Raw genomic sequence first — 230,686 nt, forward strand, 5'->3', positions numbered from 1 at the left:
GGCCTCAGGCTATGCACCGGGACGGACTTTCGACAAGGGCTTAGGAAAGGGGCTGGAGGAAGTCGCTCCCGGTGGGGTGCGCCGGCAGCGGGCCCCCGGCCCCGCGCCTCAGCCTCCCAGCACCTCCGCCACGAAGGCGTTGCCGAACTTGCCGTCCGGGTCCAGGGACCGGGCCAGTGCCCGGAAGTCTGCCAGGCGCGGGTACCGGTCGCGGACCGTCGCCGGCGGCATGGTGAAGACCTTGCCCCAGTGCGGCCGCGGGTCGAAGGCCGCCAGGGCCTCCTCCACCCGGCGGACCACCGGCAGCACGGCCGCCGTGTCCTCGACCCAGGTGAAGTGCAGCGCCACCGAGTCCCGGCCGTGGGCGGGGCTCAGCCACTGCGGGTCGGCGGCGACCGTGCGCACCTCGCAGGTCTGCAGCACCCCGGCGACCGCCGACCGGACGCCGTCGAGCGCGTGCAGCGCCTCCGGTGCGGCCCGCCGCGGCAGCAGGTACTCCGACTGCAGCTCCGCCCCGCTGCTCGGCGTGAACTCCGCCCGGAAGTGCGGCAGCCGCTCGTGCCAGGGCCCCGGCACGCCGAACTGCTCGGTGCAGTTCACCGCGGGCATGCCCGGCACCGGGTGCAGCGCCTCGGTCGCGGCCGGGGCCCACGGGAAGTCCACCGGAGCCTGGTCGGTGCGCCGCTTGACCCACACCTGCCGGAAACCCGGCTGCCGCCAGTCGGTGAACAGGCTCACGCTGTACGCCGACGCGGCCACCGCCTCGTAGTCCAGCCCGGCCAGCGGCAGTTCGGTGAACACGTGCTGCTCGACCTCGTACGCCGGCTCCAGGTCCAGGGTGAGCGCCGTGACCACGCCGAGCGCGCCGAGCGACGTCACCGCCCCGTCGAAGCGGGCGTCGCCGCGGGCGATCGTCACCGCCGAGCCGTCCGCCGTGACCAGCTCCACCTCCCGCACCGCCGCCGCGAGCGGCCCGTTGCCGACGCCCGAGCCGTGGGTGCCGGTCGCCACCGAACCGGCCACCGAGATGTGCGGCAGCGACGCCATGTTCGCCAGCGCCAGGCCGCGTGCGTGCACCGCGCGGGCCAGCTCCGCGTACCGGACACCGCCCGACACCCGGACCGTACGGGCCGCCGAGTCCACGTCGGTCGCGGCAGGCAGGGCGGCCAGGGACAGCAGCACGCCGTCGCCGCCCGGGTCGGCGATCCGGTTGAAGGAGTGCCCGCTGCCCAGCACCCGCACCCGCGCGCTGCCGGCCACCAGGGCCCGGAGCGCGTCGAGGGTCTCCGGACGGTGGAACTCCCTGGGCGTGTACGTGATGTTCCGCGCCCAGTTGGTGACGCCGTGTGCCGCCTGTGTCATCTGTCGTGCCCCTCCGCGGGTGCGTGTGCCTTCGTTGACCCTCTCATTTCGCGCCCCCTACCGTAGAGACCGGTTGCTACCAGCACGTCTCCGAGCCGGAAGGCCACTTCCTTGCCCGAGCGTCCGCAGGCGCTGTTCGCCATGACAGCCCAGAACGTGCCGCACGTCTTCCCGCCCGAACTGCTCGCCCGGTTACGCGAGCACGTGGACGTCGATCCCACCCTGGTCGCGCACGTCTTCGCCGATCCCCGGGTCCGGGAGACCCTGGCCCGCACCGAGGTGCTGATCACCGGCTGGGGCTGCCCCCGCCTGGACGCGGCCGCCCTGGACGCGGCCCCTCAGCTGCGGGCGGTGCTGCACGCGGCCGGCTCGGTCAAGGGCTTCACCACCCCCGAGGTGTGGCGGCGCGGCATCGCCGTCTCCTCGGCCGCCGCCGCCAACGCGCTGCCGGTCGCCGAGTACACGCTCGCCATGATCCTGCTCGCCGGGAAGGACGTCTTCGGCTTCCGCGACCAGCTGCGCACCCGCCGCACCTTCCCCTACGGCGGCATCCTCCCCGGCATCGGCAACCACGGCCGCCGCGTCGGCCTCGTCGGCGCCTCCCGCGTCGGGCGCCGCCTCGTCGACCTGCTGCGCCCCCACGACCTGCGGGTCGCCCTCGCCGACCCGTACGTGGACGAGGCCGAGGCCGCCCGGCTCGGGGTGTCCCTGCTGCCGCTGGACGACCTGCTGCGCACCTCGGACATCGTCAGCCTGCACGCGCCGCAGACCCCCGAGACCCGGCACCTGGTCGACGCCCGCCGGCTCGCCCTGATGCCGAGCGGATCGGTGCTGATCAACACCGCGCGCGGGTCCCTGGTCGACCACGACGCTCTGATCGCGGAGCTGCGCACCGGCCGGCTCAGCGCCGTGCTCGACGTCACCGACCCCGAGCCGCTGCCGGCCGACTCCCCGCTGTACGCCCTGCCGGGCGCCTTCGTCACCCCGCACCTGGCCGGGTCGCAGGGCAACGAGGTGGCCCGGCTCGGGCGGACCGTGGTGGAGGAGGCGGAGCGCCTGTCGGCGGGCGGCGACCTTCTGCACACCGTCGACCAGGCGGAGCTCGAACGGTCCGCGTGACGCCCCCGGGCCGGCACCTCGACCGCGCGGGACACGGCCGCGTGCGCCCGGGGTGGCGGCATCCGAGCCTCCTGTGTCGCGCTGCGGATTTCGTTGTCCACCGGGTTGACATCGCCTGTGATCGTCAATTCTGTGGTCCATGTGTCGCGATATCGGTAGCGTGCTCGGCATGGCTCCGAGACGCCCGCTCCTGCCCGTGACCGACCGCACCCGCCACCGCCGGCTGCGCGAGCAGGGCAGCCTGGAACGGGCCGACCTGGAGGCGATCCTCGACGCGGGGTTCGTCTGCCACCTCGGGGTGGTGGTCGAGGGGCGCCCGCTGGTGGTGCCCACGGTGTACGGGCGGGACGGGCGCCAGTTGTACCTGCACGGCTCCGTGGCCAGCCGCAGCCTGGCGGGCGGTGCCCCGGTGTGCGTCACGGTCACCCACGTGGACGGCCTGGTCCTCGCCCGGTCCGTCTTCGAGCACGGCGTCAACTACCGCAGCGCCGTGGTCCACGGCGAGGCCCGCAAGGTCACCGACCCCGACGAGAAGCTGGCGGGTCTGCGCGTCCTCACCGAGCACGCGGCCCCGGGCCAGTGGTCGTACGCGCGCGGCCCGAACCGCCGGGAACTCGCCGCCACGACCGTCCTCGCCCTCTCCCTGGAAGAGGCCTCCGTCAAGATCCGCACCGGTCCCCCGGACGACGGCGACGGACCGGACGCGGCCGCGGGGCGGTGGGCCGGCGTCCTGCCGCTGACCGCGGTCTGGGGCACCCCCGTTCCCGACCCGCTGCTGCCGCCGGACACCGCCGTGCCGGGACACGTCGCGCGCCGGGAGGGGACCCGCCCGGGCAGCCGTACAGGCGGGGGCATACCGTGAGGAGTCGAACGCCTGAGCCGGGAGGAGATTGCGGATGGGCAGCCGTACCGCGCTGGTCGAGGATCTGATGGAGCGGTTCCCGCACGTACCGCGGGAAGCCGTCTTCAAGGAGGACCTGCTCCGCGGCGGCGTCGCCTTCGACGCCTCCGCTCTCAGCGACAACGAGAGCGGCGAGGTCAAGCCGAAGTCGTACTTCATCTTCTCCTTCGACCACGGCACCCTGCCGGAACTGGGCGAGGCCGCGCTGCGGCGCCCGCCCGAGGAGATCATCCTCACCGGCGGCCCCTACGACCTGCGCCGTACGGTGGTCTCCGTACGGGTGAACCCCGCCTCGCCGTACCGGGTCGCCGCCGACGACGAGGGGCTGCTCGGCCTCTACCTCGACGGCCGCCGCGTCGCCGACGTCGGCGTGCCCCCGATGCCGGAGTACTACCGGCACACCCTGTCCAACGGGAAGTCCGTGATGGAGGTGGCGCCCACCATCCAGTGGGGCTACCTGATCTACCTCACCGTCTTCCGGGTCTGCCAGTACTTCGGCGCCAAGGAGGAGTGCCAGTACTGCGACATCAACCACAACTGGCGCCAGCACAAGGCCGCCGGCCGGCCCTACACCGGCGTCAAGGACGTCGAGGAGGTCCTCGAGGCCCTCGAGATCATCGACCGGTACGACACCCAGAAGGCCTCCACCGCCTACACCTTGACCGGCGGCGCCATCACCAAGACCGTCGCCGGACGCGACGAGGCCGACTTCTACGGCCACTACGCCAAGGCCATCGAGGAGCGCTTCCCCGGCCGCTGGATCGGCAAGGTCGTCGCGCAGGCGCTGCCCAAGGCGGACGTGCAGCGGTTCAAGGACTACGGCGTGCAGATCTACCACCCCAACTTCGAGGTGTGGGACCGCCGGCTTTTCGAGCTGTACTGCCCCGGCAAGGAGCGCTACGTCGGCCGCGACGAGTGGCACAAGCGCATCCTCGACTCCGCCGAGGTCTTCGGCGCGCGCAACGTCATCCCCAACTTCGTGGCGGGCGTGGAGATGGCCGAGCCGTTCGGCTTCACCACCGTCGACGAGGCCATCGCCTCCACCACCGAGGGCCTGCGCTTCTTCATGTCGCACGGCATCACGCCCCGCTTCACCACCTGGTGCCCCGAGCCCACGACCCCGCTCGGCAAGGCCAACCCGCAGGGCGCGCCGCTGGAGTACCACATCCGGCTGCTCGAGGCGTACCGGGCGACGATGGACGACTTCGGGCTCTCCTCGCCCCCCGGCTACGGCCCGCCCGGACCCGGCCGCGCGGTGTTCTCGGTCAGCTCCTTCATGGACAGCCTGCCCGCCGCGGAACCGGCCGGGGAGCAGGCCGAGGTCTGAGCGGGAGCGGGACGGCGGCACGGCCGCCGTCCCCGATTCCACCGCGCGGTGAACGCGACGGCACTGCGGTCCGTATGGGGGACCGGAGTTGTCCGGCCCGCGCGAGCGTCGTCACGTCACGCGACCTGGTGGTCACCGGCGGTTTTGAATACGCCGCTTGTCAGTCGTGTCGATGACGTGAAAGGCTCCTGCCGCCGCGAGGGTCCCTTCAACTCCACTCCCTCTGTGAAGAGTTGACCTCGCTTGTGGATGCAGGAGTCCCATGCCCGACCTGCCGACCCCCCAGGACGCCACCGAGGCCGCGCTGTTCTCGGAGTGCTGGGACGCCGTGCTCAGCTACGCCGACCTGTGCACCTCCGGCTCGCTGACGGCACATCAGCTGGCCACCGAGGCGTTCACCCTCGGCATGCGCGAGGTGCGCGCCGCCGGCAACCCGCCCGTGCGCGGCCCCGGCCGGCGTCCCGGCCGGCTGCCGGTGATCCCGGAGCTGCTGACCGCCGTACGCAACACGGCCGCGGACTGGGAGGCGCACGGCCGGGGCCACAGGCTGGACCCCGACCTGCGGCTGTGGCTCAACTCCGAGAAGGCCGCCCGCTACACCGGCCCGCCGCTGCAGCGCCCGGTCGCGCTGCGCGCCCTGCGGGACCTGCAGGACGCGGACGCCCTGCTGCTGTGGCTCACGGACGTGGAGGCGCTGCCGCTGCCGACCGTCGCCCGCCGGCTGGGGCTGGACCCGGCCACGGTCGCCGAGGAACTCGACCAGGTCCGCACCGTGTTCCGGGACCGCTGCCGCCGCGCGCACCTCGACAGCCCGATGGACGCGCAGTGCCGCTCCTACGCCCGTCTGCTGGACGCGGTGACCCGCTCGCCCGCCGCCGACACGCCGGGCGACCTCTCCCGCCACCTCGCCACCTGCGTGCAGTGCGCCGAGGCCGCCGCCTGTCTGCGGCTGCACGGCGGCGGCCTGCCCGCCGCGCTGGCCGGCGGGGTCGTCGGCTGGGGCGGCCTCGCCTACCTGGAACGCCGGCGCCGGGCCGCCGAGGTCCGGCTCGGCGTGGGCGGACCGGCCCCCGCCGACGCCGGCGCCCCCGAGGAGGACGCGGGCCGCAGCCGTGCCCTGCGCGGTGCCCTGATCGCGACCGCCGTCCTGCTGTCGGCGCTGGCGCTCGGCGTGTCGATGATGCCGTTCGGCGGCTCCGGTGGCGACGAGGCGGTCGCCCGCGACGGCGGCCAGCCGGTCGCCGCCCCCGCCGGCACCCGCCCCGGCGGCCCGGCGCCGTCCCCGTCCCGCTCGCCCTCCGCCACGCCCTCCGCGAGCCCCTCCGCGCACCGGCCGGAGCGCAGGACGACCGAGCCCGAACCGCAGGGCACCTCCTCCGCCACCACCGCCGGATCCGCCGGCACGTCCGGCCCCGGCACGACCTGCCGCGTCGCCTACGACCTGCTCAACCAGTGGTCCGACGGCTTCCAGGCCACCGTCACCGTCACCACCGACGATCCCCTGACCGACTGGCGGGTCGGCTGGAGCTTCCGCGACGGCCAGCAGGTCGGCCAGATGTGGGACGCGACCGTCCACCAGAGCGGTTCCCACGTCACCGCGACCGCCGCCGAGTACAACCGCACCGTCGCCGCGCACGCCACGCTGTCCTTCGGCTTCCTCTCCTCCTGGCAGGACCGCAACCGGACGCCGCGCGACTTCACCCTCAACGGCCGTCCCTGCGCGGTGCGCTGACGCACGCACCGTCCCGGCCACCACGCCAGGCCCGCCGGGACGCGGACGCACTACCGTCCCCTACTGCGCCGTCGCGTGTCCAGGTATTACCGGCCCATCGGCCGAAAACCCGAGTTTTCGCCAAATCACCTGCCTGCCCCGGTCCCCGCATATATGCGGCGCATCGCCCGGTGCCGGGTCTGACCTCATCGTCGTCCGCGCGGCCGGCCGCCGCGCCGCTCCGCCGACGTACGGCCCGGCCGAGCAGGCGCGCCCCGGGCTCCGCGTCCTCGGGCGATCTACCTGGCACTTCGTCAACTACCGTCCGGTACCACGGATGTGGCGCAATTCACTCGTCTCGAAGAAACGCTCTGTCACCATCTCGCCATCGAAAAATCAGCCATCGGGACTGCGGCGGGGGGCGGGGCCATGGGGCTGCTCGGCGACGACCTGACGTTCGCGCAGGCTCTCACCGCGCAGGAGCGCGAGAGCGTGATGGCACTCGGCAGCCGCAGGCGCTACCCGGCCGACGCCCATCTCCTGACCGAGGGTGACCGGTCCAGTCATGTCGTGATCGTCCTCCGGGGGTGGGTGACGGTCTCGGTGGCCACCGACCGCGGCGCCACCCGGCTGATACTCGGCCTGCGCGGGCCCGGTGAACTGCTCGGCGAGATGGCCGCGCTGGACCGGCACCCGCGCAGCGCGACCGTACGGGCGCTCGGACCCACCGAGGCCCAGGTCATACCCGGGGACTCCTTCCGCCGCTTCCTCGCCCTGCACCCCCGGGTCAGCGGACTGGTGATACGCCAGCTCACCTCCCGGCTGCGCAGCGCCGACCAGGAGCGGTCCGCGCTCGCCTCCCTCACCGTGCTGCAGCGCCTGGCCGCCCGGCTCACCGAACTCTCCGGCGCCGAGACCGCCGGCCCCTACACCCCCACCGGCGCGGGCGCCCCGACCGGGCTGCGGCCCGCCGGGCCCGTCGTCCAGCTGGCCCAGGACGAACTGGCCGCCACCATCGGAGCCACCCGCGAAGCCGTGGCCAAGGCGCTGCGCCTGCTGCGCACCCAGAACATCGTCCGCACCGGCAACCGGCTGGTCGAGATCCTCGATCCGGAGCTGCTCGCCCTGCTCGCGGACGGCCATCACGAGTAAGAGACCCCGGCGCCGTGTGTAAACGGCTACAGACGGCCTGCGTCCCGGGCCCGACGCTGAGGGGACGGACCACCACTTCGACCGGCGAACAGCACCGCAAGGGGGCACGGGTGAACCACGACGCGACCGAACTCACCGAAGAGCACTACGAGTTGGTGATCAGCGTCGACGCCAGACGCTCCGGGCAGTACGACGACGTCGACAAGACGCGGATGCGCGAGCGGATCTACCGTGTGGTCGAGACCGCGTTCGCGCACGCCTCGGTGGCCGGTGACGCCCTCCACCTGGAGGACCGCGGCGACGGCGTGCTGGCCTCGGTGGCGGGCCGGATCGCGGCGAGCCGGCTGCTCGGCCTGTGGCTGGTCGAGGTGCACGAGCAGCTCCGGCACGAGAACCGCGACCTGCGGGTGCCCCTCGGCCTGCGCATCGGCATGCACGTCGGCCCGGTCCGGCACGACCCCCGGGGCATCAGCGGACGCGCGGTCGACCTGGCCTGCCGGCTGGCCGACTCCGCCGTCGCCCGGCAGCTCCTCGACGCCGAGGGCGCCGACCTGGTCGTGGCGACCTCCCAGTCCCTCTACGAGGACGTGGTCAGCAGCGGCGGCAAGTTCATCGAGCCCGCCTACTACTCCCGGGCCGGGCTGCGGCTCAAGGAGGGCGAGGTCACCGCCTGGTTCCACCTGCCCGGCCGGCCCGCCCCCGAGATCCCCGGCCCGCAGGCGCCGGCCACGGAGCAGCCCGGCGAACCCGCCGGCACCGACGGCGCCGACGACTTCGAGGGTCTCCAGGAAGCCCCCCTGGCCAGGACCCCCGCCCACCGCCCCGACCGCCGCTCCGGCAGCACGCAGATCACCGTCCACGGCGACATGTCCCAGCACCACGACAACGTCTACCAGCAGCCCGTCCACATCGGCCGCATCACCGGCCGCGACGGCGGGCAGCGGAAGGGCTGAGACGGGTGAGCGACGACGAGCAGGCGGGCGGCCCGGCCCAGGACGCCCCCGACAAGCCGGACACGGCCCGCTCGCCCGACGCGGGCGGGAAGCGGGCCGACGACCGGAAGAACGCCGGGGACAAGAAGGCCGGCCAGAAGGACGCCGACGCCAGGAAGGCCGACCGGCGCAGGGACCGGGACGACCGGTCCCGGGACGACGACGGCGCGTCCGACGACGGCGACGACGACACCGCCGAGGACGAGGCCGCCGAGCGGGAGAAGGAACGGGAGCGCGCCGCCGGGCGGTTCAGGGAGCACACCCGCGACCCCCTGGCCGAGGAGGACGGCGAGGACGGCCCCACCGACTTCGCCGCGGCCGCCCGGGCCCGCCGCGCCACCCGGCTGCTCTTCGACCTCGGCCGGGACTGGACCAGCTTCGACCGCTCCTACTTCCGCAGCGCCCACATCGGCGACATCAACCTCCGCCTGGACACCCGCCACACGGGCGCCGGCATACGCGGGGGGCCGGTCCCCGACGACGAACTGCGCCGGCTGCGCCGCGTCCACGTCGAGCCCGAGGGCTACCGGCAGTTGTGCCGGACGCTGCGCGCCCGCCGGCTGCTGGTCCTCGGCGCAGCTCCGGGCACCGGCCGGACCAGCACGGCGCTCTCCCTCCTCGACGAGGTCACGATCACGGCCGTACGCACCGCGGACACCGGTCCCGCCACCGGCTCCCGGGTGCGCCGGGTCGACGGGGACGACGGGGTACGGCGGCTCGCGGCCTCCCTCGACGAGCCGCGCGGCGGCGAGGAGGAGGCGGCACCCCGCGCCACCGGGTACCTGCTGGAGCTGTCCCTCACGCGGCCGGGCGCGCTGCCCCCCGACGAGATGGACCTCGACGAACTCGCCGCCGCACTGGAGCGCCGCGACGCCTACGCGGTCGTCGTCGTCACGGTCGGCTCGGCCGCCAACCCGCTGCTCACCGGGCGGTACGGCATGATCTGCCCGCCCGCCCCCACCGCGGAACTGCTGCGCACCCGGCTGCGCGAGCGGCTGGAGGGCCGGACCGCCGCGGCACCGGACGGCGGCGCCGGCCCGGCCGACCTGCCGGCCCGCGCCGAGGAGCTGTGGGCCCGCGAGGAGGTCAGGGACGCGGTCGGCCTGAACGACCTGCGGCCCGCCGAGGCCGAGCTGCTCGCCTCGCTGCTGGCCGGGCACGTCCTGGGCGACTTCGACCACGAGGCGCTGCTGACCGGCTGCCGCAGCCTCGCCGCGAGCCAGGCCCAGGAGTGGTTCGCCGGCGTGGACCGGGCGCTGACGGCACCGGCCGCCGAGCCGGACGGCACCACGCACCGCGTGGGCACGGCGACCCTGTTCCACCCGGTGGCGTTCCGCATCGCCCTCGCCGTGCTGGGCGGCGCCTCGCACAGCGCGGTGGCCGCCGCCGCCCACCTGCTGACCTGGGAACTGTCCGTGCAGTGCGACCCGGACAACACCCCGGCCCGCCCGCTGTTCTGCGACGACCCGGAGACCGACCTGGCGCTCTCGCGCGCCGAACTGAAGGACGGCGAGGTCGAGGTGGCCGGGGGCGAGGTACCGGCCCGCCTCATCTGGTACAGGGGTTCCGCCCTGCCGTCCGCGGTGCTGAGCGAACTGTGGGACCGGCACTTCCCGGTGCGCACGCCGGTGGTGCGCTGGCTGCGGCAGCTCGCCGACGACCCGCGCTCCCAGGTGTGGATGCGCGCCGCCGTCGCCGCCGGCGAACTGTGCGTCCGGGACTTCGACCACGGCTGGACCGAACTCGTCCGCCCCCTCGCCGAGGCGGGCACGCCCCGCCGCCGGATCTTCGCGGCCACCACCCTGGACCAGGCTGCCGGCCACGCCTCGCACCGGGGGACCGTGCACCGGCTGGTCGGCGACTGGAGCCGGGGCGGCAGCGCGGCCCAGCGCTGGACCGCGGCGATGGCCCTCGGCTACGGCAACGCCGCGGCCACGACCGGCGACACCCTCGACGCCCTGGCCCGGATCGGCGTCCGGGACGACGGGGACCAGCTCGCCGTCGCCTCCTTCAACGTCGTACGGCTGCTCGCCCTGCCCGACGCCGCGCAGGTGCTGGCGCGGATGTCCGAGTGGACCCACCACAAGCGCGAGCCCTACCAGGACCTGGGCCTGGTGACCACCGTCCGGCTGGCGGTGACCACGGTGGACGAGGTGCTCGTCGACGACCCGGACGCCCCGCTGGCCGGCCGGGGCGACTGGCCGCTGCCGCTCGCCCTCGCCGCCACCCGGCCCGAACTCGTCGCCCCCATGGCCGACCTGATGTGGACCGCGCTGAACACGGCACGGGCCAGGGACGTGGCGATGGACGCGCTGGAGCGGCTGCTGCGGTCGGCCGTGCGCAAGGACGGCACCGAGTGGACCCGGCCGGGGCTCGCGGCACTGCTGCCCGCGCTGGCCCCCGAGGAGTTCGACCGGCGGGGGCTGGACCTGCTGCTGCGCCGCATGATGCACGACCACGAGAACCCCCTTCCCGACGCGCAGGCCCGCGACCTGTGGTGGCTCGCCGTCACGCCGCCGCCGAGGACCCGCGGGCGCGGGCCGCGCCGGGAGAGGACCCGCGAGGAGGAGAGGCATGGCTGAGGACGACGACGGGACGGCGCGCGGGAGTGCGGGGCCGGCCGGGCCGTTCCTGCGGGAGTACGCACCGAACGGCATGCCGCCGCAGGTGAGCGCCCAGCGGGCCTCGGTGCTGTTCTACCGCAACGGCGGCCACAGCGTGATCACCGTCTCCGGCGCACGGCACGTCGACAAGCGGGCGCTGGCCCGGCCGTACACCGTCTGCGAGATCGCGCAGGGCACCTTCGTGTCGCCCCTGCGGCTGGACCTGCCGGCCGCCGGGGGCACCAGCTTCTTCAAGGCCGAGGTGGACATCGAGTGGGAGGTGACCGACCCGCACCTGGCCGCCGTCCAGGTCGTCACCGACGTCGCCGCCCGGCTCACCTCCCCGGTGCTGGAGCGGCTGCGCGAGGTCACCCTGACCTACCGGGTGACCGACGCCGAGCAGGCCAACCGGGTCATCACCCGGGAGTGCGCCGGCGGCCGGTGGAGCGACCTGGGAGCCGACCTCGGCCTGCGGGTGCGGCTGTACGTCCGCCTGGGGGTGGACGACGAGGCCATCGAGTACGCGAGGAAGACGCGCGGCGCGCACGCCGACGCCCAGGTCACCCGGGTGCGCCAGGACCACTTCCAGCGCATGCTGCTGGGCGGGGAACTGGAGCAGCTCAGCTTCATGCTGGCCGCCGACCCCGAGGGCGCCAAGGACTTCCTGGAGAAGATCCGCCAGGAGGGCCGGGAGGACGAGAAGGAGCGCGTCGACCGGCTCTACGGCATGGCGGTCCGGGGCGAACTGCACTCCGTGGACGTGGAGACCCAGGTCCTCAACCTGCTCAACCAGGACCGGCGCCGCCCGATCCAGGGCCCCATCGGCGCGGTGCCGGCCCGCCGGGAGCCCCGCGAGCTGGAGCCGGCCGCCGACGGGCCGTACACCCCGGACTGGGTGTCGGACGCACCGCCCCGCCGGGACGAGGCCCGCCGCCGGGACCGCCGGTACGACGACGACCTCGACCGGGAGGACCCGCGGGGCCGCACCCACCGGCCGGACGCCTACGCGGACGACCTCGGCGACGACTTCGCGGACGACGGCCCCGACCGGGAGCCGCCGGGCTACCGCACCTCCCGGCCGGCCCGGGTCGTGGACCCCGACGGGGAGCCGGCCCGCGGCCGCACCCCCTGGTCCGGCCGCGACCCCGCGGACGACACCGGCCACGCGCCGCCGCGCCGCCGCGGGTACGACCCGGCGGACGGCCCCGGCGAGCCGGCGCGCGGCCGGACGCACCGGCCCGGGAGCCGGCTGCCGGACGACGACGGACCGCAGCCCGTGGACGACCTCGGCTGGGGCGCCTCGCGCCGCCGCACCTACCGCCCCGAGGCCTACCCGCCCGAGCCGTATCCGGCCGGGGACGACCCGCACCGGGAGGGCACCCGCGGCCGCGGGTACCCCCCGGCGGACGACCCCGACGCCGAGCCGCCGCGCGGCCGCGCCCACCGCCCCGAGCCCTACCCGCCCGAGGACGACCCCGGCCGGGCGCCGCGGCGCGGCCGGCGGCGGCCGCGGGACGACGGCTGGTCCTGGGCGGAAGAGGACCGATGAGTGCCGAGGGCGGCTCCCGGACCTCCCCCGACCCGGCCGGGCCTGTGCCGCACGGGGGTCGGCACTGCCCGGCCGGGTCGGGGGAGCGCATCGCCGAGCGGCTGCTGGCCACGGTCCGCGAGGACCTCGGCCGGGCCGACTCCAAGGCCGCCGTGCTGCTGTCGGGGACGCTCGCGCTGCCCGCGTTCCTGATCGGCTGGCACGGCGCACCCGGCGGGTACCGGCCCGCCGACCTGCCGCTGATCCTCGCGGGGGTCCTGTGGGCCGGCGCGGTGGTCGCGCTGGTCGGTGCCCTGATGCCGCGCACCGGCACCGTCCGCGGCGGGGACGGGGTGACGTACTTCGGCGACCTGGTGGCCTCCCGCGACCTCGCGGGCCTGGCCGCCCGGGTCGCCGAGGCCGGGCGGGACCCCGCGGAGTGGCTGCTCGTCCAGGCCGTGGACCTCAGCTCGATCCTGGCCGCCAAGTACCGGGCCATCCGCTGGGGCATGGGATCGCTCGCCCTGGCGGCCGCACTGGCACTGGTCTGGGGCCTGACCCCGCGCTGACGCGCGGCCGGCCCGCACCGAGCACTTCCAGCAGAGACGAACGACGAAACAGGGGACGGCCGTGGAAACAGTCACGGGAAGACGGCGGACAGGAAGGGACCGGGTGCGCCGCGCCCTGGTCCCGCTGCTGGCGGGCGCCGCGTTGTGCGCGGCGCTGCTCGCACCGGCCGGCCGGGATCCGGCGCCGGCGGCGGACGCCCGGCCGGCGTTCCCGGCCGTCAACTACGCGGTGGCCGTGGACGAGTCCGCGAGCCTGCGCGCCGAGGACATGAAGGCGGAGAAGGCCGCCGCCGCCCGCATCGCGCTCGGCGACGTCTCCGCGGACTCCCACGTCTCCGTCTTCGGGTTCGCCGCCGCCGAGGCGGCCGGCCAGAAGGCGGTCGACACGGCCTGCCCGCGCACCGCGCTGGACGCGGCCGGCCGCGACACGATCGGCGCGTGCGTCGGCAGGCTGCACAGCCGCACCAGGAGCGAGGGCACCGGCACCGACTTCCCGAACGCGATACGCCAGGGCGTGCACGACCTCACCGACGGCACCGACGCGTCCCAGCCGCGCGTGCTGTTCCTGCTCACCGACGGGTACATGGACGTCACCGACAGCCCCCAGTACGGCGACCCGGCCCACCGCGAGGCCGAGGGCCGGCGCCAGCTGGGCCTGGCGCTGAAGGAGGCCGCCGCCCACCACGTGCAGATCTGGCCGCTCGGCTTCGGGTCCGCGCCCCGCCTGGACGAGCTGCGGCGGATGGCGGCCGGCGGCTACCAGAAGGGCTGCGTCGACCTGCCCTCCGCCCGGCCGGCACCGCACAAGGTCGACCCGGAGGACATCGGCAGCACCCTGGAGGACATCTTCGCCGCCGCGCACTGCCTGCGGCACGAACGCGGGCCCAGCCGGACACCGCCCGCCACCCTTAAGATCGCCATCTCCCCGCTGGCCACCGTGGGCAGCATCGTGGTCGACAAGGGCGACCCCCAGGTCAGGATCACCTACTACGACCCCAGCGGCGCCAAGGTCCCCACCCACGGCACCTACAAGCACTCCGGCTTCGAACTGGCCGGCGGCAACGGCCCCGTGGAGGCGCTGAAGATCGTCGACCCGCTGCCGGGCACCTGGAAGGTGAAGGCCGAGGCCCCGGAGGGACACCGCTCGCTGCCCGTCGCCGTCAGCGTGCTCTGGCAGGGCGAACTGCGCGGCGCCCTCACCATGGACCCGCCCTCGCCCCAGGCCGGGGAGAAGGCCACGGTGACCATGCGGCTGCAGACCCGCGAGGGCTACGCCGTCAAGGACCCGCGCGACTACGCCGGGCTGCGCGTGCGCGGCGAACTGACCGGCCACGGCTTCGGCCCGCTGACGCTCGACCTCACCGACGACGGCACGGCACCCGACCCCACCGCCGGCGACGGCTCCTTCACCGCCTCGGTCCGCATCCCGCGGGCCGCCGACGGCGACCTGACGGTGAGCGCCACGCTCACGGCCACCGGGCTGCGCGGCGACACCCGCAGCCTCACCACCGGGGTCGCCCCCGGCCAGCTGCCCGTCACCACCTCGCTCGACCTGCCGGCCGAGAACGTCCACCCCGGCGACAGGGCCACCGGCACCCTGGCCGTGCACAACACCAGCGGCACCGCGCACACCCTGCGGCTCGCCGTCACCGACCTGCGCGGCGGCCTGCTCTCGGTGAGCCCCGACCGCATCACCGTCGGACCCGGCGAGTCCGGCACCCGCGACGTGACCGTCGAGGTCGCCCCCGCCGGAGTCTTCGGCGACCGCCTCGGCGACGGCCTGCGCCTAGCCGGCACCGTCACCGTCGTCGACACCACCGACCACGACCGCATGCTGGTACGCGAACCGCTCTCCGTCCGGGTGACGCCCCGGCCGGGGATCTGGCAGCAGTACTGGTGGGCCTTCCTCGCCGGAGCCGTCGCGCTCCTGGCGATCGCGGCACTGGCGGTCGTCCTGGTACGCCACCGCCGCCGCGTCACGGACCCGTACGGCCTGACGCTCCAGCTGGTCGCGGAGGACGGCAGCGTCCTCTCCGAGCACCCGGCCGGGCACGGCCACAAGCAGTGGTACGAGTTCACCGTCGCCGAACCCCACCGCAGCCCCCGCATCGAACGGCGCGCCCACGGCCCCTACGCCGTCCAGCGCAACCCCAAGGGCGGCGGCGCGGTCCTGCGCAAGAAGGGCGGCGGCCGGACCCCGGTGCCCGTCCGCGGCCCCGTCCCGCTGACCGAGACGCTGCAGCTGGCCCTCGGCGAGGACAGACGTCCCCCGAAGCGGAAGGGCACCCGGCGGCAGCCGCCCCCCGGCCGCCACGAGCCCCGCACCCCCGACCACGGCACCGCCGACGCCCCCGGCACACCCGGCACACCCAGCGCCTACAGCTCCTACGAGTGACGCCGGGGCGGGCGGACGGCCCGGCCACTCCGCCCGCACCGGCACACCCACGCGGCCGTCGCGCCGCACCCACCGCGGTCCTAGCGCCGCACCCACCACGGACGTTCCCAGCACGAACCCGCGGCCGCCCCGGCCGCGAGCGGGGAGGAAACCATGAAGATCTTCCAGCCGATGCTCTTCGTCGGCCTGGGCGGCACCGGGGGACTCGTCGGCGCCGAACTCGAACGCAGACTGCGCACCGAACTGTGCGGCCCCGACGGCATGGCACTGACCCGGCAGAGCGGGCACGCCCCCTTCCAGCTGCCCGACTGCCTGCAGTTCGTCTACGCCGACTACAGCGAGAGCGACCTGCTGCGGCTGCCGCAGTTCAACGTCGACCCCTCGCTGCGCGCCGCGTACGCCCGCACCTCCCGGGCCACCCACAACCTCCTGCCGAACTTCGACAGTTCACCGGAGGTCACCAAGATGCTCCGGGCCAGCCTGCGCGAGGAGGTGGCCGGCTGGCTCCCGCCCGTCATCGGCGAACCCGAGGTCACCCCGCTGCACAACGGCGCGGGCCAGCTGCCCACCGTCGGCCGCGCCGCCCTGTTCGCCACGCTCCGGCACAGCCTCGCCCCCGTCCTCGAGCCGCTGCTCCAGGCGATCGACGCCATCGCCAAGGCGGCGGGCGACCTCAGCGAGCTGGGCGGCGGCCGGGTCAGCGGCTGCGACGTGTTCGTCGCCTTCTCGGTGGCCGGCGGCACCGGCGCCGGCATCTTCCTGGACTACCTCCACCTCATCAACTACGCCTTCCAGCTGCGGCGGTTCGACGGCGTCAAGATCTACCCGCTGGTGGTGATGCCGTCCTCCTTCTCCGCCGCCACCGGCGGCGGACGCGAGGCGGAACTCAACGCGGCCCGCGCCCTGGTCGACCTCTTCCGGCTGGTGGACCGGCAGAACGCGCCGACCGAGGGCGCCGAGATCGGCGACCTCGACCACGACGCCGGCTTCGCCATCCGCTACCCGGGCACCACACCGATCCGGCTGCGCACCGGCATCCTGCCCACGGCGTTCCTGTTCAGCCCCACCGCCGGCATCCGCGCCGACGACCTGCGCCGCTCCATCGTCTCCCTGGTGATGTCGCTGATCGGCACCGAACTGGGCGACGGCCGCTCCCGGGGCCGCAAGACGGCCGCCGACGACGACTACCAGACCTTCTCCGCGAGCTTCATCAACCGCGGCGTCGCCCGCAGTTCGCTGTCACCGACCGGCATCGGCCGGCAGGGCGTCTCCACCAGCCTGGTCGCCTCCATGACCGCGCCCATGGACCAGCTGGCCGACCTGGTCGCCGGCCGGATGCTGCGGGAGGCGGTCAGCGAGCTCGTGGACCGGCCGCGGGCGGAGCTGCGCGGCGACAACGCGGTGCTGATGATCCGGCAGCTGTTCGCCGACTCCCACCTCGAAGAACTCTGGGAACGACGCCAGTTGCCGGTGCCCGAGCCCGACCCCCTGCCACGCGGCGGCAAGAACATCGAGCAGGCGCTGGGCGAGCGCATCGGCGACATGCAGCGCCAGCTCGCCGCCCTGCGCTCGGACGCCGAGCACCAGGCCGCCGTCATGGCCGACCGGTTCGCCCTGCGCCCCGCCATCGACAAGCTGCTGCAGAGCGCCGACCCCTTCCTCGCCGAACGCGTCGTGCGCGGCATACCGGACAGCGACCACGGGATCGTCCGGCTCGGCTTCCTCGGCATGCTGGACAGCCGCGCCCGCGCCCCGCAGCGCCCGGCCGGGGTCACCGAGCAGCCGCCCAAGATCCCCCGGATCAAGGGCCAGCTCGCCGGCATGGCGCCGGCCCGCTGGGGCGACGAGGCCGTCCAGGCCGCCATCCGGGAGCAGGACGCCTGGTACGAGTGGCGCTGCAGACTGATCTGGCACGAGGCCTGGCGCGACCAGCAGCAGCACTGGCAGCCGCAGGCGGACGCGGCCGGCGCCGACCTCGACCGGCTGGTGCGGGCCTTCCGCAGCCACGGCGACCAGGAACGCAAGGCCTCCGCGCAGAAGGGCCACGAGCTCTACGAGGACCGCACCGGCATCTCCTACCTGCTGCCGCCGCAGCGCACCCTCAACCACTTCTACGAGGACGTCGTCGCCCGGCTGATCCGGCGCGAGGGGCTGCGCGAAACCGAGTACGAGGCCGCGCTGCTGCTCAAGCTGGTCGACGGGGACACCTGGCGCCGCGTCCACACCCGCAGCCGCCGCGACCCGGACGGTGCCGTCGCCCAGGTCAAGGGGCAGCTCGAGGCCCGCATCACCCGGCTGTTCGCCGAGAGCGGCACCCACCTGGAGGAGCGGCCGCTGCTGCCGGCCATGGGCACCCTGCTGTCCGCCGCGGCGGGCGACCAGGAGGCCACCGACCAGGTCAGCAAGGAGGCGCTCGACCTGTTCGGGCGCAAGCTCGCCGGGCTGCTGCCCGTCGGCTTCACCCCGGAGGGCACCGGACCGCTGCGGGTCCTGGTCACCCACCCGCGGGTGCAGGCCGTGGAGGAGGTGCAGGAGTACCTCGGCAAGACGCTGCGGCTGCCCTCGGACGCGAAGAACTCCGTGGAGTACCGGGGCGTGGAGAGCGACTCCATCACCGTCGTCCTGTTCCGCAGCGAGATGAGCCTCACCCAGGTGCCCGAGGCCCGCAAGGTGCTGCGCCAGTGGGCCCGCGCGAAGGAGTCCGAGCAGGCCCAGGACGTGCTGCGGTGGCGGCAGCGGCTGGGCTACCGGGACAGCTGGATGGTCAGCGGCGAGGAGGACCGGCGCACCATCCTGCACCGGCTGCTGTGCTGCATGTGGAACGGCCAGGTCGACGTGGTCGACGGCGACCCCGCCTCGCCGGGCCGGGTCCGGCTGCGGTTGTTCCCCGAGACCGGCCCGCACGTCCCCGGCGTCCGGCTGCGGCTCGGCGACTTCCCCGGCGGCGTGTCGAGCTGGGCGGAACTGCTGCGTTCGTACGAGCGCTGGACCGTCCTGGACGACGAGCGGACCGTCGAGGACTACTGCCGCGAACTGATGGCGGCCCAGCCGCGGGGCCTCGCCCGCACCGGCAGCGAACCGCACCCGCTCTTCGTCGACCTGGTCGAGAAGATCGCCCCGCGCCAGCTGGAGCTGCTCGCCGAGCGCCGGGAGCGGGGCGGCGAGCGGGTCGAGGGCTGGGTACGGCCGCTGTGGGAGTTCTGGGCGGAGACCCTGCCGGCGGCGCTGGACAAGGAGTTCGGCGACCAGCGCGCCGTCCAGCCGACCCTGCGCCTCCTGCTGGAACACGTCCGTGGCGGCACCCCGTCCCGCCCCCGCCACCGCGACGACGCCCCCGCACCACGCCACCCCGATGACGACGACTGGGGCACGGCCCCGGTCCCGTCCTTCGAGACCTACCGCGGAGACGCCGAACGGAGCCCCTCCGCGAACGGCCACGGAGAGCCGTACGGGGCCCACCGCGGCGAGCGGTACGCCGGTGACCGGGACGCCGATGACGACCGTGCCGGGGGATACGGCGGCGGTCGCGGTGAGCGGTCCGCCAGGGACGAGCGCGGCGCGGTGTACGACAGCGCCCGGGCCGAGCCGTACGCCGACGACGATGGTGCGGCGTATGGCGGCGGTCGCGGTGAGCGGTTCGCCGAGGAGGAGCGCGGCGCGGGGTACGACAGCGCCCGGGCCGAGCGGTACGCCGGTGACCGGGACGCCGGTGACGACCGTGCCGGGGGATACGGCGGCGGTCGCGGCGAGCGGTCCGCCAGGGACGAGCGCGGCGCGGGGTACGACGGTGCGCGTCGTGAGCGGTTCGCCGAGGACGACCGTGCCGGGGCGTCCGGCGGAACTCACGGTGAGCGGTTCGTCAAGGACGGGCGCGGCGCGGGGTACGACGGTGCGCGTCGTGAGCGGTTCGCCGAGGACGACCGTGCCGGGGCGTCCGGTGGAACTCACGGTGAGCGGTTCGTCAAGGACGGGCGCGGCGCGGGGTACGACGGTGCGCGTCGTGAGCGGTTCGCCGAGGACGACCGTGCCGGGGCGTCCGGCGGAACTCACGGTGAGCGGTTCGTCAAGGACGAGCGCGGCGCGGGGTACGACGGTGCGCGTCGTGAGCGGTTCGCCGAGGACGACCCTGGTGCCGCGTACACCGGCCGGCGCGCCGGTGAGCGGCGGGAGGAGCCCGACGCGTGGGGGAGCCGCCGTGGCGACGCCACCGCGGACGACGGTGACGACGCCCACGCCCCGGCCGGCGAGCCCCGTGGCCGCGAGCCGTGGGAGGACGACGGCGGCCGGACCGGCCGGCGCCGCGACGACGAGGACCGGGGCAGGGGCGGCGCGGAGCGTCCCGCACGGGACGAGCGTCCCCCGGCGCCCTGGGACGAACCCCCCGGCCCGCGGCCGGGCCGCGGCGGCGACGAGCGCGACCGGTACCGCGACAACCCCTGGGACGGTGACGACCAGTGACGATGCCCCAGCACCTCGGCGCCGTCATCCAGCTGGACCTGAGGTCCGGGGCCGCCGAGCTGGACAGCGCGCCGGCCCTGCGCTCCCGTGTCGCCCGGCAGCTCGGCCGCGCCGCGCTGCCGGAACCGGATGACCCGCTCTTCCTGGTGGTCGACACCCCGGCCGGGCTCACCGACCACCAGCTGCAGTACGAACTGCTCACCAAGTACCGGGCCGTGGGCGAGGTGAGGCTGCTGGTGCTGCTGGTCGGCAGCGCCCCCGGCACGTACGCCGGCGAGGACGAGGCGTTCCAGCCCGACCGCCGGCTGGTGCGCCCCGCCGTGCTGCGCAGCTCGGGCACCGGCCTGCTGTGGGCCGGCGACCTGCGCTCCGCCCGCACCGCGCTGGAGCAGCCCCCGCCCGACGACCCGGACGCGCTGGCGGTGCTGGTCGACGTGCTCTCGGTCCCGGACCTCTACCTCGGTGTCCTGGACGCCCTGCGGTCGCTGCCCCAGTCCGTCGCGGCGCCCGGGGTGCGGCTGCTGGAGCAGGACCTGCCGCCGGAGGTGCGCGACCGCGCCTGGCGCGACGCGCTCACCCGGTTCGCCGGCGAGGACACCGAACTCGCGCCGGACGTCCTGCAGTCGGCGTCCAGCGGCGCCGATCTGCCCGAGCCGCTGCGCGCCCTGGTCGCCGCCCGGGCCGTCCGGGAGCAGCGGCACCGGGAGCCCGGCGGGGTCGCCGACGACGCCTACCGCGCCTGCGCGGAGGCCCTCGACTACGCCGAGGACGAGCTGACGGCGCTGCAGGGCCTGCCCGGGCTGCTGCGGCCCGCGCGCCGGGAGGCGTTCGAGGCGGACGTCGACCAGGCCCGCAGGGCCCTCGACGAGTACCGGGACCTGGTCGCCACCGCCCTGCGCGGCGGCGGGGGAGCGGCGCCCACGGCCGCCGAGTCCGCCGCCCGGCTCACCGCGCTCGGCCTGCGGGTGCCGTCCGCCGAGGGCATCGGCGAGCGGATCGGCGAGGGCCTGAAGGAGTTCGCGGGCAGGCTGCTCGCCCAGGGCCTGCCCATGCGGGCGGTGGCCCAGCGCTTCACGGGCCTCGCGGGACGGGTGCAGCCCGTGCCGGGCTCCGCGCTGCTGCCCCGCCTCGCCGACCACTCCCCGGACGCCGTGGCCCGGCAGACCGGGGCGGCCGGCACCCCGCCGCCCGGGCTCCCCGTCACCGTGCTCCTGCCGGGCGCGGCGGGCCTGCTCGCCGGCCTGTGGCAGGGGCCGTACCTGCCGCTGGCCCTCGTCGTCCCGCTGCTCTTCACCGGCATGGCGCTGCTCGGCGCGGCCCGGCTGCGCGGCTCCGGCCGCCCCGGCCGCTGGGCCGTGGCGCCGCGCGTCGCGGCGTTCGCCGGGGCGGTGGCCGCAGCGGCCGTGGCCTACGCGGCCGGGCCGCCCCTCTGGCTGGGCGGCGCCGGCCTGCTCGCGGGCCTCGGCGCCGCCGGGGAAGCGGCCCGCCGGCTGTGGCGGGCGGCGGCCGCCGCCTGGGCGCCGGGCCGGACGACGGCCGTACTGCGCCGGTCCCTGAACGGTCTGGACGCCCTGCTGGCCGAGGCGGTCCGCGAGCACTGGGCCGTCGAGGAGCGCCTGTACTGCGCCGACGCCGCCCGGTCCGTCGCCGGCATGCTCCGCGCGACGGCGGCCGCGGCGGAGGCCGAGGCGCTGCCCGAGCCGGACCGGCTCACCGCGCCCGGCGCCTTCGGCTCCCCGGGCGCCCAGGCGCCCGCCGAGGACGACTGGCTCTCCAGCCCGTCCGCCCTGGAGACGGACGACACCGCCGCCGGCTCCGACGAGGAGGACGGCGACTGGGCGAGCGTCTACGCCTGGCAGGACGAGCCCGCCTGGGAGGAACCGGCCCGCGCCGGCGGCGGACCCGGGGAGCATCGGGACAAGGGATCCGCCGGGCCCTGGGAGGACCGCGCCAAGGAGCCTCCGCGCTGGCTGGACCGGGAGACCGGCGAGGGCGGACCGGAACTGGTCGCCACCCTGGCCGGTGATCTGACGGACGCCGCCCTGGAGGCCATGAAGCCGTACTGGGGCGCCGTCGAACGAGGCCAGGCCGGCACTCTCGCCGTCCGGCGCACGGAGGAGCGCGTCCGCGAACTGCTGTCCACGGCCCGCCGCCACCTCCAGCACAACGGCGTCCTGGCGGCACCGCCGTTCGCCGCTCCCCGCCGGGTCCGCGCCACCTCGGCGAGCCTGCTCGGCACCGACCCGCACGGCCCGGCCGAACTGGTCGGCACGGAGGCCGACCGGCAGGCCGTGGTGCAGCTGTCCTCGCCCGAGCAGGGCGCCCTGCTCAGCCGTGACCCGGCCGCCGCCGTGTGGATCCGGTTCGCCCCCCGGGCCGTACGGGACGACGTCGAGAAGGCCTGGCGCTCCACGGGCTCCGGCCGGCCGGAGGACGTCCTGTGGACCTCGTCGGGCCGCTACGCGGGCCTGGTCCGGCTCACCCCGCTGCGCATCGGCGTGGTGGACACCGTCCGCCCCCGCTACGGCGCCGGCCCCGAGAACGGCACGGACCCGTACGAGCGCCGGTACCGGGAGGAGCCGCGCGACCCGTACGACCGGCCGGACCCCTACGACCGGCCGGACCCCTTCGACCGGCGTGATCCGTACGGCGACGGAACCGGCCCCCACGGCGGACCGGACCCGGACGCCCCGTCGGACCCGTACGACCGGCGGGACGGTGAGAGCTGGTGAGCCGCCCGGACAAGCTCGAGTTCACCTCTCCCTCGGGCCGCCGCCGTGTCACCCCCGCCCGCTTCGGACCCGAGTCGCGCCGGGAGCGGCCGCTGCCCCAGCTGATCCGCAACTGCATGCTGGACGACGAGGGGCAGCAGTGCGTGCAGGTGCGGCTGTCGGCCGCCGACGCGGCCCGCCCGGCCGCCCGCGCCCTGCTGGACACCGAGGCGGGCACCGCCCTGCGGCTGCACCGGCTGCTCGAGGACACCGAGTACGGGCCCCTCTTCCCCCGGGTCGTCGGCTACGAGCCGGACACGGCCGAGCCGTTCCTGCTCTACGCCGCACCGCGCGGCCTGCCCGCCGCGCGGACCCAGGTGATGGCCGCCTCCGACCAGCAGCGCTTCACCCGGGACCTGATGCTGGCGCTGTGCCTGCTGGACGGCCAGGGCCTCGTGCCGCGCGGCCTCTCGCCCGCCACCGTGCTCTGGGACGGCGCCCGGGTGCAGCTGTGGGGCCTGGAGGCGGTGACCGGGACGGGGCAGCGGCGCACCCCGTGGGGCCGGCCGCCCTACTGCCCGCCCGAACAGCGGCGCGGCGAGGGGCTCGCCGACCCCCGGGACGCGGTGTGGAGCGCGGCCCAGGTGCTCTACCGGCTGGTCACCGGGCGGCCGGGACCGGCCGACGGGCCCCCCGCCGACCTCGCCGAGCACCGGGTGCTCGACCGGACGCTGCGCCGCGCCTTCGCCCCCAGGGCCGCCGACCGGCCGACGCCCGCCCAGCTGCTCGACCTCGTGGCGCCGGGCGCCACCGGCCGCATCCGGCTCACCGTGCCCCCCGACGAGACACGCCCGCACCGGGAGGCCTTCGAGGAGGCGCTGCGCCTCAAACGGCAGTCCCCGCCCGCTCGTTCCGGCGACGACACGCCGGCCGGGCCCGGCGGCGGCGAGGTGCTCTGCCCGTACTGCCTGGAGAACATCCGGCTCGACCTGTCGAAGCTGTTCGTCGCCGACGACACCCTGCAGTACCGGAAGAAACTGGACCCCGCCGGCATCACCAGCCTCGTCAGCCGGCACGACGCCATGCGCGCAGCCGTCCAGAAGTGCACGGCGAACCCGTCCTTCCCCGAGCACTTCATCCCGGTGCCCTACCTGACGTACGGCCGCCCGCTGACCGTCGCGATGGTCGGCCAGTCCTCCACCGGCAAGAGCCACCTGCTGACCCAGATGATCGCGGCCGTCACCGACGGCGGACTGGAGCCGTTCCGCCTGAAGTGGCAGTCCGTCAACCCCGAGCAGCACGCCCGCTTCGTGCGGGAGCGGGTGCAGCCGCTGCGCGGCGGCAAGGTCCTCGACCACACGGCCGCCCTCAGCGACTTCGCCCGCTTCGTGGAGGCGCTGCTGATCACCGACGCCCGCGGGCAGGTGCGTCCCGTCGGCTTCTTCGACCTCGGCGGCGAGGACCTGGTGCGCACCGACGCCGCGCTGCGGTTCCTGCTCGGCGTCGACGCCCTGATCTTCGTCGTCGACCCGGCGCTGGCCCTGCCCCTGCCGCAGCTCGACCACGTCCGGGAGCGCTGGGGCGTGGAGGTGAACCGGGACGGCGACCTGGCCTTCGGCACCGTCCTCGACCGGCTGCCGAAGAACGGCCCCTACCTGGACGTGCCCGCCGCGGTGGTGCTCGGCAAGGCGGACCTGCTCAGGTTCCAGCCCCCCGTCGACCGGTGGCTCGCCCGGCCGCCGGCCACCTCGCTCGACCCCGCGCTGGTGCGCGAGGAGAGCCGGGACGTGTACGGGCTGCTGCGCCGGTACGCCGGCCAGGCGTGGCTGCGGCCCTTCGACGCGATCCGCCGCTGCACCCTGCACGTCGCGTCCGCGACCGGCGGCCAGGAGGCGGGCGGACGCTACCCGGCGGGCACCGAGCCGCGGCGGGTGCTGGAACCGCTGCTGGCACTGCTGGCGATGCACGGGCTGATCGACGTGCCGGGCGGCGCCGAGGCGCTCGCCGTCGGCGAGACGCCCGTGATCGAGGCGGTGCCGTGGGAGGAGACGGACGGGTCCGGGGGATCCGGGGGAGAGGAACGACAGTGAGCGGATTCCAGGAGCGCGGCCCGGTGCACCAGGTCGTCTTCCGCTGGGACGGCAACCACGGCCGCCAGGTCACCGGCATGAGCGCCGTCGCCCACTCCTGCCCGGCCGAGCAGGCCGCGGAACTGGGCCGCGAACTCGGCCCGTTGCTGTGGGTGTCCGGTCCCGCGGCGGCCCGGCCGAGCGTCGTGCGCACCCTGTCCCGGGACGGCCGCCACGTCATGCTCGTACAGCGCTGGCCCACCACCGACCGGGGCGGCCGGCCGAGCACGGTCAGCCACGTCCTGGTCGGCCGTCCCCAGGCCCTGAAGACACGGCAGTGCATCGCCCTGGCCCACCGGGGCTTCAGCAACCGCGCGAAGGCGGAGGGGGCGTCGGGGCAGCAGCCGGAGATCGACTGCGCGGTCCTCGACGAGCTGGCGCGCCCCGCGCTGCCCCGCATGGTGGACCGGCTGCCGGACGTCAAGCACGCGCTGACCCTGGCCACGGCGGAACTGCTCCGCGATCCGCGGCAGCGGCTGTCGCTGCTGGTGGAGGAGGAGGCACCGGACGCCTGGCCGGACCCGGAGGCGGTGCCGCTGGTCTACTACGGACTGTTCATGATCTTCGGCAACTGGCTGCCCCACGAGTGGACGTTCACCACGTACGACACGGTGGACACCCACCCCCTGCGGCTGATGTCCGTCCCGCGCTGGGAACAGGACACCGGCGGACCCGGCCCGCTCGCCCGGGTGATGTGCCGCCCGCCCACCCGCGCGAGCTTCGCACAGCGTGCGGCGGGCCGGCTCGTGGAGCACCTGCTCGAGAACCCGCAGGCGCGTCCCGGCGTGCCGCACCTGGTCGACGACCTCCCCGACGGCGCGGCCCTGGGCTGGGAGCACCGCCGCGCCCTGCTCCAGGACATCATCGACCACCGCGCCACCCGGAGGCGCACGGCGGAGGGACCCGGTCACCAGCCGGGCTCGGAGAGGGACTTCGGACGCGGCCCGGCGGCCGCGGGCAGCGCACCGGAGCGGGACCCGGGGGACGGCCGGCCCCAGCACCCGGCCCCGGCCACGGACCGGGAACCGGACCAGGGCCGCGGGCCGGCCGTGCACCAGACGCGAGAACGGGACCGCGAACCGGACCGGGCCCCCGGAGCAGCCGTGCGTCAGGTCTGGGAAGGGGACGCTGGAGCAGAGCGGGTCCGCGGGCCGGCGCAGGTACGGGAGCGGGCCCAGGAACGGCCGCAGCCGCAGGAGCGGGCGTGGGCCGTGGCCGGCCCGGAGACGGGACCGGCGCCCGCGACGATGCCTCACACCGCACCCCCGGGCGTGCCACCCGCGGAACCCCCTGCCGTACCCCCTGCCGGGCCACCTGCCGGGCCACCTGCCGGGCCGCCCGGCAGGCCGCACGCCGCGTCCGTCCCGCCCACCGGGTACGGGACCGCCGCACCGCTCGGACCGGCGCCGGACACCAGGTTCCCCGCCGCACCGCTCGGACCGGCGTCGGACACCGGTCTGCCCGCTGCCCCCGGGGCCGTCCCGCCCACCGCGTCCGTCCCGCCCACCGGGTACGGGACCGCCGCACCGCTCGGACCGGCGCCGGACACCGGACTGCCCGCCGTCCCCGGGGCCGTCCCGGCCGCCCGGGACCCGTACGCCCTGCACCGGGAGCTGCGCGAGCACCGGCGCACGGACGGCATGCGGCACAGTTACCTGACGGCTGAACTCGCCGGGCACTCCGACGAGGCCCTCCTCGGCGAACTGCGGTCCGGGGAGCTGTCGCCGGACTCCCTGGAGCTGGTGCTGAACGAGCTGGGCAGGCCCGCCCGGCTCCAGGTGCGCGGCCCCGAGATGCGCGACGCGCTGTGCGCCCAGGTGCTCAGCCGGTCCCTGTACCTCCTCCCGGGGGACCCGGGCGCCGCGCAGCACACCTCGCAGGCGGCCGCGGCCCAGCGGGCGGCCAGGCTCTTCCACTGGGCCGTGGCCCCGTCGGCCCGGGACCCGCGGTATCTGCACGACCTGCTGGAACTGTTCGAGTTCATGAACCGGGACCGCCGTCCCGCCACGGGCAACTGGCTCCGTGACGTCCTCGTCGAACCGCAGGGCGGCCAGGTGCCCGACCTGCCGCCGCAGGTGTGGAGCCGGATCCTGCGCAACGAGATGCGCAAGGGCGGCGCGCCCGCCGTCCCGCCGCCCTCCGGCTCCCCGCCGCACGCGGCCCGCACGGCCCACGCGGCCTCCCTGCCCCGGCCGGAATCGCCGGCACCGCCCGCACCCCCGGCCGGCGCCCGGCGGACGCCGGCCTTCGGGGTGCGGTTCGGGGACCTGACGAGCAGGCCCGGCTGCGTCGTCGGCAGCCTCCTGGGCCTGATGGGGGCCGTGCTCGTCGCGATCGTCGTGATCGCCGTCGTGTGACGCCCGGCGGGGACCCGGCTACCGGTACCCGACGGTCACGGCGTCGCGAACACCGTGCGAGGGGAGGCTGATCCGCAGGACGTGACCGTCGGCGTCCCAGTGCCACGCCCGGTCCGACAGCCGGGTGCCGTCGGCGACCACCTGCCGCGGCGGCTGTTCCACCCCGAGGAAGGACACGGTGAAGGTACGGCGGCTCACCAGCCCCGGGAAGGTGCCCTTGGCCGGGCCGATCCTCAGCCGGTGCGCGTCCTCGTGCTCGGTGTAGCGGATTCATGTCCTCGGTCCTCGTAGAGAAGGCACCGAACGATTCCGACGGTCACCGTCACGCGCACGAGGCAGGCACAAGGTGGCCACCGTCACCCGGCGAGCCACTGACCCTGCGCACCCGGAACCCGTCCGCTGCCCGAGGGTGCGGAGCCCACGACGGTGACGGTGTCGCGCGACGCGGCGGGACGCTGGTTCGTGTCCCTGCTGTGCGAGGACAGCATGGCCCCGGCCCCCGCCACCACGGCGGCCGTGGGCATCGACGCCGGGGTCACCTCCCTGGTGACCCTGTCCACCGGGGAGAAGGTCGCCAACCCGAAGCACGAGCGGCGTGACCGCGCCCGTCTGGCCCGTGCGCAGCGGGAGCTGCCGCGGAAGGCGAAGGGTTCGGCGAACCGGGAGAAGGCCCGGCGTCGCGTCGCCAAGGTCCACGCGCGGATCGCCGACCGGCGCCGCGACTTCCTGCACAAGCTGTCGACTCGTCTCGTCCGTGAGAACCAAATGGTCGTGATCGAGGACCTGACCGTCCGCAGTCTGCTGAAGAACCACTCGCTCGCTCGCGCGATCAGCGACGCATCGTGGACGGAACTGCGCTCCATGCTGGAGTACAAATGCGCCTGGTACGGGCGCGAACTCGTCGTGATCGACCGATGGTTCCCCAGTTCCAAGCTGTGCGGGGCCTGCGGCACGGTCCGCGGGAGGCTGCCGCTGAACGTCCGCGAGTGGACGTGCGACTGCGACACCACGCATGACCGCGACGTGAATGCGGCGCGCAACATCCTGCCCGCCGGGCTGGCGGCGTCTGCCTGTGGAGACGGTGTAAGACGCAAGTGGGTCACCTTCAACTGGCCGGCGAACTCAACCGCTGCTCACCTACGACCGCAGGGTCGTCAAGCCCGACGTCGAGCGACTGAGGGCGGCCCAGCAGGCACTGATCGACGACGCGTCGCGGCCGGCCCCGGCCGGGTGCGCCTGACCCGAAAGGTGCGCTCCGCCCGCCGTGCGAGCGGCGGGCGGAGCGGTGCACGCGGAAAACCGGTGGCGCCCGAGTGCGGGCGCACCTAGTGTGAGGCTCGCTTCAGGCAGTGGCTGTCCGCCGCTGCTGTCTGCCGCCGCTGTCGGCCGAGTTGGAAAACGGGAGGTGTTGACCGATGACTGTCTCCGTGATGGGCGCTGCCCGCATCCAGGTACTCGTCAAGTCCACCTCCGTGGCCACCGGTTGACCTGACCGCGCGCTGTGCGCGGCCCGGGGCCACCCCTGTGAAGGGTTTCCCTTGTCTTCCTCCTCCGCAGTCTTCTCCGCGCTCGCTCCCTACGGCTGGGACGAGGCCTGGGCCGACGCGTTCACCCCGTACGAGGCCGAAGGGCTGCTGCCCGGGCGGGTGATCCGCGTCGACCGCGGCCAGTGCGACGTGGCCACCGCGGACGGCGTGCTGCGCGCCGACACCGCGTTCGTCACCCCGCACGACCCGCTGCGCGTCGTGTGCACCGGTGACTGGGTCGCCGTCGAGCCCGGCGGCCATCCCCGCTACGTGCGCGCGTATCTGCCGCGCCGCACCGCCTTCGTGCGCTCCACCTCCTCCAAGCGCTCCGAGGGGCAGATCCTCGCCGCCAACGTCGACCACGCCGTCGTCGCCGTGTCCCTCGCCGTCGAACTCGACCTCGGGCGCGTCGAGCGGTTCCTCGCCCTCGCCTGGGAGTCCGGGGCGCAGCCCGTGGTCGTCCTCACCAAGGCCGACCTCGTGCCGGATCCCGTGACGCTGGCGCATCTCGTGCAGGACGTGGAGACGAGCGCGCCCGGCGTGCCCGTGCTCACCGTCAGCGCGCTGCACGGCGACGGCCTCGACGTGCTCGTCGCCCTCGTCGGCACGGGCACGTCCGTGCTGCTAGGGCAGTCCGGTGCCGGCAAGTCGACGCTGGCCAACGCGCTCGTCGGCGAGGACGTCATGGACGTACGGGCGGCCCGGGACGTCGACGGCAAGGGCCGGCACACCACGACCACCCGGAACCTGCTGCCGCTGCCCTCCGGCGGCGTGCTCATCGACACCCCGGGGCTGCGCGGGGTCGGCCTGTTCGACGCCGAGAGCGGGGTCGGGCAGGTGTTCTCCGAGATCGAGGAGCTGGCCGGGCGCTGCCGCTTCCAGGACTGCGCGCACGACACCGAGCCCGGCTGCGCGGTGCTCGCCGCCCTGGAGTGCGGCGAGCTGTCGGCGCGCCGCCTGGAGAGCTACCGCAAGCTCCTGCGGGAGAACCAGTGGATCGTCGCCAAGACCGACGCGCGGGTGCGTGCCGAGCTGCGGCGGGACTGGAAGCGGAAGGGGGCCCAGGGGCGCGCGGCGATGGAGGCCAAGCGGGGGCGGTGGTCGTGACCGCCTCCGCGTCCTCCGTGCCCGTCCCCCCGCTCAGTGCCCGAGCCCGTGCCCGTGCTCCGTGTCCGATTTCCGCCAGCCCGGGGCGCCGTCCCGGCCCACACTGGACTCGTGATGGACGAGGACAGCAGGTACGAGGCGGTGCGCAGCCGGGACGGGCGGTTCGACGGTGCGTTCTTCTTCGCCGTCGAGACGACCGGGATCTACTGCCGGCCCAGCTGCCCGGCGGTGACCCCGAAACGGCACAACGTGCGGTTCTTCGCGACCGCCGCCGCCGCGCAGCGCTCGGGTTTCCGGGCCTGCCGGCGGTGCCGGCCCGACGCCGTGCCCGGCTCCGCCGAGTGGAACGTCCGTGCCGACGCCGTGGGCCGGGCCATGCGCCTGATCGCCGACGGCGTCGTGGACCGCGAGGGCGTCGCCGGACTCGCGGCCCGGCTCGGCTACAGCGCCCGGCAGGTGCAGCGCCAGCTCACCGCCGAGGTCGGCGCCGGACCGGTCGCCCTGGCCCGGGCCCGGCGCGCCCACACCGCCCGGGTGCTGCTGCAGACCACGGGGCTGCCGGTCACCGAGGTCGCGTTCGCGTCCGGCTTCGCCAGCGTGCGGCAGTTCAACGACACCATCCGCGAGGTGTACGACGCGACGCCGACCGGGGTGCGGGCCACCGCACCCCGGGGCGGTGACGCCCGCCGGGCCGCCCCCGGCACCGGCATCCCCCTCCGGCTCGCCCACCGCGGCCCCTACCAGGCCGGCGCCGTCTTCGACCAGCTCGCGCGGGAGGCCGTACCCGGCGTCGAGGAGGTGAGCGGCGCCCCCGGCGGCCGCACCTACCGGCGCACCCTGCGGCTGCCCCACGGCACCGCGCTCGTCGCCGTCGCGGAGCGCCCCGGGGTGCCCCGGGCGGGCGGCGGCACGCATCCGGGCGGCTGGCTCGACGCCCGGCTGGAGCTGACCGACCCGCGGGACCTGGCCACCGCCGTACAGCGGCTGCGCCGGCTGCTCGACCTCGACGCCGACCCGTACGCGGTCGACGACCGGCTCGCCGCCGACCCGCGGCTCGCCCCCCTGGTCGCCGCCCGGCCCGGCCTGCGCTCACCCGGCGCCGTCGACCCGCTGGAGCCCGCCGTACGGGCGCTGGTGGGCGTGGCCGGCGCCGCGGACCTGGTCCGGCGCCACGGCAAGGCGCTCGACGCGCCCAGCGGGAGCCTCACCCACCTCTTCCCGGAGGCCGCCGCGCTCGCCGGGGCCGAACCGGGCGGCCCGCTGGGCGCGCTCGCCGCCGCCCTCGCCGACGGCACCGTACGACTCGACCCGGGCGCCGACCGGGACGCGACCGAGCGGGCCCTGCGCGCCCTGCCCGGCATGACCGCGGCCGCCGTCGCCACCCTGCGGGTCCGCGCCCTCGGCGACCCGGACGTGGCCCCGCCCGGCCTGGACGCCCCCGACGCCTGGCGCCCGTGGCGCTCCTACGCCGCCCGACACCTCTACGCAGCAGGAGAACTGACACCGTGACGGAAACGACCTACTGGACCCACGTGGCCACCCCGCTCGGGCAGCTGCTGCTCACCGCGGGCCCCGACGGCGCGCTCACCTCCCTCTCCCTGCCCGGGCAGAAGGGCGGCCGGACCGTGCGGGACGACTGGCGCCCGGACCCCGGCCCCTTCCGGGCGGCCACCGAGCAGCTCGGCGCTTACTTCGCCGGGGAACTGAAGGAGTTCCGGCTGCCCCTGCGGACGCACGGCACCGCGTTCCGCGAGCGGGTGTGGGCGGCCCTCGACTCCGTGCCGTACGGCGCCACCACCACCTACGGCGAGATCGCCGCCCGCGTCGGCGCACCCCGCGCCGCGGTCCGCGCCGTCGGCGGCGCGATCGGCGCCAACCCGCTCCTCGTCCTGCGCCCCTGCCACCGCGTCATCGGCGCGGACGGCTCACTGACCGGCTACGCGGCCGGCCTGGACCGCAAGATCAGGCTGCTGACCCTGGAGGGCGCCCTCCCCGCCTAGGGCCTCTCGTTCGGATCATGCCGGGCTCGCGGGCCTGATCCAGACGAAGGACCCCAGCCGTGCTCCCGACCCTCGGCGCTACGCCGTGCGGGTGGACCGGTGGTGATGTTCCCGTGCGGGGCGGCGGCCCTGTGGGACGGTCGCCTCCGACGGGGCACGGGAAGGCGGGCGGCACACGATGGGCAAGGTCGGGCGGGTCCTCACGGCAGTCCTGCTCGCGGCACTGCCGGGCACGACGGCGACCGCGGCCGCCACGGCCACGCCGCACGGCACCGCGACGCCCGCCGCCGCGCCCGCCCCGGCCCGCTGGACCGGCAGCTGGGAGGCGGCCCCCTCCGGCACCGCCCCCGCGCTGCCCGGCACCGCCGTCCGCAACGTCGTGCACCTCAGCGCCGGCGGCACCGCCGTGCGGATCCGGATCGCCAACCGGCTCGGCACCGCCCCGCTCCGGCTCGGCGCGGTCACGGTCGCGCTGCGGCGCGGCACCGGGCCGGACGCCGTGCCCGGCAGCCTGCGCACCGTCACCTTCCGGGGCGTCCACGCCCCCACCGTCCCCGGGGGCCGGGACCTGCTCAGCGACCCCGTCCCGCTGCCCGTACCCGCCGCGGCCGACCTGCTGGTCACCGTCGCCACCCCGACCGGCTCAGGCCCGGCCACCTACCACCGCACCGCCCTGCAGACCAGCTACCTTGCGGACACCGGCCACGCGGCCGACGAGAGCGGCGCCGCGTACACCGTCCGTACCGACTTCTGGTACTACGTCACCGGCGTCGACGTCCTCGGTCCCGCCACCGGCAGCGTCGTCGCCCTGGGCGACTCCCTCACCGACGGCAACGGCTCCACCCCCGACACCAACCACCGCTGGCCCGACCTGCTCGCCCAGCGGCTGCGCGGCCACGGCGTCCTCAACGCCGGGATCGCCGGCAACCGCCTGCTGCGCGACGGCGCCGGACCGAGCGCCCTGGCCCGCCTGGACCCCGACGCCCTGGACCGGACCGGGGTGCGGGTGCTGATCGTGTTCGAGGGCATCAACGACATCAAGGGCACGCCCGTGGCGGACGACCCCGCCGCCTTCGCCACCGCCTACCGCACCCTCGTCGCCCGCGCGCACGCCCGGGGCATCCGGGTCGTCGGCGTCACGCTCACCCCGTACGGCGGGTACCCCGCCCACACCGCGGCGGGCGAGGCGGTACGGCAGCGGGTCAACGCGTTCATCCGCACCGGGGGCGCCTTCGACGCGGTCGCCGACGCCGACGCCGCCGTACGCGACCCGTCCGCACCCGGCCGGATCCGGCCCGGCTACGACCCCGGCGACCACCTGCACTTCAACGACACGGGCATGCGGGCGATCGCCGACACCGTGGCCCGCGCGCTGGCCCCGGTCCTGCCTCAACCGGCGGGATCGGCGTCCCGGGAGACCCAGCCCCGCTCGTAGGCGTGCCAGCCCAGCTGCAGCCGGGTCGTCACACCGGCCAGCCCCATCAGCCGCTTCACCCGGCGCTGCACGGTCCGCAGCCCCAGGTCGAGCTGCTTGGCCACGCTCGCGTCGGTCAGCCCGGCCAGCAGCAGCGACAGCACTTCCAGGTCCGTCGCGTCGGGCCCGCCGGGCTGCTGCTCGGCCGCCCCCGACGCACCGATCCGCAGCGGCAGCGCCTCCCGCCACACCGACTCGAACAGCGCCGCCAGCAACTCCAGCAGGCCGCTCGCGTGCACCACCAGCGCGGCCGGTTCGGCGGTCCTCGAGGACAGCGGCACCATGGCCAGCGACCGGTCGGCGATCACCAGCTTCGTCGGCACCCGGTCCACCGCCCGCACCTGCTCGTCCCGGCCGAGCGCCGCCGACAGCTCGGTGAGCCCGTGCGGCAGGTCCAGCACCGCGCGCTCGACCACGACCCGGTAGCGCACCCCGCGCCCCGCCGCCTGCTCCTCCGCGTCGTTCTCCATCCCGGAGACCACCATCGGCCTGCCGGTGACCAGCGCGCACACCTCCTCCGCGGCGCCCAGCTGCAACTGCAGAAAGCGCTGCGTGACCGCGGCGGCGCCGGTCACCACCTCCACCAGGTCGCGCACCTCCGGCTCGGCCGCCGCCGCCCGGTACTCCTCCGCCAGCAGCGCCGCCGCCAGCTCCGCCTGCTCCAGCTCGTGCCGCCGCTCGGTGAGCAGCGCGCCCAGCGCCACGCCCGGCGGGGCCGCCACCCAGCGGCCCGGCCGCGCCGGCGACTGGGCGGCCAGGCCCCGCAGCTCCAGCCGGCGCAGCGCCCGCTCGGTGTCCGGCTCGGCCAGCGCCAGGCGCCGGGCCAGATCGGCCACCTCGGCGGCGCCCACGGACACCAGCGCCCGGTACGCCGACTCGTGCGTCTCGTCCAGCCCCACCGCTGCCAGCATGCGGCTCACGTCCCTCCCCTGAAAAACAGCCCGACTCCGGTGCGCCCCCCGCAGCGCGGGCCGCACGGTGGCGGAAACCGGCCACGACGCAAACCCGCCGCGCAACATCATCGCCGCACCCGGGGTGTGTCTGCCAAGGTTGCAGCACCGAAGGACGCGGGGCCGTGCGGACGGTCCACGGCCGCGTCCCGGGAAACCAAGCCGCAATCCGGCCAATCGGCCGGCTCCTCGGCGAGCCGGCCGCACAAGACGGTGACCCGGCCCGGACGTGCGCGAGCGCGCGCCAGGGGATCCGGCCGGGTCACTCCGGTTGCCGCCGGGCGGTCCTCCCGTGGGGGGTGGGACCGCCCGGCGGCCTGCACGACCGGTGCGGCGACGTGCCGACATCCGCTTGGCGTAAGGCAGTTCGGGCCATCCTCCCCGAGGCGCCTGTCCTTTCGGGCGGGTGCGCGTATTTTTCCTGATGCCCCGTTTCCCCGGGGCCGGTGCGGTGACAATCAGGAGCATGAGCCAGCAGGGGGGCAGGCCCGCCCGTCACGAGGACGACTGGTGGGAGCAGCTGTACGACGACTCCACCGAGGACACGGGCCCCGCGCCCGCCCCGGACTCCCTGGACGACCGCTACGCCTCGGCGAGCGGCGCGGTGACCGGACGACCGGACGGCGACGGCACGGCACCACCTCTGGACCCCCCGCTCCCACCCCAGCGCACGACACCCCCACCGCCCCCGCCGACGCCGGCGGCACCTCTGTCGCCGCCCGTTCCTCCAGGCTCCCCGCCGGATCCGGCCGCGCCGGCGCGAGCTTCCGGCGCGGACGCGTATCCGGCGCCGCCCGGTGCTCCGGCCTCGCCACCGGCCTCGCCACCGTCTTCGCCCGTGCCTGTGCCGCCTGCCCCTCCGGCTTCTCCGCCGGGTGCGGCCGTGCCGGCGGGGCCTTCCGGCGCGGAGGCGTATCCGGCGCCGCCCGCGTCGGCGCCGCCTGGCGTCCCGGCTTCGCCACCGGTTTCGCCGTCGTCTTCGTCCGTGCCCGCGCCGCCTGCTCCTCCGGATTCTCCGCCGGGTGCGGCCGTGCCGGCGGGGCCTTCCGGCGCGGAGGCGTATCCGGCGCCGCCCGCCTCGGCGCCACCCAACACCCCGGCCTCGCCACCGTCTTCGTCCGTGCCCGCGCCGCCTGCCCCTCCGGCTTCTCCGCCGGGTGCGGCCGTGCCGGCGGGGCCTTCCGGCGCGGAGGCGTATCCGGCGCCGCCCGCGTCGGCGCCCCTCGCTGCTCCGGACACGCACCGGGTGCCGCCCGCGCCCGGCGCCCCGTCACCCGTGCGGCCCCCCGCCGTGCCCTCCGCCCTCGACTACGTCGGCTCCGGGCCCCCGACCTACGATCCGGAGCCCACCACGCTCCCCGCCGCCGATCCGGACGCGCTCGGTGAGCTGGTCGCCGACACCGTCCTGGACGGGGCCCGGTACGGGGCCTGCACGGTGCGGGCCGTTTCGTTGCGCGGGGACTCGGCGCGGTACCGGGGCGAACCGCGGCGCGACGCGCTGCTGACCGCGCGGTTCGGCGCGGGGGAGCAGGCGCTGGTGCTGGTCGCGATGGCGACCGGGGTGCGGGCCACGCCGGGGGCGCACCGCGCCGCGGCGGAGGCCTGCCGGCTGATCGGGCGGGCCGTGGGCCGCAGTCACCAGCGGCTGGCGGAGGACATCCGGGCCGCCCGGCGCGGCGACCTGAAGTCGGGTCTGAACCGGCTGACCGACCGCAGCCTCGGCAGGCTGCGCGCCGACGCCGCCGCACACGATCTGGACCCGGAGGAGCACACCGCGAGCCTGCGCTGCCTGCTGCTGCCCGCCGACCCCGGCTGCCGTACCCGCGTGTTCTTCGGCACCGGGGACGGAGGCCTGTTCCGGCTGCGGGACGGCGAGTGGCAGGACATCGAGCCGCGGGTGAGCCCCGCCGGTACCACCGGCGCCCCCGTCGTCGGCTTCGGTTCACCCCTCGCCGAGACCCCCGAGGGCGACCGGCTCACCATGGACCTCGGCATCCCGACCCCGCCGAGCCCCTACGAGCCCGCCCCCGAGCCGCCCCGCGAACCGTTCCGGTTCCGTGCCTCGGTAGCCCGCCCGGGTGACGTCCTGGTGATGGCCACCAGCGGCCTCGCCGACCCGCTGCGCGGTGAGCCCGCCCTCTGCGCCTACCTGGCCCGCCGCTGGTCCGGCGGCACCCCGCCCGGCCTCGCCGCGTTCCTCGCCGACGCCCAGGTGCGGGTGAAGGGCTACGCCGACGACCGTACGGCGGCCGCCGTGTGGGAGGCGTAACCGCGGCCGCTGTGCCTCCATGGAAGCCGGAAGGTCCGCGGAGACCGAAGGGGCAGTGGACAGTCATGGCCAAACAGAACGTCGCCGAACAGTTCGTCGACATCCTCGTGCGCGCCGGCGTGCGCCGCCTGTACGGCGTCGTGGGCGACAGCCTCAACCCGGTCGTCGACGCCGTCCGCCGCAACTCCGCCATCGACTGGATCCACGTCCGCCACGAGGAGAGCGCCGCCTTCGCGGCCGGCGCCGAGGCCCAGATCACCGGCAAGCTCGCCGCCTGCGCCGGTTCCTGCGGCCCGGGCAACCTGCACCTCATCAACGGCCTGTACGACGCCCACCGCTCGATGGCCCCGGTCCTCGCCCTGGCCTCCCACATCCCGTCCAGCGAGATCGGCCTCGGCTACTTCCAGGAGACCCACCCCGACCGGCTGTTCCTGGAGTGCAGCCACTACAGCGAGCTGATCTCCAGCCCGAAGCAGATGCCCCGGCTGCTGCAGACCGCCGTCCAGCACGCGGTCGGGCAGCGCGGGGTGAGCGTGGTGTCCCTGCCCGGCGACATCGCCGGCGAGCCCGCCCCGGAGAAGGCCCCCCAGAGCGCCCTCGTCACCTCCCGGCCCACCGTCCGGCCCGGCGACGCCGAGCTCGACCGGCTCGTCGAGATGATCGACGCGGCCCGCAGGGTCACCCTGTTCTGCGGCGCCGGCACGGCCGGCGCCCACGCGGAGGTGATGGAGTTCGCCGGGAGGATCAAGTCCCCGGTGGGGCACGCGCTGCGCGGCAAGGAGTGGATCCAGTACGACAACCCGTTCGACGTCGGGATGAGCGGGCTCCTCGGCTACGGCGCCGCCTACGAGGCCACCCACGAGTGCGACCTGCTGATCCTGCTCGGCACCGACTTCCCGTACAACGCCTTCCTGCCGGACGACGTGAGGATCGCGCAGATCGACGTACGGCCCGAGGTCCTCGGCCGCCGCTCCCGGCTCGACCTCGCCGTGTGGGGCGACGTCCGCGAGACCCTGCGCTGCCTGGTCCCGCGGGTGAAGGAGAAGACCGACCGCCGCTTCCTCGACCGGATGCTGAAGAAGCACGCCGACGCGCTGGAGGGCGTGGTCAAGGCGTACACCCGCAAGGTCGAGAAGCACGTGCCGATCCATCCCGAGTACGTGGCCGCCGTGCTCGACGAAGTCGCCGCCGACGACGCCGTGTTCACCATCGACACCGGGATGTGCAACGTCTGGGGCGCCCGGTACATCTCGCCCAACGGCCGCCGCCGGATCATCGGTTCCTTCTCGCACGGCTCGATGGCGAACGCGCTGCCCATGGCGATCGGCGCCCAGTTCACCGACCGGCGCCGGCAGGTCGTCGCGATGTCCGGCGACGGCGGGTTCGCCATGCTGATGGGCGAGTTCCTCACGCTCGTGCAGCACGACCTGCCGGTGAAGGTCGTGCTGTTCAACAACTCCTCGCTCGGGATGGTGGAGTTGGAGATGCTGGTCGCGGGCCTGCCCTCGTACGGCACCAGGAACAGCAACCCCGACTTCGCCGCCGTCGCCCGCGCCTGCGGCGCCTACGGCATCCGGGTGGAACGGCCCAAGCAGCTCGCCGGGGCGCTCAAGGACGCCTTCCGGCACAAGGGGCCGGCCCTGGTGGACGTCGTCACCGATCCCAACGCGCTGTCCATCCCGCCGAAGATCAGCGCCGAGATGGTCACCGGGTTCGCCCTGTCCGCCTCGAAGATCGTCCTGGAGGGCGGCGTCGGCCGCATGCTCCAGATGGCCCGCTCCAACCTCCGCAACGTCCGCAGGCCCTGAACCGGGTACGTGGAACGGTGGTTTCCGGCCAGTTTCACCTCCCGTGACGAACCGTCGACAACCGGTGCGGAAGGTGCCGCTCCGCCCGTGCTGGGACACGGGAGGCGCCATACGGTGCTGCTGCCGGGCCGGGCGCGGGCGCGACGGCGTCCGCGCGCCGGGCCGGAGCGTGGCGGACGGTGGCCGAACTGGTAACGGTCGGTGAGGGCCCAGGACTGCCCGGTTGCCCGGTGGGCATGGATCCCCGTGAACGTGTTCGACCAGGAGGGGCAAGGGTCAGGCGACGTGCGGGCGGGGGTCATGAACAGTCAGGCACGAGGAGGCGGTCCCGTGGCCATCGGGGCCTCCTCGGCGGAGGCGGGGGAAGAGACCGACACCATCACGGACCGGGCGCACCCGTCCCAGCTCAGGCGGAGACTGGGGCGGGCGGACCTGAGGGCGGTGCCCGAGGCGCGCCGGGAGCTGCGCCGGCTGCTGCGGCACTGGGGGAGGCCGGGCCGCTCGGACATCGCCGAACTGCTGGCCACCGAACTCGTCACCAACGCCCTCGTCCACACCGACGACGACGCCGTCCTGACCGCGGTCGTCCTGCCGCACGGACTGCGCGTGGAGGTCCGGGACTTCGTGGCCCGCAGACCGCGCGTGTGCGCGCCGGACACGCAGGAGGACACCCACGGCCGGGGGATGGTGCTGGTGCAGTCCCTCGCGGACGCCTGGGGTGTACGGCCGCACGGGGTGGGCAAGTCGGTGTGGTTCGAGCTCGGCGCCGAGGCAGCCTGACAGCGGTCGGCGCCGTGGCAGGAACGGGACGGGGCGTGACCCGTGCGGTCACGCCCCGTCCCGTGTCGATGCTGCGCCGGCCTAGCCGAACTGCTGCTCCAGGTCCTTCAGTTTGCGCTCCAGGGAGTCCAGGCGCGGCAGGGCCATGGTGTCGTCCTCCGCGGTGAGGTCGACGGTGAGCGGCTCACCGCTCTTGCGGACCGGCTGAAGGGAGGGCCGAGAGCGTACGGGCAGCTCGGGCGCGGATATGGCAGGCTCCGCGGTGGCGGATGCGGAGCCGCGCTCCACGGCCTGCACCTCGACCTGGCGGCCGCCACGTCCGGCGAAGCCGCGGTGGCCCCGGCTTATGGCCTTCAGCTGGGCGCGCTCCATGCGCTGCTGGTCGCGCCTGCGCCGGCGCGACTCCTCCTTCTGCCGCGTGTCCTCGCGGACCTCCTCCACGGCCTCGTCCAGGCTGCGCACGCCCTCCAGGAGCATCAGCGACCAGGCGCGGTAGGTCTCGCGGGGGGCCCGCAGCCAGCGCACGATGCGGATCTGCGGCAGCGGACGCGGCACCAGGCCCTGCTCGCGCAGCGCGGCCCGGCGGGTCTGCTTCAGCGCGCGGTCGAACAGGACGGCCGCGGACAGCGACATGCCGGAGAAGAACTGCGGGGCGCCCGCGTGCCCGATGCCCCGGGGCGCGTGCACCCAGTTGAACCAGGCCGCCGCCGCCGCGAACAGCCACACGAGTATCCGGGAGCCGAGGGCCGCGTCACCGTGGCTGGCCTCGCGCACCGCGAGGACGGAGCAGAACATCGCCGCGCCGTCCAGGCCGAACGGCACCAGGTACTGCCAGCCGTCGGTCAGGCCGAGGTTCTGTTCGCCGAAGCCGACGAGGCCGTGGAAGGACAGGGCGGCCGCGACGGCCGCACAGCAGAACAGGAGCACGTAGGAGGCGGTGCCGTAGATGGCCTCCTTGCGCCGGCGGCGCTCCTCGCTGCGCTCCCACGAGTCGTCCGCGCTCGCGTTCTCCCCGGAGGAGCGCTTGCTGCGCGCGAGCACCGCCACCGCGACCAGCATGCCCAGGAGCAGCACGGCGCCCGGAAGCAGCCAGTTCAGCGATATGTCGGTCAGTCTCATCAGGGGTCCCTTGCATTGGGATAGGGCGTAACGCCCGCCATAGTGGCCCACACCCGACGGCCCTCAGGGGGTTTCGGGGCAAGAGGCCGCCATAAAGGTGCAAGGGGATGCCCGGGACGACGATCTGCTCGAACTGCCGCATGAGGGGCGGGAGTTGAGTTCGAATAAGACTACCCGTACGGATGGTTCCCGGGAAAGTTCCCGTGTGAAGTGAGGAAGTGGTGAATCGCCGTCCGGGCGCCGGGTGACCCGACTGGCGGTGATCTTAGTGGAAGCGGACGGGTGCCGCGGCCCGCACGAAGCATGGAGGGTCGGGCGAGGCCGGCCTTCCCTCTTCCGAACGGGGGTTTGAATTGTCGCCTTGTACGCCTAAGGTGCTTGACGGACAAGTAACAACCTGCCGTTAATGACCCCAAGTGCCGACCGCCCGGAGGAGGACCCGTGGAGCAGCGCGTGCAGGGTGCCGCCATGCCGCAGGGCGCTGCCCGGGCGCAGGCGGCGGCCCCGACCGCGCGGGGCGAGCACACGCACGGTGAGCGGCCGATCCCCGGCCCGCGCTCCGAGGTGCGGCGCTCCTCGGTCCGCGGGCAGATACTCGACGCGCTGCGCACGGCCCTGGTCGCGGGCGAGCTGAGGCCCGGCGAGGTCTACTCGGCGCCGGCCCTCGGCGACCGCTTCGGGGTCTCGGCGACGCCGGTCCGGGAGGCCATGCAGCAGCTCGCCCTGGAGGGCGCCGTCGAGGTCGTGCCCAACCGCGGCTTCCGCGTCGTCGAGCGCGGCGCCCGCGAGCTGGCCGAGCTGGCGGAGGTGCGGGCGCTGATCGAGGTGCCGGTGATGCTGCGCCTGGCCCGCACGGTACCCGCCGAGCAGTGGGCCGGCCTGCGCCCGCTGGCCGAGGACACGGTGCGCGCCGCCTCCTCGGGCTGCCCGGCGACGTACGCGGAGTCCGACCGCGCCTTCCACCGCGCGGTGCTGTCCCTGTCCGGCAACCGGCAACTGGTCCGGACGGTGGACGACCTCCACCGCCGCTCCCAGTGGCCCCGGGCCCGCCACGCCCGGCCCCACCTGCTGGCCGACGCGGCGGAACACACGACCCTGCTGGACGCGCTGATCGCCCGCGACCTGGACGTGATCCGCGACCTGCTGGAAGAACACTTCGCCGGCGCCTGCTGACCGCGCGCGACGTCCGCTGCGGGCGCGGTCCCCACTACCGGGTGCGGATCCGTCTCAGAGCCTGGCCCGGGCGTGCCGCAGCTTGCGGGTGAAGCGGCGCATGTGGGGGTCGAGCACGTGTGCCGCTTCGCTGAGCACCTGCTCGTCGGTCAGCGAGGGTCGGGCCCGTCCCGCTCACGGCGCCCGCCGGGGGAGCGCCGGAGGCGGGGTGAGCGGCCGTGGGCGCACCAGGGGCCTGGGGCGGCTGCCCGCGCGCCGCGCGGAGCGGCGGGACCAGGGGGCTCGGTGATCGCTGCGAGGCCGCCCCCCGGGCCCGGGCCCCCTACGCCGTAGCCACCCCCGGCTCCGGCGGCGCCAACTGCCGGGCCAGCCACGTCGGTACGCCGCCCAGCAGGCGGAACAGCCGCCCGGCCTCCTCCCGCAGCCGCGACGCCTCCGGTTCCGGCTCCGTCTGGGCCAGTGAGGCCAGGGCGGGTGCCGTGCCCACCAGGTAGCCCAGCTCCTCCAGGATCCGCAGCGATTCGGCGAAGCCGTGCCGCGCCTCGCTCAACTCGCCGTCCCGCAGCGCGAGTCCGGCCAGGTGGCGCCAGGTGAACGACAGCAGCAGCGGATCGGGGTGCGCGGTGGCCCCGGCGTGCGCGCGCCGGTAGGCGGCCCGGGCCGCCTGCGGGGCGTGCGTCAGGTTCTCCGCCAGCAGCCCCCGCCGGAAGTCCAGCAGCGCCCGCCCCACCGCCCCCGGAGGGATCAGCGCGGCCGCCCGGCCGAGCGCCGCCCGTGCCTCGTCCGCCCGGTCGCGCACCCGGTGCAGCGTCGCCGCGTAGGCGAGCTGCCCGCGCTCGCAGGCGGCGGCCCCCCGCTCGTCGTCGGTGTGCGCCAGCGCCTCCGCCGTCCGCAGGGCGTCCTCCGCCTCCTGCCAGCCCCGCTCCGTGTACAGGCACCGCTCCACGAGCAGCGAGGCCCGTTGCAGCGCCCCGGCCGGGGTGTCCACGGGCAGCAGGGCCGCCGCGTCGGCCCAGCAGGCCCGCGAGCGCAGCCGCCACACCGCGGTCTGGAGAGGATCGTCACCTGGGGTCGTTCCGTTACCAGACATGGCGGGATGCGCCACGTTGCCCTCCCCGAGCACGCCATCGAGCTGTTGAGTGGTGGCCGCATTCCAGCACCAATGCCCGCGCCGGGCCAAGAGGGTGGGTGAAAGTTTTCACAAAGTCGTGGGGCGAAGCCGTGACGTGATAAGTCCCGTCACCGCCGCCCGGCCTCAGCTCATCCGCAGCGCCAGGAAGAAGTCCAGCTTGTCCTCCAGGCGCGACAGGTCCCGTCCCGTCAACTGCTCGATCCGGCCGACCCGGTAGCGCAGCGTGTTGACGTGCAGGTGCAGCCGGGTGGCGCAGCGCGTCCAGGAGCCGTCGCAGTCCAGGAACGCCTCCAGGGTCGGGATCAGCTCGGCGCGGTGGCGCCGGTCGTAGTCCTCCAGCGGGTCCAGCAGGCGGGCCGTGAAGGCGCGGCGCACGTCGTCGGGGACGAAGGGCAGCAGCAGCACGTGCGAGGCCAGCTCCTGGTGGCCGGCCGCGCAGACCCGGCCGGGGCGGGCCGCGGCCACCCGGCGGGCGTGCCGGGCCTCCTCCAGGGCGCCGCGCAGCCCCTCCGCCGAGTGCACGGCGGCGCTGACGCCGAGGGTGAGCCGCCCGTCGTCGTCCAGGCCCGCCGACAGCGACTCCCGGACGGCCCGCAGCAGCACGTCCGCGAGCAGGCCCGTCTCCGACCCGTCGTGCTCGGAGGACATCGCGGGCAGCGGCACGAGGGCGATCGCCTCGTCGCCGGTGTGGGCGACGGCGATGCGGTCCGAGGGCTCCGGGCCGGTGGCCTGCGGGTCGACCAGGACCTCCTCCAGCAGGGACTGGGCGACCGGGCCGCCCTCGATCTCCCCGCCCTCCCACTCGACGCGGGCCACCACCACCTGCCAGTGCGGTGCCGCGCCGAGCCCGGGCAGCAGCACCGGCGCCGCCACCCGCAGGCGCGCGGCGATCTCGGCGGGCGCCGCGCCCGTCTGCACCAGCTCCAGCACCTCCTGCGCGAGCCGCCGCCGCACCGTGCGGGCCGCGTCGCGCCGGTCCCGTTCGACGGCGATCAGCTGGGTGACGCCCTGGAGCAGGTCCAGGCGCTCCGCGGGCCAGTCCCCGGCGTCCGCCTCGACGGCCAGCAGCCAGTCCGACAGGACCGTCTCGCGCACGTCGCGGGCGGTCTGCGGGGCGCGGCCGGAGGAGCGGATCGGGAAGAGGGAGTACGTCGTCCGGTCGAGCTGCACGCGGTGCGGGCCGCGCCGGCCCGAGCGGGTGGCCGCCAGGTGCTCGGCGGCCAGCCTGGCGCAGGTGTCGGCGGGCAGCGCGGGGCCCGCCACCTTGGGGCCCGCTATCAGCCGGCCGGTCGGCGACAGCACCCAGGCGCGCAGGTCCAGGTCGGAGCCGAGCAGGTCCAGCACCACGTCCGGGCCGCCGCCCGCCGGACCCGAGGTCATCATCCGCCGGTGCCGGTCCACCACGGCCGCCAGGTCCCCGGCCCGCTCACCGGAGACCTGCCGTACGACGTGCTCGGTGATCGTCGCGAACGCCACCGACTCGTGCACCGCGAACAGCGGCATCCGGTGCCGGGCGCAGGCCAGCACCAGGTCGTCCGGCACGGCGCCCAGCTCGGCCTCGCCGGCCGCCAGCGCCGCCACCCCGGCCTGCACCAGGATCCGCACGAACGGCTCGGAGTCGGCCGCGTCCCGCCGCCAGGCCAGGCCCGTCAGCACCAGCTCGCCGCCGGACAGGTAGCGGCTCGGATCGCGCAGGTCGGTGGTCATCACCCCGCGCACGGAGCGGTCCAGCTCGTCCTCGCCGCCGAGCAGCCGCAGCCCCAGCGCATCGGTGTCCAGCAGTGCGCGCAGCCGCATCTCGTCGCCGCCGTTCTGTGTCTCGAAACCTACGATGAATCTCGGACGGGGGCCGGGGAAGGCGTGGTGTGGGCGCGTGCGGGCCGCCTGCCGGGGCCGCGGGGGCCGTCACCTGCGTTTCCCCGGGGAATCGGAGAGGTTACCGATGACCTCCGTTCATACGAATCTACAAGACGATCGCCCTGGCCAGCCAACTCCTTCATGGTTTCGGTGACTGACCCCGCCGGAGTACGCGGCCGTGTAATGAGTCCACTCCGCGTAAACAGCACAGGAACGAGCCGCGCCCGCCGCACCCGGATCTGGCTCAATTCCGTACGACTCACGAGACGAAGAAGAGAGCCGGTCATGGACTTCCTTCGCCCCGCCAGCTGGGAGGAGGCGCTCGCCGCGAAGGCCGAGCACCCCACCGCTGTGCCGATTGCGGGTGGCACCGACGTGATGGTCGAGATCAACTTCGACCACCGCCGGCCCGAGTACCTGCTCGACCTGAACCGCGTCGGCGACCTCTACGAGTGGGAGGTCGGCGAGGAGAGCGTGCGGCTGGGCGCCTCCGTCCCCTACGCGCAGATCATGGAGCACCTCCGCGCCGAGCTGCCGGGCCTCGCGCTCGCCTCGCACACGGTGGCCTCCCCGCAGATCCGCAACCGCGGCGGCGTCGGCGGCAACCTCGGCACCGCCTCGCCCGCCGGCGACGCCCACCCCGCCCTCCTCGCGGCCGGCGCCGAGGTCGAGGCGGAGTCGGCGGCGCGCGGCACCCGCCGCATCCCGATCGACGCGTTCTACACCGGCGTCAAGCGCAACGCCCTCGCCCCCGACGAGCTGATCCGCGCCGTGCACGTCAAGAAGGCGGACGGCCCCCAGCAGTACTCGAAGGTGGGCACCCGCAACGCCATGGTCATCGCCGTGTGCGCCTTCGGCCTCGCCCTGCACCCGCGGACCCGGACCGTGCGCACCGGCATCGGCTCGGCCGCGCCCACGCCGGTGCGGGCGAAGGCCGCCGAGGAGTTCCTGAACGCGGCGCTCGAGGAGGGCGGCTTCTGGGACAACGGCAAGATCGTCACCCCGTCGGTCGCCAAGCAGTTCGCGGACCTGTGCGCGGCCGCCTGCAACCCGATCGACGACGTCCGGGGCACCGCGAGCTACCGCCGCCACGCGGTCGGCGTGATGGCCCGCCGGACGCTCACCTGGACCTGGGAGTCGTACCGCGGCACCCGCCGCACCACCGAGGGAGCTGCGTGATGCGCGTCAACTTCACCGTCAACGGACGCCCGCAGGAGGCCGACGACGTCTGGGAGGGCGAGTCCCTGCTGTACGTCCTGCGCGAGCGCCTCGGCCTGCCCGGTTCGAAGAACGCCTGCGAGCAGGGCGAGTGCGGCTCGTGCACCGTGCGCCTGGACGGCGTGCCCGTGTGCTCCTGCCTGGTCGCGGCCGGACAGGTCGAGGGCCGCGAGGTGGTGACCGTCGAGGGCCTGGCGGATCATGCCCGGCAGCGCTCCTGCTCCACCGGCTCCTGCGGCACGCAGGGCACCTCGCTCGACGAGGCCAGGGGGTGGCAGGCCAAGGGCACCGACTCGCGGACCGGCGAGGGCGCCGGGCTCAGCCCCGTCCAGCAGGCGTTCATCGACGCCGGCGCCGTCCAGTGCGGCTTCTGCACCCCGGGCCTGCTCGTCGCCTCCGACGAACTCCTGGAGCGCAACCCGAACCCGACCGACGCGGACATCCGCGAGGCGCTGTCGGGCAACCTGTGCCGCTGCACGGGCTACGAGAAGATCATGGACGCGGTCCGCCTTGCGGCCGCCCGCCAGTCCGAGGGGGTCTGAGCATGCCGGCCAACGGCGCACCCACGAAGATCACGCAGGGCTCGCGGACCAGGGGCGGCATCGGCGAGTCCACGCTCCGCCCGGACGGCACCCTCAAGGTCACCGGCGAGTTCGCCTACTCGTCCGACATGTGGCACGAGGACATGCTCTGGGGCCAGATCCTGCGCTCCACCGTCGCGCACGCCGAGATCGTCTCCATCGACACCTCCGAGGCCCTGGCCCTGCCCGGCGTGTACGCCGTCATGACGTACGACGACCTGCCCACCGAGGTGCGGAACTACGGCCTGGAGATCCAGGACACCCCGGTGCTCGCCCACGGCAAGGTGCGCCACCACGGCGAGCCCGTCGCGATCGTCGCCGCCGACCACCCCGAGACGGCCCGCCGGGCCGCCGCGAAGATCAGGGTCGAGTACCGGGAACTGCCCGTCATCACCGACGAGGCGTCCGCGACCGCCCCGGACGCGATCCTCGTCCACGAGAACCGCGACGACCACCACGTGGGCCACGTCCCGCACCCCAACGTCGTGCACCGCCAGCCGATCGTCCGCGGCGACGTGGCGAAGGCCCGCGAGCGGGCCGACGTCATCGTCGAGGGCGAGTACACCTTCGGCATGCAGGACCAGGCCTTCCTCGGCCCCGAGTCCGGCCTCGCCGTCCCCGAGGAGGACGGCGGCGTCCACCTCTACATCGCCACCCAGTGGCTGCACAGCGACCTGCGCCAGATGGCCCCGGTGCTCGGCCTGCCGCCGGAGAAGGTGCGCATGACGCTGGCCGGCGTCGGCGGCGCGTTCGGCGGCCGCGAGGACCTGTCGATGCAGATCCACGCCTGCCTGCTGGCGCTGCGCACCGGCAAGCCCGTGAAGATCGTCTACAACCGGTTCGAGTCCTTCTTCGGGCACGTCCACCGCCACCCGGCGAAGCTCTACTACGAGCACGGGGCCACCCGCGACGGCAAGCTGACGCACCTGAAGTGCCGGATCGTCCTGGACGGCGGCGCCTACGCCTCCGCCTCCCCGGCGGTCGTCGGCAACGCCTCGTCGCTGTCCGTCGGGCCGTACGTCGTCGACGACGTGGACATCGAGGCGATCGCGCTCTACACCAACAACCCGCCGTGCGGCGCGATGCGCGGTTTCGGCGCGGTCCAGGCGTGCTTCGCCTACGAGGCGCAGATGGACAAGCTGGCGAAGGAACTGGGCATGGACCCGGTGGAGTTCCGGCGGCTGAACGCCATGGAGCAGGGCACGCTCCTGCCGACCGGGCAGCGGGTCGACTCCCCGGCCCCGGTCGCCGAACTCCTGCGCCGCGTCAAGGCGATGCCCATGCCGCCCGAGCGCCAGTGGGAGTCCAGCGAGGGCGCCGACGTGCGCCAGCTGCCCGGCGGCCTGTCCAACACCACCCACGGCGAGGGCGTCGTCCGCGGTGTCGGCTACGCGGTCGGCATCAAGAACGTCGGCTTCTCCGAGGGCTTCGACGACTACTCCACCGCCCGGGTGCGGATGGAGGTGATCGCCGGCGAGCCGGTGGCCACCGTGCACACCGCGATGGCGGAGGTCGGGCAGGGCGGTGTCACCGTCCACGCGCAGATCGCCCGCACCGAGCTGGGCGTCGCCCAGGTCACCATCCACCCGGCCGACACCCAGGTGGGCAGCGCCGGTTCGACCTCGGCCTCCCGGCAGACGTACGTCACGGGCGGCGCGGTGAAGAACGCCTGCGAACTGGTCCGCGAGAAGGTCCTGGAGATCGGGCGCCGCAGGTTCGGCAGTCACCACCCGGCCTGGGCGACGGCCGAACTCCTGCTGGAGGGCGGCAAGGTCGTCACCGACGGCGGCGAGGTGCTGGCCGACCTGGTGGACGTCCTCGGCGACGAGGCCGTCGAGGTCGAGGAGGAGTGGCGGCACCGGCCGACCGAGCCCTTCGACCTGCGCACCGGCCAGGGCAACGGCCACGTGCAGTACTCCTTCGCCGCGCACCGCGCCGTCGTCGAGGTCGACACCGAACTCGGCCTGGTCAAGGTCGTCGAACTGGCCTGCGCGCAGGACGTCGGCAAGGCGCTCAACCCGCTGTCCGTCATCGGCCAGATCCAGGGCGGCACGACGCAGGGGCTGGGCGTGGCGGTGATGGAGGAGATCATCGTCGACCCGAAGACCGCGAAGGTCAGGAACCCCTCCTTCACGGACTACCTCATCCCCACGATCCTCGACACGCCGACCATCCCCGTCGACGTGCTCGAACTCGCCGACGACCACGCCCCGTACGGGCTGCGCGGCATCGGCGAGGCCCCCACCCTGTCGTCCACCCCGGCCGTCCTCGCGGCGATCCGGAACGCGACGGGGCTGGAGCTCAACCGCACGCCGGTCCGGCCCGAGCATCTCACCGGTACTGCGTGACACCCCGGCGCCGGGCGACCGCTCGTTCCCGGCGCCGGCCCCACCAGCGTGCAGTGCCGGGCCGTCCCCCGGGTCATGCACTTCCCAAATCCCCCTCGCCGCCCCTGGCGGGCGGGTGCCCCTGTGAACCTTGGGAGTTGGCCCATGACCCAGCAGTCAGTGGAGCCGAGGACCGCAGCCGACGACGCGGGCGAAGGTGCCCGCGTCCCGGCCGGACGGTCCTGGCTCGACCGGTACTTCCACATATCCGGCAGAGGATCCACGGTCGCGCGTGAGGTGCGCGGCGGCATCACCACCTTCATGGCGATGGCCTACATCCTCCTGCTCAACCCCCTGATCCTGTCCGGCAAGGACGCGGCCGGGGACACGCTCGGCCAGAAGGCCCTCATCACCGCGACCGCGTTCGCGGCGGCCTTCACCACGCTCCTGATGGGCTTCGTCGGCAAGGCGCCGCTCGCGCTCGCCGCCGGCCTGTCCGTCTCCGGCGTGCTGTCCTCGCAGGTGGCCCCGCAGATGACCTGGCCGCAGGCCATGGGCATGTGCGTGATGTACGGCGTGGTCATCATGCTGCTGGTCGTCACCGGCCTGCGCGAGATGATCATGAACGCGATCCCGCTCGCGCTCAAGCACGGCATCACCATGGGCATCGGCCTGTTCATCGCCCTCATCGGGTTCTACAAGTCCGGCTTCGTGCACCAGGGCAAGGCCACCCCGATCACCCTCGGCCCCGCCGGGGAACTCGCCGGCTGGCCGGTCCTGCTCTTCGCCGGCACCCTGCTGCTGATCTTCATGCTCCAGGCCCGGGGCGTCCCCGGCGCCATTCTCATCGGCATCGTCTCCGGCACCGTCGTCGCGGCCGTCCTCAACGGCCTCGGCGTCATCGCCCCCGGGCAGTGGGCGGGCGGCACCCCCGAACTGCACGGCAGCGCCGTCTCGATGCCGGACTTCTCGCTCTTCGGGCACGTCGCGTTCGGCGGCTGGGGCAAGGTCGGCGCGATGACGGTCGGCCTGATCGTCTTCACCCTCGTCCTCGCCGGGTTCTTCGACGCGATGGCCACCATCATCGGCGTCGGCACCGAGGCCGGCCTCGCCGACGACAAGGGCCGGATGCCGGGCCTGTCCAAGGCGCTGTTCATCGACGGCGCCGGCGGCGCGATCGGCGGGGTGGCGGGCGGCTCCGGCCAGACCGTGTTCATCGAGTCGGCCACGGGTGTCGGCGAAGGCGCCCGCACCGGTCTGTCGTCCGTGGTCACCGGCCTGTTCTTCGCGGCGTGCCTGTTCTTCACCCCGGTCACGGCGATCGTCCCGCAGGAGGTCGCCTCCGCCGCCCTGGTGGTCATCGGCGCCCTGATGCTGATGAACGCCCGGCACGTGGACTGGGCCGACCGCGCCACCGCGATCCCGGTGTTCCTCACCGTGGTCCTGATGCCGTTCACCTACACCATCACCACCGGTGTGGCCGCGGGCGTCATCTCCTACGCGGCCATCAAGACCGCCCAGGGCAAGGCCCGCGAGATCGGCGCCTTCATGTGGGGTTTGACGGCGATCTTCATCGTCTACTTCGCCCTTCACCCGATCGAGGCGTGGCTGGGCGCCCACTAGCCGACCGCCGGGCCCGCCGTACCAGAACCCCCGTGAGGAGACCGAGAGATGCTGGACATCGCCGAGGAGCTGAACCGGTGGGCCGAGCAGGGCCGTGAGTTCGCCGTCGCCACCGTGGTGGCCGTCGGCGGCAGCGCCCCGCGCCGGCCCGGCGCCGCCCTTGCGGTGGACGCGGACGGCACGGCCGTCGGCTCGGTCTCCGGGGGGTGCGTGGAGGGCGCCGTGTACGAGCTGTGCCGGCAGGCGCTCCAGGACGGCCAGACCGTCCTGGAGCGCTTCGGCTACAGCGACGAGGACGCGTTCGCCGTCGGCCTGACCTGCGGCGGCGTCATCGACATCCTCGTCACACCGGTCCGGGCGGACGGTCCCGCCCGGCCGGTGGTCGCCTCCGCGCTGGCCGCAGCCGCACGCGGGGAGGCGGCGGCGCTCGCACGGATCGTGTCGGGCCCGGCGCAGCTGCGGGGCCGGGCCCTGCTGGTCCGCCCCGACGGCTCCCCCGAGGGCGGCTTCGGTGCCCACCCCGAACTGGACCGTACGGTCGCCGCGGAGGCGGGCGCCCTCCTGGACGCGGGCCGCACCGGCACCCTGGAGATCGGCGAACAGGGCTCGCGCTGCGGCGCCCCGCTCACCGTTCTGGTGGAGTCGTCCGTCCCGGCCCCCCGCATGATCGTCTTCGGCGCGATCGACTTCGCCTCCGCGCTGGTCCGGGTCGGCAAGTTCCTCGGCCACCACGTCACGGTGTGCGACGCGCGCCCGGTCTTCGCCACCCGGGACCGCTTCCCGGAGGCCGACGAGATCGTCGTCGAGTGGCCCCACACCTACCTGGAGCGCACCGAGGTCGACGGCCGTACCGTGCTGTGCGTTCTCACCCACGACGCCAAGTTCGACGTACCGCTGCTCGAGGTCGCCCTGCGCCTGCCGGTCGCCTACGTCGGCGCCATGGGCTCCCGCCGCACCCACCTGGACCGCCTGGCGCGCCTGCGCGAGGCCGGCGTCACGGACCTGGAACTGGCGCGGCTGCGGTCCCCGATCGGCCTGGACCTCGGGGCCCGTACGCCCGAGGAGACGGCCCTGTCCATCGCCGCGGAGATCGTCGCGAACCGGCGCGGCGGCAGCGGGGTGCCGCTGACGGGCGCCCGCACCCCGATCCATCACGACGCGGCACCGGAAGGGGCCCGGCGGATCGGGTCGGTGGCCTGAGCGCGGACCGCCGGGTTGCTCACGCCCGCCTGAGCAGCCGGTTCGCCGCGCGTCCGAAGACCGTGCGCGCCGTGAACGCCACGACGCCGTCGAGGACGCGGGGCAGGAAGCGGACGCTCAGCTCCTCGCGCCATACCACCCGGGCCCGGCCGCCCGGCCCCGGCCGGACCTCGATCTCGGCCCAGCCCAGCATCACCCGCCCGCGTTTCTCCAGGCGGCACAGCCCCGGCTCGCCGTCCGCCGGCGGGCGCCAGAGCGTGACGTCCATCGGGTCGTCGAAGCCGAGGGGCCCGATGCCCGACCGGGCCACGAAGCGGGTGCCCTCGTGGGTCGGCGTGGACGTGACGACGGTGATCCGGGTGAGGGGCACCGCGGCACCGTGGCGGGGCCAGTCCGTCAGCCGGCGCCAGGCCTCGTCGAGGGGCAGGGGCACGGTGCGTTCGAGGGAGAAGAAGGGCACGCCACGATCGTAGGCAATGAGCGCCGGTCACCTGCGCGTTCGTCCCCCGCGTCACCTCTTCGGTCCAAGCGGGCGGCCGGCCGCGGCCCCGGCGCCGCTCAGGGCCGGTACACCTTCCCCGGCTCCGCCGTGCCCGGTGCCAGCAGCTGAGGGACCGTCACGAAGACGTAGCCGCGGGCCTTCAGCGCGTCGATGACGCCGGGGACGGCGGGCACGGTGCCCCGGTAGATGTCGTGCAGCAGGATGATGCCGTCCCGGGACACCTGGTCGAGGACGCGCCGGGTGATCAGGGCGGAGTCGTCCGTCTCGTAGTCCTTCGCGGTCACGCTCCACAGCACTTCCGCCAGGCCCATCTCCTTGCAGATCCGGTGCACGTCGGCGTCCGTGCGGCCCTGCGGCGGCCGCATCAGGGTGGGCCTGCGGCCGGTGAGGCGTTCTATGGCGTCGTCGGGCCGCTTGAGCTCCTCGCGTATCCGCGCGTCCGGGATGCGGGTGAGGATCTTGTGGTCCCAGGTGTGGCTCGCGACCTCGTGGCCCTCGGCGGCCATCCGCCTGACCAGTTCCGGGTACTTCTCGATGTGCCGCTTGCCGAGCAGGAAGAAGGTGGCCGGGACCTTCTTCTCCTTGAGGATGTCGAGCAGCCGCGCCGAGTTCTCGCTGGGGCCGGCGTCGAAGGTGAGCGCGACGCACTTCGCCTCGCGGCAGTCGACGGAGCCGAACCGGGCCGGCGCCCCGTGCGCCCCGTGTGCCGCGTCGGCGCGCGCGGTGCTCGGCGCGGTCGTGTCGACCTCCGCGCAGCCGGACAGCGTCAGGGCCAGGCAGGCGGCGACGCAGGCGAGCACCGCCGGACGCAACCTTCGGCCCGGTCCGCGCATCTGTCTGGGTGCGGGCTGCGGGAGCGGGCGCTCGTCGGACGGGATCGTTGGAGGCATGCCCGGACTATACACAGCGTGTATAGCTCGTGTGTGCGAATTTTTGGCATGCGGCACCATGGAGGTGCGGGGGAGCACAGCACTCCGGCGGGAGGACCAGCCATGCGCTACCGGGACCGCGCCGAGGCCGGACGCGAACTCGCCGGCCTGCTCGGCGAACTCCAGGGCAGGGGCGAACTCCCCGACCCCGTCGTGCTGGCCCTGCCCCGCGGCGGGATCCCCGTGGCCGCGCCCGTCGCCCGCGCCCTCGGCGCCCCGCTCGACGTGCTCGTCGTCCGCAAGATCGGCGCCCCGCGCCACGAGGAGTTCGCCGTCGGCGCCCTCGCGCCCGGCGACCCGCCCCTCTTCGACACCGGCACCCTCGGCGACCTGGGCCTGACCGAGGAGCGGCTCGCCCCGGTCGTGGAGCGGGAGCGGCGCGAACTGGCCCGGCGCGAACGGCGCTACCGCGGCGACCGCCCCGCCCCCGACCTGGCGGGCCGCACGGTGATCGTCGTCGACGACGGCCTGGCCACCGGCGCCACCGCCCGCGCCGCCCTGCGCCACGTACGGCGGCGGGCGCCCGCCCGGCTGGTCCTGGCCGTCCCGGTCGGCGCCCCCGACTCCTGCGACCGGCTCGCCGGCGAGGCCGACCTCGTCGTCTGCCCGCACCGGCCGGCCACGTTCAGCTCCGTCGGCCAGTGGTACGACGACTTCGGGCAGCTGACCGACGCCGACGTGCTCGACGCGCTCCGCCCACCCGCGCACGGCGGCACCGATGGACCCCGGGCACACCAGTGGTACCGGAAGGGCACGCGGAGTAACCTTCGGTGACATGACCGGCACGGGGGAACGAGCCGTCACATCGCGGTTACGGACGCCGTCCTGGATCGCGCGCGTCGGAACACCGGACGGGCGCGTCCTGGGCGCCGGGGTGCTGCTCGCCCCCGACCGCGTGCTCACCGCCGCCCACGTCGTCCGGCCCGGCCTGCCCTACGTCGTCCACTTCGTCGGCGTGCCCGGCGTGCCCGGCGTGGCCGCCACCGTCCGCGAGGACGAGCACGTGCCGCAACGGGAGGACGCCTTCGGCGACCGCATCGGCGACCTGGCCCTGCTGCGGCTGGCCGCACCCCGCCCGGCCGGACACCCCACCCGCCTCTACCGGCTCGCCGCGCCGCACGGCCCGGTGAGCATGTACGGCTTCCCGGCCGGCGACGACGGCGGCCGCTGGCACGGCGCCACCCTGGTCGCCGCCCGCGGGCGGGACAGCCAGGTGCAACTGCGCCCGCAGACCCCGGGCGAACTGGCCGCCCCGGGCTTCAGCGGCGGCGGAGTGGTCGACCACGCCACCGGCGAGGTCGTCGGGATCGTCCTCAGTGTCGACGCGGGCGCCGGCGAGGGGCCGGGATCGGTGTTCAGCTACATGAGCCCCACCGAGACCGTCCTGAGCCATCTGCCGCAGGTCGCCGCCTGGACCGACGGCGCCGAGGCCGTCGACCCCGCGCTGCGCACCGCGGCCGCCGGGGGCCGGCTCGACGTGCCGTTCGCCACCGAACTCGCCTCCTGGTTCCGCGGCGAGGGCTGGCCGGTGCTCGTCACCGTGGTCCCCGCCCGCGGCGCCCGAGCCTGGACCCTGACCCGCGCCGTCACCCTGGCCGACCGCGAGCTGCGCACCCGGCAGAACACCAGCGCCTTCGGCCGGGACCCGCGCGAGACCGTACCCCCGGCCGGCGGCCACGATCTCGCCCTCGACGTCAAGGGCATGACGGCCGGTCAGGTCATGGACCGGATCGCCGAGCGGCTCGGCATCCGCGGCGACCCCCGGCCCGAACGGCTCGCCGCCCTGCGGGTGCCGCTCGCCGCCGTGCTGGCCGGCGTCGACCAGGCCGCCGACCCCGACGCCCTGCTCGGCCTGCTCGACCACCTGGCCCAGCAGGGAGCCCGGCTGCTCCTGGTCTTCCGCCGCCGGGGCGGTCACGCGGCCCAGGCCGAGGAGTCCTTCGTCCAGCGCCCGCTGCGCGCCCGCTGGACCCGGCTGCACCGCGAACTGGAGCGCATCCTCGACGAGTTGGGGCCCGCCCTCGACGAGCGCCGCGACCGCGTGCTGCCCGACCCCGCCGCCGCCCGGCTGGTCGACCAGGCCGAGGCGGGCGTACGGCGCACCCGGATGCTGCGCGCCTGGGTCGACCACACCCCCGACCGGGAGCGCGAACCCGGCCGCGCCGACCTGCTGTTCACCTTCGAGGACGCCGTCGAGCGCCGCCGCCTGCGCCTGGAACAGGCCAACGGCGTCCTCGAGGCCCGGCTGCGCCGCCGCACCGAACTCCTCGGCCGCGTCACCGCCGCGTGGCCGCTGTGCCGGGAACGCGCGGCCGCCCAGGGGGACCGCGTCATGGAGGCCTACCGGCTCTACGAACACGCCCTGACGCTGCTCCGGCAGACCCCCTGCGACGTGGACCGCGCGGAGGACGCCGTGGAGCGGTTCGTCGGTTTCTGCTCCGGCACGGCACCCGGGAGGGAAGGCGCCTCATGACCTCGTGCATCCGGCCCGGCTGCGCGGGCCGCATCATGGGCACCGGCTACTGCGACACCTGCGGCCACCGGCACCTCGAGACCCCGTCGGCGCCGCCGCCCGTGCCGCCCGGCCCCGGCACCGGCGAGCCGGCCGCCCCGCAGCCCGTCCACGCCGTCGCCGGGGTCGGCGAACTCGACCCGCACGGGCTGGTCGTCCTGCCCGACGTGCCCGCTCCCGAGGGCGGCCTGATCGAGGACTTCCGGCCGCCCCCCGGAGGCCGCCGCTGCGGCGCGAACGGCTGCGCCATGACCGTCGGCGTCGGCTACGGCGGCCAGGCGCCCCGCGCCACCGGCCGCTGCCCCCGCTGCGGCACGCCGTACTCCTTCCTGCCCCAGCTGGACAAGGGCAACGTGGTCGACCGGCACTACCGGATCCTCGGCTGCCTGGCCCGGGGCGGCCTGGGCTGGATCCACCTCGCCGAGGACACCCACGCCGACGGCCACCGCGTCGTCCTCAAGGGGATGATCGACGTCCACGACGCGCTCGCCCGCCGCAACGCCGTCGAGGAGCGCCGCTCGCTCACCGACCTGCACCACCCCGACATCGTCCGCATCATCACCCACGCCGAGCACCAGGCCCCCGGCCGCCCGCCCACCGGCTACCTCGTCATGGACTACATCGCCGGCCGCTCCCTGCAGCAGCTGTTCGACGCCGACGACGCCGAGCGGATCTTCCAGGGCCGCCCGCGACTCGACCACGTCCTCACCTACGGCTGCAAGATCCTCGGCGCCCTGCAGTACCTGCACGAACGCGGGCTGCTCTACTGCGACATGAAGCCCGCCAACGTCATCCACTTCGGGCGGGCGATCAAGGTCATCGACCTCGGCGCGGTCCGCGCCGTGGGCGACCGGACCTCCGCCTACGTGTACACCGCGACCTTCGCCCCGCCCAAGGAGGAGATCGAGAGCAGGGGCTGGCACGTCGACAGCGACCTGTACACCGTCGGCATGACCCTGCAGGCCCTGTTCCGGGGCGCCGAGCCCGCGCGCGGCCTGGCCCCCGACTCCTTCCGCCGGATCGTCGACCGCGCCACCCATCCCGAACCCCGCGCCCGGTTCCGCTCGGCCGCCGAGATGTCCCGCCAGCTGTGGGAGGTGCTGCGCGAGTACCGCTCGCTGCAGTTCGGCGAGCAGCTGCCCGAGAGCTCCACCCGGTTCCGCGCCACGGACGCGAGCCTCGACGCCGGGCTCGGCGCCCTGCCCGCCCTGCACCACTGGACCGGCCGCACCGGCCCGCACCCCGCCGGACTGGACGTCTCCCCGCCGCCCCCCGCCGAGGTGGCCGGCGCCCTCCCCGAGCCGGTGCCCGACCCCGGCGACGGCGCCGCGCTGCTGCTCGACACCTTCCCGCCCGACGCCCCCGACCGGGTCGCCCTCCAGTGGCCCCGCGAGTCCCGGCTCGGCACCCCCGAGACCGCGCTGTGGCTGTGCCGCGCCTACCTCAGGAAGGGCCGGCGGCAGGAGGCCGAGAACTGGCTGGCCGAGGCCGAGACCCTGCTCGGCGAACGCGCCGCCGCCTACGACTGGCGCATCGCCTGGCACCGCGGCGTCCTGCACCTGAGCAGGGGAGAGGTGCCGCAGGCCGGCGGCCGCTTCGAGGCCGTCTACCGCGCGCTGCCCGGCGAGTACGTGCCCAAGCTCGCCCTCGGCTACTGCGCCGAGCACGGCGCCGGCCAGGGCACGGCCCGGGCGATGCGGGCCTACGAGGCCGTGTGGGCCCGCGACTTCGCCCACACCGCCGCCGCGTTCGGCCTGGCCCGCGGCCACCTGGCCGGCGGCGACCGGGACGCCGCCGTACGCGTCCTGGACGAGGTCCCCTCCACCTCCCGCCACTACGACGCCGCCCGCACGGCGGCCGTCCGGGTCCGCGCCGGCATCCTGCACGACCGCCCGCCGTCGGTGACGGACCTGCGGGACGCGGCCCGGCGGCTGCCCGAGCTGCGCCTGGACGGCGGCGCCGCCGCCGGCGAGTCCCGGGCCCGGCTGGTCGCCGAGGTGCGGGAGAACGTCCTGCACGGCCGCCCGGCAGGCGGCTGGGGAGCCCGGTTCCCCGCCGGGGACCTGCTCGGATCCGGCACCGAGAACTCCCTGCGCCTCCTTCTGGAGCAGTCCTTCCGGCAGCTGGCCGCACAGGCCCGGACCGGGAGCGAGCACGGCCGGCTGCTCGACCTGGCGCACGCCGTACGGCCGATGTCCGTCTTCTGACGCTCCGGCAACTCTGCATCGCGACGTTCCGACGACACCGAACAGCACAGGGAAGCGAGGGGGACGCAACCATGAACGGGGCCGCGAGCATCAGGGGCGCCGGGGAGAAGGAGGCCACCGGGCACCCGGAGAACGCCGAGGACACCGGGGACGTCGTGGTGACCCTCGACGTCGGCCAGGAGAAGGAGCTGCCCGTCGCGCCGGCCGGCGCCGGGCGGACCCGCGACCGGGAGATGCACGCCATCCTGGAGATCGGGGTCAGGGCCGGCGGCACCCCCGCGCTCGCCGCCGGGCCCGCCCGCGGATCCGGGCCCGCCCTCGCCGAAGTGCTGATCGTCGACACCTCCCGGTCCATGCTCCACCCGGCCGCCAAGCTCCACGCCGCGAAGGACGCCACGGTCGCCGCCCTGAGACTGCTGCCGGAGGGCACCGCCTTCGCCGTGCTGTCCGGCCGGTTCGACGCCACGGTCGTCCACCCCGGCCCCGGCCGCGAGGTGATGGCCGTCGCCGGGCCCGCCGAACGCGAGGCCGCCGAGCGCGCCGTACGGATCCTCGACGCGGACGGGGGCACCGCCCTCGGCCACTGGCTCGACCTGGCCCGGCGGCTGCTGGACCGGCAGTCCGCGCCCATCAAGCACGTCCTGCTGCTCACCGACGGGCGCAACGAGCACGACCACCGCGCCGCCATGACCCTGGACACCGCCCTGGAGGCCTGCGACGGCCGGTTCGTCTGCGACGCCTGGGGCATCGGCGACGACTGGGACGCCGACCTGCTGCTGCGCATCACCCGGCGGCTGCACGGCCGGGCCGGCGCGGTCCGCCGCGAGTCCGAACTGCCCGCCGCCTACGAGGAACTGGTGGCCGGCCTGCTCGGCACCGCCGTCCCCGAACTGCGCATCCGGCTCACACCGACACCCGGCACGGTGATCCGCCAGGTCAAACAGGTCGTGCCCGGCGAGCAGGAGCTCCTCGCCACCGGGCCCGAGCCGGGCGGGCGCGGCGCCGAGTACGTCACCCGCGCCTGGGGCGAGGAGACCCGGCACTTCCAGGTCGTGCTGAGCGCCGACCCGACCGGCCGCGAGACGGGCGAGGACCTCCAGCTCGCCGCCGTCGAGGTGGCCGTGCCGGACTTCGGGCGCCCCGTCGCGCTGCCCCCGCCGAAGCCCGTCCTGGTGCGCTGGACCGACGACCCGCTCGACGCGTCCCGGCAGCACCCCGGGGTCCGCCGGCACGAGCTGTACCAGCGGGCGAGCGCCGCGGTCGCCCGGGCGTACCGGGTCTGGCTGCGCCGGGCGGAGGGCGGGCCCGAGGCGGACCGGGCGCTCGGCCAGGCCCTGGCGCTGGCCGCCGAACTGGGCGACGCCCAGCTGCTGGACGCCCTGCGCCGGATCGAGGCGGCACCCGGCACGGGCCGGGTCCGCGACGGCCTCAAGGACGTCGACTGGCAGCACCTGATCCTCTCCAGCGCGATGACCACGCCGCCCGCACAGCCGGCCGAGCCCTCCGCCGCGCCGCCCGGCACCGGCACCCAGGCGCCGCCCGGCACCGGTGCCGGCGGTCTCGCCGAGTGCCCGGACTGCTCGTGGCTCGGCCCGGCGGACTCGGTGTACTGCGGAGGCGAGTGCGGACGCCGGCTCAAGGGGGCGGAATGAGGACCGGCGCACCGGCGACGGCGAGCGCGGGCGACGACCACGGCCCCGGCAGGTCCGCGACCCGGCGCAGGCCCGGTCGCACCGCCGCCGGCCCGCACGACGGGGGAGCCCGCCGCCCCGGCCTACTGGGCCGGTTGCTCGGCGCCGGGCCGCGCCCGCCGGCCGGGGAGAGCACCACCGCCCACGACCTCTCCGTGCGCCGCCGGCTGCTGCTGGCCCTGTCCGCCCTGCTGACCCTGACCCTGTTCCTCTCCTACGAGGGTGTGCACGCCGACGCCGGCCCGCTGCGCGCCTCCAGCGCCCCCGCCGTCGTCGCCATCGACACCGCCCTGTACGCGCTCGGCGAGGCGCAGGCGGACGCCACCGGGGCCACCCCCTCGACCAGCGAGTTCCAGAAGCAGGTCGCGGTGGCCGCGCAGAGCCTCGCCGTGGCCGCCGGCGGCGACGTGGGCGGCCCGGCGGGACGGCAGGCGCTGCAGACGGTCGCCGGCCTCGTCACCGGATACACCGCGATGGTGCAGAGGGCACAGCTGCAGCCCGCGGGCAGCGTCCTGCGAAAGGCCTACCTGAGCTACGCGACCAGCATGCTGAAGTCCGGCGACTCCGGCATAAGGGCCCGGCTGACGCTCCTGCAGCGCGAGGCGCGGGCCGACGTGGCACGGCGGACCTCCTTCGGACGGCTGCTGTGGCTCGGCTGGAGCACGTCCGCGCTGCTCGTCCTCGCGCTGGGCGCGGCCCTGCTGGAGACCCAGCTCTTCCTGCGCCGCCGCTTCCGGCGCCGCTACAACCGCGGGCTCATCGCCGCGGCCGCCCTGCTGACGGCCGGATTCGCCACGCTCGCGCTGTTCACGGTGTGGACCCACCGCGGCATGGCGGACACCCGCGCGCTGCTCGACGCGGTGGCACCCGGGCAGCCCGCCACGGACGCGGGGCTGCGCGCCACGTCGTACCTGGCGGACACCGGTTTCCGCGCCGCGGCCGCGGTGTGGATCCTGATAGGAGGCATCCTGCTCATGGCGCTGACCGAGACGGGTCTGCGGCAGCACGTCGACGACTACCGGTTCAGGCCCCGGTGAGCGCCCCCGCCGCCGGCCCCCGCCCGGCCGCCCCCGCCGCCCGGCGCCGCACGCTGCGCACGGTCACCGTCCTGGCGAGTTGTCTCGCCCTGGTGGCGGCGGCCGTCGTGCTGGGCGTGCGCGCCCTCGGGCAGGAACCGACCGTCACCCTGCTGGCCAACTGGACGGGCAGGGACGCGCGGTACTTCCGCGAGGCCGTCATCGAGCCCTTCGAGCGGCGTTACCGCGTCCACGTCGACTACCAGGGCAGCTCGGCGGAGAGCCAGGTGCTCAGCGCCGAGGTGGAGGCCGGCACACCCCCCGACGTGGTGGTGCTCACCGGCCCCGGCGAACTCGCCGCCTACGCCGGGCAGAAGCGGCTGCGGCCGCTCGAACAGCTCATCCCGCGCGGCGACTTCAGCCGGTCCTGGGCGACACCCCTGTACGGGCACGTGTACTGGTTCCCGCTCAAGGCCGACCTCAAGAGCATCGTCTGGTACCCGGCGGGCACCGGCGAGCAGCAGCGCCGGAAGGCCGCGCGACAGCCGGACCAGTGGTGCCTGGGCATGGGCTCCGGCGCCACCAGCGGCTGGCCCGGCACCGACTGGATCGAGGACATCCTCCTGCAGCAGCAGGGCCCTGAGACCTACGAACGCTGGGCGCGCGGCCGGCTGTCCTGGCGGTCCGGCGAGGTGAAGCGGGCCTGGACGACCTGGCGGAAGACGGTCGGCGCCGGAGGCCGCCGGGACCTCGTGCTGCGCGCGCTGACCACCGAGTACCAGAAGGCGTCCGAGCTGGTCACCGCCGATCCGCCGCGGTGCACGCTGGAGCACCAGGCCTCGTTCGTCCGCAACCAGAAGCCCTGGCGGAAGGCCGACGGCCGGTACGAGCCCTCCGCGCCGTTCATCCCCGGCGCCAAGGCCCGCAACACCTGGGAGGTCTCCGGCGACCTGGTCGCCCTGCTGCACGACACCCCGCAGGCCGGGAAGCTGATCCGCCACCTCGCCTCCGCCGGTGCCCAGCGTGCCTGGAGCGAGAAGGAGTCCGGCTTCTCCGTCGACGCCCGGGTGGGACCGCCGGCCGCCGGGTCCGCGGCCGACTGGCACCGCTCCCTGGCCGGCACCCTCATCGACCACGACGCCGTGCACTGCTTCGACGCCTCCGACGCCATGCCGCCGCCGGTCCGCGACGCCTTCGCCCAGGCGGCCATCGACTACCTCGCGGACGCGTCACCGCGGCACCTGGACGAGCTGCTGAGGAACCTGGACGCCCTCAGCAGCCCCGGCGACCTGACCTGGCTCCCGTCCGTCTGCGACTCCGGCTCGTGACCGCGGGACGGGGCAGGGGGTCAGGCCCCCGCCCCGCCCCAGGGAAGGTCCAGCCCCCGCCCCTGCTCCCGCCCCGCCTCGGCGGCCGGGCGGCGGGTGGCCGGGTCCAGCGGGTTGTCGCCCATCGCCGCCCGCGAGGCCTCGTCGGGCGTGACGACCACGACCTCGGCGCCCTGCGCGCGCAGTTCCTCCACGACCCGCTCCAGCGGCTGGTCACTGGGGAACGGCTCGGTGGCGCCCATCGGCGCGATCACCAGCACCCGGTCCGCGCCGCGCGCGTAGTCCGCGTTCGTCGCGGACCGCACGCCGCCGTCCACGTAACCGCGCCCGTCGATCGTCACCGGCGGCCACACCCCCGGCACGGCACAGCTCGCCGCGACGGCGTCGACCAGCGGCACGCCCGAGTCCCGGTCGAAGACCCGCGGTTCACCGCTCTCGGCGTCGACGGCGACGATCCGCAGCGCGCGCTCCGGCCAGCCGTGGGACGGCAGCCGCGACTCGATCACCGCCCGCCGCGCCGCCTCGGGCACGGTCCGTGCCGCCAGCGCCACCCGCCCGACGGCCCGCCGCAGCTCCGGCACGGAGGCGGCGGCGGACGTCGCGGCACCGATCTCCGCGGCGAACTTCTCCAGGTCCATCACGGCCGGGATCTCGGCGGCCTGCAACGCGGGGTCCACCTGCCGGGCGTACAGCTCCGACAGCCCGAGCCCACTGCCCAACTGCGCGGCGACGGCCGACCCCGCGGAGGTCCCGACCAGCAGCCCGGCCCCCGTCACGTCCCGCCCGCCGTCCGCGAGCCCCGTCAACACCCCGGTGATCCAGGCGATCCCGCCCACACCGCCCCCGCCCAGCACCAACGCGTCGCTCATGACAACTCCCAGAGGTCGTGATCCGTCCCCGCCCACTCTGCCCGGCCCAGGGACGACGCGGACAGCCGATGCGGACAGCAGATGTCCGCGAGCGGGACTACCGTGCGGGCATGACGAACAGCGGCGCGGCGAAGGCCCCCGTCCTCGGTGTCCGCGCGCTGGGCCGCGCCACCCTCGCACGGCAGTTCCTGCTGGACCGCTCCCCGTCGTCCGCCCTGGACGCGGTGCGCCATCTCCTCGGTCTGCAGGCCCAGAACGTCCGGCCGCCGTACTACGCGCTCGCCGCCCGTCTCGACGGGTTCGCGCCCGAGGAGCTGTCGGCGCTCATGGCCGACCGGGCGGTCGTACGGATCGTCACCCTGCGCTCCACGATCCACACCCACACCGCCGAGGACTGCCTGACGCTGCGTCCGCTCGTGCAGCCGGCCCGGGACCGGGAGTTGGGTGCCTTCCGGGCCGGCCTGGCCGGGGTGGACCTCGAACGGCTGGCCGTACGCGCGCGTGAGCTGGTGGAGGCCGAGCCGCGGACCATGGCGCAGTTGCGCGCGGCGCTCGGCGCCGAGTGGCCGGACGCCGACCCGCGGTCCCTGGCCGTCGCCGCCCGCTGCCGGCTGCCCCTCGTCCAGGTGACCCCGCGCGGCCTGTGGGGCCGCAGCGGGCAGGTGGCCCTCACCACCGCCGAGCACTGGCTGGGCCGGCCGGCGCAGCCCGCCCCGGACGCCGGGGACGTCGTCCTGCGCTATCTCGCCGCGTTCGGGCCCGCCTCCGTCAAGGACATGCAGGCCTGGGCCGGACTCACCCGGCTCCGGGACGTCTTCGAGCGGCTGCGCCCGCGGCTGCTCACCTTCCGGGACCCGAACGGCGTCGAGCTGTTCGACCTGCCCGGCGCTCCCCGCCCCGACCCGGACACCCCGGCCCCGCCCCGCTTCCTGCCCGAGTTCGACAACCTGCTGCTCTCCCACGCCGACCGCGCCCGCGTCGTACCGCCCGCGTACCGGGGCCGCGCGTGGCAGGGGAACCAGGCGCACCGCACCCTCCTGGTCGACGGCTTCCTGGCCGGACTGTGGAGGCTGGACGGCGGCGTCCTCGTCGTGGAGACCTTCGGCGAACTGGCGCGGAGCCGGCGGGAGGCCGTGGTCGCGGAGGGGGCGCGGATGCTGGCCGCGCTGCACCCCGGGCAACCGCACGACGTCCGGTTCGGCACCGTCGTACGGCGGTGAACCCCCCCCGTGGCACACCGCCGTACGCGTGGAGAGGGAGGCGCTGCGGGCCGCTCGTGGAGGCCCGCAGCGCCCCCCTGGCATCTACCCGAGGGATGCTCGGGGAGTCTTCCGGGTCACGAGGCGACCTGCGCCCGCACGAGGTCCGAGAAGGTGGCCAGCCGGGTGTACACACCCGGGTAGCCGGCCTCCGCGCACCCCTCGCCCCAGGAAGTGATCCCTGCCAGGACGCCCCTGACGAGCAGGGGACCGCCGCTGTCGCCCTGGCAGGTGTCTACGCCGCCGGACGTGTATCCGGCGCAAACCATGTCGGACCGGACGAAGTCCGAACCGTAGGAGCTCTTGCAGCCGGCGTCCGACACGACCGGGACGGTCGCGGTCCGCAGCTGGTTGGAGGAGCTGCCGTTCTCCGAGGTGGTGCCCCAGCCGAGGATGCGGGCCGTGGTGCCGGCCGCGTACACGTCGGTCTGGGAGGAGGAGACGTACGGCGCCGGGGTGTACGGCATCGACGTCGCCAGGGTCAGCACGGCCACGTCGTCGCCGTTGGTGGCATCGGTGTACTCCGGGTCGACCCAGATCCCGCTGACCTTGCTCACCGTGCCGTCGGTGCCGTTCAGGTAGGTCCGGCCGCCGACCACGCGGACGCCGGCGGTCGTCTCACCGGCCATGCAGTGCGCGGCCGTCACGACCTTCCGGGCGGCGACGAGGGTGCCGCCGCAGAACTGCCCACCGGACGCGTCGGTGATCTGCATCATGAAGGGGTACGCCGTCGTGGTGGTGGCCGTGCCCCCAACGACGGGCTGGGGAGCCGCGGTCGCCGTGGGGGAGGCGAGCAGCGCGGTCGCCGCGGCGGCGGTGGCCACCAGCGTCGCGGCGGTCGGTCTGGCACGTCTTAGCCCGAACATGAGTCTCCTCAGTGGGGTTGCCGGTGGGGGTTCGCGCGGGTGTGGGGGCTGTTCCACGTCAGTTCGCGGGACCGACCCCGTAAGCCCGGGCGAGCGGCACGCCCCTTACGCTAGGGCCCGGCACCCACGGCCCCCAATGAGGGAACCCCCTAGGGGGGCGGGGTGAGGGAAAACCCTCGGTCCGCCCAGTCAACAAGAGCCGCGCTCAGCGCGCCCGCCGGCCCGCCGCCAATCGGACGATGTCGACGCGCGACCGGATCCCCAGCTTGCGGTAGACCCGGGTCAGCGTGGCCTCGACCGTCTTCACACTGACGAACAGCCGGGAGGCGATCTCCCGGTTGGTGGCGCCCTCCATCACCAGCGCGGCGACCTGACGCTCCATCGACGCCAGGGACGCCAGGGCGTCCAGCGCCTCCGGCACCGCGAGGGCCGGCTCGGGTTCGGGCGCGGTGAGGGCCTCCTCCACCTGGCGCAGCCAGGGCAGCGCGCGGCAGCGCCGGAAGAGCCGGGTGGCCTCGTCGTACGCCGTGGTCCGCTTGACGCCGGGCTCCGGGCGCCGGGTGCGCAACTGGGCCAGCGCGAACGCGGCCCGAGCCTCCTCCAGGCCGTAGCCCAGCTTGGCCAGCCGGGCTTGAGCCGACGTCACCTGGGCGAGGGCCGCCTCGTGGTCGCCGTGGGCGGCGCGCACCAGCGCCTCCGCCCGGTCCAGCACGGCGAGGACGCTCTCCCGGCCGAGCCTCAGGGCGTGTTCGCGGCTGGCGTCGATGACGTCCTGGGCCTCGGCCGGTTCGCCGGTGCGGACCAGCGCCTCGGCCAGGTCGCCGTGCCAGCGGCCGCGCGCCGGGTCGGTGATGCCGAGACCGAGTTCCAGACGGCGGACCCGGCGCAGCGAGCGGACCGTGCCCGCCGGGTCGCCGGCCACCAACTGGGCGTACCCGAGCGCTCCGAGCGCCCGGGACAGGTACATCTGGTCGCCGTCCTCCTCGGCGTGCGCCACCGCCTCCCGGGCGAGGGCCAGCGCCCGGTCCACGTCCCCGCCGGAGGCCTCCGCCAGCGAGGTGAGCATCGCCGAGGCGGTCTCCCCGATCCCGGAGTCCCGGGCGAGCCCGAGGCCCTCGCGGGCGAGGTCGAGGGCGCGCCCGCAGTGCCCGGCGCGCAGTTCGGTCTCGGCGAGGCCGCGCAGGAAGTGCACCTCGCTCTCCACCGACCCGCGCCGGCGCACCTCGCGCAGCAGCGCGGTGACGGTCGCCCGGGCCTCGACCAGCTGGTCGCCCATGACCAGCCAGCGGAACCGGGCGCTGCCCGCGCCGTTGTGGTGCCAGGCCACCCGCGGGTCCTGAGGCTCCTTCAGGGCGCGCTTGATGGTGGTCGGCGCCTCCGGATGGCCCATCAGGGTCTCGGTCTGCGCCTGGAAGGCGAGGGCGAGCAGCTCGGTGCGCCGGTCGCCGCCGCGCGCGGCCAGCTCGGCGGCGTGCGCGGCCTCCTCGCGGGCCTCGGTGAAGTCGCCCTCCACGATCAGTCCCCGCCAGGCCAGCTGGTAGTGCACGAGGGCCAGCAGCCGCGGGTCGTCGCCGGCGTCGGCGAGGGCCTGCGGGAAGACGGCGTCGACCTCGGCCATGGTGTGGCCGGCGGTGTCGATGACGATGATCCAGGCCCGCACCCGGTCGGCCGGCCGGGTCGCCCGGGTCAGCACCTCCCGCGCGATGTCCCGGGCCAGGTCGACCTCGCCCGCGGTGATCGCGTCCTCGGCGGCCAGCAGCCGGCGCTCGTCGGGGGCGGGCAGGCTGCCCGCGGGGGTGTGCCGGGCCGCGAGCAGGCCCAGCTGGGCCGCCACCGAGGGCGCGCCCCGGTCCCGGGCGAGGGCGGCCGCCTCGGCGAGCCGGGCGGCGACCTCCGGGTCGGTGCCGGTGGTGGCGAGGGCCAGGTGCCGGGCGCGTTCGATCGGGTCGGAGGCCGCCGTGGACAGCGCCGCGTGGGCGGCCCGCCGCTCCTGGGCGGGCGCCTCCGCGTACAGCGCGGCGGAGATCAGCGGGTGCGCGAACCGCACGGCGGGCGCCTCCGGCTCGGTGGCCAGCAGCCCGAGCTCGGCGGCCTGGGCGCACTCGGCCTCGGCGTTGTCCCGGCCGGCCGCGTGCAGCAGGGCGAGGGTGGGGCGGGCGCCGGCGCTGGCGACCAGCAGGGTGCGCCGGGCCTCGACCGAGAGCATGTCCAGCCGGCTCAGCACCAGGGCGCGCAGCGAGGTCGGCACCGGCAGCGGGTCGCCGGGGCGGGGCGGGGTGGGGCTGTCGGCGAGGGCACGGCCGAGCTCCAGCGCGAACAGCGGGTTGCCGCCGCTGGTGCGGTGGATCTCGCGGACGGTGGAGCGGGGCAGGTCGCCGTGGCCGCGGTGCTCCATGAGCTGGGCCACCTGGGTGCGGGTGAGCGGGCCGAGCCGGACGGCGACCGTGTCCGGCGGACAGGAGCGCAGGTGACGGTCGTACTGCTGGCTCTCCTGGCCCTCGGTGCGCACCGCGACCAGCAGCTGCACCGGCGTGCCCTCGAGGCGGCGGGCGGCGAAGCCGAGCAGTTCGGCGCTGGCCGGGTCGAGCCACTGCAGGTCGTCGGCGACGACCAGCACCGGGCCCCGGGCGGCGAGCGCGCGCAGCGCGGAGAGCACCGCCAGGCGCAGTGCCAGGCCGTCGCGCTGGAGGCTGGACTCGCCGCGTCCGGTGAGCGCCGACTCCAGGGCGGTGCGCTGCGCGGCGGGCAGCCGGGGGGCGACGTCGTCGAGGACCAGCCCGAGGAGGTCGGCGAGGGCGAGGAACGGCAGGTGGGATTCCGATTCGGTGGCCGAGCAGCGCAGGACGGTGCGCGCGGTGGCGCCGTATTCCTCGGCCAATGCCCGCAGCACGGTCGATTTACCTATTCCTGCGGGACCGTGCAGCAGCACACTGCCGCCCGAGGCGAGCTGGTCGCGGGCGGTGGCGAACAACTCCTCGCGGCCGATGAGCAGGTCGGGGCGGCATCGGGCAGGCTCCTGGAAGTCCCGTCGCACGGTCACCGCTCCCCTCGTGTGTCGTGTCCGGGCCAAATTCTAGGCAACGATCCCCGAAATTCGGACGGAAGCCGTGGTGAGGGAAATAACAAACTTTCAACCATGGGCTAATTCAAAGTTACGCCACCGCGATGGTCAGGTTTCCTCACGGTTGCCCACTCAACGTTCCGCGGCGGGGATCCCCACCTCCTTCCCGGCATCCTCACGGCTCCTTCCCGGCCCCCTCACGGCAGCAGTCCCGCCCGGCGCGCCGCGGTCACCGCCTCCCCCCGGGTGTGCGTGCCCAGCTTCCGCATCGCCGAGCGCAAGTACCCCTTCACCGTCTCCGGACGCAGGCCCAGCCGCTCGGCCACGGCCGCGTTGGTGGCGCCCGCCGCCACCCAGGACAGCACGTCCAGCTCGCGCGGCGCCAGGCTCACCCCGCCGGCCGGACGCGGCGCGGCCAGCAGACCGCAGGCGGCGAGCAGATCGGCGCGCAAGCCGGGGTCGGTGATCCGCGGCGCCAGCGCGCGCAGCGCCGCGTGCGCCTCGCGCACCTGCTCCCAGGCGGCCCCCGGGCCGGGACCGGCCGCGTCGGGCTCCGCGAGCCGGGCCGCGGCCAGCAGCCCCCGCGCCTCCTCGCGGACCACCAGCGCCTGCTCCACGTCCCGCGCCGCCGCCACCGCCGCCCCCAGCGTCCGGTCCCCGAGCGGCTGGGCGGTGCGCAGCGCGCCGTACAGCACCCCGCGCACCTGCCGCCGTACGACGACGGGCACCGCGACGACCGAGCAGAGGCCCTCGGCGGCCACCGGCACGTCGTACTCGTGGCTGATCTGCCGCGAGCGGGAGTAGTCCGTGACCGCGCACGGCCTGGCCAGCGCCACCGCCTTGCCGCCCAGCCCGTTGCCGGACGTCACCGCGAGCGCCCGCAGTGCCGGCGTGACCGTGCCGCTCAGCTCGCTGATGCGGATGCGCGGCCGGCCGGGCTCGACCAGCCCGCCGAACGCGACCGGAAGCCCCGTGGCGCGCCGCAGCCGGGCCAGGGCACCGTGTATCTCCACCGCCGCAACGGCCTCTGCTGCCACCTCGTCGCTCCTTCGGCACGGCTCTCGCGCTGCCCACACCCCCGTTCGCGTGGACCACACCCCCGTTCGGGGGTAGTGAGACCTGCATCACGGATTAGACGATGCCAGAGAGCCGCCCGGCAATGGTCCGGTACTGAGGAGGACACCATGACGACGGCGACCGAGCTGTTCCGCGGGGCCCGCGACTTCCTGCTGGAACACCGCGAGGACTACGCCACCGCCTGCGCGGGCTTCACCTGGCCGCGGCCCGAGCACTTCAACTGGGCGCTGGACTGGTTCGACGTCATCGCCGAGGGCAACGACCGGACCGCGCTGCACATCGTCGAGGAGGACGGCAGCGAGGTCCGGCTCTCCTTCGCCGAGATGTCCGAGCGCTCCAACCGGGTCGCGGGCTGGCTGCGTGCCCGGGGCGTCGCCGCCGAGGACCGCATCCTCGTCATGCTGGGCAACCAGGCCGAGCTGTGGGAGACCGCGCTGGCCGCGATGAAGCTGCGCGCGGTCGTCATCCCGGCCACCCCGCTCCTCGGCCCCGCCGACCTGGCCGACCGGGTCGAGCGCGGCCGGGTGAAGCACGTGCTGGTGCGCGCCGAGGACACCGCCAAGTTCGACGACGTGCCCGGCGCCTACACCCGCATCGCGGTCGGCGGGCTGCCGCGGGAGGGCTGGGAGCCGTACGAGGACGCCTACGCGGCCCCGGACGAGTTCGTCCCGGACGGTCCGACGCTGGCCGACGACCCGCTGATGCTGTACTTCACCTCCGGCACCACCGCCCGCCCCAAGCTGGTCGAGCACACCCACACCTCGTACCCGATCGGCCACCTGGCCACCATGTACTGGATCGGCCTCAAGCCGGGTGACGTGCACCTGAACATCTCCTCGCCGGGGTGGGCCAAGCACGCCTGGTCCAACCTGTTCGCGCCGTGGAACGCCGAGGCGACCGTCTTCATCCACAACTACACGCGCTTCGACGCCGCCCGGCTGATGGCCGAGATGGACCGCCACCGGGTCACCACCTTCTGCGCCCCGCCGACCGTGTGGCGCATGCTCATCCAGGCCGACCTGAGCCAGCTGGCCACCCCGCCCCGCGAGGTCGTCGCCGCGGGCGAACCCCTCAACCCCGAGGTCATCGAACAGGTCCGGCGGGCCTGGGGCGTCACCATCCGGGACGGCTTCGGGCAGACCGAGACCGCCGTACAGGTCTCCAACAGCCCCGGCCAGCCGCTGAAGACCGGCTCCATGGGCCGCCCCAGTCCCGGTTACCGGGTGCAGCTGCTCGACCCGGTCTCCGGCGCGCCGAACGACTCCGAGGGCGAGATCGCGCTCGACCTGTCCGAGCGGCCGGTCGGCCTCATGGCCGGCTACCACGGCGATCCGGACCGCACGGCGGAGGCGATGGCGGGCGGCTACTACCGCACGGGCGACATCGCCTCGCGCGACGACGAGGGCTACCTCACGTACATCGGGCGCAGCGACGACGTGTTCAAGGCCTCCGACTACAAGATCAGCCCCTTCGAGCTGGAGAGCGCGCTGCTGGAGCACGAGGCGGTCGCCGAGGCGGCCGTCGTCCCCGCGCCGGACGAGGTGCGCCTGGCGGTGCCCAAGGCGTACGTCGTCCTCGCCGAGGGCTGGGAGCCCGGCCCCGGCACCGCGAAGGCGATCTTCGAGCACTCCCGTGAGGTGCTGGCGCCCTACAAGCGCATCCGCCGGCTGGAGTTCGGCGCGCTGCCCAAGACCGTCTCCGGCAAGATCCGCCGGATCGAGCTGCGCGAGGCCACGGCCGGCGGCTCGCAGGACGAGTACCGCGAGGAGGACTTCCGGTGAGACCGAGCCTGTCGTACACCCACGGAACGGGCTCCACCGCCTTCCTCGGAGACACCATCGGCGCGAACCTCGACCGGGCCGCGGCCGCCTGGCCCGATCGCGAGGCCCTGGTCGACGTGCCCTCCGGACGACGCTGGACCTACGCCGAGTTCGCCGCCGACGTCGACCGGCTGGCGTACGCGCTGCTCGCGAGCGGCGTCGCCAAGGGCGACCGGGTGGGCATCTGGGCGGTCAACTGCGCCGAGTGGGTGCTCGTGCAGTACGCCACCGCCCGCGTCGGCGCGATCATGGTCAACATCAACCCGGCGTACCGCACCCACGAGGTCGAGTACGTCCTCGGCCAGGCGGGGATCTCCCTGCTGTTCGCCTCGCTCAGCCACAAGGGCAGCGACTACCGGGCGATGGTGGAGGAGGTGCGCGGCAGATGCCCGCGGCTGACGGAGACCGTGTACATCGGGGACCCGGGCTGGGAGGCGTTCACCGCACGCGGCACGGCCGGCCGCCGTGAGGAACTGAGCGCGCGGGAAGCCGAGTTGTCCTGCGACGACCCCATCAACATCCAGTACACCTCGGGCACGACCGGCTTCCCCAAGGGCGCCACGCTCTCGCACCACAACATCCTCAACAACGGCTACTTCGTGGGCGAGGCGGTCGCCTACACCGAGCAGGACCGGATCTGCATCCCGGTGCCCTTCTACCACTGCTTCGGCATGGTCATGGGCAACCTGGCGGCCACCTCGCACGGCGCCTGCATGGTGATCCCCGCGCCGTCCTTCGAGCCCCGGGCGACCCTGGAGGCGGTGCAGCGGGAGCGCTGCACGTCCCTGTACGGCGTCCCGACCATGTTCATCGCGGAGCTGAACCTCCCCGACTTCGCCGGCTACGACCTCTCCACCCTGCGCACTGGCATCATGGCGGGCTCGCCCTGCCCGGTGGAGGTGATGAAGCGGGTGGTCGCCGAGATGCACATGGCGGAGGTCTCCATCTGCTACGGCATGACCGAGACCTCGCCCGTGTCGCTGCAGACCCGGATCGAGGACGACCTGGAGCACCGCACGGCGACGGTGGGCAGGGTCCTGCCCCACCTGGAGGTCAAGGTCGTCGACCCGGCCACCGGGGTCACCCGGCCGCGCGGGACGGCGGGAGAGCTGTGCACCCGCGGCTACAGCGTGATGCTCGGCTACTGGAACGAGCCGGGGAAGACCGCGGAGGCCGTCGACGCGGGCCGCTGGATGCACACCGGTGACCTCGCGGTCATGCGCGAGGACGGGTACGTCGAGATCGTCGGCCGGATCAAGGACATGATCATCCGGGGCGGCGAGAACATCTACCCGCGCGAGGTCGAGGAGTTCCTGTACGGCCACCCCAAGATCCAGGACGTCCAGGTCGTCGGGGTGCCGCACGAGACGTACGGCGAGGAGGTGCTCGCCTGCGTCATCCCGCGCGACGGCGCCGATCCGCTCACCCTGGAGGAGGTGCGCGCCTTCTGCCGGGACCGGCTCGCGCACTACAAGATCCCCAGCCGGCTCCAGCTCCTCGACTCCTTCCCGATGACGGTGTCCGGGAAGGTGCGCAAGGTCGAACTGCGCCAGACGTACGGCGGCTGATCGCCCGCACCGGCAAGGGGCCGGACAGCTCACCGAGCTGTCCGGCCCCTTGCCGTGTCTTGACGGCGCCCGCCCACCCTCCTACATTGCTTCCAGATAGTAGAAGTTAAATTCCGCGATACGGAATAGCGCGGGATTCAAGGACCTGGAGACCGTGCTCACCGCGGGGCGCGACGGGAGTACGCATCCGACAGCCGAAGCAGGAGTGCTCGATGGCCCGAATGACCGCTGCCCGCGCGGCAGTCGAAATCCTCAAGCGCGAGGGCGTCCGCGACGCCTTCGGCGTGCCCGGCGCGGCGATCAACCCGTTCTACAAGGCGCTGAAGGAGGGCGGCGGCATCCACCACACCCTCGCCCGCCACGTGGAGGGCGCCTCCCACATGGCCGAGGGCTACACCCGCGCCCGGCCCGGCAACATCGGCGTCTGCGTCGGCACCTCGGGCCCCGCCGGCACCGACATGATCACCGGCCTGTACTCGGCCACCGGCGACTCGATCCCGATCCTGTGCATCACCGGCCAGGCCCCGACCTCCGTGATCCACAAGGAGGACTTCCAGGCCGTCGACATCGCGTCGATCGCCGGGCCGGTCACCAAGATGGCGGTCACCGTGCTGGAGGCCGCGCAGGTCCCCGGCGTCTTCCAGCAGGCCTTCCACCTCATGCGCTCCGGCCGCCCCGGCCCCGTCCTGATCGACCTGCCGATCGACGTGCAGCAGACGGAGATCGAGTTCGACCCGGACACGTACGAGCCGCTCCCCGTCTACCGGCCGGCCGCGACCCGCGCCCAGATCGAGAAGGCCCTCTCCTTCCTCCTGGCCGCCGAGCGCCCGGTCGTCGTCGCGGGCGGCGGTGTCATCGGCGCCGACGCCTGCGACCTGCTGACCGAGTTCGCGGAGCTGACGCGGACCCCGGTCGTCCCGACGCTGATGGGCTGGGGCGCGCTGCCCGACGACCACGAGCTGAACGCGGGCATGGTCGGCGTCCAGACCTCGCACCGCTACGGCAACGCCACCTTCCTGGAGTCCGACTTCGTCCTCGGCATCGGCAACCGCTGGGCCAACCGCCACACCGGCTACAAGCTGGACGTCTACCGGCGGGGCCGCACCTTCGTGCACGTCGACATCGAGCCCACCCAGATCGGCAGGATCTTCCCGCCGGACTACGGCGTCGTCTCCGACGCCCGGGCCGCGCTGGAGCTGTTCGTCGAGGTGGCGAAGGAGCTGAAGGCCGAGGGCAGGCTCCCCGACCGCACCGCCTGGGTCGCCTCGGCGCAGGAGCGCAAGGCGACCCTGCTGCGCCGTACGCACTTCGACGACGTGCCGATGAAGCCGCAGCGCGTGTACGAGGAGATGAACAGGGCCTTCGGCCCGGACACCCGGTACGTCACCACCATCGGCCTCTCCCAGATCGCCGGCGCGCAGATGCTGCACGTCTACCGGCCCCGCCACTGGATCAACTGCGGCCAGGCCGGCCCGCTCGGCTGGACCATCCCGGCCGCCATCGGCGTCGCCAAGGCCGACCCGGACACCCCGGTGGTCGCGCTGTCCGGGGACTACGACTTCCAGTTCATGATCGAGGAGCTGGCCGTCGCCGCCCAGCACCGCGTGCCCTACGTCCACGTCCTGGTGAACAACGCCTACCTGGGCCTGATCCGGCAGGCGCAGCTCGGCCTGGACATCGATTTCCAGGTCAACCTGGAGTTCGAGAACATCAACACGCCCGAGATCGGCGTCTACGGCGTGGACCACGTCAAGGTCGCCGAGGGTCTGGGCTGCCGGGCCATCCGCGTCACCGAGCCGGATCAGCTGGGCGCGGCCTTCGAGGAGGCGAAGAAGCTCGCCGCCGAGTACCGGGTGCCGGTGGTCGTCGAGGCGATCCTGGAGCGGGTCACCAACATCTCCATGAGCCGTACCATGGACATCAGCGACATCTCCGAGTTCGAGGAACTGGCCACGGAGCCCGGCCACGCGCCGACGTCGCTCAAGCCGCTGAAGGTCTGACAACCCCGACGGGGTCGGCAGGGCGGTCCGTCCGCGGGACGGACCGCCCTCCGGCGTTCTCCCGCGGGCGCCGGCCCTCAGCCGTACCCGCCGCCCCCGCAGCCGCCCCACCCACCGCCGTGGTCACCCCAGCCACCGCCGTGGTCGTGGCCGCCGTGGGAGCCGCCGTGACCACCGTGGCCGTCGCCGCCGTACCCACCGCTCGGGCCCTCGTACCCGGTGACCCCGCGCAGACCGCTGCCCCGGCCCCACGGGAACAGGCCCTGGTCGGCGAGGGCGCCGCGGCCGGTGAGCCCGGCGTCGCGGGTGAGGCCCGGCAGCAGGGCCGTCAGCGCCAGGTCGCCGTACAGGGCGACGGCGAGCAGCACCTCCTCGTCCGCCGACCCGTCGCGGCTCCCGGGCAGCGGGTGGCCTGCGCGCAGGGAGGCCACCAGACGGCGAGCGGCACGGGTGCGTCCCGGCACCGGCGGGCGCAGCAGCCCCTCGGCGGCGAGTTCCGCCCGCATCCGGGCCAGGGCCCGCCGTACCACCGCCCGCTCGGGCAACTCCCGCAGCCCCGCGGGCCGGTACAGACCGATGTGCACCGCCTTCTCGAGCGGATGGCGGAAGGACACGGCCTCCCGCGCCCCGGTCCGGCGCAGCGTGCCGGGCCGGCCGGCGTGGACCGCGCCGCGCAGGTGCAGCCCCACCACGGCGACGGTCACGGCGGCGCGGGCGCCGCCCCGCAGCAGCGCGACGGCGCACGGATCAGGCGGAATTCGCGGCGTACGCTCCATGACACCCCCCCCGCGCGGGGCCCGCCGCCCCCGTGCCGACGGGCTCCGCGTACCGGTGATGTGCCCGGCCGCGACGGCCGTCGAAGCATCCCCGGCGGTGTTCAGAGCTTGATCTGAGGGTTGCGTAGGCGGGGTACGGCCGCTGCCGTACGCGGCCCGGCTACAGCTCGTGCTCCGACAGCCCGGGCCAGTCGTCCGGGCCGCCGCCCTGCCATTCGATGAGGTCGCTCTCCTCGACCTCGATGCGGTCCAGGTCGGCCAGCCGCAGGATCTCGACCACGTCGTCCAGGTGGGAGGCGAGCCCGAGGGTCACCTCGCCCTCGGTGACGCGCCGGGAGCCGTCCAGGGCCGGGGCGTGGACCACGATGTGCGGGTACTGCGTCGGATTGCCCATGGCATCAGCGTCCTGCGGATGCGGCGCGGGCGCACGCCGGCGCATGGCAGCACGAGGAGCGCCCCCTGACCAGGGGGCGCTCCTCGTTGTGGGCGGTGGCCGTCCGGCGGCGCGAGGCTGGGCGCGACAGGACGTTCGCGCCGCCGGACGGAGTCGGGGGCCTCCGGCTTTCGCCGAGGCCATGGCCGGGGACCGCGGCGGAGGCGACGGAGCCGGGGCGCCTTCCCTCTGCTCGGGAAGGGGACCCGTCACCTTCACCACCGCACTGGCTCGCACACCGCCGCGGTCCTCGTCCTGCCCGCCGTACCGGTCGATCACCCCTCATCCGGATCGCTCGGCGGCGGGTCGTGGGCGTCCGGGCCCGGCCTCCCCGCCGGGGCATCCGGACGCGGCCCGGGGCTCAGTCCTCGCGCAGGGCGCGGACCGCCTCCTCCACGCGCCTGCCGTACTCCGGGTCGGCGGCGTGGAAGTGGGCCAGGTTCCTCTCGATCACGTCGTCGCGGGAGACCTGCGCGAGGCCGCCGGCGATGTTCGCGATCAGGCGGGACCGCTCCTCGGCCGACATCAGCCGGTACAGCTCGCCCGCCTGGAAGAAGTCGTCGTCCTTGGTGTGCGGCGGCGCCTCGTGGGTGCCGGTGTGGCCGGAGACGGCGAGGGGCGCGGCGAGCGGGCGGCCGGTCTCCACCGGGCCGTCGTAGGAGTTCGGCTCGTAGTTCTTGGCCTGGCGCCCCTGGGAGTTGACCGCCATGAGACCGTCGCGCCCGTGGTTCCGGGCGCCGCCCGGCACCGCCTTCGGGGCGTTGACCGGCAGCAGGGTGTGGTTGACGCCGAGCCGGTAGCGCTGGGCGTCCGCGTAGGCGAACAGGCGGCCCTGGAGCATCTTGTCCGGGGAGGGGCCGATGCCGGGGACGAAGTTGTTCGGCGAGAAGGCGGCCTGCTCGACCTCGGCGAAGACGTTGTCCGGGTTGCGGTCGAGGACCAGCCGGCCCACGCGGTGCAACGGGTAGTCCCTGTGCGGCCACACCTTCGTCAGGTCGAACGGGTTGAAGCGGTAGTCCGCCGCCTCGGCCGCCGGCATGACCTGGACGTACAGGGTCCAGGACGGGTGCACCCCGCGCTCGATCGCCTGGAGCAGGTCCGTCTGGTGGGAGTTCGGGTCCTTGCCCGCCTGTTCCCGGGCCTGCTCGGCGGACAGGCAGCGGATGCCCTGGTTCGTCCTGAAGTGGTACTTGACGAAGAAGGCCTCGCCGTCGGCGTTCGTCCAGGAGTAGGTGTGCGAGCCGTAGCCGTTCATGTGCCGGTACGACGCCGGGATGCCGCGGTCGCCCATCAGCCAGGTCACCTGGTGGGTGGCCTCGGGGGAGTGCCCCCAGAAGTCCCAGACGTTGTCCGGCTCCTGACGGCCGGTGAACGGGTCGCGCTTCTGCGAGTGGATGAAGTCGGGGAACTTCAGAGGGTCCTTGACGAAGAAGACCGGGGTGTTGTTGCCGACGAGGTCGTAGTTGCCCTCCTCGGTGTAGAACTTCACCGCGAAGCCGCGCGGGTCGCGCACCGCGTCCGCGCCGCCGAGCGAGTCGGCGACCGTCGAGAAGCGCACGAACACCTCGGTCCGCCTGCCGACCTCGCCGAGGAAGCCGGCGTGGGTGTAGGCGGTGACGTCGTCCGTCACCTCGAAGTGGCCGTACGCGCCGGAGCCGCGGGCGTGCACCACACGCTCCGGGATGCGCTCGCGGTTGAAGCGCGCGAGCTTCTCCAGCAGGTGCTGGTCCTGGATCAGGAGCGGGCCGCCGACGCCGGCGGAGGCGGAGTTCTGGTTGTCGGCGACGGGGGCGCCGGACTCGGTGGTGAGCACGCGCTGCGACATCGTGGACCTTCCGTACGGGTGTCAGCGGAAAGCTGTTTCCGCTTCGTGGAGCCTAGGAGTGCGCCGTTCGAGGCGTCAACACTTTGTTGAAGTAGGTTCCGGGCCGCGGCGCCGCCTGGGCGCGACAGGACAGATGTCGGCGGCGCCGCGGCCCGGAAGTCCAGGGGTGCTCAGACCTGCGCGCCGGACAGACGCTCCACGGCCCGCAGCAGCGCCGAGTGGTCCAGGCCTCCGTCGCCCTGCGCGCGCAGGGAGGCGACCAGCTGGGCGACCACGGCGCCGACCGGCAGGGCGGCACCGACGGTGCGGGCGGCGTCCGTGACGATGCCCATGTCCTTGTGGTGCAGATCGATGCGGAAGCCTGGCCTGAAGTCGCGGCTCAGGAAGTTGTCCTTCTTCCGTGTCAGCACGGTGGAGCCCGCGAGGCCGCCGTTCAGCACGTCCAGCGCGGCCTTCAGGTCCACGCCGGACTTCTCCAGGAAGACCACGGCCTCGGCGCAGGCCTGGATGTTCACGGCCACGATCAGCTGGTTGGCGGCCTTCACGGTCTGGCCGGAGCCGTGCGGGCCGCACAGCACGATGGTCCTGCCGAGCGCCTCGAAGACCGGCCGGGCCTCGTCGAAGTCGGCCTGCTCGCCGCCGACCATGATCGACAGCACGGCCTCGACCGCGCCCGCCTCGCCGCCGGACACCGGGGCGTCCAGCACCCGGACGCCCTTCTGCCGCGCGGCCTTCGCCAGGTCGATCGAGGTCTGCGGGGTGATCGAGGACATGTCGATCAGCAGGGAGCCCTGCCGCGCGTTCTCCAGGATGCCGTCCGGGCCGTAGGCGATGGCCTCGACCTGCGGGGACGCGGGCACCATCGTGATCACCACGTCGGCGTCGCGCACGGCCTCGGCGATCGAGCCGGCCGCGGTGCCGCCGGCCGCGGCCAGCCGGTCCAGCTTGTCCTGCTCCAGCGTGTAGCCGGTGACGTCGTAACCCGCCTTGACCAGGTTCTCGGACATGGGGGAGCCCATGATGCCGAGGCCGATCCAGGCGACCTTGGGGAGCGTGCTCATGAAGTGTGTGCCTTTCGGTGAGGGAGTTCAGCGGGCGGCGCGCGCCTCGCGGGGCAGCCAGCCGAAGGCCTCGGCGCTCGGGCGCTCGCCCGGCTTGTACTCGAGGCCGATCCAGCCGTCGTAGCCCGCCTTCTTCAGCTGGTCCAGGAGGTCTTCGAGCGGCAGCGACCCGGTGCCCGGCGCGCCGCGGCCCGGGTTGTCGGCGATCTGCACATGGCCCGTCTTCGCGGCGTACCGCTCGATCACCGACGGCAGGTCCTCGCCGTTCATGGACAGGTGGTAGAGGTCCATGAGGAAGCGCGCGTTGCCGAGCCCCGTCGCCTCGTTGACCTTGTCGACGACGCCGATCCCGGCCGACGCGCTGACCAGCGGATACAGCGGCGACTCGGGCTGGTTGAGCGTCTCGATCAGCAGAGTCGCGCCGATGCGGTCGGCCGCGCGGGCCGCGAGGACCAGGTTCTCCAGGGCCAGCGCGTCCTGCTCGGCCGGGTCGGCGCCCTCGACGCGGTTGCCGTACAGCGCGTTGAGCGCCGTGCAGCCCAGCGACTGCGCGAAACCGGCCGCCGCGTCGACGTTGGCGCGGAACCTGTCCGACTCCGCGCCGGGGACCGACAGGGCGCCGCGGTCGGGGCCCGGCAGCTGCCCGGCGTAGAAGTTCAGTCCCGTGAGGCGCACGCCCGCGTCCTCGATCGCCTTCTTCAGGGCGTCGAGCGCGGACCGCCCGGGGGCGGGGGAGTCGACCCAGGGCCACCACAGCTCGACCGCGGTGAAGCCCGCCGCGGCGGCGGCCGCGGGGCGCTCCAGAAGCGGGAGTTCCGTGAAGAGGATCGACAGGTTGACGTTGAAGCGCTGGTCTGCGAATCCCACGGGGGCGGCGCTCCCTTCCTTCAATTCCATAATGTGGAAGTTTGTTTCTGCTTAACGGAAGATTGCCTGCGGGGTTCGCCGCTTGTCAAGGGGGTCGTCCGCCGGTCCGCGGCCGGACCTGCCCAGCGGCCGTCGCCGCGGGTTAGGTTGAGGCCGTGCGATTGAGAGTGGAGTTCACGACCGAGCCCTTCGACCTGGAGGAGGCGCCCGCGCACGCCGTGGCGGCCCGCGAGGTCATCGAGGCGGCCGAGCTGGACGCCGTGGACGTCGGCCCGTTCGGCAACACGGCCGAAGGGAGTGCGGACCGCGTGCTGACGGCCGTGGACGCGCTGCTGCGCACGTCCCTCCAGGCCGGTGCCACCCGGATCTCGCTGCAGGTCAACGTGGTGGGGGAGGACGGGAAGTGACCGGTGCCGGGGACGAGTCCTTCATCGCGGCCGTGAAGCCGCTGGTCGACGCCATGGGCGGGGACCTGCTGCCGCCCGACGAGGCCGGCCCCGACGACGTCGTGCTCACCTGGGAGGGCGCCGACGTGGTCGCCGTGCGCCTGCCGCAGCTCGCCGACTCCCTGGACCACATCCTCGCCGCGATGGAGCGCCGCAAGGGCATGCCCCTCGCCGACCTGGACCGCAAGGCCAAGCAGGAGGTCGTGCGCGTGCTGGAGGCGCGGGGCGCCTTCTCCGTCCGGCACGGCGTGGAGACGGTGGCGGGCGCGCTCGGCGTCAGCCGCTTCACCGTCTACAACTACCTCAACCGCGAGAAGCAGGGCTGAGGGCCGCCCGGGATGTAACCCGGAATTTTCAACAAAGTGTTGACGCCGTGTTTCCGAGGGCGTTAGCTACTGGGCAGCCCGTTCAGCACGACGGCCGCCTGGCGGCCACGGAGGCTCCCGTGACGTCGACTTCCACGCCCCCGGGCCTGGCCCGGTTCAACGACCTGGCGGAGCAGGCGGCCCTCGCCGCCCTCCACGAGGCGTGCGCCTCCACCGAGTGGGCCCGGCACGTGCTCGCCGCCCGGCCCTACGCCACCCCCGACGACCTGTACGCCGCGAGCGACGCCGCCATGGCCGAGCTGACCCAAGCCGACCTGGCGGAGGCGATGGCCGGCCATCCGCCGATCGGCCGCCCCGAACCGGGCGACCCGGCCTCCGCCCGCGAACAGCGCGGCATGGCCGGCGCCTCCGAGGAGCTCAAGGCCGAGATGCTCGAACTCAACCTCGCCTACCAGGACAGGTTCGGCCACGTGTTCCTGATCTGCGCCACCGGCAGGACCGGCGAGCAGATGCGCGACGCGCTGAGGGAGCGGCTCGGCAACGCGCCGGAGCGGGAGCGGGAGATCGTCCGCACCGAGCTGGGGAAGATCAACCGCATCCGCCTGGCCCGACTCGTCGAAGAGGACGCCTGACACCATGAGCACCAGCACCACCGCCTCCGTGTCCACGCACATCCTGGACACCTCCGCCGGACGCCCCGCCGAGGGCGTCGCCGTCCACCTCTCGGCCCGCGCCGGCCGGGACGCGCGGTGGCAGGCGCTCGGCGGCTCGGCGACCGACGCCGACGGCCGGTGCAAGGACCTGCCGGCGCTGCCGGAGGGGATCACCCACGTACGGCTCGACTTCGCCGTCGAGGCGTACTTCGAAGGAAACACTGCGAAGAAGCAAGCCGACTCGCAGCAGGACGCCCCCGCGCATCGGGACAGCGGACCGGGCGTGTTCTTCCCGGAGGTGGCGATCACGTTCGCCGTCGTACCGGGCGAGCACTACCACGTACCGCTGCTGCTCAACCCGTTCGGCTACTCCGTTTACCGAGGGAGCTAGCTCATGCCCACCATCCTGGGACAGAACCAGTACGGCAAGGCCGAGAACCGAGTCGTCAAGATCACGCGGGACGGCGCCACCCACCACATCAAGGACCTCAACGTCTCCGTCGCCCTGAGCGGCGACATGGAGGAGGTCCACTACTCCGGCTCCAACGCCAACGTCCTGCCGACCGACACCACCAAGAACACGGTGTTCGCGTTCGCCAAGGAGCACGGCATCGAGTCCGCCGAGCAGTTCGGCATCCACCTCGCCCGGCACTTCGTCACCTCGCAGGAGCCGATCCACCGCGCCCGGATCCGCATCGAGGAGTACGCCTGGGAGCGGATCGAGACCTCCGACGCCAACTCCCGGTTCATCGGCGCGGACGAGGTCAAGCACTCGTTCGTGCGCAAGGGCCAGGAGACCCGGCTCACCCAGATCACCTACGACGGCTCGTCCTGGGAGGTGATCTCGGGTCTGAAGGACCTGACGGTGATGAACTCGACCAACTCCGAGTTCTGGGGCTACGTCAAGGACAGGTACACGACGCTCCAGGAGGCGTACGACCGGATCCTGGCGACCTCGGTATCCGGCCGCTGGCGCTTCAACTGGACCGGCGACGAGCAGAAGATGCCGAACTGGGAGAAGTCCTACGAGCAGGTGAGGAAGCACATGCTGCAGGCCTTCGCCGAGACGTACTCCCTCTCCCTGCAGCAGACGCTGTACCAGATGGGCGCGCGCGTCATCAACAACCGCAGCGAGATCGACGAGGTCCGGTTCTCGCTGCCGAACAGCCACCACTTCCTGGTGGACCTGGAGCCCTTCGGGCTCAAGAACGACAACGAGGTCTACTTCGCCGCCGACCGGCCCTACGGCTTGATCGAGGGGACCGTCCTGCGGGACGGCTGCGAGCCGAAGATCCCGGTGGACCTCACCAACCTCTGACATCCCCCTCTCGGCACCCGTGACCGGGGAACCCGCTCCACCCGATCCTCCGGTCACGGCACTCAAAGCTTCCAGGGTCCTGCCGTGCCCACCCGTTCGAGTCCACTGAGCGAAAAGGACGCATCATGGCAGCAGCCCAGCGCATCGTCATCGAGAACGGTGCGATCGCGACCGTCGACGCCGGCGGCACCGAGTACGCCCGCGGGTACGTCGTCCTCGCCGGCAACCGGATCGAGGCGGTCGGCGCGGGCAGGGCCCCCGAGGGCCTGGAGAACGTCGTGCGCCGCATCGACGCCACCGGGCACCTGGTGACCCCCGGCCTGGTCAACACCCACCACCACTTCTACCAGTGGATCACCCGGGGCCTGGCCACGGACCACAACCTCTTCGACTGGCTCGTCGCGCTGTACCCGACGTGGGCGCGCATCGACGAGCCGATGGTGTACGCGGCGGCCCAGGGCTCGCTCGCGATGATGGCCCGCGGCGGCGTCACCACCGCCATGGACCACCACTACGTCTTCCCCCGGGGCTCCGGCGACCTGTCCGGCGCGATCATCCGCGCCGCCCGCGAGACGGGCGTCCGCTTCACCCTGGCCCGCGGCTCCATGGACCGCGGCGAGAAGGACGGCGGCCTGCCCCCGGACTTCGCCGTCGAGACCCTCGAGGACGCGCTCGCCGCCACCGAGGCCACCGTCCGGGAGCACCACGACGCCTCCTTCGACGCGATGACCCAGGTCGCCGTCGCCCCCTGCTCCCCGTTCTCCGTCTCCACCGAACTGCTCAGGGAGGGCGCCGAACTGGCCCGCCGGCTCGGGGTACGGCTGCACACCCACGGCTCGGAGACCGTGGAGGAGGAGAAGTTCTGCCACGAGCTGTTCGGCATGGGCCCGACCGACTACTTCGAGTCCACCGGCTGGCTCGGCGAGGACGTGTGGATGGCGCACTGCGTCCACATGAACGACTCCGACATCGCCGCCTTCGCCCGGACGAGGACCGGTGTCGCGCACTGCCCGTCGTCCAACGCCCGGCTGGCGGCCGGCATCGCCCGGGTGCCGGACATGCTCGCCGCCGGCGTGCCCGTGGGCCTGGGCGTCGACGGCACCGCCTCCAACGAGTCCGGCGAACTCCACACCGAGCTGCGCAACGCCCTGCTGATCAACCGGCTCGGCGCACACAAGGAGGCCGCGCTGACCGCCCGGCAGGCCCTGCGGCTCGGCACCTACGGCGGCGCCCAGGTGCTCGGCCGCGCCGCCGAGACCGGTTCGCTGGAGGCGGGCAAGCTGGCCGACCTGGTGCTGTGGAGGCTGGACACCCTCGCCCACGCCTCCATCGCCGACCCGGTGGCCGCGCTGGTCCTCGGCGCGGCCGCCCCGGTCACCGCGTCCTTCGTGAACGGCCGGCAGATCGTCGAGGACGGCCGCCTGCTCACCGTCGACGAGGACGCCGTCGCCCGCTCCACGCGGGAAGAGGCCCAGCGCCTCGCGCGGATCACCGCGCAGAGCTGAGCCGGCACCGGACTCCGGCCGGGAGGGACGGCTCCCGGTCGGCGGCCGTGGACCCGAGCGGGGTCCACGGCGGCCGCCTCCGGGGCGCGCGTGAAGGCGCGCGCCCCGGAACGGTCACCGTCCGCCCGGACCCTCCCGGGTCCCCGGTCCCTCCCCCACTCTCGACTTCGCTCGAGCGGGAGGTGCCCCCATGCCCACACGCACCACCTCCTTGAACCCACGTCACAGCCGACGTGTCCCACCGACCGGAGGAGCCGCCGTGTCCGCTCACCCCGCCGACGCCGACGAGCAGTCCGTCCACCCCGCCCCGCCCGTCCATCCCGTGGACAAGAAGCTCCCCGCCCTGAAGATGGCGACCAGCGGCCTGCAGCACGTGGCCGCGATGTACGCGGGGGTCGTCGCCCCGCCCCTGATCGTCGGCGCGGCCGTAGGCCTGTCCGGCACCGACCTCACCTTCCTCACCGGAGCCTGCCTCTTCACGGCCGGCCTCGCGACCTTCCTGCAGACCCTCGGGATCTGGAAGATCGGCGCCCGGCTGCCGTTCGTCAACGGCGTCACCTTCGCCGGTGTCGCCCCGATGACCGCGATCGTCGCCTCCACCAAGGACAAGGCGGACGCGCTGCCGGTCATCTTCGGCGCGGTGATCGTGGCCGGACTCCTCGGCTTCCTGTTCGCCCCCGTGTTCTGCAAGGCGATCCGCTTCTTCCCGCCCGTCGTCACCGGCACGGTCATCACCCTGATCGGCGTCTCGCTCCTGCCGGTCGCCTTCAACTGGGCCCAGGGCCCGAACCCGGCCGCGCACGACTACGGCTCGCCGACGAACCTGGCCCTCGCCGGCATCACCCTGCTGATCGTGCTGCTGCTGCGCCGCTTCACCCGCGGCTTCGCCAAGCAGATCGCGGTGCTCCTCGGCCTGGTCGCCGGCACGCTCGTCGCGATCCCGTTCGGCGTCACGGACTTCGGCGCGGTCACCAGGGCGGACGTGGTGGGCTTTCCGACGCCGTTCCACTTCGGCGTCCCGCAGTTCCACATCGCCGCCATCCTGTCGATGTGCGTGGTGATGGTGGTGTCGATGACCGAGTCGACCGCCGACATGCTGGCCCTCGGCGAGATCGTCGAACGCCCCTCGGACGAGCGGACGATCGCGGCCGGCCTGCGCGCCGACACCCTCGGCTCGGCGCTCAGCCCGCTGTTCAACGGCTTCATGTGCAGCGCCTTCGCGCAGAACATCGGCCTGGTCGCGATGACGAGGATCCGCAGCCGGTTCGTCGTCGCCGCCGGCGGTGGCTTCCTGGTCCTGATGGGGCTGTGCCCGATGGCCGCCTCGCTCATCGCCGTCGTACCGCGCCCGGTCCTCGGCGGCGCCGGTGTCGTCCTGTTCGGCTCGGTCGCCGCGAGCGGCGTGCAGACCCTGGTCCGGGCCGGCCTGGAGAAGGACAACAACGTGCTGATCGTGGCCGTGTCCCTCGCCGTCGGCATCATCCCGATCACGGCCCCGGGCTTCTACCACGCGTTCCCGGACACCGCGCGGATCGTCCTGGACTCCGGCATCTCCACGGGCTGCGTCACCGCGGTCCTGCTGAACATCGTCTTCAACCACCTCGGCGGAGGCCGCGAGGCCGCGGAGGTCACCCACCCGATGGAGCCGGGCGAGGAACTGGCCCCGGCCACGCCATGAGGTTGGCCAGCAGCTCGGCCTGTTCGACGGCGTCGTCCAGCGCGTGGTGCGTATGGCGGCGCCGGGACAGCAGGTGCCCGGGCATCGAGCCCTTCGCCACCGCCCGCAGGGGCAGCCCCGCCTTGGTGGCGTACAGGGTCTTCATGTCCAGGCACCCCGAGTGCCCGAAGGGGCTCTCGCCGGTGAAGCGGATCAGGTACCAGTACAGGAACGTCCAGTCGTACGACGCCGGGTAGCCGCACATCACCGGCTGGGCGCCCGCGCTCACCTCACGGACCCAGGCGCTGAACTCGGCGAGGGCGACGGCCGGTTCGGCGCCCTCGACGCCGAGCCGGTCCCGGTCCAGGCCGCTGACCGCCAGCGCCTCCGGGAGATACGCGTCGGAGATGGGCCGCAGTTCGCGGTAGAAGGTCAGCTGTTCCGGGTCCGCCGGGGTGAAGCCGTCGGCGTCCTGGGTGCCGGCCACGGCGGCGCCGATGCTCAGCATGGAGTACGGGCCGGGGATCGGGCCGTCGGCCTCGATGTCGACGGAGATGCAGCGGCTCGGCCTGACACGTCGTGCGGACATGGAACGGCAGCATGGCAGCGGCGGGCGCCGACCGCACCCGGGATTCCCCGCCGGGTCTCCAGCTACAGCCCGAACAGGCCGAGGTCCGTCGTCAGCTCCTTGAAGACCTCCTGGGGCGCGGCGACCAGCCGGCGCTCCTTCAGGTCCATCATGCCGCCCACCGCGCTGACCTCCGCCGCGAGGGTGCCGTCGGTCTTGCGGATCTCCTGGCGGATACGGAAGGTCCGGCCGCCGCTCCACTCGAACTCGCAGCTCACGTCGACCTCGTCACCGGCGAGCAGCTCGCGGTGGTGGCGGATGGTCGTCTCCAGCGCCACCGGGCCCACGCCGGCGCCGGCCAGCCGCTGCTGGCTCACCCCGGCGGCCTGCAGCAGCGACCAGCGGGCGTGCTCCGCGTAGTTCAGGTACACCGCCTGGTTGAGGTGGCCCTGCACGTCGGTCTCGTATCCGCGGACGGTCACGCGCACGGAAAAAAGTTCACTCGGCTCGCTCACTGCTTCCCCTCTCGCACTGGCTCCCGCCGGAGGCCGGACCCACCGATCCTCGCACGCGCGTCACACGCGGCGCGGGGAGGCCAGGACGTACCGCCGCCCGGTCCGGGGCTCGGTGTACTCGCCGGCCTGCCATCCGGCCCGCTCCAGCGTGGCCGCGCAGGCCCGCAGCACCGCGCCGTCCGGCCCGTACACGGCGACCGCCTCCGGCTGCGGCGTGGCCCGCACCCGGTAGCCGTCGCCGTCCGCACCCGCTGGACGGTGCCCGTCCGCCTCCAGCGCGAGGGCCGCGGCCCGCACCAGGTGCGACCGCTCCCAGGCGCACGGCCGGTCGGTGGCGCCGTGCGGATCCGTCATCCGGCGCAACTCCAGCAGCCCCTGCCAGGCGCTGTGCACCTCACGGGCCCGGGCGGGACCCGCGTCGGCGGGCTCCTCCTCGCCGCCGACGCGGGCGGCGAACACGCCGGTGCCCGCGGCCGGTTCCGGTGGCGGTGGCGCGGTCGCGGGAGTCCGCGCGGGCGGGGGCGCCTGCGCCGCGGCCTCCCGCAAGCGGTGCCCGGCCGGAGTCAGGAAGTGGTCGTGCGGGGGGCGGGGGTGCCGGAAGGCGAGACCGCGCCGCACCAGAGCCGCGAGCTGGGCCTCGGTGCCGCGGAGTCGTCCGGTCACCGGGTCGGCGGCCTCGACGACCCGGCGCTGCGCGGCGGTCGGCGGTCGTGCCACGGCGCATTCCTCCCGTCCTCCGGTGAACAGCCTGCCCGGCGTACGGGCAGCCTACGACCGGGGTCCGACAACCGGGGTCCGCCGGGCGGCCGAGTGGGAGGAGGGCCACGGCGCCTTCCCGGCCCGGCTGCACGTGCCGAGCCCGGCGTTCTGCGGCATGGTCCGCCGGACGGGCCCGAGGCGGACGTGGCGTCCCGGCCCGGTCAGGCGGGGCCGCCGGGCTTGAGGTTCCAGCCGGCGATCACGGGCCGGCCGTGCTCCGTGCCCAGCCGGCCCACCGTGCCCGTCGCCAGCTGGAACAGCGCGCCGTCCGACGGCGCCAGACCGAGGTACCGGGCCGTCAGCACCCGCAGGAAGTGGCCGTGCGCCACCAGGACGACGGAGCCCTCGATGTTGCACAGCGCCGCGTCCGCCTTGGCGAGCACGCGGTCGGCGCGCTCACCGACCTCCTCGGGATTCTCCCCGGGGTGCTCCGGCGGGCCGGGCGCGACCCCGTCGGTGAACAGGAACCAGCCGGGCCGGGTGCGCTGGATCTCGACGGTCGTGACGCCCTCGTAGCCGCCGTAGTCCCACTCACGCAGGTCCGCGTCGATCCGGGCGTCGCCATGGTCGATGCCGATGAGCTGGGCCGTCTCCCGGGCCCGCTGGAGCGGGCTGACGAACGCCGCGCCGATCCGGTGGGAACGGATGAACGGCACCAGCCGCCGCGCCTCCTCCCGGCCGTGCTCGGTCAGCGGGACGTCCGTCCAGCCGGTGTGCCGTCCTGAACGGGACCACTCGGTCTCCCCGTGCCGGACGAGAAGGAGATCACCCACGTCGCGCCTTTCCTGCCTGTGCTCGCGAGCACCCTGTCACACCGCCGCCGTGACCCGCGGACCGGACCCGGCCGCACGGCCGTGCCCCGGGGAGATCACGTACGCAGATCAGGAACCAGCGGGCGGCGCCGGGCATTCCCCGTCGCCGCGCCGGGGTCCGACGTCGTCGTGCCGGGGCGCGACGGGCCGCCGGCGCCGCGCCCGCGCGCTAACCGCTGTGGCGCGCCACGTAGGCCTCCAGCGACTCCAGCGCGCCCCACGCGCGGTCGAAGCTCTCCGCGAAGTACGCCTGGAAAGCCGCCCCCTCTACGCTGAACCCCTTCAGCTGCTGACGGCCGGCACCGGAGAAGGACAGGAAGGTGACGGAGTCGTCCACCAGTCCGGCGTTGTGCCAGGCGCATGCGGCGGTCCAGGGCATGACGCGCGCCTCGTAGGCGTACAGGTCGCCGACCTCCGCCTGGTGCTCGCGCAGCCACCGCAGGTAGGCCGCCCGAGGCAGGCCGTCGCGCTCCGGAACGCCGATGATGCGGCGGACGCTGCCGCCCTCGCCGGAGTGCTCCCTGGCCCATTGCAGCACCGTGCCGTAGTACGCGATCACCTCGTCGGCGACCCAGTGGTCCGGCGGGTGGAGCCGGACGTAGGTGAGCCGGATCTCGCGGCGCGCCGCCCGGATCCGGGCCGTGCAGGCCCGGTAGAAGGAGGACGCGTCCGGATAGGACACCATGTCCGCCCGCGACGCCTCAACCTGCGCCGAAGGGCCCTTCCGCTTCAGCGTGTCCAGCTCCGTCCTGGCCTCGCGCCACAGCGCCCGCCAGTGGTTCCAGTCCCCGCCCAACGCGGCGACCAGGCGGCGGGTGAGCGTCTCGCCGGGCAGGCGGCGCCCGTTCAGAGCCTCGGAGACCGTCGAGGCGCTGCACTTGGCCTCCGCTGCGATCGTCTTCACCTGCGGGTTGCCCGCGGTGATGCGCAGCCCGCGCAGTTCCGCCGCGAACCGCAGCACGGGGTCCGGTACCCCGCGCGGATCGTCCTCCATGGTTTCCCCCAACCGACTCGCTCGGGCCGGATGACCGGGATCGTCCCACCGCCCGCGCCGAAGTTCGGCGAACTTCGCCGAATTCCGTCGAAGAGGCCCCCAAGACCGTCGGCGCTTCGCAGAACACCGGAGTCCACCGGAATCCCTGGACCCGGCGCAGCGGCGACTGCTCGAATGGCCGACATCCCAGCCGGGGACGAACGAGGAAGGGGAGGAAACGTGCCGATCGACCTCAGGGTGTCACTCCGCCGCCATTACGTGACATTTCTTGCCGTGCTCGTGACCGGGATCGTTCTGATCATGGGGATCAACGGCGCCGGGCAGTCCACGGCGCTCTACCTGGACTGCCTCCTGGGCGTGGCCGGCCTCCTCGCCGGCTACGCGCTCGCACCGCCCGAGCGCTCCGGGCCGGGCGATCCGGGAGGGTGCTCCGGCGCGAAGGAGAGCGGTGCGTAGGAGCGGTCGCGGCCCCGCCCGGCCCTGACAGGCGGCCGCTCCCGGGGCCCGCTGCGGGACACGGCCGGACGGCGCTGCGCGCCCGGTGCGCCGCACCGTCCGGCCGCCGTCGGCCGCCGCCCGGGAGCGGGGCTACTGCCGGTACCCGCTCAGGAAGCGGCCGATGCGGCCGATCGCCGCTTCGAGGTCGTCCGCGTGCGGGAGGGTGAGGATGCGGAAGTGGTCCGGGGAGGGCCAGTTGAAGCCGGTGCCCTGGACGACCTGGATCTTCTCCCGCAGGAGCAGGTCCAGGACGAACCTCTCGTCGTCGTGGATCCGGTGGACCGCGGGGTCCAGGCGCGGGAAGGCGTACAGCGCCCCCTTGGGCTTCACGCAGGACACCCCGGGGATCTCGTTCAGCCGTTCCCAGGCCACGTTCCGCTGTTCGTGCAGCCGGCCGCCGGGGGCCGTGAGGTCGCCGATGGACTGGCGGCCGCCGAGCGCCGCCTGGATGGCGTACTGCGCGGGCGCGTTGGCGCACAGGCGCATGGAGGCCAGCATGGTCAGGCCCTCCAGGTAGTCCTTGGCGTGCTGCCTCGGTCCCGTCACCACCAGCCAGCCGGAGCGGAAGCCCGCCACCCGGTAGGTCTTGGACAGGCCGCAGAAGGTGAGCACGACCAGGTCGGGGGCGAGGGCCGCGGTCGAGTGGTGGACGGCGTCGTCGTACAGGATCTGGTCGTAGATCTCGTCGGCGAAGACCATCAGGCCGTGCCGGCGGGCCAGGTCGAGGATGCCCTCCAGGATCTCCTTCGGGTAGACGGCGCCGGTGGGGTTGTTCGGGTTGATGATCACCACCGCCTTGGTGCGGTCCGTGATCTTCGACGCCATGTCGGCCAGGTCCGGCGTCCAGTCGGCCTGCTCGTCGCACAGGTAGTGGACCGCCTTGCCGCCCGCCAGGGTCGTGACGGCCGTCCAGAGCGGGAAGTCCGGCGCGGGGATGAGGATCTCGTCGCCGTCCTCCACCAGCGCGGTCACGGCCATGGAGACCAGCTCCGAGACGCCGTTGCCGAGGAAGACGTCGTCCACCCCCACCTCCAGGCCCAGCGTCTGGTAGCGCTGGGCCACCGCCCGGCGGGCGGAGAGGATGCCGCGGGAGTCCGTGTAGCCGTGCGCCTGCGGCAGCATCCGGATCATGTCCTGGAGGATCTCCTCGGGCGCCTCGAAGCCGAACAGCGCCGGGTTGCCGGTGTTCAGGCGCAGCACGCTGTGGCCCGCCTCCTCCAGCGCGTTGGCGTGCTCGATCACCGGGCCGCGGATCTCGTAACAGACCTCGCTGAGCTTGTTCGACTGCCGGAACTCCATGCGCCCCTCCGGGAACTCGTGTTGCTTGGTTTTACCAAGTGCGAGCTTGGAAAGTCCAACAACCCGTCTAGACTGCGCCGCATGTCACCTCGCCGAAGCTACGACCAGTACTGCTCCGTCGCCCGCGCGCTCGACGCCGTCGGGGACCGCTGGACCCTGCTGATCGTCCGGGAGCTGCTGGCCGGCCCGCGCCGCTACACCGACCTGCACGCGGACCTGCCCGGCGTGAGCACGGACGTACTCGCCTCACGGCTGAAGGACATGGAACGCGACGGTCTCGCCACCCGGCGGCGGCTGCCGCTCCCGGGCGCGGCCTCCGTGTACGAACTCACCGGGCGCGGAAGCCGGTTGCTGCCCGTGCTGCAGGCGCTCGGGCGGTGGGGCGAGGACGAGCTCGGTGAGCGGCGGCCGACCGACGCCGTGCGCGCGCACTGGTTCGCGCTGCCCCTGCTGCGGGCCCTGGACGGCGAGGGGCTGGTCGAGGTCCGGCTGGAGGAAGGGGTCTTCCACCTGCGAGCCGGTGCGCAGGACGGCCCGGTGTACGGCGACGGTCCCGCGCCCGGCGAGGCCGACGCCCGGCTCGTCCTGGACGCCGGGACCTGCGAGGCGCTCGCCCGGGGGGAGACGGACCTGCTCGCGGCCGTGCGGGCCGGACGGGTCACCGTCACGGGCGAGGGCGCCCTCGCCAAGACCCTGCGGGAGGGGTGAGACGGCAGAAGGCCCGCCACACGGGCGGGCCTTCCGGACACGGAGACGGGATCTCACACGTTCGGCGGCACCCGGGACGGGCGCCCCGCGCCACGCGTCAGCGCGTACCCGCCGATGCCCGCCAGCGCGGCCAGCACGCCGCCGATCGCGGTCCACACCCAGCGGTCGGACCACCAGCCGGAGGACCAGCCGTCGTCCGAGCCGAAGCTGGACAGCACCGCCGTCCTCGAACCACCGCCGTCCGACTCGGACTTGACGGCGATCCCGGGGACCAGCGGCTTGCCCAGCGAACCGTCCGCCGCCGCGGCGCCGCCGATGTCCTTGGAGTCGACGCGTACCTCGGCGCCGACCGGCTTGCCGAGGTCGGCGGAGCCGAGGTCCAGGGCCGTCAGCCGCACGTAGTACGTGCCGGGCAGCGGGTCGTTGCCCCACGGCTCCGACCAGCCGCGCACGGTCCGCAGCACACACGCCAGGTCGACGGTCGACGCGCCCTGCCCGGCGGTACGGGTCGCCGCGCCGTACTGGCAGGCCTGCCGGCGCCGCAGCCCGTCGTACACGTCGATCTGCCAGGTCTGCGCCCCGTGCGCGGCGGGCAGCTTCACCGTCGCCTCGACGGTGGGGCGCTGCCCGACGTCCGCCGGGAACGACCAGTACAGGTAGTCACCGGTGGAGGCGGACGCGGTGGCCTGCTGTCCCTGCCGGACCTCCGCCGCCGTGCGGAAGGAGGTGCCGGCCCGGGTGGGTGCCGAGTCGTCCGCGGAGGCGCTCGGCGAGGGAGAGGAGTCGGCGGCGGCCGGTCCGGCCGCGAGCCCGAGCGCCAGCAGCGCGGCACCGAACACACGAGTGATACGCATCAGTTGGTCCTCCAGACCGCGACCCGCCAGCGCGACAGCCAGCCCCACAGCAGACCCGCCACGAAGCCGGTCAGCACCAGCGCACCCAGCAGCCACCAGCCACGGCCGAGGCCGAAGGCGGCCACGTCGTGGTGGCCCGAGGGACCGTCCACCACGTCCACCGTCAGCTCCAGCGGCAGACCCGGCGTGGTCTTCACCCCGGCCGCCGCCGAGAAGGAGTTGGTGACCTGCAGACACACGGTCTCCGCGGGCGCGTTGTCGTCGTCGCTCTCCGGCTTCGGATAGCGCAGCCCGGTCGAGATCACGTCCGTACGGCCCGTGCCGGCGGCCTCACCGCGCACGATCTCCCGTCCGTGCAGGGTCACCGCCCGCAGGAGCACCCCGTAGTCCGGGTTCACCGCACGGTCGTCGGCCACGCTCACCGAGGCCCGCAGCTCCTTGCCGGGGTCGACGTCGACCTTGTACCAGCGCTGCTGCCCGAACTCCTCACGGTCGGTGTACAGCCCGGACTTCAGCGACGGCGCCTTCGCGCACTCGGCCGCGCCCTCGGTGGCCACCGGCGTGACCACCGGATCGGCCGCCCGGTCCACCAACTGCCCGACGCGGTCGCTCAGTTCCTCTTTGTGCCGCACGTCGGTGTAGGTGCCGCCGGTGGCGTCCGCGATGCAGCTCAGCTGGTCGCGGGTCTTGGCGTCGGGGACCAGGCCGAGCGTGTCGATGGTCAGCCCGATGCCCTTGGCGGCTATCTCGCGGGCCACCTCGCACGGGTCGAGCGGCTGGCAGGTGTCCTCGCCGTCGCTGATCAGGACGATCCGGCGGGTGCCGTCGCCGCCGTTCAGGTCGTCCGCCGCCTTCAGCAGCGCCGGGCCGATCGGCGTCCAGCCGGTCGGGGCCAGCGTGGCGACCGCGGTCTTCGCCTCGGTCCGGTCCAGCGGGCCGACCGGGTACAGCTGCGCGGTGTCCTTGCAGCCCTCCTTGCGGTCGTTGCCGCGGTAGTTGGCGCCGAGGGTGCGGATGCCGAGCCGCACCTCCTCGGGGGTGGCGTCGAGCACCTCGTTGAACGCCTGCTTCGCCGCGGCCATCCGGGAGCCGCCGTCGATGTCCCGTGTACGCATGGAACCGCTGACGTCCAGCACGAGTTCGACCTTCGGGGCCGCCTGCTCGGTCTCGTCGGCGACGGCTCCGCCGGGGAACGCGATCCCGGCCGCCAGGGCGGCGAGCAGGGCGCAGACGCCCGCCGCCAGCCGTTGTCTTCTGATCATCGGCGGATCCTATTGATCTACCGCACCGGGCTCCAAAACGAGCGGGTTGGGCAGGGCCGTCCACTGGTCGCCGGGGGTGTCCGGGGACAGCCTCATCAGCGTCAACGCCTTGGCGGGCACCGGGCCTTCGCACAGGGCCGCGAGGTCCGGGGTGCGGGGCAGATCCGGCAGCGCGGCCCGCATCGCCGCGCCCAGGGCCGGCCCCGAGCCCGCCGTGGCGGCGAGGGCGCCGGCCACCAGGGAGCCGAACAGCTTGCGGCGCAGGACCCCCGGGTCGTCCGTCACCAGCCGGCCGGTCAGGGCGGGCACGGCGACGCCGTGCCGGGCCAGCCGGGCGGGACTGACCCGCACGTCGGCGAGGTCGCGGTAGACGAGGCGGCGCGGGCTGCCGTCGGCGGCGAGCACCACCAGCAGGTTCTGCCCGTGGGCCTCCAGGGCCACGCCCAGGTCCAGCAGGCGCAGCCCGGCCGTGAGCGCCAGCCGGGTGAACGTGGTCAGCCAGTCACCGGAGCCGGGCAGCCCGGTGGCGGGGAGCGCGGCCACCGGCAGGACGCGTTCCCCCGGTCCGGCGTACACCTGAGGCGACTCCCGCAGCAGCGCCGCCAGATCGGGCGAGTGGGCGGTGACCGCGCCCAGCGTGCGGGTGACGTGCAGCAGGCCGTCCGTGCGCTTGGCCAGGTCCACGGCGAGCGACGTCAGCGCCGCCGACATCTCGACGGAGTACGCGGAGATGTCCCGCACCGAGGAGGTCAGCCGGGCGCTCAGCGCCGTCTTCACGTGCGGCCCGCCGGGCAGGGCGAGGGTGCGCAGGGACATCAGCGGGTGCGCCCGGCGCCAGGGGTCGGCGGACCGCTTGAGCACATGGGCCGCCTGCCAGGGGTGCACCGGCACCAGCACCCGCCCCGGCGCGCGCAGTTCCGCCGGCCAGTCACCGCGGACCAGGCACTCCGCGGCCGGCACGGCGACCGTGCCCAGCTCCACCACCGGCCGGTGCTCCGGACCGTACGCCAGCTGGTCGGCGGCCGAGAAACCGGGGCGCGAACGGCAGTTGGGGTGGAACGGGTGCCCGTCGGCCACCCGCTGCTCCCACTCCCAGTCCTTCCCCCAGCCTTCGGCCGGGGGGACCCCCACGGGCCACTCCCGGCGGTGATCAGCGCCGGCCCGGGACAGCGCCAACGAAGCGGCACTGTGCCCGAGTTCCACCGCGAAGCCCGCCGCGTGCGGCACCGCCAGCGCGTTCGTCAGCCGCGCCGGGTCGTCGTGGCGCTCGCGGTCCAGCCGGACGGCGGTCACAGGGGCGCCGGTCGCGTACGGATCCACGTGCGGGCCGTGCAGCGTCCGGCCGTCGGCCAGCCGCAGGGCGACGCCGTACGCCCCCCGGACCCTGCCGGTGATCCACGGCAGCGGTTCGTGGACGAGCGCCCGCCACAGCCGGGTCAGCACCGCCGCGCGGGCGCCCGCCAGCTCCGCGCGGTACCCGGGCAGCAGAGCGGGCCGGACGACGGCCAGCTCCTCGGCGAGCTCGGCCTCGGCGGGGGACAGGTGGGACACGGTGGGCTCCTCGGGTCCGGACGGCACGGGCCGCGGCACGGGCCGGCGTGGCCGGTGACGACGGGTGTGACGGCGGACAAGGCGTCACGACAGACATACTGATCGCGTCCGGTCCCTTTGACGAAGAACGAATGGATCGCGTGGACCCCAAGCCCCCCGCCGACGCCTGCGCAGACCCCGGCACCGATCTCGACACCGACACCGAGACCGACGCCGTCGGACGCCGCGCCGACGCCTACGCGGCCGCCCCGCTGCTCAACTGCCTGCTGCGGGAGGTCGCCGAGCCCCTCCCCGGCCCCGGCGGGCGCGGGGTCCACCGGCTGCCCGGCACCGGCCGCCTGCTGCGCGTGCGCCCCGGCCGGCGGCCCGCCGCACCCGAACTGCTCACCGCCGGCGCCTGGCACCGCCTCGACCACCCCGAACTGGTCAAACTGGTCGCCGAGGAACTGCGCCGGCGCACCGGGCTGCCCGGCGGCGACCTGCCCACCGAGATGACCGACAGCCGCGACGCGGTCGCCGCGCTGCTCACCGCCCGCGCCCGGGCGGCCGCGCCCGCGGACCCGTACCTGCGCTCCGAGCAGTCCCTGATCACCGGCCACCCCCACCACCCGGCCCCCAAGGCGCGCGGCGGCGGCCCGGTCGCGTCCTGGCTGCCGTACGCGCCGGAGGCCCACGCGCACTTCCCGCTGGTGCTGCTGGGCGTCCGCGAGGACCAGGTCGCCGAGGAGGGCGACACCCGCGCCCTGGACGCCCTGGGCAGCGCCCCGCCCGGCTACCGGCTGCTGCCCGCCCACCCCTGGCAGCTCGACCTCGTCGCCCGCGACCTCGCTCCCGCCTTCGCCGACGGCCGGCTGCTGCGGCTCGGCACCACCGCCTTCGACGCCTGGCCGACGGCGGCCGTCCGCACGCTCTACGAACCCCGGCGCGACCTGTTCCTGAAGTTCAGCCTCGACGTCCGCATCACCAACGACATCCGCCGCCTGTGGCGCCACGACCTGCGGCGGCTGCGCCGCACCGACACGGCCGCCGGCCAGGCCTTCGCCGCGCTCGGCCCGCCCGCGGCCTGGCTGAGCGACCGCGGCTACCGCACCGCCGCGTTCGCCTTCGAGGAACTGGCCGTCCTGGTCCGCGACGGGCTGCGCGGCCACCTCCTGCCCGGCGCCACGCCACTGCTCGCGGCCGGGCTCGCCGAGGGTTTCGAGGGCAGCCCGCTGGCCGCCACCGCCGACCCGGACCGGTGGTGGGAGGCGTACCTGCGGCAGGTCGTCCCGCCCGCCCTCACCGCCTTCCACGACCACGGGCTGGTCCTGGAGGCCCACCTGCAGAACACCCTCGTCGCCGTCGACCCGTCCGGCACGCCCGTCCAGGCGCTGTTCCGGGACGCCGAGGGCGCCAAGCTGCTCGCGGACGTCCCCCGCGCCGCCGGCTGGGAGCGGCTGGTGTACTGCCTGGTCGTCAACCACCTCTCCGAGATCGCCGCCGCCCTCGCCGAGCACCACCCCGGCCTCGATCCCTGGCCCGCGGCCCGCCGCGAGCTGGCCCGCCACCGGCTCCCCGAGATCCCCGCCCTGCTCGCCTCGCCCACCCTGCCGGGCAAGACGAACCTCCTGCTGCGCTGGACCGGGGCGGACGGCGCCGCCGCCCGGTATGTGCCCTTGCGGAACCCGCTGTCCGGGTCGGCCTGATCTCGCCGCTAAACCGTTTAGTGGTAGCTGGCAGGAGGCACCGTCGATCACGGCTTCGTGCGCGAACAGCCGATATACCGGTCAAGTCGGCGGGCGATGACCACCGTCTCGAAATTTTCGAAGCCGCGGGGCTCCCTTACCCCGCGGCAGCGCGCTACGGTGTCGGGCGGCAGCTCGTGGGAGCGGTCCCACGCCCGCCTCGCGCACCTTTCCCGTCCGGTCGCTCACCTTCCCCCGAGGAGGTCGATCCCCCATGCAGCGCGTCCCCTTACCCCACCCCCACCCTCGCCGCCGCCGCCGGCGCACCGCCACCGTCCTGGCCGCCCTGTGCTGCGTCGTACCGGCGGCCCTGACCGCCACGGCGCCGAGCGCGGCGAGCGCCGACTCCGCGGAAGTCGTCGGCAACGCCACGCACTTCGACGGCCTCGGCACGCCCTACGGCGGCTGCGGCCTGCCGCAGGGCGAGCTGGACAGCCAGGACTTCGTGGCGCTCAACGTGTTCGACACCCCCGGTGACTACTCGTCGTCCTATCCGCGCCCCGTACCGGACACGCGGGCGTCGATCAAAGGCGCCTTCGACAACGGCCTGAACTGCGGCCGCTGGGTGAAGGTCACCATCGGCGACTACTGCACCGGCACCAACGACGGCGCTCCGAACGAGCCGTTCTGCCGCAACGGCTCATGGGTGGCCGACCGCTACAGCGGCGCGACCCTGACCATGCTCGTCGCGGACAGCTGCGCCGATCCCAACGCGTGGTGCCGGGACGACCCCCACCACCTCGACCTGGCGACGGGTTCGCTCAACCGCTTCCGGCTCGGCGGCGGCGAAGTGGGAACCATGTACCCGGACCACTGGAACAACCGCCGCGTCTCGTGGAGCTTCGTCCCGGCTCCCGGCTACAGCGGCGACATCCGCATCGGCTTCCTCAAGGGCGCCCAGCCGTACTGGCCCGCCATCGCCGTCTCCCACCTGCCCGCCGGCATCCACGGCGTGCAGTACCTGGCGAACGGCACGTGGAAAGACGCCACGATGAACAGCGACATGGGGCAGTCGTACATCGTCGGCGCGACTTCCACCGCCGGCAGCACGTTCACCGTACGCGTCCGCGACTCCTCGGACGCCTGGCTGGGCGGCGGCCGCACGTACACCTTCGCGCTGCCGTCGGGCTGCGCGGGGGGCTGTCCCGCGGACTACACGCCCGTCTCCTACACCACCTCCGACGGCTCCGGCGGCACTCCGACGCCGTCCCCCACTCCCACCCCCACCCCCACTCCGAGCCCGTCCGGCGGCCCCTCCTGCACGGCGCGGTGGACGGTGAGCAACGCGTGGAACGGCGGCTACCAGGCCGATGTCACGGTCACCAACACCGGGCCGGCTCCCGTCACCGGCTGGTCGGTCCACTACACCCTGCCGGACGGGGTGTCCGTGTCGAACCTGTGGAACGCGGCGGTGGACTCCTCCCGGCCCGCCACGACCGTCCGCAACGTCGCCTACAACGGCTCCCTGGCCCCCGGCGCGTCGACCGGCTGGGGAATGACGCTCAACGGCGACGACCGGAACGTCGGCGCCCTCTCCTGCACCGCTTCCTGACGAGGAGTGAGTACGTGGACAACACAAGAATCCCCCGCGGTTCCTGGCGGTCTCGCGGCGTGTGCGTGATGGCCTCCCTGGCCGGTCTCGCCGCCGCGTGCCTGCCGTTCGCGGCGCATGCGACCGCCACGGAGGCGGCCGCGTGCGCCGTGACGTTCACCGACGCCAACGACTGGGGCAGCGGGTTCACGGCGCGGGTGACCTTGACGGACACGGGTACGACAACGTTGTCCAACTGGACGCTGGCCTACACGAACTCGGGTGACCAGAAGCTCGTCGACGGCTGGAACGGAACGTGGAGCCAGACGGGCACCAAGGTGACCGTGACCGCCCCGGGTTACCAGACCAGCATCGCTCCCGGAGCCTCGTACACGATCGGCGCGAACTTCGCCTACTCCGGCGTCAACTCCGCGCCGACCGGCTTCACCGTCAACGGCATCGCCTGCGACGGCGGGAACTCCCCGTCACCGACCCCCACCCCGACCCCGACTCCCACGCCGACCCCCACCCCCAGCCCCACACCGACCCCGACCCCGACGCCGACCGACCGGCCGGGCCGGGTCACCCGGGACGGTACGCACCTGCGGCTGGACGGCCAGAACTTCCGGTTCAGCGGCGCCAACATCTACTGGCTCGGACTGGACGAGAACGTGGGCGGCATCGCCTACCCGACCCGATTCCGGGTCGACGACGCCCTGGAGACCGCCAAGGCGATGGGCGTGACCGTGATCCGCTCCCACACGCTCGGCATCTCCACCGGAACCGCCGCCAGCCTCGAACCGTCGCTGGACCACTTCAACGACGCGGCGTTCGACAGCATCGACTACGCCGTCGCCCGTGCCGGACAGCTGGGATTCCACCTGGTGGTGCCCCTGACCGACAACTGGCACTGGTACCACGGCGGCCGGCACGACTTCACGGACTGGCTCGGCCTGCCGGAGGACGGCTTCTACACCGACGGCCGCGCCGTCTCCGCGTTCGAGAGGTACATCGACCACCTGCTCGACCACGTCAACCCGTACACGGGGCTCGCGTACAAGGACGATCCCACGGTGCTGGCCTTCGAACTCGGCAACGAGCTGACCGGCATGAACGCCGGCTGGGTGCAGACCATCGCGTCCCACCTCAAGAAGATCTCCCCGGACCACCTGGTCGCGGCCCCCTGGGACTCGGCCGACTACTCGGCCTCCGACGTGGACGTCGTGGACGCCCACTACTACCCTCCGTCGGCCTCCGCCGTCACCCGGGACGCGGCGGACATCACCGGCCACGGCAAGGTCTATCTGGCGGGCGAGTACGGCTGGACCTCCGCCGACTCCTCGCTCTACGACACCTTCGCCTCGGACCAGGACGTCACCGGGGCGCTGTTCTGGTCACTCTTCCCCCACGCCGACGACCACGGCTACGTCCAGCACAACGACGGGTTCACCCTGCACTTCCCCGGTGACGACGCCGCCATGAGGCAGGCCGCCGAGTCGATCAGGGCGCTCGACCACCGGATGTCCGGCCGGGCGGAGCCGCCGGTACCCGCTCCGGGCCGCCCCGCCGTCACGTCGGCCAGGCGCTCGTCCGGGCAGGTGATCCTCGCGTGGCGAGGAGCCACCACCGCGGGCTCCTACTCGGTACTGCGCTCCACGGCCGGCGCCGACGGCCCCTGGCAGACGGTGTGTGACCGCTGCGCCACGGACAACACCACGCCCTGGACGGACACCTCCGCACCCTCCGGCACCGTCTGGTACGCCGTCGTCCCGTACACGGCGGACGGCACCGCGGGTTCCCGCTCCGACACGGCGCGGGTCGGCTGACCGCCCGGAGCCTCCCGCGGGCCCGTCCGGCCGCGCCCGACCGGCCGGACGGGCCGGCCCCCGCCCGCGGGCGACTCCAACGCTGTCACGCACGGTCACTATGCTCACCTCATGCGCACCACGCTGAGAGAGGTCACCGCGACCCGCTACGTCGAGCCCCTGCGCTCCGGCGGCTCCGTCCCCGGTGTCGTCGAGGCCGACGACCTCGGCATGTACGTCGTGAAGTTCACCGGCTCGGCGCAGGGACACAAGGCGCTGGTGGCCGAGGTGATCGTCGGGGAGCTGGCCCGGGCGCTCGGGCTGCGCTTCCCCGAGTTGGTCCTCGTGCACTTCGACCCGGCCATCGCCGCCGACGAGCCCCATCAGGAGGTCCGGGAGCTGCACGGCGCCAGCGCGGGCGTGAACCTCGGCATGGACTACCTGCCGGGCGCCGCCGACTTCACCCCGTCGATCGCGCAGGCCTTCCCCGTGGACCCCCTGGAGGCGGGCCGGATCGTCTGGCTCGACGCGCTGACCGTCAACGTGGACCGTACGGTGCACAGCTCCAACCTGATGGTCTGGCCGACGTCCGGCACCGTGCCGCCGCGCCTGTGGCTCATCGACCACGGCGCAGCCCTCGTCTTCCACCACCGCTGGGACACCACGGCGCCGGGGAAGAAGTACGACTTCCGCCACCACGCCCTCGGGCACTACGCGCCCGACGTCCGGGCCGCCGACGCCGAGCTGGCTCCCCGGGTGACCGAGGAGCTGCTGCGGGAGGTCGTCGCCCGCGTGCCGGACGCCTGGCTGGCCGAGGACGCCGGTTTCGCCACTGCGGACGACGTCCGCGACGCCTACGTCGACCACCTCCTCGCCCGCGTCCGGCTCTCGGCCGCGTGGCTGCCCACCGGCTTCCCGAGCCGCGAGGAGCTCGCCGCCGAGGACGCCGCCCGCGCGGCGAAGTCCCAGCAGGGCCGCCCCGACTGGCTCAAGCGGGTCCCCGACCTGCACGGCAGGCCGGCGGCGGAGCAGGACTGGTCGGCGCACCTGGGGTGAGGGGAGCCGCCCGGCCGCGGCGACGGCCGGAGCGGTCCGGGCAAGCCCCGCGGACCGCTCCGGCCGTCGCCGGGAAGCGCCTCAGCCCCTGAGCCGCTCGTACGCCGGCAGGGTCAGGAAGTCGGCGTAGTCCTCGTCCAGGGACACCTGCAGCAGCAGGTCGTGGGCCTCCTGCCAGTGCCCGGCCGCGAAGGCCTCCTCGCCGATCTCCTCGCGGATGGCGTCGAGTTCCCGGGCGGCGACCGTGCGGGCCAGCTCCGGCGTGGCCTTCTCGCCGTTCTCGAACTCGACGCCGGCGTTGATCCACTGCCAGATCTGGGAGCGGGAGATCTCCGCGGTGGCCGCGTCCTCCATCAGGTTGAAGATGGCGACCGCGCCGAGTCCGCGCAGCCAGGCCTCGATGTACCGGATGCCGACCTGCACCGCGTTGACGAGACCGGCGTACGTCGGCTTCGCGTCGAGGGAGTCGACGGCGATCAGGTCGGCCGCCTCGACGTGGACGTCCTCGCGCAGCCGGTCCTTCTGGTTCGGCTTGTCGCCCAGCACCCTGTCGAAGGACTCCATGGCGATCGGCACCAGGTCGGGGTGCGCGACCCAGGAGCCGTCGAAGCCGTCGTTCGCCTCACGGTCCTTGTCGGCGCGGACCTTCTCGAAGGCGACCCTGTTGACCTCCGCGTCGCGGCGGGACGGGATGAACGCCGCCATGCCGCCGATGGCGTGCGCGCCGCGCTTGTGGCAGGTGCGGACGAGGAGTTCGGTGTACGCCCGCATGAACGGGGCCGTCATCGTCACGGCGTTGCGGTCCGGCAGGACGAACTTCGGCCCGCCGTCACGGAAGTTCTTCACGAGGGAGAACAGGTAGTCCCAGCGGCCGGCGTTCAGCCCGGAGGCGTGGTCGCGCAGCTCGTAGAGGATCTCCTCCATCTCGTAGGCCGCCGTGATCGTCTCGATCAGGACGGTGGCGCGGATCGTGCCCTGCGGGATGCCGACGTGGTCCTGCGCGAAGACGAACACGTCGTTCCACAGGCGCGCCTCGAGGTGCGACTCGGTCTTGGGCAGGTAGAAGTACGGGCCCTTGCCGAGGTCGAGGAGCCGCTGGGCGTTGTGGAAGAAGTACAGGCCGAAGTCGACCAGGGCACCGGGCACGGGCGTGCCGTCGGCGTCCACGAGGTGGCGCTCGTTCAGGTGCCAGCCGCGCGGGCGCATGACGACCGTCGCCAGCTCCCCGGCCGGGCGCAGGGCGTACGACTTGCCGGTGCGCTCGTCGGCGAAGTCGATGTTCCGGGTGTAGGCGTCGGTCAGGTTGAGCTGGCCCAGGACCACGTTCTCCCAGGTGGGCGCGGAGGCGTCCTCGAAGTCGGCGAGCCAGACCTTCGCGCCCGAGTTGAGGGCGTTGACGGTCATCTTGCGGTCGGTGGGGCCGGTGATCTCGACGCGTCGGTCGTTCAGCGCGGCCGGGGCCGGGGCGACCCGCCAGGAGTCGTCGGCGCGGACGGCGGCCGTCTCCGGCAGGAAGTCGAGGGTGCAGGTGCGGGCGATCTCGGCGCGGCGCTCGGCACGGCGGGCGAGGAGTTCGTCACGGCGCGGGGTGAACCGCCGGTGCAGCTCCGCCACGAAGGCGAGCGCCGCTTCGGTGAGGACCTCCTCCTGCCGGGGCAGGGGCTCGGCGTCGACGATGGCCAGCGGGGACGGCGCTGGTGCGGACATGAGCTGTCACTTCCTTCAGCGGTGGCACCGGGTGCCAAGAGGCACGAACAGGGGCGATCAGCGCCGGCTGTGCGGACGGGCGCTTCTGATCAGTGGATAGTAGTTTCCTCATCGTGGAACTTCAATGATTTGTTGATGTCGAGATTCTCCGGGTCGAGGCATGATGGCGCTCGGTGCCAGGCCGTTCACTCAAGGTGCTCCAGGTCGGCCTCTGTGTCGATGTCGTACGGCTCGGCCACGTCCGCGCACTCCACCAGCCTCAGCGCCGCCGCGTGGCCGTTCAGGTAGGCCCGTGCCCCGCGGTCGCCCGTGGCGGTCGCGGCGATGCCGGGCCAGTGGGCGGCGCCGAACAGGACCGGGTGCCCGCGCACCCCGGCGTAGGCGGCCGCGGCGAGCGAGGTCTCGTCCTCGTACGCGCCGAGCACCCGGGCCACCGCCTCGGGCCCGATGCCGGGCTGGTCGACCAGGCTCACGAGGGCCGCGCGTGCGCCCGTACCGGCGAGCGATCCGAGCCCCGCGCGCAGCGAGGAGCCCATGCCCGCCGCCCAGTCGGGGCTGTCCACCAGGACGCAGCCGCCCAGTTCGGCCCGCTCGCGGACCTCGTCGGCGGCGGCGCCCAGCACCACGTGGATCCGGCCGCATCCGGCCGCCCGCAGCACCCCGGCCGCGTGCTCCACCAGCGGCCGCCCCCGGTGCGTGAGCAGCGCCTTGGGCCGCCCGCCGAGCCGTCTGCCGCCGCCGGCGGCGAGCAGCAGCCCGGCGATCTCCCCGTACCGGTCCCGGTTGTCCGTCATGCCTCCTGCATACCTGAACCCGGCCGGGACGAGCGGCTCCCTTGGGCTGAATTTCGGTGCGCGCTGTGGCGCTCCCGCACGGCGTGGCGTTTACTGACCCGCGCACGACGCCGTGGCAGGGGGAGGGCTGTGTTGCGGAGTTTGGGGCAGATGCCGGTGACCGGCAGCGACGAGGACCCGAGGGTGGCGGGACTGCGGACCGCGGTGTCCCGCCTGCGCCGCGAACTCGCCGCGTTACCCGCCGACTTCCCCGACCGGGGCATAGCCGAGGACGAACTGGCCGCGCTCGCCGCGATGGCCTCCGGCGGCAGCCCCGAGACCCCTCGCCTGCGCGGCTCCCTGCTCCTGATAGCGGGCGCGATCGGCTCCGTGAGCGCGCTGAAGCGGGCGTTGTCGGAGGTCAGGCAGGCGGTCGAGCTGTTCGGCGAACCGGGGCTCTAGCCGGCCTCAGGCGCCGGAGCCCGCCAGCGCCTGGGACAGTTCGAGGGCCACCTGCTGCAGCGTCGGGACGATCTTCTCCGTGGCCCCCTCGGTGACCCGCCCCGCGGGCCCGGAGATGGAGATGGCCGCCGCGGTCGGCGAGTCCGGCACGGACACCGCCAGGCACCGCACCCCGATCTCCTGCTCGTTGTCGTCGACGGCGTACCCGAGCCGGCGGACCTCCTCCAGCGCGGCCAGGAACCCCTCCGGCGTGGTGATGGTCCTGTCGGTCGCCGCCGGCATGCCCGTGCGGCCGAGCAGCGCGCGCACCTCGTCGTCGGGCACGCCCGCGAGCAGCGCCTTGCCGACGCCGGTGGAGTGCGGCAGGACCCGCCGGCCCACCTCGGTGAACATCCGCATCGAGTGCTTGGAGGGCACCTGCGCCACGTACACGATCTCGTCGCCGTCGAGCAGCGCCATGTTCGCCGTCTCGCCGGTCTCCTCGACCAGTCGCGCGAGATACGGCCGGGCCCAGGTGCCGAGCAGCCGGGAGGCCGACTCGCCGAGCCGGATCAGGCGGGGGCCCAGCGCGTACCGGCGGTTGGGCTGCTGCCGTACGTAGCCGCAGGCGACCAGCGTGCGCATCAGCCGGTGGATGGTGGGCAGCGGCAGCCCGCTGGTCGCGGACAGCTCGCTCAGGCCGACCTCGCCCCCCGCGTCCGCCATCCGCTCGAGCAGGTCGAAGGCGCGCTCCAGGGACTGGACCCCGCCGCCGGCGGAGGACTTCGCGGAGTCGGTGGTGCTGGCGCTGGACGTCGGCACGGCGCGTTCCTTTCGGGGCAGGCGGGAAGGGCAGCAGCCTACCCGGCGGTCCGTTGACTCCCTGATCGTACGTAGATACGTTCTACTTGCTGGAATTCTAATTCCGCTTTGTGGAAACGTCCAGAGTGTCCGCGTGCGGACGTCCCCGAAAAGTGTGCCTCTTGACGGTCGAGGGTTGGGAGTGAAGACTCCTTCAACAGATCGTTGAAATCCGTTCCGTGGGGATACGTCCCGTTCCGGGAGATGCCGGCGAAAGAGAGGGGCCCGGGTGTCCGACGCCGAACTGGTGCTGCGCTCGACGCGCGTGATCACTCCGGAGGGGACGCGGGCCGCCACGGTCGCCGTGTCCGCCGGAAGGATCACGGCCGTACTGCCGTACGACGCCGAGGTGCCGCCCGCGGCCCGGCTGGAGGACGTCGGCGACCACGTCCTGCTGCCCGGCCTGGTCGACACCCACGTGCACGTCAACGACCCGGGCCGCACCGAGTGGGAGGGCTTCTGGACGGCCACGCGCGCGGCGGCGGCCGGCGGCATCACCACGCTCGTCGACATGCCGCTCAACTCCCTGCCGCCGACCACGACCGTGGCGAACCTCCGGGCGAAGCAGCGGGTCGCCGCCGACAAGGCGCACGTCGACGTCGGCTTCTGGGGCGGCGCCCTGCCCGGCAACGTCGGGGACCTGCGCCCGCTGCACGACGCCGGGGTCTTCGGCTTCAAGGCCTTCCTGTCCCCGTCCGGAGTCGACGAGTTCCCGCACCTCGACCGGGCGCAGCTCGCCCGCTCCCTGGCCGAGATCGCCGGCTTCGACGGCCTGCTGATCGTGCACGCCGAGGACCCGCACCGGCTGGCCGCCGCCCCCCAGCGGGGCGGCCCCAGGTACGCCGACTTCCTCGCCTCCCGGCCGCGCGCCGCCGAGGACACGGCCATCGCCCACCTCGTCGCCGAGGCGCGGCGCCTGAACGCGCGCGTGCACGTGCTGCACCTGTCCTCCAGCGACGCGCTGCCGCTGATCGCCGCCGCGCGCGCGGAGGGCGTCCGCGTCACCGTCGAGACCTGCCCGCACTACCTCACCCTCACCGCCGAGGAAGTCCCCGACGGCGCGAGCGAGTTCAAGTGCTGCCCGCCCATCCGCGAGGCAGCCAACCAGGACCTGCTCTGGCAGGCCCTCGCCGACGGCACCGTCGACTGCGTCGTCACCGACCACTCGCCGTCCACGGCCGACCTGAAGACGGACGACTTCGCCACCGCCTGGGGCGGCATCTCCGGCCTCCAGCTCAGCCTGCCGGCGGTGTGGACCGAGGCCCGCAGGCGCGGGCACGGCCTGGAGGACGTCGTGCGCTGGATGTCCACCCGGACGGCGGCCCTGGCGGGCCTGGCGCACAAGGGTGCCATCGAGGCCGGCCGCGACGCCGACTTCGCCGTCCTCGCGCCCGACGAGACCTTCACCGTCGACCCGGCCGGCCTCCAGCACCGCAACCGGGTCACCGCGTACGCCGGCAGGACCCTGTACGGCGTCGTCAAGGCCACCTGGCTGCGCGGCGAGCGCATCGTCGCCGACGGCGCCTTCACCGAACCGAAGGGCACGCTGCTGGAGCGTCCCCGCCCGGCAGCCACCACCGACCGCGAAAGGAACCTCTGATCACCGTGACGGCTCAAGCCCGAGCAACGGCCGGCTTCACCGGAGACGCGAACCCCTACGGAGGCGGCGACCCGTACGCGGACTACCGCACCGCCGACTTCCCGTTCACCCAGCACGCCAACCTCGCCGACCGGCAGCTGGGCGCCGCCGTCATCGCCGCGAACGACGAGTTCTTCGCCCAGCGGGAGAACCTGCTGCTGCCCGGGCGCGCCGAGTTCGACCCCGGGCACTTCGGCCACAAGGGCAAGATCATGGACGGCTGGGAGACCCGCCGCCGGCGCGGCGCCTCGGCCGCGCACCCCTGGCCGGCGGACGAGGACCACGACTGGGCGCTCGTCCGGCTCGGCGCCCCCGGCGTGATCCGCGGGATCGTGGTCGACACCGCCCACTTCCGCGGCAACTACCCGCAGGCCGTGTCGGTCGAGGGCACGTCGGTGCCCGGTTCGCCCTCGCCGGAGGAACTCCTTTCCGGCGACGTCACGTGGACGACCCTCGTCCCGCGCACCCCGGTCGGCGGCCACGCGGCCAACGGCTTCGAGGTCCGCGCCGAGCAGCGCTTCACGCACCTGCGCCTCAACCAGCACCCCGACGGCGGCATCGCCCGGCTGCGCGTGCACGGCGAGGTCGTGCCCGACCCGCGGTGGCTGGCGGCCCTGGGCACCTTCGACGTGGCCGCCCTGGAGAACGGCGGCCGGGTGGAGGACGCCTCCGACCTCTTCTACTCCCCGGCCGCCAACACCATCCAGCCGGGCCGCTCCCGCAAGATGGACGACGGCTGGGAGACCCGCCGCCGCCGCGACCGGGGCAACGACTGGATCCGCTACCGGCTCGCGGAACAGGCCGAGATCCGCGCCCTGGAGATCGACACCGCCTGCCTGTTGGGCAACAGCGCGGGCTGGGCGTCGGTGTCCGTACGGGACGGCGAGGACGGCGACTGGGTGGAGGTCCTCGCCCGCACCCGGCTCCAGCCCGACAGCGACCACCGCTTCGTCCTCCCGCGGCCGGCCGTCGGCACCCACGCGCGCCTGGACATCTACCCCGACGGCGGCATCTCCCGCCTGCGGCTCTTCGGCACCCTGACGACCGACGGCGCCGCCCGCCTCGCCTCCCGCCACCAGGAGCTGGGCGGCTGATCCCGGCGGCCGGTCCGCCCCGCGGCGGGGCGCACCGGCTCCCCCGATCGGCCCTGCGGCGGGAACCCGGGCACCGCCTGCCGCGTTCTCCCGTCGTGACCCTTCAGCAAGAGATCGTCGGCAACGCCATGCAGATGGCGGTCGTCAGCCTGAACCCCGGCCAGACCGTGTACTGCGAAGCGGGCAAGTTCCTGTTCAAGACGACCAACGTGACCATGGAGACCCGGCTGTCCGGCCCGTCGGACAACGGGGGCCGGCAGTCGGGCGGCGGCGGCATGGGCGGCATGCTGCGCCAGGCCATGGGCACGGCCGTGCAGGTCGGCCAGCGCATGCTGGCCGGCGAGTCCCTGGCGTTCCAGTACTTCACGTCGCGGGGCGGCGAGGGCACGGTCGGCTTCGCGGGCGTGCTGCCCGGTGAGATGCGCGCCCTGGAGCTCGACGGCACGCGCGCGTGGTTCGCCGAGAAGGACGCCTTCGTGGCCGCCGAGTCCACCGTCGAGTTCGGCATCGCCTTCCAGGGCGGGCGCACCGGCATGAGCGGCGGCGAGGGCTTCGTCCTGGAGAAGTTCACCGGCCGCGGCACGGTGATCATCGCCGGCGCGGGCAACTTCATCGACCTGAACCCGGCCGACTTCGGGGGCCGCATCGAGGTCGACACCGGCTGCGTCGTCGCCTTCGAGGAGGGCATCCAGTACGGCGTCCAGCGCGTCGGCGGCCTCAACCGCCAGGGCATCATGAACGCCGTCTTCGGCGGTGAGGGCCTGTCCCTGGCCACCCTGGAGGGCAACGGCCGGGTCATTCTGCAGTCCCTCACCATCGAGGGCCTGGCCAACGCCCTGAAGAAGGCCCAGGGCGGCGACAAGCAGGGCCCGACGGGCGGCCTGTTCTCGACCCACACCGGCTGACGTTCCCGGCGACGGGCACCAGCCGGGCGGTACGTTCTACCCAGCACCGGGACAGGACCGGTCAGGCCTCGGGGGAGTCCGGAAGGGGACCGATGGAGAGGCAGCGGGTGGTCGATCTGGGAGAGTTCGGGGACGCGTTCCGCCGCGACCCGCACCCCGTCTACGCACGGCTGCGCGAGCAGGGCCCGGTGCACCGGGTCAGGGCGCCGGGCGCGGACGCGGACCAGACGACCTGGCTCGTCGTGGGGTACGAGGAGGCGCGCGCCGCCCTCGCCGATCCCCGGCTGGCCAAGGACAGCACCAAGATCGGCACGACGTTCCTGGACGAGGAGCTGATCGGCAAGTACCTGCTGACCGCCGACCCGCCCCAGCACACCCGTCTGCGCGGCCTGGTCGCCCGCGCGTTCACCATGCGCCGGGTGGAGCGGCTGCGCCCGCGGATCCAGCGCGTCACCGACGACCTGCTGGACGAGATGCTGCCGCGCGGCGGCGCGGACCTGATCGACTCCCTCGCCTACCCCCTGCCCATCACCGTCATCTGCGAGCTCCTCGGCGTCCCGGACATGGACCGCGCCGAGTTCCGGAGGACCTCCACGGAGGTGGTCGCGCCGACCAGTGCGCAGACGGAGTACGACTCGGTCGTCCGCCTCGCCGGCTACCTCACCGAGCTGATCGAGGACAAGCGCTGCGCCGGCCCCACCGACGACCTGCTCAGCGACCTGATCCGCACCACCGCCGAGGACGGCGACCGGCTCTCCCCGGAGGAACTGCGCGGCCTGGCCTACCTGCTGCTCATCGCCGGCCACGAGACCACGGTCAACCTCATCGGCAACGGCGTGCGCGCCCTGCTCACCCACCCCGCCCAGCTGGCCGCGCTGCGCGCCGACCCGGGCCTCCTGGACGGCGCCGTCGAGGAGATGCTGCGCTACGAGGGCCCGGTGGAGACCGCCACGTTCCGGTTCGCCGCCGAGCCGCTGGAGATCGGCGGTACGGCCATCGCACCGGGCGAGTCGGTGCTGATCGGACTCACCGCGGCCCAGCGCGACGACTCCCGCTACCCCGACCCGCACCGTTTCGACATCCGCCGCGACACCCGCGGGCACCTCGCCTTCGGCCACGGCATCCACTTCTGCCTGGGCGCGCCGCTGGCCCGTCTGGAGGGCCGCATCGCGATCGGCACCCTGCTGGAGCGCGCCCCCGGCCTCGCGCTCGACGGCGAGCCGGGGGAGTGGCTGCCGGGCCTGCTGATGCGAGGGGTGCGCAGCCTGCCGGTCCGCTGGTGAGCGGCGCGCCGGGCCGCTCAGCCGGACGCCGGGCGGCCCCCGCCCGCGATCTCGGCCAGGGCGACCGGCCGGCGCTCCCGCCGGGAGACCTCGCAGGCCTCGGCGATCCGCAGCGCCTGGAGGGCCTCGTGGCCGTCGCACGGATTGGCCCGCTCACCGCGCACCACCTGGACGAAGGTGACGAGTTCGGCCTCGTAGGCGGGCCCGAACCGCTCCAGGAAGCCGGTCCACGGCTTGTCCGCGGGCGGCGGCCCGGCCGGTTCGGTGGAGGCCACGGGCGTCCGGTCGTCCAGGCCGACCACGACGGTGTCCCGCTCCCCGGCCAGTTCCATGCGCACGTCGTACCCGGCGCCGTTGACCCGGGCCGCGGTCGCCGTGGCCAGCGTGCCGTCGTCCAGGGTGAGCAGGGCCGCACCGGTGCCCACGTCACCGGCCTCGCGGAACATCGCGGGTCCGGCGTCCGAGCCGGTCGCGTAGACGTCCACCACCTCGCGGCCGGTCACCCAGCGCAGTGCGTCGAAGTCGTGGATCAGAGTGTCCCGGAACAGCCCGCCGGACAGCGGCAGCCAATCGGGCGGGGGAGGGGACTGGTCGGCGGTGGTCGCCCGTACGGTGTGCAGCCGCCCGAGCCGGCCGGAGCGCACCGCCTCCCGGGCGCCCGCGTAGCCGGCGTCGAAGCGCCGCTGGAAACCCATCTGCAGGATCGTTCCCGCTGCGGCCACCTCGGCGAGTGCCTGCAGCGTGCCCGGCAGGTCCAGGGCGATCGGCTTCTCGCAGAACACCGGCAGGCCCGAGCGTGCTGCCCGACCGATCAGTTCGGCGTGGGCGGCCGTCGCCGTGGTGATCACCACGCCGTCCACGCCCCACCGGAAGATCTCGTCGACGCCGGGCGCCGCCGTCTCGCCCAGCCGGTGCGCCAGCTCCTGCGCCCGCGCCCGGTCCGCGTCCGTCAGGATCAGTGACCCGACATCGCGGTGACGGCTGAGCGTCCTCGCATGAATGGTGCCGATGCGGCCCGTACCGATGACCCCGATGCGCATGGAAACAAAGTGAGGGCCGACACCGTACGCTGTCAATGCAAATGTCCGGACAATCGGACTACACAACTTCCCGTCAACCATGCACGGGGCTACGCTCGGCCCCGTGCCGAAACCAGATGTGGACCCGACCGTGTCACTCGACCTCCGTGTGGACCGCAGTTCCCCGGTGCCCCTGTACTTCCAGCTCTCCCAGCAGCTGGAGGCCGCCATCGAGCACGGCACCCTCACGCCCGGCAGCCTGCTGGGCAACGAGATCGAACTGGCCGCACGGCTCGGCCTGTCCCGGCCCACCGTCCGCCAGGCCATCCAGTCGCTGGTCGACAAGGGCCTGCTGGTCCGCCGCCGGGGCGTCGGCACCCAGGTGGTGCACAGCCAGGTCAAGCGCCCGCTGGAGCTCAGCAGCCTCTACGACGACCTGGAGGCCGCCGGGCAGCGCCCCGCGACCAGGGTCCTGGTCAACACGGTCCTTCCCGCCTCCGCCGGGGTCGCGGCCGCCCTCGGGGTGCCCGAGGGCGGCGACGTCCACCGCATCGAGCGGCTCCGCCTGGCCCACGGGGAGCCGATGGCGTACCTGGTCAACCACCTGCCGCTCGGCCTGCTCGACCTCGACTCCGGCCAGCTGGAGGCCACCGGCCTGTACCGGATGATGCGCTCCGCCGGGATCACCCTGCACAGCGCCCGCCAGTCCATCGGCGCCCGCGCCGCCACCGCCGCCGAGGCCGAGCGGCTGGGCGAGCCCGAGGGCGCCCCGCTGCTCACCATGCAGCGCACCACCTACGACGACACCGGCCGCGCCGTCGAGTTCGGCGACCACACCTACCGCCCGACCCGCTACTCCTTCGAGTTCCAGCTGCTCGTACGGCCCTGACGGCACGCGCCGGCACGTCGCAATGTCCGGACAATGAGACCCCGGACACCGCCCGGACGGACCGCCGGAGCGGGTGATCGCGGACCGCCCCTCCCCGCTGCCCGGCACGCCACCTGCCTGCCCGGTGAGGCAGAATCGTCCAACGATGAGCACCTACCGCGATCTCACCGCCCCCATCGGCTCCCGCCGGGCCCCCGTGCTCCGCACGGTCGGGACCAGGGAACGCCGCTCCCACCTGACGGCACCCCGGGTGCCGACGGTGGGCATCGACATCGGCGGCACCAAGGTCATGGCCGGCGTGGTGGACGCGGACGGCAACATCCTGGAGAAGCTCCGCACGGAGACCCCGGACAAGTCCAAGAGCCCCAAGGTCGTCGAGGACACCATCGTCGAACTGGTCCTGGACCTCTCCGACCGGCACGACGTGCACGCCGTCGGCATCGGCGCCGCCGGCTGGGTCGACGCCGACCGCAACCGCGTGCTGTTCGCCCCCCACCTGTCCTGGCGCAACGAACCGCTCCGGGACCGCATCGCCGGCCGCCTCGCGGTCCCCGTCCTGGTGGACAACGACGCCAACACCGCCGCCTGGGCGGAGTGGCGCTTCGGCGCCGGACGCGGCGAGGACCACCTCGTCATGATCACCCTCGGCACCGGCATCGGCGGCGCCATCCTGGAGGACGGCCAGGTCAAGCGCGGCAAGTACGGCGTCGCCGGAGAGTTCGGCCACATGCAGGTCGTCCCCGGCGGGCACCGCTGCCCGTGCGGCAACCGCGGCTGCTGGGAGCAGTACAGCTCCGGCAACGCGCTCGTGCGCGAGGCGCGCGAGCTGGCCGCGGCCGACTCCCCGGTGGCGTACGGGATCATCGAGCACGTCAAGGGCAACATCGGCGACATCACCGGCCCGATGATCACCGAGCTGGCCCGCGAGGGCGACGCCATGTGCATCGAGCTGCTCCAGGACATCGGCCAGTGGCTCGGCGTCGGCATCGCCAACCTGGCGGCCGCCCTCGACCCGTCCTGCTTCGTGATCGGAGGCGGCGTCAGCGCCGCCGACGACCTGCTCATCGGCCCCGCCCGGGACGCCTTCAAGCGCCACCTCACCGGCCGCGGCTACCGCCCCGAGGCGCGCATCACCCGCGCCCAGCTCGGCCCCGAGGCCGGCATGGTCGGCGCCGCCGACCTGGCCCGGCTGGTCGCCCGCCGGTTCCGCCGGGCCAAGCGCCGCCGGGTGGAGCGCTACGAGCGGTACGAGCGCTACGCCCAGACCCGCCGCGACCAGGACACCGCATGACCGCGTCCCTGCCCCACCAGGCCGCGCCCCCGGGCGAGCCGCACCGGCCGGCCGAGAACCCCCGGCACCGCATCAAGCGCCGGGCGATCACCCTGCTGATCATCGGGCTGCTCATCGGCGTACCGGCCGGCTACCTGATGATCTCCGCCAACCAGAGCCGCAGCAGCGGCAAGGACAAGGAGGCGAAGTACTCGGCGACGGGCCTCACCCCGGGCTGGCCGTCCAAGGTGCAGCGCCGCCTCTACCAGCTGCCGGTCCCGCACCCCGCCGACTACATCGCCTACTACGAGACCAACAACTGGAAGACCAGCCGCCTGTACCTGCAGTTCCGCACCACCGAAGCCGGCCTGGACACCTTCCTCGGCACCATGGGCGTGCGCCGGGAGCAGCTGAAGAAGAACGACGTCACCATCGGCGCCCGCGACCGCAGGGTGTCCGGCTGGACCTTCACCGGGCCCGGCTGGTGGGGGCTCACCCACCAGCAGAAGAACCCGGCGCCCACCCAGGACGTCGTCGTCAACACGTCCGACCCGAACTATCCGATGGTGTACGTCGTCTCGCGCACGGTGCCCTGATCCCCGGCCCCGACCGGCCGCCGGAGCCGATTGTCAGACCCCGCCCGTAGAGTCGGAGACGGCTGATCCGGCACACGGACGGGAGGTGGCAGAACGTATGAGCGGTGGCACGGCCGCGGTGGCCGAGCGCGGCGCGACCCGGGAGAGCGGGAGCGCGGTTTTGGCGCGCCTCGCCTGCGTGTACCTGCCCGCGCCCCTCCCGCGTGAGGGCCGCGTCGCCTTCTGGGACCCCGACGGAGGCCCGCTGCCCGCCGACGGCGCCGCCGACGAGCTGACGGTCGTACGGCGCCACGGTCCGGGCGTGCGCCGCCACCAGGTGCCCGCCCTCACCCTGCCGCTCACCGAGGCCCTGCCGCTGCTGGTCCGGGCCCGCCGCGACCCGGCCGCCCACCCGGCCACGGCCTGCTGGGGCGCCGCCGCGCTGCACGCCCTGCGGCTGGTCGCCCGCGGCCGGCTGCTGCCCGGCCTCACCCCGACCGGCCACGACGCCTGGCGCGCCGGCCCGCTGGAACCCGGCGACATCGCCCACCTGCGCGCGGTGGCCGCGGCGCTGCCCCCGGAGGGCCACGCCGTGCCGCTCCCGGACCCCGGCCCGCTCCGGCTGCCCGAGCCCGAGGCGCTGGTCCGCTCCTTCCTGGACGCGGTCGCCGACACCCTGCCCCGCACGCCCGCCGCCCCGCACACCTCCGGCCGGCCCTTCGCCGCCCGCGAACCCCAGACGCTGCCCGGCGCCCACGCGTGGGCGGCCGAGGTCGCCGCCGGCATGGACGCGGGCGTCCGGATCTCCCTGCGCCTGGACCTGTCGGCGTACGACGTGTTCGACGCCGGTGCCGCCGACGGCGCCCGCGCCGCCGGGGCGGCGATCGTGCAGGTGCACAGCCTCGCCGACCCGACCCTGGTGACCGACGCGGCGGCCCTGTGGACGGGGGACGCCGACGCGGCCTTCGGCCCCCGCGCACGCGTCGACGCCGCCCTCGCCGTACGGCGCGCGGCCCGGGTGTGGCCGCCGCTGGACCGGCTCGCCGAGCAGGAGGTCCCCGACGTCCTCGCCCTGTCCGAGGAGGAGCTCGGCGAGCTGCTCGGGGTGGCGGCCCCACGGCTCGCGGCGGCCGGGGTCGCGGTGCACTGGCCCCGGGACCTGGCCCGCGACCTCACCGCCGCCGCGGTGGTCCGGCCCGCCCCCGGCTCGGCGACCGACGGCACCGGGTTCTTCGAGAGCGAGGACCTGCTCCAGTTCCGCTGGCAGCTCGCGCTCGGCGGGGATCCGCTCGCCGAGGCCGAGATGGACGCGCTCGCCGAGGCCCACCGGCCGGTCGTACGGCTCCGGGACCGCTGGGTGCTCGTCGACCCGGCGCTGGTCCGCAAGGCCCGCCGGCGCGAACTGGGCCTGCTCGACCCCGTCGACGCGCTGTCCGTCGCGCTCACCGGCACCGCCGAGGTCGACGGCGAGACCGTCGAGGCCGTGCCCACCGGCGCCCTGGCCGCCCTGCGCGACCGGCTCACGGCTGGCCTGCGCCCCGCCGAGCCGCCCGCCGGGCTGGCCGCCACCCTCCGCGACTACCAGCTGCGCGGCCTGGCCTGGCTCGACCTCATGACCTCCCTCGGCCTCGGCGGCTGCCTCGCCGACGACATGGGCCTGGGCAAGACGATCACGCTCATCGCCCTGCACCTGAAGCGGGCCCGCCCCGAACCCACGCTCGTGGTCTGCCCCGCGTCCCTGCTGGGCAACTGGCAGCGGGAGATCACCCGGTTCGCCCCCGGCGTCCCCGTCCGCCGCTTCCACGGCCAGGGCCGCACCCTGGAGGACCTCGACGGCGGCTTCGTCCTCACCACGTACGGCACGATGCGCTCCACGGCCGCGCACCTCGCCGAGCACTCCTGGGGCATGGTCGTCGCCGACGAGGCCCAGCACGTGAAGAACCCGTACTCCGCCACCGCCAAGGCGCTGCGCACCATCCCGGCCCCCGCGCGCGTGGCGCTCACCGGCACCCCGGTGGAGAACAACCTCTCCGAACTGTGGGCCCTGCTCGACTGGACGACACCCGGGCTCCTCGGCCCGCTGAAGTCCTTCCGCGCCCGGCACGCGCGCGCGGTGGAGAACGGCGAGGACGAGGAGGCGGTGGAGCGGCTGTCCCGGCTGGTCCGCCCCTTCCTGCTGCGCCGCAAGAAGTCCGACCCCGGCATCGTCCCCGAGCTGCCGCCCAAGACCGAGACGGACCACCCGGTGCCGCTCACCCGGGAACAGGCCGCGCTGTACGAGGCGGTGGTGCGCGAGTCGATGCTCGCCATCGAGACCGCCGAGGGCATCGCCCGCCGGGGCATGGTGCTGAAGCTGCTCGGCGCCCTCAAGCAGATCTGCGACCATCCGGCGCTGTACCTGAAGGAGGAGACGGCCGCCGACCGGCTGTCCGCCCGCTCCGGCAAACTCGCCCTGCTGGACGAGCTGCTGGACACCGTGCTCGCCGAGGACGGCTCCGCGCTGGTCTTCACCCAGTACGTCGGCATGGCCCGCCTGATCACCGCCCACCTGTCCACCCGCGCCGTCCCCGTGGACCTCCTGCACGGCGGCACGCCGGTGCCGGAGCGCGAGCGCATGGTGGACCGCTTCCAGAGCGGCGAGACCCCGGTCCTGGTGCTGTCCCTGAAGGCCGCGGGCACCGGCCTGAACCTCACCCGGGCCGGCCACGTCGTCCACTTCGACCGCTGGTGGAACCCGGCCGTGGAGGAACAGGCCACCGACCGCGCCTACCGCATCGGCCAGACCCAGCCCGTCCAGGTCCACCGCCTGGTCACCGAGGGCACGGTCGAGGACCGCATCGCCGAGATGCTCGCCGCCAAGCGCGCCCTGGCCGACGCCATCCTGGGCGCCGGCGAGTCGGCCCTCACCGAACTGACCGACCGTGAACTGTCCGACCTGGTCTCGCTGCGGAGGCCCGCATGACGGGCACCGGAGACCGCCCCGGCGACGCCGCCCGCCGCGCTCTGCGGGCCGCGCGGGAGCGGGCGGAGGAGGCACGCGGCGGTGCCGGGGAGCCGCTCTCCGGCGAACCGGGCGTCCCCGCGGCCGAGTCGCCGGGGCACGGGGAGCGGGCCGAGAAGGACGGCTCCGCCGTCGGCGCGGCGGCGCCCGGTGACGTGGCGAGAGCCGCACTGCGGGCGGCGGTCGCGGCACGCACGGCACGTCCGGACGACGGCGACGCGCCGGAGCCGGACGGCACCGGGGGAGAGGCTCAGACCGACGGCGCCCCCGCGGTGGCGCGCCCCGGCGAACGGCAGGAGCGGCAGAAGCGACAGGAACGGCAAGCGCGGCAGGAGCGGCAGGAACCGGAGACGCGGGCAGCGGCGGCCCGGCTCGGCGAAGCCACCCCCTCCCCGGCCGACGAGACGACCGGCCGCAACGCGCCTCCAGCCACTCCGCCCACCCCTGGCACGGCGAACCCTGGCTCGCGCACCCCGGGCACGGCGAACCCTGGCTCGCGCACCCCTGGCACGGCGAACCCTGGCTCGCGCACCCCTGACACGGCGAACCCTGGCTCGCGCACCCCGGGCACGGCCAACCTAAGCTCGCGCACCCCTGACGCGGCGAACCCTGGCTCGCGCACCCCTGACGCGGCGCACTCTGGCTCGGCCGCCTCCGACACGCCCATCCCTGGCGCGGCCATCCCTGGCACGGCCGTACCCGATGCGGCCGCACCTGACGCGTCCGCCCTTGGCACGGCCGGCTCTGGTACGGCCGCTCCTGACACCGCCGCCCCTGAAGGACGCCCGGGAGACATCGCACGGGAGGCGCTGCGCGCGGCCCGGCGCGAGGCGCGGCGGGCCGCGGCGGCGGCCCCCGGCCGGCGCTCCCGGACCGGCGCACCGGCGCGCCCCGCGTCCTCCGAGCCGGGCACCGCACCCGGCTCGGTCCGCGCCGGCGAGGCGGCAGGGGCCACCCGGGTCCAGGCGGCGCGCGAGATGCGGACGTTCCTGTCCAACGCCTTCCGCATGCCCTCCTGGAGCGACACCCCGCAGGAGACGCCGCGAGAAACCGCCACGACGCGGGAGACCGGCGAGACGTGGGAACCCGGCGAGTCGCAGACCGACAGCACGACGCAGACCGACAGCACGACGCAGGCGGACCGCACCACGCAGGCAGACAGCACGGTGAAGGACACCGGCGCCGCACACCCCCACCCCGCCGCCCCCGCGCACGACCCCGCCCCCCACCTGCCCGCCACCATGGCCACCCCCCACCGCGACACCGAACTGCGCCGCACCTTCCCGGCGTTGCCGCCCCGTGCCGCCTCTCCCGGGGACGCGGAGTTCGCGGAGACCTGGTGGGGCAACGCCTGGGTCGACGCGCTGGAGCAGGGGGCGCTGGACGCCAAGCGGCTGGCCCGGGGCCGAGGTTACGCGGACCAGGGCCACGTGGACGCGATCACGGTGACGCCGGGTCTGGTGCTGGCGTACGTGCGCGGGAGCCGCCCGCGGCCGTACCGGGTGCAGGTGCGGCTGCGCACGCTGGAGGACGGGGACTGGGACCGGTTCCTGGACGCGGCCGCCGACCGGCCCGGGCACATCGCCGCCCTGCTGGACAAGGAGCTGCCCCAGTCCCTGGCCGACTGCGGCGTGCCGCTGCTGCCCGGCCCGCGGGACCTCGCCCCGCGCTGCAGCTGCCCCGACTCCGGCCACCCCTGCAAGCACGCGGCCGCCCTCTGCTACCAGACGGCCCGGCTGCTCGACGCCGACCCCTTCGTGCTGCTCCTGCTGCGCGGCCGGGGCGAGAAGGACCTGCTCGACGCGCTCTCCCGGCGCAGCGCCGCCCGTGCGGCCCGCGCCGCCCAGGAGGGCTCGCCCCGTTCCCTGCCCGGCGTCCGCGCCACCGACGCCCTCGCCCCGCGCGGGCTCCCTCCGCTCCCGCCGCCGTTGCCCGCGCCCCCGCACCCCGAGCAGCCTCCGGTCTACCCGGCGGCGCCGGGCGGGCCGGACCCGTTCGCGCTGGACCAGCTGGCGACCGACGCCGCCGCCCGCGCCCACGCGCTGCTCACCACCGGCCGCGACCCGGTCGGCGAGCTGACGCTGTGGCAGGACGCGGTACGCCTCGCCGCGGCCCGCCCCGGCTCCGGACTGACCGCCGGCACCCGCGCGCTGTACGCCACGCTCGCCGCGGCCGCCGGACGCACCCCGGCCGACCTGGCCCGCGCGGTCGCCGCCTGGCGGCAGGGCGGGATCGAGGGGCTGGCCGTCCTCGAGGAACCCTGGGACCCGCCGGCGGGCCGCTTCGACCGCGCCCGCCCGCTCCTGCTCGCCGCCGACCTCCCGGCGTTCCGGCCCTGGCGCAACCACCTCACCCACCCGCGCGGCCACGTCCAGCTCCGCCTGGGCCGCGACGGCCTCTGGTACGCCTACGAGTCGGAACCGGGCCACGACGACTGGTGGCCGCGGGGCACTCCCGACCTGGACCCGGTCGGCGCCCTGACGGGTCTCGGCTCACCCGGCGACCTCTGAGCCGCGGCGGCCGCCGACGCGGAGGAGGGACCATCGGGCCCGTCCGCGGGCCCTGACAGGGCCTGTTCGACCCTATCGGACCAGGGTGCCCCAAAGCCGATCATGTGGCGGGCCGGGAAGCGCCAGCCCACCCCGTACGCGTGGTGCTTCCCGGCTCAGGTACGACATGAGCAGCCGGGAGGACGCCGTCCGATGGACGAGGCACAGATACAGCAGCCGGGGACCGAACGGTCCGCGGCCGGGGCCGTGGTGGCCGCCGAGACGACCGGACGGGCGGCGGCGCGGCCCTCGTGGGCCGAGTGGCTGACGACCACGGACCACAAGAGGATCGGGACGATGTACCTGGTCACCGCGTTCGCGTTCTTCCTCGTCGGCGGTGTGATGGCGCTGCTGATGCGCGCCGAACTCGCGCGGCCGGGCCTGCAGTTGATGTCGAACGAGCAGTTCAACCAGGCGTTCACGATGCACGGCTCGATCATGCTGCTGATGTTCGCCATGCCGCTGTTCACCGGCTTCGCCAACTGGATCATGCCGCTGCAGATCGGCGCCCCCGACGTCGCCTTCCCCCGGCTGAACATGCTCGCCTTCTGGCTCTTCCTGTTCGGCTCGTCGATCGCGGCCTTCGGCTTCCTCACCCCGGGCGGGGCCGCCGACTTCGGCTGGTTCCTGTACGCCCCGCTCTCGGACGCCGTGCACTCGCCGGGCCTGGGGGCCGACCTGTGGATCATGGGCGTGGCGCTGTCCGGGTTCGGCTCCATCCTGGGCGCCGTCAACTTCATCACCACCATCGTCTGCATGCGCGCGCCCGGCATGACCATGTTCCGCATGCCGATCTTCACCTGGAACGTGCTGCTGACCGCCCTGCTGGTCCTGATCGTGTTCCCGGTCCTGGCGGCGGCCCTGTTCGCCCTGGAGTGCGACCGCAAGTTCGGCAGCCACGTCTTCGACCCCGCCAACGGCGGCGCCCTGCTGTGGCAGCACCTGTTCTGGTTCTTCGGGCATCCGGAGGTGTACATCCTGGCGCTGCCGTTCTTCGGGATCGTCTCCGAGGTCATCCCCGTCTTCTCCCGCAAGCCGATGTTCGGCTACGTCGGCCTGATCGCCGCCACCATCGCGATCGCGGGTCTGTCGGTGACCGTGTGGGCGCACCACATGTACGTCACGGGAGGCGTCCTGCTGCCGTTCTTCTCCTTCATGACGTTCCTGATCGCCGTGCCGACAGGCGTGAAGTTCTTCAACTGGATCGGCACCATGTGGAAGGGCTCGCTGAGCTTCGAGACGCCGATGCTGTGGACCACCGGCTTCCTCGTCACCTTCGTCTTCGGCGGCCTGACCGGGGTGATCCTCGCGTCACCGCCGATGGACTTCCACCTCTCCGACTCGTACTTCGTCGTCGCGCACTTCCACTACACGGTCTTCGGCACCGTCGTGTACGCGATGTTCGCCGGATTCCACTTCTGGTGGCCCAAGTTCACCGGCAAGATGCTCGACGAGCGCCTCGGGAAGATCACCTTCTGGACCCTCACGGTCGGTTTCCACACCACCTTCCTGGTCCAGCACTGGCTGGGCGCCGAGGGCATGCCCCGCCGCTACGCCGACTACCTGTCCACGGACGGCTTCACCGCCCTGAACACCGTCTCCACCATCGGCTCGTTCCTGCTCGGCCTGTCGATCCTGCCGTTCTTCTACAACGTCTGGAAGACCGCGAAGTACGGCAGGCCCGTCGAGGCCGACGACCCCTGGGGCTACGGCCGTTCCCTGGAGTGGGCGACCTCCTGCCCGCCCCCGCGCCACAACTTCGCCTCCCTTCCCCGGATCCGCAGCGAGTCCCCGGCGTTCGACCTGCACCACCCGGAGATCGCCGCGCTGGACGAGGCGACGAGGTAGACCATGGCGCACACCGTTCTCGCCGTCGGGGCCGCGGCGGTGACCGGGGCCGGCTCCGTCTGGTACCTGCCGGCGCTCGCCGACCTGCGCGCGGGAGCCGACCGGACCCGCTCCTGCCGCGGCGCGGCCGCCGCCTGCGTCAGCGGCTGGAGCACGACCGGGATCGTCGCCGTACTGCTGCTCCTGGCCGGAGACTGGTGGATCCCGGGTGCGGCGGCCGGCGCCGGCGCGCTCGTGACGGCCGGGCTGCGGATCCGCGCGGCCGTGCGCCGGCACGAGGAGCGGCGGGAAGCCGCCCGCCAGTGGGGGCAGCTGGGCCGTGCCCGGCCCCCGCGCCCGGCCGGCCGCTCACGGCACGCCGTGGCCGCCCTCCTCGCCGTCGGACTGGCGGCGGCAGCGGTGACAGCGGTCTACGGGGTGGCGGCGGACCTGTCGTGAACAGCTCACCCCGGCCGCACTGACTCCAGTCGGCAGCAATTGCGAAAGTTGGCAATTCATTAGATGCTATGTTTGCTGTGCTCGCAGGTAGCCGCGGGCACAGCATCCACGCGTAGAGGAAAGGGCGTCCCGCGATGAGCACAGCCGTCGTCCGGGCCGTCCGGAGCCGGATCGTCGCGCTGCTGCCGTCGGGACCCGATCTCGCGGCCCTGCGGCGTGATCCGCGCCGGAACCTGCTCGCCGGGCTCACGGTGGCGATCGTGGCGCTGCCCCTCGCCCTCGGGTTCGGGGTGTCCTCCGGACTGGGCGCCGAGGCGGGCCTGGCGACCGCCGTGGTGGCCGGCGCCCTGGCGGCCGTGTTCGGCGGCTCGAACCTCCAGGTCTCGGGGCCCACCGGGGCCATGACGGTGGTGCTGGTGCCGATCGTCGGACGCTACGGACCGACCGGCGTGCTCACCGTCGGCCTGCTGGCCGGCGTCCTGCTCGTCGTCCTCGCCGCGCTGCGGGCCGGCCGCTGCATGCGGTACGTCCCCGCGCCCGTCGTCGAGGGCTTCACCCTGGGCATCGCCTGCGTGATCGGGCTCCAGCAGGTCCCGGGCGCGCTCGGCGTCCCCAAGCCCGCCGGGGACAAGGTGCTGGTGGTGACCTGGCGGGCGGTCCGGGAGTTCGCCGCGGCGCCGAACTGGACGGCCGTCGGCCTGGCGGTCGCGGTGGCCGCGGTCATGCTGGCCGGCGCCCGCCGGCGGCCGGCCGTGCCGTTCTCCGTCGTCGCCGTGATCGCCGCGACGGTCGTCGCCCAGGTCGCCCACCTGGACGCGGCCACGCCGATCGGCCACGTGCCCTCCGGGCTGCCCGCGCCCTCCCTCTCCTTCCTCGACCCCGGGTCCCTGGGCTCGCTGCTGGCGCCCGCGGTCGCGGTCGCCGCGCTGGCGGCGCTGGAGTCCCTGCTGTCGGCGTCGGTCGCGGACGGCATGACGGTCGGGCAGAAGCACGACCCGGACCGGGAACTGCTGGGCCAGGGCCTGGCCAACATCGCCGCCCCGCTGTTCGGCGGCGTGCCCGCCACCGGCGCGATCGCGCGCACCGCCGTCAACGCCCGCACCGGAGCGAACTCGCGGCTGGCCGCCCTCACCCACGCGGCCGTCCTCGGCGTGATCGTCTTCACGGCGGCCCCCCTGGTGGCGAAGATCCCGCTGGCCGCGCTCGCGGGCGTGCTGCTGGCCACAGCGATCCGCATGGTCGAGGTCGGCTCCCTGCGGGCCATGGTGAAGGCGACCCGCTCCGACGCGCTCATCCTCGTCCTGACGGCGGCGGCGACGCTGGCACTGGACCTGGTGTACGCGGTGATCATCGGCCTGGCCGTCGCCGGCGCCCTGGCCCTCGGCGCCGTGGCCCGGCAGGCCCGCTTCGACCAGGTGCCGCTGGACCGGGGCGACCACACCGCCGAGGAGCACGCGCTGCTGGCCGAGCACATCGTCGCCTACCGGATCGACGGGCCGCTGTTCTTCGCGGCCGCGCACCGCTTCCTGCTGGAGCTGACCGAGGTCGCCGACGTGCGGGTCGTCATCCTGCGGATGTCACGGGTGTCGACGATCGACGCGACCGGCGCCCTGGTCCTCAAGGACGCGGTGGAAAAGCTGCGCCGGCGCGGTGTCCTCGTCCTGGCCTCCGGCATACGGCCCGGCCAGCGGCAGGTCCTCGACTCCGTGGGCGCGCTGGACCTGCTGTGCCCCCGGGGCCGCGAGTACGCCTCCACGCCCGAGGCGATCCGCGCGGCCCGCGACCACCTGGAGACGGCCGGAGTGCTGCCCGCCGCGCCCGCCCGGCGGACGGTCGCGGAGAAACCCGGCGTCAACGGGGAGCCGGCCCGGTGAGCACGCGACCGCAGGCACTGCCGCACCGCCATGTGCTCACCCTGGCCGCCGAGCCGGCGGCGGTACGCCTGGCCCGCCAGACCGCCGAACAGGCCTGGGCGGAATGGGGCATCGGCCCGCGCCACCCCGCCGTGGACCCGGCCCTGCTGATCCTGAGCGAGCTGGTCGGCAACAGCGTCCGGCACGCCGCCGCGCTCTCCCCGCAGGTCACGGTGGTCTACGCGGCGGGCCCCGACTGCCTGGCCTTCGCCGTGCACGACCGCCACCCCTACCAGCCCCCGCTGTACGCGTCCGTCATCGGCTCCCGTACCGCGGGCCTGTCCACCGTCATGGAACTCACCCTCGGACTGGGCGGCACGGCGGTCGTCCGCGGTGACGGCGACGGCCGGGGCAAGAGCATCTGGATCACCCTGCCGCTGTGATCCGCGGCGCCCCGCACCGGGGCTCGGTGCGGCAAATTGGTAATATTGGCAATTCGTGAGGTGGCGAAGCGGAGGGGACGGCGCGATGAGCACGCCGCTGTACCAACTGAAGGCGGAGTTCTTCAAGACGCTCGGTCACCCGGCCCGCATCCGCGTCCTGGAGCTGCTGAGCGAGCGTGAGCACGCGGTCGCGGAGATGCTGCCCGAGGTGGGCATCGAACCCGCCCACCTGTCCCAGCAACTGGCCGTGCTGCGACGGGCCAACCTGGTCGTGACCCGCAAGGCGGGCTCGACCGTGTACTACTCGCTGACCAGCCCGCACATCGCCGAACTCCTGCGCGTGGCCCGCACCATCCTGTCCGGGGTGCTGGCCGGCCAGGCCGAGCTGCTCGCCGACCTCAGGGCCGGCCAGGGCGAGGCCCGGCCGCCGGCGTCCTGACACCACCCGCCGGCACGGCTTCCGGGCGCGTGGTCCCGTGCTCCGCCCCGTCGGGCCAGATCACCTCCACGTCGACGCCGTGACTGCGCGCATAGGCGACCAGGTGGGCGGTCGCGTCCGTCCCGTTGGACGGCGAGCCGTCCCACACGGCCAGCACCCGGGCGCACGAACGCACCATCGCCTCCGCGGCCGCGATGCGCGACGCGCGGTCGCCGGGGTCGTACTCCACCAGCCGCACCTGCTCCGAGAGCAGCAGCAGCTCCCCGGCCGCCTTCCGGTCCGGCTCGGTGAGCGGCGCGGGCACGCCGTCGCGGGCCGGCAGCACCGTCACCAGGGTCAGACCCGCCCGCCGGGCGGCCCGCCCGAACGCGACGGGCACCCCGTCGCCGGCCAGGACCAGCCCGGCACGGCCCGGCCGGGCGGCATCCGCCAGCCGGGGGCGCAGCTCCTCCTCCAGCAGCGCCAGCGTCGGCGCGGTGAGGTCGGGGTGCCCCACTACAGCGATCACTCCTGGCCGTCCCTTCCCGAGCGCCGCTCATCGCGGTCACCGCCTGATGCGTGCCCGATCGTCCCCGCGCCGGCCGCGGCGGAGGAGGGTCGACCGGTGCCGACATCGGGGCCGGTCGTCCCTGGCGGCCCGGCCCCGCGACCTGCGGGTCCGGCAACGGCGTGGTGACGAGTGGGCAACAGCCCCGGCGTGCTGCAACTGGGCCGGAAGCCGGAACGTCCCTGCCTGCGACATGACCGCCCGCACGACGGGCCGCACCCTGGGAAAGGACCTGCCGTGGCACACACCAGCAAGCCTCGCCGTCACAGATCCGGCGCCGTACTCCGTACGGCCGTCGGGAGCGCTCCCGCCGTCGCCGTGCTGGCGCTGGCGCTGACGCTGACGGCCTGCAACGCAGACGGCGATGCCGCGGCATCCCCGGGCGGCGCCCACACGGCGGCGGCCGAGCCCGGCGCCGGTACCGGCGGTACGGCCCCCGGCTCCACGGCGGCGGGGACCGCGACCTCCGCCAAGCCCGTGGCGAGCAAGCCCGCCGCGAAGCCCGTGGGCGGTGCGGGCGGAGCCGCTTCGCCGGCCCCCTCCGCCACCGCGGCGGCCTCCGCGGCGCCGTCGCCCGCCTGTGACCACAAGATGCCCATCTCGCCCGACGAGGTCGCGGTCTACCGGTACACCCCGGAAGGCGGATCGCTGAGTCTGATCGTCAGGTACGGCAACTGGGGCTGCGCTCCCGCGGACTCCGACGGCGCGCCGTTCGTGACCGTGGGCAAGGAGACGTACCTGCCCATGGACCAGGCCGCGTACGTCACGGCCACCAACCCCGTCGTGGAGAGCTCGGAGAACCAGCACATCGGCGTGCAGGAGTTCCTCGACTGGCTCGAAGCGCACCCGAACAGCGGGCTGGTCTTCAAGTACCACCTGGGAGCCGACGGGGCCGTCGACCGCCTGGACGAGGTGTTCACCCCCTGAGCGCACCGGCCGGGCGGGACTCAGAGGCTGGTCGCCGGGGGCGTGCGCTGGCCGAGGGTGAGGACGCCGTCGACCGCCCGGGCCGTTTCCGTGCGGCCCTTCAGGACGTCGAGCCGGTCGAGCAGGGCGTAGCCGTCGCACAGGACCGTCTCGTGCCCGCCGTAGGACTCGAGGTTGACGACCGCCGCCTCCAGGTGCCGGATCTCGGAGACCAGCATCGGCACACCGTCGGCCCCCCGGGCGAAGGCGGCACCGGCTCGCGGGAGGAGCAGCGGTAACAGCTCGGCGCCGCTGGCGTTGCGAATCGTCTCCGCGTCGCCGCCACGGCACGCCTCGAGGCGGGAACGGGCGTGTTCGATCACACGGAAGAGGGCCTGGTACTCGGGCAGGGACAACGCGAAGGCCCGCAGATCGCCGGGCATCCCGCCATCGGCGGCGGCGGCGGAGGCGGCGTCGCCGCCCGGCTCCGGAGCGGCGGTACGTCTGCGCTTGCGGAACCTCGGCACGATGTCCTCTCGGGATGCGAAGCGGGTCGGGTCGAGCGGTCGACCGGATGACGGAAAGCGGCCACCGCACATGTGACCGAACGCCGGGGCATACGGTTGCCCGGCGATGAGCAGTCAGATGCTCAACTTTTGCCAGGTGGAAACTTCTCGACCGGCCGTGCGCCCTGCTCGTCCCACTTGGGCAGGCAAGGGGAAGGGGCACACCGAAGCGCCCGCACGGCCCTGGGGTAACCTGGGCGCTCCGCGTGAGGGACCCGGGACGGTCGCACCGGAGAGGGCGGAGAGGTTCGATGCACGGGACGTCCGCGATCGCGAGCGGTGAAAGCGCGGTGGACCGGCATGCCGCTGTGGTGTTCTCCAGCGACGCCGAATGGGCCGACCACCTCGTGGCCTTCGTCCGGGCGGGCATCGACCGGGACGAACAGGTGCGGTACTTCGCCGACTCCACCGACCCCGGCCGCGTCACCCGCACCCTCGACGAACGGGGTGTCGACGCCGCCTCCGCCGTGCGGCGCGGACAACTCCTCGTCATCACGGCCGGTCAGACGTACCTGTCCGGAGCCCGGTTCGACCCCGACACGATGATCGGCCTGTGGCACGAGGCCGTGGAAGCGGCCACGGCGCGGGGCCACCGAGGGCTGCGCGCGATCGGTGAGATGTCCTGGGGAGCCCGGGACATAGCCGGCGCCGACCGGCTGCTGGAGTACGAACTGCGCATCCACCACGAGGTCTTCGCCCGGCTGCCACTGTGCGCCTGGTGCTTCTACGACCGGCGCCTGGTGCCCCGCACCGACCTGGAGGTGCTGGCGGCGGCCCACCTGGCACGGACGGGCATCGCGGACTGCCACGACCGGGCCGACGGGCCGGCGCTGTCGGTGGCCCCCCTGGCCGGACGTCCCGGATTCCGGCTGTCCGGATCGGCCGGCTACGAGAACCGCCACGTCACCGCCTCCGCCCTGGCGGCGCTCACGGCCTCGCCGGCGCAGGACGTCACCCTGGACCTCTCGGCCCTCGACCACCTCGACGTCGCGGCCCTGGCCGGGATCGCCCGCGCCGCTCACCGGCGGTCGGCCGTGGCGCCCGTACGGCTCCTCGGGGCTCCACCCGCGCTCCGCCGCATGCTGGAACTCTTCCCCGAACTCGGCGGCGTGATGGAGGTGGCCGGCCGATGACGAGCTACGCACGGCCCTCGTCCGAGCCGGTCCAGGACGCGGCGTTCCACCACCCCGCCTTCTTCTACACCACGGAAGAGGACTACCTGGGCGGCGTCGGGGACTTCGTCCGCGCGCACGCGGACCGCGGCCACCCCGTGCTCGTCGCCGTGCCCGAGGAGCGGCTGAGCCTGCTCCAAGGCGTCTTCGGCGCGGCGTGCGAGGGTGTCACCTGGGTGGACATGCGGCAGGCCGGGCGCAACCCGGGGCGGATCCTGTCGATGCTGCAGGAGTTCGCCGACCGGCACGCGGACCGCCGCCCGGCCATCGTCGGCGAGCCGATCTGGCCGGACCGCACCCCCGCGGAGGCGTGCGAGGCCACGCGCCACGAGGCGCTGATCAACCTGGCGTTCGCCGGGCGGCACGCGACCATCCTGTGCCCCTACGACACGGCCCTGCCCGAACGGATACGGGCTCAGGCGCACCGTACCCATCCCGTCCTCGGCGGGCCCGGTGAGGAGCGGCCCAGTGAGCACTACGCGGATCCGCTGGCGGTCTGCCGCGACTGCGACGAGCCGCTGCCCGAACCGGCGGAGCCGCTCGTCCTGCACTTCGGGGAAGAGGACCTCGGCGGCGTCCGCGACGCCGCCACCGACTGGGCGGTGGCGGCGGGCCTGTCACCGCGGCGCCGCACCGACTGGCTGCTGGCCGTCAGCGAGGCCACCTGCAACTCGGTCCGCCACGGCGGGGGGAGCGGCACGCTGCGGCTGTGGCCCGCGGCCGGCGCCCTGGTCGCCGAGACCCGGGACCGGGGGCGGCCGGCCGACCCGCTCGTCGGCCGGCGGCGCCCCGACCCGCTCTCCGCGGCCGGCGGCAGGGGCGTGTGGATGATGCACCAGCTCTGCGACCTGGTGGAGCTCCGGGTACTGCCGTCCGGCCTCGTCGTGCGCCTGCACATGACGCTGGACCCGCCCCCGCACGACGGGGCGGGCTGAGCGGGCCCGGCGGTCCCGGGCCCCTCGCGCCTACTCCTTCGGGGGCTTGACCGCGACGTCGAGGTAGAAGGCGTCGATGCTGCGGACCGCCGCCTCGAACTCCTCCAGGTTCACCGGCTTGGTGACGTAGGCGTTGGCGTGGTGGCGGTAGGCGCCGGTGACGTCGTCGGGCGCGGCGGACGTGGTCAGGACGACGACCGGGATGGTCCGCAGGTCCGCGTCCTCCTTGACCACGGCCAGGAACTCGCGGCCGTTCATGCGCGGCATGTTGAGGTCGAGCACGATCAGGTCCGGGCGCTCGTTGGCCGGATCGCGCAGGTACTCCAGGGCCTCGACCCCGTCGGAGACCTGCCTGAGGTTGCGGGTGCCCCGTTCGGTGAGGGCGTCCTGGATCAGCATCGCGTCGGCGACGTCGTCCTCGACCAGCAGCACGTCGTAGGGGCGGATTGCGGCGGCAGCCATGGTGTCACGTGCTCCGGGGTGTGGGGCGATGGGTCGGATGGGGTGTGCTGTTGGTGATCAGCCCGGGCCAGCGCCGCCGGGCTCCCTGGCGGCTCATGCTCATGGCCTGGCCGATCTCGGGGTAGCCGGCTCCGCCGGCGGCAGCGGCGTGCGCCGCCTGGTCCTCCAGGTGCCGCACGGCCTCCTTGACGCCGGCGAGGACCCGCAGCCGCAGCAGTGCCTGCCGGCGGGCCTGGTCGGCTCTGTCGCGGTGTTCCGCCGACGGCGGGACGGTGTCCGCCACCAGACGCCGGGCGAGCTCGTCGACCACCTGGGTCACCAACGTGATCGTTTCTCCGGACGGCTGGAGAGGCGAAACGGAACCGGGCATGTCACCACAGTAAGGCGTCGATCTCGACGGGGACAACATGTGTTGTCGACGCGTGGGTACAGTGTGCTTGCCTCACGACAACTGAGGCCCCGACCGTCATGGGAGACAGGCAGACCGCGATGAAGACCAACCCCTTCGATGCCGGGGGCGCCTTGTCCGGTTGGACGACCCGGCGCTGGCTACGGGTCGGTGTCGCCACCACCCTGGCGGTCCTGGCGGTGCTCGGCGCCCTGGGCGGCTGGGCCATGTGGCGCACCTCACACGTCACGGCGGATCTGGTCGACAGGCGCTCGCCCGCGCTGATCGAGGCCATGCGGCTGGAGCAGGCACTGGTCAACCAGGAGACCGGCGTCCGCGGCTACGGACTGTCCGGCCGCGCGGACTTCCTCCAGCCGTACGCGCAGGGCGTCGGCGGCGAGAAGACCGCCCTGCGGCGGCTGCGGCCACTGGTCCACGGCGACTCCCGTGCCCGTGCCGACCTGGCCGAGGTCGAGAGGCTGGCCGGCGTCTGGCAGGACCGCATAGCGCGGCCCGTCTCGGCCGCCTCCGCCGGCGACGCGGTCCGGCTCTCCAAGGAACGGGCCGAGGAGGGCAAGACCACGTTCGACCCGCTGCGGGCCGCGATGACACGCCAGCAGGCCCATCTGCAGAGCGAGCGGGAGACGGCCCAGCAGGAGCTCCGCCAGTCGGTGACCCTGCGGAACTGGACCTTCTCCGGCATCGCCTGCGTCATCCTGCTGGTGGCGGCGCTCGTCTTCGAGGGACTGCGCCGCGGCGTCACCGCCCCGCTCGGCCGGCTCGGCTCGGCCGCCCGCGAGGTGGCGCACGGCCGCTTCGACCGGGCCCTCACCGGCAGCGGCCCCGCCGACCTGCGCCGGCTGGCCGCGGACCTGGACTCGATGCGCCGCCGGCTGGTGGAGGAGCTCCAGTTCAGCGAGCAGGCGCGCACGCTGCTGGACGAGCAGGCGCAGGACCTCAAGCGGTCCAACGCGGAACTGGAGCAGTTCGCCTACGTCGCCTCCCACGACCTGCAGGAACCGCTGCGCAAGGTGTCCAGCTTCACCCAGCTCCTGCAGCGCCGCTACGGGGGGCAACTCGACGACAGGGCGGACCAGTACATCGCCTTCGCCGTCGACGGCGCCAATCGCATGCAGACCCTCATCAACGACCTCCTGGCCTTCTCCCGGGTCGGCCGGGTGCACAACGACCACCGGACCGTCGACCTGGAGGCGGTGCTGAGCCGGGCCCTGGACGACCTCAGCGTCGCCGTCGAGGAGACCGGCGCCGAGATCACCCACGACCCGCTGCCGGTCGTGCTCGGCGACACGACCCAGCTGGGCATGCTCTGGCAGAACCTGCTGTCCAACGCGATCAAGTTCCGCAGCCCCGACCGGCCCCCGCGCATCCGCATCAGCGCCGTACGCGAAGGCGACACCTGGGAGTTCGCGGTCGCCGACAACGGCATCGGCATCGCACCGGAGTTCCACGAGAAGGTCTTCACCCTCTTCCAGCGGCTGCACACCAAGGACGCCTACCCGGGCACCGGCATCGGCCTGGCCATGTGCAAGAAGGTCGTGGAGTTCCACGGCGGCAGGATCGGCATCGACCCCGACCGCACGTCGGGCACCCGGGTGGTCTTCACCCTGCCCGCCGCCGGGGAGGGACCGGCGTCCGCCGAGCGGGAGACCGGGTCGTGACCGGGTCGTCCGGACGCTCCGAGGAGCGGTTGCGCATCCTCCTGGTGGAGGACGACGACGGAGACGCCCTGCTGGTCGAGGAGCTGCTCCTCGACACCGATCTGCCGTACACGCTCGCCCGCTGCCGCACCGTGGCGGACGCACGGCGGGCCCTGATGACGGACCCCGTCGACTGCGTCCTGCTGGACCTGCACCTGCCCGACGCGTCGGGAGTGGAGACGGTGCAGGCGATCCAGACGGCCACCCACGCCGCCATCATCGTCCTGACCGGGCTGGACGAACCCCGCGCGGGAGTCGACGCCCTCGCCGCCGGCGCCCAGGACTACCTCGTCAAGGGCAAGGTCGCACCCGACCTGATGCAGCGCGCCGCCCGCTACGCCGTCCAGCGCAAGCAGGCCGAGCGCGCCAACGCCGCCCTCCAGATCGGCCGGCTGCGCGCCGAGGAGAACGCCCGCCTCGAACGCGGGCTGCTGCCCGAACCCCTGCTGTCCTCGACCGCCGTCACCGCCTCCAGCCGCTACTTCCCCGGGCGCGCCCAGGCGCTCCTCGGCGGCGACTTCCTGGACGTCGTGCAGACCGACGACGGCCAGGTCCACGCCGTCATCGGGGACGTCAGCGGACACGGCCCGGACGCGGCGGCGCTGGGCGTCTGCCTGCGCATCGCCTGGCGCGCCCTGACCCTCGGCGGCCACCGCGACCAGCACCTGCTGCGCCTGCTGGAGAAGATCCACATCGCCGAACGGGCCGTCAGCGACCTGTTCACCACCTGCACGCTCATCACCCTGGACCCGGACACGGCCACCCTCACCCTCCACCTGGCCGGCCACCACGCGCCCCTCCTCAGCACGCCCGAGGGCACGCAGGAGATCAGCGCCGCCCACGGCATCGCCCTGGGCATCGCGCCCGGTCTCGGCAAGTGGCCCGCCACGACGCTCGCGCTGCCGGGGCGCGGCGCGCTCATCGCCTACACCGACGGCCTCATCGAGGGTTTCGCCGACGGCGCCGGCGGCCGGCTCGGCGTCGAGGGACTGCTGGGCATCATCGACACCATCCGCACGCCCGACCCCGGCACCCACCTCGACCAGCTCATCGGCCGGACCCGCACCCTCAACGCCGACCGGCACACCGACGACCTCGCCGTCCTGCGCCTGGACTGGAACACGGGCGCGCGCGAGCAGGCGGCGGGGGCCTGGCGCACCGCGCCCTGAGCCGGGGAGCCGAGCCGCGGCGGCCGAACCGGGACCCGCGCCCGCACGCACCTTCGGGCCTTCTCCGTCACGGTCCCGGCTTCGAGGTGCAGGCGGGCGCTCTGCTGCCGCCCTCCGGTGACCTCCTGCGGTGCCGCAGTGCCCACAGCGCGACGGGAGCTCCCGCGGCGACCAGCGCCGAGGCGAAACACAGACCGGCCTGGTATCCGGAGAGAAAGGCGTTCGAGTCGTCCGACCCGGCGGTGGCCGCGGCGTGTTCCACGAACGACACGATGGCGCCCACCAGACCGATCCCGACGACTCCGGACGCCTCGCGGACGGCGCTGAACAATCCGGCCGCGATTCCGGAGAGGTGATCCGGTGAGGATTCCAGAGCGCGGCTGGTGAGGGGAACGGCGAGCGCGGAGCCGAAACCAAGAGCCGTGAGCCCGGGCAGAATGCCGACGAGTTTCCCTCCCGAACTGCCCAGCGCGACCATCAGCAGCCCCAGGCCGACCAGGAGCAGACCGGCAGCGGAGATCCGGCCGTCTCCCCAACGGCGCGTCATACGCGCGATGAAGGGGGTGGTGACGATCAGGGAAAGGGCCACGGGCATGAAGGTCAACCCGGCCGGCGTCGGGGCGAGGCCGAGGCCGTTCTGCAGAAACCTGGAGGTGAAGAAGAACACTCCGCTCACGCTCAGGCCCCACAGCAGTTGGGTGATGATTCCGCCGACGAAAGGGCGTTGCCGGAAGAGGAGCCGCAGCACGGTGTTCCGGCGTGATGTCAGTTCGCAGGACAGGCCGACGGCCGATGCGGCCACGACGCCCCCTGCCGTGGCGACGGGAAGGGCGTCGAAACCCTGCTCCGGCCCTTCGATCAGGCAGTAGGCGAGGGCCGCCAGCGAGCAGCAGGCCAGCGCGACGACGCGGAGCGAGAGCGTGACCGAAGCCGGGGACGAGGCGCGGGCCGAGGGTCCGGGCCGGGGGACGAGGAAGCCGACGAGCAGACTCGCGCACCCCAGTGGCGTGTTGACGGCGAACACGGACTCCCAGCCCAGGTGCTGTGTCATGACACCCGAGACCACGGGGCCGAGGGCCAGCGCGGACGCCAGCGCGGCGGTGGTGGCGCTGAAGGCCGCTTTGCGCACGCGAGGCGGCAGATCGTGCGACTGGACGGCCAGCGAGGCCGGCAGGATCAGCGCTGCGCCCGCTCCCTGCAGCCCCCGGCAGGCGATCAGCGCCGTACCCGAGGCCGCCGCACTGCACCCGATGGACGCGACGGTGAAGAGGGCGACACCGAGCCACAGTGTCGTCCGCCGCCCGACGGTGTCGGCCAGGTGCCCGCCCAGCAGGAGAAGGCCGGCGAGGGTGAGCGGATAAATGGCCGCCACCCATTTGAGGTTCGCCTCGCTCAATGCGAGATCGGTCTGGATCTGAGGCAGTGCCACATTGACGACGGTGTTGTCCAGAGCCGTCATGAAGGACGGAAGCAGCACGGCCGTGAGGATGGCGAGGACACGCAGTCGGCTCACGGTACCTGCCTCGAGCAGTGCGGACGGTGGTGAGGGGGCCGCCGCGTTCCGCGCGCCCTGCTTCGTACTCTGCCCCGTGGGCGTGGCGGGCGCGAGTCCAGGCCACCCTGCTCACGCTATGCGGTGTGCTGCCGGAAAACACCGTTCGCTTCCCCTGCGACGGTCGGTCAGGATTTCCGGCGTGGCGCTTCCCCCATTAGTACGTCAATGTGTTGAGGTGATCGCTCGCCGCTGCCACGATGCAAAGGGAATCCATGACGGGCGACGACGGCTGTCATCAATTCGCCTGACGCGCTGACGGGCCGAGAAGGCCCGCTGCCTGTCGAGAACGAAGGTTCGGTGACTTAGTGCTGAAAACCACGGAAGACACGATCAGTCATCATCTTGCCCGGGCCGCGGCTCAGGCCCCCGTCGAAAAAGCGTTCACTTTCGTGGACTTCCACACCGATCGCGACGGAGTCTCCTCGTCTTTGACATGGCGCCAATTGGAGGAGCGGGTACGCACCCTCGCGGCGGCCCTGCGCCACGGCGGCGCGGCCGGCGAGCGGGTGGCCCTCGTCGGGCCGCAGAACCTGGACTACGTCGTCGGCTTCCTCGCGGCCGCATGCGCCGGTGCGATCGCCGTTCCCCTGTTCCCCCCGACTCTGCCGGGCCATGCGGAGAAGCTGGCCGCCGCGCTCGCCGACGCGGACGCCGTGCTCGCCCTCACCAGCCCCGACTCGCTCCAGGCCGCGGAGAAGTTCTGCGCCAACCAGGACGGCCTCCGCGTGCGCGTGACCACCGAGGAGGACCTGCTCTCGGGTGGCGCGGCAGGGGCCGGGCCGGCGGACGGCACGCTCTCCCATCCGCTCCCCGGTGACCGCGCCTACCTGCAGTACACCTCGGGCTCCACCCGCATGCCGTCCGGCGTGGAGATCACCCACGCCAACGTCTGCGCCAACGCGCGCCAGGCGCTGAAGGCCTACGACATCCGAGCCGGGCGCAACTGCACCGTCGGCTGGCTTCCGCTGTACCACGACATGGGGCTCGTGCTGGCGGTCGTGCTCCCCGTCGTCGGCAACGTCCACTCCGTGTTCATGGATCCGCTGGCCTTCGTGCAGCAGCCCGTGCGCTGGCTGCGGCTGCTCAGCGAACACCGGGGAGCGCTCACCGCCGCCCCCAACTTCGCGTACGACTACTGCGTGCGCCGCGTCACCGACGAGGAGCGCGCGACGCTGTCCCTGGGGTCGGTCACCGCCATGGTCAACGGCAGTGAACCCATCGCCGAGCAGACCCTCCGGCGGTTCCAGCAGGCCTTCGGCCCGGTCGGCGCGGTCCCCACGGCGATGCGTCCGTCCTACGGGCTGGCCGAGGCCACCGTGTTCGTGTCCGCCTCACCGGCCGGTGAGGAACCGACCGTCACCTCCTTCGACCGCGACGCGCTGGCGGCCGGCACCGCCCGGCCGGCCGAGGGCACCGGGGAACAGCCCGTGACCCGCCTGGTCGGCTGCGGACGGCCCACCGACCAGGAGGCCGCCGTCGTCGACCCGGCCGGCCTCGTCCGGCTGGAGGACGGGCGCGTGGGCGAGATCTGGCTGCGCGGCCCCAACGTCGGGCGCGGCTACTGGGGCAACCCGGAGCAGAGCGAGGCGACCTTCCACGCCACCCTCCACGGTGACGACCCCGGCGAGGAGACGCGGCACTGGTTGCGCACGGGAGACCTCGGGGTGTGGCACGACGACCACCTCTACATCACCGGCCGCCTCAAGGACCTCGTGATCATCGACGGGACCAACCACTATCCGCAGGACATCGAGCACACGGTCGAGAACGCCCACCGGGCGATCCGCCGTCATCACACCGCGGCGTTCTCCGTCCCCACCGACGACGGTGAACGCCTGGTCGTCGTGGCCGAGCACGCCCGTGACCTCACGGAACCCGACAGGGTCCGGGACGAGGTGACCCGCTCGGTACGGGTGGCGCTGTCCGCCGGTCACGCCGTCGCGATGCACGACTTCGTCCTCGCCCAGCCCGGCACCGTACCCCACACCACCAGCGGCAAGGTCGCCCGCAGCGCCTGCCGTGCGCGGTACCTCCGGGGTGCCTGGTCCTCCGACACGCGTGTACAGAGAAAGACCGACGACGTATGAAGCAGCCAGGCGGACAGCAGGAGCCGGTCGAGGACAACGCCGAGGCCCCCTCCGTCACCGACGGCCGCTCCGGACCGGGCGCTGCCGAACTGCGGAGCGCACTGGTGGGGCTGGTCTCGGACATCAGCGGCATCTCGCCGGAAGAACTCGACGACGGCCGGCCTCTCGCGGAGTACGGCCTCACCTCCCGCGACGCCGTCGGGCTGACCGGCGAACTGGAGAAGATCCTCGACCGATCCCTGTCCGCCACGCTGCTGTGGGAGCACCCCACCATCGGGCAACTCGTCACCGCCCTGGCGAACGGCGACCGGACCGACGCCGCGCGGCCGGACCGGCAGCCCGGCACGCCCGGCGAGGCGGCCGCCACCGCCCGTGCCGACGACGGCGCCATCGCCGTCGTCGGCATCGGATGCCGGCTGCCCGGTGACGTGCACGGGCCGGACGCCTTCTGGGACCGGCTCATGGCGGGAATGGACGCGGTCGGCCAGGTGCCCGAGAAACGCTGGCCGAACTTCGCCGGCACAGCGCCCGACGTCACCGCGCTCATGGAATCCACCACGCGGTCGGGCGCCTTCCTCGACGACATCGAGGGATTCGACGCCAAGTTCTTCGGCATCACGCCCCACGAGGCCGAAGTCATGGACCCCCAGCAACGGCTGCTGCTCGAAGTCGTCTGCGAGGCGCTGGACCACGCGGGCGTACCCGCCCCCGCCCTGCAGACCACGCCCACCGGCGTCTTCGTCGGCCTCAGCGCCCTCGAATACGGGCATCTGACCACCTCGGACCCCACGCGGCTGACCGCGTGGACCAACACCGGAGCCGCCGGCAGCATCGCCGCCAACCGCGTGTCCTATCTGCTCGACCTCCGCGGCCCCAGCATCACCGTGGACACCGCCTGTTCGTCGTCCCTCGTGGCCGTGCACCTGGCCTGCCGCAGCCTGCGCGGCGGGGAGTGCGACACGGCACTGGCCGCGGGAGTCAACCTCCTGCTGTCCCCGGCGGTGACGGCCTCGCTCGAACAGGCCGGCGCACTGGCCGCGGACGGCAGGTGCAAACCCTTCGACGCCGCGGCGAACGGAATCGCCCGCGGTGAGGGCTGCGGCGTCGTCGTGCTCAAGCGGCTCGCCGACGCCCGGCGCGACGGCGACCGGGTGCTCGCCGTCATCCGGGGCACCGCCGTCAACCAGGACGGCCGCTCGGCGGGCCTCATGGCACCGAACCCGGCGGCGCAGGAGGCGCTGCTGCGCGACGCCCTGCGCGACGCGCGCGTCCCGGCGGCCGACGTCGACTACGTCGAGGCCCACGGGACGGGCACCCTGCTGGGGGACCCCATCGAGGCGACCGCCCTCGGAGCGGTCGTCGGCCGGGGCAGGGAGCCCGGCCGGCCCCTGCTGATCGGATCGGTCAAGAGCAACCTGGGCCACCTCGAAGGCGCGGCCGGCGTGGTCGGCCTGATCAAGACCGTGCTGGCCCTGCATCACGGCCGTATCCCGGCCAGCCTGCACTTCGACAGCCCCAACCCCCACATCGACTTCACCGAGCTGGGACTGCGCGTGGTCACCGAACCGACCGCGTGGCCCGCCGCCGGGGACCGCCCGGCGCGCGCCGGGGTGTCGGCCTTCGGCTTCGGCGGCACCAACGCCCACGCCGTACTCGAGCAGGCGCCGGCCGCCGCGCGTCCCGCGCCGGCCGACGACGCGGCCGGCCACCCGCACATCCTGGTGGTGTCCGCCCGTTCCTCGGACAGGCTCGCCGACGTGGCCGCGAGCCTGTCGCGCTGGGTGGCCGCCGACGACGCGCCCGCCCTCACCCACATCGCCCACACGCTCGCCGCGCACCGCCGCGGCCCGGCCTGCGCCGCCGTCGTCGCGCGGACCCGGTCCGACGCGGCTGCCGGGCTGGCCGCGCTGGCCCGGGGGGAGACGCTTCCCGGGGTGGTCGCCGCGTGCACCGACGCACGAGCCGCGCAGCCCTTCACAGCCCCGCGACCGGTCTTCGTCTTCTCCGGTTACGGTTCCCAGTGGGAGGGCATGGGGCGGCGCCTGCTGACCGACGACGCCGTCTTCGCCGCCCAGGTGTCCGCGCTCGACACGCACTTCCTCGCGGAGACCGGCTCCTCCCTGACCGACCTGCTCAGGTCCGACACCGCCCGGACCGCGGACCGGGTCCAGCCGCTGATCTTCGGCATCCAGGTGGCCCTGGCGCGGACCATGCGGGCCCACGGCGTGGAACCCGCCGCCGTCATCGGCCACTCGATGGGCGAGGTCGCGGCCGCCGTGGTCGCCGGCGCCCTCGACGACCGCGACGGAGTGCGCGTCATCGTCCGCCGGTCGGCCCACCTCGCCGTCATCGAAGCCGAACAGGCAGGCGCGATGGCCGCGGTGGAACTGCCCGCACCGTCCCGCAAAGCCGTCCTCAGCCGCTTCCCCGGTGTCGAGGTCGCCGTCCACTCCTCACCCCGGCGCTGCACGGTGGCCGGCCCCGCGCAAGCGGTGCGCGACCTGGTGGACGAGCTGACCGAGCTGGGCCGGCTCGCCCGGCTGCTCGAACTGGACGGAGCCGCCCACACGGCCTCCGTCGACCCCGTCCTGGCGCCACTGCGCGACGACCTCGCCGGCCTGCGCCCGCACACACCCACCACCCCCTGGTACAGCACGGTTCTCGACGATCCCCGCGCCGGCACGGCAGCCGACCCGGACTACTGGTGCGCCAACGTCCGCCGCCCGGTACGCCTCCAGCAGGCGGTGACGGCGGCAGCCGAGGACGGCCACACCCTGTTCCTGGAGATCTCGCCCCACCCCATCGCCGTCGTCCCGCTCGCCGAGAGCCTCGACGCCACCCCCGTGGGGGAACAGGCGCTGGTCGTCCCGACCCTGCACAGGAACACCGACGACACCGTCCAGGTACGAGTCGCGCTGGCGCGGCTGCACTTCGCCGGCGTCCCGCTGGACCCCGGGCTGTGGCCGGCGGGTGCGCGCACCGCACTGCCCACGCCCCCGTGGCGGCACGAGCGGTTCTGGTTCCCCCGCCCCACCCGGTCGACCGACGCCGGCGGCCACCCCCTGCTGGGAGTGCGCACCGACGACCCGAGGACCGGCGCCGTGCTGTGGCGGGGAGACGTCGGCACGCGCCGGCGCGCCACCCGCGGCACCGTCCACGGCCGGGCGGTGCTGACCCTCGCCGAGGTCGCGGAGCTGGTGATCGAGGCCGGCCTGGACCTGTGGGCCCGGGAGGGCATCACCCACCTCGGCATCGAGGACCTGCAGATCCACCGGTGGCTGGCCGTATCCAGCAGCACCCCCCTGACCACGGTGTGGGAACCGGACTCCGGCACGCACGGAACCGTCACGCTCCACGCCCGCGGCGCCGACACCGTGTGGCGCTGCCACGCCTCGGCCCGCGTCACCCGCGCACCGCAACCCCAGGGCGAGTCGCAACCCGGGCCCGAGACGCAGCCGGCGTTCGTCCGGCATCTCATCCCCGAGGACCCCCGGCCTCCCCACCGGTCGTCCTACGCGCATCTCCTGACCGGCGTGCTGGACACGCACGGTGCCGCGGACGCGCCACCGGACGGCGACCGCGCCGTCCCGGTCGGTGTCCGGTCCCTGCTCGTCAAGGGGCCGGGCGTCCTCGACACCGGCTACGACATCGCCTGCACGCCCGTCGACGGCGCCGGCCCGGCGGACGCGGGCGTCGAGCAGTGGCACGTGTCCGCCCGGGGCGCCACCAGTGAGATCGTCGCCCGGTTCGTCCAACTGCGGCCCGTCGAGCGGCGCGAGGTGCCGCGGGCCCTCGAGACGTGCACGTACGACATCCAGTGGGAGAAGTCGACCGTTCCCCTCCCGTCGCGGCGTCTGCAGCGCGCCCTGCTCATCAGCGACGAACCGGACGCCGCGGGCGGCGCCACGGCCGCGCTCGCGGCGGCCCTCGAAGCCGGCGGTGCCGACGTCACGGCGACCGACGCCGGGGACGACGCCTGCGACGCCGTACTCGACGCCTGGCTGGAGAGCCCGCAGGACGGCCTGAGCGCCGTTGTCCTGTTCTTCCAGCAGGACGAAGGCGACGACGACATGCGGCCGCTGCACAGGGCGGCACGGCTGGCGCGCCGCCTGGCCGGCGCCACGCATCGGCAGCCGCCCCGCCTCTGGGCGGCCACCGTGCTGGCACAGGCGACGGGGTCCGGGGAACCCGGGACGCCCCATCTCGCCTGCCTGCGCGGACTCGTCCGGGTCCTCGCGCTCGAACACCCCCAGCTGCGGGCCTCGCTGGTGGACATCGACGCACAGCCCGGCGCGGTCGAAGACCTCGCCCGCGAACTCCTCGCGGACGGCGACGCGGACGAGATCGCCTGGCGCGCCGGCACACGCCTCACCGCACATCTCGCCCGGGCCGACCTCGGCTCACGTCGCAACGACACCGTGGCCTTCACCCGTCCCGACGGCGCGTACATCGTCACCGGCGGCCTGACCGGGCTGGGCCTCGCGACAGCGGGCCGCCTCGCCGAGCAGGGCGCCGGGCGCATCGTCCTCAACGGACGCCGTGCCCCCGGACCCGAGGCCGAGGCCGTCCTCGCCGAACTGCGGGACGGGGGAACCTCCGTCGCCGTGGTCCAAGGGGACATCACCGACCCGGACGTGGCCACGGACCTGGTGCGTGCCGCCCTCGCCGACGGGCACACCCTGCGCGGCGTCGCGCACTGCGCCGGCGTCCTGCACGACCGCGTGATCACCGACCTGGAACCGGCGGACATCGACACGGTGCTGCGGCCGAAGGCCGTCGGGGCCCGGAACCTCGAGGCGGCCCTCGCCGACCACGACCTGGACTGGTGGGTGATCTACAGCTCCGCCGCGGCACTTCTCGGCTCACCCGGACAGTCCGCCTACGCGGCCGCCAACGCCTGGCTCGACGCCGTGGCCCACCGCCGCAGGGCCAGCGGCCTGCCCGCGACGTCCATCGCCTGGGGCCCCTGGGAGAACGTCGGCATGACGGCCGCCGGGAACCCGGCGCTGGCCCTGGAGCCCATCCAGGTGAGCGAGGGAATGGACGTCCTGCAGGCACTCGTCACCCTCAACTGCGCGCACGTGGGCGTCGTCCACCTCGACACGGAGCGCGTCCTGGAGGCGTTCCCCGGCCTGTCCGCCATTCCCTTCTTCTCCGACGTCCTCGGGGACGGCTCGCCCGGCGCCGACGACTGGGTCGGCCCCCACGGCATCGCGGCCCTCGGCGGCTCGGCCGCGGACACGGTGTACGCACGCCTGATCAGGAGGACGGCGGCCATCATGGGGTTCGCGGCGGCCGAACTCGGCGAGACGGTCCCGCTGACCGAACTCGGCCTGGACTCCCTGGTGGCCGTACGGATGCAGAACACGATCCGCCAGGACTTCGGCATCGACGTCCCCGCCCCCCGGCTGCTGCGCGGCGCCACCCTGCGCGAGATCGGTCGCACGGTGCTCGAGCAGCTCGGACTGGACGCAGAGCAGACGGTCGGTTCCCGGCAGGAGGCGCCCGACGGCACACGGCGGACCGAGCCCGGCACACTCACGCTGCCGAGTTTCCTCGGCCCCAGGGACGCCGCGGAGCGGCTGGTCGCGAGCTCCTGGGCCGAAGTCCTGCGGCAGGGGCCGAAGGACATCCGGGAGGACTTCGTCGCCGCTGGCGGGGACCGGGACGCCGCCGCGGCCCTGGAGGGCGTCATTCGACGGCGCCTCGGCGACGACACCGAGCTGAGCCTGACGGCCGACGCGATCCTCGCCGAGCGCACCGTCGCGGCCGTCGCCGAACTGATCCGGCCGGTCGTCAACCGAACCGGCAGATCGGCACTCACCGTCCTGCGTCCCCCCGTGCCCGGTGCGGAACGGCTTCCGCTGTTCACCTTCCACCCGGCCGGCGGCCCGACGTCGGTCTACCTGCCCCTGACGGGACTGCTGCCGGCCGAGCAGCCGGTATACGGCCTGGAACGCCTCGACGAGCTGAGCTCCATGGAGGAGAAGGCGGCCCGCTACCGCTCCCTCATCCGCGACATCCAGCCGGAAGGGCCCTACCACCTGCTCGGTTGGTCCTTCGGCGGGTGCCTCGCCTACGAAGTGGCGCTCCAGCTGCGGGAAGAGGCGGAGGACATCGGGTTCCTCGGGCTGATCGACACCATCCTTCCCCCCGTCCTGCCGCAACCGGAATCACGGGAGTTCCTGCTCGAGCGCTTCGGCCGCTTCGCCGAGTACATCGAGAAGACGTACGGGCACCCCCTCGACCTGCCCTACGAGGAACTGGCGGCCACCCCGGACGAGCAGCAGATCGACGTGGTCATGCGGCTGGTCGTCGAGGCGGGCCTCGACATGAGCCCAGGGATCATGGAGCACCAGCGGACCTCGTACATCGACGCCCGTGTCGGAGAACGGTACGTCCCCCGGCCCCAGGCGGGCCACGTGGTGCTCTACCGCGCCAAGCAGCCGCAGCAGCTCACCACCGCTCTGGACCCGCGCTACCTCCGGCAGGACGCCGACCTCGGGTGGGCGCCGCTGTGCCAGAGCCTCGAGATCGTCCCCGTCGAGGGCGACCACCTGTCCGTCATCGACCCGCCCCACGTCCGGACCATCGCGGAGCACGTCGCCCGCGCCATGGGGTGGCCCACCCGGTGATCCGCGCGCCGCGCCTGTTCCACGGGGTCCGCCCGCGGAACAGGCGCGGCCGCGTGTCACCCGCCGGAACACGGCCCGCGAGCGAGAACCGCTGATGCGCTGCCCGCCCGTTCCGCTCGGCTGTACGGGCCATTGCCCTCCGTCGAACGGGGTGTCTGCTGGTGATATGCATTACATCTCGTCATGCTCCCGGCTGTGTGGGTCACATTTCAGAAGTACGCGAAGAAGAATCTGGTGGGCGTCCTGCTCGCCGCCGCTCTCCTCTCCACCGAGGCGCACGCGGCTGAGCAGAAACCGGACGCCGTGCACTGGCCTCACCGCGTGGAGGCCCGTCTCACCGGCGTGAAAGTCATCGACAAACGCATGCGCGATCTCATGGTCAGTTCGCCGGCCATGGGAATCTCCATCCCGGTCCGCGTCATTCTTCCCGCGAGCTGGAGCGAAAACCCGAGAGCCACCTATCCGGTCGTCTACATGTTCCACGGCGGCGACGACGACTACACCTCCTGGACGCGCGAAACGGACGTGGAAGCGCTGGCGAAGAATGCGGACGCGCTGATCGTCATGCCGGACGCCGGGCGCAACGGCTATTACAGCGACTGGTTCGCCGGAAATCCCCGCTGGGAGACCTTTCACACGCACGAACTCGTCCGGCTCATGGAGAAGAAGTTCCGTGCGAGCCGTACACGTGCCGTCGTGGGGCTGTCCATGGGAGGTTTCGGCGCGCTCAACTACGCGGCGCACAACCGGGGAATGTTCCGTTACGTGGCCTCGATGAGCTCGTACGTGGACCTCAACGACCCCGCCGTCCGCCTGGAACTCGCGCTCGGTACCGGAAAGGAGGGCATCGACATCAAGGACGTCTGGGGCGACCCGGTGAAGAACGCCGACGTCTGGCGCGCCCACAACCCCGCCGCCATGCCGGGTGCCTTCCGCGGAACGCACGTCCATCTCTCCGCGGGCACCAGCGAGCCCGGACCGCTGGACAAGGGGAGCGCCTCCGGTGTCCTGCTGGCGAGCGTGCTGGGCGAGGCACCGTTGTCGGGTCAGATGGACAGGTTCGCGCGGTCCCTCCGCTCGCAGGGCGTCGACGTCACGACGCACCTGTACACGCCGGGGACGCATTCCTGGCCCTACTGGCAGGCGGAGTTGCACGACATCTGGCCGTCGGTCATGAAGTCGATCGGTCGGTGATTCCATGCGGACGGTGGTGATCTTCGCCGCGGGATCCCGCGGCGACGTCCAGCCCTGCCTGGCACTGGGGCGCGCACTGGCCCGCCGGGGCGACACGGTGAGGATCCTGGCCAGCGTCCGCTACCGGCGCCTGATCGCCGAGGCGGGCCTGGATCTTCACCCCCTCCCGGTCGACCCGGTGGAGATCATCGAGTCCGCCGAGGGGCAGGAACTCCTCGCCGGACGAAGGAACCCGGTGGCGTTCGTCCGCCGCATGGACCGGGTCATGCGACCCCGCATGATGGCGATGCTGGAGGAGACGCAGGCCGGCGCGAAGGGAGCCGACCTGGTCCTGGCGCCGACCTTCGGCTTCCTGGGCCTCCACCTGAGCCAGTACCTCCAGGTCCCGCACGCCGTCATCCACTTCCAGCCGAGCCAGCCCACGAAGGTCTTCCCGCACCCGTTCGCGCCGGCCGCGCGGATGCTGGGCGGCGTGGGCAACCGGCTCAGTTTCGGCGCCGTCGACCTGGGGTCCTGGACGGTGTTCCGGCGGTTCGTCAACACCTGGCGCCGGGAGAGCCTGGGCCTGCCGGCGCTGTCCCTGGCGGCCCCCTTCCGGCAGGTTCGCCGGGCCCCCGTGCTGTGCGCGTTCAGCCCGGCCGTCGTGCCGCGGCCGTTCGACTGGGGACCGAACGTCCACGTCACCGGCTTCTGGCACCACGACCAGCCGCTGTGGGAACCGTCACCGCGACTGCTCGCCTTCCTGGCCGACGGCCCCCCGCCCGTCTACGTCGGCTTCGGCAGCATGAGAACCGGCGACCCCGCGGCCACCGACGCCCTCGTACGGACGGCCCTGCGGCGGGCGAACCTGCGGGGGGTGCTGCCCGGAGACCCCGGGACCAGCGAGGACGACATCCTCGTGATCGGCGACACCCCCCACGACTGGCTGTTCCCCCGGATGGCCGCCGTCGTCCACCACGGCGGAGCGGGCACGACGGCCTCGGCACTGCGCGCCGGACGGCCTTCCCTGGTGTGCCCGTTCTTCGGGGACCAGCCCTACTGGGCCGCACGGGTGCACGAACTCGGCGCGGGGCCCGCGCCGCTGCCGGTCCGTCAGCTCACCGTGGACGCCCTCGTCCAGCGCCTGCACGCCCTCACCCGGCACGCCGCCCACGCGGAGGCCGCGCGCCGGCTCGGCCGGGTCCTGGAGGCCGAGGACGGCGTCGCCCGGGCCTGCCGGGTCCTGGACCGGTTCGGAGCCGGCCCCGCGTGACCACGGCTGACCGAGGCGCCCCGGCACCCTTCGGCCGCCGGGAATGCCGCCACCACCCCCGCTCCTGCACGTCACCGCCCGCCTTACGAGGATGTGGGGCCTCCCCGGGGTTCCCGGCCGACAGGGTCGATGCCCGAAGGAGGGAAGAGGGGTGGGAGACCGACGGCGGAGCGGGTCCGCCGCCGTCCCCGCCCCGGCCCGTCGGCCCGACAGGGCCTTCGCCCGCCGATCGGCGGAGATGCCGGATCGATCCGTTCGGCGTAACGTGGACAGCGGGTCGGCGCACGCTCACGTGCAATGACCCGGAAGGGCGGCTCCGGCGGGTATACGCCGGAGCCGTTGCCTGTTTCCCCCGCGCCGCGCGGCGAGGCGCTCGCGCGAGCGCCGTGCGGAGCACGGTGAGGCAGCAGGGTCGTAGCGCGGTCGCACGCTCTGCGGTTGTTGCTGGTCCCTCCGGACACGTCGCCCGACGCGGCGCTCGCCGCGATGGGCAGGGCGGTACGGACCCGGACCCTAGATGCGGGCGAACTTCTCCGTCTGCTGGGCGAATTCCTGGGCCATGGCGGCGCTGACCGTGGGCTTGGTGTCGCGGATCGTGTCCAGGTAGTCGTCGGTGGTGGGGATGGTCCGGGTTCCGGTGTCGAAGGTGCGCTCGAACTGGGCCTGGGAGACGGTTCGCGCCGCGTGGGCGATGTCGGCGGGGGTGAACCCCTCGCTGGCGGACGCGAGCACCGCGCTGTCGGCCCGCGCGCCCGCTCGGGCCAGGTAGCTCTTCCACAGTGCGGTCCTGGCGGTGTGGTCGGGAGGACCGATCGGCAGTACGTAGTCGAAGCGGCCGTGCCGCAGGAACGCGGAGTCGAGGGTGGTGACGTTGTTCGTGGCGCAGACGAGCAGCCGCCCGTCCTGGCCACGGAACCGGATGATCGCTTTGAGCAGTTCGTTGACGACGCCGACCGCGGTCGCGTCCGCGCCGCCGCGTTCGCCGGCGATCTCCTCGACCTCGTCGATGAAGACGAGGACGTGGTCGAGCCGGGCGATCTCGTCGAAGCGCCGGTTCAGCCCGGTCGCCAGGCCGTACTCGGCGGCCAGACGGGCGGGGAACAGTTCGAGGAAGGGCCACCCCAGGCGGCTGGCGATCGCGTGCGCGAACGTGCTCTTGCCGGTCCCGGGAGGGCCGAACAGCATCACCGCTCGCGGCAGTTCCACTCCGTGCTGGGCGGCCAGTTCGGGATGGGCCAGCGGTAGGACCAGGCGCCGCTCGATGAGCCGCTTCTCCCGTTGCATGCCCGCGACCTTCTGCCACAGTCCCCCCGGTGGCAGTTCCGCTCCGAGCGAGGACAGCGTGCCGGCCGACTGCGGGGTCACCGGCCCGCGTTTTTCGAAGAAGACCAGCCCGGGGCGGGCGCCGAAGTCGCAGTTGCGCAGGGCTGTGGCACCGGTCTCGCCCTCGGGCAGGACGGCGTGCACCGCTCGGACGCCGGCGGCGAAGAGCCGTTGCTCGAGGGCGGTGATCAGCGCACTGCCCAGCCCGCGCTGCCGCCAGGCGGGAGCCATGCAGATGCGCAGGATCCACGCCCGTTCGCCCTCCACCCTGCTCACCGCGGCGCCGATCAGCACGTCGTCGGCCGTGGCCACCACAGCCGGGTGGCGGGCCTGGAGAGCGGTGACGGCGTCCGAGAGCGGGAAGAGCGGCGGCTCCTCGGTCGTGCCGCTCTCCATGTCGACTCGGATCAGCGCTTCGAGATCGTCCTGGGCGTAGTCCCTGACCCGCCAACCCGTCATGATCAGCTCCGCGTGTTCGGTCGTACTCCCATCATCGAGCCGATGCCCGGAGGGCGCGCGCGACTGGGCCCCGAGTCCGCCCTGGTGGCCTGGACCGCTCGAAGGATGACGAATGCCGCCGCCGCGACGAGGACCGGGAAGGCGCCGGTCGTCAGGAAGGTGTTCTGTTCCCGGCGGCTGCCTCACATGCCGATGACCAGGCGACTGACGCCGCCGGTCTGTGCCGGAACGGCCGCAGAGGACGGGCCGCCCTCGCGCTTTTCTGCCCCGGCCGGTTCGAGTGGCCGGTCGGCAGCGGGGACGGCAGGCCGGGTCCCGTCCGCGGCCATGAGAGCGCTGGCGGTCAGCGGCGGACCGTCGTGGTCGGACGCGGCCGCCATCAGGCGGGCCGCTGCCTCCGCCCCGGTCTCGGGCGGGATGACCAGCAGATCCCAGCGGCCGGTTCCGTACGAGAGCAGCAGCAGCTTGTGCGGGTCGATCTCCGGGGTGAACCAGCCGACCTTGACGACATGACCGCCCACGGGAATCTTCCGCGGGATGACCGGCCAGTACTTCGGGTTGACGGCGATGCGGGTGATGCGGCCCCACAAGGGGTCCAGCACATCGGTCAGTGCGGGCAGCTCGCGCGACAGGTCCCGGGAGCGGGGCCACCAGGCACCGTCCAGGAGGCCGCGCGACGTCCCGGCGGTCTTCAGCGCGAGACGCGCGGCCGGGGCTGCGGCGGGCTCGTGGTGTGGCAGGGGTTGGTGCAAGGTCGCCGACATGGTGCGGACCCGTCTCCGGGCCGCCTTCGCGGCGACCCGGGTTTCATCTCTCGCCGAGAACGACCCGGCGTGGAAGCCGGTGTGCGAAATGCCCTCGGTGTTGTCCAAGGTACTCCGCGCACGGGCGGTTGCGGAGGCGACGCCGCATTCCGTTGGCAGCGGCACGAGCATCACCTCAGACCCACCCAGTCACCGTCCCCGTTTATGGGGCGGTCGTGACACGTGAGAGGGTCTGGGGCGTGAGTGAGACACCCCCCGAACACCCTGCAATACCGCTTTGACGGGCCGGAAGACGCTCCGGTCCTGATCCTGGGTCCCTCACTGGGTACCACATGGCACATGTCGTAGAAGCCGTCCAGGGCCTTCCATCCAGTTCTATGCGGACGTTTATGTCCAGTTTCGGTATCCCGTGCCAAGAGGGTGTCCACGGGGTCTGTGATTCGCGCGTGATATCTGACTGCACGACGAAGCCCCGCCGGTCTGCGGCGGGGCTTCGTCGTGCGGCTGGTCAGGATGGATTGGTGCTCGTGCTGACGGCTCCGGTGTACTCGGGCTCACCGCCTTCGAGTACGCGGAGGGGCGAGGCGGAGACGACGCGGGCTGCGCGGACGATCAGCAGCACGCGGCAAGGGAACTCCCCGCGACGCACAGGGTCGTAGCCCTTCGATCTCGACATGCCGAACGCCTGGGCGGCGTCCTCGACGCTCGCGGTACCACTCCAGGTGACACGGATGCGCTCGGGGCTGAACAGTTCGTGCTGCAATTCGCTGTTCTGGCTGGGCATGGAATCTTCGAGGGGATTCCCCTCGCTCGGCTATGTAGGGCAACCGGGCCGTCGGTCCGGGGTGGTCGCCGAGGGGGTCGGAGGAGATCTTCTCCCGGATTTCTCCCAGGTACAGAGAAGTGGTGAGGTGGTGGCATCTGCCACACCAGTGTGACGGGGGTGAATTTGCACTGCGTTTCAGGGTGGTCGACCAGGTGTCAGAACGGGCCGTGGAGACTGCCCAGTCTGTCGGTCAGGCGCAGGTTCTCGGAGTAGTCGACCGGACAGGCGATCACGGAGACCGTGTCGTCGTCGAGAGCGCGGCGTAGTACGGGCAGCAGTTGGCCGGCGGTCTCGATCGTGTAGCCGCGTGCGCCGAAGTTTTCGGCGTAGGCGACCAGGTCGGGGTTGGTGAACCGGGTGTGGCTGTGGCGGCCCAGTTCGAGTTCCATCTTCCAGGTGATCAGGCCGTATTCCTCGTCCACCAGGACGAGGACGACCAGGGGGATGTGTTCGCGGACGGCGGTCTCCAGTTCCTGGGAGTTCATCAGGAAGGAGCCGTCGCCCATCATGGCCAGGACTCGTCGGTCCGGCCGGGCGAGCTTGGCGGCGATGGCGCCCGGCAGTGCGAAGCCCATGGTGGACAGGCGGTTGGAGACCAGGCAGGTGTCCGGTTCGTAGGTCGGGTAGAGGCGGGACATCCACATTTTCCCGGCGCCGGTGTCGGCGAGGACGATGTCGTGGCGGTCCAGGGCGGTGCGGACCTCGTGCACCACGCGCTGCGGCACCAGGGGGAAGGCGTCGTTGTGGCGTCCGTACTGGAGCTCTTCGTCGAGCAGCGTACGGATCTTCGCGGTGCTTCCGGAGTCGTAGGTGAGTTCTTCGGGCAGTGCTGCCGCGAGTGCGTCCAGCGCCTGTGAGGGGTCTCCTTCGACGCCCACGGCGACCGGGTAGTGGGCGTCGACCTCGGCGGGGAAGCGGTGCACGTGAACGATCCGCTTGTCGCCGTTCGGGTTGATCTTGACCGGGTCGAACTCCTGGATCTCGTAGCCCACGCAGACCAGCACGTCGGCGGTGTCGAAGCCGAAGTTGCCGTAGTCGTGGCGCATGAAACCGACCGCGCCGAGGGCGTTGGGGTGGTCGTCGGGGAATACGCCCTTGCCGTGGAATGTGGTCGCGACCGGGATGTCCAACCGCTCGGCGAACCGCACCAGGGCGGCCGAGGTCCGGGCCCAACGTTCGTTCAGAAACCGGTCGCGACGTGCCCCGTCGGAAGTCGCTCGCCGATGGGAGGAGACGCCGATGGCAAGTGGCGGACGGCCGTCGGGCTCGACCCCATCGAGCGCACCGCGACGCCAAAATCCAGCCGAGAAGCGTGTGGGGGAGCGGCTGCAGCGTGTGCACACCGCCGGGGAGGCTGCGGTGTCGGTGGCCGCCGCCCGTACCCGTGCGGCGGCGCAGCGCATCGGACAGCTGCCTCCGCCCCCGGGCCCGTTCCGGACCGGATCAACATCTCGGAAGCACCTTCACCGGCAGCCGTCAGAGCCCCGGCGGCCCAGGGCCGGATCACACTGGCCACCCTGCGTTCCCTGGCGCGCTGCCGGTGCGGCAGGTGTCCGGCTGACAGGTGCCTCCGGCTCGACCAAGGTGCCGGTGGACGGAAAGGTCGTCGCCCGGGGCGGCTCCCGGGCAGGCACAACCGTCCTCTGCACGGAGATCCGTCGGGGATCCGCCCCGGCCCCCTTGAGCGTCACATTGGCGGACATGGGCGACGTGTCTCTGCGCGGGTGCGGCGCGCGGTAGACCGCGTTACGGGCGCCGGTCACATCCGCATGCGTCACCGAACTTGCTCACCATTGTCAGGTCCGGGGCAGCGATGGCAGGGGCCGAGTGGCGATCTCCTGGGCTTCGGCGCGCGTCATGCCGAACATGCGCAGCAGGCGGAAGGCCAGCTGGTCGGAAACGTGCGCGGCGTCGAGGTCCGGGCGGGTCTCCAGGAGGTGGAGCACTCCGAGCAGGGCGCCGCCGACCATGGCCACAGAAGTGCGCGGGTCGTCGATGTCCAGCCGTCCGGTGTCGGCGGCGGCCCGCAGATCCCGCATCGCCTGAGGTGCCAAGCCGCTGTCGGAGGTCAGATAGGGCATGCCCGTACGGACGAGGATCCTGGCCATCTGCGTGTGGGTGCGCTGCAGCCGGCCGGTCAGGCGGACGCTGGCGGCGAAGGTCTCCGCGGGGTCCTTCAGGTCTCCCACGACTGATTCCAGGAGTGTGCCGTGTTCCTCCAAGGTGAGGGCGACGGCGGCGTCGAACAGCTCGTCCTTGCTGGTGAAGTGGTTGTAGAAGGAGCCGAAGCCGACGTCCGCCGCCTCGGTGATCTCCTGGATGCTCACGTCGGTCCGCCCCTGATCCGCGAGGAACCGCTGTGCGGCGGCGATCAGCGCGGTACGGGTGCGCGCCTTGCGTCGGTCCACGCGGTTGGGCGTGTGGCTGGGTGTGTTGGCCCTGCCCTGTCGATCGATACTCATCTCTCCACCATGATCAGGCGCATCAGCTTTGATTGTTTCATCACGGCTGACTGCTGTTGACGGGGTCGTCATCTGGACTGATCCTCTCATCACTGCTGACTGGAGCTGCTCGCGGGAGCGTTCCGGTCGGTGCCTGTCCAGGACTCAGGAGAGCCGATGAGTATCCAGGTCGTCCGCACCAGAGACGGCTGGTGGGTGGAGAGCGGCACAGGACGGCTGCACCGCGTCGACACCGAAGCGGACACCACCGCCGGCCTGCTCGCCGACCGTTCCGCCGTGCAGCAGGCGGCTGCCCGCGCCACGGGTGACCCCGACGCCGGGGTTTCGGTCGGAGAGGCCGAGCTGCTGTCGCCCGTCACCACGCCCTGCCGGGTGGTGGCGCAGATGGTCAACTACCGTTCCCACGCGGTGGACTCCGGATTCGACCCGGACACCGTTCCGCCGGCGTTCTTCCGTAAGGCGTCCGGGTCCGTCAGCGGGCCCTACCAGGACATCAAGCGTCCACAGCACGTGCGTTTCCTGGACTACGAGGTGGAGCTCGGGCTGGTGATGGGTGCCGATCTCCCGGTCGGTACCGAGGTCACCGACTCCACCCTGCCGGCGTTCGTCGCCGCGCTCGTCGTCGCCGACGACGTCAGCGCCCGCGATCTGCAACTGCCCAAGACCCAATTCTACGAGTCCAAGTCGTACCCGACCTTCACACCGCTTGGGCCCCGGCTGCTCCTGGTCGACGCCGACGACCTGGCCCGCCTGCCGGACCTGCGGCTCACCCTCAAGGTCAACGGATTCACCCGGCAGGACCGCACCACCACGGACATGATCGTCCGGCCCGCCCACGCCCTCAGTCTGCTCGCCCGCTTCCAGCACCTGCAGCCCGGTGACGTCCTGCTCACCGGAACCCCCGGCGGCACCGCCCTGAAGTCTCCGGGCAGGCTCCTGGCCACGCTTGCCGCCCTGCTTCCCCCGCACAAGCGCTGGCAGAGGTTCTTCGCCCGCCAGCAGGCGAACCCCGACTACCTCAAGGACGGCGACGTCGTCACGGCCCGTATCGCGACCGACGACGGCGCACTCGATCTCGGCGAGCAGCGCACGGTGGTGCGCGCCCGCTGACGGCTCCCGGGACCCCCGCCCGGGACCGGCCGGCCCGGCATCCCCGTACCGGGCCGGCCACCTGACCCCATCCCTCACCCCGCAAAGGCGCACCGGTGACACTCACACCCACCGGCCTGCTGTGGCCCGCCCCCGACAGCAGCGCGGACCTGGCCGCGATCGAGGCCGTACCGCTGCACGAGCGCGGCCTGCCCGCCACCACCTACGATGCCCTGCTGCGCGCCGCCCGCCTGTGGCCCGACCGGCCGGCCCTGAGGGTGCTACCCGATGCCGCCCGCTTCCTGCGCCCCGCCACAGCCACCTTCGCGCAACTGCGTGGCCAGGTGCATCGCACAGCCAATCTGCTGGGGTCTCTAGGCGTGACCCGCCGGGACGCCGTGGGCCTGCTCGCGCCGAACACCGCGGAGCTTCCCGGCGCGCTGCTGGCAGCGCAGGCAGCGGGCATCGCCGCCCCGGTCAACCCGGGCCTGGCGTCCGAGCACGTCGAGCAGTTGCTGCGGCGAAGCGGCGCGCGGGTGCTCATCGCCGCCGGTCCGCAGCTGGATGCACAGGCGTGGGCCACGGCCCGGCAGGTCGCCGCGGCCTTGCGGCTGGACGCGCTGCTGGCACTGACCCCCACCCTGGCTGACGGCACCGCTCCCGCTCTGGACCCCATCGAGGGCGTGCGCGTCGGCTACCTCACGGAGCTTGCCGCGTCCCATCCCGCCGACGGGCTGGTGGACATCGAGCCGCCGGCCGCCGACGACCTGGCCGCTTACTTCCACACCGGCGGCACCACCGGCGTCCCCAAGCTTGCCGCCCATACGCACGCCAACGAGGTCGTCGACGCCTGGATGGTGGCCGCGAGCATTCCTCTCGACGAAGACTCGGTGATGTTCGCGGCGCTGCCGTTGTTCCACGTCAACGCCCTGATCGTCACCCTGCTCGGCCCGCTGCTGCGCGGCCGGGGAGTGGTGTGGGCCGGGCCGCTGGGCTACCGCGATCCCGAGCTGTATCCAGTGTTCTGGAAGCTGGTGGAGCACTACCGCATCGCCGCCATGTCGGCGGTGCCCACCGTGTACTCCGTCCTCGCCCGTGTCCCTGTCGACGCGGACGTCTCAAGAATGCGGTTCGCCGCCGTCGGCGCCTCCCCGCTGCCGCCCGCCGTACGGGAGTCCTTCGAGAAGCACACCGGGATCCCCCTGTGCGAGGGCTACGGGCTGACCGAGGCGACCTGTGCCTCCGCCCTCGGCCTGCCCGGCCGCACTCGCCCCGGCAGTGTCGGCCGGCGCCTGCCCTACCAGCAGGTCAAGACCGTGCGGATCGACCCGGACACCGGTGAGTGGCACGACCTGCCGCCGGGCGCCACCGGGGTGCTCGCCGTCAGCGGTCCGGTCGTCTTCGCCGGGTACGTCGCCGAGCACACCGCCCACGGGCCTCGCCTGGAGACCGCCGGGAAGATCCGCGACGGCTGGCTGGACACGGGCGACCTGGCCCGCATCGACGCCGACGGCTTCATCCATCTCGCCGGCCGAGCCAAGGACCTGATCATCCGCGGGGGCCACAACATCGATCCCGCCGCGATCGAGGACGCCCTCCTCGCCCACCCCGAGGTCACCGCCGCCGCGGCGGTGGGCCGCCCCGACCCGCACGCCGGTGAGGTGCCCGTCGCCTACGTGACCCTCGCCCCCGGCGCCCAGACCGAGCCCGCCGAACTGCTCACCTGGGCCACCGAACGGGTCCCCGAACGCGCCGCCACCCCGCGCGAGGTGCTCGTGATCGACGCCATCCCGCTCACCGCCGTCGGCAAGCCCTACAAGCTCGGCCTGCGCCTGGACGCCACCCGCCGCGCCGTCCACGCCGAACTGGCCGCCCAGGGCGCGGACTGCGACCCGCAACGCATCCTGTGCCGGCCGCACGACGGCGGTGTCCGCGTCACGGTGCCCGCCCCTGCCGACGAGGCGGTACAACGCAGGGTCACCGCAGCCCTCGACCGGTACGTCCTGCACTGGCAGTACGCCCCCAGCAAGCCACTTGAGAGAGAAACCCCATGAGCACCACCGCCATCGTTCTCGCCGTCCTCCTCGCCGGGATCTTCCTCCTGCTCGGGTCGGCCAAGCTCGCGGCAGTACCAGCTATGCGCCAAGCCGCGGCCCACGTCGGCATGACCACCACCCACTACCGCCTGCTGGGTGCCCTGGAGGTGGCGGCAGCGGCCGGACTGCTGCTCGGCCTGCGGATCACCGCGCTCGGTGCCGCCGCATCGGTCGGCCTGATCCTGCTCATGGCCGGAGCCGTCGTCGTCCACCTGCGCAGCGGCGATCCGGCGGCCCGCTGCCTGCCGGCCGCCATCGCGGGTGCCTTGGCCGCAGCCCATCTCGTCGCGCTGGTCGGCGGCTAGCATCGCCGCCGCCTGGGCTCCGAGGAGCATCACGATGAGCCGCATCGACGTCCGCCAGCATCTGCCGCCCTGCGCCTCCACGCGGTGGCTGGCCTAGCACAGCGTTCATACCCAGTCCGCCTCCGCAGGCCGACTCTCGCACGGCGCGGACGGCACGCACCGCATCTCACCGCCTCGGCCGCCGAGGCCGGGTGCGGCCTCTGAATGGCATCCCCTCCGTGCCGTCCGGGCTGCCGACGCCCGCCCGCAGCGAGCAAGCACCTCTCGGAACGACCACCCTTTCGCATCCGTGTGCCGCCGCCCGCTCAATCCGCGGACACCCCGCCTCGATCAATCGACCGGGGAAACGCCCTTGGCGCTCTTCCATCGCCGCTCCTGAGCCGTCCCCACCCCACGGCCCCGGGCCGTGACACCCCATGGAGTACCCATGAACGACATCGACGTGCCCGTCCTCATCGTCGGCGGAGGCGGTGCGGGGCTCACCGCCTCCATGCTGCTCAGCCGCATGGGCATCGAGCCCCTGCTGGTCACCGCCTGGCCCAGCACCTCCGTCCTGCCCAAGGCCCACGTCCTCAACCAGCGCGCCATGGAGGTCATGCGCGACGCCGGCGTGGCCGACACCGTCTACGCCGCCTCCGCCCCGGCCGAGCAGATGTCCCACACCGCCTGGTACGTCGGCCTGGCAGGCGACCACGAGGACTACGGCCGCAGGGTCGCCGGGATGGAGGCTTGGGGAGCCGGCGGGCACTCTCCGGAGTGGCTCGCGGCCAGCCCCGAGCGGCAGGCCAACCTGCCCCAGATCCGCCTGGAGCCCGTCCTGCGCGCCCGCGCCGAGGAACTCGCGCCCGGCAGGGTCCGCTTCCACCACGAACTGACCGGACTCGCCCAGGACGACGAGGGCGTCACCGCCGCCGTCGCCGACCGCGGGACGGGCGAGACCTACCGGGTGCGGGCCCGCTACCTGCTGGGCTGCGACGGCGGCCGCACCGTCGGCCCCGCCGTGGGCATCGTCCAGGAGGGCGTGCGCGGCCTCGCGCGTGTGGTCTCCTTCCACCTCTCCGCCGACCTGTCCCGCTGGGCGCACGACCCGGAGGTGCTGATCCGCTGGCTGTGGCTGCCCGACCTCGGCATCCCGGGCGTGCTCGTGCCCATGGGCCCCGACCACTGGGGCCCGGAGTCCGAGGAGTGGGTCTTCCACCTCAACTACGGGCCCGATGACGGTCGCGCGCTGGACGACGAGTCGGTACTGGCCGACCTGCGCACGGGGCTGGGCCTGAGCGAGGAGGACCTGACGGTCCACATGATCTCCCGCTGGACCTTGGAGGGCGTGGTCGCCGACCGCTACCGCGTCGGCCGCGTTCTGATCGCCGGGGACGCCGCCCACCGGCATCCGCCCACCGGCGGCCTCGGCCTGACCTCCGCCATGCACGACGTCCAGAACCTCACCTGGAAGCTCGCCGCCGTGCTGAACGGCCATGCCGACGACGCACTGCTGGACAGCTACGAGGCCGAGCGGCGCCCCGTGGACGCCACCAACGTCCAGCGCTCGCTGGAGAACGCCATGAACCACATCGCCATCAACGCCCTCTTCGGCGGCGGGCCCGGGGCCGACGAGGAGGAGAACTGGCGGCAGGCCCGCCGCCTGTGGAGCGAGGACCCCGCCGACGGCGACTTCCGCCGCACCTTCCTGGCCGCCGTGGCCGCCCAGTCCATGGAGTTCAACGAACTGGGCGTCGAGTTCGGCTACACGTACGAGTCCGCGGCCGTCGTCCCCGACGGCACTCCCGCAGCGGAGAACCCCGACCCGGTCCGCATCTACCAGCCCGCCGCCCGCCCCGGACACCCGCTGCCCCACGCCTGGCTGGAGGACCTCGACGGCCATCGCGTGGCCCTGGCCCGCCTGGTGCGCCCCGGCCGGTTCCTGCTCATCGCCGGGGAGGACGGCCAGGCTTGGCGTGAGGCCGCCGAAAAGATCGCTGCCGAGAGGGGGCTGCCGCTGGACGCCATCCGGATCGGCCACGTCGACGGCGACTATCGCGACCTGCGCTCCACCTGGACCGCCGCCCGCGGCCACACACCGCAAGGCGCCGTCCTCGTGCGCCCGGACCGCTTCATCGGCTGGCGCGTCCATGGCGTGGCCACCGACCCGGTCGCCGACCTCACCGCCGCACTGGACTCCCTCCTCGCACGGTAGGGGTCGCCTGCCGTGCCACCCCGGCCTGCCGATCATCGCCGCAGTCGGCGGGCCGGGCCCCACCCTCACCCCCGCCTCGCCTCCGGGACACCGCGGCACCGCGGCACCCTCCCCCCAACCTCGCCACAGGTCGTGGAGGCCACAAGAAGGAACCCCGTGAACGACCCGAGACCCACCCCCGCCGCCCCCACTGCCGACGCCCATCAGGGTCTGCGCAACGAGCAGGGCGCCCTGCTCGGGGAGCACCCCGGCCGCGCCGCCCAGCCCGTAATCAAGGTGGTCGACCTGGCCTGGTTCGAATTCACCAAGCCCGACCTGGACCGCGCCGAGACCTTCGCCCACGACTTCGGCTTCACCACCGCCGCCCGCACCGGGTACACCCTCTCTCTGCGCGGCGCCTTGGCCGGATCGCACTGCCTGGTGATCCGCCGTGTGGTCCCGCCTCCCGGTTCATCGGCCCCGCCTTCCAGTCTGATCGCAGCAGGAGCGGTGCTCGGTCGGCGGGTGCTGCGTCAGCGGCTCGTACCGGCGTCGCCGTCGTCATGGGAAGAACGCCGCGGTCTCCTGCCGCCCGGCGCGGAGTCGTCCCCTTGCTCTTGCAACAACTCAAGGAGTGCGGCATCCGCTCTTCTCTGATCCTCCTTCGTCAGCTCGACCGGTGCGTTGTTGTAGACGGTGTAGCGATCCGGATCGATGATGTTGGCGGCCCGCAGGGTGAACGACAGCAGGCGGCGCCACCCCTTGCGGTGGCCGACCCTCGCTTGCAGCTGGACCTTGTAGTCACGGGCTTCCGGCACGAACCCGGAAAAGGGTGCCTCGAACTCGATGAAGAGTTGTTGCGCTTCTCTTCCGGGCACTACGAAGCCGGCCGGCAGTTGCGCATCCTCGTCCGGCCCCGGTTGAAGGCGGGACGGTGTCGACACCCACAGCAGCGGCAGGTGAGAAGCGGGCTCGTCGGGGAAGGTCAGGATGAGGTCCTGTACGACGATCGGCTTGGGGCCGGTGTTGTGAAGGACGAGCGGGAGCCGCAGGCGGGCCGTGGACTTGTGGATGATCGCTGCGAAGGCGTGAGGCTCCCAGGTCTTCAGCCGCCCTTGTCTGGCGTTGAGCCACCAGAACGACGCCACGGTGAAGAGCAACGCGCAGACCGACACCACGCCGGCGCCCGTGAGTGATGAGGACGCGGCCTGCTCGGTCGCGGTCATCAGTGGAACCACAGATTCAGTGTGTCAGCCCCGGCAGGGGCTCGCTAACGGCACTCAGGGTCCCTTGCCGCCTGCGCGCGGCTGCCCACGGGCACGGCGGTCCCGCCTGCCAGAGGTGGCAGCTACGGCGCGCAGCCGATGTCACGACCCGCCACCGGCAAGGACCACGAGATACCAGGCGACCAGCGCGGCGCACATGACCGCGGGGACGAGTTTGGGCGGCCCGTCTCCTTTGCGCACGTGCGTGGTCACGGCACCGGCGAGGAGCGCAAGGAGGCCGAGGCCGGCCAGCTCTCCGAACAAGGGCCGGGCCGGGCCGATCGCCACGCCGATGGCGCCCGCCAGCTCCAGCGCACCGATCAGCCGGTAGGCCGAGGTGGTGAAGCCGGCGTGGGCGGCCAGAACGGGCATCGGGCCGAGGGCCAGGATCTTGGCCACGCCCAGCAGGGCGAAGACCAGCACGATCGGACAGGCCAGGGCGGCGTAGAGGCTCATGAGGCGTCCTCGACGGTGTGCCGGTGACGGGCCTGGCGGCGTTCGGCCCCCAGGTCGGCGAAGTAGGCGACGAGGTCCGGGTTGTCGACCGCCGAGGGATTGAGGACCTGCTCGGCGCGGGCGCCCTGAAGCAGGCGCTTGACCGGGACCTCGAGTTTCTTGCCGGTCCTGGTGTGCGGGATGGCCGGCACGGCGAGGATCTCGTCGGGTACGTGGCGGGGCGAGGCGCCGGTGCGGACGGCGTCGCGGATCTTCTCGCGCAGGGTGTCGTCCAGCCTGACACCGGGCGCGGGGACGACGAACAGGGGCATCCAGTAGCCGCCGTCGGGTTCCTCCGCGCCGATGACGAGGGCTTCGGTGATCTCGGGGAGGCGTTCGACGATGTCGTGGATGTCGGCGCTGCCCAGACGTACGCCGTTGCGGTTGAGCGTGGCGTCGGAGCGGCCGTGCACGATCACCGAGCCGTGGGAGGTGAGGGTGACCCAGTCGCCGTGCCGCCACACGCCCGGGTAGGCGGTGAAGTAGGCGTCGCGGTAGCGGCTGCCGTCCGGGTCGTTCCAGAAGTACAGCGGCATCGACGGCATCGGGCGGGTGACGACCAGTTCGCCGACCTGGTCGACGACCGGCCGGCCCGCGCCGTCGTACGCCGCGAGCGCCACGCCGAGGTTGGGAGCCGACAGCTCACCCGCCCACACCGGGGTGGTGGGGGCGCTGCCGGCGAAGCCGGAGACGACGTCCGTGCCGCCGCTGGTGGAGGCGAGCTGGATGCCCGCGCCCACGTGGTCGCGGACCCAGGGGTAGGCGGAGGCGGGCAGGGTGGAGCCGGTGCAGCCGATGACGCGGATCGCCGACAGGTCGTGCACGGAGGGTTCGATGCCCAGCTTGGCCATGGCCAGCAGGTACTGGGGGCTGGTGCCGAACACGGTGACCTTGTGGCGGGCCGCCAGCTCCCACAGGACGTCCGGGCGTGCGACCGGCGCGGGGCTGCCGTCATAGGTGCAGGTGGTGGCGCCGGTCAGCAGGGCGGAGACGACCAGGTTCCACATCATCCAGTGGGTGGTGGTGTACCACAGCAGGCGGTCTCCGACGCCCAGGTCGCAGTGCAGGCCGAGGGTCTTGAGGTGTTCCAGCAGGACGCCTCCGTGGCCGTGGACGATGCCCTTGGGCAGGCCGGTGGTGCCGGAGGAGAAGACGATCCACAGCGGGTGGTCGAACGGAACCGGGGTGATGGCGAGGTACTCGGTGCGGCCGGCCGCGTCCTCCCAGGGAACCGTCAGCCTCGCGACCCGGGTCGCGGGCCACGCAAGGCCCAGGTGGTCCACGAGAATCGTGGCCTTGAGCGTGGGCAGGGCGGCGGCCAGGTCGAGGGAGGCTGCGCGGCGGTCGTGCGCGGTGCCGTTGAAGAGGTAGCCGTCCGCGGTGATGAGCACTGTGGGTTCGAGCTGGGCGAAGCGGTCTGCGGCGGCCTTGGGTGCGTAGTCCTGGCCGCACACGGACCACACCGCGCCCAGGCTGGCCGTGGCGAGGAAGGCGATGACGGCGTGGGGGGTGTTGGGTAGGTAGCCGACCACCCGGTCGCCATGTCCGACGCCCAGGTCGCGCAGGGTGGCGGCGACGGAGGCGACGCGGGCGCGGAACTGCCGGCCCGTGATCTCGTAGGCGGCTCCGGTCTCGTCCAGTGCGGTGATCGCGGGGGCGTCCGGGTGCAGGTTGCGCAGGGCGTGGTGGGCGTAGTTGAGGGTGGCGCCGGGGAACCAGCGGGCGCCGGGCATGGTCTCCTCGGCCAGCACCCGCTCGTACGGTGTGGTCGCCTCGATGTCGAAGTACTCCCACACCGCCGCCCAGAACGCCTCTAGGTCGGTGACAGACCAGTGGTGCAGGGCCTGGTAGTCGGTGGGGTCCTGGATCGTTTCGGCGCCCTGGTGCCGGGCGGCCCAGCGGGCGAAGTCCGCGATGCGGCTGCCGGCGGCCGCTCGGCGGTCGGGCGGAAGAAAGGGCTCCGGACAAGGCTTGGCGTGTGGGGTGGTCATGGTCTGGTGTTCCTCGTCAGGGTGCGGGCCGGGCTTCGGCGGGGCGGCGGGCCGTGTGCAGCAGCGGAGCCCAGGCGGCGGCGTCGGTGAAGTCGCCGGTGCCGGCGGGGACGGTGTCCATCACGACGCGGTCGGGGCGCAGCAGGGCGGCGTCCGCCCGGCCGCGTGCCAGCCAGGCGGCCAGGGTGCCGTCGTCGTCCAGGTCGTCGACATGGATCACGGATGCGCCCAGGGCCGTGGCCACGTCCGTCATCCGTGCCGTGGGCGGCACGGCGGTCAGGACGGCGAAGGAGTCCCCGAGGACGTCGTCCAGGCGCACTCGCCTGCCGTCGTACAGCACCCAGGGTTGCGGGCAGAAGGTGCCGGCCAGAGAACGGCCGGTCAGCCGGGGGCGGCGCCGTACCAGCGGATTGGCCGTCAGTGCGGGGCTGAGGTCGCGGCTCACCGCCGCGGTCACGCCGGGGATGCGGCATGCCGCGCCCACCACGGCCCGGCGGAGGGCCGCACCGTGGTCCTGCCCCCCGGTCATGGCCCAGCCGACGGCGACCGCCACACGGATCACGTGGCGGGCGTGTGGCTTGCGCTCCTGCTGGTAGGTGTCCAGCAGCCGGTCGTCCGCGCCCTGCTGAAGGACGCGGGCGAGCTTCCAGGTGAGGTTGCGGGCGTCGCGCAGGCCCGCGCACAGGCCCTGCCCGATGAAGGGCGGGGTGAGGTGGGCCGCGTCGCCCAGCAGGAAGACGCGTCCTCGGTGCCACCGGTCGGCGAGGCGGGCCCGGAAGGTGTACCGCGCCTGCCGGATCACCTCGAAGTCGTCGCCCCCGCGGGCAGCGGACGGCAGGTCGACCCAGGGGGCGACCAGCTCGTGCAGCTGTTCCAGCCCCTCCGGGCCGTCCGTGGACTCGCCCTCGGCCAGCCGGAACTCCCAGCGATAGCGGTCCTCGCCGACTCGCATGAAGGTGGCCGGCCGGGTGGGGCAGCAGATCTGCTCGGCGCCTTCCCAGGTGCGCACCGGGAGGCTGGTGCGTACGTCGATGACCCGCCAGCTCTCCTCGAAGTGCAGGTCCTCCCACACGGCGCCGATGGCGTCGCGGGTGAGGCTGCCGGCGCCGTCGCAGCCGAGGACGGCGTCGGCCCACACCTGCTCGCCCTCGTCGCTGCCGTCGCGGCGGAAGGTGACCCGGACCGGAGCCGTTCCGTCGGTGTCCTGGTCGACGGACACGACCTCCACCCCGCCCCGCAGCTCGCACTCGGGGCGACGGGCCAGGGCGTCGCGCAGCAGCCGTTCCAGCTCCGGCTGGTCGAACATGCTGGTCTGCGGGAAGCCGTGGTGGCCGTGCAGGGACCGCGGGAACTCGGCGATCACGCGGCGCCGGGCGTCCAGCAGCCGCAACCCGGGCGCCGGCCGGGCGAGGGTGGCGAACTCCTCGTGGACGCCGACGCTCTGCAGGATCCGGCGAACCTCGTCGTCCACGACGACGGCGCGCGGCAGGGGGTAGACGTCCCGGTGGCGTTCGAGGAGCAGGCTGGGCACTCCGTGCCGGGCGAGCAGGAGCGCGGCCGTGACTCCGACGGGTCCCGCACCGATGATGACCACCGGCCTCCGGGATGCGGCGCTCACGTCGCGTCCGCCACGGCGGTCCGCTGCTCACCCAGGTCGATCCGCCCGTCAGGGGTGGCGATGGTGGCGGTGACCAGGTCACCGTTCTGCAGGTACAGGGGGTTCTTGGCCTGACCGTTGAAGAACGCCTTCCACTTCAGCGCCGGCGGCAGCAGGGCTGCGATCTTCTCGACCGGCCTGGGCGGGGCCTTCAGGGCGGTGCCGCCGGGTGTGCCGGTCAGCAGCAGGTCGCCCGGGTCGAGGGTCTGGAAGCGGGCGAGCAGGGTGAGCGCCTGCGCCGGTCGTACGATCATGTCGGCAAGGGTGCGGTCCTGGCGCGGTACGCCGTTGACCGACAGCCGCAGCCGCAGGTCGATCAGACGTGCGAAGTCCTCGGGCTCCAGCAGGGCCAGGTACGGCCCCGTCGGCGTGAAGGTCGGGTAGGACTTGCTCTCGTAGAACTGGGTCTTGGTCAGCTGGACGTCGCGGGCGCTGACGTCGTTGGTGAGGACGAGGCCGGCGACGTAGCGGGGGAGGTCCTGCTCTTCGACGACGGTGCCCACGGGCAGCGGCGCGCCCATGACGAGGCCGAGTTCCACCTCGTAGTCGAGGAACCTCACGTGCGCGGGGCGGACGATCGGCTCGTGCGGACCGCTGACCGAGCCGGACGCCTTGCGGAAGAAGGTGGGCGGGATGTCGCCGGTGAAGCCCGAATCCTTCGCGTGGCTGCGGTAGTTGACCATCTGGGCCACCACCCGGCAGGGGGTGGTGACCGGGGGCAGTGCCACCAGACCGGCGACGGGCGTGCCGCTGTCGTCGGAGGCGGCGGCCTGGCGGACCGCGTCCCGGTCGGCGATCAGCTCGGCGGTGGTGACCGCCTTGGTCTCGATACGGACGGCGCGCTCGCCCCGGACGGCCCACCAGCCGTCGGGGGTGCGCAGAACGTTGGTGCTCATGAGCTCATCGCTTTCATCAGGCCCAGCAGGCGTGCGGGGTCGAGTTCGTTGTCGCCGCGCAGGGCCGTCATGACCTCGCGGAGCTTGGCGGGGGAGGGGTTGGCGCCCAGGAAGTCGCGGGTGACCGGCGGCCCCCACTGCGCGAGGCCGCTCGCCGACATCGGCGCCCAGCCGGGTTCGAGGTCGCAGCAGAACAGGTCGCCGTCGGCGAAGTGCTCCAGCATGAAGCGGTCGGGGTCGCGCCAGTAGTCGAAGAGCTGGCTGCCCTGGATGTGCCGGCCGATGCCCCAGCTGCGCCGGTAGCCGCGCTCGGCCAGGTACTCACCGCCGGCGGCGATCGCGTCCAGGTCGGTGACCTGGTAGGCGGAGTGGACGTAGCCGGTGCCGGGCCCCAGATGCAGGGCGAGGGTGTGGTGGTCCACGGGCGTGCTGCCCTGGTCGCAGCGGATGAACGCCATGGTCGGCCCGCGCTGGCGCTGCCCGTCCAGGAACAGGAAGTCGCTGACGATCATTCCGAGCGTGTCCAGATACCAGTTCAGGGCCCGCGTGAACACCCGTGTCTCCAGCACCACGTGCCCGAGCCGCTGAATACGCGACGGCTCGCGGGGCGGGCGCTGGGTGGCGTTCGTACGGCGGTGATCGGTACCAAAGTTGAGGATCAGCGGCTCCTGGTCGGGCAGCGCGGGCAGCTGCTCGGCGCAGTGCACGACCCGGACCGGGAAGCCGGAGGGATCGAGCAGGGTGACCGACTGTCCGCCGCCGGGTACGTCGATGTCCCGGACCTCACTACCGGTCGCGCGGGCGAGTCGGTCCAGGTCGCCCCGTTCGGCCGCGCGGAACGCCGGCCCGATGAAGCGGGATGCCGACCCGCGGCGGATGACCATGCAGGGGGAGCCCGCGAAGGTGCCGCGCAGCCACAGTTCCCGCTCGGTGCGGGCGGCGACGGCGAATCCGAAGTCACGGGCGAACACCTCGGCCCGGTCCAGGTCGGGCTTCTCGAACTCCAGCCAGGCCAGGTCCGCCACCTTGATCACGGGGTTGCGGGCTCGTCCGGGGTGTTCGCCGCGCAGGGCGCCCTGCTCACTGTGGAGGTCTTGGTGGGGCGTCAGAGGACCGCCCTTGTTAACGGGGATGTGGGACATGGTGTCCTCCAGGCAACACTGCTGTAATGAGGAAATCATCAACTCTGCCGTTTCTCGTCGTCAATAGGGGTGCTCCAAATAATTGAGGATCTCATCAGTAATGGCAGCGTCATCGTTGCGCCGGTTACACTGGGCCCTATGCCGACGTCAGCCCCGCCCAAGAACCGCTTCGAGCGACGCCGTGCCGAGACCCGCCAGGCGCTCGTTCGCGCGGCCCGGCAGATCCTCGCGGAGACCGGGGACACGAGCGCGAGCATCCAGACCATCGCCGAGCGCGCCGATGTCGGCTTCGGGTCCTTCTACAACCACTTCGAGTCGAAGACGGAGCTGTTCGACGCGGCGGTGACGGACGCCCTGGAGGAGTTCGGGCAGGTCATCGACGCATGCGTGCAAGGCATCGACGACCCGGCCGAACTGGTCGCGGCCGGCTTCCGGCTCACCGCCCGGATGGCCGACTCCCACCCGGAACTCCTGCGAATCCTGCGCGACCGCGGCCTGGCCCACATCCACTCCGACCGCGGCCTCTCCCCACGCGCCCTGCGCGACCTGGAGATCGGCATCGCCTCAGGCCGTTTCACCTGCGGCAACGCGACCACCGCCCTGTCCGCCCTGGGCGGCACCCTGCTCTCCCTGGTGGCTCTCCGGCTGGACCGCCCGGACCTCGACGGCGACGAAGCCGCCTCCGACCTGGCCGAGATGGTCCTGCGCATGCTCGGCCTCGCCGCGGACGACGCACACGAGGTCACCCGTCGCCCGCTGCCCGGTCTCGCCCGATGACCTCCTGCACCTGAAGCGCGGCCCTCTGCGGTGCTACGCCGGCGGCGACGAGGAACGCGGTTGCCGCGGCCGCACCAGTGGGGTCCGCCCACGGGCATGCGGCGTTCTCCTCGGCGAGGGCCAGCATCAGTGCCTCCAGTGCTCGGGCGAGCACGGGTGCTGGAAGGTGGTCCGCGAAGACGCCTTCGCGCTGACCGCGCCGTAGGGTTGCGACGGCCTCGGCGCGGGCCGGTGCCAGGGTGGTGCGGATCTCGTCCTCTCCCAGATGGCGCCGTCCCAAGGCGATGAGCACGCGGTAGTGGTCGCCCACCGTCCATGCCGCCAGCACCATCCGTGTCATCGCCTCGACCGGGTCGGCATCCGCGGTACGGGCTCCGGCGAACGCCTGCCGGAGTTCATTGCCTGCTTCCTGTGTCAGGTCGGCGATCAGCGCATGCCGGCTGGGGAAGTGTCCGTAGAGGGTGCGCCGGGCGACGCCGGCCGCCTGCGAGATGCTGTCGAGACTCGCGTCCGGGTCCTCCCGCAGTTTCCGCCGGGCGGTCGCGAGGATGCGTCGGCGGTTGGAGTGGGCATCCCTGCGCTGCGAGGTACGGCCCGGGATGTCGGTCGTCTGCATGGTTCTTTCTCTCCACGGTTGCCGGAAAGCCGTGGGCGCCGGTGCTCCCTCACGCACCGGCGCCCACTCACCCCTGCCCAGGGTGGCTTGTCGTCCTGCTGACGGGCGTCAGGGGACGAGGATGAGGCGGATCGGGTCGCCGATCTTGTTCTCCAGTCGGTGGACGGCGTCGGCGGCCTCGATGAGCGGGATGTGGTCGGTGATGGAGGGGGCCAGGTCGAGGCGTCCGGCCGCGGTCAGCTGCACCAGCTCGGAGACGGACTCGGGGAAGCCGCCGTAGTGGCCGCGCACCTGCTTCTGCAGGTAGTTGAAGGTCAGGCCCTCGGTGATGGTGAGCGGCCTGGGCGTGATGCCCACCAGGATCAGGGAGCCGCCCAGGCCGAGCACGGAGGCGGCCTGGTCGCGGACGGCGGGCACGCCGGCGCAGTCGAAGGCGAAGTCGAGGCCGCGTCCGCCGGTGGCCGCGCGGACCTGGTCGGCGAAGTCGGGAGCCGCCGGGTCGAGCGCGAGGTCCGCGCCGAAGGCGAGGGCGCGCTCGCGGGCGCTGGGCAGCGGGTCGACGGCGATGATCGGTGCGGCGCCGACCAGGCGGGCGAGGCGTACGTTGTGCGCGCCGACTCCGCCCACGCCCCAGACGCCTACGGACTGGGCGGCACGGACGCCCGCGGTGGCGACGACGGCGGCGTAGGGGGTGGAGACCGCGTCGGGGATGATCGCGGCCTGGTCGAAGGGGAGGCTGTCGGGGATGGGGATGAGGGTGTCCTCACGGGCGACGACGTACTCGGCCCAGCCGCCGTCGTAGTCGATGCCGGCGGTGAGCATCTGGGTGCAGGGGCGGTGGCGCACGCATCCGGCGCACGTGCCGCAGGTCTTGCCGGCCTCCAGGGTGACGCGGGTGCCGACGGGCAGGCCGCGCTTGAGGTCGGGGCCGTGCGTGTGGATGACGCCGGAGACCTCGTGGCCGACGGTGACCGTGTCGGAGGTGGCGAACAGCGGGACGAGGGAGCCGTCGAGGAGGTGGACGTCGGAGAGGCAGACGCCGGCGGCCTTGACCTCGATGAGGACCTCGCCCGGGCCCGGCACGGGGATCGGGACTTCTTCCACGGCGAACTTCTTGCTGTCCAGGTGGAAGCGTCCCGCGAGCATGGTGTCCATGGTGATCTGCTTTCTGTGAGCGGCACGGCCCGGTGGTCCGGGCCATGGGTGCCATGGGGTGTCTGAATGGCTGGTGAGGCCGGGAGACGTGCGGGGAGGCAGGACGTCCGCACGTCTCCCGGCGGCTGGGGGTCGGCGCGCCTTGACGGCGTGCGACGGTCAGGCGAAGACGTCCTGCTGGTAGCGTTCGTCCGCTTCGAGCTGGGCGAGCCACTGCTGGGCGGTCTCGTCGTCGCTGCCGGTCTTCTGGCGGTGGATGGCGGCGAGTGCCTCGCGGACGGCGGGGGCCATGCGGCGGCCGTCACCGCAGACGTAGATGTACGCGCCGTCCTCGATGGCCTGCCACACCGTGTCGGCGGCGTGGGCGATGGCGTTCTGCACGAACCGGGCCGGGTGGCCGGTCACCGCGGAGAAGGCGGTGTGCACCTGGGCGATCCCGGACAGCTCCCACATCTCCATCTCGCCCCGGTAGAAGTAGTCGTGCTCCGGGTGGCGGCAGCCGACGAACACCTGGGACAGGCCCACCTGGGTGCCGTTCTCGTACTGCCAGGCCCGCTCCTCCAGGAAGCCGCGCAGCGGCGCGATGCCGGTGCCGGGGCCGATGAGGATCAGCGGCGTGGCGGGGTCGGCGGGCGGGGCGAACGTCGGGGAGGGCACGCGGACGTAGCCGTAAACGACATCCCCGGGCTCCAGGCTCGCGATGTAGGAGGAGCAGGTGCCGCGGTACTGGCCGTCGCCGGACAGGGCCGGGCCTTCCAGCAGGCCGACGGTCAGGCGCACGTGGCGCGGGTTGGCCGACGGGGCGGAGGAGATGGAGTAGAAGCGCGGGCGGATGGGGCCCGTCATCTCCAGGAAGACCGCCAGCGGCAGCTCGACGGCGGGGAAGCGCTCCAGCAGGCCCAGCACCGAGATGCGCTTGCCGAGGATCTCCTTCTGATAGCGCTCCTCCGCCTCTTCGGTTTCGGCGGTGTACGCCTGGAGCTGCGGCCGGGTCCACGGGCACTCGGTGTGCTCGGCGAGCGTCTGGATCTGGGAGCGGGTGGCCACGTCCTGCAGCTCCAGGAACTCGGTGAGCAGGATGCCGGCGGTGACCGGGGTGCCGACCGGCAGGTGGGTGCGGCCACCGGCCGGCTGGTCGAGCCGGAGCACCTGGTCGTAGTCGACGCCGAGCCGCCTCAGCGCGCGCTCCACCAGGGCGAGTTCGTTCTTGGCGAAGACGGCCAGGTGGTTGCCGGTGTCGTAGGTGACGCCGTCGGGCAGCTCGAAGGTGATGGACTTCGCCGACGGGCGCGGCGGCTCGATGGCGAAGTCCCACAGGCCGGTCGCGTCGGCCACGAGCTCCTCGTTGGCCACCACAGTGAGCGGGTACGCCTGCTCGGAGACGATGGCGGGGCGCACGTCGGACTCGGTGAGCAGCTGGACCTGGTAGCGCGGGCCGCTCGCCTGGGAGGTGTCGGCGGCGTACTCCTCGGCCAGGGTGGCCCACAGGTTGTCCATCCACCGCGTGGCCATGCCGTCGAAGTCACCGGCGGCGTCCGCGATGCCGCGCTCGACGATGGGGGTGGCGCCGGCGGCCAGCAGACCTTCCTCGATCCGCTTGGGGAAGGCCTGGTAGGTGGCCACCCACTGGGTGTTGCCGGCGCCCAGCAGCGCGAACCGCACGTTGCTCAGGGAGCCCTCGGGCAGGCCGGCGGCGAGCAGGTCGTCGAAGCGCTGGGCGTTGTCGGGGGCCTTGCCGTTGTAGCTGGAGGCGACGACGGCGAGCAGGCCCTCGGTGGGCAGGTTGTCGCCCAGCTCGTCCAGGCTGACGAGGGTGGTGCCGAAGCCGGAGCGCTCGCCGCGGTCGGCGATGGTGCGGGCCAGGTCCTCGCAGGATCCGAGGCTGGAGCCGTAGGCGACGGTCAGGTTCACGCCGACACCGCTGACCGCTGCCGGCGCCTGCGTGTCGCCGGTCTGCACGTCCGCGGCGCCGAAGACGGTCCGCTCGTGCTCCTGACGACGGCGGACGATCAGCTCGAAGTTGCCGGGCTTGCGCGTCAGCGCCTCCCGGGGGTCCATCTTGTAGTCGTTGGTGTCCGAGAACTTGAACTTCTGCAGCACCAGCGCCAGGGCCAGGCGGGCCTCGACGAGCGCGAACTGGCGGCCGATGCAGGCACGCAGGCCGTTGCCGAACGGCTTGTAGGCGTGCGGGTGGTGCTGGACCCGGTTCTCCGGCAGCCAGCGGTCGATGTCGAACTCGTCCGGCCGCTCCCACGCCTTGGGGTGGGTGTGCAGCGGGCCCTCCAGGATGAGGACCTTCGCACCCTTCTTCAGCTCGTAGTGGCCGCCGATGACGGTGTCCTCCCGCGCCGTCTTGCCGAACGACGGGATGGGAGCCCACAGGCGCAGCGTCTCGTCCAGGATCCGCGGGATGACGTCCAGCTGCATGATCGTGTCGTAGTCCGGGACCGTGTCACCTGGCAGCAGGCGGTCCACCTCGGCGTAGGCCTGGGCCAGCACGTGCGGGTTGCGCATCAGCGAGTACGTGGCGAAGGACAGCAGGCCGCTGGTGGTCTCGTGGCCGGCGATCAGGAACGTCAGCACCTGGTCGCGGACGTTGTCGTCGTACAGCTTCTTGCCGGTCTCGGGGTCGGTGGCCTCCAGCATCAGGCCCAGCAGGTCATCCTCACCGCCGCCCTTCCCCTCGCGGCGCTCCTTGATCACACTCTCGACCAGCTCCTGCATCAGCCGGACGTTCTCGCCGTACTTCTTGGCATCGGCCTTGCGGAGCTTGGTCATCATCGGCAGCTCCTGCGAGCGCCGCAGCGACTCCACCAGCGCGCCCAGCAGCGCGTTGAGGAAGGGGTGCAGCTCCTCCTTCCCGAAGGAGTCGAACCGGTAGCCGAACCCCGACAGGGCGATCGTGTCCAGCGTCAGCCGGGTGTAGTCGTCGGTGATGTTGACCGGCTGACCCTCCTTGCGCTCCCACTTGCCCGCCAGGTTCTGGGCGATCTCCAGCATCTGCCCGAAGTAATTCCTCATGGCCCGCTGGCTGAACGCCGGCAGGAGGATCCGGTGCGCCATGCCCCATTCCTCCTCGTGCTGGTGGGCCGTGAACAGGCCCGCGCCCGCGAAGTCTCGGACATGCTGCAGCGGCGTCTTCTCGATCTGCTTGAAGAACCGCGTCTCGTCGGAGACCTCGGCCACCAGGTCCGGGTCGTAGACGAAGATCTGCTCGATACCGGCGATGTCCAAGCCGTAGATGCCCTCGGGGAACTGCTTGGACAGCTCGGCGAAGTACTCCACCGGGTTGGTGTCGGGGATCTGCGGCGTGTTGCCGAGCAGGGGGATCCCGCGCGGGGACCGGATGGGGCGAAGGTCGTTCGCGGAGTGCGTGGTCATGGCTTGCTCCTCTGCGGGGAGGGGGATGGGCAAGGGCGCGCTGCGCAGGTCGATGCCGTGGCGCCGTACGGAAACATACGCCGTATGGAATTAGTACCGTACGACGTATGGAAACGTGAGGCAAGCCCGGGCGCCCCGATGGGGGCTGTGATCCGGGTCATTTTCATACAACGTACGAAACTGGTACCGTACGGAGTATGGAAAAGAAGGTGAGGCGTCCCCCGCGGGGAACCAGGAAGAGGGACGTGCCTCTGACCGAGGCCGGGATCTATGCCGCCGCCCTGCGGCTCATCGACGAGGACGGGGTCGAGGCGCTCACCATGCGCAAACTCGCCACCGAGCTCGACGCGAACCCGATGTCGCTGTACCACCACGTGCCGAACAAGGAAGCCGTGCTGCGCGGCGTGACGAGAATGGTCGGAGCGCAGTTCCGCACCGTGACACTGGAGGACGCTCCCTGGCAGGAGCGCATCCGTCTGCTCGCAATGGACTTCCGGACCCTGGCGCATCGTCACCCCGAGCTGATGGCCTACTCGTTCAGCCACCAGCCCGACTTCATCCAGCCCGACGACCCGTTCTGGACCGCGCTCACCGCGATCGTGGCCGCTGCCGGGGTTCCGCGGTCAGAGGTCTCGGAGATCGCGGCGCTGATGGTCGCCGTCGTCATCGGTGTCCTCGCCGCCGAACTCAACGGCTCGCTCCACCAGTGGTCGACCCTCAAGCCCCCCGGCCCGGACGATGCTGAAGACGGTGACGGGGACGCGAACCCTGACTCCGCGGACACAGCCTCTGAAGGCCCTGACCAGGACCACATGTTCCGCCTCGTGATGGACACGCTGATCACGGGTCTGGAAAGCCGGCTCACCGGCGATCGTGGCGGCCGGGACGCCGGCCTTTGAGCCACACTTGCTGAGGCACTGCGCCCCAGGCACCGGCCCCTGAGCCGCGCCCGCAGTCGGGTGATCTCAGGCTGCGACATTCGGGAGCCACCCCCGTCATGTCGGGTGACACCGCCCGGCGGGGTGGTTCCCCGGCCTCCGCACGGCAGCCGCATGACGCTGATCAGGGAAATGGCCCACTTCATCGGCTTTTTCCCGGTCTCCCTCCCGAACCGGGAGATCGCCGGCCTCGTCGAGCCGCATCACCCTTCCGTTCACCGAGGCGGCCATGCCGCCGAGTACCACTGCCGTGAGCGCTAGGTGGCGCCCCGTGCCGGGTGAGCCGTACCTGATCTCGATCGGTTCCTTTCTCTCTTCCGCCATCCCCCATCCGCTGTCCGGAGGGCTGCCCCCATGCCCCAGAACGCCACCGCCGCCGCTGGCGGAGCCGAGACCGCACCTGAAAGTGCGCGCGACCTGTCGCACCAGCGCCGCTGGTGGATTCTGCTGGTCGTGTCGCTGTCCATGCTGATGGGTGTCCTCGACGGCACCATCGTGAACATCGCCCTGCCGTCCGCCCAGCACGACCTCGGCTTCTCCGACGCCGACCGGCAGTGGGTGGTCACCGCCTACGCGCTGGCCTTCGGCAGCCTGCTGCTGCTCGGCGGCCGCATCACGGACCTGGCCGGTCAGAAGGTGACCTTCCTGGTGGGACTGGCCGGCTTCGCGGCCGCTTCCATGGCCGCAGGCGCGGCGAACGGTTTCGCCGCGCTCGTCATCGCGCGCGCCGTGCAGGGGCTGTTCGCCGCGCTGCTGGCCCCGTCCGCCCTGTCGGTCCTGATGACCACCTTCACCGATCCGCGCGAACGGGCCAGGGCCTTCACCGTCGCAGGCTCGGTCGCTGGCGCCGGCGGAGCCATCGGCCTGATCCTCGGCGGCGTGCTGACCCAGTACCTGGGCTGGCGCTGGACCATGTACGTCAACGTGATCTTCGCGGTGGTGACGTTCATCGGCGGGGCGGCCCTGCTGCACCGCACCCCGCGCGACACGTCCTCGAAGCTCGACGTCCCCGGCACCCTGCTGGCTTCCATCGGCCTGTTCTGCCTGGTCTACGGATTCTCGAACGCCGAAACGCACGGCTGGGGCTCGGTGGCGACCTGGGGCATGCTGGCGGCCGGTGCCGTACTGGTGGCCGTCTTCGTGTGGTGGCAGAGCAGGGCGGCGTATCCGCTGCTGCCCCTGCGGGTCCTGCTGGACCGCAACCGCGGCGCGTCCTTCGCCGCCCTCTTCGTCACCGGCGCGGGCATGTTCGGCGTGTTCCTGTTCCTGACCTACTACCTGCAGCAGAGCCTCGGCTACAGCGCTCTGAACACCGGCTTCGCCTTCCTGCCCCTGGTAGTGGCCTCGTCGTCCGCCTCCGCCGTGGCCAACAACGTCCTCGTGGCGCGTATGGGACCGAAGCCGGTGGTCCCGCTGGGCATGGCCATCGCGGCCGCCGGCCTGATCTGGATGACCAAGCTGGACCTGAACAGCGGATACGTGACGCAGGTACTGCCCCAGCTGGTACTCGTCGGCATCGGGCTGGGCACGGTCATCGCGCCCGCCATGAGCCTGGCGACCTCCGGCGTGGAGGCAACCGACGCCGGCGTCGCCTCGGCCGCTGTCAACACCCTGCAACAGATGGGCGGCTCCATCGGCATCGCCTTGCTCAGCACGATGGCATCCGACGCAGCCACCGGCTACCTCTCCGGCCGCAATCCCAAGGACCCCGGCGTCCTGGCCCAGGCCGGCCTGGAGGGTTATTCGGCGGCCTACTGGTGGTCGGCGGCCGTCTTCGTCACCGGCCTGGTCGTCACCGCCCTCCTCTACCGCCGGGGTGCGCCCAGGCGGAACGAGAACGCCGCACCTGTCGTGCACATGTAGCGGGCCAGGTACCGCCCCAAGGGTCCACCCGGTACCACCGGGCCGGACACACGTGCCACCCGTCGGCATGCAGCCCGGCGGAGCACGCAGGCCACGGCACCGCCTGGAACCAGTTCCTCCGCCGACCTGGGTCAGTGACCAGCGGTAATGGGCACGTGATCGCCGTCCGCGCTCACATGCAACACCGCGAGCTGTACGGACCTCGACAGGAACTGACGCGAGGAGCACGTACGGCCGAAGGGGGCGTACAAAGGGCGTATGGGTGCGCGAGGTGTATGGGGAGACCGCCTTTGGGAGCTGCGTGCGGGGCGCGGGCTGCTGGTGATCGCGCTCGCACTGATCGTGGTCATCACCGTGACGGACATCGGCATAGGCACCCGTGTTCATCTGGGCCCGTTGCTGGTCATCGCGCCGACCCTGACAGCCTCCTTCGCCGGTCCGCGGCTGACCGCTCTGGTCGGGGTTCTGGCACAGGTGGCCCTGGTGATCATCTCGGTCTTCCACGGCGGTCTGACCACAACCAACCACGTGGCGCAGCTCATCGCCCTGGCCGTGCTGTCGGCTCTGGTGGTCTTCATCGCCCACGTGCGGGAGCGGCGTGCCCGGGAGCTGAGTCGGGTGCGGTCGGTGGCCGAGACGGCACAGCGGATGCTGCTGCGGCCTCCACCCCGCCGGATCGGGCCCTTGCGGGTGGCCTGGCTGTATCTGGCCGCCGAGGACGAGGCCCAGATCGGGGGCGACCTGTTGGCGGTCGCCCGCGCCGATCACCCCTGCACCCGGGTGCTCATCGGCGACGTACGAGGCCATGGGCTGGCCTCCATCGGCGAGGCATCGGTGGTGATGGGCGCGTTCCGTGAGGGCGCTCACCGGTACGCCTCCTTGCCCGAACTCGTCACCGCCGTCGAAGACAGCGTCTGCCGGAACCTGGAGGAGGTCGCCGACACCACGCACGACGCCGGCGAGCACTTCATCACCGCCGTCATGATCGACATCCACGACCAGGGAACGCAGGCCGAGATGCTCAACTGCGGCCATCCGCCGCCCCTGCTGATCCGCCGAGAGCAGGTGACCGTCCTGAACTCCCGACGTCCCGCGCCCCCGTTGGGCCTGTGCGCTCTCTGCGTGCGGAACGACCGCACCGACCCGTTCACCCTGGAACCGGGCGACATGCTGCTGCTCTACACCGACGGCGTGATCGAAGCCCGCTCACCGACCGGCGCCCTCTACCCGCTCGCCGAACGGGTCGCCTCCTTCCCCGCCTCAGGCCCCGACGCTCTGCTGCACCGCCTTCACCGCGACCTGCTCGAACACACCGGTGAGCAGCTCACCGACGACGCCGCGTTCCTGATCATCGAACGCACCCCCTCGCGCCATCTGCACCGGCCGCACCTCATGTCCCATGCCGGGGGACCTCCCCTGTGACAAAGAGCTGTCGGATGCCGGCCCGCATGGCCCGAGCACCGGTCGCAGGGGAACCGTTGAGACAACTCCGGGAGTCGGCCGACTACGACACAGCGTCCTTTGCCGGTGCCCAGGGTGAGGACTTGATCAACCGCGCCTGCACCACCCTGGTGCTCCACGTGGAATGCATGGACTCCTCCGGCATCGGCACGGTCATCGCGCTGTCGCGCACCTTCGACCACGGCGTCGGCACCCTGCACCTGGCCGCTCTCAACGCCCACTACGAGCAGGTGCGGCGCATGTTCGGGCTTGAGGAAGTGTCCCCGGTCTCCCGCACAGTGAATGCCGCCCTCCAGACTCCTGTCGCGGGCGATGTCCCCGGGACGGTCGAGGCAATCGGCCAAGCCCGACACCCCATCGAGTGCACCGCAACGACTTCCCTACTGTTCTCACCGAGGACAGCGAGGAGCACCGTCGGCTTCGTCCTGGGGCCCCGCAGTCGGCGGGGGCGTGTGTGCAGGCAGACGATCGACCGCAGGATCCGGGAGGAGGGCACCGGCTTCGCCACGCCCGAGGCTCGACACCAGCACAGACTGATCCTCCCAGCAGGAGAGCTGCGGGGCGCACAACGGCAGCCGGCGCGGACGGCCCGGTTACGCTACCGGTGCCCGTCTGTGGCTTCGATTCGCATGGTCCGACCACCGTCCTCGACGAGACGGCGGGAGATCGCACGGGCCGTCGCGCGCACGGCCGGTCCGTACCCCGGGTTCGGCGAACCGGTGCCGGGCGCCACGACCGACAAGGCCGCGACCACCTCGCCGCCGTCACGTACCGGCGCGGCCACGGTGCTCACCTGCCATGGACGGTTCTGGTGGCCGACAGCGTGATCGCCGCGTCGTACCTCCGCCAGCACGCGACGCAGGTCGGCGGGGGTGCGGATGTCGTCGTCGCCGTGCTCCGGCGCATAGGCGGCGATGGCCTGCTCCTGGACGGCCGGCGGTGCGAAGGCGAGAAGCACCAGTCCTACGCCGGTGGATGCCAGAGGAAGGCGGCCCCCCACGCGGTAGCGCACGGGGCTCGCATCACGCGCTGACAGCCGCTCGACGAGCAGCGCCTCCCCCTGGTCCCGCACGGCGAGCAGGACATGCTGACGCGTGACGTGGAAGAGATCCTCCATGAACGGCATCGCCACCGATCGCAGCCCGTGACCACGCGGGGCCAGGGAAGCGGTCTCCAGCAGCCGAAGACCCACGACGAACCGGCCGTCGCCGAGGCGTTCCAGAGCGCCCACTTTCATCAGAGACCGGGCGAGCCGGAGAGCACTGCTGCGGGGGATGCCGCTTCGCTGTGCGAGTTCGGCAAGCGTCTGCGCACGATGGTCACCGTCGAAGCTGCCGAGCAGGGCGAAAGCCCGGTCGATCACCGGTTGTCCCTCAGCCGGCCTGCCCCCGCGTCTCCTGGGGGCACCACCGTCGGCGGTCGCCGTTTCATTCATCGGAATCACCGCTGCCAATGTACGGCACGCTTCCTACGGTGGCTGGCACTGACAGGGACCCCGCAAAAAGGGAGAAGGTATGGCCGCGACCGGATTCATCGATGTGCACGCCCACTTCGTCACCGACAGCTATGTGGCGGCGGCTCGAGCCGCGGGTGTCGAACATCCCGACGGGATGCCCGGCTGGCCCGCGTGGAGCGTCGAAGAGCATCTCGACATGATGAAGCGCTCAGGGATCGACAAGTCCTACCTGTCGATCTCCTCGCCCGGAGTGCACTTCGGGGACGACGGCGAGGCCCGCGCTCTCGCACGTGAGGTCAATGAGTTCGGCGCCCGGGTCCGCACGGAGGACCCGCAGCGGTTCGGTCTCTTCGCCTCCCTGCCCCTGCCGGACGTCGCGGGCTCGCTCGCCGAGGCCGCCCATGCGCTCGACGTCCTCGGTGCGGACGGAGTGGTGGTGGAAACCAACCACCATGGCCTCTACCTCGGGGACCCCCGGTTCGAGCCGCTTTGGGAGGAGCTCGACCGCCGCAGCGCCGTCGTCTTCGTTCACCCCACGTCAGCGCCCCACGCCGACGAGCTTGCCCTGGGCCGGCCACGGCCGATGCTGGAGTTCCTCTTCGACACTGCCCGCACCGCGAGCGACCTGCTCTTGCGCGGTGTCCTCGCCCGCCGTCCGCGGATCCGCTGGATCCTGACACACGGCGGAGGTGTGCTGCCGCTGCTCGCCGACCGGATGGAACTCTTCCGCACCCACGTCGGCGGCGGCGCCGTCGACACGTCGAGCGCCGTCGAGCAGCTCGGCAGACTCTGGTACGACATGGCCGGCACGCCATTCCCGCGCCAGGTCCCGGCCTTCGACGCGGCCTTCGGCACCGAGCGTCTCCTCTATGGCAGCGACTACTGCTGGACGCCCATCGACGCGGTGCTCGCTCAGGTCACCTCCATCGACTCCGCGGTGCAGCCGTCCGCCACCGTCACCTGGCGGGACCTCACCACCCGCAATGCCCGCCGCTTGTTCGACACCGACGCACGGTGAGCGCCCGACCTGAAGGAACGGCCGTGAGCAAGTGGGTCGGACGACCGCGATCGTCACAGCAGCAGCGCGGACCGGGTTGCCGGCGCGGCTCTGCCGTCAGCCGGCGGAGCTGCGGCTGATCCGCCACAGCGTTCTGGTCCGCGAGGTCACCGACTCCAGCAGCACCCAGCCTCACCACTCGCTGGGGCTGCCGCCACAGCCAGAGCCGCAAGACGATCTGGTTCGAGCAGCGCATCGAACGTCGTTCCTACTGAGCCCCCGAGCTCGTGGTCGGCGCATCCGCTCACTGCGGAGCTCCGTCCGTCGTCGCGCCTACAGAATCCCATGCCGGGAATCCAGCGGGCTCCTTCTCGCTCAGCTCGGCCCAGACCGTCTTGCCGTGTCGGGAGTGCCGCGTTCCCCAGTGCTCGGCGAACTGAGCGACCAGGAGCAGACCCCGTCCCCCCTCGTCGTAGGTGCGGGCCCGGCGCAGGTGAGGGGTCGTGCTACTCGTGTCGGAGACCTCGCACACGAGGGCACGGTCGTGGATCAGGCGCAGCCGTATGGGAGGACGTCCGTAGCGGATGGCGTTGGTGACCAGTTCGCTGACGATGAGCTCGGCGGAGAACTCGACCTCCTCCAGGCCCCAACTGCTCAGCTGTTGAGCGACGTTCGACCGGGCCTGGGACACGCAGACGGGGTCGGCGTCCAAGTCCCAGCTGGCGACGTGGCGAGCGCCCAGGGCGTGGGTGCGTGCGAGGAGCAGCGCGATGTCGTCGTGGGGTCGATCAGCCGGCAGCAGGGCTTCGAGCACGGCGTCGCAGGTTGCCTGCAGGGAGATGGCGGGCTGTGCGAGGGCTTGGCGGAGCAGGGCGATACCCGCTTCGACGTCGTGGTCGCGGCCTTCGATCAAGCCGTCGGTGTAGAGCGCAAGGACGCTGCCTTCGGGGAGGTCGAACTCCGCCGCTTCGAACGGAAGGCCCCCCAGGCCCAGCGGTGGTCCGGGTGGCAGTTCGAGGAGGTCGGCGGTTCCGTCAAGGCCCACCACGGCGGGCAGTACATGCCCGGCGCGGCCGAGGACACACTGACGGGAGACCGGGTCGTAGACGGCGTACAGGCAGGTGGCGCCGATGTCGCTGGTCACTTGGATGGCCGGGTCTGTGGAGGATTCGGCGGACAGGCGGATGACTACGTCGTCCAGGTGGGTGAGGAGTTCGTCGGGTGGCAGGTCGATGTCCGCCAGGGTGCGGACGGCGGTCCGCAGCCGCCCCATCGTGGCGGCGGCGTGGATGCCGTGTCCGACCACGTCACCCACCACCAGGGCGACGCGGGCTCCGGACAGTGGGATGACGTCGTACCAGTCGCCTCCGACGCCGGCCTGGGCCCCTGCGGGCAGGTAGCGGCAAGCGATCTCCACGGCCGACTGCTCCGCGGTGTGCTGCGGGAGCAGGCTGCGCTGCAGGGTGAGGGCAGTCGCACGCGCGTGTGTGTAGCGGCGGGCATTGTCGACGGCCACCGCCGCCCTGGCGGCGATCTCCTGGGCGAGGAGCAGGTCCTCGTCGTCGAAGGGGTCGGGGTTGCGGTGCCGGATGAACTGCGCGACGCCCAGGGCGGAGTCCCGGGCCCGCAGCGGCACCACCAGCGTCGAGTGGGCCCGGTGGTCGTTGGCGCCGCCGGCGTCACGGGGCGCTGGCGGGCCGGTGTGCCGGGAGGGCTGACCGGTGTCGAGGGCGCGAGCCGACGGTGAACCGCGCGGGCTGACGTGAAGCTGCTCCGGTCGGATCGTCAATTCCGGGTCGCCCTCCACCACTGATCGTTGAGCGACCCGCCGGAGCGTCGGAGGGCCGCTCACAGGGCCGTCGTTTCCGCGCAGCACGGAGTCGAGCAGGTCGACGGTGACGAGGTCGGCGAAATTCTCGGTGGCGAGGTCCGCCAGCTCCTGGGCGGTGCAGGCGATGTCCAGCGTGGTGCCGATACGCCTGCCCGCCTCGTTCCCCATCGACAGCCGCCACTGCAGCCGGCGGTCCCGCTGGTAGACCGCCACGCCCTGCTCCGACATGCGATCGACGTACCCGGCCATCGTCGCGATCAGCTTGCGCGTCGCTGCGCTGATCAATTCGGCGTCGTCGGTCAGCCGGGGCATCTCTTCGAGTAGCCGGTCGAGCATGACACCTTGCCCCAGCCGGAAGGACCGCAGCATCACGCTGACGGGCGTCCCGTGCCGAGCAAGTCGGCGCGCGCGATCCGGGTCTGCCGCCGGCGTTTCGATCTGTTCCGGCTCGATGCCGTGCACCAGGCCGGCCAAGGCCGCGAGAACGTGTTCGGTGACGTTGTCTGCCGTCATGCGGGCTACGTCGGGCTCTTCCCAGACCTCGGGGACTCCACGCTGCAGGCACCGCTCGACGTCATGGATCAGCTGGTCCGCCCGCAGGCTGACCTCGCGCGCGGCACGGGACACGAGACTGTCCGCAGGGAAGTCCACAAGACGACGTTACGCTGCACCGGCGTGGACAGCCCGTCAGGGTTCGGGGAGCGGGGCCCAGCATGCGCACGGTCGGCGTTGAAGCCGCTCACTCAAGCGAGGGGCGGCCGCGGAGTCGCGGCGAACATCCTGACCGAGGCCGGCATCGACCCGGCCGCCCTCGACGCCACGACTGCGGACATCCACTCACCATGGCGGTGAACGCCGAGGCGCAGACGTCCGTGTGCCTGCCTCGGGTCACACCCTGACGGGACTCACCCTTCGGCGAGGAAGTGCGCCAGCAAGCGGTCGAAGTCGCTGTGGCCGAGCTCGGCCCCCCGGGGCACCACTGCCTCCGTTTCCTGCAGGAATGCCTTGAATTCCTGCGCTGGGGCCTTGAGTAGGGCCGTACCGGACGGCGGGTTGAGAAGGATGTACAAGTCGCGGCAGCCCTCCTCGCCGGTGGGCCATATGCGAACGTCTCCCTCGCCGGCGGGGCCCTCCAGGCCGTCGATCAGCAGATCGCGCCCGATGATCCATTCCACCGACTCGTCGCTGTCGGCATCGGTGGTGAAGGCGGCATGGACCACATAGGGATCACTCGGCTCGTACCGCAGATTCATGATCATGGGCAGGGACGTCGCGTGCACGCCGACAAGCTTCGCAGGTAGCCCCTGGATCACAGTTCTCAATGACTTCATCGGGTCTTACTCCTGGTGCTTCGAGTCCTGCGGGGAGGGCCGTCGGAAGGGCTGTCGTCGGATTCAAAGGGGCCTGCACAGAGACGCGATCACTGCGAGGACCGGTGGCGGTCGGCACGAGGACACCCGCAGGAGCAGACTGAAATGTGCGAATCGGCCGCCGTTTACGGCGCTGACGGCGGGGTGTCCTTGGACCGGAACGGCACGTCCGAGTCCGAGGAGACGACACAGGTGCCCTGCTTATGGGTCGGTATCGATGCCGGCAAGGGCCACCACTGGTGGGTCGCCATCGAAGACACCGGAACCACCATCGCAGGGCCGCCGGATACCGGCCCTTCTGGCCGCGTCACTCGTCGCGGGCCGACCGTCAGCGCAAAGGTGAGTCCACGGTGGGCGTCAGCAGGGTCTCGTCGAGGCCGACGATCTGGCTGATGTCGAAGCCCTCCATGTCCGCGCGGAATTCAGCACTCGACAGGTATGCCTCCAGCCGCTCCCGCACGTCGTCGGCGTCCTTGTAGGAAACGAGGGCGTACAGCCGAGGGGTCTCGTTCCCGGGCGCCTCGGGCACCGTCCAGACGCCGTGGGTGGTGATCCGGTGCTTGGCCATACCGGGAATGTGCTGGGCCCAGATCTTCTCGTAGGCGGAGAGCGCGTCGGAGCTGCGCAGGGTGTAGACGCGAAGCTGGTACTGGGACATGACACTGGTTCCTTTACTTCTGAGCATGGATGGTCGGCGGTCAGCCTTGGGGGAGGAGGTGTGCCAGTTCGGCATCCCAGTCGATGAGTCCGGACTCGGTACCCCGTGGCACCAGAGCCTCCGTGTCCTCGAGGAAGGACGAGACGTCCTGCACGGGCACCTCGAGCAGGGCGGTGCCCGCGGAAGACCCGAGGGCGATGTAGATCGACTCGTCACCCCGCCCTGCGGCCGACCAGATCCGGACGTCCGCGTGGCCTGCGGAACCCTCCAGACCGCCAGCCAGAAGATCCCGCCCCAGGACCCATTCGACCGGCTCGTCACAGTCGACGAAGAAGGCGGCACGGACGACATAGGGATCAGCGGGCTTGTAGCGCAGACGTACGCAGAGGGGCAATGAGTAGGCGTGCGAGACGACCAGTTGCACGGCCACCCGCCGTTCTACGGCTTTCAAGGACTTCTTCATCGGCTTCGGCTCCTGTGTATGGCCTGGCGGTGCCTCACACCGGCCTGTGGCGAAAAGGCGGCGCGGGCGGAGGCGGTGCAGCAGGGCGCGGGCACCGGACGGCGCCGGCGCACCGCATGATGAGTGGCGCTGCACTCACTCGGCCGGCGGTCGGGGACGCCGCCCCCGACCGCCAGAGGGGTCCCCGCCGCCGGCAGGGACGGGGCCGAGGGGAACTGCTTGCGCTCATGGCCGAGATCCGTCTCACCGGTCGTCGCGGCTCAGGTCATGGTGGTGCCTGCCCCCGCCGTCGTGCTCGCAGCGGTTGCTGTCGTGGCGGTGGGAGCTGGCGGACGTCCAGCCGTGTCCCTCGCCCTCCCAGCGGTAGAAGTGACCATCGCGGTAGTAGAGACCGTCGCAGTCGTGCCGGGTCGCATCGATGCCGTGGTGGTCCTGGTGCCAGCCGCGGGTCTCGTCGCAGGAGTAGCCCCGCTCGAGCAGGTAGCCGACACCGTGGTCCCAGCTGTAGTCAGCGGTCACGGCCCCGTCGGTCGGGTGCTGGGCGTGCGCGGACGCAAGGGACGCGGCCGAAGCAGCGCCACCCGCACCGAGGACGGCGGCACCGGCGACCGCGACGGAGGAGGCAGTGAGGGCGATGCGCTTCGCGAGCTTGTTCATGATCTTTCCTTCCCGAGGGGGTGATCTGCGCCAACGGCGGTTCTGCCAGGCGATGTTCTACGCGCGGTGTGGTCCGAGCGAGCAGTTCCATACGTCGTATGGAAGCGCGCTTTCATTGTTACCATACGTCGTATGGAAATGTCGAAGTGACGAAGGTAACCGTTGACCGGCTGGTACAAGCGCCAAAGATGTCGCTCTTCAGCGCGAGCCGCTTGTCGCCGGCCCACTCCGCACGCCGGCCTTCCTTGCCTTGGCCGCGGCAGTGGTGATCGGTGGCTTCACCGGCCCGGAGATCGCCGTAGCCCGCGGAGTGAGGGCTCGAAGTCACGGATGCATCCAGTACGCCGCAGCGGCGGGTTTGCGATCGTCAGAAGGCGGGACGAGTATTTTTTTAGGGCGTGATGACCGGGGCACCCCCTGATGCCGACACCGTCGATGCAGCGCCCCCGTCTGGTTACACCCACGCTCACAGCCGACAAGCGTCACCGTGAAGGAAGCGGCGCAGCGAACAGGACCGAACCTGCTCATTCGGTGGCCCGGCCGGGGCGACGGATGGGGCTTCCGGCCCCGTCGCCCTGACGGGAGGGTTGAGAAACCGGCCCGTTGCTTCACGACCGAGGCTGCATGACCGGGTCGATGGTCGCCGTGGGGCGGAGTCGGAGCGGAAGGAGTCTGCCCATGCGGATCGTCGTGGACCTGAATCGGTGCCAGGGATACGCGCAATGCGTGTACCTGGCGCACGAGGTCTTCAGGTTGAGCGGCCAGGAGGCGCTCACCTACGAGCCGAACCCCGACGACGAGCGGCTCCTGCAGGTCGAGCGAGCGGCTGCGGCATGCCCGGTGCAGGCGATCGTGATCGACCGCTTGGACGGCGCGAAGCGGGGCGAGGCGTCATGACCTTGCGGGCAACGGTCGCGGAGCTGGTGCACGAGTTCCGGGCCAACGGGCGGATCGTCATCGTGGGTGCCTCTCTCGCCGGGCTGCGGGCCGCGGAGGCTCTGCGCGAGGAGGGCTTCACCGGTTCTTTGACCATCATCGGGGACGAGCCGTACGAGCCCTACGACCGTCCCCCGCTGTCCAAGCAGGTACTCAAGGGCTGGGTGCCGGCCGACCACACCAAGCTGCCCCGCATGCGAGAAGTGGACGCGCAGTGGCGGCTCGGGGTGGCCGCGATCGGGCTGGACCGGGTCACCAAGCGGGTGCGTCTGGCCGACGGTGAGCAGGTTCCGTACGACCGGTTGCTGATCGCCACGGGCACCCGCGCACGGCAGTGGCCGAACCCGACCGAGGCCGCCCTGCAGGGGGTCCACACGATCCGCTCGCGTGATGACGCCGCGCAGTTGCAGAAGGCGCTGGCTGAGCCGCCGTCGCGGGTCCTGGTCATCGGCGCCGGGTTCATCGGCTCGGAAGTGGCCTCTGTCTGCCGCGAACTCGGCCTCCCGGTGACCGTCGTCGAGCGGGGTTCGGCACCGCTGGTCGGCGCGCTCGGCGGGGTGATCGGGGAGATCGCCGCGCGGATGCAGCGCGATCACGGTGTGGACCTGCGCTGCGGTCTCGGCGTGTCGTCATTGGAGGGTGACTCCGGCGGACACGTGCGGCGTGTCCATCTGTCGGACGGAACCGCCGTCGACGCCGATGTGGTGGTGGCCTCCCTGGGGTCGATCCGCAACGTGGAATGGCTGGAGGGTGCGGGGCTGGCGGCCGGTTTCTGGGGCGTGGGGTGCGACGCCGGTGGCCGGGCCTTCGACATCAATGGTGTGGTCACCGACAGCATCTACGTGGCAGGTGACGTGGCGCGTGCGCCGCATGTGCTGTACGAGTACCAGTTCCTGGCGATGGAGCACTGGGACAACGCCGTGTTCGGCGCCGAGGTCGCGGCGCACAACATGGTGAACCTGGAGCCCCACTATCGTCCGCATCTGCTGCTTCCCGGCTTCTGGTCCGGTCAGTTCGGCGTGAACATCAAGTCCGTCGGCGTGCCGCCGTTCGGTGACCAGATCGTCTTCACCCAAGGATCGATCGAGGAGTGCCGTTTCGCTGCCGCCTACGGTCACCGGGGTCGCATCGTCGCCGCCGTCGCCTTCGATCACGGCAAGTGGCTGGAGTACTACGGGAAGTTGATCGAGCACTCAGGGCCATTCCCGCCTCCACCGGTGGGCTGGGACCAGCCCGCCGACACGAAACCGATGCCGGCAGAGTTCCCGGACCCAAGGGTCCCCACTGCGATCCCCGACGTCGTCCTGACCGGCCACGACCCGAGCGAGCGGACGGCCGAGTTCCGGCCGCGCCGCCACTGACGCGCGCGTCGGGGCGGACAGCATCGACTAGAGAAGAGGGAGGGAAGCCTCGTGGTCGAGGAAACCCCCTGGCAGCAGGCCCTCCGCTACGCCAACCGCGCCAACCCGTACCCCTTCTACGAGGAACTCCGCAAGACACCGGTGGCGCGGCAGCCGGACGGAACCTACGTCGTCAGCACCTACCGGGAGATCGTCACGCTGCTGCACGACCCCCGGGTCAGCTCGGATCCACGCAAGTGCCCCGCCCCGGCCGCGGCCCAGGCCGAGGGAGCGGTGGAGGCGGAGGCGGAGCCGATCTCGGAGGCGGTCGTCTCTTTGGAGCCGAACATCATCACCCAGGATCCACCCGAGCACGATCGAGATCGCCGGATGATGACGCCGCATTTCGTCGGCCCTCCCCGTTCCCCTCACCTGATCTCCGACCTGGAACCCGAGATCCGCCGCATCGTGGCCGGGCTCCTGGACGACATGCGGGGCAAGACCCGGATCGATGCCGTCGACGACTTCGCCTACCCCCTGCCGGTGACGGTGATCTGCAAGGTTCTGGGCGTGCCGCTGGAGGACGAGTCGCGCTTCCACCGGTGGATCGAGACGGCCCTGGACGCTTTGGACTTCGGCCCCGAGGCCGCCTCCGAAGAGATGCAGAACCGGTTGGCCGGGGGGCGGCGGGCCGTGGCGGAGTTCGGGCAGTTCGCAGCGGATCTGCTGGACCGGTACGCCCGGCAGCCCGGCCCGGGCATGCTCTCGGCGATGGTGAACGAGGACGGTCCGGAGGGACACATGTCCAAGGGCGTCCTCGCGAGCAACGCCCTGCTCCTGATCTTCGCGGGACACGAGACCACGGTCAACCTCATCGCCCACAGCGTGCTCACCCTGCTGCGCCACCCGGACGCGCTCGAGAAGCTGCGTCGCCGGCCCGAGCTCATCGTGCCCGGGGTGGAGGAGCTGCTGCGCTTCGAGTCGTCGGTCCAGTTCTGGCACACCCGATCCGCCGTGGAGGACATCGACATCGCCGGCACGACCATCCCGAAGGGGGCGCCGATCTTCCTCGCCTACGGCTCGGCGAACCGCGACCCGGAACGGTTCACCGACCCCGACGAACTCGACCTCGAACGCCGCGACAACCAGCACCTCGGATTCAGCCAGGGCATCCACTTCTGCTTCGGCGCCCCGCTCGCGCGACTCGAGGTCCAGATCGCGGTCGGCGAGTTCGTCCGCCGGGTGCGGAACCCCCGGCTCGTCGAGGACCCGCCGCCGTACCGGCACAACCAGATCTTCCGCGGCCCGCGTCACGTCCTGGTCGACATCGACGGCATCCGCGACTGACCAGAATCGCGTAAAGGATCGCCATGCGGGCTTTTCAACTCGTCGGCTGGCGGCAACCGCCAGAGCTGCGCGAGGTGCCGGTACCCGGGCCCGGCCCTGGCCAGGTCCTGGTGAAGGTCGCAGGTGCCGGTGCCTGCCACTCCGATCTGCACATCATGCAGGCACCCGGACCGCTGCCCGGCTTCACGAACCTTCCCTTCACACTCGGCCACGAGAACGCCGGGTGGGTGGAGCAGCTGGGACCGGGCGTCACTGGCTTCGCGCCCGGGGACCCTGTGATCGTCTACGGCGCCTGGGGCTGCGGAGGGTGCGCCAACTGCCGTGAGGGCAGGGAAAACTACTGCCAGAACCTCGGTGGTGAGGGCCCGGGTCTGAGAGGCGGTCACGACGGCGGCATGGCCGAGTATTTGTTGGTCCCGGCGGCGCGCTACCTGATTCCGCTCGGCGCCCTCGACCCCCGTCAGGCCGCCCCGCTCAGCGACGCCGGACTGACCGGCTATCACGCTGTGAAACGGTCGCTGCACCTGCTGGGACCGGGCTCGACCGCGGTCGTGATCGGCGCCGGCGGTCTGGGCCAGATGACCATCCAGATTCTGCGCGCGCTCAGCGCGGCGACCACCGTCGTCGCTGTGGACACCGACGTCGGCAAGCTGGAGACCGCCCAGCGCTTGGGCGCCGAGGAGGCTCTGCTCCCGGGCGACGAGGCGATCGCGCGCATCAGGGATATGACGGCGCGGCAGGGCGCTCAGCTCGTGCTGGACACGGTCGGCATAGACCCGACCCTGCGGATGGCTGCTCAGGTGGCCAGGATGCTCGGCCACCTGACCATTGTCGGCCTCGGTGGCGGAGCCCTGCCCGTCGACTTCTCCAGCCCGCCGCACGAGTGCTCGGTCGCCTCGCCCTACTGGGGCTCCCTCACCGAACTGATGGAAGTGATCACGCTCGCCCAGCAGGAGAAGATCGAGGTGCTGGTCGAGCACTTCCCCCTGCAACGCGCGAACGAGGCTTACCAGCTCCTGCACGACGGCAGGATTCAAGGGCGTGCCGTCATCACCCCCCACGGGTGAATGCGGTCTTCAACGCGAACGGACACCGCGATTGTGTCTGGCCGCCGTCATCCGCGGGGTCCGGCGAAAACGCCCCTGCTTCCGCAGGACGAAGGGGCTTGCTCGGACTACCTCATGCGCCACGGACCCTCGAGCTCCCCATCGAGCGGCATGAGGCTGGTCGGATGACGATGAAACATGTAGTGACGTGACCACGCTGCTCACAGAAGGAGGTAGGTGCCATGACATCTCCTTCCGATTCCCCTGGTTCCGTTCCGCCACGTGGCACCGAGCCACAAGAGGGTCCTGCGGCCGTAGGCATCGCCGCCCTGGCGAACGTGGGCTGGCAGATCCTGCTCACCATGGGCCTCGCCACCATCGCCCTGGTCTGGCCGGGCGAGACGCTGCGCGTCGTCGGCGTGCTCTTCGGCGTCTACCTGTTGGCCACCGGTGTCTTCCAGCTCGCCGCCGCCTTCGGTACCCACGTGCCCCGGCATCTTCGACCCGGCCGGGCCGGGCAGGCGGGCACACCTCGACTCCGGTCTCCTGGGAGTGCCGGCCGCCAGGGCAGAGGCGCCCGCCGAAACAGCCACGAGGCTGCGCAGCGGACAACCGCGCGGCCCCACCCGTCCCGCCACGCCTGACGACGTCGTCGTCTACGCCGACGTCCCGGCCCTCCCCGCCGGGCTGGACGGCGAAGCCGTCAGCCTGCCGAGTCCCGTGCGGTGCCGCATCAGCCCTCGGGCACTACGGGTATGGGTTCCCCGGCATCGTCCCGGCGCCCGGTCTGCCGGGCGACCGCCAGGGTGGGCCGCCATCCGGCGGGTGGTCTGAGCCTTGGGGAGCCGCTCCCACCCGCCGTGCATGCTCCGCGGAACCCGCTGCCCGTCCGTTCACCTGTAGAGCCGCGAGCTGGAGCCCACGCGCCTGATTTTTCGATCACCTGTGAAGGTCTTGACGTCCAAGCCATTACATCTGATGATTTCATCAGGAATGGGCAATTTGCTCTGATACGACACATACCCCACCGTGTGCCGGTCACCGGGACATCGCCGTTCACCACCGCTGCACACAGGGTCGCCGGGCTACAGGCCGACGCTCCTACTTCCGCACCGACGGGATGGACCGCGAATGACCAACATTGACCACACCCTCCTCGCCGAGCCGGTGAGCCTCCCTGAGGTGCCCGACGCCGCGATAGCGATGATGGATGCCGAGGGCATCGTCGTGGGGTGGACGCACGCCGCCCAGCAGCTCGTCGGCTATACGGCCGGGGAGGTCGTGGGCCGGTCCGCCGTACACGTGCTGCCGCCTCCCGAGGACGCACGGAGGGCTTCGGCGTTCTCCGAGCAGTGCCGTGAGCGCGGCGGCTGGTCCGGCACTGTCGCGATAAGCCACCGCGACGGCCACACGCTCAGGATGACGCTGCGGGTCTCGCTGCTACGGGGACAGGGCGACGACACCCGGTGGCTGGCGTCCGTGACGGACGTAGGTTCCCTGTCCTCGGGGGCGACCGGGGGACCGGTGCGGGAGTCGCTCCTTGCCCGAGCCCCGATCGGCATCGTCGTTTATGACGTGCAGCTGCGCTGCGTCTGGGTGAACGACGCCATGGAGCGGCACGACGGCGTGCCTCGTCACCGACGCTTCGGGCGCGGTCTGAAGGACTCACTGCCCGCCGTCGAGGCCGAAGCGCTCGAGGTGGTGATGCGACAGGTGCTGCAGAGCGGCACGACGACGGTGCACGAGTACCGTGCGTGGCCGCCTGCGGACCGCCCCCGCGAGCACGCGTTCTCCGCCTCCTTCTTCTGTCTCCAGGGCGCGGACGGCACGCCGCTGGGCGTGTGCTCCATGACCGTGGATGTCACCGGAAACAAGCGGGCGCGCGAGCGCCTCGCCATCCTCAGCGAGGCGAGCACGCACATCGGCAGCTCCCTCGACGTGATGCGGACCGCCCAGGAACTGGCAGAGCTCACCGTGCCCCTGCTGGCCGACCACGCCGTCGTCGACCTGGTGGAGTCGGTTCCGTTCGGACTCGAGCCCGCCGCACGGATCGGCAAGACGAGCGGACGCCGCCCTGTGTTGCGCCGTGCCGGGGTGGCCTCCGTCGACCAGGGTGTCCTGGAGATGCCGGCGGTGCGTGAAGAGGTGATCCACGTCCCCCCGACCTCGTCGTTCGCCGCCGTCCTGCGCACGGGCAGGTCTCACCTGGAACCGGTGCTGGACACCCATGCCGGTCCCTGGGTCGACCACGATCCGACGCGTGCGCAGAAGGTACGCGACAGCGGCGTCCACTCCTTGATGGTCGTACCCATCCGCGCGCGGCGCTGCGTGCTGGGACTGGCGCTGTTCGGCCGTTCCACGGAACAGACGCCGTTCCAGGAGGACGACCTGCTCCTCGCCGAGGAGTTGGTCACCCGGGCCGCGCTCTGTTTGGAGAACGCGCTCCAGTACGCGCGCGAGCGCACCGCCGCTCTCACGCTGCAACGCGACCTGCTCCCTCACCGGGTGCAGGGCGGTGCTGCCGTCGAGGTCGCCTCGCGCTATGTGCCCGCCGACATGGACCACGGTGTAGGGGGCGACTGGTTCGACGTGATCGAGCTGTCCGGCGCACGAGTGGCCCTGGTTGTCGGCGATGTGGTGGGACACGGCATCAACGCCGCGGCGACCATGGGCAGGTTGAGGACCGCCGTGCGCACGCTCGCGGACCTCGACCTGCCCCCGGACGAACTGCTGGCGCACCTCGACGACACGGTCCGGCGACTGAACGACGAGGACGCCGATGACACCGACCGGCTTCCCGCGGTCGTCGGTGCCACCTGTCTGTACGCCGTCTACGACCCGGTCTCCCGACGGTGCACGCTGGCACGGGCCGGGCATCCGCCGCCCCTGGTCGTCGACGCGCAGGGCGGGGTCACCGTCCCCGACCTGCCGGCCGGAGCCCCGCTCGGCCTCGGTCTCGGCCTGGTGCCTTTCGAGTCCGTGGAACTGGAACTGCCCGAAGGAAGCGTACTCGTCCTCTACTCCGACGGCCTGGTGGAGTCCCGCGGCGAGGACATCGACGTCGGCCTACGGCGTCTGGGCGCCGCCCTGGCACAGCCCGGTGCCGCCCTGGAGGACCTGTGCTCGCGGGCGATGGAGACCTTGTCGGCGCAGGCACCGGCCGACGACGTCACCTTGCTCCTTGCGCGGACGCGCGCCCTGCCACCCGCCCAGGTCGCCTCCTGGGATCTGCCGCACGAACTCGTCACCGTCCCGACGGCCCGGCGTCTGGCCGCCCGTCAACTCCGTGAATGGGGTCTGGAGCCGCTGGTGACGGCCGTGGAGTCGCTCGTCAGTGAACTGGTCACCAATGCGATCCGCCACGGCGACGGCCCGATCCGCCTACGGCTCATCCAGCACCGGGTGCTTACCTGCGAAGTCTCCGACACCAGCACCGCTCAGCCACGCTCCCGCCATCCCGGCAATCTCGACGAGCACGGCCGCGGCCTTCACCTGGTCGGTCGGCTGTCGCGCAGGTGCGGTTTCCGCTCTGTAACAGACGGCAAAGTCGTCTGGGCCGAACAGGACCTGCCATCCCCAACAGGTGCCCGCTGAGCGCCGACAGCCGCCACAGGATCCCCTTCTGCCGTAGTCGCGGAACCTCGTAATGAAAGCCAGAGACATGGACCCATCGGATGTTGAAAACGCCGACCCGGCAGGCGCCTTTCGAGGTGCGACGAGCGTCTCCGGCGCCGGCCCCGGCGGCCGGCCGCCCGCCTTCGACGGTCTGGCCGCCGCCGTGCTCGACGATCGGGGCACGGTGGTGGGGTGGACCGGCACAGCACAGGACCTGACCGGGTTCTGCGCCGACGAGGTCCACGGCCGCCCCGTGCGGGAGCTCGTGGCCGACCTCCCGCACGACCCGCGCAGGGCCGCACACGTGCCGGCGACCGGCCGGGTACGACTGCGTCACCAGTGCGGCAACACGATCGACGTCACATTCCGGACCACACGGGTGAGCGGCTCGGCGGACTTCCTCGTGCTCGCGGCCCCCACTCCTCACGTCGCCGACCACCGGCACGGCGCAGCCCTCCTGCGCGCACTGTCCGCACAGAACCGGATCACGATCGCCCTGCACGACACGGATCTCACCACCGTGCAGACGAACGCCATGCCGGACACTCCCGACGGCCGTCCCATACAGCCCGGCGCCCGACTGGGCGACGTGCTGTGCGCCGAAGACGCCGAGAGCATCGAGGCGGTACTGCGGCAGGTGCTCGAGACGGGCGCCCCGGTGATCCACAGGAACCAGCGAGTGAGCTGGCGACACCATCCGGCGCGGCGGCACGCGCTGTCGCTGTCCGCCTTCCGACTGGAGGACACGCGAGGACGCCCCGCAGGAGTCGCAGCCCTGTACATAGACGACACCGACCAACTGCGTGCCCGCCGACAGCTGGATCTCGCCCACGCGGTCGCCGAGCGGGTTGGGGGCTCCCTGGATGTCGTGCGGACCGCCCACGATCTTGCGGACGCCCTTGTACCCACCTTCGGTGATCTCGCAGCAGTCGACCTTGCGGACGCCGTCTTCGACGGTGACGAACCCGCCGAGCGGCTGGGGGGCGGAGACCCGCATCTGCGCAACGCGGCCCTGGCGCCGGCCACCGCGGACTGGCCGCCCGGTATCCAGCGCGGAAACCTCGTCCCATCCCTGTCCGACCACCCCCTTCTGCGCCGCTTCCAGCACGGCGAGACGGTCGTCTACCACCGGGACGACTACATCGCCCTGATCGGCGGTCCACATTCGGCCGAGCAGTTCCTCCCGCACGACATACAGGCGGTGATGGTGGCACCGCTGCACGCCCGCGGCCTCACCCTCGGAGCGATCGTGGTCTGGCGCACCGGTCCCTCCGAATCGTTCACCGCGGACGAGGTGGATCTCATGAGGCAGATCGCCTCACGGGGAGCACTCGCCATCGACAACGCCCGTCGCTACACGCGCGAGTACAGAGCGGCCGTGGCCCTGCAGCAAAGACTCCTTCCCCCGGCCACGACCGACACTCCGGCAGCCGAGACCGCCGGCGTCTACCTGCCCACAGACCGTGGGGGTGGCACCAGCGGCGACTGGTACGACGCCATACCCCTGCCCGCTCTCCGGCTGGCCCTCGTCGCCGGAGACGTGATCGGCCGCGGCATACCCGCCAGTGCCACCATGGGCCGTCTGCGCGCTGCCATCCAGACCCTCGCCGACCTCGAACTGGAGCCGGACGAGTTGCTCACGCGTCTCGCCGACCTGGTCCAGCGCCTCGCGGCGGAAGCACCCCCTGGCGACCACGACGTCATGGGCGCCACCTGTCTGTACGCGGTCTACGACCCGGTCACCCGACGCTGCGCCATGGCCAGTGCCGGGCACCCGCCGCCGGTGCTCGTGCGGCCCGACGGGAGTGCCGAAGCCGTCGACATAGTCCCGGGGCCGCCCCTCGCCGTCTGCGGCATGCCGTACGAGACAACCACGATCGACGTCGAGCCGGGCAGCGTCCTCGCGCTCTACACCGACGGCCTGGTCCAGCAAGCCGCGCACGACGTTTGCGACGGGCTCCAGCGGCTGACCGATGCCCTCGCCACCTCCTGCCGCCCGGGCCGCGCTCTGGAGGAGACCGGCAGGATCCTCCTCGACCAGCTGGTGGACGAAGCACCACGTGACGACGCGACCCTGCTGCTGGCACGCACCCGCGCAGTACCCGCCAACGACACCGCTCGCTGGCGGATACCGGCTGATCCGGCTGCCGTCTCGGACGCTCGGGCATGGGCGACCCGCCACCTCACCGCATGGGGGTTGGACGACCTCCTCTTCCCCACCGAGCTCATCGTCAGTGAACTGGTCACCAACGCGATCCGCCACGGTCGTCCGCCGGCGGAGCTGCGACTGATCCGCCACCACGTTCTGGTCTGCGAGGTCACCGACTCCAATACCTCCCAACCCCGTCTGCGCCGCGCTCGCACCACCGACGAGGGTGGACGCGGACTGTTCCTCATTGCCCAACTCGCCGAGCGCTGGGGCTGCCGCCATGGCCAGAACCGCAAGACCATCTGGTCCGAACAGCCCATCGCGCGCGCCCACTGATCACGCCCGGAGCCGGCTGACGCGGCTGCAAGCCGGATGGACAGAGAACACCAGGTGGGTGCTGTCCTACGGTGGGGTCTGACTCCTGAGATCGCCGGTCCAGTGGAGCCTTCCATTCAGCGCGGTCTGTGGAAGTGCGGGCAGGCCGGACTGTGACGCTCGTTTGACGCTCCGAGAGATGGTCGATGGAGGGCGACCGTAAGGCGGCCCAGACGGCTGTCCGCCATTGCCGGTCACGAGTGGGCGGGGAGTCAACTCATTCTCAGCCTGCTCCGGCCAGGTTGGGCATTGGTTCGGGCGAAGCCATCCGGCTGTGGTCGGGACGTGCCGATGCGCCGGGATCGATGGGACGGTTGCGCGATGCCGTCCCGGACGGGGGTCTGACTCTTGAGATCTTTGACCGAAGTGTCCAGTCACAGGCTTGTCGACCGTCGTTGCGGGACGGCTCCTGCTGTCACCGAGCCACAGGGCGTGTCCCAATAGGGGCCATGCCGAGTTCCAGGCGCCATCACGGTTCAGACCGCCCGAGCGGGCCGGTGCCATCCACCCAGCACGTCACCACGTGGGAGGCGAACCACCATGACGACCAGAGAGCGCAGTACCTCTTCCAGCACGGATCCGCCCAATCGGAGTGAGGTCGTCCTGGGCGTGGACACGCACGGCGAGGTTCACGTCGCCGCCGTGGTCTCCCCGCTGGGCAAGGTCCTGAGCACAGAGTCCTTTCCGGCGAAGGCCGTTGGCTACCGTCGGCTGCTCGTGTGGGCCCGCAAGCGGGGGACGGTGCGCCGGGCCGGTGTGGAGGGCACCGGTACCTTCGGCGCGGGCCTGTCCCGCTACCCGCTGACCCAGCAGATCCAGGTGGACGTGGAGTAGGCACTACACAGGTCGCGACTCCGTGGGGCGGCGATCAAGGCGCAAAGGCCGCTGGGCACTCCTCGGACACGGATACGGGCCAGGTTGCCGCGCGGGCCGCGGCAGCTCGACGGTTCGGATCCCTTTGGGCGACTCGGCGTCGTGGTGCCAGCCCATGGCGTAAGCGGCCAATCGTTCCGGCGGCAGCGGGAACACGCGCCGCACCGTCACACAGATCGCCACGACCCTGGGTCCAGCTGACGCCGGCGGGCGCGCGGTCGGCGCCCACCTTTCCCCCGTGTGCCCAGAACGTGTCCGTCGTGACGCACCTGAGCGACTGGCTGAACAGGGAGGCGCCGCTCCGACGAGGGTGCAGCGGCCACAAGGGTGCAGCGGCCACGAGGGGGGAGGGGCAGATGGCCGAGGTAGCGGCTCCGCCGTTCGGTTGGCGATGGACGCCTACTCGCGCCTCGGACCCGGACAACTTCCCGACCTGTGCCAGCTTGTATGTGTCCGGCTTGCCTTGAGACGAGCGTTGGCGAGCACAGACCGAGGACTGGAGGAGACGGTCGATGGCACGTGGCGGACGGCCGCCGGGTTCGGCTTCCCCTGGCGGAACGCCACGCCGCGGACCCGAAGAGAGACCGGCGCCGAAACGGCTTGAGCGCATGCGGGGCGCCGTGGCCGCTGCCGTGGCGGCGGGCGGTGCGCGGTGCCGTGCGATGGCTGGGCGTGTCGGGCGGCTGCCTGCGCCACCGGGTCCTTTCCGGCCGGAGTTCTGGCGCAGTCCGATCCGCGGGCCCTGGCTGACGTCGGTGTTCGGCCTCGTCCTGCTGATCGGCATTCCGTTGCTGTTCGTCACCGGACTGCTCTCTTACGCGTCCTACAACCCGGGCCTGAGTCCCTTCAACGACGAGACCCCGGACAAGGGCATTCTGGGCTTTTATCTCTTCAGCTGGCCCACGCAACCGTACTGGCTCTACCGGCTGCTCCAGGGCGTCCACGTGACCCTGGGCGTGGTACTCGTTCCGGTCCTGCTGGCCAAGCTGTGGTCGGTCATCCCGAAGCTCTTCGAATGGCTGCCCGTGCGGTCCGTCGCCCACGGTCTGGAGCGGCTGTCCCTGCTGATGCTGGTCGGCGGTGTCATCTTCGAGTTCGTCACCGGCATCCTCAACATCCAGCTCTACTACGTCTTCCCCGGCTCGTTCTACCGCCTGCACTTCTACGGCGCCTGGGTGTTCATCGCCGCGTTCGTCGTCCACGTGTCCCTCAGACTCGGCCGGATGACCCGGGCCCTGCGCTCGCGCAGTCTGGGTGCCGAACTGCGCACCGGTCTCGCCCACACCCTGCCCGAACCCCCGGATCCGGACGGCCTGGTGCCGGTTTCCTCCGCCGCGCCGACGATGACACGGCGCGGCGCGCTGGGCATGGTCGGCGCGGGATCACTGCTCCTTCTCGTCGTGACCGCGGGACAGAGCATCGGCGGCCGGCTGCGCGCCACCGCGCTCCTCGCTCCACACAACCGCAACCCCGGCAGCGGCCCGAACGCCTTCCAGATCAACAAGACGGCGGCGGCCGTGGGTGTCACTCCCCAGCTGGTCGGCACCGACTGGCGGCTGGAGATCCATGGCCGCGGCCCGGGTCTGGTCCTCACCCGTGAGCAGCTCCTGGCGATGCTCCAGCACACCGCCGCACTGCCGATCGCCTGTGTGGAGGGATGGTCCACCGAGGACCAGCACTGGAGCGGCCTACGACTGGCCGATCTCGCTGCCCTGGCTGGTATGCCCGACGCCGGAAGCGTCCTGGTCGAGTCCGTCCAACCGCCGGGCCCCTTCACCAAAGTGGTGCTGCGGGGCAACCAGATCCGCGATCCCCGGTCGTTGCTCGCCCTCCGGGTCAACGGCGCGGACCTTTCGCTCGACCACGGCTACCCGGCCCGAGTCATCGTCCCGGCCAACCCCGGCGTGAACAACACCAAGTGGGTCGGCCGACTCACCTTCAGGGCGTGACCATGGCACGATTCGTCCGCTGGTACGGCTCCGGCCCCCTGCATCTACTGGTCCTGATCGCCTCGTTCGCCCTCACCGGCTACGTCATGGTGCGCCTGTTCGCCGTTCAGCCGCTCGCGGTGGCGATCTGGTTCCTCGGAGCAGCGATCCTCCACGACCTGATCCTGCTGCCCCTGTACTCGCTGGCCGATCTGTCGGCCCTCTCCGTGCTGCGCCACCGCTCTGCTTGCGGGCCGACAGTCCCGTGGATCAATCACCTGCGCGTCCCCGCCTTCCTGTCGGGTCTGCTCCTGCTGGTCTGGTTCCCCCTCGTCTTCCGGATGGCGGCCCGATACAGCGGAGACACCGGCCTGTCCGACACGGTCTACCTCGGTCGGTGGCTGGCCATCACCGGTGCGCTCTTCGCCGCCTCGGCAGCGGCCTTCGCGCTCAGACTGCGCCGCGCCCGGCGGGCCGGCCGAGGCGACGAGAGCCGGCCGGTCACGGACCATGGCCCCACACCATGACAACCGACGAGGGCGGGCAGTACGGCGTGGAGGAGGATCCTTATGCGCTGGTTCTGCGTCCGGCCTGGGCTCCGGTGTTCCTGCGGTTGGCGAACGGTCGCCGGATCCGGATGCCGGTGCGCCGCTGGCATGAACCACCCACGGCGGACGACGAGACCGTGCTGGAGCGGTGTGTCGGCCCCGTTCTCGATGTCGGTTGCGGACCGGGGCGGTTGTGCAGGGAACTTCTGAGCCGGGGCGTCTTCGCCCTGGGAGTGGACATCGCGCCCCGCGCGGTCGCGCTGACCTGCGCCCAAGGCGGACTGGCACTGTGCCGGTCGGTCTTCGACCGGCTGCCGGCCGAGAGGGCCTGGCAGACGATTCTGCTCATCGACGGCAACATCGGTATCGGAGGTGATCCTTACGGCCTGCTGCGCCGCTGTGGCGGGCTCCTGGCCCCGACTGGACGCCTCGTCATCGAGGCCGAGCCTGAAGACGTCGAAGAGTGCTCGGCCGTTCGGTACGAGGGCCCTCATGGTCGCTGTGGGCCGTCCTTTCCGTGGGCGCTGCTGGGGCTGCAAGCGGTCCACAGGATCGCTGAGGACCTTGCCTTCGACGTCACCGACCAGTGGACGAGCGGGCACCGCCGCTTCGCCACCCTCATGCACGCGCGGATCGGCATCTGACCCTGTGCGGAGGCGAGCCCCTGACGCCAGGGCGAGAGCGCGGAGGAACGAACTGGAGCCGGGGGCGCCTCTCGACGCGACGTCGAGTCCTTCGACAGCGCGAACTCCCTGCTGCTTCCAAAGGCCGGCGGAGCCACATGGAGGTCGCGGCCGAACTCAGTGAACGATCCCCAATGCTTCCGACGATGACGGGGGACGGATCGCAGGACGTGGTCCGCATGCGGCGCGTGCTCGAGTGGACGAGGGCGGCAGCTTGGCCGTGGATGCCCCGCTGGCCAGGTTCCGATCGTGCTACGGACAGTAGTCCTGGCGCATGAGCGGTCGGTCTCCAGGAGGTGCGTGTGTTCCTGCACGCCGGGTCATCCCGCAGTTGGGGAAGCCGTGGGTGAGGGTTCCGTGGCGGGGCCTGTCGGTACCCCCTCGGTCGACAGCCCGAGGGGCACCGTGAGGGCCACGACGGGCGCGCCCGGCTGCGGCACCGGTGGTGTGACCTGGGCTGCGGGGAGCTTGGGCGGGGTCGTCTCCTGGAAGTTCACCTGGTCGAAGTTGACCAGTCCGGTCTTCTCCATCTGTGTGATGTGGTCCAGGACCACGTCGTTGGCCTGGTCGGCGAGGGCCCGCACGAGAGTGTTCTCCGTGGTGGAGCGGATCTTGGCGATGGTGTTGAAGATCGAACCGTGGGTCATGCGCAGGGTGTTGGCGAAGTCGGTGTCGAACTGCTTGCCCCGGTCTGACTGGAACGTCGCAAGGAAGCCCTGCTGCTGGGGTGTGGGCTGGTTGGGGATGGTGATGTTCAGCTCGGGGGCGATCCTGCGGCAGCTGGCGTCGAGCGCGGCATGCCCGATGACCAAGTGCCGCCCGGCCTCGCGCACGGCCGCGGTCGTCCCCCTCTGCATGGCCAGTTGCCCGGAGGGGCCTTCCCACAGCCCGGCGGAGCGCACGAAGACGACGAAGTTCCGGTCGGCTTCGGTGAGCGGTCCCCACTGGGTGTTGGCGATGATGCGGGACTGGTTCGAAGCGGTGTTCTGAATGCCCAGCATGCTCGGGTAGATGAGCGCGGCAAGGGTCAGGACCAAGGCGCCGCCAACGGCGGCGGTTCCGATCGCGTTGCGTGAGACGGGCATGGTGCCTCCCAGGGCGGACGGGTGGTCGTCATCCGGGATACGCAGACCGCAATGCAAGAGAACCTTTGCCCTAAGTAAAGATTGCATGATGCCAAATAGGACCTAAGGAGTCGGCCGGGGAACCGCGGCGGGTTACGGCCTGGACCGGATCGCCCAGCCGCTCACTGTGCCTCCCGGCCGCCACCCCACCGAGCGCGGCGAAGAACTCCAGGCGCTGAACGCGGCCTTCGCGGGTACTACCGGCGGTACCGACCGGACGACCGGACCGGCCGGCTCGCTCAGGGCGAGGAGACCCGCGCCTGGAACCGAACCAGTCCGGCCACGCCGAACTGCAGGGCCACCGGCAATGTCTGTCGCGTGCTGACACCGTGCACGTGATGGAGCGGGACGCGTGGTCCGTCGGCGCTGCCGAAGGTCACACTGGTCCCGCTCGTCACCAGAATGCCGGCGGTGGACGGTGAGCCGTCGCCCTCGGCTGACTTCCCTCCGACCAGTTCCCCGCGTTTCCCACCGGGGGTCGCGACCATGCCAAGGTGTTCGGGGGCGTCGTCGTCGTTTCGTACGGTCATGTGGAGTGAGCCGTCACCGGAACGGTCCAGATGCGCGACGGCATCCGTGATCGTCAGGTCGACCTCGCCGGTGACGACCACATGTACACGGCCAGGAACGGCCGTACTGCTCGTGACCGGTCGAGTCGAGTCAGAGGTGGGGGCGGAGGAGCCGTTCGCGCAGCCCGTGGTCAGGAAGACGAGTGCCACGGACAGCGAGGCGGCCAGAAGGATGTGGATGCGCGGTGCTGTGCCAGCCATCTTTGCAGTATGCCAACGTCATTTGGCCCGGCGACTCAGCACCCCCTCGGACGTTCCGCGTTGCTGTGACTCCACGGTGTGGCCTCGTGCCGCAATTTGCGGCGGGCCCCCATCGGCGATTCCGCGGCACCGCGAGCGCTCGATTACCGATTCTGATCACTGCCACGCCCAAGGAAGGGTGAGAGCTGGCCCTGAATGGCCGCCTGATGATCAAGGTGACGCAGCCGGACGGCGAGGTACGCGGTAGGCCGTGCCCCGCGCACGCCGAAAATCCCGACTCGCTGATGGCGGGGGACGTGGCGCTGCTGCGGGGGGAGTCGGGCGAAGGCAACTTCCAGGTTCGGCTGTCGAGGCCAAAGGGTCGTAAAGCTCAGCGGTCGTGGTGAGGTAGGAAGGGTAGGTGACCGATAGAGGTGAACCGGGCGCGCGTGCTGTCCCGCCAGAACTGTGTGATCTATGCGGGGAAGCGATCTCGGGGCAGGCCGAGGTCCACGCGTTGGTGCCTGATTCCTCGGTGATCCATGGGCATGATCCGAAATTGGATGGCAAACGGTGTCTGACGGCGTGTTCACGCGAACATTTGGATGCGCTGGTCGACGTGTACAGACAGCGGCCGTTCGTGGATGCCGAGCTGTGGGCAGGCAAGATCGGCCGTGCGATCGAGGCTCACCGTGGGAGGATCAGCCCAAAGGAGCTGGCCAAGGAGACCGGGCTCACTCAGGAGCAGATCGAACTTGGGGAGTCGTGGCAGAGCCTGGACGCCTTGCGGTGGCATCGACGCTTCGGGAAAGCCGACGGCCCAGAGTCCTCTGGGGGACCACGTTGCTTGCTCAAGCCGCGCGACGACGCCATCCACTGGGTGGACCCGTGGACAGCACACGACGGTTTCCCGGGCGATGAACGTCAAGTATGGCGGTGAGGGTGACGTCCTGCCGTGGCGGCAGTGGCGCGGCCCTGGAGGGAGCAAACTTTGACAGCGCCTCCTCGGTCGCCCGCCCTCGGCCTGAGGACTTCTCCATCGCGCCCGGCGGGCACCGTGGTCCAGCATCGGGATCGGGCGGTGCCCGGTCGGGTCATGCTGGGGTGAGCACGATCTTCTTGCCGCCGGCCCGTCCGGTGACCACTCGGGCGAACGCGGCCGGTCCCTCGCTCAGCGGCAGGGGTTCCGGTGCGAGTTTCAAGGTTCCCGCGGCGGCCTGCTCCGCCAACTGGACAAGCTGCGCGGCGTTGGGCTCGAGGTAGAGGTCCCAACTCGTGATGCCTCGTTCCTCCGCAGGCGCGTCCGAGGTCAGGGAGCACAGTCGACCGCCGTCCCGGACCAAAGGCAGCGCGGCGTCCGCCGTGCCGGTGGCGATGGTGAGTGCGGCGTCGAACCCGCCGCGTACCTTGGCCGGCCAATTCGGGTCGTGGTAGTCGACGACCTCCCTCGCTCCCAGACCGAGTAGGCGCTCTGTGGCGGCAGTAGACGCGGTCGCGGTCACCTCGATGCCTTGGGCCGCGGCGAGCTGGATGGCCAGGGCTCCGGTGGCCCCGCCTCCGTTGGTGATCAGGAGCCGCTGTCCTCGGCTGAGGTCCAGCTTCTCCAGGGACTGCCAGGCGGTGAGTCCGTTGACCGGCAGCGCCGCCGCGTGCACGGCGTCCAGCCCGGGTGGGCAGGCTGCCGTGTGATCCGCCTCGATCAGAACGCGTTCGGCCCAGAAGCCGCTACCCCCGGGCAGTGGGGCCTCGTGCGCGAGCACCCGGTCGCCTACGGCAAACCCGGTGACACCCGCACCAACGGCCAGCACCTTGCCCGCGCCCTCCACCCCCAGCGCCGCCGGGGGGCGCAGCCCCACGTCCCAGCCGGCACCGTTGAGCAGTTCGTCCCACGGGCCGACCCCGGCCGCCTCAACCGCCACCAGGATCTGACCGGGCCCGGGAGATGACGGTTCGGACAGCTCCAGCAGGGCGACTTCCTTCCCGGCCCCGGATACTCCGCACGCCTTCACAACAGATCTTTGTCCTCTTACTCAGTCCGGCCGACCGGGAGGTACGGGCCGGAAATCCAAACCGGGCACGTGTCGACCTCGGGATCCCCTGCAGAGGTCGCCCGTGGTCTCAGCCGCATTGGTGTCGAGCCTATGCATCTAGTGGCCCGGGCATGTGGTCCATGTGAGGAGTGGCTGACCGGGCCAATGGTGGAATGGATCTGCACCGGATCTTGGGTCGGGTCGAGGAGTACGTCATCGTGTTCGAGTAGCGAAAGCGTCAGTCACGCTGAGGCAGCAGCGACTCCAGGCGTTAGCCGTTGTTACTGACCTGCGGCGGCCTCTCGTGCTCCTAGCAATTGGACGGCTTGTGGTGTCGAGAACCTGGGCCGGCGGGTTAGAAAGGTCCGCTGAGGCTGCCGAGCCGATCGGTCAGACGCAGATTCTCGGTGTAGTCGACGGGGCAGGCGATCACGGAGACGCCTTCGTCGTCGAGGGCGCGGCGCAGTACCGGCAGCAGCTGGTCGGCGGACTCGACCCGGTAGCCGTGTGCGCCGAAGCTTTCGGCGTAGGCGACCAGGTCGGGGTTGGTGAACCGGGTGTGGCTGTGGCGGCCGAGTTCGAGTTCCATCTTCCAGGTGATCAGCCCGTATTCCTCGTCCACCAGGACGAGGACGACCAGGGGGATGTGTTCGCGGACGGCGGTTTCGAGTTCCTGGGAGTTCATCAGGAAGGAGCCGTCGCCCATCATGGCCAGGACGCGCCGGTCGGGCCGGGCCAGTTTGGCGGCGATGGCGCCCGGCAGTGCGAAGCCCATGGTGGACAGGCCGTTGGAGACCAGGCAGGTGTCGGGTTCGTAGGTGGGGTAGAGGCGGGACATCCACATTTTCCCGGCGCCGGTGTCGGCGAGCACGATGTCGTGGCGGTCCAGGGCGGTCCGGACATCGCTCACCACACGCTGGGGCACCAGCGGGAACGCGTCGTTGTCCCGCCCGTAGGCTAGTTCGTCGTCGAGCAGCGTACGGATCTTCGCGGTGCTTCCGGAGTCGTAGGTGAGTTCTTCGGGCAGTGCTGCCGCGAGTGCGTCCAGCGCCTGTGACAGGTCACCCTCGATGCCCACTGCGACCGGGTAATGTACGTCCACCTCGGAGGGGAAGCGGTGCACGTGCACGATGCGCTTGTCGCCGTCGGGGTTGATCTTGGCGGGATCGAATTCCTGGATCTCGTAGCCGACGCAGATCACCACGTCGGCGGTGTCGAAGCCGAAGTTGCCGTAGTCGTGGCGCATGAAGCCGACCGCGCCGAGGGCGTTCGGGTGGTCGTCGGGGAAGACACCCTTGCCGTGGAATGTGGTCGCGACCGGGATGTCCAACCGCTCGGCGAACCGCACGAGAGCGTCCGAGGCGCGGGCTCGCGCGGCGCCGTGGCCTGCCAGCACGACAGGACGCCGTGCCGTGGTGAGCACCTCGACCGCCCGCGCGACCTGGGTGAGTGACGGCGCGTCGGCGTGCACCGTGTCGATCTGCAGGGGCGCCGGCTGCCCGTTGGGCCGCTCCGCTTCGATGTCCTCGGGCACGGCCAGGAACACGGCACCGGGGCGCTCGCTCTGCGCGATCTTGAAAGCCTTGCGTGTCATCTCGGGCACCGCGTCGGGACACTCCACGCGGGCCGCCCACTGGGTGACGGGGGCGAACATCGATACCAGGTCGATGACCTGGTGCGACTCCTTGTGGGTGCGCCGCAGCGAGCCCTGGGCGGCAAGGGCCACCAGCGGTGCGCTGTTGGTCGTGGCATCGGCGGTGCCGAGCAGCAGATTGATCGCGCCGGGGCCCAGCGTGGCCGAACACACCCCGGCCCGGCCGGTCAGCCGCCCGTAGATCTCCGCCATGAACGAGGCGGCCTGCTCGTGGCGCACCAGGATGTACCGGATCCCGGAGCCGCTCAGAGCGTCGACGAAGCGGATGTTCTCCTCGCCGGGAATCCCGAAGACGTACTCGACGCCTTCGGCTCGCAGACAGCGCACCAGCAGGTGTGCGACGTCGTCCGCTGCTGCCGTGTTCCGCGACTCGGTCGCGCCTTCGGTGCTCATGAGGCGAACGTAGGTACACCTGCGTGCCCGGGCCACTCGTCCGCCGCCGACCGGGGGTGGACCGCTGTGGCCGTTTGGAGGTGTTGTGGTGGCGTGTGCCGCGGTCGGACCGCACGCTGGCGAAGTGAGAACGAGCCGCCTTTCACAGAGCGGCGGCAGAACCCCGGGAGGCTCATGTGACCGCTTCGTCGCCCGCCACCGACGCACCGCCGGCCCGGTACGACGACCTGCGTGCTCTGGTGATCAACTGCACCCTCAAACGCTCACCGGAGACGAGCAACACCCAGGGGTTGATCGACCGCAGCGCTGCCATCATGGACGCCCAGGGCGTGCAGGTCGATGTCGTCCGGGCGGTGGACCACGACATCGCCACCGGTGTGTGGCCCGACATGAGAGAGCACGGCTGGGAGAGGGACGCCTGGCCGGACCTCTACCAGCAGGTCCTCGCGGCCGACATCCTCGTGCTCGCCGGCCCCATCTGGCTGGGCGACAACAGCTCCGTGACGAAGCAGGTGATCGAACGTCTCTACGCCTGCTCCAGTCTGCTCAACGACGCCGGCCAGTACGCCTACTACGGCCGCGTCGGCGGCTGCCTGATCACCGGCAACGAGGACGGCGTCAAGCACTGCGCCATGAACGTGCTCTACAGCCTGCAGCACCTGGGCTACACCATCCCGCCCCAGGCCGACGCCGGCTGGATCGGCGAAGCGGGCCCCGGCCCCTCGTACCTCGACCCCGGCTCGGGCGGCCCGGAGAACGACTTCACCAACCGCAACACCACCTTCATGACCTGGAACCTGCTGCACCTGGCCCGGGCACTGAAGGACCTCGGGGGCATTCCCGCCTACGGCAACCAGCGCACCGCCTGGGACGCCGGCTGCCGCCGCGACTACGAGAACCCCGAACACCGGTGACGTGATGCCGGGGACACCGGCGGGCGGTCGTCGGTTTCGGTCCCGCCCATCGGGTCCCAGCGTCGGGCACCGGGCCCGAAGCGTGCCCGGGAGTGGCCCAAGCGTGTGCGGACCGGTGGGACGGCTGCGGTGGTGTGGGCGACCGTCCATGGCCGAGGGCGGTGCACCGCCTCCGGCTGCTGCCCCCGCCCCCGGGGCCGTGCCGGCCGGAGTTCGGGCGCAGTCCGATCCGCGGGCTCGGGCTGACCTCGGTGTTCGGCTGATGCTCCTCGACCGGCTGCCGGCAGAGAAAGGCTGGCAGCCGGTTCTGCTGATTGACGGCCATATCGGTATCGGGGGAGATCCCCGTAGCGGCGCTTTGTCGTTTGGCCAACCGCAGATCATCTCGGGCCGTCTCGTCGTGGGGCCGTGGCGACGAACAGGGAAGACGGCGCCAGCACCCCATCACGATCAGGCAGGGACGAGGACGTTCGGACCAGGGCAGCGGGGGTGCGAATTACCTAGGGTATGAGAGTAGATCTACTCGTTTGCCCATATAGGCGAGTGTTCGGTGGCAAAAGAGCAGACGGCCGAGTTGCCTGGCGCACTCGAAGCAGCGCAGGCCGCGGACTTGCCGTACCAGCAGTCCGCCCTGGATGCTGCCCGCGTGGTGGCTCAGGGCGCCGCCCTGCCGGCCGCTGTGCTGGGGGCGTCGGGTCTCGTCGGCTGGATCTTCGGCTCAGGCGTGTGCCCGGTGGCGATGCGGCCATGAACGCGAACACCGCCGTGGCTCTGCTGGCACTCGGTGTCTCCCTGTTTCTGGTGGCTCGCCGCCGTGTCACCCCGTGGGTGACCGTCGGGGTCCGCGCGGCCGGAGCGCTGGCCGTGGTGATCGGTGGACTCACCGCCGTGGAGTACGCGACCGGGGCGGCGCTGGGTATCGATGAGCTTCTCTTCAAGGACGACACCGCCCGGATGGCGTCGGAGGTGCCCGGCCGGATGGCACCGAACACAGCTGCTGCACTGCTGGCCGGGGGCGTGGCAGCCCTGTGCGCGAGCGCGTCCCGTCTGCCCGCATGGACAGAGCACCCACGAGGTCACACTCTGCTCGGCGGGACACCTCCCGGTCATCGCCCTGCCCCCCCGGTGGGCCCGCCCGGATGCTCAAGACGCCCGGTCGGAGTCCCGCTGAGCGTCAACGATCCGTGCGGCGCAGTGGTGCCGTTCCGGCAGGCGACGGAACCGGTGCCGCCGGGCAGCACGCTGGCCATCTGTACCGACGGACTGGTCGAAAGGCCCGGCACCGACATCGAGGCCCAGATCGACACCCTCGCCCGCACGCTCGACTCGGCGCTGAAAGGAGTACGCGCAGATCAGGAAAGCCTCGATCAGACCGCAGACCTTCTGATCAAGACCCTCCTGCCGGCCACGGCCACGCATGACGACGATGTGACGCTGCTCTTGATCGGGCTGCCCATGCCGAAAGGATCGAACTCCCGTGCCTGATTGCCGCGATGTAGGTCCCCTGAACTGGTGATCAACGCGATCCGCCATGCGACCGGGCCGGTCTGCCTGCGCCTTATCCGGGACCGCGGCCTGATCTGCGAAGTCTCCGATGCCAGCAGCATCTCGCCCCACCTGCGTCACGCGCGGACCACCGACGAGGGAGGACGGGGCCTGCTGATCGTGGCCCACATGGCCCGCCGCTGGGGCACGCGGTACACCAAGACCGGCAAGATCACCTGGACGGAGCAGGTCATTGCGGCTGACGCGAGCGGCTAGCCCGGCGGGCGGATCCGCCATCGCCGTGCAATGTGGATCTGATGGCTCTGGCAGGCGGGGCAGCGGGGCGACTGCCTCCCGTCGAGGTGGTAGACGGGAGCGATCCTGTCACGCTCGTCCACGATCATGTCGATGTCGTACGTGCCGTCCCAGCCATGTCTGCAGTCGAGACAGAGAAATGAGCAAGGGATGCAACGGGCGTGCTCCGCGTTCATGGCTGACCTTCTGAAACATGGCACTGTGCTCAGCCGCAGTGGTGTGGGAACGGTGTCTCCCCGCCGGCCTCGGCGCGGAACCGCCCACACTCGTCCAAGAGTGCCGCATCCGGGACCGGATGGTCGCTGGTGCTCCAGCCAGGACGACGCATCCAGGGGCTCGGCCGGCCGGTGTCCGTGTTCTCCATTCTTTGCACTGCGCAAAGCTCGGGTCAAGGAGCTACGTAAATTACCCGCATGTGGCAGCGATGCGGGCGCAGGCCGAGTGAGGGGCGGACCGGCCGTTGGCCGGTCAGGGGTACCCCTCCGGACCGGCCGTCGGCCGGGTCGGCACCCCTGAGCGTCATGGCGCGGCCCGCATGGCCTGTCGTAGGAGTCAGACGTACTGACCCGGCGCGTCATACAGGAGATGGCCGGCCAGTGCCACCATACGGCTCGAGTGATCGGTCAGAGCACCGGTCGTCGTGCTCTGTCTCAGGGAGAACTGCAGGTGCAGCCCTACCTCACCGGCCAGGAGAGTGAGCATGATGCCGGGCAGGGAGCCCTCACGTCCGGGCCATGAGCATTGCCCTGGTCGAGTGTGTTGTCACCTGCCTGTGCGCTTGCGGGTCCGGATTCGGAAGATGACCAGCCCTACCGTGCTGAACGCAGCGGCCCACCCGAGTCCCAGCGCGAGGTGTCCCCACAGGGTCGTGTGGCCGAATGCCCCACCGACGGCGAACTGCATGGGGCCGAAGGACGGAAACCATTGCAGGACGGGCTTGTTGGCGAGCGGGTTGCCAAGTGGGTTCTGCAGGAATGTGTCCATCAGCCCGCCCATGATGATGAGGAAGAAGCCTTCCAGGTCTCGTTTGACCAGGACGCCGAGGAGGAGGCCGAAGGCGCCGTAGGTGAGGGCGATGATCGCGAATCCTGCGAGTACGGCGAACCAGCCGGCCCCCGTAGGCCGCCAGAAGAACAGGATGGCGAGTGCGGTGTAGAGGGCGATCGCGGTGGCGACCGCTGTGACGGCGAGGGTCTTGGCGCCGATGAGGGTGGACTGCCGGTAACCGGCGAATACGAGCCGCCGGTCGAAGGCGAGGGCCTTGCGTACGGCGTCGAAGACGACGAATCCGGTGATCATCGTGACGGAGTTGAGTCCCGCCGAGATCAGGGTGAGGTGGCCGCCGTCGATGCGCAGGACCTGCCCGGTCGCGTACAGCTTGAAGTCGAGTGCCTCGCCCGAGGCCATGGCGTTCATCACCAGATACCAGACGGGCACGAAGACCAGGAGCAGAAGTCCCGCGAGCCGGTTGCGGGTCTGGTCGCGTACGGAGAAGCGCAGCGCTGTGGGGAACGGGCTGTAGAGGGATCGGGTCGGTGAGGTCTCAGGCGCCGGCATGGTTGTCCTCCCGGGAGGATGCGCGGGGGGTGAGGCGGCCGTCGTTGAGGTCGGCGAGCACGTCGAACCGGTCCTGCTCGAAGACGAGGTGGGTGATGATCACGACGGCCCTGTCCCGGGCGCGCAGGTCGTCGACCAGGTCCCAGAACCGCAGGTACGTCTCCCAGTCGAAGCCTTGGTACGGCTCGTCCAGGAGGAGGACGTCCGGGTCGTGCAGCAGGGCGAGGGTGAGGTTGAGTTTCTGTCGGGTGCCGCCGGACAGCTGTCCGGCGGTCGACCGTGCGTATCGCTCGTAGCCGAGGAGGCGGACGAGTTCGTGGCCGCGGTCCAGATCGGGCAGGCGGTGGGCGGCGACGAAGTAGCGCAGGTGCTGCTCGACGGTGAGTGCCGTGTTCAGGACCGGTTCCTGCGGGCAGTAGCCGAGAGTGCCGGGCACTGCGAGCTCGCCGCGGTCCAGGGGCAGGACGCCGGCCAGTATCTTCAGCAGGGTCGATTTGCCGGCGCCGTTTTCGCCGACGACGGCGACGAGCTGCCCGGGCCCTACCGTGAGTTCGGCACCGCGCAGGACAGGGTGCTTGCCGTAGGACTTGTGGACGTCGGTGGCCCGAAGGACGGTCGCTGGAGCGGGTGTTGAGCCTGGCGCCATGCGCGGCCTCCCTATGGGGTGTCTCCTTGTGGTGGGGGTGGTGCCGCGTTCAGTCCGCCCGCGTAGATGCTGAGCATCTCCGGTGCCCACCGGGTCATACCTTCGGCCGACAGAGGGTCCATACCGAGGACTTCGGTGAGACGGTCGCGCAACAGGAACAGCGCCAGGTCGTTGGCGAGGAGCACGGCGGCACGCACAGCCGGATCGTTTCCCGGAGCAGCCAGCCCAGCCGTGGCCAGCCCGTCCAGCGCGGCCCTGCTCAGGTCGTACAGCCGCCGGAAGAGCAGCCGTCCGGCATCCGTCTCGGACAACAGGAGCCGGCGCAGATACGTCGGCAGGGGAGAGTCGTCGGGAAGGTGCCGGGCGAACACCTCGCTCAGCGAACTCGCTCCGGCGGCGGGGTCGAGCAGCTTGGCTCCACTCTCACCCGTGAGCTCACCGAGCATCGCCTCGAAGACGTCCAGCACGTACTGGTCGACTTCCTGACGCAGTCCCTCTTTCGACCCGAAATGGTGCACGATCAGACCCGGCGACACACCTGCGGCAGCGGCGATCTGCCGCACGGTGACCGTCTCCGGGCCGTGTGCAGCGAGCAGGCGTAGGGCCTCGTCCCGGATGACCGCTCGCGTGGTCCGATCGTCGGGGATTGAACGCATGTACAGCATGCTAAACAAGCGTTCAGCACTTGTCCATGGCGCGAACCCGATTGGCACGGCACTGCCGCATACCGAGCCGGTGGCGGGCGACACGCGCATGGCTCAGGGGTGACATGGGCGGTGAAGCGGTCTCCTCGATGCCCCGCGCTGGCCATGCCTTCTCGCTCCGCGTCGCGCTGTCGGCTCGTACTTGGGCAGATGGGAAGGAGCTCCCAGGGCCGTGATGGACGCGGCGACGGTACTGGAAACGCGACCCACGTGTCGGTGCCCGGCCTGGCTGTCCATGCCAGCCAGGACCCGTCCAGCGGTCTTCCAGTTCTCATAGTCGCCGACCGCCGCGATCAGGTCTCGTTTGGGTTCGTCCGGGACTTCCCGGTGCGCGCGCTTCACCGACTGAGACGTCACACGCCATTCGGGCGGGTCGTGGTGGGCTGCGGAAGCCAGGATGGCGTCCTCGATCGCATCGAGGAATTGCTGTCACGTGCGTCTGGCATGGACGGAAGTCCTGCTCCGCCACTCACCTGTCTGTTGGCGCTGGACTCCTCGTTGATCACCGTCTCCCTGCTCGCCGTGATCGATCCCGATTCGTCGAGTGCGTGCCTGGCGGGGGCCTGTCGGCGGCCGGCGTCGCTCCATCGCGATGACGCTTCACTCCATGGCGCCGTGCAACCTCCGACGGCCGACTAGGCCCCCAGTGCAAGTCTTGCATGATGCAAAAAATGGCGCCAGTGTCTCGGCTGTGGGCGTGTAAGGCGGCAAGGCGGGTTGGCCGTGCCCGTCATGCCAGCGGGGAACCGGTGCCGGTGTCCAGTCGAACGAAGGGTATGGCTCTTCCTGCCTGCCGGGACCCGACCTCGCCGCCGTCCGACGACAACTCCAGGAGCGCACGGGCTGCGCGTGGTTCGGGAATGCCGGGGCGCGGTGCAGCATGATGTCGGCGCCTTCGTTGGGCGTGAGCAAGTGTGCCCGTCGGGTTGGTTGCCGACCCGGACGACCGACTTCGGCTGAGCGTGCAGGTTGCGGTACCAGGCTGCCCTTGGCCGAAGCCGGAGGCGACGGTCCAACTGCAGGCCGCCGGCTCATGCTCCCTCAGGACCACCCAACGGTCCGGTCCGGTGGCGCGGCCGCGCGTGCTGCTGCAGCAACAGAAGGCGCCTGCCGGAGAACCATCCCAGTCCCGCGCGGAAGACGGCGATCGGCAGCCGTGCGCCAAAGCGCCGCCAGCTGAAGGGGGGTGAGGCCGGTTGGGAGCGGTCTGTCGGCGGAGCATCTTCGCCTTCCGGCAGAGTCGGGCGTGTCGATTCTCCGCCTCCGTTGGGTAAAGGGCCGGGGGCGCAAGCCGCTTCCTGCGAGAACCTTTGCATAATCTAAAGGCGGGGAGGCGACTGTGTCAGATGTGATCGGCGGCTCTCGTGCTCTGCTGTGCCGTTGGAGGACGTCGTGACCGTGCACAAACCGACATCGGGTTCCGTGGTGCTGTCCTGGCTGCCGGTGGCGGCGATGGCCGTGGTGGCCGCGGCGGACGTCGTCGCCGGGCCAGGGGTGGGGTTCTTGCCGTTGGTCTCGCTCGGGCCGGCTTTCTCCGGGCTGGTCGGCGGGTGGCGTCGTACGGCGCTGATCGGCGCGGTGGCCCTATTGGTGTGCGTGGGGCTCGGTCTGTACGACGGGCTGTTCGAGGAGCGCCGAGGGTTCACGGCGATGGCGTCGGTCGCCGGGGTCACCGCGGCGGGCATCGCGGCGGCCGTGATGCGCTTGCGTCGGGAGGCCGAGCTGGCCAGCGTCCGGTCGATCGCGGAGGTGGCTCAGCGGGTGCTGCTGCGGCCGGTGCCGCGGACAGCGGGCCCGCTCCAGGCGGCGGTGTCGTACACATCGGCCGTGGCGGAGGCGCGTATCGGAGGGGACCTGTACGAGGTGGTGGCCTCGCCGCACGGGATCCGCGCGATCGTGGGGGATGTGCAGGGCAAGGGGCTGGCCGCGGTGGAGACGGCCGCCGTCGTGCTCGGCGCTTTCCGGGAGGCAGCCCACGACGAGCCGGACCTGGTCAGGCTGGGGGAGCGGCTGGAGCGGAGCGTGGCCCGCGAGCTGGAGGGAGAGAAGTTCGTGACCGCGGTCCTCGCTGAGTTCGGATCGGAGTACGAGGCGGTCTTCCTCAACTACGGGCATCCGGCCCCGTTGGTTGTCCGTGAAAGTGGCAGCGTCGATTTTCCACAGCCGCAGTCCTTCGCCCTGCCGCTGGGTCTGGGCGCGCATGGCAGTGAGGGGCCGCGGCCCTATCGGGTGGTCTTCGCGCCCGGTGATCAGTTGCTGTTGTACACGGACGGTGTCACTGAAGCCCGGGACCCGGGCGGCTCCTTCTATCCGCTCGGTGACCGGGCGGGCCTGCTGAAGGAACCGGATGCGGATCGTGCCCTGGAGGCTCTGCGTGAGGACTTGGTCCGGCATGCCGCCGGGCCGCTCCATGACGATGCCGCGATGCTTTTGCTCCGCTATCACGACCATGCGGGATGAATGTCTGTTTGTCTGAAGGGCGAGCGAGCGGCTTCGGCGCGGTAGAAAGGATGCATGGCGGAGCAGCAGACCCCCAAGGGTGCCTTGGACGACGTAGATGCGGTTACCAGAGCGGTGCTGACCGCGTCGCGCCTGTTGGTGGCGGTCTCCGCCCGATCGTTGGCGGCGGTGGAGGAGCGAGTGACCGTCGCCCAGTTCCGGATGCTGGTGGTGCTGTCCACCAGGGGGACGACCAAGCTGGTCGAGCTCGCCGAGCTGCTCCAGGTGGCACCGTCCACCGCCATGCGCATGGTCGACCGGCTCATCGTCGCCGGGCTTGCCGACCGGCAGGCCAATCCCGTCAACCGTCGCGAGACCCTGCTGCGGCTGACTGAGGAGGGTCGGCGCACCGTCGAGGAGGTCACCGCCCGGCGGCGCGCCGAGATCGCCGCCATCGTCGAACGGCTTCGCCCGATGGAGCGGCTGGCGCTCGTCGAGGCGCTCAACGCCTTCAACGAGGCGGGAGGCGAGCCTCCCGCACCGGGAGCGGACGATCCGGAGCCGCACCCGCTCGGCTGGGTCGTGGACGGAACGCTGGCGCACGACGCCTGACGGGGCGCGGTCGGCCGTGAACTACCTTCAGGGGCCCCTACCTCTGCCTCCCTCACATTTTGCATAATGCAAGCGAACTGGAGGAGCATCGGCGGTCGCCGATGGACAGGGACAAGAATGCGGGGTGCGGCACGCATGCGCCGAAGGCGTCGGTCCTCGTCCTCCGCTGAGTCACACCTCATGTCGCATGTGCGCACCACGGTGTGGGGGCCGGCCGAGTTCGTCGGGCTGCCGCCCGGATGGCTCGTCGCAGAAGGCGTCCTCGCGGGGGCCGTCGCCACCGCCGCAATCGTCGGAACGGCACTCTTCGGTGCCTGGTCGGGTAGACCTTCGCTGGCCGACGGCGAAGCAGGGCTGGTGTGCGGGGTCGCGCTGGCCCTCTATCTGGCGTCCGTGGGAGCCGGCCGCGCACTGGTCGGTATCACCGCCCTGCTCGGCGTGTGTCTCGCGCTTCAGGCGCCGCAGGCAGCCGCTGGTGTGGTGCTGGCTGAGCGCGGGCGGGTGCAGTCGGTGGTGGTGACATCGGTCGACGATGGCCAGGCGGCGAACGGTGGTCACGGCCGCGGCCGCTACCTCTGCTCGGTGGTGGACCACGACGGCGTCCCGTTCAAGACTCGGATCTGGCGCGGCTGTGGCGAGGCGACGCGGCCGGGAGATGCGCTGGCGATCGTCTACGACCCCGAAGGGCGGGTGCCGCCGCGTGGCGTGGCCGGAGGGCCGGGACCGCTGCGGGACCTTGTCCCGTGGAGCATGGCCCTCATGGCCGCGAGCGTGACCGCTGTGGTGCGCTCCTACAGGCTTTCCAGTCCTCCCGACGTTCCCCAGGTCAGCGAACGGCGCCCCACGGGCCGCCGCTGATCTACCCTCGTCGGGATGGTGGACGGCGCGGGCGAGGCTGTGTTTGTCGGCATTTCCCGGGGCGGGTCGAGGGCTACCACGGGTGCCCCCTGTTTGCGTCATGCGGCCTTGGGTGGGCCCGCCTAGTGTGAGCCGGGTCGGCTGCCCTACGCCCTGCACGGATGGTGCCGGAATCAGATTCTTGCGATCGGCCCCATCAGGCACGTGACGCTGCCCGTCAAGCTGTTGCTCGCCACGATCCTGGGCGATACGCCGTGGGATGCGGTCACGACTGATGGCCCAAGGAGGAACCAAAGGCCAGGGGTGTCATGGTTCAAGCGAGTCGGTAATACGCGCGAGGGGAATTCCGAAGGCAAGAACCGTGACGGCGAGCCCCACGATCAGGTTGTTGGCCGTCAGGTAGGGGTTGATCCTGGCGAAGTAGATCACCCATGGCGAGACGGCCGTGTAGACGCCGGTCAGCAGGATGAGCCAGTCCACTGCATGAAGATGCCGGTCCCAGTCACATCCGTTCCTTCCAGCCGGCCCGGACCAGCCAGCCGTTGACCGGCCAGGCCGTGAAGAATCCAACGATCATGGCGACCTGCATCAGGAGCCAGTATGCGGCCGTGGTCTTGGCCAGCCCGGGCGTGAAGCTCCTGGTAGGCCCACATGCCGGCGAACAGGCCAACCTGGAACGCCGGAATGGAGAATGTGTCGGCCTTGACGGCGGCGAAGAGCCCCTGGGCCGGCCCGACGTCGCGCATGGGGACGATGGTGAAGTACTGGAAGCCGATGCCCAGCAGCCAGGCGAACGCGAAGTCCAGCAAGAAATCGGCGTACAGCGGCTTGCCGGCGATCGTCAGACCGCTCGCCCGTACCAGCCATTCGCCCGCGATGTCTCCCAGGACGCAGCCTGCGCCGCAGTGGCTGATGGTCTTCGCGGAGGTGACCCAGCCCGGCAGCTTCTCCGGATCCGGCTCACCCTGCTCCTCGATCACTGGCAGGGACGTACGCCGACCGTGGCGGACATAGAACCAGAGCGCGGCGGGACCCCGTACAGAGCTGTGATCGGGTACACCAGGTGCATGATCCACATGCGCTGCCGGTATCCGCGCAGTGTCATGTCCCCCATGATGGCCAGGCGCTCGCTCCTGCCACCGCGAGACTGGCCCAGCCGAGCGCCCTAGCCAAGGTGGAGGCGGGTGGTGTGGCTCCACTGCGTCACCTTTCGTGCAGACGTGCCGACGCCACGCGCCCCGGTCGCATGATGCGGATCTTGCGGCCCTCGCAATCGGGGCAGCGTGGCGACTGCAGCGGTGAAGGCACGAGCTTGCCGCCGAGGTGGTAGGCGGCAATGATCTGCCCGCGATCGTCCACCGTCACATCGATGTCGTACGCGCTTTCCCATCCGTGCCCGCAGTCGAGGCAGACGAACGAGTAGGCGCGCCGGACGTGCTTCGTGTCCACGGTTCACCTCCTTGGAGCGGAATGCCCATCGAGGCCCCTGTGCCCATTTTTGCACAATGCAAAAGAGTTCTCGGGTGTGGATCGCAACACCTGGGGAGGCGAGTTCAGGTGGTCGCGTGTACCGCGCGAAGGGCGCTCTGGTGGCTGAGCCACCCGACCGGCTTGCCCCGCTCGGAATCCAGGACGGGTACCCCGGTTCCGGCGGCCGACAGCAGGGCGTGCAGGGCCTGGGCGAGGGGCTGCTCCGTCGTGACGGTCGTCGGTGGCGCGGCGAGTCGTTCAACCGTCCGGGGCGCGGCGTCCGGTTGTTCCGCGAGGGCCTCGGCCACTGCCTGAGCCGTGACGACGCCGACGTACTCGCCGGTGTCGGCGACGACCGGGAGCGCGCCGTGGCCGGAGAGGCTCAGGAGGCCGGCGGCGTCGGCGAGGGCTGTCGTCGCGGGCAAGGGGGAGGGCAGTGGCTCCATGACGGCACCGACGTGCTGAGTGCCGATGGCCGCTCCGGGGGCGGGTCCTTCGAGGTCGATGCCGCGGCGGCGCAGCTTCAGGGTGTAGATGGTGTCCCGGGAGAGCAGGCGGCTCGTGGCGGTGGCCAGCACGATGGCCAGCATCATGGGCAGGATGATCGAGTACTCGCCGGTCAGCTCGAAGAGGATGACCACCGCGGTGATCGGTGCCCGGGCGGCTCCGGCGAAGGTGGCACCCATGCCGATCAGGGCGTACGCGCCCACCGCGCCGGCGGTGCCGGGCAGCAGGTGGTGGAGGCCGATGCCGTACGCGGAGCCCAGCATGGCACCGATGAACAGGCTGGGCGCGAAGACGCCGCCCGAGCCGCCGATGCCGATGGTGAGGCTGGTCGCCAGCATCTTGCCGGCCAGCAGCAGGAGCAGGAAACCGACCGCGTAGCCGCCTTCGGTCGCCTTCTCCAGGACCGGGTAGCCGACGCCGTACATCTGCGGGAGCGCCAGCAGCACCAGGCCGAGCAGCCCGCCGCCGACCGCGGGGCGCAGCCACTCCGGACCGCGCCAGAGCCAGTCGCAGGCGTCCTCGATCAGGTAGAGGAAGCGGGTGAAGCCCAGGCCGACGAGGGCGGCGACGATACCGAGCAGGGCGAAGAAGCCGTACTGGGCGAGGTGGTCGACGTGGAAGGCGGGCAGGGACAGGAAAGCCACGTCGCCGAAGGAGGCGCGCCCGATGACGCTCGCGGTGACGCTGGCCAGCACCGTCGCGCCGAACGCCTCCGCCGAGAAGGTGCCGAGGATCAGTTCCATGGCGAAGAAGACGCCGGCCAGGGGAGCGTTGAAGGTGGCCGCGATACCGCCCGCCGCGCCACAGGCGACCAGGAGCTTGGTCCGCCCCTCGGTCGCCTTGGTCACCCGCCCGAGGGTCGAGCCGAGCGCGGAGCCGATCTGTACGATCGGGCCCTCGCGGCCGACCGAGCCGCCGGAGCCGATGGTCAGCGCGGAGGCGAGCGTCTTGACGACGGCGACCTTGGGACTGATCTTCCCGCCGCGCTGAGCGACGGCCAGCATGACCTCCGGCACGCCGTGTCCGCGGGCCTCCTTGGCGAACCGGTTGACCAGCGGGCCGTACAGCAGACCGCCGATCACCGGGACGAGCAGCACGAAGTACGGGCCCAGCCAGGGCACGTGCGGATTGCTTGTGCCGGGGGACGCGGAGTAGTCGTTGTGACCGGACAGGAGGCGGGTGAAGGTCTTGATGCACCAGCGGAAGACGACCGAGCCGACGCCCGCACCGGCACCGACCACCGTGGCCAATGCCATGACACCCCACGAGGCGTTCCGTAGCCCCGCGAGCCTTCGCGCGGATTCGGCCCCGCCCGCTGCCGTGATGGGTCCGCGTGTCCTGTCCCTCGTCGCCGGTATGGCAGTCATTTATTTACCCCTTCCTACATTTGCATTATGCAAAACCAGTCAAGAGGGCACTTCATCTGTCCACCCATCGGGACCGGAGGGCCGCAGGCGATCGCAGCCTCGTGATGGAGGGGGCCAGGGGACACGTCAGGTCGGCGATCGCTGCCCAGCGCGCGCAGGCCCTTGCGAACAGGATCGCTGCTCGTCTTGACGTGCTAAGTTTTGCATACTGCAAAGTGTGTGGCGGCCGGTAGTTCGCTGAACGTGCCTGAGCATGAAGGTGGTGTGCGCCGATGAGGGTCGTCATCTGTGGGGCCGGTATCGCGGGGCTCGCCCTGGCCGGCCGTCTGCACAACGTGCTCGGCTGGGAGGTCGTGGTCCTGGAGAAGGCACCCCAGCCCCGCACCGAGGGCTACATGATCGACTTCTTCGGGCCCGGATACGACGCGGCGGAGGCCATGGGGATGCTGCCATGGCTGGATGAGCTCAGCTACCCGGTCTCGGAGGCTGCCTTCCTGGACGGGGACGGGCGGTGCCGTGCCCGGCTCCCGTACGGCCGGTTCGCCCGTTCCGTGCGTGGCCGGCTGCTGAGCATCATGCGGCCCGACCTCGAACTCGCCCTGCGAGAACGTCTGTCGTTCGCCGTCCGCCTGCGCTTCGGCGTCGGCCCGGCCAGTGTGGACGCACGGCCGGGTGGAATCCACGTCACCCTCACCGACGGCAGCGGCATCGACGCCGATCTCCTTGTCGGTGCCGACGGCCTCCACTCCACGGTGCGCACCCTGGTCTTCGGCGAGGAACACCAGTACGTGCGATACCTCGGCTACCACACGGCCGCATTCACCTTCCACGACCCTGAGGTGCACGAGCAGCTCGGTGACCGGTTCTGCCTCACCGACACCGTGGGCAGGCAGATGGGCCTGTACGCGCTGCGCGAGGACGAGGTCGCCGCCTTCACCGTGCACCGGGCCGCCGATCCCTCCCGCCCCGGCGACGCGCGCGACGCCCTGCGCCGCGAGTACGGCTCGCTCGGCTGGCTCGTGCCCCGCGCCCTGGCCCAGTGTCCTCCGTCCGCACAGATCTACTACGACCAGGTCGCGCAGATCGATCTGCCCAGCTGGAGCCACGGGCGGGTCGTGCTGGTCGGTGACGCCTGCCAGGCTGTGTCCCTGCTCGCGGGGCAGGGCGCCTCTCTGGCGATGGGCGGTGCGTATGTGCTGGCCGACCAGCTTTCCCGAGCTTCCCGGATCGAGGACGCTCTGCACGCGTACGAGCGGCTGTGGCGGCCCGTCATCAAGAACAGGCAGCGCGTCGCCCGCAGAGCCGCGCGCTGGTTCGTCCCCGAATCATCGCGGCAAGTGCGCGCCCGCCGGGCTGCCTTGCTGCTCGCAGGACTTCCTGGCGTGTGGCGTCTCGTCGGTAGCGCGCTTGCCGGTAGGCGACAACTCTCCTTGGGGTAATCCGCCGTGGTTCCGGCCTGAGTGAGCGCGGCGCCAGTCGTGGGCGTCGCGCGCAGCAGCGCAAGTCCCCACAGGCCATGAACAGTTCGTGCCGGGCTGGGGAGCCCGGCAATCCGGAGGGAATCGACATGCAGCCAAGTCCCCCGCTGGGCCCTGGCGCCTCGCCGCCCACCTGCGCAGAGTCCTGGACACTGCCGACTGGCCGTCTCTGACCGAGGTTCTGCACCCCAGCGTGCGGTGCTCTCGACCCGATGGGGCCGGTGCCGACTGCCGTGGCCACTCCGATGTCCTGAGCCGATGCGCTCGTCTCGACGGTCTCGGGGTGCGTGTGCGACGGAACCCGCACGGCCAACGCGCGAGCCACGTCCCCGGGCAGCGCCACGCTCGCCTCCGCCGACACCTACACCCCGGATCCGCACGGCCCGCCTTCGCGAGCCTCCGCGGAACGACGACGTCGACCGCACCTCGGCCTCACCGGTTCCGGTCGTCCTGAGGATGGCCCGCACGTTTCCCCCCGGTGGCTTCCGCATCGACCACCGCCAAGGGGCCCGTCACGACCTCGACCGGCGTCCACCCGTAAGCGGCCGAACCGTGGAGAGTGATTGCGATGGAAATGTCCACCCGGCGTGCATCGTCGTATGTCATGGCGTTGAACGTAGCGATGAACGTTCCCATCGGGATGCTCAATCGCCCCGGAAGGGGACGCCGAACGTGTTGCCGACCCTGTGGCCAGGTGTTCGGGTGTTTCCGCAGCGCCTCGCACGGTCCAAGTGAGGCACCACCCTGCAGCTCGAAGCCGGTTCAGGTCTTGTTCTGCGGAGCGATGCCCAGCGCCTGGCCTGTGGCTCATCAGCTCGCACGGGCAACGCCCGCGGAATGAGCGGCTGTAGGAGTGAACGGCTGTCTCGTTCGGCCCTGGGCGCATGGCTTGTAGTGAGTGCCCCGAGCGAGCCTGTCCGCCTGGGTGCGCGCGGACATTGCGGTGGGTGGTCACGGCGTGGCGATCGGCAAGTTCGCCCCGCACCGAGGGGCCCACGCCGTGGCCTCGGGCGTGATCCTGGTCTTCTGCGGTCTTCTGCCGTCTTCTGGTCAGCACCTACGGCACCATCCGGTAACGCTCGGGCGGCCGACAGCTGGAGTCCGGGACCTTCGCTCCGGCACGGTCGAGCGTGGTCACGACGGCCACCGTCATCACCGTCTTGGCCGTCATCGCCGTGGTGGTCCTGCTTTGAGCCGCTCGGCATCGGGTGAAGGTACGCGGGCCGGCATCCTCTCACGGTGCCGTCAGCCGCTCAGGGCGGCCTCGGCGTCGGGAACGGTGTCGAAGACCCGCAGGACCTGATCGGCTCCGGTCATGTCCAGGACGCGGCGCAGTGTGACCGGGACACAGGCCAGGACCAACGCCACCGCTGCCCTCTGTGCCTCGCGATGGGCTTCCAGCAGCACGTTCAGCCCCGCCGAGTCACAGGACGACACATTCGTCAGCTCGAGCACGACGGCCGGCTCCGCGCGAGCGATCAGCTGGTTCAGCCGCTCACGTAGTTCGGGCTGAGAGACATAGTCCATGGCGCCGTGGACCTTCGCCACCAGGCAGGGGCCCGAGCTGGTCGTCTCGACCGAGGGATGATCATCCACAACGCTTGTCCAACCTGCTCGCCCGGAAGCTGAGAAGAATGTTGTCGAGCCTATCCGGCAAGGCCCATCCTGTAGCGCTGGAGGACAGCGCGATCCCTTCGCCCCGGGACTCGGGCTTCCCGCCGCCCGCCGACGACTGGAACAGTTGCCGAGTGCCGCTAAGCGCTGTGCTCAACCCATGCCGGCGGCCACGGCGCGGAGGAGATCGAAAAGACCCTGCGTACTTTCCTGCCGCCGGACGCGCTGTGCCTCGATCTCATCGCGCCAACCGCCTACCCCAAAGACCGCACGCTCAGCGACGACGACATCGGCCGATCAGTACGGCCGGGTTGTTCGGTCCAGGCGGACAACGACGATGGCGATGTCGTCGTCGGCCCCACTGGCGACGTCGAGGCGGGCGAGGAGGGCGTCGGCGAGGTGTTCCGCGCCGAAGTCGGTGCAGGTGGCGAGCGTGGAGGTCAGACGGGTCAGGCCGGTGTCGATGTCCTCGTCTCTGCGTTCGATCAGGCCGTCGGTGTAGAGGATGAGGGTGTCGCCGGACATGTAGGTCGCGTTGGCCTGGGGGCGGGGGACGTGTTCGGGGCGGGCGCCCAGCGGCGGGTCGGTGGCCTGGTCGAGCAGCTCGCAGGTGCCGTCCGGGTGGAGCAGGACGGGTGGGGGGTGGCCGGCGCTGCTGTAGATGAGCAGTTGGCTGTGGCAGTCGACGAGGACCTGGACGGCGGTGGCGGCCAGTGCTCCCTCGACCGAGCGGGCGTACAGCCCCAGGACCTCCAGTGCCTGGGCGGGCCCGTGGACGGTGCGGGTGGCGGCGCTCAGTGCACTGCGGAGCCTGCCCATGACGGTGGCGGCCACCAGGCCGTGGCCGACCACGTCGCCGACCGCGACGGTGAAGCGGTCCGCGGGAAGGTCGACCGCGTCGTACCAGTCGCCGCACACGTTCAGGGATCCGGTCGCGGGCAGGTAGCGCACGGCGATGTTCGGGTGCCGGGCCAGGTCCGGCGACTGGAGCATGGCTTCTTGGAGGGCGACGGCGACGCGCCGTTCACGGGCGTGAGCCTGTCGCAGTTCCTCGTTGAGCCGTTGCAGTTGCCGCGCCCGGGCGTACAGCTCGGCTTCCATGGCCGCTTCCCGGCCGGGGCTGACCGCGGGCTGGTGCGTGGTGCGGCGGGCGCGGACGACGTCGGTCATGTCCTCGGAGCGGTGGATGACCCAGGCGACTTTGCCGTCCGCGCCGAGTACGGGCACGTTGATCGCGGTCCACCACCGCTCCTTGAACACCTCGGGGTTGCCGGAGACCGGGATGTCGTACTTCTGCAACGCCATGTGATCGGTATGGCCGGAGGCCAGGACGCGGTGCAGTGAGGCTTTCAGCGTCTCCACCCCGTCGGCCTCCGGGTCGGCGGGGTTGTCCGGGAAGGTGTCGAAGAGGTACTGCCCGAGCAGCTCGGCCCGGCTGCGTCCGGTCACCTCGCAGAAGGCCGGGTTGGCGTCGGCGATCACCAGGTCCGTGCCGAGTACCAGGCACGGGCTCGGAAGGGCGGCGAACACCCCGGGGTAGTTGATCTTCGGTGTCACACGCATTCCCTGCCAGTCGCTCGCTCTTCAATCTACGAAAGGTCCAGCCCCTACGCCCGCCGAGCCTGCTCTCGGGCAGTGGGTGACAGTTGCGTACGCCGATGGGGCGTATATCGCTGTGGCGTACGTTCTTGCCTTGCGGCGGTGTCGTTGGGGCTGTGTGGTGGCGTCGTGGGAAGAGGCGGAAGAGGCTTACCGGTGGCCAGTCGGTGCGGGCGGTCCGTTGCGGGCCGGACAGCTGCGCAGTGCATTGAGGAGGCGGATCGAGGGGGGGGCATCGCCCGGCGTCTGGGCGTACCCGACCACGGAGCTGCAAAGGCCGTCGACCTTGCACCCGGCTGCGCGTGTCTGCCGGGCCAGTCGTAACCTGCGGCCATGACAGAGATCCAGGCCGCATCCCCTCGTGAAGCCTTCGAGCTGCTGCTGGCCGGCAACCAGCGGTTCATCGCGGGTGCCCCGGAGCACCCGAACCAGGACGCCACCCGTCGCACCGAGGTCGCTCCGTCGCAGCGTCCGTTCGCCGTGCTGTTCGGGTGCTCCGACTCCCGCCTGGCGGCCGAGATCATCTTCGATCGCGGTCTGGGTGATCTCTTCGTGGTCCGCACGGCCGGCCACGTCATGGGTCCGGAAGTGATCGGCAGCATCGAGTACGGCGTCGAGGTGCTGGACTGCCCCCTGGTCGTGGTCCTCGGCCACGACTCGTGCGGGGCGGTCGGCGCGGCGTGCGCAGCGCTGGAGGACGGTATGGCGCCGGCCGGCTACATCCGGGACGTCGTCGAGCGTGTCACTCCCAGCGTGCTGGCGGCGCGGGCCGCCGGACGCGTGAGTGCCGACGAGATCCTCGCGGAGCACATAAAGCACACCGTCGGCCTGCTGCTGGACCGCTCCCGCCTCCTGGCCCAGCGGGTGGCCGACGGGCAGGCCGCTGTGGTGGGCCTGTGCTACAGCCTGGCCGACGGGACCGCACGTCTCGTCGCAGCCCGCGGCCTCGACCTGCCCGTCGCCTCGGCTCTGTAAGGAGCAGAGGCAGGGTCCTGCAGATCAGGCAGGAGATCGCCCGCCAGGGCCGCGCATGCGGTGGGCGCCCGGCAGGCGCATGATCAAGAACCCTGAGGCGTGATGTCCTGCGAATGCGGGTTCGGGGCTGGTTTTAACGGCTTCTTGACGTCTTGCTGTCGGAGCTTTGACGTAGAGTCTCGCCTCGGTGTGCCGGGAAGTCTGGTCGGCGATGCAACTCCGTCATCTGTTCCCCCGATCTGGAAGTCGCCGCCGTGAAAAGCACCCGCCCCAGCACAACCACCCCACACCCGGTCGTCACTGCCGGGCCGACCACCCCGGTCGCGCGGTGGAGGGCGCTGTTGCACGCCCGCCCAGTGCACAAACACAAGCGCACCCCGACCACACCGCGGCAGCTGCGACGGGAGTGGCTGACCGGGCTGATCCGGGAGGTCCAGACGCATCACGCGGAGTGCGTGGCGATTCTGGAGCCTGCGGACAAGGGCGCCTGACCTCGGGTTCGTGAGCCAGGCGCTTGTACCCATCAGGCGGCGACGAGCTCCTGCTCACGGTCCGGCGTCTTGACCTCGGGCTTCTTGTTCGGCAGCGAGAGCCGGAAGACCTTGCGCCACGCGGAGAACACCTGTTTGGGCAGCGGTCCGGTGACGTACTCCAGCTCGTACTTCTCGAACAGCGCGCGCACCTTCACCGCGACCTCGGCGTACCGGTTGCTCGGCAGGTCCGGGAACAGGTGGTGCTCGATCTGGTGCGACAGGTTGCCGGTCATGAAGTGCATGGCCCTGCTGCCGCTGATGTTCGCCGAGCCCATCATCTGGCGCAGGTACCACTGGCCGCGCGTCTCGTTCTTGATCGACCGGCGCTCGAAGACCTGTACGCCCTCGGGGAAGTGCCCGCACATGATCACGGAGTGGGACCAGATGTTGCGGACCAGGTTCGCGGTGAACGTGGCGGCGAGCGTGGGGAGGAACGACGGGCCCGACAGCAGCGGGTGGATCACGTAGTCCTTGAGCACCTGCTTGCGGATCTTGCGGCCCACGGCCTTGGCCCGCGCGCGGAACTCCGGGTTCTTGCGGCGCCGCTTGTGCAGGTTCTTGCCGAGCTGCAGGTCGTACGCCGCGATGCCGTACTCGAAGAAGCAGGCGTTGATGAAGTTCCACAGCGGCTGACCGAGGTGGAACGGGTGCCACTCCTGGTCCTCGTCGACGCGCATGATGCCGTAGCCGAGGTCGTTGTCCTTGCCGATCACGTTGGTGTACGTGTGATGCAGCTCGTTGTGCGAGTGCTTCCACTGCTCGGACGGCGAGACGTGATCCCACTCCCAAGTGGTGGAGTGGATCTTCGGGTCCCGCATCCAGTCCCACTGGCCGTGCAGGACGTTGTGGCCGATCTCCATGTTGTTCATGATCTTCGCCACGGACAGACCGGCGGTGCCGAGCAGCCACGCCGGCGGGAAGATCGAGAACAGCAGCACGCCCCTGCTGACCAACTCGAGCTTGCGCTGCGCCGAGATGACCCTACGGATGTAGGCGGCGTCTTTCTCCCCGCGGCCGGCGATCACCTCGTCGCGGATCGCGTCCAGCTCGCGGCCCAGCTCCTGGATCTGCTCCGCCGTCAGGTGGGCGGTGGGGTCAATGGCGGTCAAAGTGCTCCTACCGTTCGATGTCGCAAGGGCCCGCCGCGGCGGACACACAGGTCTGGATGAGGACGCCCGGCTCGGCCTCGGTGATCTCGCCGGTGCGCAGGTCGCGGACGGCGCCCGCCTTGAGCGGCGTGACGCAGCCGAAGCAGATGCCCATACGGCACCCGGACGGCATGAGCACGCCGGCCTCCTCGCCGACGTCCAGCAACGGCGTGGCTCCGTCCGAGTCGACGGTCTTGCCGGTGGCGCTGAACGTGACCTCGCCGCCGTCGCCGGCGACGACGATGCTGGGGCGGAAGCGTTCGGTGTGCAGGCGCACTTGGACGCCGTGCCCGCTCCAGTGCTCCTCGGCGGCGTCAAGCAAACCCGCGGGTCCGCAAGCCCAGGTCTCGCGCTCGGCCCAGTCGGGCACGAGTTCGTCGAGACGGGCGATGTCGAGCATGCCGTCCGTGTCGGTGTGCACCTCGATGAGCCGCAGGTTCTGGTCGGCGACCAGATCGTGCAGTTCGTTTCGGAAGATCACGTCCTGCGCCCGTGGCGCGCAGTGGACCATGACGACGTCGTCGAACTCGATGTCGCGCAGCATGCCCATCACGGGCGTGATGCCGCTGCCGGCCGTCAGGTAGAGCACCTTGGCGGGCTTGGCCGGCGGCAGCACGAAGTCACCGGTCGCCTGGTCGAGCTGGATCAGCGTGCCCGGTTTCGCCCGGCGGACCAGGTGGTTGCTGACCTTGCCGTCCGGGATCGCCTTCACGGTGATCGTGACGCGGCCGTCCTGGCGGTTCGTCGGCGAGGTGATGGAGTAGGCACGCCACAGGCGTACGCCGTCGACGTCGACCCCGATCCGCACGTACTGACCGGCTGTGTGGCCGCGCCAGCCCCGGCCCGGCCTGATCACGACAGTCGCGGCGTCATCCGTCTCGGGGTGCACGGCCTCGATGCGCCCCCGCAGGTCGGCGCCCGCACGCAGCGGGCTGACCAGGTCGAGGTAGTCCGACGGCAGCAGCGGCGTCGTGACCATCTCCAGCAGTTTCCACGCCCTGCTGCGCAGGGCTGCACTCGTCATGACTCCAGCTTGCTGCGTCTCAGGGCGTAAAGTCCTGACCGTAGGACGTGAATCTGGTGGGTGGAATTGTTCGCAGGGAATAAAAACGTGAGTCGTGTAACCCAGAGGGCCAGCGAACTGGCCCTGGATGAGACGACGGTCACCGCACTTCGGGCCGCGCTGAAGACCACCGCCGACGAGGTCGTCCAGGCGATCATCGACGAGGTCCCTCCCTACGCCAACGCACTGACGGGCCACATGGGCGCCACCATCCGCCGAGCCGTCCGCACCGCCCTCGGGCACTACCTGGACCTCGCGAGCGGGAACGCCACAGGCGGCGACGGCGGTGACGCGGCCTACGAGCTGGGCCGCGGCGAGGTGCGCGACGGCCGTTCGATGGACGCCCTGCTCAGCGCCTACCGCGTCGGCGCCCGCGTGGCCTGGCGATGCCTGGCAGCGGGCGCCGTGTCCGCAGGTCTGCCCGCCGCCGAGGTCGCCAAGTTCGCCGAGCTGACCTTCGCCTACATTGACGAGCTCTCCGCCGCGAGCGCCGCGGGCCACGCCGACGAACTGGCCGCCCGGGGCAGGGCCCACGAGCGCCACCTGGAACACCTGGCCCGCGACCTCCTCGCCGGCGCGAGCCCGGACGTGCTGCTGGCCTCTGCTCAACGGGCCGGATGGCAGCCTCCGGTTACGCTGACGGCCGTCCTGCTGCCCGCCGCCCAGGCCCGGCCCGCCTACCGCACACTCGACCCGAGCACCCTCGTCCTCGACGATCTGCCGGACGCCACCGGTGTGCTGCTCGTCCCCGATTCCGACCGATCACATCTCGTGCGGCAGCTGACCGACCGCACCGCCGTGGTCGGCCCGGCCCGGCCATGGACTCGTGCGTCATCCTCGTACGCACGAGCCGCACGCGCGCGCTCCCTCTCCTCTGATATCCGCGACACCGAGGACCACCTGCCCGAGCTGGTGCTGAGCGCCGACGTGGACGCGTTCGCAGACCTGCGTGCCCGAGCCCTCGCACCGTTGCGCACCTTGCCTGTCGCGACCGCACGGCGGCTGGAGGAGACGTTGCGGGCGTGGCTGCTGCACCAGGGCAGGCGGGACGAGGTGGCGGCGGCGTTGTTCGTCCATCCCCAGACAGTCCGGTACCGGATGTCGCAGCTGCGGGAGCTGTTTCCGGATCTCGCATCGCCGCACCGGGTCCTTGAACTGACGCTGGCGGTCGGTCTTCGGGCCAGTTGACGCGTACTTCGACCGTCCACGAACTCCCGGCGGATCCCGGCATCGTGCTCGGTGTCTACCGGACGTCCTTGCAGCCGGGACGGCTCGGGTGAGCGACGCGATCAAGGTGCAGCAGGTCGGCTTACAGGGAGCGTTCCACCACGAGTCGCCCACCTGTCGATCCGCCAGGCCCGCGTCTCGCACGACCAGCCACACCCGGTCGCGACTGAGCGGGCGTTGGCCGAGAAGGACGCCGGTCGCGTCGAGCAGGGTGTTGGCGAAGGCTGGAGCGACCGGGTTGAAAGGGCGGACTGTCGGCCGTGACGCCCCGTTTGACTCCCTGGGCACCCACATGCATGGCGATGGGCCAGGAAATGGGATCTGACCTCGGGTTTTCCGAAGATCGCTCAGGTGGACGTCTTTCCGATGACCCACCAGGTCGGTGTGCCGCGATTGAACCGGTCGCGAAGAGCCCCTGAACTGCGGTTGTGGGCGCTCAATGTGCGGTGTGGGCGTTCAGTAGGTGGGACCGTAAGGGCTCCAGTGCCCGAGGAAGGGTTTCAGGTCGTCGGCTTGTGGCTCGGGAATGTCGGGCAGCCGGGGCGGTGTGTTCAATGGGTCGAGGCGTTCAACGGTGGCCGCTGCCCAGCTGATCCATTCCTCGGCTTCGGTTCTGGCCTGGCCCGGAGGCATGTCCTCGACTCGCGTGTGTACGGTGCTCACGTATTGGGTCAGTCGGGTGGCGTGTCGCCATGCCGCTTCCTGGGCTTCGAGGTGCCGGACGCGGTACGCCTCTGCGTACCGGATGCGGGCTTGTTCCATGGCGGCTTCCCAGCGGATGCGCTTCTGGCGTGCCGCTTCGGCCTCGTCCTGGCGTCTGCGTTCGGCGGCTTGGCCGCGAAGCGTGACCTCCTGTGCGATCTCGGCGAGCTGCTGTTCGAGGGCGCGGCCGGGAGCGTCGGCCCATTCGCTCGCTCGGTGTGGCTGGCCGCCGCTGAGGATGATGCGGAGGCGTTCGGACGGGGTGTAGTCGAAGCGGGGGATTCTGACCCAGGAGTGCTTCTTGGCGTCGGCGAGTTCCTTCTCGGTGGCGACGTGCTCGGCCCGGTCCTGCTCCTGGAGGACGACAAACCCCACTGTCTGGCCCTGTGCGGTGATGGTGAAGTGGGGATTTTCCCTGCGGCGGCGATGAGGTGGAGGCGCGAAGCCGGTCTGCCCGGCCGAGCAGGTGTGTCCGTCGGCCTCGGCGGCGGTGATCAGTGCCTGGATGAGCCGGAGAGCGCGTCCTTGGACGGGCTTGGTCAGGCCCAGCGGCTGGCGTTCGTTCTGCATGGCCCGCACCACGGTGTGCGGCCGAGTCAGCCGCGAGGGCACGGGGACGGGGTCGAGGACGGCAAGGCGCCAGGCGGGGATGTCGACGAGCTTGATCTCGTACCCGTCGCGGCACCAGTTTCCGTACAGCTCCTTCGTCTCCGGAACCCTTCCGGACCTGCGTGCGGCGGCGACGCGGGACGGCCACTTCTCCAAGCCGGGACCGCTGCCGCTCTTGACGATCCTGCCGCCGGCCTCTGCGAGCTCCTGTAACAGCTGCTCCGTGAGCGTCACACGAGGATGTGAGGGAGGGCTTGGCTTCCGCTCGGTGGCCGGAGTTGCCTGTGCTCGGGTGGACTTAGGTCGTGGACCGGCGGCCTGGGTCTTCCGCGGGCGTGATCCGCGGGGAGGGTACGTGCCGTGCGCCAGGTAGTGCCGACCGGCGCTTGTCAGGGCGACGCTCCACTGCCCGGCCTTCCGGGAGACCGTCACCAGGCCCCGGTTGTGGAGTGCCTGGCAGGTGGTCTTGTAGGAGCTTGTGTTCCATACGCCTGCAGGGCACCCGGCTCCCACCCACTGCAACACCGACAGCTGCCGCTCATTGACCCGCCGTTCCAATGGTCCGCCTTCGACTCGAGGTGACGCACGACGGCGGCATGGTGCCAGTTCCGGTGGTAGGCGACCGGTGCTTCGAGTCACTTCGCTCGAACGAGCGGGCTGACGTGGCTGGAAGCCGGTTGGGCCGAGAACCGTAGGTGGGTGCCTGTCCTACGGCGGGGTCTGACTCCTGAGATCTCTGACCGAGGTGTCCTGATCACACTGTGTCGACCGCCGGCCAGGGGACTGCGCACTGTTGGTCTCGGGCTGATGGACGTGTCTCGATAGGGGCTTGCCGGAAGGCGTCATCACGATTCTGACCGTCCGCACGGCCCGCTACCGGCTACGCGATAAGCCGTCGGCCTGAAAGGGAACGAGCATGACCGGCACGTCCACCGCTTCGCGTCCTCGTCGGCGTCGGCCGGCGAGGGAGGTGGTCCTGGGAGTGGACACGCACCGGGATGCCCATGTGGCCGCCGTGCTCTCCCTGGTGGGGGAAGTTATCGGCACCCAGGAGTTCCCGGCCAGCGCGGCCGGCTACCGCAACCTGCTGGGGTGGGCCAGGGCGTCGGGTACGGTGCGGCGGGCCGGAGTGGAAGGGACCGGTTCCTTCGGGGCGGCCCTGTCCCGCTAACTGCTGGCCCAGGGCGTGGACGTCTTCGATGTGAACCGGTTCGACCGGGCCGACCGACGACGGCGAGGCAAGTCCGACCCACTCGATGCCGAGAACGCGGCCCGGGCGGTGCTGAGCGGGCGGGCGCGCGCCCAGGCCAAGACGGGTGATGGGCCAGTGGAGATCGCCCGCATGTACAAGCTGGCCAAGGACTCGGCGGTCAAGGCCCGCACCCAGGCGATCAACCAACTCAAGGCTGTCCTCATCCGTGCCGATCCGCAGCTGAGAGAGGAACTTGCCGGGCTGGGCAACGCAGAACTTTTCCGCACCTGCGCCAGGCTCGTCGACGACAGCCTGAACCACGAGACCGGCGGGGGAGCGGTGCTTCACGCCGCCCACGTCACCCTGGGACTCCTGGCCCGGCGCATCAGGCAGCTCAGCGACGAGGTCCAGGACCTGGAAGGCCGCCTGACCCGGTTGGTGGAGCGCCACGCTCCGCAGCTGCTCGAGGTGGTGGGCATCGGTCCGGACACAGCCGTCACTTTGCTGATCACGATCGGGGACAACCCGGAACGCCTGGGCAGTGAGGCGTCGTTCGCGGCGCTGTGCGGGGTCAGCCCCGTCGAGCGTTCCTCGGGCAGTCGGCAGTACCGGCGCCTCAACCGGGGCGGCGACCGGCAGGCGAACGCGGCCCTGCACCGGATCGTGCAGACCCGCCTGCGCGTCGATCCGCGTACCCAGGAGTACTACGAACGCCGGAGCAAGGAGGGGAAGACCCGGCGCGAGATAGTCCGAAGCCTCAAGCGCTACGCGGCCCGGGAGGTCTTCCACCTGGTCAGACCTGTGCAGTTGCAACCCCCGTCATAGGGGCAGTCATGAGACGTGAGAGGGTCTGGGGCGTGAGTGAGACACCCCCGAACACCCTGCAATACCGCTTTGACGGGCCAGAAGACGCTCCGGTCCTGATCTTGGGTCCCTCACTGGGTACCACATGGCACAGGTTGTAAAGACCGTCCAGGGACGTCTACACCAGTCCGGCGCGGGCAGGAAATTGCAGGTCATAGCGTTTTGGTCCGGGACGGTCTGCCCAGTTGGTGATTGCGGTGTGACACGAGAGTGATACGGCGAGGCCCCACCGAGGCCCGTCGTGGCGGGGTCGCTGCGCGGATCCGTGAGACGGCGAAGCCACACCGGAGCACTCGGGTGCGGCTCCTCTGTCGAGATCGAACGCGCTGGCTGCGCGCGATGCGGTCGGTGATTCGTACGATCCGCGTGCCTGTGACTCTCTCGGGTGTCTGATTCGCGATCGCACCCGCTCATCCGTCCGTACGAGGGGTGCGGCCCCTCCCAGTGCGACCGGGTCGGTGAGTGCGGGAGGCCGGATCGGCTGGCTGGCCACCGGCAGTTGAACTGGGATGGCTTCACTCCAGTCTGCAGCGCGCGGCAGGCGACGAGCCTAGCTACGTTCGGCTTTATGCGCTTCGCGTTTCTCCCAAGTTTCGACGAATGGGAGTGGCGCGCGCCTGGTCGATGAGTTGTTTACTCGGGTGCCCGGTCAGGAGATCGTGTTGTCTGCGTGGGACCGGGAACTGTACGAAGTGTGGCTCAAGCTCGGATTTGCTCACGTCCCTGAACCCGGTGCAATTCAGGGGATGCGGATACTGCGGTGACATGGTGCGCTGGCCGGTAGCTGCTTCGATCTGAAGGATTAGGCATCGTCCGCCCGCTCTCATCGCGGACCGGCAAGGCCGGGGAATTCCCCCGCGGATCACGTTGGGCACAGGCGGTCCAGACTGCACGTGATTGCTGGCCTCCATTAGCCGCAGTCACGCACTGATTGACGGCAGACAAAGGCACTGCTCGGCTTGCCGTGACGTCGGGTCTTGCCTGCGCAGCCAGCGCCAGCACGTGGAACCGGTGGGCCTGGCGCCGGCGTGCGATCTCGCCGGTGACCAACCGCGGCGGCTGCATCGGTCTGCCAGAGGCGACGCTGCACAACACCGGCGACACCGTGCTTGCCCTCGTCCAGCGGCGTTCAGACGCACCTAGACGGACTCGAACGCGTGACGGGATCGATGTCCGGCCGTTGGGTCGGCCAACTGTCGCGTCATGCTTTGCAGCGGTCATGCCGATGCCGGGAGACAGTCAGTATCACTGGCCGCGCGCTGCTGACCAGTGCATCTGCGTCTGTGTTCAGGTCGCGTTCAGGTCCGGCGGAGCCTTGGGCAACTCCCGTACCGGAAGCGCCAAAACTCTGGCAAAGGGGTCTGGGGCGAGCGCCGGGCACCGTGTCATGGTGCCTGCCATGTCGACTGATCACCTCACTCACAACCGGCCCGCGGGCCACATCCGTCACGCGGCGAGCAAGGTGCCGGAGGTGACCGTCTACTTCTGGATCATCAAGGTGCTGACCACCGGGATGGGCGAGACGGCGTCCGACTTCCTGGCCCACCTGCTCGGCCCGGTCCCCGCCGTGGGCCTCGGCGGCGTCGCCCTGGTGGCCGCTCTGGCGGTGCAGTTCGCCGTTCGTCGGTACGTGGCCTGGGTCTACTGGACGGCGATCGTCATGGTCAGCGTGTTCGGCACGATGGCCGCCGACGTCCTGCATGTCGGCCTCGCCGTGCCGTACACGTTCTCGACCCCATTCTTCCTGGCCGCGCTGGCCGTCGTCTTCGTCCTCTGGTACCGCAGCGAGCGCACCCTGTCCATCCACAGCGTCCACACCCGGCGCCGCGAGAGCTTCTACTGGGCCGCCGTGCTGGCCACGTTTGCGCTGGGCACCGCCGCGGGCGACCTCACCGCCTCGATCGGCCTCGGTTACCTGGGTTCCGCGGTCCTGTACGCCGCCGCGATCGCCGTCCCGGCTGTCGCTCACCGGTGGGGGAGCATGAACGCGGTCGCCGCGTTCTGGGCGGCGTACGTCATCACCCGCCCGCTCGGTGCCTCGGTCGCCGACTGGATGGCCCTGGGCCACGGCCGGGGCGGGCTCGCGCTGGGCCTGGGGCCGGTCACGCTGTCCTGGACGGTGGCGATCCTCGGCTTCGTCGGCTACCTGGCCGTCTCCCGCAAGGACGTCCAGCGCGACATCGCACCGTGATGTCCGGGTGGCGTTGACCGCGGCACGGTCACCCGGCAGGCACGCCCACCACGAACCGTGCCCCGGGAGTGTGTCCGCGGTCGTACGTCACCTCGCCGTCGGCGAAGCGGGCCAGACGTCGTGCCAGCGGCAGACCCAGGCCCACTCCGCCGTGTCCGTCACCGGGATCCGTGCGCCGGCCGGGCTCGAAGAGCTGTCCGGCGAACGGGGGCGGTACGCCGGGGCCGTCGTCGATGACATCGATGCGCACGCCGTCGGGTGCGCGGTGGGCGCGAACGGCGATGTGTGAGCGGGCGTAACGGCAGGCGTTGGACAGGAACGGGCTGACGATGCGTTCGAGGAGGGCGGGTGGGACTCCGGCCTTCAGTGGCGGGCCGTCAGCGGCAACCGTCAAGTGGGATGGCATGCCGAGGACTTCGGTGAGGCGTCGCAGCGTGGGGAGGACCTCGGTGGTGCCGGGAGCGGTGAGTGTGCCGCCGCGGGCGTCGTCGAGGAGGGTGTCGCAGATGGTGCGCATGGTCTGGGCGGCTTCCGCGATTACCTTGTGGGTGGCGTGGGTCTCGGCGGTGCGGGGATGGGTCTGCCACCAGTCGAGTTCGGCGATGATCCGGCTGAGGGGTGTGTGCAGCTCGTGCGAGAGTTCCCCGGTGAGGTGCCGCTCGTGGCGCAGGAGGGTGCGGAT

General features: G+C 72.4%; 177 protein-coding genes and 6 pseudogenes (1 of these 183 only partly in view). 110 read left to right on the plus strand and 73 right to left on the minus strand.

Annotated features, from left to right (window positions below; all coding sequences use genetic code 11):
* Positions 1 to 108 precede the first annotated feature (108 nt).
* Entirely contained in the window at positions 109 to 1,362 is a 1,254-nt protein-coding gene (locus AQJ66_RS01420) for a D-arabinono-1,4-lactone oxidase (protein ID WP_061915128.1), read from the minus strand.
* Between the two features lie 111 nt (positions 1,363 to 1,473).
* On the opposite strand from AQJ66_RS01420, the gene AQJ66_RS01425 reads away from it, so the two are divergent.
* From AQJ66_RS01425 to AQJ66_RS40560, 14 genes are all read left to right on the plus strand, one after another.
* Positions 1,474 to 2,481 (plus strand): hydroxyacid dehydrogenase, encoded by a 1,008-nt coding sequence (locus AQJ66_RS01425; protein ID WP_061915131.1) that lies wholly within the window; start codon positions 1,474 to 1,476, stop codon positions 2,479 to 2,481.
* Between the two features lie 169 nt (positions 2,482 to 2,650).
* Positions 2,651 to 3,343 (plus strand): pyridoxamine 5'-phosphate oxidase family protein, encoded by a 693-nt coding sequence (locus tag AQJ66_RS01430; protein ID WP_061915134.1) that lies wholly within the window; start codon positions 2,651 to 2,653, stop codon positions 3,341 to 3,343.
* Between the two features lie 34 nt (positions 3,344 to 3,377).
* On the plus strand, positions 3,378 to 4,709 hold the full coding sequence (locus AQJ66_RS01435; RefSeq protein ID WP_061915138.1) for a radical SAM protein: 1,332 nt from the start codon (positions 3,378 to 3,380) through the stop codon (positions 4,707 to 4,709).
* Positions 4,710 to 4,971: 262 nt separating this feature from the next.
* Positions 4,972 to 6,441 carry a cellulose-binding domain-containing protein gene (locus tag AQJ66_RS01440; RefSeq protein WP_061915141.1) on the plus strand — a complete coding sequence of 490 codons (1,470 nt, stop codon included), beginning with the start codon at positions 4,972 to 4,974 and terminating at the stop codon, positions 6,439 to 6,441.
* A 408-nt stretch (positions 6,442 to 6,849) separates the two neighbouring features.
* Positions 6,850 to 7,572 carry a Crp/Fnr family transcriptional regulator gene (locus AQJ66_RS01445; protein WP_061915144.1) on the plus strand — a complete coding sequence of 241 codons (723 nt, stop codon included), beginning with the start codon at positions 6,850 to 6,852 and terminating at the stop codon, positions 7,570 to 7,572.
* Between the two features lie 110 nt (positions 7,573 to 7,682).
* Complete coding sequence (locus AQJ66_RS01450) at positions 7,683 to 8,525, plus strand: nucleotidyl cyclase domain-containing protein (RefSeq protein ID WP_061915147.1); 843 nt, start codon at positions 7,683 to 7,685, stop codon at positions 8,523 to 8,525.
* A gap of 5 nt (positions 8,526 to 8,530) precedes the next feature.
* Positions 8,531 to 11,146, plus strand: coding sequence for a hypothetical protein (locus tag AQJ66_RS01455; protein WP_061915150.1), 2,616 nt, complete (start codon positions 8,531 to 8,533; stop codon positions 11,144 to 11,146).
* The gene (locus AQJ66_RS39625; protein ID WP_208611255.1) at positions 11,139 to 12,716 is read left to right on the plus strand and encodes a hypothetical protein; all 1,578 of its coding nucleotides are present in this window, start codon (positions 11,139 to 11,141) and stop codon (positions 12,714 to 12,716) included. The genes AQJ66_RS01455 and AQJ66_RS39625 overlap by 8 nt, the downstream gene beginning before the upstream one ends.
* Positions 12,713 to 13,264: a Pycsar system effector family protein gene (locus tag AQJ66_RS01465; RefSeq protein ID WP_061915153.1), complete on the plus strand. Its 552-nt coding sequence runs from the start codon at positions 12,713 to 12,715 to the stop codon at positions 13,262 to 13,264. Before AQJ66_RS39625 ends, AQJ66_RS01465 begins: the two co-directional genes overlap by 4 nt.
* 103 nt (positions 13,265 to 13,367) lie before the next feature.
* Positions 13,368 to 15,659: a choice-of-anchor X domain-containing protein gene (locus AQJ66_RS01470; protein WP_208611256.1), complete on the plus strand. Its 2,292-nt coding sequence runs from the start codon at positions 13,368 to 13,370 to the stop codon at positions 15,657 to 15,659.
* A 153-nt stretch (positions 15,660 to 15,812) separates the two neighbouring features.
* Complete coding sequence (locus AQJ66_RS01475; protein ID WP_061915156.1) at positions 15,813 to 20,117, plus strand: tubulin-like doman-containing protein; 4,305 nt, start codon at positions 15,813 to 15,815, stop codon at positions 20,115 to 20,117.
* A 2-nt stretch (positions 20,118 to 20,119) separates the two neighbouring features.
* Positions 20,120 to 22,849: a hypothetical protein gene (locus AQJ66_RS38725; protein WP_063803994.1), complete on the plus strand. Its 2,730-nt coding sequence runs from the start codon at positions 20,120 to 20,122 to the stop codon at positions 22,847 to 22,849.
* Positions 22,846 to 24,918, plus strand: coding sequence for a protein kinase family protein (locus AQJ66_RS01485; RefSeq protein ID WP_244162708.1), 2,073 nt, complete (start codon positions 22,846 to 22,848; stop codon positions 24,916 to 24,918). The genes AQJ66_RS38725 and AQJ66_RS01485 overlap by 4 nt, the downstream gene beginning before the upstream one ends.
* A complete protein-coding gene (locus AQJ66_RS40560) occupies positions 24,915 to 27,314 on the plus strand; it encodes a hypothetical protein (protein ID WP_061915159.1) in 2,400 nt (799 codons plus the stop codon). The genes AQJ66_RS01485 and AQJ66_RS40560 overlap by 4 nt, the downstream gene beginning before the upstream one ends.
* An 18-nt stretch (positions 27,315 to 27,332) precedes the next feature.
* Here the strand turns inward: AQJ66_RS40560 and AQJ66_RS01495 are convergent, their stop codons facing one another.
* Entirely contained in the window at positions 27,333 to 27,512 is a 180-nt protein-coding gene (locus tag AQJ66_RS01495) for a hypothetical protein (RefSeq protein ID WP_061915162.1), read from the minus strand.
* A gap of 192 nt (positions 27,513 to 27,704) precedes the next feature.
* Here AQJ66_RS01495 and AQJ66_RS36825 point away from each other — a divergent pair.
* The 5 genes and pseudogenes from AQJ66_RS36825 to AQJ66_RS01520 all read left to right on the plus strand — a co-directional run.
* Positions 27,705 to 28,403 (plus strand): annotated as a pseudogene (locus tag AQJ66_RS36825) (RNA-guided endonuclease InsQ/TnpB family protein); the annotation flags it as partial.
* Positions 28,404 to 28,852: 449 nt separating this feature from the next.
* A complete protein-coding gene (gene rsgA, locus AQJ66_RS01505) occupies positions 28,853 to 29,947 on the plus strand; it encodes a ribosome small subunit-dependent GTPase A (RefSeq protein ID WP_061915167.1) in 1,095 nt (364 codons plus the stop codon).
* A 114-nt stretch (positions 29,948 to 30,061) separates the two neighbouring features.
* Positions 30,062 to 31,456 carry a bifunctional transcriptional activator/DNA repair enzyme AdaA gene (locus AQJ66_RS01510; RefSeq protein WP_208611275.1) on the plus strand — a complete coding sequence of 465 codons (1,395 nt, stop codon included), beginning with the start codon at positions 30,062 to 30,064 and terminating at the stop codon, positions 31,454 to 31,456.
* Positions 31,453 to 31,947: a methylated-DNA--[protein]-cysteine S-methyltransferase gene (locus AQJ66_RS01515; RefSeq protein ID WP_061915174.1), complete on the plus strand. Its 495-nt coding sequence runs from the start codon at positions 31,453 to 31,455 to the stop codon at positions 31,945 to 31,947. The genes AQJ66_RS01510 and AQJ66_RS01515 overlap by 4 nt, the downstream gene beginning before the upstream one ends.
* Positions 31,948 to 32,125: 178 nt before the next feature.
* Positions 32,126 to 33,382, plus strand: a complete 1,257-nt coding sequence (locus AQJ66_RS01520) for an SGNH/GDSL hydrolase family protein (RefSeq protein WP_061915177.1) — start codon at positions 32,126 to 32,128, stop codon at positions 33,380 to 33,382.
* On the opposite strand, the gene AQJ66_RS01525 is transcribed toward AQJ66_RS01520, so the two are convergent.
* Positions 33,337 to 34,332: a helix-turn-helix domain-containing protein gene (locus tag AQJ66_RS01525; protein WP_061915179.1), complete on the minus strand. Its 996-nt coding sequence runs from the start codon at positions 34,330 to 34,332 to the stop codon at positions 33,337 to 33,339. The two genes, AQJ66_RS01520 and AQJ66_RS01525, sit on opposite strands and share 46 nt — an antisense overlap.
* An 877-nt stretch (positions 34,333 to 35,209) precedes the next feature.
* On the opposite strand from AQJ66_RS01525, the gene AQJ66_RS36830 reads away from it, so the two are divergent.
* The 3 genes from AQJ66_RS36830 to AQJ66_RS01540 all read left to right on the plus strand — a co-directional run bounded on the left by AQJ66_RS36830 (position 35,210) and on the right by AQJ66_RS01540 (position 39,228).
* Positions 35,210 to 36,640 (plus strand): protein phosphatase 2C domain-containing protein, encoded by a 1,431-nt coding sequence (locus AQJ66_RS36830; RefSeq protein ID WP_425264259.1) that lies wholly within the window; start codon positions 35,210 to 35,212, stop codon positions 36,638 to 36,640.
* Positions 36,641 to 36,705: 65 nt separating this feature from the next.
* The gene (locus AQJ66_RS01535; protein ID WP_061915185.1) at positions 36,706 to 38,448 is read left to right on the plus strand and encodes a pyruvate dehydrogenase; all 1,743 of its coding nucleotides are present in this window, start codon (positions 36,706 to 36,708) and stop codon (positions 38,446 to 38,448) included.
* A 300-nt stretch (positions 38,449 to 38,748) separates the two neighbouring features.
* Positions 38,749 to 39,228 (plus strand): ATP-binding protein, encoded by a 480-nt coding sequence (locus AQJ66_RS01540; RefSeq protein WP_208611257.1) that lies wholly within the window; start codon positions 38,749 to 38,751, stop codon positions 39,226 to 39,228.
* Positions 39,229 to 39,309: 81 nt separating this feature from the next.
* Here AQJ66_RS01540 and AQJ66_RS01545 read toward each other — a convergent pair whose 3' ends face one another.
* Entirely contained in the window at positions 39,310 to 40,347 is a 1,038-nt protein-coding gene (locus AQJ66_RS01545) for a DUF2637 domain-containing protein (RefSeq protein ID WP_061915191.1), read from the minus strand.
* A gap of 468 nt (positions 40,348 to 40,815) precedes the next feature.
* Here AQJ66_RS01545 and AQJ66_RS01550 point away from each other — a divergent pair, with 468 nt between their 5' ends.
* Positions 40,816 to 41,520, plus strand: a complete 705-nt coding sequence (locus AQJ66_RS01550; protein WP_079060061.1) for a GntR family transcriptional regulator — start codon at positions 40,816 to 40,818, stop codon at positions 41,518 to 41,520.
* A 322-nt stretch (positions 41,521 to 41,842) separates the two neighbouring features.
* On the opposite strand, the gene AQJ66_RS01555 is transcribed toward AQJ66_RS01550, so the two are convergent.
* Both AQJ66_RS01555 and AQJ66_RS01560 read right to left on the minus strand, forming a co-directional pair.
* Entirely contained in the window at positions 41,843 to 42,610 is a 768-nt protein-coding gene (locus AQJ66_RS01555) for a hypothetical protein (RefSeq protein WP_061916612.1), read from the minus strand.
* 165 nt (positions 42,611 to 42,775) lie between these two features.
* Entirely contained in the window at positions 42,776 to 44,449 is a 1,674-nt protein-coding gene (locus AQJ66_RS01560) for a PucR family transcriptional regulator (RefSeq protein ID WP_061915197.1), read from the minus strand.
* A 345-nt stretch (positions 44,450 to 44,794) separates the two neighbouring features.
* Here AQJ66_RS01560 and AQJ66_RS01565 point away from each other — a divergent pair, with 345 nt between their 5' ends.
* The 5 genes from AQJ66_RS01565 (at position 44,795) to AQJ66_RS01585 (ending at position 51,458) form a co-directional block, all read left to right on the plus strand.
* On the plus strand, positions 44,795 to 45,688 hold the full coding sequence (locus AQJ66_RS01565) for an FAD binding domain-containing protein (RefSeq protein ID WP_061915199.1): 894 nt from the start codon (positions 44,795 to 44,797) through the stop codon (positions 45,686 to 45,688).
* Positions 45,688 to 46,269: a (2Fe-2S)-binding protein gene (locus AQJ66_RS01570; RefSeq protein WP_061915202.1), complete on the plus strand. Its 582-nt coding sequence runs from the start codon at positions 45,688 to 45,690 to the stop codon at positions 46,267 to 46,269. The genes AQJ66_RS01565 and AQJ66_RS01570 overlap by 1 nt, the downstream gene beginning before the upstream one ends.
* A 2-nt stretch (positions 46,270 to 46,271) precedes the next feature.
* Entirely contained in the window at positions 46,272 to 48,656 is a 2,385-nt protein-coding gene (locus AQJ66_RS01575) for a xanthine dehydrogenase family protein molybdopterin-binding subunit (protein WP_061915205.1), read from the plus strand.
* A gap of 144 nt (positions 48,657 to 48,800) precedes the next feature.
* Positions 48,801 to 50,258 carry an NCS2 family permease gene (locus AQJ66_RS01580; protein ID WP_061915208.1) on the plus strand — a complete coding sequence of 486 codons (1,458 nt, stop codon included), beginning with the start codon at positions 48,801 to 48,803 and terminating at the stop codon, positions 50,256 to 50,258.
* A 48-nt stretch (positions 50,259 to 50,306) separates the two neighbouring features.
* A complete protein-coding gene (locus tag AQJ66_RS01585; RefSeq protein WP_061915210.1) occupies positions 50,307 to 51,458 on the plus strand; it encodes an XdhC family protein in 1,152 nt (383 codons plus the stop codon).
* Between the two features lie 19 nt (positions 51,459 to 51,477).
* Here the strand turns inward: AQJ66_RS01585 and AQJ66_RS01590 are convergent, their stop codons facing one another.
* Both AQJ66_RS01590 and AQJ66_RS01595 read right to left on the minus strand, forming a co-directional pair.
* Positions 51,478 to 51,918, minus strand: coding sequence for a hypothetical protein (locus AQJ66_RS01590; protein ID WP_061915213.1), 441 nt, complete (start codon positions 51,916 to 51,918; stop codon positions 51,478 to 51,480).
* A gap of 98 nt (positions 51,919 to 52,016) precedes the next feature.
* Positions 52,017 to 52,793 (minus strand): polysaccharide deacetylase family protein, encoded by a 777-nt coding sequence (locus AQJ66_RS01595; RefSeq protein WP_061915216.1) that lies wholly within the window; start codon positions 52,791 to 52,793, stop codon positions 52,017 to 52,019.
* 159 nt (positions 52,794 to 52,952) lie between these two features.
* Here AQJ66_RS01595 and AQJ66_RS01600 point away from each other — a divergent pair, with 159 nt between their 5' ends.
* The 6 genes from AQJ66_RS01600 (at position 52,953) to AQJ66_RS01625 (ending at position 61,643) form a co-directional block, all read left to right on the plus strand.
* Complete coding sequence (locus tag AQJ66_RS01600; protein ID WP_079060013.1) at positions 52,953 to 53,663, plus strand: phosphoribosyltransferase; 711 nt, start codon at positions 52,953 to 52,955, stop codon at positions 53,661 to 53,663.
* A 1-nt stretch (position 53,664) separates the two neighbouring features.
* Positions 53,665 to 55,362 carry a S1 family peptidase gene (locus tag AQJ66_RS40565; protein ID WP_061915219.1) on the plus strand — a complete coding sequence of 566 codons (1,698 nt, stop codon included), beginning with the start codon at positions 53,665 to 53,667 and terminating at the stop codon, positions 55,360 to 55,362.
* Complete coding sequence (locus tag AQJ66_RS01610; RefSeq protein WP_061915222.1) at positions 55,359 to 57,608, plus strand: serine/threonine-protein kinase; 2,250 nt, start codon at positions 55,359 to 55,361, stop codon at positions 57,606 to 57,608. Before AQJ66_RS40565 ends, AQJ66_RS01610 begins: the two co-directional genes overlap by 4 nt.
* 71 nt (positions 57,609 to 57,679) lie before the next feature.
* Positions 57,680 to 59,260, plus strand: a complete 1,581-nt coding sequence (locus AQJ66_RS01615; protein WP_079060014.1) for a VWA domain-containing protein — start codon at positions 57,680 to 57,682, stop codon at positions 59,258 to 59,260.
* A complete protein-coding gene (locus tag AQJ66_RS01620; RefSeq protein WP_061915226.1) occupies positions 59,257 to 60,336 on the plus strand; it encodes a hypothetical protein in 1,080 nt (359 codons plus the stop codon). The genes AQJ66_RS01615 and AQJ66_RS01620 overlap by 4 nt, the downstream gene beginning before the upstream one ends.
* Positions 60,333 to 61,643, plus strand: coding sequence for an extracellular solute-binding protein (locus AQJ66_RS01625; protein WP_061915229.1), 1,311 nt, complete (start codon positions 60,333 to 60,335; stop codon positions 61,641 to 61,643). Before AQJ66_RS01620 ends, AQJ66_RS01625 begins: the two co-directional genes overlap by 4 nt.
* Positions 61,644 to 61,663: 20 nt before the next feature.
* Here AQJ66_RS01625 and AQJ66_RS01630 read toward each other — a convergent pair whose 3' ends face one another.
* Positions 61,664 to 62,512 (minus strand): patatin-like phospholipase family protein, encoded by an 849-nt coding sequence (locus AQJ66_RS01630; RefSeq protein ID WP_061915232.1) that lies wholly within the window; start codon positions 62,510 to 62,512, stop codon positions 61,664 to 61,666.
* Between the two features lie 110 nt (positions 62,513 to 62,622).
* Between AQJ66_RS01630 and AQJ66_RS01635 the strand changes: the two genes are divergently transcribed.
* Entirely contained in the window at positions 62,623 to 63,732 is a 1,110-nt protein-coding gene (locus AQJ66_RS01635) for a winged helix DNA-binding domain-containing protein (protein WP_061915235.1), read from the plus strand.
* 116 nt (positions 63,733 to 63,848) lie between these two features.
* On the opposite strand, the gene AQJ66_RS01640 is transcribed toward AQJ66_RS01635, so the two are convergent.
* The 3 genes from AQJ66_RS01640 to AQJ66_RS01650 all read right to left on the minus strand — a co-directional run bounded on the left by AQJ66_RS01640 (position 63,849) and on the right by AQJ66_RS01650 (position 68,735).
* Positions 63,849 to 64,637: a S1 family peptidase gene (locus tag AQJ66_RS01640; protein ID WP_061915238.1), complete on the minus strand. Its 789-nt coding sequence runs from the start codon at positions 64,635 to 64,637 to the stop codon at positions 63,849 to 63,851.
* Positions 64,638 to 64,842: 205 nt separating this feature from the next.
* Positions 64,843 to 67,677: an ATP-binding protein gene (locus AQJ66_RS01645; RefSeq protein ID WP_079060015.1), complete on the minus strand. Its 2,835-nt coding sequence runs from the start codon at positions 67,675 to 67,677 to the stop codon at positions 64,843 to 64,845.
* A 218-nt stretch (positions 67,678 to 67,895) separates the two neighbouring features.
* Positions 67,896 to 68,735, minus strand: a complete 840-nt coding sequence (locus AQJ66_RS01650) for a helix-turn-helix transcriptional regulator (protein ID WP_061915244.1) — start codon at positions 68,733 to 68,735, stop codon at positions 67,896 to 67,898.
* Between the two features lie 147 nt (positions 68,736 to 68,882).
* Between AQJ66_RS01650 and AQJ66_RS01655 the strand changes: the two genes are divergently transcribed.
* From AQJ66_RS01655 to gcl, 3 genes are all read left to right on the plus strand, one after another.
* Positions 68,883 to 70,556, plus strand: a complete 1,674-nt coding sequence (locus tag AQJ66_RS01655; protein ID WP_061915247.1) for an AMP-binding protein — start codon at positions 68,883 to 68,885, stop codon at positions 70,554 to 70,556.
* Entirely contained in the window at positions 70,553 to 72,163 is a 1,611-nt protein-coding gene (locus AQJ66_RS01660; protein WP_061915250.1) for an AMP-binding protein, read from the plus strand. The genes AQJ66_RS01655 and AQJ66_RS01660 overlap by 4 nt, the downstream gene beginning before the upstream one ends.
* Positions 72,164 to 72,375: 212 nt before the next feature.
* A complete protein-coding gene (gene gcl / locus AQJ66_RS01665) occupies positions 72,376 to 74,163 on the plus strand; it encodes a glyoxylate carboligase (protein WP_079060016.1) in 1,788 nt (595 codons plus the stop codon).
* Between the two features lie 77 nt (positions 74,164 to 74,240).
* Here gcl and AQJ66_RS01670 read toward each other — a convergent pair whose 3' ends face one another.
* From AQJ66_RS01670 to AQJ66_RS01690, 5 genes are all read right to left on the minus strand, one after another.
* The gene (locus AQJ66_RS01670; protein ID WP_341849404.1) at positions 74,241 to 75,044 is read right to left on the minus strand and encodes a TIGR04222 domain-containing membrane protein; all 804 of its coding nucleotides are present in this window, start codon (positions 75,042 to 75,044) and stop codon (positions 74,241 to 74,243) included.
* A gap of 55 nt (positions 75,045 to 75,099) precedes the next feature.
* Positions 75,100 to 75,333, minus strand: coding sequence for a hypothetical protein (locus AQJ66_RS01675; protein ID WP_061915260.1), 234 nt, complete (start codon positions 75,331 to 75,333; stop codon positions 75,100 to 75,102).
* Between the two features lie 400 nt (positions 75,334 to 75,733).
* Positions 75,734 to 77,197: a catalase gene (locus AQJ66_RS01680; RefSeq protein ID WP_061915264.1), complete on the minus strand. Its 1,464-nt coding sequence runs from the start codon at positions 77,195 to 77,197 to the stop codon at positions 75,734 to 75,736.
* Between the two features lie 170 nt (positions 77,198 to 77,367).
* Positions 77,368 to 78,258, minus strand: coding sequence for a 2-hydroxy-3-oxopropionate reductase (locus tag AQJ66_RS01685; protein WP_061915268.1), 891 nt, complete (start codon positions 78,256 to 78,258; stop codon positions 77,368 to 77,370).
* Between the two features lie 27 nt (positions 78,259 to 78,285).
* The gene (locus AQJ66_RS01690) at positions 78,286 to 79,125 is read right to left on the minus strand and encodes a TIM barrel protein (protein ID WP_061915272.1); all 840 of its coding nucleotides are present in this window, start codon (positions 79,123 to 79,125) and stop codon (positions 78,286 to 78,288) included.
* A 155-nt stretch (positions 79,126 to 79,280) separates the two neighbouring features.
* Between AQJ66_RS01690 and AQJ66_RS01695 the strand changes: the two genes are divergently transcribed.
* The 7 genes from AQJ66_RS01695 (at position 79,281) to AQJ66_RS01725 (ending at position 85,051) form a co-directional block, all read left to right on the plus strand.
* Positions 79,281 to 79,532 carry a hypothetical protein gene (locus tag AQJ66_RS01695; protein WP_079060017.1) on the plus strand — a complete coding sequence of 84 codons (252 nt, stop codon included), beginning with the start codon at positions 79,281 to 79,283 and terminating at the stop codon, positions 79,530 to 79,532.
* A complete protein-coding gene (locus AQJ66_RS01700; RefSeq protein WP_061915278.1) occupies positions 79,529 to 79,897 on the plus strand; it encodes a helix-turn-helix domain-containing protein in 369 nt (122 codons plus the stop codon). Before AQJ66_RS01695 ends, AQJ66_RS01700 begins: the two co-directional genes overlap by 4 nt.
* 119 nt (positions 79,898 to 80,016) lie before the next feature.
* On the plus strand, positions 80,017 to 80,529 hold the full coding sequence (gene uraD / locus AQJ66_RS01705; protein WP_061915281.1) for a 2-oxo-4-hydroxy-4-carboxy-5-ureidoimidazoline decarboxylase: 513 nt from the start codon (positions 80,017 to 80,019) through the stop codon (positions 80,527 to 80,529).
* Positions 80,530 to 80,533: 4 nt separating this feature from the next.
* A complete protein-coding gene (uraH, locus tag AQJ66_RS01710) occupies positions 80,534 to 80,941 on the plus strand; it encodes a hydroxyisourate hydrolase (protein WP_061915284.1) in 408 nt (135 codons plus the stop codon).
* 3 nt (positions 80,942 to 80,944) lie between these two features.
* Positions 80,945 to 81,868 (plus strand): factor-independent urate hydroxylase, encoded by a 924-nt coding sequence (gene pucL / locus AQJ66_RS01715; protein ID WP_061915287.1) that lies wholly within the window; start codon positions 80,945 to 80,947, stop codon positions 81,866 to 81,868.
* Positions 81,869 to 81,993: 125 nt separating this feature from the next.
* Positions 81,994 to 83,373, plus strand: coding sequence for an 8-oxoguanine deaminase (locus tag AQJ66_RS01720; protein ID WP_061915290.1), 1,380 nt, complete (start codon positions 81,994 to 81,996; stop codon positions 83,371 to 83,373).
* 349 nt (positions 83,374 to 83,722) lie between these two features.
* Positions 83,723 to 85,051, plus strand: coding sequence for a nucleobase:cation symporter-2 family protein (locus AQJ66_RS01725; protein ID WP_061916618.1), 1,329 nt, complete (start codon positions 83,723 to 83,725; stop codon positions 85,049 to 85,051).
* On the opposite strand, the gene AQJ66_RS01730 is transcribed toward AQJ66_RS01725, so the two are convergent.
* From AQJ66_RS01730 to AQJ66_RS01750, 5 genes are all read right to left on the minus strand, one after another.
* Positions 85,002 to 85,619, minus strand: a complete 618-nt coding sequence (locus AQJ66_RS01730) for a 3'-5' exonuclease family protein (protein ID WP_061915292.1) — start codon at positions 85,617 to 85,619, stop codon at positions 85,002 to 85,004. The genes AQJ66_RS01725 and AQJ66_RS01730 overlap by 50 nt on opposite strands.
* 62 nt (positions 85,620 to 85,681) lie before the next feature.
* Positions 85,682 to 86,086, minus strand: a complete 405-nt coding sequence (locus AQJ66_RS01735) for an acyl-CoA thioesterase (RefSeq protein ID WP_244162709.1) — start codon at positions 86,084 to 86,086, stop codon at positions 85,682 to 85,684.
* A gap of 87 nt (positions 86,087 to 86,173) precedes the next feature.
* Positions 86,174 to 86,830 carry a hypothetical protein gene (locus AQJ66_RS01740; RefSeq protein WP_061915298.1) on the minus strand — a complete coding sequence of 219 codons (657 nt, stop codon included), beginning with the start codon at positions 86,828 to 86,830 and terminating at the stop codon, positions 86,174 to 86,176.
* A 203-nt stretch (positions 86,831 to 87,033) separates the two neighbouring features.
* Positions 87,034 to 87,645 (minus strand): histidine phosphatase family protein, encoded by a 612-nt coding sequence (locus AQJ66_RS01745; protein ID WP_061915302.1) that lies wholly within the window; start codon positions 87,643 to 87,645, stop codon positions 87,034 to 87,036.
* A 208-nt stretch (positions 87,646 to 87,853) separates the two neighbouring features.
* Positions 87,854 to 88,678 (minus strand): helix-turn-helix domain-containing protein, encoded by an 825-nt coding sequence (locus AQJ66_RS01750; protein WP_061915304.1) that lies wholly within the window; start codon positions 88,676 to 88,678, stop codon positions 87,854 to 87,856.
* 279 nt (positions 88,679 to 88,957) lie between these two features.
* On the opposite strand from AQJ66_RS01750, the gene AQJ66_RS01755 reads away from it, so the two are divergent.
* Positions 88,958 to 89,134: a hypothetical protein gene (locus AQJ66_RS01755; protein ID WP_159052518.1), complete on the plus strand. Its 177-nt coding sequence runs from the start codon at positions 88,958 to 88,960 to the stop codon at positions 89,132 to 89,134.
* A gap of 132 nt (positions 89,135 to 89,266) precedes the next feature.
* On the opposite strand, the gene AQJ66_RS01760 is transcribed toward AQJ66_RS01755, so the two are convergent.
* Positions 89,267 to 90,475, minus strand: a complete 1,209-nt coding sequence (locus AQJ66_RS01760; protein ID WP_061915310.1) for a pyridoxal phosphate-dependent aminotransferase — start codon at positions 90,473 to 90,475, stop codon at positions 89,267 to 89,269.
* An 81-nt stretch (positions 90,476 to 90,556) separates the two neighbouring features.
* Between AQJ66_RS01760 and AQJ66_RS01765 the strand changes: the two genes are divergently transcribed.
* The gene (locus tag AQJ66_RS01765) at positions 90,557 to 91,183 is read left to right on the plus strand and encodes a winged helix-turn-helix transcriptional regulator (protein WP_061915314.1); all 627 of its coding nucleotides are present in this window, start codon (positions 90,557 to 90,559) and stop codon (positions 91,181 to 91,183) included.
* Positions 91,184 to 91,236: 53 nt separating this feature from the next.
* Here AQJ66_RS01765 and AQJ66_RS01770 read toward each other — a convergent pair whose 3' ends face one another.
* Genes AQJ66_RS01770 through AQJ66_RS01780 form a run of 3 tightly spaced genes read right to left on the minus strand, consistent with a single transcriptional unit; the run spans position 91,237 to position 94,850 of the window.
* Complete coding sequence (locus tag AQJ66_RS01770) at positions 91,237 to 92,037, minus strand: hypothetical protein (protein WP_061915317.1); 801 nt, start codon at positions 92,035 to 92,037, stop codon at positions 91,237 to 91,239.
* Positions 92,037 to 93,299, minus strand: coding sequence for a VWA domain-containing protein (locus tag AQJ66_RS01775; RefSeq protein WP_061915320.1), 1,263 nt, complete (start codon positions 93,297 to 93,299; stop codon positions 92,037 to 92,039). Before AQJ66_RS01775 ends, AQJ66_RS01770 begins: the two co-directional genes overlap by 1 nt.
* A gap of 9 nt (positions 93,300 to 93,308) precedes the next feature.
* Complete coding sequence (locus AQJ66_RS01780; protein WP_107118828.1) at positions 93,309 to 94,850, minus strand: IucA/IucC family protein; 1,542 nt, start codon at positions 94,848 to 94,850, stop codon at positions 93,309 to 93,311.
* A 131-nt stretch (positions 94,851 to 94,981) separates the two neighbouring features.
* Between AQJ66_RS01780 and AQJ66_RS01785 the strand changes: the two genes are divergently transcribed.
* The 4 genes from AQJ66_RS01785 to AQJ66_RS01800 all read left to right on the plus strand — a co-directional run bounded on the left by AQJ66_RS01785 (position 94,982) and on the right by AQJ66_RS01800 (position 100,966).
* The gene (locus AQJ66_RS01785; RefSeq protein ID WP_061915323.1) at positions 94,982 to 96,535 is read left to right on the plus strand and encodes an IucA/IucC family protein; all 1,554 of its coding nucleotides are present in this window, start codon (positions 94,982 to 94,984) and stop codon (positions 96,533 to 96,535) included.
* Positions 96,536 to 96,788: 253 nt separating this feature from the next.
* On the plus strand, positions 96,789 to 98,126 hold the full coding sequence (locus AQJ66_RS01790) for a cellulose binding domain-containing protein (RefSeq protein ID WP_061915326.1): 1,338 nt from the start codon (positions 96,789 to 96,791) through the stop codon (positions 98,124 to 98,126).
* 14 nt (positions 98,127 to 98,140) lie between these two features.
* On the plus strand, positions 98,141 to 99,931 hold the full coding sequence (locus tag AQJ66_RS01795; RefSeq protein WP_159052519.1) for a cellulose binding domain-containing protein: 1,791 nt from the start codon (positions 98,141 to 98,143) through the stop codon (positions 99,929 to 99,931).
* Between the two features lie 111 nt (positions 99,932 to 100,042).
* Positions 100,043 to 100,966: a HipA family kinase gene (locus AQJ66_RS01800; protein ID WP_061915333.1), complete on the plus strand. Its 924-nt coding sequence runs from the start codon at positions 100,043 to 100,045 to the stop codon at positions 100,964 to 100,966.
* Between the two features lie 81 nt (positions 100,967 to 101,047).
* On the opposite strand, the gene aceB is transcribed toward AQJ66_RS01800, so the two are convergent.
* Positions 101,048 to 102,673, minus strand: coding sequence for a malate synthase A (gene aceB, locus AQJ66_RS01805; RefSeq protein WP_061915336.1), 1,626 nt, complete (start codon positions 102,671 to 102,673; stop codon positions 101,048 to 101,050).
* Positions 102,674 to 102,858: 185 nt separating this feature from the next.
* On the minus strand, positions 102,859 to 103,467 hold the full coding sequence (locus AQJ66_RS01810) for a nucleotidyltransferase family protein (RefSeq protein ID WP_061915341.1): 609 nt from the start codon (positions 103,465 to 103,467) through the stop codon (positions 102,859 to 102,861).
* 156 nt (positions 103,468 to 103,623) lie between these two features.
* Between AQJ66_RS01810 and AQJ66_RS01815 the strand changes: the two genes are divergently transcribed.
* A complete protein-coding gene (locus AQJ66_RS01815) occupies positions 103,624 to 103,908 on the plus strand; it encodes a DUF5955 family protein (protein WP_061916624.1) in 285 nt (94 codons plus the stop codon).
* 6 nt (positions 103,909 to 103,914) lie between these two features.
* Here the strand turns inward: AQJ66_RS01815 and AQJ66_RS01820 are convergent, their stop codons facing one another.
* Positions 103,915 to 104,709, minus strand: coding sequence for an IclR family transcriptional regulator (locus AQJ66_RS01820; protein ID WP_061915344.1), 795 nt, complete (start codon positions 104,707 to 104,709; stop codon positions 103,915 to 103,917).
* A 268-nt stretch (positions 104,710 to 104,977) separates the two neighbouring features.
* Here AQJ66_RS01820 and allB point away from each other — a divergent pair, with 268 nt between their 5' ends.
* The 4 genes from allB (at position 104,978) to AQJ66_RS01840 (ending at position 109,669) form a co-directional block, all read left to right on the plus strand.
* Complete coding sequence (gene allB, locus AQJ66_RS01825) at positions 104,978 to 106,348, plus strand: allantoinase AllB (RefSeq protein WP_061915346.1); 1,371 nt, start codon at positions 104,978 to 104,980, stop codon at positions 106,346 to 106,348.
* The gene (gene alc / locus AQJ66_RS01830; protein ID WP_425264260.1) at positions 106,345 to 107,481 is read left to right on the plus strand and encodes an allantoicase; all 1,137 of its coding nucleotides are present in this window, start codon (positions 106,345 to 106,347) and stop codon (positions 107,479 to 107,481) included. Before allB ends, alc begins: the two co-directional genes overlap by 4 nt.
* A 95-nt stretch (positions 107,482 to 107,576) precedes the next feature.
* Entirely contained in the window at positions 107,577 to 108,386 is an 810-nt protein-coding gene (locus AQJ66_RS01835) for an AIM24 family protein (protein WP_079060018.1), read from the plus strand.
* Positions 108,387 to 108,478: 92 nt separating this feature from the next.
* Entirely contained in the window at positions 108,479 to 109,669 is a 1,191-nt protein-coding gene (locus AQJ66_RS01840; protein WP_061915352.1) for a cytochrome P450 family protein, read from the plus strand.
* Between the two features lie 17 nt (positions 109,670 to 109,686).
* On the opposite strand, the gene AQJ66_RS01845 is transcribed toward AQJ66_RS01840, so the two are convergent.
* Complete coding sequence (locus AQJ66_RS01845; protein ID WP_061915355.1) at positions 109,687 to 110,709, minus strand: Gfo/Idh/MocA family protein; 1,023 nt, start codon at positions 110,707 to 110,709, stop codon at positions 109,687 to 109,689.
* Between the two features lie 130 nt (positions 110,710 to 110,839).
* Between AQJ66_RS01845 and AQJ66_RS01850 the strand changes: the two genes are divergently transcribed.
* The 10 genes from AQJ66_RS01850 (at position 110,840) to AQJ66_RS01895 (ending at position 123,993) form a co-directional block, all read left to right on the plus strand.
* A complete protein-coding gene (locus tag AQJ66_RS01850; protein WP_107118846.1) occupies positions 110,840 to 111,577 on the plus strand; it encodes a GntR family transcriptional regulator in 738 nt (245 codons plus the stop codon).
* 145 nt (positions 111,578 to 111,722) lie between these two features.
* Positions 111,723 to 112,868: an ROK family glucokinase gene (locus AQJ66_RS01855; RefSeq protein WP_061915360.1), complete on the plus strand. Its 1,146-nt coding sequence runs from the start codon at positions 111,723 to 111,725 to the stop codon at positions 112,866 to 112,868.
* Positions 112,865 to 113,443, plus strand: coding sequence for a hypothetical protein (locus AQJ66_RS01860; protein ID WP_061915363.1), 579 nt, complete (start codon positions 112,865 to 112,867; stop codon positions 113,441 to 113,443). The genes AQJ66_RS01855 and AQJ66_RS01860 overlap by 4 nt, the downstream gene beginning before the upstream one ends.
* A gap of 97 nt (positions 113,444 to 113,540) precedes the next feature.
* A complete protein-coding gene (locus AQJ66_RS01865) occupies positions 113,541 to 116,384 on the plus strand; it encodes a DEAD/DEAH box helicase (RefSeq protein WP_061915366.1) in 2,844 nt (947 codons plus the stop codon).
* Entirely contained in the window at positions 116,381 to 118,933 is a 2,553-nt protein-coding gene (locus AQJ66_RS01870) for an SWIM zinc finger family protein (RefSeq protein WP_425264253.1), read from the plus strand. Before AQJ66_RS01865 ends, AQJ66_RS01870 begins: the two co-directional genes overlap by 4 nt.
* A gap of 192 nt (positions 118,934 to 119,125) precedes the next feature.
* Positions 119,126 to 120,820, plus strand: coding sequence for an aa3-type cytochrome oxidase subunit I (ctaD, locus tag AQJ66_RS01875; protein WP_107118829.1), 1,695 nt, complete (start codon positions 119,126 to 119,128; stop codon positions 120,818 to 120,820).
* A 3-nt stretch (positions 120,821 to 120,823) separates the two neighbouring features.
* Positions 120,824 to 121,258 carry a hypothetical protein gene (locus AQJ66_RS01880; protein ID WP_063803995.1) on the plus strand — a complete coding sequence of 145 codons (435 nt, stop codon included), beginning with the start codon at positions 120,824 to 120,826 and terminating at the stop codon, positions 121,256 to 121,258.
* Between the two features lie 134 nt (positions 121,259 to 121,392).
* Complete coding sequence (locus AQJ66_RS01885; protein ID WP_061915369.1) at positions 121,393 to 123,132, plus strand: SulP family inorganic anion transporter; 1,740 nt, start codon at positions 121,393 to 121,395, stop codon at positions 123,130 to 123,132.
* On the plus strand, positions 123,129 to 123,554 hold the full coding sequence (locus AQJ66_RS01890) for an ATP-binding protein (protein WP_061915372.1): 426 nt from the start codon (positions 123,129 to 123,131) through the stop codon (positions 123,552 to 123,554). Before AQJ66_RS01885 ends, AQJ66_RS01890 begins: the two co-directional genes overlap by 4 nt.
* Before the next feature lie 85 nt (positions 123,555 to 123,639).
* The gene (locus tag AQJ66_RS01895; protein ID WP_061915374.1) at positions 123,640 to 123,993 is read left to right on the plus strand and encodes an ArsR/SmtB family transcription factor; all 354 of its coding nucleotides are present in this window, start codon (positions 123,640 to 123,642) and stop codon (positions 123,991 to 123,993) included.
* Here AQJ66_RS01895 and AQJ66_RS01900 read toward each other — a convergent pair.
* Positions 123,953 to 124,501, minus strand: a complete 549-nt coding sequence (locus AQJ66_RS01900; RefSeq protein WP_061915379.1) for a hypothetical protein — start codon at positions 124,499 to 124,501, stop codon at positions 123,953 to 123,955. The genes AQJ66_RS01895 and AQJ66_RS01900 overlap by 41 nt on opposite strands.
* Before the next feature lie 276 nt (positions 124,502 to 124,777).
* On the opposite strand from AQJ66_RS01900, the gene AQJ66_RS01905 reads away from it, so the two are divergent.
* On the plus strand, positions 124,778 to 125,467 hold the full coding sequence (locus AQJ66_RS01905; RefSeq protein WP_061915382.1) for a hypothetical protein: 690 nt from the start codon (positions 124,778 to 124,780) through the stop codon (positions 125,465 to 125,467).
* Positions 125,468 to 125,487: 20 nt separating this feature from the next.
* On the opposite strand, the gene AQJ66_RS01910 is transcribed toward AQJ66_RS01905, so the two are convergent.
* Positions 125,488 to 125,973 carry a hypothetical protein gene (locus AQJ66_RS01910; RefSeq protein ID WP_244162710.1) on the minus strand — a complete coding sequence of 162 codons (486 nt, stop codon included), beginning with the start codon at positions 125,971 to 125,973 and terminating at the stop codon, positions 125,488 to 125,490.
* Between the two features lie 290 nt (positions 125,974 to 126,263).
* On the opposite strand from AQJ66_RS01910, the gene AQJ66_RS01915 reads away from it, so the two are divergent.
* Both AQJ66_RS01915 and AQJ66_RS01920 read left to right on the plus strand, forming a co-directional pair.
* Positions 126,264 to 127,145: an MEDS domain-containing protein gene (locus tag AQJ66_RS01915; RefSeq protein WP_061915384.1), complete on the plus strand. Its 882-nt coding sequence runs from the start codon at positions 126,264 to 126,266 to the stop codon at positions 127,143 to 127,145.
* The gene (locus AQJ66_RS01920; protein ID WP_061915386.1) at positions 127,142 to 128,119 is read left to right on the plus strand and encodes a sensor histidine kinase; all 978 of its coding nucleotides are present in this window, start codon (positions 127,142 to 127,144) and stop codon (positions 128,117 to 128,119) included. The genes AQJ66_RS01915 and AQJ66_RS01920 overlap by 4 nt, the downstream gene beginning before the upstream one ends.
* Before the next feature lie 30 nt (positions 128,120 to 128,149).
* Here AQJ66_RS01920 and AQJ66_RS01925 read toward each other — a convergent pair whose 3' ends face one another.
* The gene (locus AQJ66_RS01925; protein WP_061915390.1) at positions 128,150 to 128,581 is read right to left on the minus strand and encodes a response regulator; all 432 of its coding nucleotides are present in this window, start codon (positions 128,579 to 128,581) and stop codon (positions 128,150 to 128,152) included.
* Positions 128,582 to 128,585: 4 nt separating this feature from the next.
* Complete coding sequence (locus AQJ66_RS01930) at positions 128,586 to 128,900, minus strand: hypothetical protein (RefSeq protein WP_061915393.1); 315 nt, start codon at positions 128,898 to 128,900, stop codon at positions 128,586 to 128,588.
* Positions 128,901 to 129,049: 149 nt separating this feature from the next.
* Between AQJ66_RS01930 and AQJ66_RS01935 the strand changes: the two genes are divergently transcribed.
* Both AQJ66_RS01935 and AQJ66_RS01940 read left to right on the plus strand, forming a co-directional pair.
* Entirely contained in the window at positions 129,050 to 130,648 is a 1,599-nt protein-coding gene (locus AQJ66_RS01935; protein WP_244162711.1) for a sensor histidine kinase, read from the plus strand.
* Positions 130,645 to 131,856: a PP2C family protein-serine/threonine phosphatase gene (locus tag AQJ66_RS01940; RefSeq protein WP_061915396.1), complete on the plus strand. Its 1,212-nt coding sequence runs from the start codon at positions 130,645 to 130,647 to the stop codon at positions 131,854 to 131,856. Before AQJ66_RS01935 ends, AQJ66_RS01940 begins: the two co-directional genes overlap by 4 nt.
* Before the next feature lie 67 nt (positions 131,857 to 131,923).
* Here AQJ66_RS01940 and AQJ66_RS01945 read toward each other — a convergent pair whose 3' ends face one another.
* Entirely contained in the window at positions 131,924 to 133,369 is a 1,446-nt protein-coding gene (locus tag AQJ66_RS01945; protein ID WP_061915399.1) for an MFS transporter, read from the minus strand.
* Positions 133,370 to 133,716: 347 nt separating this feature from the next.
* On the opposite strand from AQJ66_RS01945, the gene AQJ66_RS01950 reads away from it, so the two are divergent.
* From AQJ66_RS01950 to AQJ66_RS01965, 4 genes are all read left to right on the plus strand, one after another.
* Complete coding sequence (locus tag AQJ66_RS01950) at positions 133,717 to 135,498, plus strand: fatty acyl-AMP ligase (protein WP_063803997.1); 1,782 nt, start codon at positions 133,717 to 133,719, stop codon at positions 135,496 to 135,498.
* On the plus strand, positions 135,495 to 142,133 hold the full coding sequence (locus AQJ66_RS01955; protein ID WP_079060019.1) for an SDR family NAD(P)-dependent oxidoreductase: 6,639 nt from the start codon (positions 135,495 to 135,497) through the stop codon (positions 142,131 to 142,133). Before AQJ66_RS01950 ends, AQJ66_RS01955 begins: the two co-directional genes overlap by 4 nt.
* A gap of 195 nt (positions 142,134 to 142,328) precedes the next feature.
* Positions 142,329 to 143,327 (plus strand): alpha/beta hydrolase, encoded by a 999-nt coding sequence (locus AQJ66_RS01960; protein ID WP_159052520.1) that lies wholly within the window; start codon positions 142,329 to 142,331, stop codon positions 143,325 to 143,327.
* A gap of 4 nt (positions 143,328 to 143,331) precedes the next feature.
* Positions 143,332 to 144,579, plus strand: a complete 1,248-nt coding sequence (locus AQJ66_RS01965; RefSeq protein WP_061915405.1) for a glycosyltransferase — start codon at positions 143,332 to 143,334, stop codon at positions 144,577 to 144,579.
* Between the two features lie 513 nt (positions 144,580 to 145,092).
* On the opposite strand, the gene AQJ66_RS01970 is transcribed toward AQJ66_RS01965, so the two are convergent.
* The 5 genes from AQJ66_RS01970 to AQJ66_RS01990 form a co-directional block, all read right to left on the minus strand.
* Positions 145,093 to 146,361: an ATP-binding protein gene (locus AQJ66_RS01970; RefSeq protein WP_061915408.1), complete on the minus strand. Its 1,269-nt coding sequence runs from the start codon at positions 146,359 to 146,361 to the stop codon at positions 145,093 to 145,095.
* A gap of 182 nt (positions 146,362 to 146,543) precedes the next feature.
* Positions 146,544 to 147,233, minus strand: a complete 690-nt coding sequence (locus AQJ66_RS01975; protein ID WP_061915411.1) for a DUF5994 family protein — start codon at positions 147,231 to 147,233, stop codon at positions 146,544 to 146,546.
* A 400-nt stretch (positions 147,234 to 147,633) separates the two neighbouring features.
* The gene (locus AQJ66_RS01980) at positions 147,634 to 147,909 is read right to left on the minus strand and encodes a hypothetical protein (RefSeq protein ID WP_061915414.1); all 276 of its coding nucleotides are present in this window, start codon (positions 147,907 to 147,909) and stop codon (positions 147,634 to 147,636) included.
* Between the two features lie 197 nt (positions 147,910 to 148,106).
* The gene (locus AQJ66_RS01985; RefSeq protein ID WP_279617303.1) at positions 148,107 to 149,354 is read right to left on the minus strand and encodes a thiamine pyrophosphate-dependent enzyme; all 1,248 of its coding nucleotides are present in this window, start codon (positions 149,352 to 149,354) and stop codon (positions 148,107 to 148,109) included.
* 393 nt (positions 149,355 to 149,747) lie between these two features.
* Positions 149,748 to 150,413 (minus strand): TetR/AcrR family transcriptional regulator, encoded by a 666-nt coding sequence (locus tag AQJ66_RS01990; protein ID WP_061915417.1) that lies wholly within the window; start codon positions 150,411 to 150,413, stop codon positions 149,748 to 149,750.
* Positions 150,414 to 150,569: 156 nt separating this feature from the next.
* Here AQJ66_RS01990 and AQJ66_RS01995 point away from each other — a divergent pair, with 156 nt between their 5' ends.
* From AQJ66_RS01995 to AQJ66_RS39850, 5 genes and pseudogenes are all read left to right on the plus strand, one after another.
* The gene (locus AQJ66_RS01995) at positions 150,570 to 151,523 is read left to right on the plus strand and encodes a fumarylacetoacetate hydrolase family protein (protein WP_061915419.1); all 954 of its coding nucleotides are present in this window, start codon (positions 150,570 to 150,572) and stop codon (positions 151,521 to 151,523) included.
* 95 nt (positions 151,524 to 151,618) lie between these two features.
* The gene (locus AQJ66_RS02000) at positions 151,619 to 153,556 is read left to right on the plus strand and encodes an acyl-CoA synthetase (RefSeq protein ID WP_061915421.1); all 1,938 of its coding nucleotides are present in this window, start codon (positions 151,619 to 151,621) and stop codon (positions 153,554 to 153,556) included.
* The gene (locus AQJ66_RS02005; protein WP_061915424.1) at positions 153,553 to 153,903 is read left to right on the plus strand and encodes a DoxX family protein; all 351 of its coding nucleotides are present in this window, start codon (positions 153,553 to 153,555) and stop codon (positions 153,901 to 153,903) included. Before AQJ66_RS02000 ends, AQJ66_RS02005 begins: the two co-directional genes overlap by 4 nt.
* A gap of 427 nt (positions 153,904 to 154,330) precedes the next feature.
* The gene (locus tag AQJ66_RS02010; protein WP_061915428.1) at positions 154,331 to 156,097 is read left to right on the plus strand and encodes an FAD-dependent monooxygenase; all 1,767 of its coding nucleotides are present in this window, start codon (positions 154,331 to 154,333) and stop codon (positions 156,095 to 156,097) included.
* A gap of 156 nt (positions 156,098 to 156,253) precedes the next feature.
* Positions 156,254 to 156,570 (plus strand): annotated as a pseudogene (locus tag AQJ66_RS39850) (VOC family protein); the annotation flags it as partial.
* A 39-nt stretch (positions 156,571 to 156,609) separates the two neighbouring features.
* Here the strand turns inward: AQJ66_RS39850 and AQJ66_RS38730 are convergent.
* From AQJ66_RS38730 to AQJ66_RS02040, 6 genes are all read right to left on the minus strand, one after another.
* The gene (locus tag AQJ66_RS38730) at positions 156,610 to 157,302 is read right to left on the minus strand and encodes a hypothetical protein (RefSeq protein ID WP_061915430.1); all 693 of its coding nucleotides are present in this window, start codon (positions 157,300 to 157,302) and stop codon (positions 156,610 to 156,612) included.
* 141 nt (positions 157,303 to 157,443) lie between these two features.
* Positions 157,444 to 157,797 carry a DoxX family protein gene (locus tag AQJ66_RS02020; RefSeq protein WP_061915433.1) on the minus strand — a complete coding sequence of 118 codons (354 nt, stop codon included), beginning with the start codon at positions 157,795 to 157,797 and terminating at the stop codon, positions 157,444 to 157,446.
* Positions 157,794 to 159,827, minus strand: coding sequence for an acetoacetate--CoA ligase (locus AQJ66_RS02025; RefSeq protein ID WP_061915437.1), 2,034 nt, complete (start codon positions 159,825 to 159,827; stop codon positions 157,794 to 157,796). The genes AQJ66_RS02020 and AQJ66_RS02025 overlap by 4 nt, the downstream gene beginning before the upstream one ends.
* A 16-nt stretch (positions 159,828 to 159,843) precedes the next feature.
* A complete protein-coding gene (mhpA, locus tag AQJ66_RS02030) occupies positions 159,844 to 161,445 on the minus strand; it encodes a bifunctional 3-(3-hydroxy-phenyl)propionate/3-hydroxycinnamic acid hydroxylase MhpA (RefSeq protein ID WP_061915440.1) in 1,602 nt (533 codons plus the stop codon).
* Positions 161,442 to 162,380, minus strand: coding sequence for a fumarylacetoacetate hydrolase family protein (locus AQJ66_RS02035; RefSeq protein ID WP_061915442.1), 939 nt, complete (start codon positions 162,378 to 162,380; stop codon positions 161,442 to 161,444). Before AQJ66_RS02035 ends, mhpA begins: the two co-directional genes overlap by 4 nt.
* Positions 162,377 to 163,522 carry a VOC family protein gene (locus tag AQJ66_RS02040; RefSeq protein ID WP_061915447.1) on the minus strand — a complete coding sequence of 382 codons (1,146 nt, stop codon included), beginning with the start codon at positions 163,520 to 163,522 and terminating at the stop codon, positions 162,377 to 162,379. The genes AQJ66_RS02035 and AQJ66_RS02040 overlap by 4 nt, the downstream gene beginning before the upstream one ends.
* Before the next feature lie 138 nt (positions 163,523 to 163,660).
* Here AQJ66_RS02040 and AQJ66_RS02045 point away from each other — a divergent pair, with 138 nt between their 5' ends.
* Positions 163,661 to 164,299 carry a TetR/AcrR family transcriptional regulator gene (locus AQJ66_RS02045; RefSeq protein ID WP_061915449.1) on the plus strand — a complete coding sequence of 213 codons (639 nt, stop codon included), beginning with the start codon at positions 163,661 to 163,663 and terminating at the stop codon, positions 164,297 to 164,299.
* Here the strand turns inward: AQJ66_RS02045 and AQJ66_RS02050 are convergent.
* The 3 genes from AQJ66_RS02050 to AQJ66_RS02060 form a co-directional block, all read right to left on the minus strand.
* Positions 164,265 to 164,915 carry a TetR/AcrR family transcriptional regulator gene (locus tag AQJ66_RS02050; RefSeq protein ID WP_061915452.1) on the minus strand — a complete coding sequence of 217 codons (651 nt, stop codon included), beginning with the start codon at positions 164,913 to 164,915 and terminating at the stop codon, positions 164,265 to 164,267. The genes AQJ66_RS02045 and AQJ66_RS02050 overlap by 35 nt on opposite strands.
* 108 nt (positions 164,916 to 165,023) lie before the next feature.
* Entirely contained in the window at positions 165,024 to 166,070 is a 1,047-nt protein-coding gene (locus AQJ66_RS02055) for a zinc-binding dehydrogenase (RefSeq protein ID WP_061915455.1), read from the minus strand.
* Between the two features lie 159 nt (positions 166,071 to 166,229).
* Entirely contained in the window at positions 166,230 to 169,451 is a 3,222-nt protein-coding gene (locus tag AQJ66_RS02060; protein ID WP_061915458.1) for a bifunctional cytochrome P450/NADPH--P450 reductase, read from the minus strand.
* Positions 169,452 to 169,696: 245 nt separating this feature from the next.
* On the opposite strand from AQJ66_RS02060, the gene AQJ66_RS02065 reads away from it, so the two are divergent.
* The 4 genes from AQJ66_RS02065 (at position 169,697) to AQJ66_RS02075 (ending at position 173,674) form a co-directional block, all read left to right on the plus strand.
* The gene (locus tag AQJ66_RS02065) at positions 169,697 to 170,350 is read left to right on the plus strand and encodes a TetR/AcrR family transcriptional regulator (protein ID WP_079060020.1); all 654 of its coding nucleotides are present in this window, start codon (positions 169,697 to 169,699) and stop codon (positions 170,348 to 170,350) included.
* Between the two features lie 153 nt (positions 170,351 to 170,503).
* A complete protein-coding gene (locus AQJ66_RS38735) occupies positions 170,504 to 170,650 on the plus strand; it encodes a hypothetical protein (protein WP_159052521.1) in 147 nt (48 codons plus the stop codon).
* 93 nt (positions 170,651 to 170,743) lie between these two features.
* The gene (locus AQJ66_RS02070) at positions 170,744 to 172,252 is read left to right on the plus strand and encodes an MFS transporter (protein ID WP_061915463.1); all 1,509 of its coding nucleotides are present in this window, start codon (positions 170,744 to 170,746) and stop codon (positions 172,250 to 172,252) included.
* Between the two features lie 258 nt (positions 172,253 to 172,510).
* Positions 172,511 to 173,674: a PP2C family protein-serine/threonine phosphatase gene (locus tag AQJ66_RS02075; protein ID WP_061915466.1), complete on the plus strand. Its 1,164-nt coding sequence runs from the start codon at positions 172,511 to 172,513 to the stop codon at positions 173,672 to 173,674.
* 637 nt (positions 173,675 to 174,311) lie between these two features.
* Here AQJ66_RS02075 and AQJ66_RS02080 read toward each other — a convergent pair.
* Positions 174,312 to 175,076, minus strand: a complete 765-nt coding sequence (locus tag AQJ66_RS02080) for an IclR family transcriptional regulator (RefSeq protein ID WP_244162713.1) — start codon at positions 175,074 to 175,076, stop codon at positions 174,312 to 174,314.
* Positions 175,077 to 175,227: 151 nt separating this feature from the next.
* On the opposite strand from AQJ66_RS02080, the gene AQJ66_RS02085 reads away from it, so the two are divergent.
* A complete protein-coding gene (locus tag AQJ66_RS02085; RefSeq protein WP_061915472.1) occupies positions 175,228 to 176,187 on the plus strand; it encodes an amidohydrolase family protein in 960 nt (319 codons plus the stop codon).
* Between the two features lie 283 nt (positions 176,188 to 176,470).
* Here AQJ66_RS02085 and AQJ66_RS02090 read toward each other — a convergent pair whose 3' ends face one another.
* From AQJ66_RS02090 to AQJ66_RS02110, 5 genes are all read right to left on the minus strand, one after another.
* Entirely contained in the window at positions 176,471 to 178,648 is a 2,178-nt protein-coding gene (locus AQJ66_RS02090; protein ID WP_061915475.1) for an ATP-binding SpoIIE family protein phosphatase, read from the minus strand.
* Positions 178,649 to 178,902: 254 nt separating this feature from the next.
* Complete coding sequence (locus AQJ66_RS02095; protein WP_063803999.1) at positions 178,903 to 179,328, minus strand: SsgA family sporulation/cell division regulator; 426 nt, start codon at positions 179,326 to 179,328, stop codon at positions 178,903 to 178,905.
* 367 nt (positions 179,329 to 179,695) lie between these two features.
* Positions 179,696 to 180,025 carry an NIPSNAP family protein gene (locus tag AQJ66_RS02100; protein ID WP_061915480.1) on the minus strand — a complete coding sequence of 110 codons (330 nt, stop codon included), beginning with the start codon at positions 180,023 to 180,025 and terminating at the stop codon, positions 179,696 to 179,698.
* Positions 180,026 to 180,065: 40 nt separating this feature from the next.
* A complete protein-coding gene (locus tag AQJ66_RS02105) occupies positions 180,066 to 180,488 on the minus strand; it encodes an SsgA family sporulation/cell division regulator (protein WP_061915484.1) in 423 nt (140 codons plus the stop codon).
* 243 nt (positions 180,489 to 180,731) lie between these two features.
* A complete protein-coding gene (locus AQJ66_RS02110) occupies positions 180,732 to 181,145 on the minus strand; it encodes a hypothetical protein (RefSeq protein WP_061915487.1) in 414 nt (137 codons plus the stop codon).
* 678 nt (positions 181,146 to 181,823) lie between these two features.
* Here AQJ66_RS02110 and AQJ66_RS02115 point away from each other — a divergent pair.
* The 11 genes and pseudogenes from AQJ66_RS02115 (at position 181,824) to AQJ66_RS02165 (ending at position 195,946) form a co-directional block, all read left to right on the plus strand.
* Complete coding sequence (locus AQJ66_RS02115; RefSeq protein WP_061915490.1) at positions 181,824 to 182,042, plus strand: ferredoxin; 219 nt, start codon at positions 181,824 to 181,826, stop codon at positions 182,040 to 182,042.
* Entirely contained in the window at positions 182,039 to 183,442 is a 1,404-nt protein-coding gene (locus AQJ66_RS02120; RefSeq protein WP_061915493.1) for an NAD(P)/FAD-dependent oxidoreductase, read from the plus strand. Before AQJ66_RS02115 ends, AQJ66_RS02120 begins: the two co-directional genes overlap by 4 nt.
* A 51-nt stretch (positions 183,443 to 183,493) precedes the next feature.
* Positions 183,494 to 184,768 (plus strand): cytochrome P450, encoded by a 1,275-nt coding sequence (locus tag AQJ66_RS02125; RefSeq protein ID WP_061915496.1) that lies wholly within the window; start codon positions 183,494 to 183,496, stop codon positions 184,766 to 184,768.
* Between the two features lie 23 nt (positions 184,769 to 184,791).
* Positions 184,792 to 185,835: an NAD(P)-dependent alcohol dehydrogenase gene (locus AQJ66_RS02130; RefSeq protein WP_061915499.1), complete on the plus strand. Its 1,044-nt coding sequence runs from the start codon at positions 184,792 to 184,794 to the stop codon at positions 185,833 to 185,835.
* A 221-nt stretch (positions 185,836 to 186,056) separates the two neighbouring features.
* A pseudogene (locus tag AQJ66_RS02135) lies at positions 186,057 to 186,317 on the plus strand (DUF308 domain-containing protein); the annotation flags it as partial.
* Between the two features lie 628 nt (positions 186,318 to 186,945).
* Positions 186,946 to 189,408: a SpoIIE family protein phosphatase gene (locus tag AQJ66_RS02140; protein WP_061915502.1), complete on the plus strand. Its 2,463-nt coding sequence runs from the start codon at positions 186,946 to 186,948 to the stop codon at positions 189,406 to 189,408.
* Positions 189,409 to 189,475: 67 nt separating this feature from the next.
* On the plus strand, positions 189,476 to 191,914 hold the full coding sequence (locus AQJ66_RS02145) for an ATP-binding SpoIIE family protein phosphatase (protein ID WP_061915505.1): 2,439 nt from the start codon (positions 189,476 to 189,478) through the stop codon (positions 191,912 to 191,914).
* A 579-nt stretch (positions 191,915 to 192,493) separates the two neighbouring features.
* On the plus strand, positions 192,494 to 192,787 hold the full coding sequence (locus AQJ66_RS02150; protein WP_159052522.1) for an IS110 family transposase: 294 nt from the start codon (positions 192,494 to 192,496) through the stop codon (positions 192,785 to 192,787).
* 701 nt (positions 192,788 to 193,488) lie between these two features.
* Positions 193,489 to 194,775 carry a molybdopterin-dependent oxidoreductase gene (locus AQJ66_RS02155; RefSeq protein ID WP_061915510.1) on the plus strand — a complete coding sequence of 429 codons (1,287 nt, stop codon included), beginning with the start codon at positions 193,489 to 193,491 and terminating at the stop codon, positions 194,773 to 194,775.
* Positions 194,776 to 194,777: 2 nt separating this feature from the next.
* Complete coding sequence (locus AQJ66_RS02160) at positions 194,778 to 195,281, plus strand: hypothetical protein (protein WP_061915513.1); 504 nt, start codon at positions 194,778 to 194,780, stop codon at positions 195,279 to 195,281.
* The gene (locus tag AQJ66_RS02165) at positions 195,278 to 195,946 is read left to right on the plus strand and encodes a class I SAM-dependent methyltransferase (protein WP_061915516.1); all 669 of its coding nucleotides are present in this window, start codon (positions 195,278 to 195,280) and stop codon (positions 195,944 to 195,946) included. The genes AQJ66_RS02160 and AQJ66_RS02165 overlap by 4 nt, the downstream gene beginning before the upstream one ends.
* 359 nt (positions 195,947 to 196,305) lie before the next feature.
* Here the strand turns inward: AQJ66_RS02165 and AQJ66_RS02170 are convergent, their stop codons facing one another.
* Positions 196,306 to 197,070, minus strand: coding sequence for a DUF4142 domain-containing protein (locus AQJ66_RS02170; protein ID WP_061915519.1), 765 nt, complete (start codon positions 197,068 to 197,070; stop codon positions 196,306 to 196,308).
* A 278-nt stretch (positions 197,071 to 197,348) separates the two neighbouring features.
* Positions 197,349 to 197,879 (minus strand): hypothetical protein, encoded by a 531-nt coding sequence (locus AQJ66_RS02175; RefSeq protein WP_244162714.1) that lies wholly within the window; start codon positions 197,877 to 197,879, stop codon positions 197,349 to 197,351.
* A 400-nt stretch (positions 197,880 to 198,279) separates the two neighbouring features.
* Between AQJ66_RS02175 and AQJ66_RS39630 the strand changes: the two genes are divergently transcribed.
* On the plus strand, positions 198,280 to 198,798 hold the full coding sequence (locus tag AQJ66_RS39630) for a hypothetical protein (RefSeq protein WP_208611258.1): 519 nt from the start codon (positions 198,280 to 198,282) through the stop codon (positions 198,796 to 198,798).
* A 154-nt stretch (positions 198,799 to 198,952) separates the two neighbouring features.
* Here the strand turns inward: AQJ66_RS39630 and AQJ66_RS02190 are convergent, their stop codons facing one another.
* Together AQJ66_RS02190 and AQJ66_RS02195 are read right to left on the minus strand one after the other, a co-directional pair.
* Positions 198,953 to 199,867: an NADP-dependent oxidoreductase gene (locus tag AQJ66_RS02190; RefSeq protein WP_061915528.1), complete on the minus strand. Its 915-nt coding sequence runs from the start codon at positions 199,865 to 199,867 to the stop codon at positions 198,953 to 198,955.
* A 376-nt stretch (positions 199,868 to 200,243) separates the two neighbouring features.
* Complete coding sequence (locus AQJ66_RS02195) at positions 200,244 to 201,935, minus strand: acetolactate synthase large subunit (protein WP_061915532.1); 1,692 nt, start codon at positions 201,933 to 201,935, stop codon at positions 200,244 to 200,246.
* A gap of 176 nt (positions 201,936 to 202,111) precedes the next feature.
* On the opposite strand from AQJ66_RS02195, the gene AQJ66_RS02200 reads away from it, so the two are divergent.
* The 4 genes and pseudogenes from AQJ66_RS02200 to AQJ66_RS02215 all read left to right on the plus strand — a co-directional run.
* Complete coding sequence (locus AQJ66_RS02200; RefSeq protein ID WP_061915535.1) at positions 202,112 to 202,849, plus strand: flavodoxin family protein; 738 nt, start codon at positions 202,112 to 202,114, stop codon at positions 202,847 to 202,849.
* Positions 202,850 to 203,399: 550 nt separating this feature from the next.
* Positions 203,400 to 203,600: a hypothetical protein gene (locus AQJ66_RS38740; protein WP_061915538.1), complete on the plus strand. Its 201-nt coding sequence runs from the start codon at positions 203,400 to 203,402 to the stop codon at positions 203,598 to 203,600.
* A complete protein-coding gene (locus AQJ66_RS36850) occupies positions 203,597 to 204,334 on the plus strand; it encodes a SpoIIE family protein phosphatase (protein ID WP_159052524.1) in 738 nt (245 codons plus the stop codon). Before AQJ66_RS38740 ends, AQJ66_RS36850 begins: the two co-directional genes overlap by 4 nt.
* A gap of 21 nt (positions 204,335 to 204,355) precedes the next feature.
* Positions 204,356 to 204,610, plus strand: a pseudogene (locus AQJ66_RS02215) (ATP-binding protein); the annotation flags it as partial.
* A gap of 801 nt (positions 204,611 to 205,411) precedes the next feature.
* Here AQJ66_RS02215 and AQJ66_RS02225 read toward each other — a convergent pair.
* Genes AQJ66_RS02225 through AQJ66_RS02235 form a run of 3 tightly spaced genes read right to left on the minus strand, consistent with a single transcriptional unit; the run spans position 205,412 to position 207,517 of the window.
* On the minus strand, positions 205,412 to 206,206 hold the full coding sequence (locus tag AQJ66_RS02225) for an ABC transporter permease (RefSeq protein WP_061915549.1): 795 nt from the start codon (positions 206,204 to 206,206) through the stop codon (positions 205,412 to 205,414).
* Entirely contained in the window at positions 206,193 to 206,852 is a 660-nt protein-coding gene (locus AQJ66_RS02230) for an ABC transporter ATP-binding protein (protein ID WP_061915552.1), read from the minus strand. The genes AQJ66_RS02225 and AQJ66_RS02230 overlap by 14 nt, the downstream gene beginning before the upstream one ends.
* A gap of 11 nt (positions 206,853 to 206,863) precedes the next feature.
* Positions 206,864 to 207,517: a TetR/AcrR family transcriptional regulator gene (locus AQJ66_RS02235; protein WP_244162715.1), complete on the minus strand. Its 654-nt coding sequence runs from the start codon at positions 207,515 to 207,517 to the stop codon at positions 206,864 to 206,866.
* Positions 207,518 to 208,948: 1,431 nt separating this feature from the next.
* Between AQJ66_RS02235 and AQJ66_RS02240 the strand changes: the two genes are divergently transcribed.
* The 3 genes from AQJ66_RS02240 to AQJ66_RS02250 all read left to right on the plus strand — a co-directional run bounded on the left by AQJ66_RS02240 (position 208,949) and on the right by AQJ66_RS02250 (position 211,465).
* Positions 208,949 to 210,016, plus strand: coding sequence for a PP2C family protein-serine/threonine phosphatase (locus AQJ66_RS02240; protein ID WP_061916652.1), 1,068 nt, complete (start codon positions 208,949 to 208,951; stop codon positions 210,014 to 210,016).
* A gap of 54 nt (positions 210,017 to 210,070) precedes the next feature.
* Entirely contained in the window at positions 210,071 to 210,607 is a 537-nt protein-coding gene (locus AQJ66_RS02245) for a MarR family winged helix-turn-helix transcriptional regulator (RefSeq protein ID WP_061915555.1), read from the plus strand.
* A 180-nt stretch (positions 210,608 to 210,787) separates the two neighbouring features.
* The gene (locus tag AQJ66_RS02250; RefSeq protein WP_061915558.1) at positions 210,788 to 211,465 is read left to right on the plus strand and encodes a hypothetical protein; all 678 of its coding nucleotides are present in this window, start codon (positions 210,788 to 210,790) and stop codon (positions 211,463 to 211,465) included.
* Between the two features lie 306 nt (positions 211,466 to 211,771).
* Here the strand turns inward: AQJ66_RS02250 and AQJ66_RS36860 are convergent, their stop codons facing one another.
* From AQJ66_RS36860 to AQJ66_RS02265, 4 genes are all read right to left on the minus strand, one after another.
* A complete protein-coding gene (locus AQJ66_RS36860) occupies positions 211,772 to 211,945 on the minus strand; it encodes an SPW repeat protein (RefSeq protein WP_159052525.1) in 174 nt (57 codons plus the stop codon).
* A complete protein-coding gene (locus AQJ66_RS40915) occupies positions 211,924 to 212,445 on the minus strand; it encodes a DUF4396 domain-containing protein (protein ID WP_425264254.1) in 522 nt (173 codons plus the stop codon). Before AQJ66_RS40915 ends, AQJ66_RS36860 begins: the two co-directional genes overlap by 22 nt.
* 223 nt (positions 212,446 to 212,668) lie before the next feature.
* Positions 212,669 to 212,914: a hypothetical protein gene (locus tag AQJ66_RS02260; RefSeq protein ID WP_061915561.1), complete on the minus strand. Its 246-nt coding sequence runs from the start codon at positions 212,912 to 212,914 to the stop codon at positions 212,669 to 212,671.
* A gap of 104 nt (positions 212,915 to 213,018) precedes the next feature.
* Positions 213,019 to 214,698 carry a chloride channel protein gene (locus AQJ66_RS02265; RefSeq protein ID WP_208611259.1) on the minus strand — a complete coding sequence of 560 codons (1,680 nt, stop codon included), beginning with the start codon at positions 214,696 to 214,698 and terminating at the stop codon, positions 213,019 to 213,021.
* A gap of 383 nt (positions 214,699 to 215,081) precedes the next feature.
* Here AQJ66_RS02265 and AQJ66_RS02270 point away from each other — a divergent pair, with 383 nt between their 5' ends.
* The gene (locus AQJ66_RS02270) at positions 215,082 to 216,248 is read left to right on the plus strand and encodes an FAD-dependent monooxygenase (RefSeq protein ID WP_061915567.1); all 1,167 of its coding nucleotides are present in this window, start codon (positions 215,082 to 215,084) and stop codon (positions 216,246 to 216,248) included.
* A gap of 471 nt (positions 216,249 to 216,719) precedes the next feature.
* On the opposite strand, the gene AQJ66_RS02275 is transcribed toward AQJ66_RS02270, so the two are convergent.
* From AQJ66_RS02275 to AQJ66_RS02285, 3 genes are all read right to left on the minus strand, one after another.
* Positions 216,720 to 216,893, minus strand: coding sequence for a hypothetical protein (locus tag AQJ66_RS02275; RefSeq protein ID WP_208611260.1), 174 nt, complete (start codon positions 216,891 to 216,893; stop codon positions 216,720 to 216,722).
* A 639-nt stretch (positions 216,894 to 217,532) separates the two neighbouring features.
* The gene (locus tag AQJ66_RS02280) at positions 217,533 to 217,883 is read right to left on the minus strand and encodes an STAS domain-containing protein (RefSeq protein ID WP_061915573.1); all 351 of its coding nucleotides are present in this window, start codon (positions 217,881 to 217,883) and stop codon (positions 217,533 to 217,535) included.
* Positions 217,884 to 218,198: 315 nt separating this feature from the next.
* Positions 218,199 to 219,458 (minus strand): SpoIIE family protein phosphatase, encoded by a 1,260-nt coding sequence (locus AQJ66_RS02285; protein WP_107118830.1) that lies wholly within the window; start codon positions 219,456 to 219,458, stop codon positions 218,199 to 218,201.
* Positions 219,459 to 219,833: 375 nt separating this feature from the next.
* Between AQJ66_RS02285 and AQJ66_RS02290 the strand changes: the two genes are divergently transcribed.
* Positions 219,834 to 220,475: a carbonic anhydrase gene (locus tag AQJ66_RS02290; RefSeq protein WP_061915579.1), complete on the plus strand. Its 642-nt coding sequence runs from the start codon at positions 219,834 to 219,836 to the stop codon at positions 220,473 to 220,475.
* A 523-nt stretch (positions 220,476 to 220,998) separates the two neighbouring features.
* On the opposite strand, the gene AQJ66_RS02295 is transcribed toward AQJ66_RS02290, so the two are convergent.
* Positions 220,999 to 222,117: a fatty acid desaturase family protein gene (locus AQJ66_RS02295; RefSeq protein ID WP_061915581.1), complete on the minus strand. Its 1,119-nt coding sequence runs from the start codon at positions 222,115 to 222,117 to the stop codon at positions 220,999 to 221,001.
* A gap of 7 nt (positions 222,118 to 222,124) precedes the next feature.
* A complete protein-coding gene (locus AQJ66_RS02300) occupies positions 222,125 to 223,180 on the minus strand; it encodes a ferredoxin reductase (protein WP_061915584.1) in 1,056 nt (351 codons plus the stop codon).
* An 87-nt stretch (positions 223,181 to 223,267) separates the two neighbouring features.
* Here AQJ66_RS02300 and AQJ66_RS02305 point away from each other — a divergent pair, with 87 nt between their 5' ends.
* The gene (locus tag AQJ66_RS02305; protein WP_061915587.1) at positions 223,268 to 224,407 is read left to right on the plus strand and encodes a PucR family transcriptional regulator; all 1,140 of its coding nucleotides are present in this window, start codon (positions 223,268 to 223,270) and stop codon (positions 224,405 to 224,407) included.
* A gap of 495 nt (positions 224,408 to 224,902) precedes the next feature.
* Here the strand turns inward: AQJ66_RS02305 and AQJ66_RS39855 are convergent, their stop codons facing one another.
* Positions 224,903 to 225,991 (minus strand): hypothetical protein, encoded by a 1,089-nt coding sequence (locus tag AQJ66_RS39855; protein ID WP_244162717.1) that lies wholly within the window; start codon positions 225,989 to 225,991, stop codon positions 224,903 to 224,905.
* 682 nt (positions 225,992 to 226,673) lie between these two features.
* Here AQJ66_RS39855 and AQJ66_RS36865 point away from each other — a divergent pair.
* Positions 226,674 to 227,774: pseudogene (locus tag AQJ66_RS36865) on the plus strand (IS110 family RNA-guided transposase).
* A 1,438-nt stretch (positions 227,775 to 229,212) separates the two neighbouring features.
* Positions 229,213 to 230,004, plus strand: coding sequence for a COG4705 family protein (locus AQJ66_RS02325; RefSeq protein WP_061915592.1), 792 nt, complete (start codon positions 229,213 to 229,215; stop codon positions 230,002 to 230,004).
* A gap of 28 nt (positions 230,005 to 230,032) precedes the next feature.
* On the opposite strand, the pseudogene AQJ66_RS02330 reads toward AQJ66_RS02325, so the two are convergent.
* Positions 230,033 to 230,686, minus strand: a pseudogene (locus AQJ66_RS02330) (sensor histidine kinase); its annotated part runs 57 nt beyond the window's last position; the annotation flags it as partial.

The sequence above is a fragment of the Streptomyces bungoensis genome (assembly GCF_001514215.1).
Classification (GTDB): domain Bacteria; phylum Actinomycetota; class Actinomycetes; order Streptomycetales; family Streptomycetaceae; genus Streptomyces; species Streptomyces bungoensis.

Coding starts and splice junctions, on each gene's coding strand:
- AQJ66_RS01420 (WP_061915128.1), bottom strand. CDS start 1,362: ATGACACAGGCGGCACACGGCGTCACCAACTGGGCGCGGAACATCACG.
- AQJ66_RS01430 (WP_061915134.1), top strand. CDS start 2,651: ATGGCTCCGAGACGCCCGCTCCTGCCCGTGACCGACCGCACCCGCCAC.
- AQJ66_RS01435 (WP_061915138.1), top strand. CDS start 3,378: ATGGGCAGCCGTACCGCGCTGGTCGAGGATCTGATGGAGCGGTTCCCG.
- AQJ66_RS01440 (WP_061915141.1), top strand. CDS start 4,972: ATGCCCGACCTGCCGACCCCCCAGGACGCCACCGAGGCCGCGCTGTTC.
- AQJ66_RS01445 (WP_061915144.1), top strand. CDS start 6,850: ATGGGGCTGCTCGGCGACGACCTGACGTTCGCGCAGGCTCTCACCGCG.
- AQJ66_RS39625 (WP_208611255.1), top strand. CDS start 11,139: ATGGCTGAGGACGACGACGGGACGGCGCGCGGGAGTGCGGGGCCGGCC.
- AQJ66_RS01465 (WP_061915153.1), top strand. CDS start 12,713: ATGAGTGCCGAGGGCGGCTCCCGGACCTCCCCCGACCCGGCCGGGCCT.
- AQJ66_RS01475 (WP_061915156.1), top strand. CDS start 15,813: ATGAAGATCTTCCAGCCGATGCTCTTCGTCGGCCTGGGCGGCACCGGG.
- AQJ66_RS38725 (WP_063803994.1), top strand. CDS start 20,120: ATGCCCCAGCACCTCGGCGCCGTCATCCAGCTGGACCTGAGGTCCGGG.
- AQJ66_RS01510 (WP_208611275.1), top strand. CDS start 30,062: ATGGACGAGGACAGCAGGTACGAGGCGGTGCGCAGCCGGGACGGGCGG.
- AQJ66_RS01520 (WP_061915177.1), top strand. CDS start 32,126: ATGGGCAAGGTCGGGCGGGTCCTCACGGCAGTCCTGCTCGCGGCACTG.
- AQJ66_RS01525 (WP_061915179.1), bottom strand. CDS start 34,332: ATGCTGGCAGCGGTGGGGCTGGACGAGACGCACGAGTCGGCGTACCGG.
- AQJ66_RS01535 (WP_061915185.1), top strand. CDS start 36,706: ATGGCCAAACAGAACGTCGCCGAACAGTTCGTCGACATCCTCGTGCGC.
- AQJ66_RS01540 (WP_208611257.1), top strand. CDS start 38,749: ATGAACAGTCAGGCACGAGGAGGCGGTCCCGTGGCCATCGGGGCCTCC.
- AQJ66_RS01545 (WP_061915191.1), bottom strand. CDS start 40,347: ATGAGACTGACCGACATATCGCTGAACTGGCTGCTTCCGGGCGCCGTG.
- AQJ66_RS01550 (WP_079060061.1), top strand. CDS start 40,816: ATGCCGCAGGGCGCTGCCCGGGCGCAGGCGGCGGCCCCGACCGCGCGG.
- AQJ66_RS01555 (WP_061916612.1), bottom strand. CDS start 42,610: ATGTCTGGTAACGGAACGACCCCAGGTGACGATCCTCTCCAGACCGCG.
- AQJ66_RS01560 (WP_061915197.1), bottom strand. CDS start 44,449: ATGCGGCTGCGCGCACTGCTGGACACCGATGCGCTGGGGCTGCGGCTG.
- AQJ66_RS01565 (WP_061915199.1), top strand. CDS start 44,795: ATGGACTTCCTTCGCCCCGCCAGCTGGGAGGAGGCGCTCGCCGCGAAG.
- AQJ66_RS01570 (WP_061915202.1), top strand. CDS start 45,688: ATGCGCGTCAACTTCACCGTCAACGGACGCCCGCAGGAGGCCGACGAC.
- AQJ66_RS01575 (WP_061915205.1), top strand. CDS start 46,272: ATGCCGGCCAACGGCGCACCCACGAAGATCACGCAGGGCTCGCGGACC.
- AQJ66_RS01580 (WP_061915208.1), top strand. CDS start 48,801: ATGACCCAGCAGTCAGTGGAGCCGAGGACCGCAGCCGACGACGCGGGC.
- AQJ66_RS01585 (WP_061915210.1), top strand. CDS start 50,307: ATGCTGGACATCGCCGAGGAGCTGAACCGGTGGGCCGAGCAGGGCCGT.
- AQJ66_RS01595 (WP_061915216.1), bottom strand. CDS start 52,793: ATGCGCGGACCGGGCCGAAGGTTGCGTCCGGCGGTGCTCGCCTGCGTC.
- AQJ66_RS01600 (WP_079060013.1), top strand. CDS start 52,953: ATGCGCTACCGGGACCGCGCCGAGGCCGGACGCGAACTCGCCGGCCTG.
- AQJ66_RS40565 (WP_061915219.1), top strand. CDS start 53,665: ATGACCGGCACGGGGGAACGAGCCGTCACATCGCGGTTACGGACGCCG.
- AQJ66_RS01610 (WP_061915222.1), top strand. CDS start 55,359: ATGACCTCGTGCATCCGGCCCGGCTGCGCGGGCCGCATCATGGGCACC.
- AQJ66_RS01615 (WP_079060014.1), top strand. CDS start 57,680: ATGAACGGGGCCGCGAGCATCAGGGGCGCCGGGGAGAAGGAGGCCACC.
- AQJ66_RS01620 (WP_061915226.1), top strand. CDS start 59,257: ATGAGGACCGGCGCACCGGCGACGGCGAGCGCGGGCGACGACCACGGC.
- AQJ66_RS01630 (WP_061915232.1), bottom strand. CDS start 62,512: ATGAGCGACGCGTTGGTGCTGGGCGGGGGCGGTGTGGGCGGGATCGCC.
- AQJ66_RS01635 (WP_061915235.1), top strand. CDS start 62,623: ATGACGAACAGCGGCGCGGCGAAGGCCCCCGTCCTCGGTGTCCGCGCG.
- AQJ66_RS01640 (WP_061915238.1), bottom strand. CDS start 64,637: ATGTTCGGGCTAAGACGTGCCAGACCGACCGCCGCGACGCTGGTGGCC.
- AQJ66_RS01655 (WP_061915247.1), top strand. CDS start 68,883: ATGACGACGGCGACCGAGCTGTTCCGCGGGGCCCGCGACTTCCTGCTG.
- gcl (WP_079060016.1), top strand. CDS start 72,376: ATGGCCCGAATGACCGCTGCCCGCGCGGCAGTCGAAATCCTCAAGCGC.
- AQJ66_RS01675 (WP_061915260.1), bottom strand. CDS start 75,333: ATGGGCAATCCGACGCAGTACCCGCACATCGTGGTCCACGCCCCGGCC.
- AQJ66_RS01680 (WP_061915264.1), bottom strand. CDS start 77,197: ATGTCGCAGCGCGTGCTCACCACCGAGTCCGGCGCCCCCGTCGCCGAC.
- AQJ66_RS01685 (WP_061915268.1), bottom strand. CDS start 78,258: ATGAGCACGCTCCCCAAGGTCGCCTGGATCGGCCTCGGCATCATGGGC.
- uraH (WP_061915284.1), top strand. CDS start 80,534: ATGAGCACCAGCACCACCGCCTCCGTGTCCACGCACATCCTGGACACC.
- pucL (WP_061915287.1), top strand. CDS start 80,945: ATGCCCACCATCCTGGGACAGAACCAGTACGGCAAGGCCGAGAACCGA.
- AQJ66_RS01720 (WP_061915290.1), top strand. CDS start 81,994: ATGGCAGCAGCCCAGCGCATCGTCATCGAGAACGGTGCGATCGCGACC.
- AQJ66_RS01725 (WP_061916618.1), top strand. CDS start 83,723: ATGGCGACCAGCGGCCTGCAGCACGTGGCCGCGATGTACGCGGGGGTC.
- AQJ66_RS01730 (WP_061915292.1), bottom strand. CDS start 85,619: ATGTCCGCACGACGTGTCAGGCCGAGCCGCTGCATCTCCGTCGACATC.
- AQJ66_RS01750 (WP_061915304.1), bottom strand. CDS start 88,678: ATGGAGGACGATCCGCGCGGGGTACCGGACCCCGTGCTGCGGTTCGCG.
- AQJ66_RS01760 (WP_061915310.1), bottom strand. CDS start 90,475: ATGGAGTTCCGGCAGTCGAACAAGCTCAGCGAGGTCTGTTACGAGATC.
- AQJ66_RS01765 (WP_061915314.1), top strand. CDS start 90,557: ATGTCACCTCGCCGAAGCTACGACCAGTACTGCTCCGTCGCCCGCGCG.
- AQJ66_RS01770 (WP_061915317.1), bottom strand. CDS start 92,037: ATGCGTATCACTCGTGTGTTCGGTGCCGCGCTGCTGGCGCTCGGGCTC.
- AQJ66_RS01775 (WP_061915320.1), bottom strand. CDS start 93,299: ATGATCAGAAGACAACGGCTGGCGGCGGGCGTCTGCGCCCTGCTCGCC.
- AQJ66_RS01785 (WP_061915323.1), top strand. CDS start 94,982: ATGGATCGCGTGGACCCCAAGCCCCCCGCCGACGCCTGCGCAGACCCC.
- AQJ66_RS01790 (WP_061915326.1), top strand. CDS start 96,789: ATGCAGCGCGTCCCCTTACCCCACCCCCACCCTCGCCGCCGCCGCCGG.
- AQJ66_RS01800 (WP_061915333.1), top strand. CDS start 100,043: ATGCGCACCACGCTGAGAGAGGTCACCGCGACCCGCTACGTCGAGCCC.
- aceB (WP_061915336.1), bottom strand. CDS start 102,673: ATGTCCGCACCAGCGCCGTCCCCGCTGGCCATCGTCGACGCCGAGCCC.
- AQJ66_RS01810 (WP_061915341.1), bottom strand. CDS start 103,467: ATGACGGACAACCGGGACCGGTACGGGGAGATCGCCGGGCTGCTGCTC.
- AQJ66_RS01840 (WP_061915352.1), top strand. CDS start 108,479: ATGGAGAGGCAGCGGGTGGTCGATCTGGGAGAGTTCGGGGACGCGTTC.
- AQJ66_RS01845 (WP_061915355.1), bottom strand. CDS start 110,709: ATGCGCATCGGGGTCATCGGTACGGGCCGCATCGGCACCATTCATGCG.
- AQJ66_RS01855 (WP_061915360.1), top strand. CDS start 111,723: ATGAGCACCTACCGCGATCTCACCGCCCCCATCGGCTCCCGCCGGGCC.
- AQJ66_RS01860 (WP_061915363.1), top strand. CDS start 112,865: ATGACCGCGTCCCTGCCCCACCAGGCCGCGCCCCCGGGCGAGCCGCAC.
- AQJ66_RS01865 (WP_061915366.1), top strand. CDS start 113,541: ATGAGCGGTGGCACGGCCGCGGTGGCCGAGCGCGGCGCGACCCGGGAG.
- AQJ66_RS01870 (WP_425264253.1), top strand. CDS start 116,381: ATGACGGGCACCGGAGACCGCCCCGGCGACGCCGCCCGCCGCGCTCTG.
- ctaD (WP_107118829.1), top strand. CDS start 119,126: ATGGACGAGGCACAGATACAGCAGCCGGGGACCGAACGGTCCGCGGCC.
- AQJ66_RS01880 (WP_063803995.1), top strand. CDS start 120,824: ATGGCGCACACCGTTCTCGCCGTCGGGGCCGCGGCGGTGACCGGGGCC.
- AQJ66_RS01885 (WP_061915369.1), top strand. CDS start 121,393: ATGAGCACAGCCGTCGTCCGGGCCGTCCGGAGCCGGATCGTCGCGCTG.
- AQJ66_RS01895 (WP_061915374.1), top strand. CDS start 123,640: ATGAGCACGCCGCTGTACCAACTGAAGGCGGAGTTCTTCAAGACGCTC.
- AQJ66_RS01915 (WP_061915384.1), top strand. CDS start 126,264: ATGCACGGGACGTCCGCGATCGCGAGCGGTGAAAGCGCGGTGGACCGG.
- AQJ66_RS01920 (WP_061915386.1), top strand. CDS start 127,142: ATGACGAGCTACGCACGGCCCTCGTCCGAGCCGGTCCAGGACGCGGCG.
- AQJ66_RS01925 (WP_061915390.1), bottom strand. CDS start 128,581: ATGGCTGCCGCCGCAATCCGCCCCTACGACGTGCTGCTGGTCGAGGAC.
- AQJ66_RS01935 (WP_244162711.1), top strand. CDS start 129,050: ATGGGAGACAGGCAGACCGCGATGAAGACCAACCCCTTCGATGCCGGG.
- AQJ66_RS01955 (WP_079060019.1), top strand. CDS start 135,495: ATGAAGCAGCCAGGCGGACAGCAGGAGCCGGTCGAGGACAACGCCGAG.
- AQJ66_RS01965 (WP_061915405.1), top strand. CDS start 143,332: ATGCGGACGGTGGTGATCTTCGCCGCGGGATCCCGCGGCGACGTCCAG.
- AQJ66_RS01970 (WP_061915408.1), bottom strand. CDS start 146,361: ATGACGGGTTGGCGGGTCAGGGACTACGCCCAGGACGATCTCGAAGCG.
- AQJ66_RS01980 (WP_061915414.1), bottom strand. CDS start 147,909: ATGCCCAGCCAGAACAGCGAATTGCAGCACGAACTGTTCAGCCCCGAG.
- AQJ66_RS01985 (WP_279617303.1), bottom strand. CDS start 149,354: ATGCGCTGCGCCGCCGCACGGGTACGGGCGGCGGCCACCGACACCGCA.
- AQJ66_RS01990 (WP_061915417.1), bottom strand. CDS start 150,413: ATGAGTATCGATCGACAGGGCAGGGCCAACACACCCAGCCACACGCCC.
- AQJ66_RS01995 (WP_061915419.1), top strand. CDS start 150,570: ATGAGTATCCAGGTCGTCCGCACCAGAGACGGCTGGTGGGTGGAGAGC.
- AQJ66_RS02005 (WP_061915424.1), top strand. CDS start 153,553: ATGAGCACCACCGCCATCGTTCTCGCCGTCCTCCTCGCCGGGATCTTC.
- AQJ66_RS02010 (WP_061915428.1), top strand. CDS start 154,331: ATGAACGACATCGACGTGCCCGTCCTCATCGTCGGCGGAGGCGGTGCG.
- AQJ66_RS38730 (WP_061915430.1), bottom strand. CDS start 157,302: ATGACCGCGACCGAGCAGGCCGCGTCCTCATCACTCACGGGCGCCGGC.
- AQJ66_RS02020 (WP_061915433.1), bottom strand. CDS start 157,797: ATGAGCCTCTACGCCGCCCTGGCCTGTCCGATCGTGCTGGTCTTCGCC.
- AQJ66_RS02025 (WP_061915437.1), bottom strand. CDS start 159,827: ATGACCACCCCACACGCCAAGCCTTGTCCGGAGCCCTTTCTTCCGCCC.
- AQJ66_RS02035 (WP_061915442.1), bottom strand. CDS start 162,380: ATGAGCACCAACGTTCTGCGCACCCCCGACGGCTGGTGGGCCGTCCGG.
- AQJ66_RS02040 (WP_061915447.1), bottom strand. CDS start 163,522: ATGTCCCACATCCCCGTTAACAAGGGCGGTCCTCTGACGCCCCACCAA.
- AQJ66_RS02045 (WP_061915449.1), top strand. CDS start 163,661: ATGCCGACGTCAGCCCCGCCCAAGAACCGCTTCGAGCGACGCCGTGCC.
- AQJ66_RS02050 (WP_061915452.1), bottom strand. CDS start 164,915: ATGCAGACGACCGACATCCCGGGCCGTACCTCGCAGCGCAGGGATGCC.
- AQJ66_RS02055 (WP_061915455.1), bottom strand. CDS start 166,070: ATGGACACCATGCTCGCGGGACGCTTCCACCTGGACAGCAAGAAGTTC.
- AQJ66_RS02060 (WP_061915458.1), bottom strand. CDS start 169,451: ATGACCACGCACTCCGCGAACGACCTTCGCCCCATCCGGTCCCCGCGC.
- AQJ66_RS38735 (WP_159052521.1), top strand. CDS start 170,504: ATGACGCTGATCAGGGAAATGGCCCACTTCATCGGCTTTTTCCCGGTC.
- AQJ66_RS02070 (WP_061915463.1), top strand. CDS start 170,744: ATGCCCCAGAACGCCACCGCCGCCGCTGGCGGAGCCGAGACCGCACCT.
- AQJ66_RS02075 (WP_061915466.1), top strand. CDS start 172,511: ATGGGTGCGCGAGGTGTATGGGGAGACCGCCTTTGGGAGCTGCGTGCG.
- AQJ66_RS02085 (WP_061915472.1), top strand. CDS start 175,228: ATGGCCGCGACCGGATTCATCGATGTGCACGCCCACTTCGTCACCGAC.
- AQJ66_RS02095 (WP_063803999.1), bottom strand. CDS start 179,328: ATGAAGTCATTGAGAACTGTGATCCAGGGGCTACCTGCGAAGCTTGTC.
- AQJ66_RS02100 (WP_061915480.1), bottom strand. CDS start 180,025: ATGTCCCAGTACCAGCTTCGCGTCTACACCCTGCGCAGCTCCGACGCG.
- AQJ66_RS02105 (WP_061915484.1), bottom strand. CDS start 180,488: ATGAAGAAGTCCTTGAAAGCCGTAGAACGGCGGGTGGCCGTGCAACTG.
- AQJ66_RS02110 (WP_061915487.1), bottom strand. CDS start 181,145: ATGAACAAGCTCGCGAAGCGCATCGCCCTCACTGCCTCCTCCGTCGCG.
- AQJ66_RS02115 (WP_061915490.1), top strand. CDS start 181,824: ATGCGGATCGTCGTGGACCTGAATCGGTGCCAGGGATACGCGCAATGC.
- AQJ66_RS02120 (WP_061915493.1), top strand. CDS start 182,039: ATGACCTTGCGGGCAACGGTCGCGGAGCTGGTGCACGAGTTCCGGGCC.
- AQJ66_RS02130 (WP_061915499.1), top strand. CDS start 184,792: ATGCGGGCTTTTCAACTCGTCGGCTGGCGGCAACCGCCAGAGCTGCGC.
- AQJ66_RS02140 (WP_061915502.1), top strand. CDS start 186,946: ATGACCAACATTGACCACACCCTCCTCGCCGAGCCGGTGAGCCTCCCT.
- AQJ66_RS02145 (WP_061915505.1), top strand. CDS start 189,476: ATGGACCCATCGGATGTTGAAAACGCCGACCCGGCAGGCGCCTTTCGA.
- AQJ66_RS02150 (WP_159052522.1), top strand. CDS start 192,494: ATGACGACCAGAGAGCGCAGTACCTCTTCCAGCACGGATCCGCCCAAT.
- AQJ66_RS02155 (WP_061915510.1), top strand. CDS start 193,489: ATGGCTGGGCGTGTCGGGCGGCTGCCTGCGCCACCGGGTCCTTTCCGG.
- AQJ66_RS02160 (WP_061915513.1), top strand. CDS start 194,778: ATGGCACGATTCGTCCGCTGGTACGGCTCCGGCCCCCTGCATCTACTG.
- AQJ66_RS02165 (WP_061915516.1), top strand. CDS start 195,278: ATGACAACCGACGAGGGCGGGCAGTACGGCGTGGAGGAGGATCCTTAT.
- AQJ66_RS02170 (WP_061915519.1), bottom strand. CDS start 197,070: ATGCCCGTCTCACGCAACGCGATCGGAACCGCCGCCGTTGGCGGCGCC.
- AQJ66_RS02175 (WP_244162714.1), bottom strand. CDS start 197,879: ATGGCTGGCACAGCACCGCGCATCCACATCCTTCTGGCCGCCTCGCTG.
- AQJ66_RS02195 (WP_061915532.1), bottom strand. CDS start 201,935: ATGAGCACCGAAGGCGCGACCGAGTCGCGGAACACGGCAGCAGCGGAC.
- AQJ66_RS36850 (WP_159052524.1), top strand. CDS start 203,597: ATGAACGCGAACACCGCCGTGGCTCTGCTGGCACTCGGTGTCTCCCTG.
- AQJ66_RS02225 (WP_061915549.1), bottom strand. CDS start 206,206: ATGCCGGCGCCTGAGACCTCACCGACCCGATCCCTCTACAGCCCGTTC.
- AQJ66_RS02230 (WP_061915552.1), bottom strand. CDS start 206,852: ATGGCGCCAGGCTCAACACCCGCTCCAGCGACCGTCCTTCGGGCCACC.
- AQJ66_RS02235 (WP_244162715.1), bottom strand. CDS start 207,517: ATGCTGTACATGCGTTCAATCCCCGACGATCGGACCACGCGAGCGGTC.
- AQJ66_RS02245 (WP_061915555.1), top strand. CDS start 210,071: ATGGCGGAGCAGCAGACCCCCAAGGGTGCCTTGGACGACGTAGATGCG.
- AQJ66_RS02250 (WP_061915558.1), top strand. CDS start 210,788: ATGTCGCATGTGCGCACCACGGTGTGGGGGCCGGCCGAGTTCGTCGGG.
- AQJ66_RS02265 (WP_208611259.1), bottom strand. CDS start 214,698: ATGGCATTGGCCACGGTGGTCGGTGCCGGTGCGGGCGTCGGCTCGGTC.
- AQJ66_RS02270 (WP_061915567.1), top strand. CDS start 215,082: ATGAGGGTCGTCATCTGTGGGGCCGGTATCGCGGGGCTCGCCCTGGCC.
- AQJ66_RS02275 (WP_208611260.1), bottom strand. CDS start 216,893: ATGACATACGACGATGCACGCCGGGTGGACATTTCCATCGCAATCACT.
- AQJ66_RS02290 (WP_061915579.1), top strand. CDS start 219,834: ATGACAGAGATCCAGGCCGCATCCCCTCGTGAAGCCTTCGAGCTGCTG.
- AQJ66_RS02300 (WP_061915584.1), bottom strand. CDS start 223,180: ATGACGAGTGCAGCCCTGCGCAGCAGGGCGTGGAAACTGCTGGAGATG.
- AQJ66_RS02325 (WP_061915592.1), top strand. CDS start 229,213: ATGTCGACTGATCACCTCACTCACAACCGGCCCGCGGGCCACATCCGT.